The sequence below is a fragment of the Alphaproteobacteria bacterium genome, from assembly GCA_016722515.1.
Lineage (GTDB): Bacteria > Pseudomonadota > Alphaproteobacteria > Rickettsiales > JADKJE01 > JADKJE01.
This window is the reverse complement of record JADKJE010000002.1, coordinates 403,700-634,385: the sequence shown is the minus strand read 5'-3', so window position 1 is coordinate 634,385 and position 230,686 is coordinate 403,700. Positions and strand designations below refer to the sequence as shown.

The 230,686-nt window shown below is 43.0% G+C and carries 205 protein-coding genes and 2 pseudogenes (2 of these 207 cut by a window edge); 86 read left to right on the top strand and 121 right to left on the bottom strand.

The window, feature by feature from the left end:
* From IPP74_07605 to IPP74_07580, 6 genes are all read left to right on the top strand, one after another.
* Positions 1-1,144: the 3' portion of a circularly permuted type 2 ATP-grasp protein gene (locus tag IPP74_07605; GenBank protein MBL0319139.1), read on the top strand. The gene continues 308 nt to the left of window position 1, outside the view; the window shows 1,144 of its 1,452 coding nt (coding positions 309-1,452); its start codon lies off the left edge, out of view; it ends in the stop codon at positions 1,142-1,144.
* The gene (locus tag IPP74_07600; protein ID MBL0319138.1) at positions 1,137-2,117 is read left to right on the top strand and encodes an alpha-E domain-containing protein; all 981 of its coding nucleotides are present in this window, start codon (positions 1,137-1,139) and stop codon (positions 2,115-2,117) included. The genes IPP74_07605 and IPP74_07600 overlap by 8 nt, the downstream gene beginning before the upstream one ends.
* A complete protein-coding gene (locus IPP74_07595; GenBank protein MBL0319137.1) occupies positions 2,114-2,863 on the top strand; it encodes a peptidase in 750 nt (249 codons plus the stop codon). The genes IPP74_07600 and IPP74_07595 overlap by 4 nt, the downstream gene beginning before the upstream one ends.
* Entirely contained in the window at positions 2,860-3,732 is an 873-nt protein-coding gene (locus IPP74_07590) for a transglutaminase family protein (protein ID MBL0319136.1), read from the top strand. Before IPP74_07595 ends, IPP74_07590 begins: the two co-directional genes overlap by 4 nt.
* A gap of 69 nt (positions 3,733-3,801) precedes the next feature.
* Positions 3,802-4,290 carry a DNA starvation/stationary phase protection protein gene (locus IPP74_07585; GenBank protein ID MBL0319135.1) on the top strand — a complete coding sequence of 163 codons (489 nt, stop codon included), beginning with the start codon at positions 3,802-3,804 and terminating at the stop codon, positions 4,288-4,290.
* 63 nt (positions 4,291-4,353) lie between these two features.
* The gene (locus IPP74_07580) at positions 4,354-6,762 is read left to right on the top strand and encodes a xylulose 5-phosphate 3-epimerase (protein ID MBL0319134.1); all 2,409 of its coding nucleotides are present in this window, start codon (positions 4,354-4,356) and stop codon (positions 6,760-6,762) included.
* A 37-nt stretch (positions 6,763-6,799) separates the two neighbouring features.
* Here the strand turns inward: IPP74_07580 and IPP74_07575 are convergent, their stop codons facing one another.
* Both IPP74_07575 and IPP74_07570 read right to left on the bottom strand, forming a co-directional pair.
* A complete protein-coding gene (locus IPP74_07575; GenBank protein MBL0319133.1) occupies positions 6,800-7,963 on the bottom strand; it encodes an acetate/propionate family kinase in 1,164 nt (387 codons plus the stop codon).
* Positions 7,964-8,011: 48 nt separating this feature from the next.
* On the bottom strand, positions 8,012-8,275 hold the full coding sequence (locus IPP74_07570) for a hypothetical protein (GenBank protein MBL0319132.1): 264 nt from the start codon (positions 8,273-8,275) through the stop codon (positions 8,012-8,014).
* Positions 8,276-8,434: 159 nt separating this feature from the next.
* Here IPP74_07570 and IPP74_07565 point away from each other — a divergent pair, with 159 nt between their 5' ends.
* The gene (locus IPP74_07565; protein MBL0319131.1) at positions 8,435-8,902 is read left to right on the top strand and encodes a hypothetical protein; all 468 of its coding nucleotides are present in this window, start codon (positions 8,435-8,437) and stop codon (positions 8,900-8,902) included.
* An 82-nt stretch (positions 8,903-8,984) separates the two neighbouring features.
* Positions 8,985-9,338, top strand: coding sequence for a hypothetical protein (locus tag IPP74_07560; protein ID MBL0319130.1), 354 nt, complete (start codon positions 8,985-8,987; stop codon positions 9,336-9,338).
* Positions 9,339-9,381: 43 nt separating this feature from the next.
* On the opposite strand, the gene IPP74_07555 is transcribed toward IPP74_07560, so the two are convergent.
* Genes IPP74_07555 through IPP74_07540 form a run of 4 tightly spaced genes read right to left on the bottom strand, consistent with a single transcriptional unit; the run spans position 9,382 to position 12,153 of the window.
* Complete coding sequence (locus IPP74_07555) at positions 9,382-10,236, bottom strand: TIGR01459 family HAD-type hydrolase (protein MBL0319129.1); 855 nt, start codon at positions 10,234-10,236, stop codon at positions 9,382-9,384.
* On the bottom strand, positions 10,233-10,958 hold the full coding sequence (locus tag IPP74_07550; protein MBL0319128.1) for a 1-acyl-sn-glycerol-3-phosphate acyltransferase: 726 nt from the start codon (positions 10,956-10,958) through the stop codon (positions 10,233-10,235). Before IPP74_07550 ends, IPP74_07555 begins: the two co-directional genes overlap by 4 nt.
* Positions 10,958-11,554, bottom strand: a complete 597-nt coding sequence (locus tag IPP74_07545; protein ID MBL0319127.1) for a YdcF family protein — start codon at positions 11,552-11,554, stop codon at positions 10,958-10,960. The genes IPP74_07550 and IPP74_07545 overlap by 1 nt, the downstream gene beginning before the upstream one ends.
* Positions 11,554-12,153: a DUF192 domain-containing protein gene (locus IPP74_07540; protein MBL0319126.1), complete on the bottom strand. Its 600-nt coding sequence runs from the start codon at positions 12,151-12,153 to the stop codon at positions 11,554-11,556. The genes IPP74_07545 and IPP74_07540 overlap by 1 nt, the downstream gene beginning before the upstream one ends.
* A gap of 83 nt (positions 12,154-12,236) precedes the next feature.
* Between IPP74_07540 and coaBC the strand changes: the two are divergent.
* The 3 genes and pseudogenes from coaBC to IPP74_07525 all read left to right on the top strand — a co-directional run bounded on the left by coaBC (position 12,237) and on the right by IPP74_07525 (position 16,272).
* Positions 12,237-13,438 (top strand): annotated as a pseudogene (gene coaBC, locus IPP74_07535) (bifunctional phosphopantothenoylcysteine decarboxylase/phosphopantothenate--cysteine ligase CoaBC).
* 280 nt (positions 13,439-13,718) lie between these two features.
* Positions 13,719-14,618 (top strand): DUF350 domain-containing protein, encoded by a 900-nt coding sequence (locus tag IPP74_07530; protein MBL0319125.1) that lies wholly within the window; start codon positions 13,719-13,721, stop codon positions 14,616-14,618.
* A gap of 376 nt (positions 14,619-14,994) precedes the next feature.
* Positions 14,995-16,272 carry a HAMP domain-containing histidine kinase gene (locus IPP74_07525; GenBank protein ID MBL0319124.1) on the top strand — a complete coding sequence of 426 codons (1,278 nt, stop codon included), beginning with the start codon at positions 14,995-14,997 and terminating at the stop codon, positions 16,270-16,272.
* A gap of 79 nt (positions 16,273-16,351) precedes the next feature.
* Here the strand turns inward: IPP74_07525 and IPP74_07520 are convergent, their stop codons facing one another.
* The gene (locus IPP74_07520; protein MBL0319123.1) at positions 16,352-16,624 is read right to left on the bottom strand and encodes an HU family DNA-binding protein; all 273 of its coding nucleotides are present in this window, start codon (positions 16,622-16,624) and stop codon (positions 16,352-16,354) included.
* Positions 16,625-17,021: 397 nt separating this feature from the next.
* Here IPP74_07520 and IPP74_07515 point away from each other — a divergent pair, with 397 nt between their 5' ends.
* Both IPP74_07515 and IPP74_07510 read left to right on the top strand, forming a co-directional pair.
* Complete coding sequence (locus tag IPP74_07515; protein ID MBL0319122.1) at positions 17,022-18,689, top strand: hypothetical protein; 1,668 nt, start codon at positions 17,022-17,024, stop codon at positions 18,687-18,689.
* Between the two features lie 64 nt (positions 18,690-18,753).
* Complete coding sequence (locus IPP74_07510; GenBank protein MBL0319121.1) at positions 18,754-20,970, top strand: type II secretion system protein; 2,217 nt, start codon at positions 18,754-18,756, stop codon at positions 20,968-20,970.
* 9 nt (positions 20,971-20,979) lie between these two features.
* Here the strand turns inward: IPP74_07510 and IPP74_07505 are convergent, their stop codons facing one another.
* Positions 20,980-25,800, bottom strand: coding sequence for a hypothetical protein (locus IPP74_07505; GenBank protein MBL0319120.1), 4,821 nt, complete (start codon positions 25,798-25,800; stop codon positions 20,980-20,982).
* Positions 25,801-26,090: 290 nt separating this feature from the next.
* On the opposite strand from IPP74_07505, the gene IPP74_07500 reads away from it, so the two are divergent.
* Genes IPP74_07500 through IPP74_07490 form a run of 3 tightly spaced genes read left to right on the top strand, consistent with a single transcriptional unit; the run spans position 26,091 to position 27,599 of the window.
* Complete coding sequence (locus IPP74_07500) at positions 26,091-27,059, top strand: YdbH domain-containing protein (GenBank protein ID MBL0319119.1); 969 nt, start codon at positions 26,091-26,093, stop codon at positions 27,057-27,059.
* Positions 27,056-27,247, top strand: coding sequence for a YnbE family lipoprotein (locus tag IPP74_07495; GenBank protein MBL0319118.1), 192 nt, complete (start codon positions 27,056-27,058; stop codon positions 27,245-27,247). Before IPP74_07500 ends, IPP74_07495 begins: the two co-directional genes overlap by 4 nt.
* Positions 27,248-27,269: 22 nt before the next feature.
* A complete protein-coding gene (locus IPP74_07490) occupies positions 27,270-27,599 on the top strand; it encodes a YdbL family protein (protein MBL0319117.1) in 330 nt (109 codons plus the stop codon).
* Positions 27,600-27,828: 229 nt separating this feature from the next.
* On the opposite strand, the gene IPP74_07485 is transcribed toward IPP74_07490, so the two are convergent.
* The 10 genes from IPP74_07485 to IPP74_07440 all read right to left on the bottom strand — a co-directional run bounded on the left by IPP74_07485 (position 27,829) and on the right by IPP74_07440 (position 51,518).
* Complete coding sequence (locus IPP74_07485) at positions 27,829-29,964, bottom strand: HlyD family efflux transporter periplasmic adaptor subunit (protein MBL0319116.1); 2,136 nt, start codon at positions 29,962-29,964, stop codon at positions 27,829-27,831.
* Positions 29,965-29,975: 11 nt separating this feature from the next.
* On the bottom strand, positions 29,976-31,451 hold the full coding sequence (locus IPP74_07480) for an HlyD family efflux transporter periplasmic adaptor subunit (protein ID MBL0319115.1): 1,476 nt from the start codon (positions 31,449-31,451) through the stop codon (positions 29,976-29,978).
* 15 nt (positions 31,452-31,466) lie between these two features.
* A complete protein-coding gene (locus tag IPP74_07475) occupies positions 31,467-32,540 on the bottom strand; it encodes an efflux RND transporter periplasmic adaptor subunit (GenBank protein MBL0319114.1) in 1,074 nt (357 codons plus the stop codon).
* 9 nt (positions 32,541-32,549) lie between these two features.
* Entirely contained in the window at positions 32,550-34,862 is a 2,313-nt protein-coding gene (locus tag IPP74_07470) for a TolC family protein (GenBank protein MBL0319113.1), read from the bottom strand.
* 94 nt (positions 34,863-34,956) lie between these two features.
* The gene (locus IPP74_07465) at positions 34,957-39,327 is read right to left on the bottom strand and encodes a hypothetical protein (protein MBL0319112.1); all 4,371 of its coding nucleotides are present in this window, start codon (positions 39,325-39,327) and stop codon (positions 34,957-34,959) included.
* Positions 39,324-45,809, bottom strand: a complete 6,486-nt coding sequence (locus tag IPP74_07460) for a tandem-95 repeat protein (GenBank protein ID MBL0319111.1) — start codon at positions 45,807-45,809, stop codon at positions 39,324-39,326. The genes IPP74_07465 and IPP74_07460 overlap by 4 nt, the downstream gene beginning before the upstream one ends.
* A gap of 114 nt (positions 45,810-45,923) precedes the next feature.
* Positions 45,924-48,368: a DUF4347 domain-containing protein gene (locus IPP74_07455; protein ID MBL0319110.1), complete on the bottom strand. Its 2,445-nt coding sequence runs from the start codon at positions 48,366-48,368 to the stop codon at positions 45,924-45,926.
* A gap of 104 nt (positions 48,369-48,472) precedes the next feature.
* Positions 48,473-49,705: a hypothetical protein gene (locus tag IPP74_07450; protein MBL0319109.1), complete on the bottom strand. Its 1,233-nt coding sequence runs from the start codon at positions 49,703-49,705 to the stop codon at positions 48,473-48,475.
* 62 nt (positions 49,706-49,767) lie between these two features.
* Entirely contained in the window at positions 49,768-50,508 is a 741-nt protein-coding gene (locus IPP74_07445; GenBank protein MBL0319108.1) for a gamma-glutamyl-gamma-aminobutyrate hydrolase family protein, read from the bottom strand.
* 23 nt (positions 50,509-50,531) lie between these two features.
* Positions 50,532-51,518, bottom strand: a complete 987-nt coding sequence (locus IPP74_07440; GenBank protein MBL0319107.1) for a hypothetical protein — start codon at positions 51,516-51,518, stop codon at positions 50,532-50,534.
* A 128-nt stretch (positions 51,519-51,646) separates the two neighbouring features.
* Between IPP74_07440 and IPP74_07435 the strand changes: the two genes are divergently transcribed.
* Positions 51,647-52,843: a spore maturation protein gene (locus IPP74_07435; protein MBL0319106.1), complete on the top strand. Its 1,197-nt coding sequence runs from the start codon at positions 51,647-51,649 to the stop codon at positions 52,841-52,843.
* Between the two features lie 74 nt (positions 52,844-52,917).
* Here IPP74_07435 and IPP74_07430 read toward each other — a convergent pair whose 3' ends face one another.
* Positions 52,918-54,741, bottom strand: coding sequence for a hypothetical protein (locus IPP74_07430; GenBank protein MBL0319105.1), 1,824 nt, complete (start codon positions 54,739-54,741; stop codon positions 52,918-52,920).
* Between the two features lie 309 nt (positions 54,742-55,050).
* Between IPP74_07430 and IPP74_07425 the strand changes: the two genes are divergently transcribed.
* On the top strand, positions 55,051-55,191 hold the full coding sequence (locus IPP74_07425; protein MBL0319104.1) for a hypothetical protein: 141 nt from the start codon (positions 55,051-55,053) through the stop codon (positions 55,189-55,191).
* Between the two features lie 308 nt (positions 55,192-55,499).
* On the opposite strand, the gene IPP74_07420 is transcribed toward IPP74_07425, so the two are convergent.
* From IPP74_07420 to IPP74_07400, 5 genes are all read right to left on the bottom strand, one after another.
* Complete coding sequence (locus IPP74_07420; protein ID MBL0319103.1) at positions 55,500-55,997, bottom strand: glycine zipper 2TM domain-containing protein; 498 nt, start codon at positions 55,995-55,997, stop codon at positions 55,500-55,502.
* 237 nt (positions 55,998-56,234) lie between these two features.
* Complete coding sequence (locus IPP74_07415; GenBank protein MBL0319102.1) at positions 56,235-57,608, bottom strand: HAMP domain-containing histidine kinase; 1,374 nt, start codon at positions 57,606-57,608, stop codon at positions 56,235-56,237.
* Positions 57,580-58,248 carry a response regulator transcription factor gene (locus tag IPP74_07410; protein MBL0319101.1) on the bottom strand — a complete coding sequence of 223 codons (669 nt, stop codon included), beginning with the start codon at positions 58,246-58,248 and terminating at the stop codon, positions 57,580-57,582. Before IPP74_07410 ends, IPP74_07415 begins: the two co-directional genes overlap by 29 nt.
* 9 nt (positions 58,249-58,257) lie before the next feature.
* Positions 58,258-58,650 carry a hypothetical protein gene (locus IPP74_07405; GenBank protein ID MBL0319100.1) on the bottom strand — a complete coding sequence of 131 codons (393 nt, stop codon included), beginning with the start codon at positions 58,648-58,650 and terminating at the stop codon, positions 58,258-58,260.
* Positions 58,651-58,704: 54 nt separating this feature from the next.
* Positions 58,705-59,295, bottom strand: coding sequence for an NAD(P)H-dependent oxidoreductase (locus tag IPP74_07400; protein MBL0319099.1), 591 nt, complete (start codon positions 59,293-59,295; stop codon positions 58,705-58,707).
* Positions 59,296-59,334: 39 nt separating this feature from the next.
* Between IPP74_07400 and IPP74_07395 the strand changes: the two genes are divergently transcribed.
* Positions 59,335-62,964: a bifunctional proline dehydrogenase/L-glutamate gamma-semialdehyde dehydrogenase gene (locus IPP74_07395; protein ID MBL0319098.1), complete on the top strand. Its 3,630-nt coding sequence runs from the start codon at positions 59,335-59,337 to the stop codon at positions 62,962-62,964.
* Between the two features lie 312 nt (positions 62,965-63,276).
* Here IPP74_07395 and IPP74_07390 read toward each other — a convergent pair whose 3' ends face one another.
* The gene (locus IPP74_07390; protein ID MBL0319097.1) at positions 63,277-64,662 is read right to left on the bottom strand and encodes a DegQ family serine endoprotease; all 1,386 of its coding nucleotides are present in this window, start codon (positions 64,660-64,662) and stop codon (positions 63,277-63,279) included.
* Between the two features lie 123 nt (positions 64,663-64,785).
* Here IPP74_07390 and IPP74_07385 point away from each other — a divergent pair, with 123 nt between their 5' ends.
* Genes IPP74_07385 through hemH form a run of 3 tightly spaced genes read left to right on the top strand, consistent with a single transcriptional unit; the run spans position 64,786 to position 68,031 of the window.
* On the top strand, positions 64,786-65,562 hold the full coding sequence (locus tag IPP74_07385; GenBank protein ID MBL0319096.1) for a hypothetical protein: 777 nt from the start codon (positions 64,786-64,788) through the stop codon (positions 65,560-65,562).
* Positions 65,559-67,004 (top strand): deoxyribodipyrimidine photo-lyase, encoded by a 1,446-nt coding sequence (locus IPP74_07380; protein ID MBL0319095.1) that lies wholly within the window; start codon positions 65,559-65,561, stop codon positions 67,002-67,004. The genes IPP74_07385 and IPP74_07380 overlap by 4 nt, the downstream gene beginning before the upstream one ends.
* A gap of 1 nt (position 67,005) precedes the next feature.
* On the top strand, positions 67,006-68,031 hold the full coding sequence (hemH, locus tag IPP74_07375; GenBank protein ID MBL0319094.1) for a ferrochelatase: 1,026 nt from the start codon (positions 67,006-67,008) through the stop codon (positions 68,029-68,031).
* Between the two features lie 8 nt (positions 68,032-68,039).
* Here the strand turns inward: hemH and IPP74_07370 are convergent, their stop codons facing one another.
* The 22 genes from IPP74_07370 to IPP74_07265 all read right to left on the bottom strand — a co-directional run bounded on the left by IPP74_07370 (position 68,040) and on the right by IPP74_07265 (position 96,410).
* Positions 68,040-68,183, bottom strand: coding sequence for a hypothetical protein (locus IPP74_07370; protein ID MBL0319093.1), 144 nt, complete (start codon positions 68,181-68,183; stop codon positions 68,040-68,042).
* Positions 68,184-69,036: 853 nt separating this feature from the next.
* Positions 69,037-69,264 carry a hypothetical protein gene (locus tag IPP74_07365; protein MBL0319092.1) on the bottom strand — a complete coding sequence of 76 codons (228 nt, stop codon included), beginning with the start codon at positions 69,262-69,264 and terminating at the stop codon, positions 69,037-69,039.
* Complete coding sequence (locus IPP74_07360) at positions 69,239-69,775, bottom strand: hypothetical protein (GenBank protein MBL0319091.1); 537 nt, start codon at positions 69,773-69,775, stop codon at positions 69,239-69,241. The genes IPP74_07365 and IPP74_07360 overlap by 26 nt, the downstream gene beginning before the upstream one ends.
* A gap of 9 nt (positions 69,776-69,784) precedes the next feature.
* Positions 69,785-70,087, bottom strand: a complete 303-nt coding sequence (locus tag IPP74_07355) for an immunity 53 family protein (GenBank protein MBL0319090.1) — start codon at positions 70,085-70,087, stop codon at positions 69,785-69,787.
* A 90-nt stretch (positions 70,088-70,177) separates the two neighbouring features.
* A complete protein-coding gene (locus IPP74_07350; protein ID MBL0319089.1) occupies positions 70,178-70,699 on the bottom strand; it encodes a DUF4265 domain-containing protein in 522 nt (173 codons plus the stop codon).
* A complete protein-coding gene (locus IPP74_07345; protein MBL0319088.1) occupies positions 70,696-71,328 on the bottom strand; it encodes a hypothetical protein in 633 nt (210 codons plus the stop codon). The genes IPP74_07350 and IPP74_07345 overlap by 4 nt, the downstream gene beginning before the upstream one ends.
* A 9-nt stretch (positions 71,329-71,337) precedes the next feature.
* Entirely contained in the window at positions 71,338-71,883 is a 546-nt protein-coding gene (locus tag IPP74_07340) for a hypothetical protein (protein ID MBL0319087.1), read from the bottom strand.
* A 64-nt stretch (positions 71,884-71,947) separates the two neighbouring features.
* A complete protein-coding gene (locus IPP74_07335) occupies positions 71,948-72,235 on the bottom strand; it encodes a hypothetical protein (protein ID MBL0319086.1) in 288 nt (95 codons plus the stop codon).
* Positions 72,236-72,932: 697 nt separating this feature from the next.
* Complete coding sequence (locus IPP74_07330) at positions 72,933-73,280, bottom strand: hypothetical protein (GenBank protein MBL0319085.1); 348 nt, start codon at positions 73,278-73,280, stop codon at positions 72,933-72,935.
* Entirely contained in the window at positions 73,277-74,122 is an 846-nt protein-coding gene (locus tag IPP74_07325) for a hypothetical protein (GenBank protein ID MBL0319084.1), read from the bottom strand. Before IPP74_07325 ends, IPP74_07330 begins: the two co-directional genes overlap by 4 nt.
* A gap of 249 nt (positions 74,123-74,371) precedes the next feature.
* The gene (locus IPP74_07320) at positions 74,372-75,061 is read right to left on the bottom strand and encodes a hypothetical protein (protein ID MBL0319083.1); all 690 of its coding nucleotides are present in this window, start codon (positions 75,059-75,061) and stop codon (positions 74,372-74,374) included.
* An 18-nt stretch (positions 75,062-75,079) separates the two neighbouring features.
* A complete protein-coding gene (locus IPP74_07315) occupies positions 75,080-77,377 on the bottom strand; it encodes a DUF637 domain-containing protein (GenBank protein ID MBL0319082.1) in 2,298 nt (765 codons plus the stop codon).
* 160 nt (positions 77,378-77,537) lie between these two features.
* Entirely contained in the window at positions 77,538-77,798 is a 261-nt protein-coding gene (locus tag IPP74_07310; GenBank protein ID MBL0319081.1) for a transposase, read from the bottom strand.
* Positions 77,799-77,831: 33 nt separating this feature from the next.
* Positions 77,832-78,158 carry a hypothetical protein gene (locus tag IPP74_07305; protein ID MBL0319080.1) on the bottom strand — a complete coding sequence of 109 codons (327 nt, stop codon included), beginning with the start codon at positions 78,156-78,158 and terminating at the stop codon, positions 77,832-77,834.
* 8 nt (positions 78,159-78,166) lie between these two features.
* Positions 78,167-79,501, bottom strand: a complete 1,335-nt coding sequence (locus IPP74_07300; protein ID MBL0319079.1) for a DUF637 domain-containing protein — start codon at positions 79,499-79,501, stop codon at positions 78,167-78,169.
* Positions 79,502-79,820: 319 nt separating this feature from the next.
* Positions 79,821-80,177 (bottom strand): hypothetical protein, encoded by a 357-nt coding sequence (locus IPP74_07295; GenBank protein MBL0319078.1) that lies wholly within the window; start codon positions 80,175-80,177, stop codon positions 79,821-79,823.
* A 105-nt stretch (positions 80,178-80,282) separates the two neighbouring features.
* On the bottom strand, positions 80,283-80,576 hold the full coding sequence (locus IPP74_07290) for a hypothetical protein (protein ID MBL0319077.1): 294 nt from the start codon (positions 80,574-80,576) through the stop codon (positions 80,283-80,285).
* 7 nt (positions 80,577-80,583) lie between these two features.
* Positions 80,584-86,082 carry a DUF637 domain-containing protein gene (locus IPP74_07285; protein MBL0319076.1) on the bottom strand — a complete coding sequence of 1,833 codons (5,499 nt, stop codon included), beginning with the start codon at positions 86,080-86,082 and terminating at the stop codon, positions 80,584-80,586.
* 420 nt (positions 86,083-86,502) lie between these two features.
* The gene (locus tag IPP74_07280; protein ID MBL0319075.1) at positions 86,503-87,582 is read right to left on the bottom strand and encodes a hypothetical protein; all 1,080 of its coding nucleotides are present in this window, start codon (positions 87,580-87,582) and stop codon (positions 86,503-86,505) included.
* Between the two features lie 73 nt (positions 87,583-87,655).
* Entirely contained in the window at positions 87,656-89,335 is a 1,680-nt protein-coding gene (locus tag IPP74_07275; GenBank protein MBL0319074.1) for a ShlB/FhaC/HecB family hemolysin secretion/activation protein, read from the bottom strand.
* A 239-nt stretch (positions 89,336-89,574) separates the two neighbouring features.
* Positions 89,575-95,409, bottom strand: a complete 5,835-nt coding sequence (locus IPP74_07270; GenBank protein ID MBL0319073.1) for a filamentous hemagglutinin N-terminal domain-containing protein — start codon at positions 95,407-95,409, stop codon at positions 89,575-89,577.
* A gap of 320 nt (positions 95,410-95,729) precedes the next feature.
* Positions 95,730-96,410 carry a glutathione S-transferase family protein gene (locus tag IPP74_07265; GenBank protein ID MBL0319072.1) on the bottom strand — a complete coding sequence of 227 codons (681 nt, stop codon included), beginning with the start codon at positions 96,408-96,410 and terminating at the stop codon, positions 95,730-95,732.
* Positions 96,411-96,644: 234 nt separating this feature from the next.
* On the opposite strand from IPP74_07265, the gene IPP74_07260 reads away from it, so the two are divergent.
* The 6 genes from IPP74_07260 to IPP74_07235 all read left to right on the top strand — a co-directional run bounded on the left by IPP74_07260 (position 96,645) and on the right by IPP74_07235 (position 102,191).
* Positions 96,645-97,376, top strand: coding sequence for an ABC transporter ATP-binding protein (locus IPP74_07260; protein MBL0319071.1), 732 nt, complete (start codon positions 96,645-96,647; stop codon positions 97,374-97,376).
* Positions 97,373-98,104 carry an ABC transporter permease subunit gene (locus IPP74_07255; protein ID MBL0319070.1) on the top strand — a complete coding sequence of 244 codons (732 nt, stop codon included), beginning with the start codon at positions 97,373-97,375 and terminating at the stop codon, positions 98,102-98,104. Before IPP74_07260 ends, IPP74_07255 begins: the two co-directional genes overlap by 4 nt.
* Positions 98,105-100,006: a GldG family protein gene (locus IPP74_07250; GenBank protein MBL0319069.1), complete on the top strand. Its 1,902-nt coding sequence runs from the start codon at positions 98,105-98,107 to the stop codon at positions 100,004-100,006.
* Positions 100,003-100,959, top strand: coding sequence for a DUF4340 domain-containing protein (locus IPP74_07245; GenBank protein ID MBL0319068.1), 957 nt, complete (start codon positions 100,003-100,005; stop codon positions 100,957-100,959). Before IPP74_07250 ends, IPP74_07245 begins: the two co-directional genes overlap by 4 nt.
* The gene (gene hemF / locus IPP74_07240) at positions 100,956-101,795 is read left to right on the top strand and encodes an oxygen-dependent coproporphyrinogen oxidase (GenBank protein ID MBL0319067.1); all 840 of its coding nucleotides are present in this window, start codon (positions 100,956-100,958) and stop codon (positions 101,793-101,795) included. Before IPP74_07245 ends, hemF begins: the two co-directional genes overlap by 4 nt.
* Before the next feature lie 132 nt (positions 101,796-101,927).
* The gene (locus tag IPP74_07235; GenBank protein ID MBL0319066.1) at positions 101,928-102,191 is read left to right on the top strand and encodes a DUF2671 domain-containing protein; all 264 of its coding nucleotides are present in this window, start codon (positions 101,928-101,930) and stop codon (positions 102,189-102,191) included.
* 51 nt (positions 102,192-102,242) lie between these two features.
* Here IPP74_07235 and IPP74_07230 read toward each other — a convergent pair whose 3' ends face one another.
* Complete coding sequence (locus IPP74_07230) at positions 102,243-103,928, bottom strand: acyl-CoA dehydrogenase family protein (protein MBL0319065.1); 1,686 nt, start codon at positions 103,926-103,928, stop codon at positions 102,243-102,245.
* A gap of 103 nt (positions 103,929-104,031) precedes the next feature.
* Here IPP74_07230 and IPP74_07225 point away from each other — a divergent pair, with 103 nt between their 5' ends.
* Genes IPP74_07225 through IPP74_07215 form a run of 3 tightly spaced genes read left to right on the top strand, consistent with a single transcriptional unit; the run spans position 104,032 to position 104,809 of the window.
* On the top strand, positions 104,032-104,343 hold the full coding sequence (locus IPP74_07225; GenBank protein MBL0319064.1) for a nucleotidyltransferase domain-containing protein: 312 nt from the start codon (positions 104,032-104,034) through the stop codon (positions 104,341-104,343).
* Positions 104,340-104,591, top strand: coding sequence for a hypothetical protein (locus IPP74_07220; GenBank protein ID MBL0319063.1), 252 nt, complete (start codon positions 104,340-104,342; stop codon positions 104,589-104,591). Before IPP74_07225 ends, IPP74_07220 begins: the two co-directional genes overlap by 4 nt.
* Positions 104,588-104,809, top strand: a complete 222-nt coding sequence (locus tag IPP74_07215; protein MBL0319062.1) for a hypothetical protein — start codon at positions 104,588-104,590, stop codon at positions 104,807-104,809. The genes IPP74_07220 and IPP74_07215 overlap by 4 nt, the downstream gene beginning before the upstream one ends.
* A gap of 11 nt (positions 104,810-104,820) precedes the next feature.
* Here IPP74_07215 and purH read toward each other — a convergent pair whose 3' ends face one another.
* Genes purH through IPP74_07200 form a run of 3 tightly spaced genes read right to left on the bottom strand, consistent with a single transcriptional unit; the run spans position 104,821 to position 108,328 of the window.
* A complete protein-coding gene (purH, locus tag IPP74_07210; GenBank protein ID MBL0319061.1) occupies positions 104,821-106,425 on the bottom strand; it encodes a bifunctional phosphoribosylaminoimidazolecarboxamide formyltransferase/IMP cyclohydrolase in 1,605 nt (534 codons plus the stop codon).
* A gap of 39 nt (positions 106,426-106,464) precedes the next feature.
* The gene (locus tag IPP74_07205) at positions 106,465-107,796 is read right to left on the bottom strand and encodes a polysaccharide biosynthesis protein (protein ID MBL0319060.1); all 1,332 of its coding nucleotides are present in this window, start codon (positions 107,794-107,796) and stop codon (positions 106,465-106,467) included.
* Positions 107,735-108,328, bottom strand: coding sequence for a hypothetical protein (locus IPP74_07200; protein ID MBL0319059.1), 594 nt, complete (start codon positions 108,326-108,328; stop codon positions 107,735-107,737). Before IPP74_07200 ends, IPP74_07205 begins: the two co-directional genes overlap by 62 nt.
* 184 nt (positions 108,329-108,512) lie before the next feature.
* Here IPP74_07200 and IPP74_07195 point away from each other — a divergent pair, with 184 nt between their 5' ends.
* From IPP74_07195 to IPP74_07170, 6 genes are all read left to right on the top strand, one after another.
* Positions 108,513-109,301 carry a DUF1189 family protein gene (locus IPP74_07195; protein MBL0319058.1) on the top strand — a complete coding sequence of 263 codons (789 nt, stop codon included), beginning with the start codon at positions 108,513-108,515 and terminating at the stop codon, positions 109,299-109,301.
* A 229-nt stretch (positions 109,302-109,530) separates the two neighbouring features.
* Positions 109,531-111,426 (top strand): ribonucleoside-diphosphate reductase subunit alpha, encoded by a 1,896-nt coding sequence (locus IPP74_07190; GenBank protein MBL0319057.1) that lies wholly within the window; start codon positions 109,531-109,533, stop codon positions 111,424-111,426.
* 24 nt (positions 111,427-111,450) lie between these two features.
* Positions 111,451-112,446 carry a ribonucleotide-diphosphate reductase subunit beta gene (locus tag IPP74_07185; GenBank protein MBL0319056.1) on the top strand — a complete coding sequence of 332 codons (996 nt, stop codon included), beginning with the start codon at positions 111,451-111,453 and terminating at the stop codon, positions 112,444-112,446.
* A gap of 68 nt (positions 112,447-112,514) precedes the next feature.
* Positions 112,515-112,976 carry a PAS domain-containing protein gene (locus IPP74_07180; GenBank protein MBL0319055.1) on the top strand — a complete coding sequence of 154 codons (462 nt, stop codon included), beginning with the start codon at positions 112,515-112,517 and terminating at the stop codon, positions 112,974-112,976.
* A 424-nt stretch (positions 112,977-113,400) separates the two neighbouring features.
* On the top strand, positions 113,401-114,000 hold the full coding sequence (locus IPP74_07175) for a superoxide dismutase (protein MBL0319054.1): 600 nt from the start codon (positions 113,401-113,403) through the stop codon (positions 113,998-114,000).
* A gap of 76 nt (positions 114,001-114,076) precedes the next feature.
* Positions 114,077-114,892 carry a DNA alkylation repair protein gene (locus IPP74_07170; protein ID MBL0319053.1) on the top strand — a complete coding sequence of 272 codons (816 nt, stop codon included), beginning with the start codon at positions 114,077-114,079 and terminating at the stop codon, positions 114,890-114,892.
* Between the two features lie 380 nt (positions 114,893-115,272).
* On the opposite strand, the gene IPP74_07165 is transcribed toward IPP74_07170, so the two are convergent.
* Entirely contained in the window at positions 115,273-116,508 is a 1,236-nt protein-coding gene (locus IPP74_07165; GenBank protein MBL0319052.1) for a dicarboxylate/amino acid:cation symporter, read from the bottom strand.
* Positions 116,509-116,612: 104 nt separating this feature from the next.
* Positions 116,613-117,005 carry an Mth938-like domain-containing protein gene (locus tag IPP74_07160; GenBank protein ID MBL0319051.1) on the bottom strand — a complete coding sequence of 131 codons (393 nt, stop codon included), beginning with the start codon at positions 117,003-117,005 and terminating at the stop codon, positions 116,613-116,615.
* Positions 117,006-117,120: 115 nt separating this feature from the next.
* On the opposite strand from IPP74_07160, the gene gcvT reads away from it, so the two are divergent.
* From gcvT to gcvPB, 4 genes are read left to right on the top strand one after another with little or no spacing between them, the layout of a single operon-like run.
* Positions 117,121-118,215: a glycine cleavage system aminomethyltransferase GcvT gene (gene gcvT, locus IPP74_07155; protein MBL0319050.1), complete on the top strand. Its 1,095-nt coding sequence runs from the start codon at positions 117,121-117,123 to the stop codon at positions 118,213-118,215.
* A gap of 54 nt (positions 118,216-118,269) precedes the next feature.
* Positions 118,270-118,662, top strand: coding sequence for a glycine cleavage system protein GcvH (gcvH, locus tag IPP74_07150; GenBank protein ID MBL0319049.1), 393 nt, complete (start codon positions 118,270-118,272; stop codon positions 118,660-118,662).
* A 48-nt stretch (positions 118,663-118,710) separates the two neighbouring features.
* Positions 118,711-119,985 (top strand): aminomethyl-transferring glycine dehydrogenase subunit GcvPA, encoded by a 1,275-nt coding sequence (gene gcvPA, locus IPP74_07145; protein ID MBL0319048.1) that lies wholly within the window; start codon positions 118,711-118,713, stop codon positions 119,983-119,985.
* Between the two features lies 1 nt (position 119,986).
* A complete protein-coding gene (gene gcvPB / locus IPP74_07140; protein MBL0319047.1) occupies positions 119,987-121,519 on the top strand; it encodes an aminomethyl-transferring glycine dehydrogenase subunit GcvPB in 1,533 nt (510 codons plus the stop codon).
* 225 nt (positions 121,520-121,744) lie between these two features.
* Here gcvPB and IPP74_07135 read toward each other — a convergent pair whose 3' ends face one another.
* From IPP74_07135 to IPP74_07065, 15 genes are all read right to left on the bottom strand, one after another.
* The gene (locus IPP74_07135; GenBank protein MBL0319046.1) at positions 121,745-122,437 is read right to left on the bottom strand and encodes a hypothetical protein; all 693 of its coding nucleotides are present in this window, start codon (positions 122,435-122,437) and stop codon (positions 121,745-121,747) included.
* 178 nt (positions 122,438-122,615) lie between these two features.
* Entirely contained in the window at positions 122,616-122,909 is a 294-nt protein-coding gene (locus tag IPP74_07130; protein MBL0319045.1) for a hypothetical protein, read from the bottom strand.
* A 3-nt stretch (positions 122,910-122,912) separates the two neighbouring features.
* The gene (locus IPP74_07125; protein MBL0319044.1) at positions 122,913-123,218 is read right to left on the bottom strand and encodes a hypothetical protein; all 306 of its coding nucleotides are present in this window, start codon (positions 123,216-123,218) and stop codon (positions 122,913-122,915) included.
* A 181-nt stretch (positions 123,219-123,399) separates the two neighbouring features.
* Positions 123,400-124,044 carry a hypothetical protein gene (locus IPP74_07120; protein MBL0319043.1) on the bottom strand — a complete coding sequence of 215 codons (645 nt, stop codon included), beginning with the start codon at positions 124,042-124,044 and terminating at the stop codon, positions 123,400-123,402.
* A 352-nt stretch (positions 124,045-124,396) separates the two neighbouring features.
* Positions 124,397-124,861 carry an immunity 53 family protein gene (locus IPP74_07115; GenBank protein ID MBL0319042.1) on the bottom strand — a complete coding sequence of 155 codons (465 nt, stop codon included), beginning with the start codon at positions 124,859-124,861 and terminating at the stop codon, positions 124,397-124,399.
* A gap of 36 nt (positions 124,862-124,897) precedes the next feature.
* A complete protein-coding gene (locus IPP74_07110; GenBank protein MBL0319041.1) occupies positions 124,898-125,056 on the bottom strand; it encodes a hypothetical protein in 159 nt (52 codons plus the stop codon).
* Positions 125,053-125,514 carry a DUF4265 domain-containing protein gene (locus tag IPP74_07105; protein MBL0319040.1) on the bottom strand — a complete coding sequence of 154 codons (462 nt, stop codon included), beginning with the start codon at positions 125,512-125,514 and terminating at the stop codon, positions 125,053-125,055. Before IPP74_07105 ends, IPP74_07110 begins: the two co-directional genes overlap by 4 nt.
* A gap of 1 nt (position 125,515) precedes the next feature.
* The gene (locus IPP74_07100) at positions 125,516-126,232 is read right to left on the bottom strand and encodes a hypothetical protein (GenBank protein ID MBL0319039.1); all 717 of its coding nucleotides are present in this window, start codon (positions 126,230-126,232) and stop codon (positions 125,516-125,518) included.
* A complete protein-coding gene (locus IPP74_07095) occupies positions 126,207-126,533 on the bottom strand; it encodes an immunity 53 family protein (GenBank protein ID MBL0319038.1) in 327 nt (108 codons plus the stop codon). Before IPP74_07095 ends, IPP74_07100 begins: the two co-directional genes overlap by 26 nt.
* A 171-nt stretch (positions 126,534-126,704) precedes the next feature.
* On the bottom strand, positions 126,705-127,397 hold the full coding sequence (locus IPP74_07090; protein MBL0319037.1) for a hypothetical protein: 693 nt from the start codon (positions 127,395-127,397) through the stop codon (positions 126,705-126,707).
* Positions 127,398-127,413: 16 nt separating this feature from the next.
* Positions 127,414-128,274, bottom strand: a complete 861-nt coding sequence (locus tag IPP74_07085; protein MBL0319036.1) for a VENN motif pre-toxin domain-containing protein — start codon at positions 128,272-128,274, stop codon at positions 127,414-127,416.
* A gap of 173 nt (positions 128,275-128,447) precedes the next feature.
* Positions 128,448-131,396, bottom strand: a complete 2,949-nt coding sequence (locus tag IPP74_07080) for a DUF637 domain-containing protein (protein ID MBL0319035.1) — start codon at positions 131,394-131,396, stop codon at positions 128,448-128,450.
* Positions 131,397-131,488: 92 nt separating this feature from the next.
* The gene (locus IPP74_07075; protein ID MBL0319034.1) at positions 131,489-131,812 is read right to left on the bottom strand and encodes a hypothetical protein; all 324 of its coding nucleotides are present in this window, start codon (positions 131,810-131,812) and stop codon (positions 131,489-131,491) included.
* A 66-nt stretch (positions 131,813-131,878) separates the two neighbouring features.
* The gene (locus tag IPP74_07070) at positions 131,879-132,325 is read right to left on the bottom strand and encodes a hypothetical protein (protein MBL0319033.1); all 447 of its coding nucleotides are present in this window, start codon (positions 132,323-132,325) and stop codon (positions 131,879-131,881) included.
* Entirely contained in the window at positions 132,220-132,720 is a 501-nt protein-coding gene (locus tag IPP74_07065; protein MBL0319032.1) for a hypothetical protein, read from the bottom strand. Before IPP74_07065 ends, IPP74_07070 begins: the two co-directional genes overlap by 106 nt.
* 513 nt (positions 132,721-133,233) lie before the next feature.
* On the opposite strand from IPP74_07065, the gene IPP74_07060 reads away from it, so the two are divergent.
* From IPP74_07060 to IPP74_07010, 11 genes and pseudogenes are all read left to right on the top strand, one after another.
* Positions 133,234-134,340 (top strand): S-(hydroxymethyl)glutathione dehydrogenase/class III alcohol dehydrogenase, encoded by a 1,107-nt coding sequence (locus IPP74_07060; GenBank protein MBL0319031.1) that lies wholly within the window; start codon positions 133,234-133,236, stop codon positions 134,338-134,340.
* A 1-nt stretch (position 134,341) separates the two neighbouring features.
* The gene (fghA, locus tag IPP74_07055; protein MBL0319030.1) at positions 134,342-135,184 is read left to right on the top strand and encodes an S-formylglutathione hydrolase; all 843 of its coding nucleotides are present in this window, start codon (positions 134,342-134,344) and stop codon (positions 135,182-135,184) included.
* Between the two features lie 102 nt (positions 135,185-135,286).
* Positions 135,287-135,529: a helix-turn-helix transcriptional regulator gene (locus tag IPP74_07050; protein MBL0319029.1), complete on the top strand. Its 243-nt coding sequence runs from the start codon at positions 135,287-135,289 to the stop codon at positions 135,527-135,529.
* Positions 135,530-135,531: 2 nt separating this feature from the next.
* On the top strand, positions 135,532-136,818 hold the full coding sequence (locus IPP74_07045) for a type II toxin-antitoxin system HipA family toxin (GenBank protein MBL0319028.1): 1,287 nt from the start codon (positions 135,532-135,534) through the stop codon (positions 136,816-136,818).
* Between the two features lie 449 nt (positions 136,819-137,267).
* Positions 137,268-138,917, top strand: coding sequence for a von Willebrand factor type A domain-containing protein (locus IPP74_07040; GenBank protein MBL0319027.1), 1,650 nt, complete (start codon positions 137,268-137,270; stop codon positions 138,915-138,917).
* 148 nt (positions 138,918-139,065) lie between these two features.
* Positions 139,066-140,229 carry a hypothetical protein gene (locus IPP74_07035; GenBank protein ID MBL0319026.1) on the top strand — a complete coding sequence of 388 codons (1,164 nt, stop codon included), beginning with the start codon at positions 139,066-139,068 and terminating at the stop codon, positions 140,227-140,229.
* A 177-nt stretch (positions 140,230-140,406) separates the two neighbouring features.
* A pseudogene (locus IPP74_07030) lies at positions 140,407-141,488 on the top strand (saccharopine dehydrogenase NADP-binding domain-containing protein).
* Positions 141,466-143,031, top strand: a complete 1,566-nt coding sequence (locus IPP74_07025) for an aldehyde dehydrogenase family protein (GenBank protein ID MBL0319025.1) — start codon at positions 141,466-141,468, stop codon at positions 143,029-143,031. The pseudogene IPP74_07030 and the gene IPP74_07025 overlap by 23 nt, the downstream one beginning before the upstream one ends.
* On the top strand, positions 143,028-144,848 hold the full coding sequence (locus IPP74_07020; protein ID MBL0319024.1) for an ABC transporter ATP-binding protein: 1,821 nt from the start codon (positions 143,028-143,030) through the stop codon (positions 144,846-144,848). The genes IPP74_07025 and IPP74_07020 overlap by 4 nt, the downstream gene beginning before the upstream one ends.
* Before the next feature lie 205 nt (positions 144,849-145,053).
* On the top strand, positions 145,054-145,614 hold the full coding sequence (locus IPP74_07015; GenBank protein MBL0319023.1) for a cytochrome b: 561 nt from the start codon (positions 145,054-145,056) through the stop codon (positions 145,612-145,614).
* On the top strand, positions 145,590-146,270 hold the full coding sequence (locus IPP74_07010) for a YceI family protein (protein ID MBL0319022.1): 681 nt from the start codon (positions 145,590-145,592) through the stop codon (positions 146,268-146,270). The genes IPP74_07015 and IPP74_07010 overlap by 25 nt, the downstream gene beginning before the upstream one ends.
* 148 nt (positions 146,271-146,418) lie before the next feature.
* On the opposite strand, the gene lepA is transcribed toward IPP74_07010, so the two are convergent.
* The 5 genes from lepA to rpmI all read right to left on the bottom strand — a co-directional run bounded on the left by lepA (position 146,419) and on the right by rpmI (position 152,400).
* Positions 146,419-148,227, bottom strand: coding sequence for an elongation factor 4 (gene lepA, locus IPP74_07005; GenBank protein ID MBL0319021.1), 1,809 nt, complete (start codon positions 148,225-148,227; stop codon positions 146,419-146,421).
* Positions 148,228-148,237: 10 nt separating this feature from the next.
* Positions 148,238-150,622 (bottom strand): phenylalanine--tRNA ligase subunit beta, encoded by a 2,385-nt coding sequence (locus tag IPP74_07000; GenBank protein MBL0319020.1) that lies wholly within the window; start codon positions 150,620-150,622, stop codon positions 148,238-148,240.
* Positions 150,619-151,692, bottom strand: a complete 1,074-nt coding sequence (gene pheS / locus IPP74_06995) for a phenylalanine--tRNA ligase subunit alpha (GenBank protein MBL0319019.1) — start codon at positions 151,690-151,692, stop codon at positions 150,619-150,621. Before pheS ends, IPP74_07000 begins: the two co-directional genes overlap by 4 nt.
* Positions 151,693-151,820: 128 nt before the next feature.
* A complete protein-coding gene (gene rplT, locus IPP74_06990) occupies positions 151,821-152,180 on the bottom strand; it encodes a 50S ribosomal protein L20 (protein MBL0319018.1) in 360 nt (119 codons plus the stop codon).
* 19 nt (positions 152,181-152,199) lie between these two features.
* A complete protein-coding gene (rpmI, locus tag IPP74_06985) occupies positions 152,200-152,400 on the bottom strand; it encodes a 50S ribosomal protein L35 (protein ID MBL0319017.1) in 201 nt (66 codons plus the stop codon).
* 212 nt (positions 152,401-152,612) lie between these two features.
* Here rpmI and IPP74_06980 point away from each other — a divergent pair, with 212 nt between their 5' ends.
* Together IPP74_06980 and IPP74_06975 are read left to right on the top strand one after the other, a co-directional pair.
* On the top strand, positions 152,613-153,422 hold the full coding sequence (locus tag IPP74_06980; GenBank protein MBL0319016.1) for a hypothetical protein: 810 nt from the start codon (positions 152,613-152,615) through the stop codon (positions 153,420-153,422).
* A gap of 621 nt (positions 153,423-154,043) precedes the next feature.
* Complete coding sequence (locus tag IPP74_06975) at positions 154,044-154,397, top strand: TfoX/Sxy family protein (GenBank protein MBL0319015.1); 354 nt, start codon at positions 154,044-154,046, stop codon at positions 154,395-154,397.
* Between the two features lie 629 nt (positions 154,398-155,026).
* Here the strand turns inward: IPP74_06975 and IPP74_06970 are convergent.
* Both IPP74_06970 and IPP74_06965 read right to left on the bottom strand, forming a co-directional pair.
* A complete protein-coding gene (locus tag IPP74_06970; GenBank protein MBL0319014.1) occupies positions 155,027-156,163 on the bottom strand; it encodes a 3-dehydroquinate synthase in 1,137 nt (378 codons plus the stop codon).
* The gene (locus tag IPP74_06965) at positions 156,141-156,650 is read right to left on the bottom strand and encodes a shikimate kinase (protein MBL0319013.1); all 510 of its coding nucleotides are present in this window, start codon (positions 156,648-156,650) and stop codon (positions 156,141-156,143) included. The genes IPP74_06970 and IPP74_06965 overlap by 23 nt, the downstream gene beginning before the upstream one ends.
* A 322-nt stretch (positions 156,651-156,972) precedes the next feature.
* On the opposite strand from IPP74_06965, the gene IPP74_06960 reads away from it, so the two are divergent.
* Together IPP74_06960 and IPP74_06955 are read left to right on the top strand one after the other, a co-directional pair.
* Positions 156,973-158,712: a hypothetical protein gene (locus tag IPP74_06960; protein MBL0319012.1), complete on the top strand. Its 1,740-nt coding sequence runs from the start codon at positions 156,973-156,975 to the stop codon at positions 158,710-158,712.
* 10 nt (positions 158,713-158,722) lie between these two features.
* On the top strand, positions 158,723-159,667 hold the full coding sequence (locus IPP74_06955) for a tyrosine recombinase (protein ID MBL0319011.1): 945 nt from the start codon (positions 158,723-158,725) through the stop codon (positions 159,665-159,667).
* A 268-nt stretch (positions 159,668-159,935) separates the two neighbouring features.
* Here IPP74_06955 and IPP74_06950 read toward each other — a convergent pair whose 3' ends face one another.
* From IPP74_06950 to IPP74_06800, 31 genes are all read right to left on the bottom strand, one after another.
* Positions 159,936-160,160, bottom strand: a complete 225-nt coding sequence (locus IPP74_06950; GenBank protein MBL0319010.1) for a hemagglutinin repeat-containing protein — start codon at positions 160,158-160,160, stop codon at positions 159,936-159,938.
* On the bottom strand, positions 160,157-160,375 hold the full coding sequence (locus IPP74_06945; protein MBL0319009.1) for a hemagglutinin repeat-containing protein: 219 nt from the start codon (positions 160,373-160,375) through the stop codon (positions 160,157-160,159). Before IPP74_06945 ends, IPP74_06950 begins: the two co-directional genes overlap by 4 nt.
* Positions 160,362-160,703: a hypothetical protein gene (locus IPP74_06940; GenBank protein MBL0319008.1), complete on the bottom strand. Its 342-nt coding sequence runs from the start codon at positions 160,701-160,703 to the stop codon at positions 160,362-160,364. Before IPP74_06940 ends, IPP74_06945 begins: the two co-directional genes overlap by 14 nt.
* A 177-nt stretch (positions 160,704-160,880) precedes the next feature.
* Positions 160,881-161,216 (bottom strand): hypothetical protein, encoded by a 336-nt coding sequence (locus tag IPP74_06935; GenBank protein ID MBL0319007.1) that lies wholly within the window; start codon positions 161,214-161,216, stop codon positions 160,881-160,883.
* Positions 161,177-161,359, bottom strand: coding sequence for a hypothetical protein (locus IPP74_06930; GenBank protein MBL0319006.1), 183 nt, complete (start codon positions 161,357-161,359; stop codon positions 161,177-161,179). The genes IPP74_06935 and IPP74_06930 overlap by 40 nt, the downstream gene beginning before the upstream one ends.
* A gap of 265 nt (positions 161,360-161,624) precedes the next feature.
* Positions 161,625-161,993 carry a barstar family protein gene (locus IPP74_06925; GenBank protein MBL0319005.1) on the bottom strand — a complete coding sequence of 123 codons (369 nt, stop codon included), beginning with the start codon at positions 161,991-161,993 and terminating at the stop codon, positions 161,625-161,627.
* A 52-nt stretch (positions 161,994-162,045) separates the two neighbouring features.
* Positions 162,046-162,465 carry a ribonuclease gene (locus IPP74_06920; protein MBL0319004.1) on the bottom strand — a complete coding sequence of 140 codons (420 nt, stop codon included), beginning with the start codon at positions 162,463-162,465 and terminating at the stop codon, positions 162,046-162,048.
* Positions 162,466-162,639: 174 nt separating this feature from the next.
* Positions 162,640-163,119: a hypothetical protein gene (locus IPP74_06915; GenBank protein MBL0319003.1), complete on the bottom strand. Its 480-nt coding sequence runs from the start codon at positions 163,117-163,119 to the stop codon at positions 162,640-162,642.
* A gap of 212 nt (positions 163,120-163,331) precedes the next feature.
* Positions 163,332-163,583: a hypothetical protein gene (locus IPP74_06910; protein ID MBL0319002.1), complete on the bottom strand. Its 252-nt coding sequence runs from the start codon at positions 163,581-163,583 to the stop codon at positions 163,332-163,334.
* Positions 163,580-163,882, bottom strand: a complete 303-nt coding sequence (locus tag IPP74_06905; protein ID MBL0319001.1) for a hypothetical protein — start codon at positions 163,880-163,882, stop codon at positions 163,580-163,582. Before IPP74_06905 ends, IPP74_06910 begins: the two co-directional genes overlap by 4 nt.
* 398 nt (positions 163,883-164,280) lie before the next feature.
* Positions 164,281-165,219 (bottom strand): hypothetical protein, encoded by a 939-nt coding sequence (locus tag IPP74_06900; protein ID MBL0319000.1) that lies wholly within the window; start codon positions 165,217-165,219, stop codon positions 164,281-164,283.
* 6 nt (positions 165,220-165,225) lie between these two features.
* The gene (locus tag IPP74_06895; GenBank protein MBL0318999.1) at positions 165,226-168,213 is read right to left on the bottom strand and encodes a hemagglutinin repeat-containing protein; all 2,988 of its coding nucleotides are present in this window, start codon (positions 168,211-168,213) and stop codon (positions 165,226-165,228) included.
* Positions 168,214-168,240: 27 nt separating this feature from the next.
* A complete protein-coding gene (locus IPP74_06890) occupies positions 168,241-168,918 on the bottom strand; it encodes a hypothetical protein (GenBank protein ID MBL0318998.1) in 678 nt (225 codons plus the stop codon).
* Entirely contained in the window at positions 168,918-169,262 is a 345-nt protein-coding gene (locus tag IPP74_06885) for a hypothetical protein (GenBank protein ID MBL0318997.1), read from the bottom strand. Before IPP74_06885 ends, IPP74_06890 begins: the two co-directional genes overlap by 1 nt.
* Positions 169,241-169,585, bottom strand: a complete 345-nt coding sequence (locus IPP74_06880) for a hypothetical protein (protein ID MBL0318996.1) — start codon at positions 169,583-169,585, stop codon at positions 169,241-169,243. Before IPP74_06880 ends, IPP74_06885 begins: the two co-directional genes overlap by 22 nt.
* A gap of 61 nt (positions 169,586-169,646) precedes the next feature.
* Positions 169,647-170,375, bottom strand: a complete 729-nt coding sequence (locus tag IPP74_06875; GenBank protein ID MBL0318995.1) for a hypothetical protein — start codon at positions 170,373-170,375, stop codon at positions 169,647-169,649.
* Positions 170,376-170,396: 21 nt separating this feature from the next.
* Positions 170,397-170,600, bottom strand: a complete 204-nt coding sequence (locus IPP74_06870) for a hypothetical protein (protein ID MBL0318994.1) — start codon at positions 170,598-170,600, stop codon at positions 170,397-170,399.
* Between the two features lie 231 nt (positions 170,601-170,831).
* The gene (locus tag IPP74_06865; GenBank protein ID MBL0318993.1) at positions 170,832-171,098 is read right to left on the bottom strand and encodes a hypothetical protein; all 267 of its coding nucleotides are present in this window, start codon (positions 171,096-171,098) and stop codon (positions 170,832-170,834) included.
* A 61-nt stretch (positions 171,099-171,159) separates the two neighbouring features.
* Positions 171,160-171,711 carry a hypothetical protein gene (locus tag IPP74_06860; GenBank protein ID MBL0318992.1) on the bottom strand — a complete coding sequence of 184 codons (552 nt, stop codon included), beginning with the start codon at positions 171,709-171,711 and terminating at the stop codon, positions 171,160-171,162.
* Between the two features lie 19 nt (positions 171,712-171,730).
* Positions 171,731-172,165, bottom strand: coding sequence for an adhesin (locus IPP74_06855; protein MBL0318991.1), 435 nt, complete (start codon positions 172,163-172,165; stop codon positions 171,731-171,733).
* A gap of 397 nt (positions 172,166-172,562) precedes the next feature.
* Positions 172,563-172,793 (bottom strand): hypothetical protein, encoded by a 231-nt coding sequence (locus IPP74_06850; protein MBL0318990.1) that lies wholly within the window; start codon positions 172,791-172,793, stop codon positions 172,563-172,565.
* A complete protein-coding gene (locus IPP74_06845) occupies positions 172,794-178,664 on the bottom strand; it encodes a hemagglutinin repeat-containing protein (protein MBL0318989.1) in 5,871 nt (1,956 codons plus the stop codon).
* On the bottom strand, positions 178,643-179,188 hold the full coding sequence (locus IPP74_06840) for a filamentous hemagglutinin N-terminal domain-containing protein (protein ID MBL0318988.1): 546 nt from the start codon (positions 179,186-179,188) through the stop codon (positions 178,643-178,645). The genes IPP74_06845 and IPP74_06840 overlap by 22 nt, the downstream gene beginning before the upstream one ends.
* 325 nt (positions 179,189-179,513) lie before the next feature.
* Positions 179,514-179,891, bottom strand: coding sequence for a histidine triad nucleotide-binding protein (locus IPP74_06835; protein ID MBL0318987.1), 378 nt, complete (start codon positions 179,889-179,891; stop codon positions 179,514-179,516).
* 22 nt (positions 179,892-179,913) lie between these two features.
* Positions 179,914-180,225, bottom strand: a complete 312-nt coding sequence (locus tag IPP74_06830; protein MBL0318986.1) for a phosphoribosyl-ATP diphosphatase — start codon at positions 180,223-180,225, stop codon at positions 179,914-179,916.
* 7 nt (positions 180,226-180,232) lie between these two features.
* The gene (gene hisF, locus IPP74_06825; GenBank protein MBL0318985.1) at positions 180,233-180,991 is read right to left on the bottom strand and encodes an imidazole glycerol phosphate synthase subunit HisF; all 759 of its coding nucleotides are present in this window, start codon (positions 180,989-180,991) and stop codon (positions 180,233-180,235) included.
* Between the two features lie 9 nt (positions 180,992-181,000).
* Positions 181,001-181,726, bottom strand: coding sequence for a 1-(5-phosphoribosyl)-5-[(5-phosphoribosylamino)methylideneamino]imidazole-4-carboxamide isomerase (hisA, locus tag IPP74_06820; protein MBL0318984.1), 726 nt, complete (start codon positions 181,724-181,726; stop codon positions 181,001-181,003).
* A 43-nt stretch (positions 181,727-181,769) separates the two neighbouring features.
* Positions 181,770-182,402, bottom strand: coding sequence for an imidazole glycerol phosphate synthase subunit HisH (gene hisH, locus IPP74_06815; protein ID MBL0318983.1), 633 nt, complete (start codon positions 182,400-182,402; stop codon positions 181,770-181,772).
* 2 nt (positions 182,403-182,404) lie between these two features.
* Positions 182,405-182,848 (bottom strand): hypothetical protein, encoded by a 444-nt coding sequence (locus IPP74_06810; GenBank protein ID MBL0318982.1) that lies wholly within the window; start codon positions 182,846-182,848, stop codon positions 182,405-182,407.
* On the bottom strand, positions 182,845-183,459 hold the full coding sequence (gene hisB, locus IPP74_06805; protein MBL0318981.1) for an imidazoleglycerol-phosphate dehydratase HisB: 615 nt from the start codon (positions 183,457-183,459) through the stop codon (positions 182,845-182,847). Before hisB ends, IPP74_06810 begins: the two co-directional genes overlap by 4 nt.
* A gap of 61 nt (positions 183,460-183,520) precedes the next feature.
* A complete protein-coding gene (locus tag IPP74_06800) occupies positions 183,521-185,497 on the bottom strand; it encodes an FAD-binding oxidoreductase (protein MBL0318980.1) in 1,977 nt (658 codons plus the stop codon).
* Positions 185,498-185,726: 229 nt separating this feature from the next.
* On the opposite strand from IPP74_06800, the gene IPP74_06795 reads away from it, so the two are divergent.
* The 4 genes from IPP74_06795 to trpS all read left to right on the top strand — a co-directional run bounded on the left by IPP74_06795 (position 185,727) and on the right by trpS (position 190,662).
* Positions 185,727-187,568: a hypothetical protein gene (locus tag IPP74_06795; protein ID MBL0318979.1), complete on the top strand. Its 1,842-nt coding sequence runs from the start codon at positions 185,727-185,729 to the stop codon at positions 187,566-187,568.
* Positions 187,569-187,625: 57 nt separating this feature from the next.
* Positions 187,626-188,192 (top strand): ATP-dependent protease subunit HslV, encoded by a 567-nt coding sequence (hslV, locus tag IPP74_06790; GenBank protein ID MBL0318978.1) that lies wholly within the window; start codon positions 187,626-187,628, stop codon positions 188,190-188,192.
* A 75-nt stretch (positions 188,193-188,267) separates the two neighbouring features.
* Positions 188,268-189,635, top strand: coding sequence for an ATP-dependent protease ATPase subunit HslU (gene hslU, locus IPP74_06785; protein MBL0318977.1), 1,368 nt, complete (start codon positions 188,268-188,270; stop codon positions 189,633-189,635).
* Positions 189,636-189,675: 40 nt separating this feature from the next.
* Positions 189,676-190,662 (top strand): tryptophan--tRNA ligase, encoded by a 987-nt coding sequence (gene trpS / locus IPP74_06780; protein MBL0318976.1) that lies wholly within the window; start codon positions 189,676-189,678, stop codon positions 190,660-190,662.
* Positions 190,663-190,718: 56 nt separating this feature from the next.
* Here the strand turns inward: trpS and IPP74_06775 are convergent, their stop codons facing one another.
* Both IPP74_06775 and IPP74_06770 read right to left on the bottom strand, forming a co-directional pair.
* Positions 190,719-191,804, bottom strand: a complete 1,086-nt coding sequence (locus IPP74_06775; GenBank protein ID MBL0318975.1) for a histidinol-phosphate transaminase — start codon at positions 191,802-191,804, stop codon at positions 190,719-190,721.
* 16 nt (positions 191,805-191,820) lie between these two features.
* A complete protein-coding gene (locus IPP74_06770) occupies positions 191,821-192,669 on the bottom strand; it encodes a chorismate mutase (GenBank protein ID MBL0318974.1) in 849 nt (282 codons plus the stop codon).
* Positions 192,670-192,762: 93 nt separating this feature from the next.
* On the opposite strand from IPP74_06770, the gene IPP74_06765 reads away from it, so the two are divergent.
* The 4 genes from IPP74_06765 (at position 192,763) to IPP74_06750 (ending at position 197,288) form a co-directional block, all read left to right on the top strand.
* Entirely contained in the window at positions 192,763-193,914 is a 1,152-nt protein-coding gene (locus IPP74_06765; protein MBL0318973.1) for a homoserine O-acetyltransferase, read from the top strand.
* Positions 193,911-194,789: an EamA family transporter gene (locus IPP74_06760; protein ID MBL0318972.1), complete on the top strand. Its 879-nt coding sequence runs from the start codon at positions 193,911-193,913 to the stop codon at positions 194,787-194,789. Before IPP74_06765 ends, IPP74_06760 begins: the two co-directional genes overlap by 4 nt.
* 277 nt (positions 194,790-195,066) lie before the next feature.
* Complete coding sequence (locus IPP74_06755; protein MBL0318971.1) at positions 195,067-196,854, top strand: hypothetical protein; 1,788 nt, start codon at positions 195,067-195,069, stop codon at positions 196,852-196,854.
* Positions 196,855-196,913: 59 nt separating this feature from the next.
* Positions 196,914-197,288, top strand: coding sequence for a hypothetical protein (locus tag IPP74_06750; protein MBL0318970.1), 375 nt, complete (start codon positions 196,914-196,916; stop codon positions 197,286-197,288).
* A gap of 483 nt (positions 197,289-197,771) precedes the next feature.
* Here the strand turns inward: IPP74_06750 and IPP74_06745 are convergent, their stop codons facing one another.
* Positions 197,772-198,281, bottom strand: coding sequence for a TIGR00645 family protein (locus IPP74_06745; GenBank protein MBL0318969.1), 510 nt, complete (start codon positions 198,279-198,281; stop codon positions 197,772-197,774).
* A 437-nt stretch (positions 198,282-198,718) separates the two neighbouring features.
* On the opposite strand from IPP74_06745, the gene metW reads away from it, so the two are divergent.
* Positions 198,719-199,351 (top strand): methionine biosynthesis protein MetW, encoded by a 633-nt coding sequence (gene metW, locus IPP74_06740; GenBank protein MBL0318968.1) that lies wholly within the window; start codon positions 198,719-198,721, stop codon positions 199,349-199,351.
* A 60-nt stretch (positions 199,352-199,411) separates the two neighbouring features.
* Here the strand turns inward: metW and trxB are convergent, their stop codons facing one another.
* Together trxB and IPP74_06730 are read right to left on the bottom strand one after the other, a co-directional pair.
* Complete coding sequence (gene trxB, locus IPP74_06735) at positions 199,412-200,353, bottom strand: thioredoxin-disulfide reductase (protein MBL0318967.1); 942 nt, start codon at positions 200,351-200,353, stop codon at positions 199,412-199,414.
* Positions 200,354-200,437: 84 nt separating this feature from the next.
* The gene (locus tag IPP74_06730) at positions 200,438-201,040 is read right to left on the bottom strand and encodes a peroxiredoxin (protein ID MBL0318966.1); all 603 of its coding nucleotides are present in this window, start codon (positions 201,038-201,040) and stop codon (positions 200,438-200,440) included.
* Positions 201,041-201,143: 103 nt separating this feature from the next.
* On the opposite strand from IPP74_06730, the gene nth reads away from it, so the two are divergent.
* The gene (nth, locus tag IPP74_06725) at positions 201,144-201,779 is read left to right on the top strand and encodes an endonuclease III (protein ID MBL0318965.1); all 636 of its coding nucleotides are present in this window, start codon (positions 201,144-201,146) and stop codon (positions 201,777-201,779) included.
* A 137-nt stretch (positions 201,780-201,916) separates the two neighbouring features.
* Positions 201,917-203,212 carry an anthranilate synthase component I family protein gene (locus IPP74_06720; GenBank protein ID MBL0318964.1) on the top strand — a complete coding sequence of 432 codons (1,296 nt, stop codon included), beginning with the start codon at positions 201,917-201,919 and terminating at the stop codon, positions 203,210-203,212.
* A 39-nt stretch (positions 203,213-203,251) separates the two neighbouring features.
* On the opposite strand, the gene IPP74_06715 is transcribed toward IPP74_06720, so the two are convergent.
* The 3 genes from IPP74_06715 to IPP74_06705 all read right to left on the bottom strand — a co-directional run bounded on the left by IPP74_06715 (position 203,252) and on the right by IPP74_06705 (position 206,070).
* Positions 203,252-203,884 (bottom strand): ABC transporter substrate-binding protein, encoded by a 633-nt coding sequence (locus tag IPP74_06715; protein MBL0318963.1) that lies wholly within the window; start codon positions 203,882-203,884, stop codon positions 203,252-203,254.
* A gap of 25 nt (positions 203,885-203,909) precedes the next feature.
* The gene (locus tag IPP74_06710) at positions 203,910-204,725 is read right to left on the bottom strand and encodes a VacJ family lipoprotein (GenBank protein MBL0318962.1); all 816 of its coding nucleotides are present in this window, start codon (positions 204,723-204,725) and stop codon (positions 203,910-203,912) included.
* A gap of 259 nt (positions 204,726-204,984) precedes the next feature.
* Positions 204,985-206,070 carry a methyltransferase domain-containing protein gene (locus tag IPP74_06705; GenBank protein ID MBL0318961.1) on the bottom strand — a complete coding sequence of 362 codons (1,086 nt, stop codon included), beginning with the start codon at positions 206,068-206,070 and terminating at the stop codon, positions 204,985-204,987.
* A gap of 114 nt (positions 206,071-206,184) precedes the next feature.
* Between IPP74_06705 and IPP74_06700 the strand changes: the two genes are divergently transcribed.
* From IPP74_06700 to IPP74_06690, 3 genes are all read left to right on the top strand, one after another.
* Complete coding sequence (locus tag IPP74_06700; GenBank protein MBL0318960.1) at positions 206,185-207,390, top strand: pyridoxal phosphate-dependent aminotransferase; 1,206 nt, start codon at positions 206,185-206,187, stop codon at positions 207,388-207,390.
* A gap of 75 nt (positions 207,391-207,465) precedes the next feature.
* Positions 207,466-209,343 carry a DNA mismatch repair endonuclease MutL gene (mutL, locus tag IPP74_06695; GenBank protein MBL0318959.1) on the top strand — a complete coding sequence of 626 codons (1,878 nt, stop codon included), beginning with the start codon at positions 207,466-207,468 and terminating at the stop codon, positions 209,341-209,343.
* Positions 209,344-209,361: 18 nt separating this feature from the next.
* The gene (locus IPP74_06690; protein ID MBL0318958.1) at positions 209,362-210,405 is read left to right on the top strand and encodes a glycosyltransferase family 4 protein; all 1,044 of its coding nucleotides are present in this window, start codon (positions 209,362-209,364) and stop codon (positions 210,403-210,405) included.
* Between the two features lie 173 nt (positions 210,406-210,578).
* Here the strand turns inward: IPP74_06690 and grxC are convergent, their stop codons facing one another.
* Positions 210,579-210,833 carry a glutaredoxin 3 gene (gene grxC / locus IPP74_06685; protein MBL0318957.1) on the bottom strand — a complete coding sequence of 85 codons (255 nt, stop codon included), beginning with the start codon at positions 210,831-210,833 and terminating at the stop codon, positions 210,579-210,581.
* 90 nt (positions 210,834-210,923) lie between these two features.
* Between grxC and ccmE the strand changes: the two genes are divergently transcribed.
* The 10 genes from ccmE (at position 210,924) to argB (ending at position 218,453) form a co-directional block, all read left to right on the top strand.
* Positions 210,924-211,355 (top strand): cytochrome c maturation protein CcmE, encoded by a 432-nt coding sequence (gene ccmE / locus IPP74_06680; protein MBL0318956.1) that lies wholly within the window; start codon positions 210,924-210,926, stop codon positions 211,353-211,355.
* Positions 211,288-213,258 carry a heme lyase CcmF/NrfE family subunit gene (locus IPP74_06675; GenBank protein MBL0318955.1) on the top strand — a complete coding sequence of 657 codons (1,971 nt, stop codon included), beginning with the start codon at positions 211,288-211,290 and terminating at the stop codon, positions 213,256-213,258. Before ccmE ends, IPP74_06675 begins: the two co-directional genes overlap by 68 nt.
* Positions 213,245-213,454: a DNA gyrase inhibitor YacG gene (gene yacG, locus IPP74_06670; protein ID MBL0318954.1), complete on the top strand. Its 210-nt coding sequence runs from the start codon at positions 213,245-213,247 to the stop codon at positions 213,452-213,454. Before IPP74_06675 ends, yacG begins: the two co-directional genes overlap by 14 nt.
* Positions 213,441-213,989, top strand: a complete 549-nt coding sequence (locus IPP74_06665) for a DsbE family thiol:disulfide interchange protein (GenBank protein MBL0318953.1) — start codon at positions 213,441-213,443, stop codon at positions 213,987-213,989. Before yacG ends, IPP74_06665 begins: the two co-directional genes overlap by 14 nt.
* Positions 213,990-214,254: 265 nt before the next feature.
* On the top strand, positions 214,255-214,389 hold the full coding sequence (gene rpmH, locus IPP74_06660; GenBank protein ID MBL0318952.1) for a 50S ribosomal protein L34: 135 nt from the start codon (positions 214,255-214,257) through the stop codon (positions 214,387-214,389).
* On the top strand, positions 214,358-214,789 hold the full coding sequence (gene rnpA, locus IPP74_06655) for a ribonuclease P protein component (GenBank protein MBL0318951.1): 432 nt from the start codon (positions 214,358-214,360) through the stop codon (positions 214,787-214,789). Before rpmH ends, rnpA begins: the two co-directional genes overlap by 32 nt.
* Positions 214,786-215,040 carry a membrane protein insertion efficiency factor YidD gene (yidD, locus tag IPP74_06650; protein MBL0318950.1) on the top strand — a complete coding sequence of 85 codons (255 nt, stop codon included), beginning with the start codon at positions 214,786-214,788 and terminating at the stop codon, positions 215,038-215,040. Before rnpA ends, yidD begins: the two co-directional genes overlap by 4 nt.
* Entirely contained in the window at positions 215,037-216,809 is a 1,773-nt protein-coding gene (gene yidC / locus IPP74_06645; protein ID MBL0318949.1) for a membrane protein insertase YidC, read from the top strand. Before yidD ends, yidC begins: the two co-directional genes overlap by 4 nt.
* Positions 216,810-216,824: 15 nt before the next feature.
* Complete coding sequence (locus IPP74_06640; GenBank protein ID MBL0318948.1) at positions 216,825-217,499, top strand: YihA family ribosome biogenesis GTP-binding protein; 675 nt, start codon at positions 216,825-216,827, stop codon at positions 217,497-217,499.
* A 42-nt stretch (positions 217,500-217,541) separates the two neighbouring features.
* Positions 217,542-218,453 (top strand): acetylglutamate kinase, encoded by a 912-nt coding sequence (gene argB / locus IPP74_06635; protein ID MBL0318947.1) that lies wholly within the window; start codon positions 217,542-217,544, stop codon positions 218,451-218,453.
* A 34-nt stretch (positions 218,454-218,487) separates the two neighbouring features.
* Here argB and IPP74_06630 read toward each other — a convergent pair whose 3' ends face one another.
* From IPP74_06630 to IPP74_06620, 3 genes are read right to left on the bottom strand one after another with little or no spacing between them, the layout of a single operon-like run.
* Positions 218,488-220,953 carry a flagellar hook-basal body complex protein gene (locus IPP74_06630; protein MBL0318946.1) on the bottom strand — a complete coding sequence of 822 codons (2,466 nt, stop codon included), beginning with the start codon at positions 220,951-220,953 and terminating at the stop codon, positions 218,488-218,490.
* A gap of 21 nt (positions 220,954-220,974) precedes the next feature.
* A complete protein-coding gene (locus IPP74_06625) occupies positions 220,975-221,766 on the bottom strand; it encodes a hypothetical protein (protein MBL0318945.1) in 792 nt (263 codons plus the stop codon).
* Positions 221,767-221,777: 11 nt separating this feature from the next.
* Complete coding sequence (locus IPP74_06620) at positions 221,778-223,253, bottom strand: flagellar hook-length control protein FliK (GenBank protein MBL0318944.1); 1,476 nt, start codon at positions 223,251-223,253, stop codon at positions 221,778-221,780.
* 206 nt (positions 223,254-223,459) lie between these two features.
* On the opposite strand from IPP74_06620, the gene IPP74_06615 reads away from it, so the two are divergent.
* Positions 223,460-224,128: a hypothetical protein gene (locus IPP74_06615; protein ID MBL0318943.1), complete on the top strand. Its 669-nt coding sequence runs from the start codon at positions 223,460-223,462 to the stop codon at positions 224,126-224,128.
* Positions 224,129-224,140: 12 nt separating this feature from the next.
* Here the strand turns inward: IPP74_06615 and dnaQ are convergent, their stop codons facing one another.
* Together dnaQ and miaA are read right to left on the bottom strand one after the other, a co-directional pair.
* Positions 224,141-224,869 carry a DNA polymerase III subunit epsilon gene (gene dnaQ / locus IPP74_06610; GenBank protein ID MBL0318942.1) on the bottom strand — a complete coding sequence of 243 codons (729 nt, stop codon included), beginning with the start codon at positions 224,867-224,869 and terminating at the stop codon, positions 224,141-224,143.
* Positions 224,870-224,905: 36 nt separating this feature from the next.
* On the bottom strand, positions 224,906-225,850 hold the full coding sequence (gene miaA, locus IPP74_06605; protein MBL0318941.1) for a tRNA (adenosine(37)-N6)-dimethylallyltransferase MiaA: 945 nt from the start codon (positions 225,848-225,850) through the stop codon (positions 224,906-224,908).
* On the opposite strand from miaA, the gene serB reads away from it, so the two are divergent.
* The gene (gene serB, locus IPP74_06600) at positions 225,849-226,754 is read left to right on the top strand and encodes a phosphoserine phosphatase SerB (GenBank protein ID MBL0318940.1); all 906 of its coding nucleotides are present in this window, start codon (positions 225,849-225,851) and stop codon (positions 226,752-226,754) included. The genes miaA and serB overlap by 2 nt on opposite strands.
* A gap of 82 nt (positions 226,755-226,836) precedes the next feature.
* On the top strand, positions 226,837-227,430 hold the full coding sequence (locus IPP74_06595) for an outer membrane beta-barrel protein (protein MBL0318939.1): 594 nt from the start codon (positions 226,837-226,839) through the stop codon (positions 227,428-227,430).
* Between the two features lie 78 nt (positions 227,431-227,508).
* On the opposite strand, the gene ispG is transcribed toward IPP74_06595, so the two are convergent.
* Positions 227,509-228,753: a flavodoxin-dependent (E)-4-hydroxy-3-methylbut-2-enyl-diphosphate synthase gene (gene ispG / locus IPP74_06590; GenBank protein ID MBL0318938.1), complete on the bottom strand. Its 1,245-nt coding sequence runs from the start codon at positions 228,751-228,753 to the stop codon at positions 227,509-227,511.
* A gap of 138 nt (positions 228,754-228,891) precedes the next feature.
* Here ispG and hemC point away from each other — a divergent pair, with 138 nt between their 5' ends.
* The 3 genes in view from hemC to IPP74_06575 are tightly spaced (at most 11 nt apart) and all read left to right on the top strand, a layout consistent with a single transcriptional unit that may run on beyond the window.
* Complete coding sequence (gene hemC, locus IPP74_06585) at positions 228,892-229,830, top strand: hydroxymethylbilane synthase (protein MBL0318937.1); 939 nt, start codon at positions 228,892-228,894, stop codon at positions 229,828-229,830.
* Between the two features lie 11 nt (positions 229,831-229,841).
* Positions 229,842-230,597, top strand: a complete 756-nt coding sequence (locus IPP74_06580; GenBank protein ID MBL0318936.1) for a uroporphyrinogen-III synthase — start codon at positions 229,842-229,844, stop codon at positions 230,595-230,597.
* A protein-coding gene (locus IPP74_06575; GenBank protein MBL0318935.1) for a hypothetical protein crosses the window boundary here: on the top strand, positions 230,587-230,686 show its 5' portion. The gene runs 815 nt beyond the window's last position; 100 of the gene's 915 nt are visible here — the first part of the coding sequence; the start codon lies at positions 230,587-230,589; the stop codon falls past the right edge of the window. Before IPP74_06580 ends, IPP74_06575 begins: the two co-directional genes overlap by 11 nt.

Here is a 230,686-nt window from a genome sequence, read left to right as displayed (position 1 = left end):
TATCGATGATATCTACCACAACCAACATATTATTAAAGATAAGAAAATTCCTCGAGAGATCGTTGAAACCTGTCCAGGATATTATCCTCAATGTGCTAATCATCGACCGGCCAAAGGAATTTGGTCACATATATCCGGTATGGATTTAGTACGCGATAAGGACGGAACGTACTATGTATTAGAGGATAATCTGCGCTGTCCTTCAGGCGTATCTTACGTATTAGAAAACCGTCAGGTCATGAAACAAACCTTTCCCGGCGCATTTAAAGATCTAACTGTACGCCCGGTGGAAGAATATCCTCAATGGCTTTACGACATGTTAGCCTGGGTTTCTCCAGAGCAATCCCATAATCCAACCATCGTCCTCTTGACTCCTGGCATGTATAATTCCGCTTATTTTGAACATGCTTATCTGGCACAGAAAATGGGAATCCCCCTCGTTGAAGGGCGTGATCTAATGGTCACAGAAGATAAAGTGTTTATGAAAACAACATCAGGGCTTAAACGTGTAGATGTCATTTATCGTCGTGTCGATGAAAACTACCTTGATCCATTGGTTTTCAAAAAAGATTCAGTGCTTGGTATTCCTGGTATTATACGCGCTTTCCAAAAAGGCAATGTATCCCTGGTAAATGCACCAGGGACTGGTGTTGCCGATGATAAAGCCATCTATCACTTCGTAGAAACCATGATACGCTATTACCTCAATGAAGAGCCTGTATTAGCCAATGTTCCTACCTATTTATGCACCAATGAAACCGAACGTAAACACGTCATTCAAAATATCGATCAAATGGTCGTAAAACCCACCAATGAATCAGGTGGATATGGCGTGATCATCGGCCCCAGCGCCTCGCCGGAAGAAAAAGCATCGTGCATCACCGCCATCCAAAATAATCCGCGTAACTATATTGCACAACCGGTAATTAGCCTATCGCGTGTACCGGTACTTTCGGAAAAAGGATATCACGGTCGTCACGTTGATTTACGTCCTTATATTTTATATGGCGAAGATATTCGTGTGCTTCCTGGTGGATTAACGCGAGTTGCCTTAAAGGAAGGATCATTAATTGTGAATTCGTCTCAAGGCGGCGGCAGTAAAGATACATGGGTGCTTGCTGACAATGGAGGATACCATGCTTAGTCGCGTTGCTGAATCATTATTCTGGATGGCCCGTTATATAGAACGTGCTGAAAACGTATCACGTTTTATTGCTGTTAATATGCACCTAACCCTCGATTTGGCCAGTGACGCTATTCAGCAATGGGATCCTTTAATTGCCACCACCGGTGATCAGACGATCTTCTATCATAAGTATGGTAAATCGACTCAGGATAACGCCATACAATTTTTGATCTTTGATGAAGATAATGCCAATTCTATTAAATCCTGCCTTATCAAAGCACGAGAAAATGCACGCGGTGTCCGCGATGTATTAACCACTGAAATTTGGGAACAGATTAATCATCTGTATCTTTCCATTACCTCTGAAACGGCTCCACTGGAAGCAGCCCAGAATGTGTTTCAATATTGCAAAAAACTGCGTTTAGAAACTCAACTCGTTAAAGGGCTCGTTGATAACACAATTTCGCGCACCGAAGCCTGGCATTATTTATATTTAGGCAGAATGCTGGAGCGGGCTGAAAAAACTGTACGGATTTTAGATGTTAAGTATTATATCCTCTTACCCAAAGTAGAGCATGTCGGTACGCCAATTGATAATATTCAATGGGCAGCCGTGCTGATGTCGGCCAGTGCTTTAGATATGTATCACCGCCAATATCGTCGTTTCCTTCCATCCAGTGTTGCTCATTTTCTCTTATTTAACCGCGATTTTCCAAGATCTGTCCTCTATTGTTTGACCAAATCCGAATCATCGCTATGTGCTATTTCTAATACCCCCATTGGGACGTATTCTAACGAAGCGGAACGTCAACTAGGACGACTCCGCGCGCAATTAGAATATGCCGATATTAATGACATTATACAAAACGGCCTTCACGAATTTATCCGCGACCTTATTTCTAATCTCAATGAAATTGGGAATACCATCCAGGACCATTTCTTTTCCTCACAATCGCTTCCCACTTCTTCTCTCAAGGAGATTTACGCATGACTTTTTGCCTAGCCATGAAACTTAAAGATGGAATAATCGGCTTTGCCGATTCACGTATTACCACCGGCGTAGAATGTATTATCGCGCGTAAAGTAACCGTGTTTGAACACGAAAACCATTCTATGTTTATGATGACCTCGGGTCTCCGCGCTGCCAGGGATAAAGCCCTGACCTATTTCAGTGAAATCATGGAAGAAATGGATCATACGTTCGACAAACTTTATAAAGCCGTCAACGAATTTGCCCAACAAATCAGACGGGTACAGTTTGAAGATAGAAAAGGCCTTGAAGAAAGCGGTCTTCATTTTAATCTTCACTGTATCATCGGCGGTCAATTAGAACGTGATGAGACACCTAAATTATATCTCCTCTACCCACAAGGAAATTGGGTAGAAGTTTCAGAAGGCACGCCTTACTACATCATTGGCGAATCCAGCTATGGTAAACCACTCTTAGATCGTGCTCTGAATTTTGATACTGATTTAGAAACCGCTCTTAAAATTGGTTATCTTGCCTTCAATGCCACCATGACTTCAGCAACCGATGTTGGATTTCCGCTTGATATCGTCGTTTATCCCGCTAACAGCTATAAAATGATCCAGCAGCAATTTGTCAAGGAAGACTTCAAAAAAGTTGATAAATGGTGGATGGAACGAATCCGTAAATCGGTCAAAGAAGTTCCCAATGATTGGTCTTCTTCTTTGACCGATCAAATTAAATTACTTAGAGAGTCAGTATCCCCATGATGTTTGAAATAAGCCATCATCTCAACTATAAATATAGTGACCCGGTAGAGCTTAATCCATTTTCAATTAATCTCAGGCCACGTCAGGATTGGAACCAGAAGCTCCACCATTTTGAGTATTCTGTTTCACCAACACCTTATGCAACCTACCAAAATATTGATATTGAAAATAATACGTCACTTATTGCTTTTTTCAATCAACCAACGAATTATTTATCGGTTAATATCAAAAGCCGCGTTGAAACCATCTTAGAAAATTCATTTAATTACCTGTTATTACCACAAGCACTTAAGCTGCCGTTTACCTACCCTCCCGAAATGAAAGCATCCCTTCACCGTTACCTCTATAATCGTCACGATAGTCCGGCTTTGACAGAGGTGACCTTTACGTTATTGAGAGAATCCAATTATGAAACACTGCCTTTTCTATGTCTTGTAGCCGATTTTATTTATAAGAACCATCAATCCTATATCCGCGATGAAGGCGGGCCGCTTACTCCTTGCTCTATCCTTCAGACAAAATATGGTACGTGTCGTGATTTTGCACTTCTTTTCATGGAAATTGTTCGTAAAGCCGGTCTTGCCAGCCGATTTGTCAGTGGCTATTCTAAAGAAAACCCTGCACTCAAAGTAGAAAAATATGAAATGCACTCGTGGGCTGAAGTCTATCTGCCAGGAGCAGGATGGCGTGGTTTTGACCCAAGCCTTGGACTTGCCATCACCGATTGGCACATTGTTTTATGTACTGGTGCTGACCCGCATGAAGCTCCCTCTACCTCAGGATCCTATATCGGCACTCCTTCTTCATCGGAATTTAGTTATCATATCGACTTTCATGTAAAACAAGACCACATGTCTTACAGCTTATAGTATTAATAAACAATAAACCAATATTATACTATAATAGTACCTATGACTATAGGACTTTAGGGAGGATGTATGAATACTCGATTGATGATTAGAAAACTACATAATGTCATGGCTGATACCTATGCACTTTATCTCAAAACCCAAAATTATCACTGGAATGTAACCGGACCGCAGTTTGCATCACTCCATTTGTTATTTGAAAAACAATATCAAGAGTTGGCATTGGCTATTGATCTTCTTGCTGAACATCTACGCACGTTTCAAGAACGCGCTCCTGGAACATTTGAGGAATTAAATGCATTAAAATCGATTCAAGATGGTGATAAACATGCTGATGGCGATGAAATGCTGCAACACTTAGCTCACGACCAACACGTCATGCTATCTACACTTGAAAAAGCGTTTGCTGCTGCTAAAGCAGCAGATGATGAGCTGACCATGCATCTTTTGGCTGACCGTATGGCCGTGCATAAGAAGAACGCCTGGATGTTAGAAAGCATTATGGTTGTTCCCACCGTGCAACAGACCATTATACGTCACCGCAAACGCCCAGCTTAAGAAATAAGTTATCATTTAGGTGAATGATGGTTATCATATTCTTATGATAAACAGGAAGCGTTCATGACCCTCGATACTCAATTCCGCGAATTATGGAAAAATGGTTATAAAAAGATTCAACATCGTGACGAAACCGTTGCCCGGATAGATGAGTTCATAAGCTCACATTTTCCTGATCAATCAGCCTATTGTTATCGTCTATTAGCGTCTGCAGACCGTCTTGCTTCCATGGGAATGTGGCTGGTTGTGAACCAAGCTTATGCCAAAAGAGCTTATCTGGATGGTCGGGAACTTAGTCAGGATGATTTTAAACTTGCCCCTCAAGGACATGTGGGGGGATCCCTCAATATGGTGCCTGCTTACGTAGGCTATTTACTGGCTAATGCCCTCACTCAAAGAACACGTTCATGGGTCATGGGACAAGGACATGCCGTTTCGGCCATTGACAGTGTGAACCTACTGGTTGGAAATATGAATGCCGCCCATAGTGACCGCTATACCCTTACGGATGAAGGTATATCGCGCTTTACCTCTGATTTCTATTCGTATCGTCTCAATGAACAGGGAAAACAAGACTCACCTTTAGGAAGTCACGTTAACCCAAACACAGGCGGAGGAATGCTTGAAGGAGGTTATCTAGATTTTGCCTCAGTCCAGTATATGCACATGCCTTTACCTGGTGAGTCACTGGTGGCTTTTTTAAGCGATGGCGCATTTGAAGAACAACGTGGCGCTGATTGGGCAGCCAAATGGTGGAGAACCGAAGATTCCGGACTTATTTGCCCGATAATGATTCTAAATGGACGTCGCATTGATCAACGCACCCACCTGTATCAAGAAGGTGCAGATTGGTTTAAAAAGTTTTTAGAATTGAATCATTTTTCACCCCTAGAAATTGATGGCCGTGATCCTGCTGCATTTGCGTGGGCGATTTTGACCACTGAAAGAACCCTTGAGCAGCGGATCAAGCTGCACAAGCAAGGATGCCTCGACTACCCAATTTCACTTCCTTATACCATTGCCAGTGCACCTAAAGGCGCTGGTTTTGTGAATGAAGGAACCAACCATGCACATAGCCTTCCCATTCCGCAGAATTTGTGTGTAGATGACCAGGCACGGCAACGTTATAACACCCATATCAAAGCACTCCATGTTCCTTTGAATGAATTGAGGGAGGCCGTTGATTTGCTGAACAATCATCTGGCCAATAAACGTTTGCGTGAAAAGGACCATCCATTAGCCCATCGTGATGTCACACTGACCACTTCACCTAAGGTCAGTTATAAAATGGTCATCCATCAGGAAAAATACCCCGAATGGCAAAAACAATCAGCCATGGAAGCAATCGACAACCATTTTCTGGAAATCGTCCGGGCCAATCCCCATTTGCGGCCTAGAGTTGGCAACCCCGATGAAATCCGTTCCAATAAAATGGATAGCACGGTTGATCACATTGGTATGCGCAGTAACCATCCTGAAAGCGGCAATTCCGAAAAAGAACTCGGAAACGTTATCACCGCACTTAACGAAGAAGCCGTTGCCGGAGCTGCCTTAGGCAATAAAGGTGGCATTAATATCATCGTTACCTATGAACCTTTTGCACCTAAAATGCTGGGAGAAATACGTCAGGAAATTATTTTCTCAAAACACCAGCATACCTTGGGCCAACCACCTAAATGGCTTTCGATTCCACTGATTCTTACCACCATCACGTGGGAAAACAGTAAAAATGAATTGTCACATCAGGACCCTACCATGCCTGAAGCATTACTGGGTGAAACATCTGATATTTCGCGCGTTATGTTTGCTGCTGATTATAACTCAGCGGCTGCCATTATGGATAATGTCTATAAAACGCATGGGCAAATCTGGTCTGTGGTTGCACCTAAACGACCTACCCCTCATTTCTTCTCCGCATTAGAAGCACAGCAGCTGCTACTCCACGGTATGTTAAATATCACCTGGGCTGGTTATGATCAGGATCAAGCGAAACTGGCACTCATTGCGATTGGCTCCTATCAATTGGCAGAAATACTGGTTGCATCCCACCGTTTGCGTACACATCATATACCTCATCGCGTAATCTATATTCTAGAACCAGGGCGCTTACGCGCTCCGCGCAATGAAAGCGAACGCACCCATTTAACACCTTCTTCTTTAGTGGCATCGATCCTGCCACAAAGAATTAACAGCATCGTCTGCTTGACCCACACGCGGCCAGAATCCATGTTTGGCACACTCTATCCATTATTTGAACACAGAAAGGTCACCATGCACGGATTTATCAATGAAGGAGGCACGCTAGATACTGACAGCCTGCTCTATGTAAACCGCTGCAGCTATGCCCACTTACTCGAAAGCACCTCATTACTTCTGAACATTCCTTTATCTGAATTGCTCAGTGAAGAGGAAGAAAGTGCTTTAAAGGGCAAACATTCACCCGATGGCGTTATTACGATGTTAAAAAAATAACCTTGCGCTTATGAGATGGTCAGCATTATCTGTATTTCTAAAAATTACCTAGATATTCAGCAATCATCTTTTCTTCGTTAGTGGGAATCACATACAGACTGATGGAACTATCTGCCGCAGAAAAAATAGTTTGATTTTCTTGATTCGCATCGTTATTAATACGAATACCCAACCAGTGCAAATGTTCGCATACGTTGGTTCTGATAAGGGCTGCATGCTCACCTACACCCGCAGTAAAGATAACAGCATCTAATCCTCCGAGTGTCATCAAGAGTGAACTTATTTCCCTGGCTATACGGTAACAATAAAGTTGAATCGCTTGCTGTGCTTTATCATTTCCACTTTCTAATAATATTTTTACATCATGGCTGAGACCAGAAACGCCTTTCAATCCAGATTCGTAGAGCAAAAGATTTTTTACTGCCTCTACACTCATCCCCTGCTCCTCGATGAGGTAAAAAATAATGCCAGGATCGATCGTTCCCGAACGCGTTCCCATCATGAGTCCTTCCAAAGGAGTAAAGCCCATGGTAGTTGCAACGCTCTTTCCTTCCTTTACTGCACACAAACTTGCTCCATTTCCCAAATGGGCAATAATTGTTTTTTTAGGAAGCGTTTTTCCCACAATCTCCTGAAAATGTGAAACGATATAATCATAGGACAAACCGTGGAAACCATAACGGATAATCCCCTTTTTTGTCCATTTTTGTGGCAATGGATAATGTAACTCTAATGCTGGCTGGGTTCGGTGAAAGGCCGTATCAAAACAGGCTACCTGCACTAAATCTGGTTTCCATTGCCTGATATAATCAATCACCTGCAAATGAAAGGGCTGGTGCAACGGCGCAAGCGGTATTAATGTTTGCAGATAGGTATAAACCACATCATCAATGATGACCGGTTTTTCATAACGCTCTCCACCATGCACGACCCTGTGACCTATCATTATGTCTTTATCCGTATCCGTATCCTTAAGAAAAGCAAGGATTGCTTCTAATGCTCCAGTATAGGTTGGCTGACTTAGCATCGTTGAAACCAAAGGCCGTTGGCTTGAATCATGAATCATTAATTGTGGATGGTGCTGAATATCACTGACACCGCCACGATAGACTAAATCGCACGCACTCTCCTTTGCGTGATAATAAGCAAATTTAATACTGGATGAACCTGCGTTAAGGCACAATAGCGCTGATTGTTGCATGGCAAACTAACATTTAAAAAACGACCCAAAACAACCTTACCTCTTTTCTTAGTGAAGGCGAAGTTCATTCTTTACATAAATCAATTCAGAAGGTTGAATCAGTTCACCGTGCGCTATCTGCACAGAGTGCAATCTCCCATCAAGTTCCCTTTCCCAAAAATGAAGAAAATGTTTCAAATTAGGAAATTCAGGCGAAATATCATATTCCTGCCACACATACGTTTGCAGCAAACTTGGATGATCTGGTAAATGATAGAGAATTTCAGCCGTCGTTAACCTGTAATTCTCCAACATGCGAGCTAAGTCACTCATGTTAAGTCCTTAAGCAATTGAAGGTCCACCTTTTTATTATGACACAGGATGATTAAAGATAGGTGAATACAGAAGAACGCCTATAAATCAGGCTTGTATTTACATTAATATTAGAATTAGCTATGATGGAAAAAGATTGAAAATAAGTGGAGTAGGTTTATGGTGCGTGGTATAAAATATCTCATGTTAAGTGGCTTATTTGGGATTTTATCTATATCTTCAACGTATGCTGAATCGGTCCATCCTCACCTTAATTACGCGTTGCCTTTTGTTGAAAAGGAATGGACTAAATCCATAAAGGCCGATGGTTCCTGTGTTCTATCTACCGGGCATAACGGTTTTGATGTTGTTATTCGCAATGGCCATACCGGCATCTACAGCACACGTGATATTTCACCAGGTGTTTTCTGGCAGATCAGGACTGAACAAAATGTCTACAGAACCTCTGCAGAGAATTTTCCTGATGATATGGTTGCTGGTATATTAAGCAACCTTAAAACAACCCATAAAGCCTATGTGGAATGGTCCGAACCTAATCATAAATTTAGAAGTCATTTGAGAATCAGCACGATTGTAACCATGGACGGATTTAGTGAACTCTTAAATCAATGCACACATTCACGGTAATCCTATACCTGCCTAACAACGATGTTTTATCATTTCTTCACGATTCATCTTTATACTCCTGGAAAAATTCACAGGAGTGTTTATGGATCTGCAGCAACTAACTACCCGCGTTGACAAACTCGAAGAACGCGTTGCTAAAACACCTACCTATGGAATATTGGCAGGCCTTCTATTTTTTATTGTTGTTATCATCTTATTGATCGTACGGATCATGATTCCTGTGCATCGTGAGCATAGCCAATGGTCAAACCACTTAGAGCTTTTTCCTAATGGCAACAGCAACAGTGATGCACACCCAGAAGGATTCTCATACGATACGGAGGATGAACCCGATCGCAATTTTATCCTTAACCGCGTCTTCCACTTAATGGAGCGAGCTTTAGAGATTGAAGAGAATAAACATCATGATGGAAGCACCGATTCTGAAGGGAAGTGAGAACTGCGTTTGCTACTATCCTCTTCTCCAAGGAGAGTTGATTTTAGAATCGTTCCAAAACCCCGGTAGGATATCCGTGATGACTCTTGCACACATGTTCAAAAAGCATCTTGTCTACTGGCCTTCCATGGGTAAAACCCAATTCGTTGCCATGGATGCCCTGCAATACCAAGTAACTGTCAACCCCCACATTATTAGCGCCTCGTATATCATGGGACAGACTATCACCTATCGCTGCGATCTTTTGCGGCGATACATTAAGTATATCAAAACAGCGCTGATAGACCTGTTTAAAAGGTTTACCAAAATACTCAACCTGGCCACCCATGCTTTCATAACTTTGTGCAATGACTCCTGCACATAATGCCTGCTTACCTGAATGTCTGACAATCACCAGATCAGGATTGGCGCATAATAATGGTAACCCATGTTTAAGTGCAGCTTTAAGTTGCGGATTTTTTTCATCCGCTAAAGAATCATCATGGTCGTACCCGGTTACCAACATAAAAGAAGCTTCTGCTGGATCATGCGTTTCGCTGCTTGCAAGATCGTCAAACATACCTCTGTCTCGATCAGGCCCAATATAATAATGTGGCGACTGGCTGAAAACAGGATGATGCTGCACATAATGATGTGCAACCTCCCCAGACGTCACGATATGTTTATAGAGTTCAACAGGGACACCTAACGTATCAAGCAATTCTTTGGCACGGTGGGCACGTCTGGGAGCATTTGATAAAAACAATGCCTGTTTCCCAGACACCTGCAGCTGTCTAAGTGTATCAAGAACACCAGGATATAATGCTTGTCCATCATGGATCACTCCCCATAAATCAATAATAAAAGCATCATACTGGTCAATAATTGCGTCTAAAGTTTGGATAGGTACATGGGTCATTGCTTATTACTCCGCACTTCATCAACAAGTTGAGCCGTTTTGGTTTCAATCGCATTCTTCATTTCGTCCATAAATTGACGACGCGTAAGATCTGGCGCTAATGCAGGAAGAAATTCAAGCGTAATACACCCAGGATTTTTCCACCCTTTTTTAGGCCAGAACAATCCCGAGTTTAATGCAACGGGAATCACAGGCACATGGCATTCATGATACAAGGCCGATATCCCAGCTTGATAAGGGAGTGCTTCACCCACAGGGGTGCGCGTTCCTTCAGGAAATATAACGACGGTAAACCCTTTATCCAATTGATGCTTGACTCTTCTGATCATATCCCGAAGCGCCGACATTTTGCCATCGCGGTCAACGGGTATCATTCCCATACGAGGCAAATACTGCCCATAAACAGGAATAGAACCCAGTTCCTTTTTATAGATGTAAGACATTTGCGGCAAATACGCCAGGAGGATAACCGTATCCCAGGCTGATTGATGTTTGGAAGTGATAATACAGGGTGTCGTAGGAAGATTTTCTTTACCCTTGATCACATAGGTAATCCCGCATAAATATCGCAGCGCCACCAATACTCCCCGCGCCCAGATTCTTCCAACCCACTGCGTAATATGCTGAGGGAAAAGCATGAGCACCGCCCCAACTGTGCCAATAAACAGAGTCCAAACAGGAAGGAATAGGGTAAATAGGATCGATCCCACCATACGAAGCATTACGATAACCTGAGAGCAAGATATTTCATATATTCACTGATCAATAGTTTAGCCGTACCAGGGTATTTCCACCATTCACTTAACTTAACCTGTTCGGGCAAGATAGGTTGGGGAATAATTTCAACATCGGGCATTTCACGACTAAAAACTTCCATGCTGCGTAAGATATGGTAATTAGCCGTAACCAGACGCAAACTTGTGTATTGATGGAGCTGCATCCACCGCGCCGTCTCCTCGGCATTGCCGTATGTATTATCGGCCTGATAACCAATATCCACGCGTGATAAAAGCTTTTGTACATCAGCCGGGGGCATTTTAAGCTGCTTGACCAGATCGGTTTTGGTCACCCCATGCCCGGCGCCTGAGATAAATAATCGTTCTGCATAATTGTCCGAAAGCAGCTGAAAACCTGTATCAAGGCGGTTAGTACCACCTGTTAATACAACAATCGCATCGGTAGGTTGATTATCAATTTGTTCCGGTTGAGCAATATGGACAATCTGCAGGACATACGCCACAAAACCCACTGTCCACGCGAGTGAAATGAAAAACGTAACCAGCAGGATAGACCGAAAAATAACAGCAAATATTTTCATTAGTTACGAATCTCCTTTGGTAGTGATTGGAGGTTAAAGTCTTTTGGGGGCTCTGATTTGGGCAAATCTCTCAAGGCTCCCGCGAAAGGTGCTAAATCGACGCTATCACCCTCAGTCATTCCCATTTTTGAAAAAGCACCTGCGTTCATTTCAATAGCAGCAACAACAGGCACCTGAGAACCATACGTTTTTTCGCTATCAGCGGGGATATTTTCATAGGCGCGCACAATGCGTCCTTTTTCATCAACAAAAATAATATCCAGTGGAATATCCATATTCAACATCCACATTTCCACCACCCGCGGGGAACCAAATAAAAACAACATACCAGCATTTTCTGGCAGGGAACTTCGATACATCAATCCATACTGGCGTTGGCTGGGTGTGCCAGCAATTTCAACGGAGAGAACATGATTGCCATTATGTCCACGCAATGTAAGGTTACCGCGCACAAAGCCAACATTTTGGGGTTGGGCAGAGTTATTTTGATGGTATCGATGCCACAACTGGTCAATCAACGCAGGGTTTAATGCAAACATAATCCCAGCGATAAAAAGCACCATCAGCGCCAAGAGTATTCCTGGTAAAAGACGTGACATAGCAACCCTTTGATAAAACGTAGTGGCGAAAAAACAGTTAAAGTATTATACTCGCACCCTAGAGTATATTCAATGGTTGAAAAATGACGGGAAAAGAACGCCATATTTTGCTTATTATTACTGCCAGCGTCGCCGCTTATAAAGCCTTGGACCTTATAAGATTATTAAAAGAACGCGCTATTTCCTGCGTGTGCGTTTTAACCCCCGGCGCTAAACAATTTGTAACCCCAATGTCTCTTGGGGCGTTAAGCGGTCAACCTGTTTATGACGAACTTTTTTCCCTGAAAGACGAAACTCAGATTGGCCATATTCGCCTGGCCAGGGAAACGGATATGATCCTCATCGCTCCGGCTACTGCAGATATTATTGGTAAGATGGCGAGTGGTTTGGCAGATGATCTGGCCTCTACCATCCTCCTTGCAACGGATAAGCCTGTCTGGATAGCCCCGGCCATGAACCCAGTCATGTGGAATAATCCAGCTGTGCAGCGCAATGTTGCACAATTAAAACAGGATGGCGTCACGTTTATAGGTCCAGGTTCTGGCAAAATGGCCTGTGGTGAAGAAGGGTTTGGACGCCTGCTTGATCCCGTTAATATTGCTGAAGAGATAAAACAATTTTTATGTTAACAGGTTTAAAAGCGTTGGTTACCAGCGGCCCTACATATGAACCTCTTGATCCCGTGCGTTTCATTGGCAATTATTCTTCAGGCAAACAAGGTCATGCTATTGCTCAGGCCCTAGCCGATGCAGGGGTTGAGGTCTGGCTCATTCATGGCCCCGTTTCATTGCCTACTCCCGATAATGTCCATGCCATTGCCGTACATACCGCTTCAGAAATGCTGGATGCCTGCCTGTTGCATCTTCCGGTAGACATAGCCATCTGCGCAGCTGCCGTTGCCGATTTCAGGCCAAAAGAACAATCCAGGCACAAAATTAAAAAACAACCTAACCAACCTATTCAAACAATGACACTGGAATTAATTCGCAACCCCGATATTTTAGCAACGCTTGGACATCACCCAACGTTGCGTCCTAAAGTGGTGGTTGGATTTGCAGCAGAGACACAAGACGTTCTCAACCACGCCCGTGCCAAATGCAAAAGCAAAGGCTGTGATTTTATCATCGCTAATGAAATTAATCAGCAGCATCAACCATTTGGAAATCAAAAAAATCAAGTGACCTATGTATCCACAAATGATGATGAGCAATGGCCATTGATGAATAAAGAAGATGTTGCATTCCGTATCATTCAAAAAATTAACGAGACACTTGATCAGCGATGAAAAGCATTTTTCTAACGTTTCTAAAATATGTTTGAAACGATACCCCCCTCGCACTTCAACAGTTGGGATTATAGGCAAGATATTGAGTCAGTTAGAAGAATAAGAAAGCGTAGGAATAGCCATGCTTATTTCACGTTTTCTCATTTTTTAGCTAGCCAAAAGCAAACGCGCAAAATCTCAACTCTTGAAGCGCGAAGGATATCATATTAAAGCAATAATTGACAAGCACCTGTTCTGCGGATTAAATAGAGGAATTGTCATCATTAACGTTGAGGTCCATATGGATTTTCGTGAATTATTTTACTGGGATCACCATTATAATTTTGTTCTGCTTTTTAACCTGTTCATAACCATAGGGTTATTTACATCAATCCGTTTATTCTCCGGAACGATCTCCCATATTAATGCAACCGATGAACTTCTGCGAAAGGACAATCCAGCTTTTGGTATTTCCATGGCCGGCGTTATTTTTGCCGTGACACTGGTGCTTTCCAGCGTCATTAATGGCGAACCTTTGGATTCTATCGGTGGATCGATTATCGCTGTGGGCGTCTATGGTATCCTAGGTATTGTGTTAATGTCATTGACTCGCTTTATTTTTGACCGGTTTCTCTTACCTAAAGTATCTATTCGCAATCATATTATCGCCGGTAATATTGCCGCAGGCATTACCGATGCAGGCAATGTGATTGCAACAGCCATTATCGTTCGTGCTGTAATTAAATGGGTTAATATCGAAGATTTCACCGCGATTCAAGCCGTGTTGCTTGCTTATGTTGTATCTCAGCTTCTCTTAAGCCTGACCACAACCACACGCCTAAAATTATTCTCGCTTAAAAATCCAGAATCCAGTTTAACAAAAGCTATCGAAAGCAATAATGTTGCCGTTGCTGTGCGTTTTGCAGGGCACCGTATTGGTACTGCCTTTGCTATTGCCGCTGCTTCCAATATCATGGTCTATGAAATTAACAATATCTATTACCTGATTGCAGGTTGGGCCGCGCTTTCGCTTATTTTGATGGGAATTCTAGAAATTATCGCTTTCATTTCACACCGCATCATATTGCTGCGAGTCGACGTCTATTCAGAAGTCGTCAACCAAAGGAATGTTGCCCTTGGTACGATTCAAGGCGTCATCTATATTTCATTGGGATTGCTCCTATACCAATTAATGGCATAAGCTGAATTCCCCGCTTTCTAGCACTGGCCTGGGGCACATCCTGTTTTAAAAAGACAGAAATGACGATATTTTTTGTAACTTTTTAACTTATGGTTACCCCTGGACTCCCTCATGCGCCGTTTTTTTCCACGTATGAGCCCCATACTAATCAATTGAGCATCATATTCCTTATCAAAAACTCAGGTTAACTTAAGACCGTGCACGTAAAGCCCCTCCCTTCCCATCTAAACTTCTTTTCATTCCCCATAACTTAAGATTGAATAACCACGGCAGATAATGAATTTGAATAATTTATTAAAAGTAACTATTTACAATTTTATTAAACTGCAATATAATCGTCATTATTCTCCTTTATTCAGCATATTAGGGTGGTTATATGGCAACAAGAACTTTTGAAGCATCATTTCTTACTAAAAAATTGCGTGAATTACCGGGATTCTTACTTACAACAAAAGACCACGCTCTATTTGTAACAATTATTAGCTTATTAATCTTAGGGCATTCCATGATTCATGCTTTGCTTGCCCTACCATTTCCTCGTCACGTTTCGTTATCATGGGTATGCTCAAGCTTCTTATATGAATGTTCCCTAGAATTCATCCGTCTACTTCCAATTAGTATCCTCTTCCTGATTGCTTTCATTTGGTACCGCCTACGCATTTTTAGTTCCATTAAAATTATCACCCAGGAAATCCACAAATTGGGTAATGAAGATATTGAGTTAAAGCTCCCACGCACAGCACCCAATCCAGAAGTCTTTGGACTGATTAAAAGTGTTCTACGCGCCCAAAAAGCGCAGGAGCGTATTATTCAAACGCTGCTTAATCTTTCTTCGGTCAAAGAATTGCAAGACGAAACCATTCGCATCGGCGAACGTTCTGATCTCATGAAGTTAGAAATCCTGCGCGAGATCAGGCATAAAACCTGTAATTTTTTAAACGCCATCTCCATGACAACACAAATGTTGCTCTGCCACTTAAGGAGAGAAAGCAATATTGTTATGTCCCCCCGTCATCAGGAAGAAGCCTTGGTACGTATTGATACACTGGTGAGGCATATTGAAGCCTTCACAACGGATTCACTCGAACGTGAACATTTTAATCCTTGTGATATTATGCAAGAATGTATTGATATACAAAAGAAAGCCCTTATACGCGGAGGGATTAATTTAGAATACGCACCGCGGCAAGATCTCCCTCCCATTTTTGCTGATAAAATTCGCTTCATCCAGGCCATCAACGGCTTAATTCGCCGCGCCTCAGACTTCTTAGTCAGCGGTGAAACCATTCGTATTTCTTTAAAACTAGCCCCTATTGATTATATTGACCATCTTATCATTACCATCGAAGATAATGGTTACGGCATTCCCGAAAAGAAAAGACAGGAGCTTTTTGAAATGCACGATGGTCGCGGAATTGAACGTGATATTGATGGAATTGAACTTTCCATTGCCTCAGTGCGCAAACTGTTAATTCTGCACGGAGGCGATTTAGAATTAACCGATGAATGGGGTAAAGGCTCTATTATCACGATTCATCTCCCTTACCAAACAACAGATGAATCGCCCCGACTCAAAACAACCATTGAAGGAAATAGCCAGCTACCCTCCAATGTTACCCCTTTGTTTAAAGTTAAAAACAGGGCTGATGTGTAAGTCTGGCTCAACGCACTATCCATAAAAAAGCCCGCCATATGGCGGGCTTTTTGAATTTTCTTTAAAAGAAAGAGTAAATCTAGTTTACAGCTTCTTTAAGCTCTTTACCTGGTCTGAAACGTGGATTGTTACGAGCAGGAATTTTTAATGGAGCACCTGTTTTAGGATTGCGGCCATTGCGAGCTTTAGTTTTGGTAACTTCAAAAGAACCCCAACCAATAATAGCAACTTTGCCACCAGTTTTGAGGGTTGAGGTAACACCGGTAAGGAAAGCTTCAACTGCCGACGATGCAGAAGCGTTTGTCAAACCAGCTTTTTTTGCTACGAAAGCAATTAATTCAGTCTTATTCATAAATACTCCACTCTTATTGAACTTGGCACGACATCAAGGAGCTTAAAGCTCCAACAGCGCACCTGGAACCAGGAACAACCTAGCGATGTCGTGGCCTCACTATAAGTGGCTTTATCTGAATTGTCGAGTGGTGTTTTTCCGTAAATATTCATTTTATAAGCCAAGGGTGACATATTAATCACACTTTGACCTTGTATTTTAATCCTTGGTTATAAGACTACTAAGCTAATTCATCCTTTAATTGTCAACTTCATACCCTTTTTTATGAACAAATCGTTAACCTTTAGCATGGTATAATAGATCTGTTAGGTGTTGATCCAACGATTGAAGATATTGAAGATATGGTAGCCTAAAAACGGATAAATCCTAGGCAGGCCAAGGTGGGGAGGATAACGTTATGAATTCGAGCAAACTGTTAAAAAGGCTTTTTTTAGTTAGTTCCATGCTGGCACCATTAGGTTTGACTTATTCAGGTGCTTTCTCTGCTTCTGAAGATGATCCCACCTGCATAGAAGATATGCAAAACACACAAGATAGCAATAGACCTGTGAAAGATTGCTATTGCGCCAATCCAGGCGGCCGTAAATTAAATATAGCACCAGGAAGCCTGACCTTTAAATTCGCTGACTGCCCACCACCACCAGCAGGGCCTGGAGCATCTTCACCACCACCACCACCAAGCGGTTTATCTGGGGGGATATGTTATACAACAACAGGCCTACCCACTACGGTATCCATCAATTCAACATCCACGACCTGGACAACGCCTGCTACAACCATTAATGTTGGGGCCTACAGCAAAATACACGTTGACTATTCTTCAGGCAGCTGGTCAAGCCCGGAAGTTGGATCAACAGGTCCTGAAGGGGCTTCATGGGCAACAGGATCCGTTAATTACGCTATGCCTGGTGGCCCACCTATGGCTTTAATTGCCCGCGCCGGTGGTAATTTTTCCGGTTATAAGTACGTTGTCGGTAATTCCACTATAATTGACGGTCAAAAAGCGGCCGGTCTTTTAGATTTTATCGCCAATGATGATTTGGTTGGTTCTCCTGGATTTTCAGATAATAGCGGCTCCATAACTGTGTCCGTTTATGATGACCCAGCTTGTGTAGCACCACCCGCTCCACCTCCAACGTCGCCAACCACACCTCCTCCAACAAATTCAGGGCAACCTTGTCAAAATACCAGTCCTGGAGGACCTTTAACCGTTTCTAGTACGTCATTACCATGGACGACCTCAGGAGTTATATTGTCACGATACAGTAAGGTTGTTGCAACTATATCCGGTTCTTCATGGTGGATAACTCCAATCTGTGGACCTTGTAATCCTTTAACTGGATCTGGAATTGCATCGTCAGGCTATGTAGCTCCCGGTCTCGGTGAAGGTATTTTGCTGGCCAAAATAGGATCTGTTGTTATTCCTGTTGATCACACCCCTTTTACATTCGATGGAAGTTTGTATCAAGGCGAGATCATGTTTACAACAAATGATGACACGTATCGCGCCTATGGAAATGGAAATAATGATAATAGCGGGTCAGTCACGATTTCGTTTGCAGATGATGCCTCATGCAGCACGACAACACCCCCCCCAACCCCGGTAGTCGTTCCAGCGACTTATCCATGCAAGAACACCACAACACCATTGCCAACAAACTGTATTGTTGATAGCCGTGATTCTGCCTGGAAAGACTGCGGTGTGCATTTGAATAGCAATAATATGGTAACCGCATATGTGGAAACACCATCCAGCACATGGTGGGTTACCCCTAACTGTAGTCCTTGCACAGCAAATGGCGCCGGATCGAGTGCCCAACCTCAATATACCTTTACAGGCGCGGGTGAAGGAGCACTGCTTGCAAAAGTAGGTGCAATCGGCCCTGTCAAAGCAGGTACAAGGCATACCTTTATCGGCAGTGACACCTATAAAGGCGAGATTTACTTTGTTGTCAATGATGACTTTCCTCAAGCTTACGGAAATGGACTCACCGACAATAGTGGTACGATGACCATCAAGTTTGAAAATGGCGATTCCGCCAATGGCATTACCTGTGAACCATGAAACCAAAGGCCGTGAGAATGATGCGATGTTATTGTTTGGTTTAAAATAAGCTCAGGGGATTTCTATGGAATACGATGGAATAAGATTCTTCAAATCGCGGTTCATACGCGGTTATTCATTGATGGAACTCTCCATTGTGATGTCGATTCTCGCCATCGTCGCCTCAAGCGGCCTTGCGGTAGTGGGTAGCAGGGATGAAGCCAACCGAATGCGGATTACGCAAGAAAGGATGGCTGTTATTGAATCAACCATCCAAGGGTTCGTTTCGAATAGCACGTATGGTTACCTTCCCTGCCCGGCCGATGATACGTTGGCTGAAACAAGTAATAACTTTGGCAAACCCTCCGCCTACGACAGTTCAACCGGTAAATGTGCCATATCAGAAGGCATGTTGCCTGTACGTAATAACGGCACCACCCCTGCTTTTAATTTAAGTGATGAATATTTATACGATGGTTGGAACAGGCGTTTTCGTTATAAAATTGCCACCTATATGGGCAATGAAGAAGATTTTGATAATGACGAAACACGCGGTGATATTTCTGTTCAAGACCTCAAAGGTCATGAAAAAACCAATCTCACCCTTAAAGAACCCCTCAATTTTGGTGCCGCTTATGTGTTAATAAGTTTTGGACCTAATGGATATGGTGGTTATACACGGCAAACTAACACTATCATCCCATTCCCATCTTCTTCATATAACAAAGAAGTAGAAAATTCCAACGGTGATAATATTTTCGTGCAAAACGATAAAACCAGTAAATTTGATGATGTTCTACTTTTTAAACGCAAAATCGATTTAAAACCGCCTAAACTCCAATATGCCAAACTCGTAACACCAGACACTGAATGTCATCATGCGGGCACAATAGCTAAATATGGTAAACCTGGCTCTGGAAGTTTTCTCGATAGTTTATATGCAACCGATCCAACCTTAGCCAATCAGCTCTATAAAAGTTCGGTTGCCCTCAAGAAAGTATGCGATAATCCACCGATTACATCGTTTAGCACAACCATTACCTGCTTGCCTTCAACCTTTGGTACCTCAGAAACCGTAAACGGCATAACCACGAACTTTACCGAAACCAGAGCCAATAACCGCACGGCAAAATCGCAGGACAACCCATCCATTGCAGCCTTGCATGATGGCAAGTACGTGGTGGTCTGGCAAAGCCTCGATCAAGACAGTGATGAATACGGAATTTACGGTAAAATATTCAAAAAAACCGGAGCCGGCTTCAGTGCTTCCTACAGCAATGTTGCCAGCGATCCTAATAGAGGTGAATTCCTTATCAATACCAACACGCAGGGCGGTCAGGTCCAACCCTATGTGGTAGCGACTGATTATGGTTTTATTGTCGCCTGGTCCACCAATTTTAATGGAGATAAATCTTATATCGCCATGCAGCGTTATTTCAAAAATGGTAAAGCCTATGGCGGTGAATATCGTTTAGATCCAAGCGCAAGCCAACTAAGTGCAGAACCTTACATCGTTCCATTCAGTGATGATTCCTATATTCTACTCTTCCAAGGAATTTCGGTGGCAGATGGAAATGCCGATATTTACCAGCAAAGCTATGGACGCGTAGGAATTGCCATCGGCGGATATTCGAAGGTCAATAACAACACCACCTTTATGTCGAGTTCGCAAACCAGACCGGTGGGAGCCGCTTTTGAAAATGATGCTGGCTATGTAGTACTCTGGGAGAATTATGATACCAGCGTTACTCCACACAACTATGATATTATGGCTCGCCGTTATACATTAGTTGGTGATAGCTACACGCCGCAAGACACGCCTGAATTTCAGGTAAATGCAACCTCAACCAACGATCAACGCAATCCTGATATAGCACGCTTAAGTGACAATCGCTTCGTTGTGGTGTGGCAAAGCAATAATGAAATCATGGCTAAGCTCTATGATACAGGGTTTGTTGCGGTTGGCGGTGAGTTCCAGGTTAATACCACCACGTCAGGCATCCAATCATTCCCATCGGTCACAGGGATGAATGATGGGGGCTTTATCGTTGCCTGGTCGAGTGAAAACCAAGACGGCAATAATTATGGTATCTATCATCGCCGTTTCAAAAGCGATGGTACTGCCGAAGCTGGTGAAACGCTCACTAATACCACCACCTCCAATTCGCAATACATCCCTAAAATTGCGAGCTATATGCGCAATACAACCAAATACATGATCGCTTGGCAAAGCTATCTGCAGGATGCAGATAGCTGGGGAATTTATGAGCAGATCTTTATGGATGGGGATTCATGTCCTTAATCAAAAAGATTAACGAGAGGCTGACTTTACTCCCTTATCAGATGTGATTCTATTTGAAAAATGCGGATCTTGGCTACTGAAGCTGATATAACGTTCATCACGACGATTTAGCTTATCGGGCCCTCTCTGAGGGAGTAGGTCTCTCTCCTTCTTTGATCGTTGATAGGCGCCCCTGTTTTGTACAAAACGTTTTGCTAACCAATCCATCCAATCTTTTAAAAAATCCAATTTTATACCGCCATTTTTATGACACTGTTGTTTGGCACCCCCAACAATAATTTTCAATAATTTTTCTTCTATACGTTTATATTTCCGTATATCCATGTAAGCAAATCTACCCTTATTATATTCATAATTCTTCAGTTCTTTACTATAATTCCTGACATGCTCCACTGTTTCGCATTTAACAGAGCTACAAAGCGCATTCAAAAAATAGTTGGATCTTTCCTTAAAGTATTCAGTATTATGCTTCTTATGATCCCTATAATAATAGCACAGGATTGAAGTCATTACTTTATTTTTGATATAAAGCTGCGTATTCATTAAATCAAAATCCTGCACTGACAAGCATCCTTGAGGTACCGGATGTAAACCACCTATTTCCAGCGAATCTATCGCTGAAGATTGATTTAAAAACCGAGTAAATAAAGTTAAAGATAAAGAATCATTGATGCTATCTACGATAGTTGAATCTAGGGGGGGTTGGACTAATGACCTCTCTTCAGATTCCTTTTTTGAACTACGATGTTCATGCTGTTTTTCTAACCGTTTCTTATGTCCATTTTGGCTTCCTTGTTGATCAGCTTTTTTACCTCGACTTGACGCTTCAATAGAAGAATAATTTAACGATGAAGAGCTGGACACTTCACTAATGTCATATACAATTTCTTCTTTCTTGCTACTCGCAGTGGATGATGGAAAATGATTTACTTCGTTTCGCCCCCCCATCTCAACACTCGATTGCACTGGCGTCGAAGACGCGGTTTCCTGAGGCTTTTCATCCACAGGGTTATGATCCACGTAAGGAGGATTACCTCCGAGGCCATCAAGAGCTGGAAGATCTGCACGCTTTTGATTCCCAACCGTATCACCCTGAATACTCGCATTGTTTTTTGAAGAATGGCGTGCTGTTCTTGTCCGTTCATCTTGTTTCTTTGCTGGACTTTCTGACACAAGCTTTCTCGATGCAAGAACGTTAGCATTATATGTCAAAGGAAATTCAATTGCATGTGGTGTCACGCTCTGTCCTTCAATAATAGTATTCCTTCTTTGTGTAACCGTATTACGACTCACAAAAAAGAGTGGCTCTACATCGGTGAGTCCCATTTCATTTACTTCTTCACGTATGAGTTTTCCTCGGGCATTTTTTGCCTCATATGAAAAAATGCCACCCGATAGCCCTTTTCTAAGGACATCTATTAAATCACGTTTCACATCTTGTATATTTGCTTTTTTAGTATGATATAGATGAATACAGTTGACTAAAAAGGCAACGCGCGCATCAGTATTCCCGTTCCCTAATGAAGCTGTTTTTCGATATTCATTCCGCGAGGCAAAGTCACCCGAGAGAATGGCATCGACAAGTAGGTCTAAATTTTCCACATTACTTGTTGTTGTGTATGATGTTCTAACTTCTTGTAAAGTTGCATTTTTCTTCCTTTCGATATCATCCAATACGTTTACTAACCGTGTTTCTTCCTTTTCTTGAGCAAATTGCTTGACGTTTTTCAGTTTCTTATCTTGGATTGTTACATCGATAATTCCTTCGTCAAGCCCTAAACGAAACAGATTGAGCACAGCTTCCTTCTCATCTTCACTTTCGCTAACAATAAAGCATTGTACCAATAAATGTCCTCGTCTGACTCTGTTTGTTACCGCAACAGAATCCTGATATATTCCGATAGCAGTATTATTTTTCAATTCGCTGTGCACCAGCTTATCAAATGTTTCGAATGAATAACCTCGCTCCCAGGCACATTTAATTGACAATCGCTTAAGCTGCCGTTCCGAGTTTTCTTTAAAATTCGCCTCTACCTGTTTAATGGTTGCTTTTAGTTGAGGGAAGTTTCCGTGCAGATCGTCCTTAGTCTTTGAACAAACAAAATAGTGGCTGACTGCATGATAAAGAACACGTACTTGCTCTGCCGCTATAGTGCGAGCCGGTTCACGCACATAAGTGTTTAAATAATCATCCATGGACATTTTAATGACTTTATAAATTTCCTTAAATTCCTGTGTAGAATAGTCTAATTCAGGATTAAGGCAGTCAACATAACGCCCCCATAATAAGCCAAGAGTGCATCCGCATACACCTAGTTCAAGATAGTTATCCTTCTTATCATAATGATTTGCCAACAATCCACGCGCCTCAGTAAGGGCTTGTTCTTTATATAAATTTCGTACCGAAAGTATGGTTCTAATCAGAAGGTAATCTGAAAAATAAGGAATATCTTTTATGTTCGCATAGAACGCATCCCCTAATTGCCGCGCCTGCTCATTATTGCAAGCCACGGCCGAAGTATCAATGGCATCAGATATTTTAAAAGCGTTAAATGATAAACCTATGTCATCTGTATCCAGCGTACCTTCCGTATTATTAACACAATAATGATTGTCTTTTAAGAATCCTCCAATATTTCCCTTATAAAGGTCAAATAAGTAATTCTTTGCCTCAAAATAGATTGTTTCCATTTTTGATCGGACTTGGTTTTCTATTGAAACCTCATCTAATTCGTCTTCTTTTGCAGCCGCAGATTTACTGCTCTTTTTTTCTTCACCATTTTTTTGTTTTCTGATTTTCGCTCGAACATCTCCAGCTATTTGGTTTTGAACCTCTTGAACCTCAAGAGATCCAAGAATTTTATCACCTTCTAACAGACTTTCAATAAGAGCCTCTGTCGTTTTATTATCATGTTTATTTCTTAACCCTTCTCCTGCTATATCTTTTTTGATATTACTTCTCAGTGTTAGAAATTTATTTTCAAATTGTAACGCACTTGATAACCAGGCATAAGGTTTGCCTGTGTTGATTAAATGCGCCACTTGCTGGCAAAATTGATTTAGTGTATGTTTTACATCTTGTTTCTTTATTCTGAAATCCAACTCAAAAGGTTTTCCATCCTGAATAGCTCTATCAAGCGCGTCTAACATTTTAGATGCCGCACGAGGTCTTGTTGACAGTATTTTTTTTACTTTCACTAATAATTCAATTTCAAATGTTTTCGAAGCTATTGCCTGTTCTAATGGCAATCTTAGCGACGAAGGAATACGTTCTGCGGCCGACGTATATGGTGTTAATGCAATTTGAATGGAGGATGGTTTTGTTATACCTAAACGATTAGGTGAGTCACCCAAAGGGCTAATACTAACACTTAAGTTTGACTCATTTGAACCGCTTACTTTTACATTTTTCATTGCGGTTCTTTTTAACGATGCCCGGTTGCGTCCTTTTGATTGCGTTTTATTCGCAGACTCCATCCTTACATCATGGTTATTTGCATCTGCATCAATAGCCACACTATCATTGGATTCTGAGACAATTCTAGGTGAAAAACTACTTTGTTCTTGCATTCTTGGCTGATGTTTTTCATATTTACGATATTCTCTGACCAGCCTATATATCGTATGATATGGTTCTTCTTTATAATCACGCCTGCTTTTTGCCTCTACCATAGAATAAATACGGTCAGCATACGCTATGGCCTCCATTGCCGTGTTCAAGTGTATGTCCTTTGTAACGTTTTCAAGGCACATCTTAAGAAACAACGGAATATATAAATGATTATCATTTTTCCATCGAGATAATGCTTGTGGATTAGAAAAATCTAACATTCTAAAAATACTATTTAGCTTATTTACAACCAAGGGTAGATCGGCATCTTTCAGATTCCGAACCCACAACTTTAGGTAAAGACCAAATGTTTTACTATACTGATCCCCTATTTCATTAAGTTTTGAACGCATCATATGAGGATTAGCAAGATGCTTCTCTTTTAGGGTAAATACACCCTTTGCGATATCATCCCATCTCACTTGCTTTACATTGAATGACAATGCCATAAAACCATAAACAGCATTGTTAATTGATGCATCTGGTGCATGCAACAACATAACTTGGTCATGCCCTTTTAACATTGATGTAAAAAATGGCCGAACATCCTTATTTTCCTGCACTTGTCTGAATATATCAACCACCAACGGCATATAATCTTCAGAAAAAAGCGGTAATCCCTCACCGTCACTTAATAAAGATCTAATATTGTTTTCAGCTTCAGGATTATTATCTAAACTATATTTTTGATCTGATGCAAAAACAAGCGCTTTCGAGATTTTTGAAATTATGTCGACTTGATATTGTGGGCTGCTTACTGCCTTTTTGAATGCTGCTATTTTATCCCCGTATTCTCTTTCAATACACAACTTATAAACCATTTTACATAATTGTTTCTGGAAATCTTTCTGCTCATAATCCCCTCGGTTCATACCATCATTGTAGAGGAGAACTGAGGTAAAAAAAGAGGTCAGCGGATCGCGATCATTACTGCATAACATCATGTCTCCGCTATCACACATCGTGCTTATAACGTCTTTACTCATCTGTTTTATTGTTTTAGAAAAATCCTTGGGCTGAAGACTCAATCCTGCTATTTTACTTTGTATTTTACCTAAAATTATGCGAATAATTGCATATCTTTTATCACCCAAATTGCCTGGGAGTTTTTCAATCTGCTCATTTAATTTCTGGCATAATACAGATTCAATTGCTTGATGATTAAATCCAACTGCTAATATAGCTGATGATTCTTCTTGCCGATTTTTAACTTTAAACATTCCACCATCTCCGTAATACTAATCTTTAGAATCAGTCATATTATTGTCATAAAATCAGTTGTCAATCTAATTAAAGATCAAAATTATATAACTACTACTTTCAACAAATTATTATGTTATATATTAAGCTACACAGCAAATCTCATAGCTTTGTTAAATCTTCCCCTGATCACTTGCGTCCCAAGGATTTTTCGTTACACTAGCTAAGTATGACTAATATAACGGCCAACCTCATAAAACTTCTTCGTTTACTATTCGTGTTTGCAGGCAATTGCTTGCTCATGATCTGCATGGCCATGTCTTCCGTGGCAGTCATCATTGCCATCCATAACAGTCCCGTGTCTGTAGCCCAATATTACCTGGAACATTTTTTCAGCGACCGTCATATCAAAGGCATCTCCAGTACGATTACCGAATTCAGCTATACCCATGCGAGCATCAAGGCGATCCGTTTTAATACGACACAACCGAGTTCCATTGACCGCATTGACCTAAACTACCGTATTTTGGAAACAAACCCTTTTAATGTGGATATCGACACCCTCACCATCCATAAAGCCATTATCCATGCCACTGTAAATGACGGTAAATTTGAATTTGGCAGTATCGTTGACCAATTACGCACCCTCTCAGCCAACACCGCTCCTCAACCATCTACGCCTCCTGCCAAGTGGAATATTCACCACATTGAGGTGAATGACAGCGTTCTTTATGTACATTATCCCAACCAAACAACCGTGCTTCCCTTCACATTAACCATCGAACCTTTAAAAGAAGGCTTTAAAGGACATTTGAACATTCCTATGGCCAAATTAGTCTTGCTAGATTATCCACTTGGTGAAATTGGCAAATTAACCGTAGAAGGACAGGTAAAAGGGGATGTTGATTTTAAATCCACGCCTGAGGCAACCCAAATTTTAAGCTCTAAATTCTCCTCACTGGTACCCGGAACCATCAAGTTTGTTGCCTCAGACAGTATCATGCAAAAATATGCCGAACAACCACAAATGCAACTCTTGCTGCAGGCCCTTTCTAATTACCATTTCCAAGTCGCTGATATTGTTTTAGCGTCTGATAAAAACCATCGCGTCAAATCATCCCTTACCTTAAAGGGAACCAACCCCGAATTAGCAAATGGACGCAATGTGAATATCAATATAAACCTTAACGGAAATCTGTTTGACCTTCTTTCACAAAACCCCTACGATGTACCACCAGCTGTGAAGTCGTTTATTCAATCTATAGGAGAACAGCGATGACCAAACGTTTTTTGCTTCTAGCCATTCCAGTACTTGCCCTTGTGTGCGCCTGCCAGCCAACGGTTAAACTCGAAGCACCCGATAAACCAATTGAAATCAATCTTAATGTCAATATCGAACAGCATGTTAAAGTTCAAATTGACCGTGACCTGGAAAAATCCATGTCTAAAAATAAAGCCATTTTCTAAGTTTTTGATAGGGAGATTCACTATGCTTAAAATATCAGCTATTATCAGCACATTCCTCGTGGCATCTACCATAGCGGTAAGTGCATTTGCTGTGGATTTTCAACAAGCACGCAGCCAGGGATTGGTTGGTGAAAAACCAGATGGTTACGTTGCTGTTGTTTCTGGTGGCGGTGACGTTCAAAGTATCGTTAATGATGTAAACCAAAAACGTAAAGCTGCATACCAGGATATTTCTCAAAAGAACCATCAACCGCTTGATGTCGTTGGCAAACTTGCCGCCGAGAAAATCATCACCAACCTCGCACCAGGTGAGTATTATCAAAATGGCAGTGGTAAATGGGTGAAGAAGTAACGCACCGCGCATCTTCTTTTTGCTAAGATAGCCCGCTTTTGCGGATGGCATTGTTTGTGACTTTTTAGCCGGTTTTGGTGGTGCTATTTTGCGTATCATTTTATGCGGTTGGACTGCACCCATAATTCCATTGATCATGTCGAATAGATAATTGCTTAAATATTTTTATATAAGCCTTCTATTCCTCGTTCTAAAGGAAAAAAGACGAAGCAAAACTCCGTTTCACCGCCTAAAATCCAACTTCCTTAATCAACGTTGTGATCATCTTGCTGATGGCCCCGCCTAAGATACTATGATGCTGACCTTCCAGTACCAATAATCCGCGGTAAACATGTGACGTTGCAAAATTCGCAGCAGTCGGTTTTAGGATCACACGATAAATGGTATCGTGTGGCTGGAATTGTCCTTTTTGGTTGGATACTGCAGCGATCTTACCGCCGAAATCCGACACCAGATAGCGCGAATCCAACAATTGGGTGCTGGAGATATCCACCCGCTTCAAAACTAAGTCCACGCCACTTGGCCCATGCAGGCTACGAAATATTCCTTCGGCACCTGATTTCATTTTTTCCATATCATGTTCGTTGATATAGGCTTCCACAATGGGGTGGGATGGATCAATCACCATGGCGAGTTTATCATCAATGCCTATCCATTCGCCTTCTTTCAAGGCAGATTTAACATCCGTAATCACACCAGCAAAGGGCGCCCTGACAATCAGGCGCAGTTTTTCCTGTTTTAAACCCGTTAGTTTGGCTTGCTTTGCTTTGACATCTTCTTCAAGCACCCGATGCTTCATCTGCCATTCTTCTTCTGACCCTGCTCCGCGTATCTGATAGACTAAACGTGCCACCTCGACTTCGGTCGTGGCGATGTCTTTATCTAACGAAGGATCAGCAAGGATCAATAAGATATCATCCTTTTTAACCTGCTGGCCATTTTTGATTAATAACCGTTGTACCTGGGCAGGGCGTGGAGAATAAGCACTAAATTCCTGTTCCGACCTTAAGACGGCGGGCGCCTGGATCGATGCTTTCCATGGAATGAGAAAAAATGCAAATATGATCGTTGCCACCAACACACTGACTTTTGAATTTAAATTCCAGTGAATCCTTTCACGCTGTAACCAGTACCATTGAAACTCTTTGACAACGGGAGTGATAAAAAAGTAATAAATGCCCCCCAGCAAAAACGCAATGCCAAGCAATTTAAAGACCAGATGGTAAAGTGTATAAACCATACCTCCGTAAAGGCCAATACGGTAAATAAGCAAGCTATAGCCATAGATGATCAGGATAAGGTCATATTTCCGTCCCAACGTTTCGGGTGCAGGATATTTCAATCCAACCAGCCGTTCCCGCGTAAACCACTTCATCATGGCAAAGGCACGGTCCTGGAGATTTTCGATATTGATGATATCAGAAAAAACATAATACCCGTCAAACCGCATCAATGGATTCATATTCACTAACAGCGTGGTCAAAAAATTGACAGAAACAATCATAAAGGCTGCCGTCCGCAATGGACCGTCATCTAAGAAGACCCAAAAATAAGCCGCAATAATCGCAATGCCCATTTCCACGGCAACTCCGGAAATACCGACCATAATCCGCTGCCATCGGGAAGGCAGCTTCCACACCTCATTGGTATCGGTATAAAGAACCGGGCAAAACATAAAAAACGACAGTCCGATCGAAGGGACTCTCAACCCCAAACGTTTGGCCGTAAAGGCATGGCCCAGTTCATGCAGCGCTTGGCAACATATGACCGTTGCCGACATAATCAATAAACCCTGCACATTGAAAAAATAACTGAATGTATGGGTAAATTCACCCCAGTGACGCAATAATAATATGATAGCCCCAGCAGCTGCAATCAAAAATGCATACAGCACTTTCATCGAATAAAGACGATTGACGTAAGGCAGGCATTTAGTGAGCGTGGCATCACACCGAAACAAAGGTATGCGGATAGACATCATCATCTGCGCAAGTTTTTTCCAGTTTTTCTGGTTCCCCAGTTTGGTCACGGCCATCATTTTTGCTTTCTTGTCCGCGGCAACAGCATGGACAAGATGATGATTTTCAAGGAAATCCAGAACCTGTTTAATATGCTCTTCATCTATTTCATAAGGAAGTTGAGCATTGACTTTACTCATCATTTTGCGTGGCGTGCCTTCTTTCCAGCACGCAATGATGGCATATTCAATCATCCCAATACGGTAAAAACGATTCGCCGGTGCATCATGCAATGTCCAGGTAGAACTACCATCTGGGGCAGCAGGACCAGGTAACAAGGTAATGTCACCCCGCAACGGTGGCAATGTCGTATCGGCAAACACTATTTGTTGGGGATTCCATGTCATGCCAATGGTTCCTACAGTACCAATAATTTTTTCAAATAACTCAACGGCCGCCTTAACCAATAATACCCAATGGGCACATAATCCCCATAAATTTTGGCTGACCCTTTGAGACCAATACGTGATTCATCTGATACCTCATCAAGGGTGATCTTCGCACGGTATGCTAACTGTCCTTGCCCAACATCTTCTGCTTCGTAACTGACATATTTTACCGTGCCCTTAAGCGTACTTAACGGACTGGCATTGAGGTAAATTTTAACGGGGGCCTTGTCAGGTAAATGAATTGCGTCATCAATTGCTAAATCGGCTTTGACTTCTAATTGCTTGGGATCCGACACCTTCATCACCTGTTCGCCTGTCTTAACAGGCTTACCTATCCAGTCGGTTTTATCAGCATAAATCACCACACCATCACGCATGGCTTTGACATCAATCTTATCCAGCATTTCCCTGGCATAATCCATCTGATGCTGCTTTTGTTTGACTTCTAGTTGCAGCAATGCCAAATCGGCCGCACTGGTATCATCGGTGGATGATGAAATACTTTTCTGTCCGGCTTGGCGCAATTCGGCTATTGAACTATCGAGTTCCTTTTTAGCATAATAATAATCATTGCGAAGTGTGGTATCATCGAGCGTAAAAAGAATTGTGCCCTTTTTAACAAATTGATTGGGCGCAACCAGGATATCTTTGACAACGCCATCCGTAGGAGCTGTGGCTATCCATGGTTCCTGTGGCACCAATTCCATCGGTGCCAATACCGATTGGCGCACGGGAAAACAGATTAATAACAGGGCTCCCAGAATATATTGCTTTTTCTTCTTATTCAATGTGAAGGAAATATTACTCCAGGGTTTCTTATTCTGGCCTTCCAGGGCCCAAACAGCATGCGCATAGGTTTCCACAATACGCTGCACAATTTTGATATCACCTTCTTTGAGTGACTGGTCACAGGCAATCCACAATCCGCCTTTCAACTGTTTGCTCGGAGAAATGATTGGAAACCAAACACCCGATGGACTCCCAAGTTCTAACCATTCTTTGGTGATTTCTTCAGGAAAATCCGCCACGCTTAACACCACCCCCTGTGGATCTTTGCAATGATTGGCAAAACAATATTTAGCGATTTTCTTGATCCATAATGCAAAGGGAGAATTTTTATCTACTTTGGATAAACCCGATATGGCTTCGATAGCCACCATATTACCAACCTGTTGGCTAAATGCCACAGCCGTACGGTAGGGTATCATGCGCAATAATTCATTGACCAATAAAAAATGCTGTTCATGAGGTGTCATTGCTCGGCGTATAGCTACTTCTATATCCATCATCAGGCTTATGCCCCTGAGCTGGTTTTGAAAATTTAATTCCTTTTCCTTGTTACTGCCACTAGCCGATATGGCAGGTTCAGTTTTTACCACTGGCCCCACCTGCACTGTAGCATTCTTATTCTTCGTTGTATCGGGAGTAATGGTCATTGACTCCATAGATTTCAGCCCTCTTTATTTTACCAAGGTAGCTGTTCCAGTCATTCCTGGAACAATACCTTCGTTATAATTCCCTTCCTTCAATACCCCAGTTACCTTAAACATTTGGCTTACCGGATCAATTCTTGGCACCACATTGGTAATAGATCCGGGATATTTTCTACCCGTTTCCTCAACATTAAGGCTGAATACTCCACCTTTTTGAATGTTGATAAGTTTATCCGAAGGGACCAGCAATTCGACTTCCGGGGCACCAAAAGCAATCAATTTCATGATAGCCTGCCCCTCTTTAACGGTATCATATGGATGAACCGAAATATCAACCACAGCACCATCATAGGGAGCCACGATCTTGCAATGGTCAACCACTGCCGATGCCTTCATAACATCCGCTTTTGCACGGTCAAAATCAGCATCCGCCAATGTCACTTCCAAATCACTGGCAGAACCCAGTTCTTTTAATTTTGTTTTAGCGTTAAATGAGGCTTCACCCGCTTTTAAATCGGCTTTTGCCCGTGCCAATACTGCTTCATTCATTGCGCAATCGAATGAAAGCAAAATATCCCCCTGCTTGAAGCCTTGCCCTTCTTTCACGGCAATATTATTGACTCGCCCTGAAATTTCGCTGGCAACGCTGGATTCGATGCTCGGCACAATAACCGCAGTCAACGGTTCTTCTACAGGAATCAACGCTGGTGCAGAGGGCGCAGAAGCCTTAGCTGACGTTGGTGATATTGTCTCAGATGCTGATTGCGGCTGGGCAATCTTTGCTTGGGTATCAGAAACAGCAAAGGTGGTTTTTTCTTCCACCGCAGTTAAGACTTGCTTTTCACGATTGGCATCGGCCATTTCGATTTTCTTATGACGGCTGTACGAATCTACTGTTCCCAAAATAGCCATAATGATAATGACACCCGAACAAATACCAGCGGCCATCATTTTTTGTTTATCATGGCATAATGCCATGATTTTAATCCGTACCAGCCTTGCCCATTTATGACGTGATAGTCCCTTCAATTGTTCCCACTTTTCACGCTTCAACTGATTCCATTGTATCTGCTTCAACTGATTCCATTTTTTCTGCCACATATTCCCCCCCTATTTCCTCGCTTCGCTGATGCTGGATTTTATCTTTTTACGATTTAACAGAGCAACTATTTTTTGAGCGGTAGACTCATCACTTACCTCTATGTAAGGACGATACGTCGATTTCTTGAATAACTTCTTATCTTCATACACGCCAACATGGGTTTTGCTTCCATAACGACTAACTGCATCTTGAATTTCATATAATCTGAAATCCGCCTCAGAAGCTTCCATAAATTCTCCTGCCGTTACAGCCCATGTATGCGCCTTGGGATTTTCAACCGGCTTTTCATTATTGCTGGGAACATCGCGGCTTGAAATAATATCATTTTGAGCTACGACATTCGTTTTTTCTAAAATTGCAGGCACTTCATGTTGCGTGTGGAATTGAGGTTTAGGCTGAGGCTCAGGTATTTTTTCGCTTTTTTGAGCTTTAGCTACGAATAGCTCCTGACGATGTCCTGGTTTTAAGACAGGTATTAGACCAGCCAACCGATTCTGTACTGGTTTTTTATCCAAAGCAGGCTGTTCTTTTGGTTTTTTATGAGTTTCGTCAGAATGAATAATGCCGCTATCTTGCCTCTGATAATGCGCGTTATCTCGCATCGATCGACTAGGTGCAGCACCCGAATAATGGTTCATAATAAATTCATTTGATGCCTTTTCTATCGTAAATGGCTCTGGTTTTTGGGTGTCTTCTTTGCTGCTGGCTAGTTGAATTTCGTCTTGTTTTCCTTTCACACCATGGGTATCAGACGTAGGATTAACATAGGCAAATTCCGGCAATTCTTTCGTACGCAAGGCTGTGGAAATCTTCGTATTGACCGAAACCGTATTCATTTGAGTTTGAATAGCACTGGCAAGGGTTGACACACTCTCATCTTTGATTTCATCAGGTATCATATCCATACCAACAGAACTCAGTAATTGACCAAAACTATGATGCAATTCGGCATAGGCATAATCACGTTGCAAGTTTGCAAACACGGCATTCGCACCATCATCAATCACTTTTTGATCCGCCGCGGTTCCTGCTTGTTTTTGTTTTAAGGTGTTTTGATAGATTTGATCATTCACGCGGGCAATTTTCTCAGCAAGCGAAATTCTGTCCAAAGCAATCTTCTGTTGTGCATAGGCAATATTAACCTGGGCCAGCACCGCTACGGTTAAAGCATCGCGTTTGGCTTCCACCAGCTGCATCTGCATTTTGCCATTGGCGGCCTCTTGCATCCGAGTAATAGGCGCCAATACATCAAACACCACTTTAAAGCCAACATCGATCCAATTATGGTTGAAAAGAAATTGATTACTGTCGTAATTATAATTCACATTCATGGAAACGCCTGGAATCATTTTCAACCAGGCTTGCTGCACTTGACGTTTGCGGATACGTTGCTCATAATCCTGTTCACGAATTTCTGGACGATTTAATACGGCATACGTTTCAAGCTGCTTAACGTTAAAGCGTGAATCCGGCCGCATATAGAGCTGTTTATTATCGGTCACAATTTTAAAATCTTCACCTGGACGAATATTGATCAACGAGGCCAATTCTATTTTGGCGGTTGCCAGTGACGACAGAAGTTTGCGTAATTCACTAATATTAGACAACAGGTTCTTTTGATAATTCAAACTCTCAATCGGTGTAAGTACTCCCGCTTTCTGCCCTGCCGCAGTGTTATTAAGCGCACCTTCGGCATCCTTCAATAATCGCTCCACTCGAGGTAATATACGCTCGGCAATGGCAGCCTTCCAGTAAGCAATCCGCACATCACGCAAAATTCCTTGAATGATGGCACGGCGGCGCTCACCACTAATCAGGACTTGATCTGCCTTTTCCTTAGCCCGCAAATAACCAATACCGAAATCCAACAAATCCCAACTCATAGCCAGGCTATTATTATAACTGTAGCGTTCTGAAGATTTTGAATAATCCAGGGATGTTGTACCGGTAATCAGCGATTGACTTTTTGATCCGGGCTCGTTACTCCGCTCACTGTAACCAGCATTCGCCAGTACCTTTGGCAACATGCTTAAATTTGCCGTTGTTAGGTCACTGCTGGCAACAGCCGTATCAAACATTCTCACACGGGCATCCAGATTATATTTAAGCGCACGTGCCTGTGCTTCATAAATAGTAATAGGCCCAGATAATGGCTCCTGATTGGAGAAAACACGCGCCAACGTTTCATCCGCCCGCCTTTGAAAATCTTGATCTGTAAGAGGTTGCGGCTTCACAAGACAACCGGTCAACAACGCTATTGAAACGCTGCTTGCAACCATGTTATATAACAGTCTGTGCCTTAATAATGTTGCCATAGCCATAATAATTCTATTTTTATCCTCTGATCTTAGAAGCCGCTTATTGATAAATGATTAACAAGACCTCCTATTTCAGCCAACTAATTAAAATATTCAATTAATCTTTATTAATGTTTTCATGTGTGGTCTGACCTCCATCATCATTCAAGGTTTGCGGATGACTATCATCAACAACCTGCTTGAAAATATAACGCAGCTGCTCAACGATTGATTGCTGTTTTGCCCCGACAATCGGAGATTCGCCACCTTGATTAGAATTTGTCCCTTGAATAAAATTCTGCTGCACGGTTTCATCTGAATGCTGCTGAAGTTCCTTCATTTTGTTTTCTTTTTGATTGGCTAATAGTCGCTGAACCCAAGCTGACATTCTTTCTCTTACCGTCAGCGGCTGATCGTTGCCCATATCAATAATATCCGAAATACTTTGATCTTTGTTAGCCACAGCCTCTTCCCGGTTCTCTTTTAGCTGAGCAAACGGTTCATAATGAGATTCTGGGGTCTCTAATTGCCTTTCTTCAGGGGTATGCCTATTAAAGAAATCATTATGGTAATCCTGATATTGTCCCAATACGAGCTGCGGCTGATAAATCTCATTGTTGCTAGCCGTTGTCTGGTATTCTTGCAATGAATGTTCCGACAAGGTTATTTTTCTATCAGCTTCGGTATGTGCGCCACTAAATACCCCTAACCCTTCACCATAATTCATATAAGCTCCTCTAAAATTTACATTATAAACATCAATTTGCCTTTGTGTACCTCCTGAGGGATCCGATGATAATGAAGAATCGTTATCTGAATCTGGTATAGGTACATTTTGTGGATTGGTATTCTTTTCCATATTAACAAGTGGAGCAGGAGAAGCCACGTGGACAGAAACGGTTGAAATATTGCTGGCAACTCCTTGAGGATTTTCAAGGACGATGCTTGCCGTTCTAACAGTTGAAGTATTGGCAAATAGACTATTTGCAAAACCCACATGGCGGATAACCGTTTCAACATCAGATTGACTGGCATTACCATTGAATGTCACTGCCATTGTTTGATGGTTACCGTTAAAGCTTAAAACACCGATATCCACTCCATTGACAATCACATGATTTGCATTGGTAACACTGATAACTCCAGACTCGGCAATCACTCCCAAGACATCTGATATTTGTCCAGTTGCACCCAATCCCACCCGGAGAACATGGTTTGTAAAGACAGTGGTATCTATATCACTTATCACAGCATCACCCAGTTTATCTAACGCAACAGGCGCGTTTCCTGCTTCATAATTAAGGCTATCATCATTCACATTCGCAATGACGCTCGCATCATCCACTGCGCCGACATGGACCGTGAAACTTTTAAAAGTCGTATTGGTACCATCAAATACCGCTACAGTAATCGTGGCCGTACCATGTTGATTGGCTGCTGGATTAATATCGAGCGTCCAATTAGTGCCACTCCCATTCAGGCCTATATTGCCATCTGGAATTACCGTTTGATTTGATGATGTTACCGTAATGACTAAGTTATTCGCATTCGTGTCAATATCCGCTATACTGAATGCAATACCTGTAATCGGCGTATCCTCGTTTGTCGACTGATTAGGTATGGACGTTATCGTAGAAGCATCATCCACAGCACCCACCGTTACTTCAAAGGTTTGATAGGTCGTGTTCGTGCCGTCAAACACCGCGACTGTAATCGTTGCCACTCCGTTCTGATCGGCTTCAGGGCTGATATCGAGTGTCCAATCCGCACCACTGCCATTCAACGTAATATTACCATCCGGTATTAATGTTTGATCGGAAGAGGTTACGGTAATCACTACATCATTCACATCCGTATCGATATCATCAATGCTGAACGGAATCCCTAGAATCGGCGTATCTTCATCCGTGATTTGATCCGGAATTGTGCTAATGGTCGATGCATCATCCACGGCTCCCACAGTTACCTCAAACGTTTGATAGGTCGTGTTCGTGCCATCAAACACCGCTACCGTAATCGTTGCCACACCACTCTGATTAGCTTCAGGGCTGATATCCAATGTCCAGTCCGCACCACTACCGCTAAGAGTAATATTACCGTCAGCAATCACATGTTGATCTGAGGAGGTTACCGTGATCACCACATCATTCACGTCCGTATCGATATCATCAATGCTGAATGGAATCCCTAGAATCGGCGTATCCTCATCCGTAGATTGGTCGGGTATCGACGTGATCGTTGACGCATCATCCACCGCACCCACGGTCACCTCAAAGGTTTGATAGGTCGTGTTCGTGCCATCAAACACCGCGACCGTAATCGTTGCCACTCCGTTCTGATCGGCTTCAGGGCTGATATCGAGTGTCCAATCCGCACCACTGCCATTCAACGTAATATTACCATCCGGTATTAATGTTTGATCGGAAGAGGTTACGGTAATCACTACATCATTCACATCCGTATCGATATCATCAATGCTGAACGGAATCCCTAGAATCGGCGTATCTTCATCCGTGCTTTGATCCGGAATTGTGCTAATGGTCGATGCATCATCCACGGCTCCCACGGTTACCTCAAACGTTTGATAGGTCGTGTTCGTGCCATCAAACACCGCTACCGTAATCGTTGCCACACCACTCTGATTAGCTTCAGGGCTGATATCGAGTGCCCAATCCGCACCACTGCCATTCAACGTAATATTACCATCCGGTATTAATGTTTGATCGGAAGAAGTTACGGTAATCACCACATCATTCACATCCGTATCAATATCATCAATGCTGAAAGGAATCCCTAGAATCGGCGTATCTTCATCCGTGCTTTGATCGGGAATCGTCGTGATAGTTGACGCATCATCCACGGCACCCACGGTCACCTCAAAGGTTTGATAGGTCGTGTTCGTGCCATCAAACACCGCGACCGTAATCGTCGCTACGCCATTTTGATCAGCTTCTGGACTGATATCCAACGTCCATTCAGCACCACTGCCATTCAAGGTAATATTGCCATCAGGTATTAATGTTTGATCGGAAGAGGTTACGGTAATCACTACATCATTCACATCCGTATCGATATCATCAATGCTGAACGGAATCCCTAGAATCGGCGTATCTTCATCCGTGCTTTGATCCGGAATTGTGCTAATGGTCGATGCATCATCCACGGCTCCCACGGTTACCTCAAACGTTTGATAGGTCGTGTTCGTGCCATCAAACACCGCTACCGTAATCGTTGCCACACCACTCTGATTAGCTTCAGGGCTGATATCGAGTGCCCAATCCGCACCACTGCCATTCAACGTAATATTACCATCCGGTATTAATGTTTGATCGGAAGAAGTTACGGTAATCACCACATCATTCACATCCGTATCAATATCATCAATGCTGAAAGGAATCCCTAGAATCGGGGTATCCTCATCCGTAGATTGGTCGGGTATCGACGTGATCGTTGACGCATCATCCACGGCACCCACGGTCACCTCAAAGGTTTGATAGGTCGTGTTCGTGCCATCAAACACCGCGACCGTAATCGTCGCTACGCCATTTTGATCAGCTTCTGGACTGATATCCAACGTCCATTCAGCACCACTGCCATTCAAGGTAATATTGCCATCAGGTATTAAATTTTGATCCGACGACGTTACCGTGATCACCACATCATTCACATCCGTATCGATATCATCGACACTGAAAGGAATCCCTAGAATTGGCGTATCTTCATCAGTAGATTGATCTGGGATATCAGTAATGGTGGCCGCATCATCGACTGCACCTACCGTCACCTCAAACGTTTGATAAGTGGTGTTCGTGCCATCAAACACGGCTACCGTAATCGTCGCTACGCCATTTTGATCAGCTTCTGGGCTGATATCCAGCGTCCAATCGGCACCACTGCCATTCAAGGTAATATTGCCATCAGGTATTAAATTTTGATCCGATGACGTTACCGTTATCACCAGATTATTAATATCAGTGTCGATATCAGCAACACTGAAAGCGATGCCGGTGATAGACGTATCTTCATCCGTTACTTGATCTGGGATATCAGTAATGGTGGCCGCATCATCCACTGCACCTACCGTGACATCAAATGTTTTATAGGTAGTGGTGGTGCCATCAAATACCGAAACGGTAATGGTAGCTGTGCCGTGCTCATTGGCAGAAGGATCGATATCCAACGTCCAATCCGTGCCACTTCCATTAAGGGTAATGTTGTCGTCAGGGATTAATGTTTGATCCGATGACGTTACCGTTATCACCAGATTATTGATATCAGTGTCGATATCAGCAACGCTAAAGGCGATGCCGGTGATAGACGTATCTTCATCCGTTACTTGATCTGGGATATCAGTAATGGTGGCCGCATCATCTATCGCACCTACCGTCACCTCAAACGTTTGATAAGTGGTGTTCGTGCCATCAAACACGGCTACCGTAATCGTCGCTACGCCATTTTGATCAGCTTCTGGGCTGATATCCAGCGTCAATCGGCACCACTGCCATTCAAGGTAATATTGCCATCAGGTATTAAATTTTGATCCGACGACGTTACCGTAATCACCAGATTATTAATATCAGTATCGATATCTGCCACACTAAAGGCGATGCCGGTGATAGACGTATCTTCATCCGTTACTTGATCTGGGATATCAGTAATGGTGGCCGCATCATCGACCGCACCTACCGTTACATCAAATGTTTTATAGGTAGTGGTGGTGCCATCAAACACCGAAACAGTAATGGTAGCTGTGCCGTGCTCATTAGCAGAAGGATCAATATCCAATGTCCAATCCGCACCCGAACCGTTTAAGGTAATGTTGTCGTCAGGGATTAATGTTTGATCCGATGACGTTACCGTAATCACCAGATTATTGATATCGGTATCGATATCAGCAACGCTAAAGGCGATGCCGGTGATAGACGTATCTTCATCCGTTACTTGATCTGGGATATCAGTAATGGTGGCCGCATCATCTATCGCACCTACCGTTACATCAAACGTTTTATAGGTGGTGGTGGTGCCATCAAACACCGAAACGGTGATGGTAGCTGTGCCGTGCTCATTAGCAGAAGGATCGATATCCAACGTCCAATCCGTGCCACTTCCATTAAGGGTAATGTTGTCGTCAGGGATTAATGTTTGATCCGATGACGTTACCGTAATCACCAGATTATTGATATCGGTATCGATATCAGCAACGCTAAAGGCGATGCCGGTGATAGACGTATCTTCATCCGTTACTTGATCTGGGATATCAGTAATGGTGGCCGCATCATCTATCGCACCTACCGTCACCTCAAACGTTTGATAAGTGGTGTTCGTGCCATCAAACACGGCTACCGTAATCGTCGCTACGCCATTTTGATCAGCTTCTGGGCTGATATCCAGCGTCCAATCGGCACCACTGCCATTCAAGGTAATATTGCCATCAGGTATTAAATTTTGATCCGACGACGTTACCGTAATCACCAGATTATTAATATCAGTGTCGATATCTGCCACACTAAAGGCGATGCCGGTGATAGACGTATCTTCATCCGTTACTTGATCTGGGATGTCAGTAATGGCTGCCGCATCATCGACCGCACCTACCGTTACATCAAAGGTTTTATAGGTGGTGGTAGTGCCATCAAATACCGAAACAGTAATGGTAGCTGTGCCATGCTCATTAGCAGAAGGATCAATATCCAACGTCCAATCCGCACCCGAACCGTTTAAGGTAATGTTGTCGTCAGGGATTAATGTTTGATCCGATGACGTTACCGTAATCACCAGATTATTAATATCAGTGTCGATATCAGCAACACTGAAAGCGATGCCGGTAATAGCGGTATCCTCCGCTGTTGTTTGATCTGGGATATCAGTAATGGTGGCCGTATCATCGACCGCACCTACCGTTACATCAAAGGTTTTATAGGTGGTGGTAGTGCCATCAAATACCGAAACAGTAATGGTAGCTGTGCCGTGCTCATTGGCAGATGGATCAATATCCAACGTCCAATCCGCACCACTGCCATTCAAGGTAATATTGCCATCGGGGATTAATGTTTGATCCGATGACGTTACCGTTATCACCAGATTATTTATATCGGTATCAATGTCAGCAACGCTAAAGGCGATGCCGGTGATAGAAGTATCTTCATCCGTTACTTGATCCGGGATGTCGGTAATGGTGGCCGTATCATCGACCGCACCTACCGTTACATCAAAGGTTTTATAGGTAGTGGTGGTACCATCAAACACTGCAACGGTAATGGTGGCTGCGCCGTGCTCATTAGCAGAAGGATCGATATCCAACGTCCAATCCGTGCCACTTCCATTGAGGGTAATGTTGCCATCGGGGATTAATGTTTGATCCGATGACGTTACCGTAATCACCAGATTATTGATATCAGTGTCGATATCAGCAACACTGAAAGCGATGCCGGTGATGGAAGTATCTTCATCCGTTACTTGATCTGGGATGTCAGTAATGGTTGCCGCATCATCTATCGCACCTACCGTTACATCAAACGTTTTATAGGTGGTGGTAGTACCATCAAACACCGAAACGGTGATGGTAGCTGTGCCATGCTCATTAGCAGAAGGATCAATATCCAACGTCCAATCCGCACCCGAACCGTTTAAGGTAATGTTGTCGTCAGGGATTAATGTTTGATCCGATGACGTTACCGTAATCACCAGATTATTTATATCAGTGTCGATATCAGCAACACTAAAGGCGATGCCGGTGATAGACGTATCCTCATCCGTTACTTGATCTGGGATGTCAGTAATGGTGGCCGCATCATCAACCGCACCTACCGTTACATCAAAGGTCTTATAGGTGGTAGTGGTACCATCAAACACCGAAACAGTGATCGTGGCTATGCCATTTTGTGCCGCAGCTGGATCGATATCCAGCGTCCAATCCGTGCCACTTCCGTTGAGGGTAATGTTACCATCTGGGATCAACGTTTGATCCGATGACGTTACCGTAATCACCAGATTATTGATATCGGTATCAATGTCAGCAACGCTAAAGGCGATGCCGGTGATAGACGTATCTTCATCCGTTACTTGATCTGGGATGTCAGTAATGGTGGCCGTATCATCGACCGCACCTACCGTTACATCAAAGGTTTTATAGGTGGTGGTAGTGCCATCAAACACCGAAACGGTGATGGTAGCTGTGCCGTGCTCATTAGCAGAAGGATCAATATCCAACGTCCAATCCGTACCCGAACCGTTTAAGGTAATGTTGTCGTCAGGGATTAATGTTTGATCCGATGACGTTACCGTAATCACCAGATTATTTATATCAGTGTCGATATCAGCAACGCTAAAGGCGATGCCGATAATAGCGGTATCCTCCGCTGTTGTTTGATCTGGGATGTCAGTAATGGTGGCCGCATCATCAACCGCACCTACCGTTACATCAAAGGTCTTATAGGTAGTGGTGGTACCATCAAACACTGCAACGGTAATGGTGGCTGCGCCGTGCTCATTAGCAGAAGGATCGATATCCAACGTCCAATCCGTGCCACCGCCATTGAGGGTAATGTTGCCATCAGGGATTAATGTTTGATCCGATGACGTTACCGTTATCACCAGATTATTTATATCAGTGTCGATATCAGCAACACTAAAGGCGATGCCGGTGATAGAAGTATCCTCATCCGTTACTTGATCTGGGATGTCAGTAATGGTGGCCGCATCATCAACCGCACCTACCGTTACATCAAAGGTCTTATAGGTGGTAGTGGTACCATCAAACACCGAAACAGTGATCGTGGCTGTGCCATTTTGTGCCGCAGCTGGATCGATATCCAATGTCCAATCCGTGCCACTTCCATTAAGGGTGATGTTACCATCTGGGATCAACGTTTGATCCGATGACGTTAGCGTAATCACCAGATTATTTATATCAGTGTCGATATCAGCAACGCTAAAGGCGATGCCGGTAATAGCGGTATCCTCCGCTGTTGTTTGATCTGGGATATCAGTAATGGTGGCCGCATCATCGACTGCACCTACCGTTACATCAAAGGTTTTATAGGTGGTGGTAGTGCCATCAAATACCGAAACGGTGATAGTAGCTGTGCCGTGCTCATTGGCAGAAGGATCAATATCCAACGTCCAATCCGTGCCACTGCCATTGAGGGTAATGTTACCATCTGGAATTAAAGTTTGATCCGATGACGTTACCGTAATCACCAGATTTTTGAGATTGGTGTCGATATCAGCAACGCTAAAGGCGATGCCGGTAATAGCGGTATCCTCCGCTGTTGTTTGATCTGGGATATCAGTAATGGTGGCCGCATCATCGACTGCACCTACCGTTATATCAAAAGTTTTATAGGTGGTGGTGGTGCCATCAAACACTGCAACTGTAATGGTGGCTGTGCCGTGCTCATTAGCAGACGGATCAATATCGAGTGTCCAATCCGTTCCACTGCCATTGAGGGTGATGTTGCCATCGGGGATCAAGGTTTGATCCGATGAGGTTACCGTAATCATCAGATTTTTGAGATTGGTGTCGATATCGTCCACACTAAACGCTATACCAGTAATGGCGGTGTCCTCAGCTGTTTTTTGATCTGGGATGTCGGTAATCGTTGCCGCATCATCCACTGCATTAACAGTCACTTCAAATGTTTCATAGACGGTTGAGTTCCCGTCAGACACCGCTACTGTAATAACTGCTGTTCCATGCTGGTTTGTCTCTGGAATAATATCCATACTCCAATCCGTGCCACTTCCATTGAGGATAATGTTACCATCAGGAATTAAGCTTTGGTCTGATGAAGTAATCTTTATAACTAGGTCGTTTATATTTGTATCAACATCCGAGATAGTGAAACCAATCCCCTTTATAGGATTATCCTCATCCGTTACTTGATTATCTATATGCGACCTAATAGGTGGATCATTAACTACACCTACTGAAACAGTAAAGGTTTCGAAGGATGTCGTTACACCATCTGAAACAGCTATCGTAATTTCCGCTGTGCCATTCATATTCTCAGCCGGAGTTACACTAATAGTACGATCTGTGCCACTTCCTCCAATTCTTATATTTCCATTCGGAATTAGCTTAGGATCCGAAGATGTCACCGTTACTTTTAATGAATCGATTTCTGTTTCAACATCTGATATCGTGAAAGGAATATCTTTGATGGAAACTCCTTCCTCTGTTGTCTGACCCATGATATGCGATATTACCGGCACATCATTGACCGACACCACCGTTACATCAAAGGTCTGATAAGTAGTTGTTGTTCCATCACTGACAGACAATGTAATAGTTGCCACCCCACTAGCATTAGCCGACGGACTTATACTAATCGTATGATTGGGACCAGTACCATTTATAGTAATATTGTCATTAGGAATCAAACTTTGGTCTGAGCTCGTTGCTGTTATCACCAGGCTGGTTGAAGCAGTCTCAACGTCGGAGATCGTAAACGCCACGTTTTCCAGTAGGGTGTCTTCGTTCGTCGTTTGATTGGCGATGGTGCTTAAGGTTGGAGCATCATTGACTGCATTGACGGTCACTGTGAATGTTTGGGTGGTGGTGGTCGTACCATCACTAACATTGAGGGTAATCGTGGCTACGCCACTTGCATTCGCTGCTGGTACAAAATTGATGGTGCGGTTAGCGCCACTGCCGCCAAACGTTATATTTCCGTTGGGAATTAACGCCGTGTTAGAACTGGTGGCTGTCAGCACCAAACTTGTGGATGCGGTTTCAACATCCGATATCGTAAATGCCACGTTGTTCAACGCAGTGTCTTCGTTCGTCGTTTGGTTGGCGATGGTGCTTAAGGTTGGAGCATCATTGACTGCATTGACGGTCACTGTGAATGTTTGGGTGGTGGTGGTCGTACCATCACTAACATTGAGGGTAATCGTGGCTACGCCACTTGCATTCGCTGCTGGTACAAAATTGATGGTGCGGTTTGCGCCACTGCCGCCGAAGGTAATGTTGCCATTGGGGATTAAGGTTTGATCCGAACTGGTGGCTGTTAACACCAAGCTGGTTGAGGCAGTCTCAACATCGGAAATGGTGAAAGCAACGTTGTTCAATGCAGTGTCTTCATTGGTAGTTTGGTTGGCAATGGTACTTAGCGTGGGAGCATCATTGACTGCATTGACGGTCACTGTGAATGTCTGGGTGGTGGTCGTCGTACCATCACTAACATTGAGGGTAATCGTGGCTACGCCACTTGCATTCGCTGCTGGCACAAAATTGATGGTGCGGTTAGCGCCACTGCCGCCAAACGTTATATTACCATTGGGAATTAACGCCGTGTTAGAACTGGTGGCTGTCAGCACCAAACTTGTGGATGCGGTTTCAACATCCGATATCGTAAATGCCACGTTGTTCAATGCGGTGTCTTCATTGGTGGTTTGGTTGGCAATGGTACTTAGCGTGGGAGCATCATTGACTGCATTGACGGTCACTGTGAATGTTTGGGTGGTCGTCGTCGTGCCATCACTGACATTGAGGGTAATCGTGGCTACGCCACTTGCATTCGCTGCTGGTACAAAATTGATGGTGCGGTTAGCGCCACTGCCGCCAAACGTTATATTTCCGTTGGGAATTAACGCCGTGTTAGAACTGGTGGCTGTCAGCACCAAACTTGTGGATGCGGTTTCAACATCCGATATCGTAAATGCCACATTGTTCAATGCAGTGTCTTCATTGGTAGTTTGGTTGGCAATGGTACTCAACGTGGGAGCATCATTGACTGCATTGACGGTCACTGTGAATGTCTGGGTGGTCGTCGTCGCACCATCACTGACATTGAGGGTAATCGTGGCTACGCCACTTGCATTCGCTGCTGGTACAAAATTGATGGTGCGGTTAGCGCCACTGCCGCCAAACGTTATATTACCATTGGGAATTAAGGCCGTGTTAGAACTGGTGGCTGTCAGCACCAAACTTGTGGATGCGGTTTCAACATCCGATATCGTAAATGCCACGTTGTTCAATGCGGTGTCTTCATTGGTGGTTTGGTTGGCAATGGTACTTAGCGTGGAGCATCATTGACTGCATTGACGGTCACTGTGAATGTTTGGGTGGTCGTCGTCGTGCCATCACTGACATTGAGGGTAATCGTATACGCCACTTGCATTCGCTGCTGGTACAAAATTGATGGTGCGGTTAGCGCCACTGCCGCCAAACGTTATATTTCCGTTGGGAATTAACGCCGTGTTAGAACTGGTGGCTGTCAGCACCAAACTTGTGGATGCGGTTTCAACATCCGATATCGTAAATGCCACATTGTTCAATGCAGTGTCTTCATTGGTGGTTTGATTGGCAATGGTACTCAACGTGGGAGCATCATTGACTGCATTGACGGTCACTGTGAATGTTTGGGTGGTGGTCGTCGTGCCATCACTGACATTGAGGGTAATCGTGGCTACGCCACTTGCATTCGCTGCTGGTACAAAATTGATGGTGCGGTTAGCGCCACTGCCGCCAAACGTTATATTTCCGTTGGGGATTAAGGTTTGATCCGAACTGGTGGCTGTTAATACCAAGCTGGTTGAGGCAGTCTCAACATCGGAAATGGTGAAGGCAACGTTGTTCAATGCAGTGTCTTCATTGGTAGTTTGATTCGCGATCGTACTCAACGTCGGCGCATCATTCACTGCATTGACCGTAACGACGAATGTATCAGAACGTGTATTAACACCATCACTAACAGTAACGGTGATCGTTGAGGTTCCATTAGCATTAGCGGCGGGAGTAAGGCTTAATGTCCTATTAATACCACTACCTCCAACAGTAATATTCCCATTAGGTATTAAGGATGTATTGGACGAAGAAGTCGTAATCGTTAATGTTGACTCATTTCCATCAAAATCTCTTAGCGTAAATGGGACATTCGATAATGAGTTATCCTCATTTATAGTCTGATTAGGTATGTCTGAGATCAATGCTGCTGTTGACGCCCCCCATTTATCAACGAGATAATCATGAAATGTGTCTAGCTGAGCAGTATTGAATGCCATTCCATTTGTTATGAATACTTCGCCTATTTTTCCCGTAAAGTAATTTATTCCTGTATTTCCTGTAGTTGCACCTCCAGTAAAGGTCGCAAAAGTGATCGGATCTCTGCCTGTTCCTTGCATAGCACCTAAATCAGCGGAATCAGCTCCTGATAAATCAGGCATTGTTGTAATACCTGATATGCTACCTTTCAACTCTCCATTTAGGTATGCTGACCACGTTCCTGCTGTGCTATCTTGTACAGCTGTCAATGCATATGTTGTACCTGTACTAATTGCACCTAAATCTATGGAATAATTATTAGTATTTGATTCATATGCATATGCATATAAATGTCCATTTTGAATACAGAACACATACCCATCCGAAGAGGATGAGCTTTGGTAGATAACCTGGAGCCCAGCAACGGTATTTCCTGTTTGTATAACAAACGCAAACGTTCTATCTGCACTAGCCGCACTTAAACTAAAAGAAGCCGTATCCATGTGATCACTGCCACTAAAGTTAACTCCTCCTATTCCTCCAAAAGCAGTTGTACTATAAGTCGGTTTTTGGGAAGAAGTCGTTTGCGTAAAATGATTTGCCATTGAGCTTCTATCAACCCAATTTGATACATTGCTTCCATTCGTAGGATTATTTGTATAATTCCCATCTGCATTAAGATCGGTAGCATCTAAATGCAGGGCTGAATTTGCCCCTGCAACGGTAACTGGATCATAGACAAGTGTCGTGTCAAATGCTTCCAGAACGGAATAATCATAAGCTAGATGAGCTTCAATTGTACCCGTATGCTGCTCCAGAACCCAGTCTCCTCCCAATCGATGGGCACCAGTAATATTTTCTGAGGCGGCAATGTCTGCACCGGTTAAATCGGCCAGCTTATCAACCAATTGATGCCCTGTTTCACCTTGCGCAACATCGCAACCATAGATTAAAATATCTGCATCTTCTGTTAATGCCCCACTCCAACTACTGATCATTTGTTGGAATTCAGCCAAATTTTCATTGGATAAAACCGTACTACCCAATACCAATTCTCCAGCATTACCGTGCGAAATAATATGCACTGAATCAACATCATGCAACGAATTGAGAATAGAGGTGATTTGGCTTACACCATCACTATGACTATCTAGAATAAAAACTTCCTGGTCGGGCCTGGCATTTTGTACCAGTTGTTCATATCCCTCCACCCCCGAATCGATAATGATAATCTCATGGTGCTGATCAAGTCCACTTCCTGTAACGGGTGGAATAAAATCTTTAAATAAATGAACCGTCTCCGATGAACTTTGTTCCATCGAATTATGCGATGTTTCTACATAGTGATGCGCTAATATATCGTGGTTAGCATCTTCGTTTCCTGAAGGGTGCTGACTATCTGTTGCTTGATCATGTGCAGCGGTTGGTTGAACCACGGTTTCCACCATTGTTTCTGCAACTACCGCTACACCAGCAGCGTCCATCATGAATCGTTGCTCAAGCGCACGCATAATCAATTTTGGAGCTTTTGGTTTTGATGGCATGGGATTTCCTTTTCGCAATAAAAATATCACTGTCCATCATTGGTAACGAAAGGAGTTTAAAAAACACTTAACTGGAAATTTTTCGCAAACATCATGAGCGACGATTAAACGGTCTCACACAAGGACAATACATCAACGACATTACCCTTCTTCATATTTTTACCTTCTTTATCGATCGCTATAAGTCCATTGCTTCTGGTAAGTGCGGATATTAAAGGCATCGTGCTGAAATTTTGCGGAGTCACTGACCACGATTGATCTCCTTCTTTGCTAAAATGCGCATGGATAAATTCTTTGTGCCAATCATGTTCATTGATATCATCTGTCAGTGTTGCTTTCACCGTTGCGAATATTTGATCAATACCCATCATCATCGAAATCGCCGGCTTTAAAATTAAAAACATTTTTATTACTGCAAACGATAATGTTGCAGGCAATGCCAGCACTGAAACCTGATTATAGGTGCCGGCAATGACCGACTCCTGTTCCCCAAGCCGAATAAAGTATGCCTCAAGATCAGCTCCTTGCTGTATGAGAATATCCCAAAAAGGATTAGCCTGGGACATATCATATTTTAAAGAAAAAAGACTTCCTGCCATCACCACACAATCCACCTGATTAACCAAATGATTGAGATCTGCTACCACTTCCGTTAACGCTTGTTTTGAATGGATAATATGGGTGATATCACCTAACATGACTGGTATACCGCCACATTCTTGAATAAAGGAAAACAATGTTATGGCCAAGGATGTCGACAGTTTAAATGGGCTATGTAATTCACCCAAAATCTTTGCATCACCAACCATTATGCCAATGCGTGGCTTCTTATATACCGGAATCCATGGCAACTGTAATAAGGAAAGCAACGAGATATGCTGTGGCTTGATAATGGTCCCACGTTTAAGAGCGCAATAACCTTCATACATATCGCTTCCTGCAAACGTAATATTAAGATTATCAATAATCGTATCAAACAGATGAATATAACCGTGGTCTTCAAATACATTGTTTATATGAAGCACTACGTCGGCATCCTGTGGCAAAGGAGAGCCCGTATAAACCCTAACCGCATAACCTGGTTTAACTTTGCATTTTTCTTCATCATGCTTCGTTGGTTCATGGATTTTAAGAGAAACTGGAAATTTGAGAATATCCTCAGCCCTTACTGCATATCCATCCACCGCCGAAAGATGCACAGGAGGCAAGATATGAGGCGAGAAGACATCTTCTGCCAATACCCGCCCAGAGGCATTCAACACCGTAATATATTCAACTGGCTGTTGTTTGATAAACAACCTCAGTCTTTCATGAATTTCGTGTATGCTGAAAAACATGGCCTTCCATTATGATTTATCTTTTCTAAAACTGAAGATGTCAGATAAACCATAAAAAAGGGTTAACGTACCTTAACCTCCTTGGCTGCCTCTACCAGACGTTGAAACAATTTAAAATGCGGATTATTGTCATTTCCAAAAAATTCTGGATGCCATTGGACACCGATGGCAAATTGCTTATCTTTCATTTCAATAGCTTCAATAACACCATCGGTTGCCGTTGCGCTAATAACAACTTCAGCAGGAACGGTAACAACGCCTTCCCGATGCGATGTGTTCACCCCAAATTCTAAAGATTCAACGATATTGGCCAACAACGTCCCAGTAACGATCTTCACGTTATGTCCTACTTCGTGACGGGGTTTTGCATCACGATGATCAATGTGTGTCCCAGTAAAACGCATGACGTCTGATGTTAATTTACAGCCAAGCAAGCCGGCCATAATTTGCATACCGGCACAAATGCCTAAGAAAGGCTTATCGTTTTGCATCGCTTTGCTGATAATGGCTTTTTCAAATTCCAGCCTTGGTGACGATAAATAAGGTGATTTTTCCTGAATGCTTACATACCAGGTTGGATCCAACGCAAAATCGCCCCCAGGAAAAATAAAGCCATCCATATAATCGATATACTGATTGATAACATCAGGCTCAAAAGGGATGGCGACAGGAACCCCACCGGCTTTGACGACCATTTGAAAATAATGCTCACGCATCACAAAATAAGGATAAGGAGAGTAATCTCCGTTCTCCTGCCAGTTAAGGGTAACACCGATCAATGGTTTAGTCTTGGTCTTATGCATAAAAGAACGTCAATAAATTAAACTTAATCTACTGATTCTAACTCTTTTGTTGGTTTGGCAAAAGTCTTTTTCACGGAAGGAGAGTGAGGGACGTCTAAGGCAACCGGCTCCACCGAGATAACTGGCTGATTGACCCTGAGCAATTCACGTTCTACAGCTTGTTCCTTCCGTTTTTTTTGCATAAAGAGCCAGGCGCATAATGCCACATAATAACCCGCAATCGACATTGTGTAATAACCAAAGGCAATCGCGTGATTGGTTGATCCAATTAACAGGATAAAAGGGTAACGCTCCATTTTCGCATACCATTTAAATAATGTGCCCCCAAATTGAAGTGGGTGACGAACTTTTCCCTGCATCTGATCAAATTGAAAGAGTTCCAGGCTAGTCTCTAAAAATCCATCCTGTTTTATCGTATCATACCATTGTGACGATAACAGCAGTCGTCGCTTATAATCCACTAACATCACTTCAGACGCAGTTTCTGTCAGTAAAGGCCTCATAGCACTCAATAAAGAATCAACCGGGATAAATGATACCACAATACCAGTCTGCTGATGATATCGCTTATCATGGACAGCAATAGCCAGCGGAACCATGAGCTCACCCTCATGGTTAGGCCTCATCAATTTCCCAATGGTCAAGGTATAAGGATATTGTGCGGCAGCTTGAATGATCGTAAATAAATCGACCATATCAAAATTATTCCTCCCCTTTAAGCGTGTGATGGTATCGCCCTGAATCCAGAATTGATCAGCGCCGGTCAAATCAATCGGACTCAAGGAACCTTCAAGACGGCCATTAGCAAACCGTAATAATTGATACTCATTTTTTTCTATCAATGCCCCAAATGCGGTAACGATGGCCTGGGAAGAGTACTGCTGCGCCTTCTCGTATTTTTGGTGCTGCCAATGAAAATGCGCATAAGCACCAATAAGCGGCAACACAATAAAAAGTGCAAGAATAGCGGCCTTAACGATCAACCCTCTATTATTATCATATTGATTCATAATGATTTCCTTTGAAATAGTCTTATAACACAGATTCCTGTAATTGCCAACTCTATTAGGTATGTCTATACTGACACCATACAGATGGAGGGAACGTGATTAATGGTATTTGGTTGAGTATTTTTTTGATGGGAATCCTTACGGGCTCCTACCAATTTATTTTTATGGGACATGACGCTATTTTAAGCCAGTTGGTCAATGCCCTGTTTGATGCTGCCAAATCTGGGGTTGAGATTACCATCGGCCTGCTTGGCATTTTATGCCTATGGCTTGGGTTATTAAATATTGCCAAAGAAGCCGGTATGGTTGATTGGCTTGCCAGGCGCTTGACTCCTCTTTTTCGTACACTTATGCCAGAAATTCCTGAAGGTCACCCCGCCATCGGTGCCATGGCCCTTAATTTTGCCGCCAATATCTTAGGCCTTGATAATGCTGCCACGCCTATGGGACTTAAAGCCATGAAAGAACTGCAAACATTAAACCCCAACAAAGAGCGCGCAACCAACGCCCAAATTATGTTTCTGGTGATTAATGCTTCCTCTATTACCTTGTTGCCAGTCTCCATTTTTATGTTTCGCGCCCAGCAAGGCGCTTCGGATCCCACCAGCGTTTTCATACCTATATTGTTGGCCACAACAGCTTCCACCTTAACAGGCATTCTCTCCACTGCACTCATGCAACGTATTTCGCTATTTAACAAATCCTTTCTGCTGTTCGTGGGCACTCTTGTGGGTATCATCGGTGGTTTGATTGTTTATCTGCATCACCTGCCATCTGCCGAAATGGTGCAGCAATCCAGTGTTATTGGTCATCTGATTTTGGTCGTGGTAATTACCACATTCCTGGTTACAGGATGGGCCAAAAAGGTTCCTGTCTACGAAACCTTTGTGGAGGGAGCCAAAGAAGGATTTCAGATTGCCATCACCATCCTCCCCTTCCTTATCGCTATGCTGGCTGCTATTGCGGTTTTCAGAGCTAGCGGAGCCCTGGATTTCCTACTGGATGGCATACGTTATCTCGTTGAGTTGGCCGGACTGGATAGTGATTTTATCCCCGCCTTGCCTACCGCCCTTATCAAACCTTTTAGCGGCAGTGGTGCGCGCGCCATGATGATAGAAACCATGCAGCATTATGGAGCCAATTCGTTCCCTGCTTTCGTCTCTTCGGTCATTCAGGGAAGCACCGAAACAACCCTCTACGTAGTGGCCCTCTATTATGGCTCAGTTGGCATTAAACAAGTCAGGCATACTATTGGCTGTGGCTTATTGGCCGATTTAGCAGGAGTTTTAGCCGGTATTTGGGTCAGTTATTGGTTTTTTGCTTAGAGATGTCTTTCTTAGAAACCAACCCCAGATAGCAATTCCTGTTTTTCGTTATAATAAAGCGGATGACCACCTGCTCACGGACGACTAATCTGGGGTGAATGGTTTACCATTAAACCAGTTTTACGCATAAAAGCATCTCGGCTTATTTCCCTAATTTCAGTTATTACTTTGCCTTCGGGGGTGATATAGGAAAATGGTTTTATCAGGCCGGAAAAGTTTTGCGCAGCTAGTTTAGAGAGGGCGTCAGGATCTCCAGAAATAAGTTTTTTATCCTTAGTGATCTGCAAATCCGCCAGCTGGGTGCGCCCAACGATTGCCTCCTTTATGTGAAGTTGATCACTGTCGGAAAGCAATGAAAATAGGATAAAAGGAGGGTTATAAATTCTATATTTCCATGGAGTATATTTCCATGGAGTAATAGTAGGTAACTCTGATCGGACAGGTTGAACACCCGGCTGGTGATGGCCAAAATCTTGGCGGGGCTCATTAATTGTCGGCTTTTTATTGCCAAAAACTACAGATTTTGCTGGCTCCTGACTGAACCCAAGGCCTGTAGGCGCAGGCGGAATGGCACGAGTAGGATTGCTCGCGCTCATTGTGTAAGAAGGCATTTTATCCCATTTTTTATGCCAGAGCAGGAGGGTTAAAATGAGAGCTAACTTGGTTCTTACAATTTCATTGAATGTTTTTAGATAATTTAGTTCATCCATAAAAAGCTGATAACATTGTGGCAATATTTGCTTTGTATATGTAAGGGCTTGCTGTTCTGTTATGCCATTGGGGAAGTTGGGTAAAGAGGGCCTGGATGTCTGGGCTAGATACTGGGGAATGCGTACTGGTAACTCAAAATATTTTTTTGCCTTATCTTCATACGTGCTTAAATTAAAACTATCTAAATGTTGTTTAAAAGGATAAAGCAAAGCGTTACTTTCATTGTCTAATTCAACTATTACATTAGATAAAAACGGAAACGGAACACGCATTGAAGGCATTGATCCTAGATTTGATTTGACCATATTGGCGTGAGGTGTCACGGCTTCCATTTCCTTAAGAATTGATTTATATGCCTCTTGTGAGCTTAAAATGGGTAATGGATGGCGGTTATCATTCTTTTGCCATTCAAAATAATGCCATAATTCGTGGATTAATGTACCTTTGATCTTTTCCGGTTCAGATATAAAGGAATGTTCGCTAGCAAAGACTGATATTGTGTTTTCAGGTCTATTGTAAATTCCCAATATATTACGTTTTTTAATGTCTCTTTCCGAATGAAATACAATATTTAGAGCATTTTTTTTGCTAATTGCTGTGTAAGCAGCAAATTCAAGCAAGTGGCATAACAGAGGATTTTGGTCAAGGACCGCCTGATAAATTGTCGGTATTTTTTGTCGGTAAGCTGGATTGATGGAGTAAGCATAGGTTCTGGGGAGCAACATATTGAGGACAAAATGTTTGCCGGTATCCGCTGGCTCCAGGGGCTTTTGCATGGCATCATTAATTTGTTTTTTATAATCCACCAGTTCTGAGGGAGGTGATTGCATTTCTTTCAGAAAACCCGTGACCTTGGATTCAGAACATCTCACTAATGGCACGTTGTTTTTTCTTAAGTACCATTCCATCTCCATTAAATGGAAAAGGGTAGAAATATATATTGTGGAAAGGAGTGACGTTTCATCAAGTGAGGAATCTAACGAACCTTCTTTAATTAGTACCCGAAGGGGGTCGTCGAATCTTATATGAGAAGAGTTGAATTCACTGTAATGCATTAACTGCTTTACTTCTATAGCTGATTCCAAAGGGAGGCTAAATCGTTCAGTAATGCGAAGTACTGCTTCCGGTTTTGGCGTAAGGGAATCAGACGTTAAAATAATATCCAGAGGGCTTTGATGGTCTTTCATAATGCGTGTTTTATAATATTTTTCTCTTAAAAATAACAATAATTGACAATTATTGCATTGCCGCTTATTAGAACAACACAAAAAAAATTACAGAATATTAAAATACCAAATAATTTTTATCATGCCAGTCATCATTGATATTTATCTATTATTTGTAGGTTATTTCATTAAAAATCTACATGACAATAAATCAAATGTCAATTATGTTCGCTTTTATGGGCATTTTCAACATTCTAAAAACTATGATTGGATGTTTTATAATACGTTGCCGCACTTCACATTTAAATGTGGCCTGTTGAAGAAAAAGTTTTGGCATTACAGGAACGAAAGCGTCAATTAGCTAATTCAATTTCTGATCCTGAAGCCGCACACGCATCCCGATTTACTGTAGATGACCTGCAGCCACTTTTTGCTCCCATTACAGCTGCTGCTAAGAAAATAGCGGCTTAAAGCGTCTGGCAATGCTGCTTCTTGAAGGTACCATTCCATTTTAGTCTACATTTCATTAGACTCATTTTCTCTCAGAGGTTTAACCCCCAAAAGAGCAGTTAAAGCATAGTGAGAGAGTCAGAAGTGATGAATATACGCTATGTTTAAGATAATGGACTCATATGCCACAAACGCCATCACCCCCAGACCAAGTGGGCTGAGGGTGATGGCATGTTGCAGTAGCGCAGAATAATCTTTATAAATCAATATATCGCTTATTCGACACGCGTACGTGTTTAGGGGAGTGGAGCATTAAGGTAATATTGACATTAGGATTGAACTTCCCAGGATCCATCAGGCATCCTGCAAGCCGTTCCATAACCAGATTGGACTTTACCACCAATTTGGATTTTTTGATTGAACTCACGGCAATATCTGCCCCCTTGTTCATAGGTTCGAACGGGAGTAATGGTTCCACTATGTCCAGAGTCGGGATTAGACCATGTAGAAGAAACACCAGTAGGGTTACTCTCAAAGGTTCTGGCAGATGTTTGTTGCAAATAAAGCTGGTCTGCACGGTCAAGTGATGCACCAACCTCATGTCCAACCACAGCACCCAGTAACGTACCTACCGCAATATTGGCAATACGCCCCTTGCCTTTACCGATGTTAGACCCAACAATAGCGCCTGTAGCCGCTCCTGCCAAACCACCGATAGTGGATTTAGTGCCTGCTGCCTGATAACCTCCGCCATAACCATTACCATTATAACCATAATTGGCTGTTGGAGCACACGCCGTAATGCCAAAGAGCACGATCACACTCATCAAAAACCAAATGCGTAAGGAGCAATTGATGATAAAAGTTTTGGACATAATTTCCTCATTTGTTAGGTTGTCATATATATATGCTATAAGCAGCATATAAACTTAATGTAACCTATAGGCCATGAAGGAGTCTTGAAGACAAAATTCATCGTTTATTCATATCAAGAAAAGACTGATAAAAACTTCGAAATAGGGATTTGATCCTGTCCAACAGTGTCCAAATTTCCATCCATTCGACTATTTTGCCTTTGGTAAGCTCACGACCACCTTCAATCCCCCTAGGCTAGAAGGCTCCAGGGTCATGGTCCCGTTATAAAGGGCTACTAAATCACGTGCAATCGGAAGTCCTATGCCATGGCCTGGTTTGCTTTCATCCAAACGTGTTCCTCTTTTGACAACTGTTTCATATTCTTCCTGTGGAATGCCGGGACCATCATCTTCACAACTAAAACAAATCATATCCTCCTGCGAAAATAAACGCACTTGCACCGATTGTTTGGCATATTTACAAGCATTTTCGATAATATTGCCTAGGAATTCATAGGCGTCTCCTTCATCACCGCGAAAGAAGCCTCGATCGTCAATAACCAGCTCTGCCTTTTTATCATAAATTTTTGCAAACCCCTGGGTTATCCTTTCAACAATACTAGCAATATCGGTTCGTGCGGTTAGGATATTGGCCGTACCTGCACTCTTGACCCGCGCCAGATTTCGGTCAATCAAAGCCAACATAATCTGGGCCTGCTCTTTGATGGTAAGTGCCAACTTCCCGTGACTCACTGCAGCTTCGGAGGAAATAACGGTTAGCGGTGTTTTCAGCGCATGCGACATGTTACTAGCAAAGGTACGATAGCGTTCAACCACCTCTTCACTGTAATCAAGCAACGTATTGACATGCTCAGCCAAAGGCTGAATCTCCGAAGGAAAAACATCAGGAAGCCTTGATAATTTTCCTGATTCAATATCTTCTAAACATTCTTGAATTTCCTGTAATGGCCTGCTTTGCAGACGAATTTGGATAAACGCCAGGATTAATAACAACACCGCAACTGGCACTAAAATAAAAACCAGGGCTTTATTGAAAATAGCCTTATCTTCATCCATAAATGCCTGGGCAATAGCCGATTGCATTCCAAATAAATACACCACTTCCTGCCGTCCTGGAAACATAATCGTCTTTTCAACAGCAGTGATCGATGTACCATATTTATCAATCACATTCACCCGTGTAATCTCACTTCCTGCACCCGACTTAACCTTAATCCAGTTTTTAAGATGAGACGATTTAATCAACGGCTTGCCATTAACCGTCACCTGCCAATAGCGCGGAATTGCACCAAAAAAGGCATCTCCTTTGTGAATATAAACCTTGCCATTGGCATCCAACATGGTTGAAGAAATTAATATATCGACATAGGCAAGCAACTGGTTATCAAGGCTTCTTTCTGCCGAACGATTAAACGCCCAGGTGATGGCAACGCCTCCAATACTCATCAACAATGTAATCCACAAAAAAGACAACAGCGACATGCGTGCCGCAAGGGATTTGCTTACATGCCCTACCTTAGGGGAAGGATCCGACTTATTCACCGCCTGGTTCTTTTGGAACATAATAACCCCGGTTCGTTTCAGTCATAATGATTTCATGGCCAATTTTCTTGCGGATATTGGCCACATGCCTGGCAATGATGCTCGAATCATTATCAAAATCTTCATAGGTATGATCAATCAATTCATTCAACGGCACTAATTTACCCTGGTTGATAAATAAATATTGGACAATCAAAAATTCGGTACGGGTCAATTTGGCTGGTACGCCATTGACGAATACCCTACCACTACGCATATCATAAGTAACATTTTTATAAACGGCCTGCGTTGCCCCCTGCCCCCTTGCTCTGCGAATGGTAGAACGGATTCTGGCCGCAACCTCCTCCATATCAAATGGTTTGGTGATATAATCATCGGCGCCCTGTTCTAAACCGCGAATCACTTCCATTTTACTGGTTCTTGCCGTAATGATTAAAACAGGGGTGGTGATTTTGGCTTTACGCCATTTTTCTAATATCGATACACCATCCATCGTAGGCAAACCAAGGTCTAATAAAATAGCATCATATTGTCCGGCCTCCCCTTCATAATGCCCTACTTCACCATCATTTTCGACATGCACGACAAAACCAGCTTCTCTCAGATAATCGCAAAGCTGTTCAGCGATGGTTTTATCATCCTCAACGATTAGTATCTTCATGCTCCCATCCTATTCTGTAACTGACATAACGCGACCCGAGAGGCCATCCACCACGACCAGGATCACTTTTCCCTGGCGTGTTAACACCTGTACCTGATAAAGGTTAACGTTATTCCACGTTCCATCGGTACCTTTACAAACCGTACCTAAAGCCTTTTTAGCCACCCCAGCGATCTTGATTGTCGTGGTATATTCTCGACAATTAGCTTCTGTTGCACTTGATTGAGGCACAACTCCCACCACCCTACCTTTAAATTGCTGCTGAATGGTTTCAATCACGCGTGGAGGTAAATTACTATTCGTATTTTCCTGAGCACTAACACTATCAATACCCAACATGGCCACCACCACCAAGGCAGTGAGCAAGCAAATACTTGAAAGATAATAAAGATAGGTTTTCATCTCTACACGATAGCACAGGAATCCTGAAGGACGAATGAATTTTGCCAATAGCCTCTAGTCAACCCATTTTTGGGTCCGTTCTGCCAATTGCTCCCCTAATGCCTCAACTGCCTGCTGAGCGTTGGCATCTTTCAATGTTCCGTCATCAGCAAAAGCCTCTGTGCATTTGCCGATAGCCCTTTGCTGGGGCAATACGGTTACGCCAAGATTACCTAATATCGATCGCACATGCACCAATCCACGTAACCCGCCTAGTGCACCAGGAGAGGCACTTATCAGCAATGCCAGTTTATTTTTAAACGCAGCTAAATCCTCTTCTCCCTTAACTGGACGGGAAACCCAGTCAATGGTATTCTTAAGAACACCAGTGATTGAGCTGTTATATTCCGGACATGCCAGCAACAATGCGTCATGTTGTTTAAACAGTGTTTTGAGTTCCATGGCCTTTGCCGGAATTCCGCTAGCATCTTCGATCTCTTGGTCGTAGAGTGGAAGAGGATAATCTTTTAAATCAATAACCGTGATTTCGGCTCCCGATTTTCTCACTCCACCCACGGCAATATTCAATAGTTTCTTATTCCACGAATCTTTACGCAGGCTTCCTGCAAATGCCAAAATCTTCACCATAAAAACACCCTCACTCATTCATTTATCGTTAACCATTCCCTTTCATACTATCAGCCTATGTCCGATAACACAAACGCCTTACCACACCTTCTTCAACATGCCCTTATCCAGGCTGAAACCTGGCAGAAAGCGGCTATGGAACAAGTCACAACCCACGAAAAAGAATCCCATCGAAGGATGGCGTATTTGGTTAAAAACAAATCCGACAAACAACAATTGATTCGTATCCTTGATCAAGCCTTCCGCTCTGAGGATCCCCTTCGCACCACCGACCAAATAGCCTTTCTACTGGGTAAATATGGAGTTCCCTCATTTTTAACATCATTTGAAAAATGTTTATGCCGCTTGTTTCAAGTCACGGGCAAATATGGAGCCAATTACAGCATTCCGTTAATGCGCTCTTATATATTAAAACTTGTTCAAGAATGGATTATCATCGACAAAGATGACAGGCTCATTGAAACATTAAAAGAATATCGAAAAGAACACATTACGACTAATATTAACCGTATTGGCGAAGCGCTCTTAGGAGAAAGAGAAGCCGCCTGCCGTTTTGAGAATTATATTGAAGACCTTAGAAATCCTTATATACCCTATATCTCAGTTAAAATTTCTACCCTGTTTTCACAGATAGACCCGCTTGCTTCAAGACATACATTAGCCATTCTTGATCAGCGTTTATGCCAGCTATATCGCGAAGCCATTACCAACACCTATACGTTTGCCAATGGCCAAACATCCCATAAATTTATCAACCTGGATATGGAAGAGTATCGTGATGCGCTACTAACAACCCAGCTGATGATGAAATCCCTTAAAAAATCTGAATTCCTAAACCTTAAAGCAGGCATTACTCTGCAAGCCTATTTACCCGACTTTAGTGCCCTTCAAGACGAGCTTCTCTCCTTTGCCTCCGCGCGGCGTGAACGTGGTGGGGTCCCACTTAAAATCCGTCTGGTAAAAGGGGCTAATTTAGAAATGGAACGCACCGAAAGCTCCATCCGCGAATGGGAACTAGCCCCCTTTGCAAGTAAGCGTGAAACAGATGCTCACTATAAACTCATGCTTCACAAAGCCCTGGATCCGGTAAATGCAAAGGCCGTCCACGTAGGGGTTGCCTCTCATAATATTTTTGACCTAGCCTATGCTTTTTGTCTAGCAAAAGAAAATAAGACCCTGGATTCCCTTTCATTTGAAATGCTCAGCGGCATGGCTCCACATGTGGGACGTGTTTTACAAAAAGAGGGACTGCCTCTCATTCTTTATTGCCCACTGGTTTATGAAAAAGATATCACTTCGGCGATTGCCTATCTGGTTCGCCGACTTGATGAAAACACATCACAAGGACATTTTCTGCGCGACTCTTTTATGCTTAAAGTTGGCTCCGATGCCTGGAATCAACAAAAAGAAGCCTTTATCGAGTCTCATACATTAGCCGCAGAATTGAACCCTCAACGCCACCGCCAGCAAAATCGTCAAAAAGAAGATGCATCCAATTACAAAGGCACTCTCGATATTTTTGTGAATGAAGCCGATACGGATTTTTCGTTACCATCCAACCAGGAATGGGCAAAACTCATTAAAGAAAAATGGTATAAACAAGATAGTAGCGATGTCATCAAAATACCCGTGGTGATAGCCGGCAAAGATATTTGGAATGAGCGTTACATTCATGATTGTTACGATATAAGTCAACCTTCTAGCACCATTATTATTGCTCAATATGCCCAGGCTATCAAAAATGATATTTATGAAGCCGTGATTGCAGCAAAACTAGATCTTGACGGCTGGCGATCACTTACTTCGGAAAATAGAAAAATTATCCTCGAACATGCTGCCAGGGAAATCAAACGTAAACGCGGTGATTTTATTGGAATTGCCGCCGCCTCAACGGGTAAAATGTTCAGGGAAATGGATATAGAAATTTCTGAAGCTATCGATTTTGCCATCTATTATCCCCGCACCGTCAGCGATATCGAAAAATTAGATAGTCTCCGTGTCAAAGGAAAAGGGGTCACCGTCGTTATTGCACCTTGGAATTTTCCACTTTCCATTCCAGCCGGCGGTGTTTTTGCAGCGCTTGCTGCCGGTAATACCGTCATTCTAAAACCCTCTTCCTATTCTGTTCCAGTCGCATGGATGTTCTGCCAATGTTTATGGCAAGCCGGAATTTCAAAAAATGTCCTGCAATTTGTGCCTTGCCGCGATAGCCGCCTGGCGACAGCCCTTGCAACCCACCCAGATGTTAGCAATGTTATTTTTACAGGCAGCACCCAAACAGCACGCCATATGTTACAGCAACATCATGATATAAGGTTAATAGCTGAAACGGGTGGAAAAAACAGTACCATCGTTACCGCCATGGCTGATGTAGATCAAGCCATAAAAAATGTTGTCCATTCCGCATTCAGTAACAGCGGGCAAAAATGTTCCGCCACATCATTATTAATTGTTGAACAATCTCTCTTCGATAATGAACATTTCGCCCGCCAATTATCTGATGCAGTGAGCAGTTTATCGGTTGGTTATCCTTGGGATTTTCAACATTTTATGGGCTCCTTGATCCGTCCTCCCGAAGAAAATTTACAGCGAGGCTTAAAACTAGATAACAAAGAATCATGGTTAGTCGAGCCAAAACAAATAGGGAGCGATCATCGCCTCTGGTCTCCAGGGATTAAATGGAATGTTGAACCTGGCAGTTTCACCCACATGAGCGAACTTTTTGGCCCGATTCTCAGCGTCATGCGTGCAACCAATTTGAAAGAAGCGATTGAATTCAGCAATAGTACTGGATACGGGCTCACTGCAGGCCTGGAAAGCCTTGACTCCCGTGAGCAGACGTATTGGCTAGACCATATTCAAGCCGGTAACCTGTACATCAATCGCTCCACCACGGGCGCTATTGTTCACCGCCAGCCTTTTGGCGGTACCAAGATGTCTAATTATGGCCCAGGATTCAAAACTGGTGGTCCGCATTATGTTATACCACTCATGGAATTAGAACAAAAATTAATAACCATTCAAAAACCCCTCATCATCCCTGCAAAACTTGTATCGATTATTAAAATGCTTGAAGAACAATGTGAGCATGCGTCGATTCTGCCTGAGGATGATCGAACCAAAAGTAACAAAGGCCATCTCCAACTGACACTCCAGGCAGCCTACAGTTATTGCTCAGCATACGATACACAGTTTGCCCGTCCTATGACGCTTGCTTCGTTAAGAGGCCAAGATAATGTCCTTAAATACCGACCTCTTGGACATATCATGGTACGCTTACATCGAGACGATAATGTATTTGAAACTATCGCTCGTCTTCTTGCTGCATTGGTAACTCACAATCAGGTAAGCATAAGCGCCCCTCCATTGATGGAAACGGTTCTCAATAATTGGTTTACACCACGTATTTGGAATCTTATCACCGGTGGTAAGGGTGTTATATATCAAACCGATGAGGACATCCAAATACAAATAAATACGATAAGCCGCATCCGTTATGCCCATCCTTCTCGTGTCCCCACTACCATGCGTGAAATAGCCGCCCGCCAGGGCATCTATATTGCCGATACACCACCGCTTGCCGAAGGCCGAGTAGAATTGCTTTATTATCTCCAGGAACAAGCCATTTCTATCAATTACCACCGCTATGGAAACATTGGATTGAGAGACGATTTGGTGGTCGAATAAACTACACGCATTTGAATATTTTCATTGCTGGTATATGGCAAGGATAGACCATTGCGGTGTCATACTGCTTATAAAAGGTGTTGTTCATCTAAATGGTAGATCGCGATCACAAAACCTATCGCACCAACAGCACCATTCTAGCTCACTGATTGCACACTCTAGTTTTCAGACAACAGTCACTCAATCAATGCGTCTGCTGTTGCTTCTGCGGAGTAAAAAAGATTTCCTGACTGGAAGGATCACAACTCGCTAACAGTAATAACAATCCAAGACACAGGATTATTTTCTTTGAAACCATACATCACCTCAAGACTATTTAACTACAATATACAGTGCGGCATCGCCTCTGCGCAAGTGCATTAATATACCATTTTTAGAACCTTTAACAATTTTGATTAAATCGTCAACGGTAGAAATAGGCTGTTTATTAACAGCAAGAATAACATCGTCTTCACGAATGCCTGCATTCCAGGCAGAACTTTCCTTTTTCACCTCAACCACCACAACTCCTTTTTTCAATTCGCTGTAAAGAGGATGGATTGAAGAAAGCGGCGAAAATTTAGCGCCATCTAACGCAGGAATTGATTTAGCAACTTCCACTTCTTTCTTGGCAACCGGACGTTTTTCGATTTTGATTTTAAACGCTTTTGGTTGACCATCACGCAATACTTCAATTTCAGCAACAGATCCAATCGGCGTAAATCCAACCATATTTTTTAATTCAGATGACCCGTTGACTGCTTTGCCATTGAATTTAGTGACGACATCGCCTGCTTTAATACCAGCCTTTCCTGCAGGGCTTCCTTCTACCACTTTGGCAACAAGCGCACCTTCATTTGCCTTGATATTTAACGCATCCGCTAAATCGGACGTCACATCCTGGATATGGATACCCAGCTGGCCTCTTTGAATTGATCCCTTATCAAGCAATTGCTGCATCACCTGTTTAACCATATTGATCGGAATAGAAAATCCGATACCAATATTCCCGCCATTTGGCGCAAGAATAGCGGTATTAATACCCACCAATTCACCCTTAAGGTTAATCAGTGCACCACCCGAATTACCCGGATTAATGGAAGCATCGGTTTGAATAAAATCTTCGTAACCTTCAATGCCAAGCCCTGTGCGTCCCAATGCGCTGACAATACCTGACGTTACGGTATGACCCAATCCAAACGGATTGCCAATAGCCAAAGCAAAGTCGCCTACAGATAGAGCATCCGAATTACCGATTTTGATTTCCGTTAGATCGCTTGCCGTTATTTGCAACATAGCAATATCGGTTTCTTCATCGGAGCCAATTAATTTAGCTTTTATTTTGCGTTTATCTTTCAGCACGACAAAAATCTGGTCTGCATCTTTGATCACGTGATGATTGGTAATCACATATCCCTTTGCAGCATTAATGATGACTCCAGAACCAATACTTTGTGTGCGGCGCTCTTTAGGAAGAGTATCCAAATCATAATCTTTGAGGAAATAACGAAAAAGCGGATCATCCAGTAATGGATTATCTTTTTGAACAACCATGCCGGACGTCGAAATATTCACAATCGCAGGCAATACTGTTTTTAACATGGGTGCCAGTGATGGTGTTTCTTTATCAATGACAGCCACTGGGATCGCGGCTTGAGCCACTGAGGCAAACATAACCAGTATACTCAAAGAGATACTTGCAGCTAACGTACGAAACATGATACTAACTCCTGACTGAAACACCTGGTGAATTATATGCCTATCCCGTGATCTATGCAAGTAGCCTTGCAAAAGGGACACATCGCTCTATAATGCACATTGAATTATTCACGAACCGTTAAAATGTCGCCATTATCCACACCGCCGTTAAAAATAATTGGCCATCGAGGAAACAAAAACCTGGAAAACGCGCTGCCGAGCTTTGAAGAAGCATTGCAACATGGCGCCAAAGGAATTGAATTTGATATCCAACTCAGTTCTGATCTAGTGCCTGTAGTGATTCACGATGAAACGCTCGATAGAACCACCACAGGGTTTGGAACTGTTTCCCATTATCCTTATTCTCAACTCCAAGACCTGAGGTTAAAAGACATCCATCAGCAGAAGACAACGCACGCCATTCCTACATTAAAGCAGGTGTTAGAATTGTGTGCCCGCTGGACTACATGGATCCCTGACCTATGGATAAATGTCGAAATTAAAGATCCCAGAGCAACCATCCCCGTCCTCTCATTAATAGATTGTTTTATCCATAGCGGTTCGTTAAAGGAACATCATGTTGTTCTTTCTTCATTTGATCATCACGTGCTCTATCGCGTTCGCAAGGAAAATCCATCGTTGCCACTAGGAATTCTGTTTGAAGATGAACAGCTCCATGCCATTGCAGCACTTGTGAAGGATTTGAAACCTGTGTCTCTGCATTTCAATCAGTATCAAATGAAAACCCCTCACGCCCAATCGCTACGGGGGAAGATTCCTTTTGTTGCATGGTTTGCAAAAGAGCCTCTTTTTCCCGAGAATCTGACGATGCTTGAAGATAGTGTCCATTACGGAGCCCTTACCCTTATTACCAATCACCCAGCCGAAGTCGTCAATCATCGTGTAAAGGTCAAACCATGACTAAACAGCCTATTCATATTGCATGGTTCCGCCGCGATTTGCGCATCAGTGACAATGCTGCATTGACGCATGCCCTTAATCAAAAAATTCCAGTAGTTGCCCTTTATATCTTCGACGAAGCCGCGCCTATACGTCCCTTAGGAGGTGCGAGTAAATGGTGGCTACATCATAGCCTTTTATCTTTGGAATCGTCTCTGAAAACATTGGGTATTCCACTTTTGCTAAAAAATGGACGTGCCGATCATATTTTTAAGGAACTCATCGATGATTATGCGGTTACGAGCGTCACGTGGCAATTTCATCATGATCCAGGGATGCGTCTCAGAGATAAACAGGTAGCCGACTACTTACAGCAGCAAGGAATTCAAGCACAGATATTTCCTGGAAATACCTTATGGGATCCGGCTACCATTCTAACCAAACAAAAACACCCTTATGCCGTATTTACCCCTTTCTGGCATACATGCACGGCACAAGACCAGCCTCAATTTCCCCTCTCTGTTCCCGAAGCCCAAACACATACTATTGTCTTATCACATAGTGATCGGTTAGACGATTGGGCACTGGTTCCTTCCTCTCCTGATTGGGCTTGTGGGATAAAGACAATGTGGAATGTCGGCGAATCTGCTGCTCTTGCGCATGTGAAACACTTTATCTCTACAGCATTAAGCCATTATCATACGAATCGTGACATTCCTGGGATACAGGGCACCTCCCTCCTTTCACCGCACCTGCATTTTGGAGAAATAAGCGTTAATCAGGCCTGGCATGCCGTGCAGACAAACAGCATCTTACATCCTGACAATAAGCTTGGGGCAGATTGCTTTCTCAGAGAATTAGGCTGGCGTGAGTTTTGCGCTTATCTTTTATATCATCACCCACACCTTCTTGAGCAACCCTTCCAGAGAGGCTTTCAAACATTTCCCTGGAAAGACGACCCAGTAGCGTTTCGCGCTTGGAGCAGAGGGCTAACGGGTTATCCGATTGTCGACGCGGGGATGCGTCAATTATGGCAAACCGGCTGGATGCACAACCGCGTCAGAATGATCGTTGGTTCTTTTTTAACCAAGCATTTATTATTGCCCTGGCAACAAGGTGAAGCGTGGTTTTTTGATACGCTAGTAGATGCCGATCTTGCCAGTAATATCGGCGGGTGGCAATGGATTGCCGGTTGTGGCGCAGATGCGGCCCCCTATTTTCGTATTTTTAATCCGCAGTTACAAAGTGAACGATTTGATCCTCAGGGAACCTATATTAAAGCCTATCTCCCAGAACTTGCCAATCTCCCCGCCCCGTGGATTCATAAACCATGGGAAACTCCAGAATCGATTCTTAGACAAGCCGGAATAGAACTTGGAAAAACCTATCCACCACCTATAATAGAGCACTCCAAAGCACGGGATCGAGCAATGGCAGCCTATCAACAAATGAAACGGAGTTAACATGCACAATCAAAAACACGGTGTTTTGCTTATTAATCTTGGCTCTCCTGCTAATCCATCTCCGCAGGCCGTCAAGGCATACCTGGATCAGTTTTTGATGGATCCGTACGTTATCACTCTTCCTTACTTACTGCGCTGCTTGCTGGTAAAAGGCATCATCCTCAACACAAGACCTAAAAAATCGGCTGCCAACTATCAAAAGATATGGACTGACCAGGGTTCTCCACTTGTGGCAATCACCCAAACATTGACGAATGCCGTACAACACCAAGTTAATGTTCCTGTTTATATGGCCATGAGATATGGCGAACCCTCTATCCAGCAGTCGCTTACGCGCTTGATCGAAGAGGATCAATGCAGCCATATCCATGCTATTGCTCTTTATCCGCAATATGCCGAATCGACAACCTTAACCGCAAAGACAGAAGTGGAAAGGATCATCCATACATTTTATCCCACGGTCCATATTTCTTTCAAAGCTCCCTTTTACAATGACCCCCATTATCTGGAAGCCATGACAGAATCATCAAAACACTATTTCGATGAGCCTTATGACCATGTACTGTTTAGTTTCCACGGCTTGCCGGTTCAGCATCTCGTAAAAGCTGACCCATCCCACGCACATTGCCTGAAACAAGCCAATTGTTGTGATATGCCCAACATCGCCCATGAAACCTGCTACCGCCACCAATCACTGGCAACCGTAAAATCACTTGTAGCCAACCTTGGTATTCCGCCTCATAAATACAGCACCGCCTTTCAGTCACGGCTGGGAAAAGCAAAATGGCTTGAACCATACACATCAGAAACAATCAAACAATTAGCCAATAACGGGATTAAACGTTTACTGGTCATGTGTCCGGCCTTTGTTGCCGATTGTCTGGAAACAATCGAAGAAATGGGAATGCAGAATCGTGATATTTTTATCGAGCATGGAGGCAAAGAACTTGTGTTGATCCCATGCCTGAATGATCACCCCTCCTGGGTTAAGACGATTACGGGCTGGATTCAACACATTGAAAAATAGAATGATACCTATCTCTGCTGATCTACTATTCCTCTAAAACTTTCTATCAAAATCTCTAATTTAGTTGGATCACCGGTAGCATCAAATACTTGATCTTTAATGATAAATGTGTACCAGTCTGTTTCAGAGGGTTCAAAAGTTTTGCGGTCAATACTTAGATTTTCTAAGTTCGTATTGAGGTGCTCCCAATTGTTGTACCAGTTAGAAGTAGAGTCTTGAGTTCTTTATAACTGTTTTTTTCTTTGAAACAATCGACACCGCATTGGGAATGGCAGAATTGTGGTGTTTGTATCGAGCATGGATGGCCCCTCCTTTTAAAATTCCCGTCCCCCCGCAAACTGGGGAACCAATGTTCATTTAAACATTCATCTCTGATCCTCCCATTTAAACTTTCTGTAAAACCAATTCTCTGAAGGCTTTCCAGGACGGATATAGTGCCATTTGATCCCATGACTCTGCACATTAACACCCCTTTCCTGTATGTTGTCCCATTATCACTGATGATTGCCCGGGCTTCCCCCCTTTTTCCCACCGCCCCGTTTTCCCCCCCCCCCCGGGGGCCCCCCATCGCCCCGATTGCAACAAGGTTAAGGCATTGGCGGCTATAGTGATCCATAATCCCAGGATCGGAATCTTCTGCCATCTGCTAAAAGCACCACAAAAAAACCACGGCCCCACCCTCCGCCATCGGCGAGAGCATGGCAGGGAACGCGGCTCCCCAATGCGGTTTCCCCCCCTGGACGTTTAACAGATAAATTTTCCTCTCGGTATAATCGGTAAACTTTCTATCAAATAACCAACCTTCTCCAATAAAATAGCCAAACCGACGGGAACCCCAAAACCGCCACCGCCCCCCCGCAAATTTCTTCGGCGCCCCCCCCCCCCCCCCCCCCCTCCTTTTCCCGCGGGGGGGGGGGGGGGGGCAAACCCCAAAGCCCCCCCACGCGCCGCTCTGTAAAACCCTTTCGTTTGGCAGATATCTTCTCCCAACCAACGCCAGGGGCGTTACCCCTTTTTGACAGGGCTTCCTTCAATATCGCTTTGTCTTAATTCAGCCTCGCTAAAAGTCAACCAGACGGTTCTCTTCATCAACGCCTTCTCAGCGGGTTCGTTCCAAAGTTTTGCGGCATAAATCTCCTGGGGGTTTTTTCCCCCTTTTTTTCCCGTTTTTTCTTTGGGGGCCCCCCCTTTTTTTGGCTCAATTTTCTTAAGTTGTCGTATCAACAAGATCAATTTGAAGTCTCCAGCCTGGGTTATCTAGCGTGCTAATTTTAATCTGATTTTCATGTTCCCAATCTCCATTGCAGTGAGAAGCATACCAAGACATTAACCAATTGAGAGATTGACTAGGTTCTATATGTTCACTTTCCTTTTTATTCTTTCTATCGAATAACTCACAAAATCTTAATAAGAGAAATTCTAATTTCAAGGAATCTCCAGATGCTCTATAAAGATTATTTTTTATTTCATAAAAGAACCAATCTTGTTTGGTTTCAATTAGGCTAGGGACAGGAGTTAACTTCCCATCATTATAATAGTAGAGAACATCCTCCTCTATAGAATTATCTTGTTGCTCTCCTTCGTCGGTTACCCCTTCCAATGCGGTGCCTAATAAATTTATTGTAATGAACCAGCCGGGATTATCTACCGTATCTATAAATATTCTAATGGTTTCTTCGCTTTTAGAAAAACAATTGAATTGATACCATTCTATAAGCCATGTCAAAATATTATGTGCTTTCATTTTTTTGTCCTAAGTATACTTTTCTACTAATTCCTTAAACATATTCAATAGAAAAGATAATTTGGAGGGATCTGCTCTACCTTTGAATAAATTATTTTCTATTTTTATATAAAACCAATCAGTTTCCGACGTACTAAGCTCAGATAACTCATAAATTACTCCATCTAAACATGTCTTCTCCAAATCAATATCAACTCTCCAGCCTGGATTACTTAATGTTCCGATACTAATGCTGTGTTCATGTTCCCAATCTCCGTTACAGTGTGATTGATACCATTTCATGAGCCATTCTAGTGCACTATCAGTTTTCATTAAATTTCCCATCATTTAAAGCGATTATTATTAATTATTTCGCAAGCATCCGCTAAAGCCAGCCTGTTCTACCTATGTATTTTACTTGGATTAATTCACAATTTCCTTATTATGGTGCTCTGAGATTAGTGATTCTTGAAAATCGATTAGACCATTATTTTCTAATTCAGCAAGGTAAGTCCTTACCGCAAGAAATGATACATCGATAGGAATATCAACCGTTGTCAAATGTTTATACATTTCTGCCATTTCCAGTTCACATCCTAAAGCCCTTAATTTAGATAAAACATCTTCAATAATGGTTGTTTCAAGAAAAATAATTCTAACCGTACTATGTTGTGATCGCTTAACGAGTTTTACAAAAAAAAGGGAGCCTTCTTTTTCTTCAGCTTCAATAAGATCTTTATATGCCAGTAAAGGAATGAAGAAAGGAATATTATCAACCCGATAGATAGCCTTTTTCGTCATTGCGTTAGTATTATATTTATCATCTGCAGTTACTTCGTCAACAAGAGTTGCCCAAATTCTTTCTGTCCCAACGGGTGGCCATCCATCTTCATCGATTTCTAACTCAAATATTATTCTAAAAGAACCATCACTTCCTGGGATCATAAATTAATTAGCTCCTTTTTTACGATTACTCTAAAACTTTCTATCAGAATCTCTAACTTACTTGGATCTCCAGCTGCATCGAATTTTTTATCTTTAATAATAAAGGTATACCAGTCTGTTTCCGAGGTTTCATAAGTCTGGCGATCAATGCTTAGATTTTCTAGCTTTGTTTCTGCAAGATCAATCCTAACTCTCCAGCCTGGATTATCTATGGTATTTATTGTGACCCCATACATATGTTCCCAATTTCCATTACAGTGAGAAGCATACCAAGACATTAACCAATTGATATTTTTATCAGGAGATGTGCCTTCCTCTTTTAGGTTACTATTATATTTTTGAAATATTTCCATAAATCTTAATAAAAGAAATTCTAATTTCAAGGGATCTCCAACTGCGTCATAAATACTGTTTCTAATTTTATAAACATACCAATTATCATCGGAATTATTAATATCTGATTCTTTAAGAATGACGGCTTCCAAGCATGTACCTTTGACATCGATATTTATCCCCCACCCTGGATTATCTAGGGTATCTATGGAAATAAGATTTTGAGAAGATATTTCGATGTCTTTATGAATTTTATAAAAATTAATAAGCCATTTAAGTATACTCACTGTTATCATTGAATTTACCTATGGTTTGAAACGAGAATTATTTGGTAATTCATTCGCATTTGGTGAACGCACACCTCCAGGTATAGTTTTGCCCTGCATATGTGGAGTTGGTACACGCACTTCGGTAACTTTGTTATAATGACTTTTTCCTGCCGTCCCATCAGGCTGCCCCCCATCAAATTTAATGATTGGATTAGAATGTCCGGTCTTCGTTTTTTCATAGGTTGTATATTGATACACGTTTTTATCCTTATCATATGAAAATGAAGAATAAGGCCCTTCTGGTTTAGATTCCTGATTATTAATATCCGGTTTAACATCTTTTACAGAATTGCCGACTGATTCATTTACCTTCTTAGCTCCATTTACACTCGCTAAGACCTTATTACCGACACGAACAAGCCTAGTAGAGCCGGCTGGCAAAAACGGTACCGCCAGCGCAACCGAATCAGATGCTAAATCAAAATACCCCTCTTTAACAAGTCCATCATCATCAACAAAATACCCATACCCAATCTTAACACCATCCGCTGCTACGAACAAGCTATCCCAAATGGCATCCAAGGCATTATTTTCGGCAGCGTTACTGGCGATGCTGGGGCCGGAATTAATATTATCTGCATTTTAATTATGATCTAGATTTCGTAATATCTTCTATTAGGGCCTGCAATTTTTCAATTTCATCTAATAAAAAAGGTATATCCTGTCTAGCATGAGCCATAAAATCTTGGTCTGCAGCTGTAGCACCTATTATTTCTATATCATCCCCACGATTCTTTCCTGCTCCAATCATAATGAAATTAGAACCACTTTCATGATCCCTATCTTCAATATAAGATTTCCAAGGTCCTTGTGAAGCTGCGTTACATCTTTTTCGGATTTCAGATAATTCTTTTTCTAAAATGTGATTAACCATAATTTATCTAACATTGGGGTTGCGTACAGTAGGCGTCATTAGCTCTGAAGCTTTTTCTGGGATTATACCTGAAAGAGTAGCATGATTAGGATTTTTAGGTGTGGGTGACGATATAACATTTCCTCCAGCATCACGAATAGTTGGTTATAGCCCCCTCCAATACCCCATTGGTTCTAAACTTTCTAATATACATGCACCTAGACTTAGGTAGGGTTTATCAACTTTAATTATCGCAATCGGTTTAAGATTTAGGATAGCTGATTCTGGGATTCAGCATGAGGAGAGGAGTATTGTCATTATTAATAAGACAATTTTTAATAGTATTCTAGGCATTGAACTATTCATATATTTCATCAAATTCTACGACTACTGAAGATTCATCATCCAAAATCTGCTTAGGCTTTTTATATTGAAAGATATGGCCATTTTTAAAATAATATTCTGGATAAGGGGCAATGCTCTCACCTAAATTAGCTTTACAGATTTCACATTCTATTTTTTAGTTTTTCTTGTAGGGCTGGCCCCCGATAAACTCTTCTTGATTCAGAAACCGCATATATATGACCACATTTTAAACATGAAATAAGACTATGACCTCTATTATCTTCTGGATAGCTTAGAAATAACTCATTAGGGTTATTTCTCTGCCAATTAATAATTTTCCAACATCTTACGAGTGACTTTTGCATAGGAGATCCTAATGACTATTTTCATAGGAATTTTCAGTAGATTGAATCAATACAAATTCAAACATTAAATTCTTACTAACATCAGGAAGGTCAAAGAATTTATTTGATGCATCTATTGAATATTTAATAAAATCACTAAATGCATTATTTTTATAAATTGAAGAAAAATCTGCAATAAAATTCATATCAGGAATTCGGAAACTATTATAGATCTTAAATCCCTCTATTCCTAATATTCCAATTTCATGAACTTGACAAAAATTCAATAGTTTTAAACTGTCATCTATGTCAAAAAATGGAATTTCCTTCCACCAAATGGTGGGTAATTTATATTCATGTAAAATATTCTTAATCATTTGTTCCAAGGCGCTTTCCAGTCTGGTTTGTTTCTATCGGATATTTGAACGATCTGTCCCGTAACATTATTTTTTACAACATATGATCCATCTTTTCCGATATATCCTGTAGCAGGATCATTTAAACGCTTACCGATTGTTGGGTCAAATCTAGTATCCATCGCTTCAACAGTGTTTAGTGGATTTAAAATCGTATCATCTATAAGTTTCTCGTTCCATCCTCTTTCAATCATTTGATCTAATATTTTGGGTTCTATTACGGTTTTTACTCCCAATATTTCTTCCGCTGCCTTAGATGCGGTACCTGCTACAACATTCTCAGGAGCAAATACTGGACCAAGATAAACTGCTCCAAAACCAATAATAGCACGCAATTGATCTGGCGTAAATTGATCATAAAGCCAGTTACCCGCTGCGTCTCTTTTAGCTCCCACATACGTATACAACGTATCAATCTGCTCATCACCCAAAGCATTTCTTAATCCAGCATCCATTTTCTCAACGGTGAAGTTTGCTCCTTTCTTTGCAACACCTCCGAGAGAAACTAAGGCATCTTTCATCCATTTCGGAGTAATCTCAACGAGATACCCATTCACCAATTCATTGCCTTCATTCATCCCTTTGCCAACACTATCAAGGAACTCACCTGCAAAGGTGCTTTTCGACAACAGCAAGTTGAAATTAATTGCCTGTAGTGCTGTTGCATTAGATATCTGTATTGAACTTGCATCCCCACCACTTAAGAAAGCGACACCTAAAGCACTAAACTGGCCGATGGTTGCGCTTTGATCTAAGGTGAAACCAGCTTGATGAGCCGCGTCGCCTACACCTTCTCCAATCACAGCACCTAGTGCACCTGCGCCACACTTGCCACCAAGACCCAAACCTGTGGCGCAGCCAATAGCGCCGTGTAATACCAAATGCGATACAGGATCTACGTAACCGAGTTCCCATAGGGCGCCAACATACTGAGTAGCTTGTTCACCTAAGGAAGTGCTTACGCTGCCTAGTAATACTGGTTTGAAACGAGAATTATTTGGTAATTCAAATGCTCAGCTCCAGCGGTACCATCAGGTTTTCCTCCATCAAATTTAATTCTGCTGATCTACTATTACTCTAAAACTTTCTATCAAAATCTCTAATTTAGTTGGATCACCGGTAGCATCAAATACTTGATCTTTAATGATAAATGTGTACCAGTCTGTTTCTGAGGTTTCATAGGTCTGGCGGTTAATGCTCAAATCTTCTAAATTCGTGCCAACAAGATCAATTTGGACTCTCCAACCTGGGTTATCTAAGGTACTTATTTTGACACCATACATATGCTCCCAATCTCCATTGCAGTGAGAAGCGTACCACGACATTAACCAATTGAGGGATTGACTAGGTTCCATATGTTCAATTTTCCTATTATTCTTTCTATCGAATAACTCACAAAAGCTTAACAAGAGAAATTCTAACTTCAAAGAATCGCCAGATGCTCTATAAAGATCATTCTTTATTTCATAAAACAACCAATCTTGTTTGGTTTCAATTAGGCTAGGGACAGGAGTTAACTTCCCATCATTATAATAGTAGAGAACATCCTCCTCTATAGAATTATCTTGTTGTTCTCCTTCGTCGCTTACCCCTTCCAATGCAGTGCCTAATAAATTTATCGTAATGAACCAGCCAGGATTATCAACGGTATAAATATCTATAATATTTTTATGTTTGTAATCTCCATTATAATGAGAATCATACCAACACATTAACCATTTCAGAATATTATCTACTTTCATTATATTGCCTTTTATCATTTATTTAAAACGGGAATTATTTGGTAGTTCATTAGCATTAGGATGCCTGACTCCGCCAGGTATGGTTTTTCCTTGCATATGTGGGGTAGGTATAGGTTGTTTTGTTATTTTATTAATATGCGGCATTCCCTGACTTCCATTAGGTTTTCCTCCATCAAATTTAATGATTGGATTAGAATGTCCCGTTTTCGTTTTTTCATAGGTTGTATATTGATACACGTTTTTATCCTTATCATATTTAAATGAAGAATAAGGCCCTTCTGGTTTAGATTCCTGATTATTAATATCCGGTTTAACATCTTTTATAGAATTGCCGACTGATTCATTTACTTTCTTAGCTCCATTTACACTCGCTAAGACCTTATCACCGACACGAACAAGCCTAGTAGAGCCAGCTGGCAAAAACGGCACCGCCAGTGCAAGCGAATCAGATGCTAAATCAAAATACCCCTCTTTAACAAGTCCATCATCATCAACAAAATACCCATACCCAATCTTAACACCATCCGCTGCTACGAACAAGCTATCCCAAATGGCATCCAAGGCATTATTTTCGGCAGCGTTACTGGCGATGCTGGAGCCGGAATTAATATTATCCGCATTGCCTCCCGCTACGAAAGCGGCGATGGCTCCGGCTACGGAAGCCAGTTGGGTGCCATTATTTTGGATAATATCCGTTTCTTCTTTGCTGATTCCGCTTTGCAATTCATAGCCTAAGTAGGCTTCAGCTATTAATTCGCCTGTGACCCCACTTAATGCGCCGATACCACAATTACTTCCAAGAGCCGTAGCATAACCACAGCCAAGTGCAGCATGGGCTAATAATTGGGTGGCTTTTGATATATCACCCGCCTTATAAGCATCACCAATTTCATTGGCAGCGACAGCACCGATAGACATAACTATCGCACCAATAGCAGCTTTATCATAACCAGCAAATAAACTATCGCCATTAATGGTATTTGTAACGGTCTGTTTGACTGCAGAGTCCACTAAGTTATAGCTAAGCTTCTGGGTAAACGTTGTGCCTGGAACATTACTCAGGTCAAAATGGTTGCTGATACCCCCGGTGATGCCTGCGCTTACCACACTGATCGCTAATTGTTTTAAATTAGCCGACGATCCCATATCTTCAAGCGCACCAAGAATGTTGCCCTTATTATTGATCAATGCAATGCTGGCTTGCGTTACTAGAGTGCTGAAGGCGGCATTTGCCATAAGCCCTGATACGGAACTTCCTGCAGCACCAATCAAGGTAGCGCCCGTTCCACCCGTTGCCGCAGCGACCGCAATGGCAATCACCGCAGCGGCAGGTGCCGAAAGTCCGGTGGTTTTGTGGTACCATTCCTGATAAACGGGATCGACCTTTTCCCAGGCTACGTTATTTTGTTGCTGGAGTTGGCCGAGCCATTCAAGGCCGGGTTCTTGTTTGAGGCGGTCGACTGATTCGGTTAAGGTCTCACCGCTTTGACCTTCATACTGCACGGCGAATGAATTCGCACTAAGGTTTACAGTACCGGCCTGAAGCTTGGTTTGCTTCACCGTTTCAATATGATGGCCTTGGTCAATCATGGTGGTCATGATGCCGTTATCTTTGGATGATTGGATGCTGAGATAATCGACATCCTTTTCTGCGCCAAATAAAAGTGTGTTGGCGCTGAGGTTGATCTCATCATTGGCTGTTAGATTGCTGCTTGCGATATAGATGGTATCGGCTGCACTAGCGTTGATGGTGTGACCGGCTGTGAGGATGGAAGGCTTGTTGGTAAGCAGTTCCTTTTCTGCATGGATAAACGATCCACCCATGAAACCACCACCACCACTTTTTCCATCATAGACACTGTGATAATAATCGGCTGCGGAGGTGATGTTTAGGTTATTGGCATCCAGGTTCATATCATGACCCGCATCCAGCACACTGCCGCTGATGGTGATATTGCCACCACCATCTATGCTAGCGTTTGGAGACAACGCACTCAGGATCAGATCATTGCCGGTCGTGAGCTCTGAGCCAATGCGCTGGATCGAATCACTGGTGGAGGTGCTTTTATGGTATTTGCCTTCGGTGTGGCGGATTAAATCGGTGGTGCCGATGATGATGTCGCCTCCTGTTGAGGTTAAGGTGGCGTTATGACCTGCGTTTAATATACCGCCTTGGAAAACGATGTCTTTGTTTGCTGTCAGGGTAACATCATTGCCGGCGGTAATAGTGCCTTGATGTTGCAGGGTTTGGAAAGTGCTCTTGCCATATTGGCTGTCGGTAATAGAGGCGCTGTTGATGATGGTTTCTGCTGTCATCGATAGGTTATTGCCAGCTCCTAACGTTCCGCCTTCATTGACAACAGCTTATGACGGTGGGTGCTGCGAGCAAATCCTAATAGCCTGCAAACGCGACGCTCTGATAAACCTTTCGTTTGGCAGATATCTTCTACCAACAAACGCCGAAATGCAGGCTTTATCACTTTTTTGACAGGGCTTCCTTCAATATCGCTTTGTCTAATTCAGCCTCAGCTAAAAGCTTCTTCAAACGACGGTTCTCTTCATCAAGCGCCTTCAATCTGCTTGCTTCCGATACACCAAGCCCACCGTACTTCGATTTCCATTTATAAAATGTTGCTGAACTTATCCCATATTTCCGGCATAAATCTCCTGTTCCAGTACCGCTTTCATGCTCGTGAAGTATGCGAATGATTTGATCTTCCGTGTAACGCTTTTTCATAGTCTGCTCCTTTTAGGTTAAAGTTAACAGACTCTACTTTTTTTGTGGACGAATTTGGGGAGAGCACGTCAGTTCCCAAATATCAATTGTTCTCCATGGACCATTTTCCCATTCCTTATTTTCCATTGGAAGACAAGCGTTTACTCTACATGGTAACACAGGTGGTCCAGGTACGAGAATCTGATCAACATATCTTGGTGATAAAAGGACAAATTCAATATCTTTATCGGTGCTATAAACAAAACTAGGTATAGGATTCTCTAATCGTATAAGCAATTTATTTTCAATTTGAGATATAACTACACATCTATGTTCATGTTTATATGAACGATGCTCCGTAGATTTAATAGAAAATTGCATAATCTCAATTAAAATTTAGGGTTAACTCCAAAAACACCATCTATTTTAATCTGTGTTTCTGCATTAGGTATTAGTAATTCACTCAGACCTCCAACGTTTCCATCAAGAGGAAGGGCTTGCCTTATTGTTATCCCTGTTGAATCCGTAATGGTTCCTTCCAAAACAAATCGCCCGGTGTTAAGATCCGGTAATCCAGCTAAGTTCCTGTAATCAATTATACCGGCTGGGTCGACAGTTGTCCAGGATTGCCCTAAAGGAATATTATTTTCACCATATACTCGGTATATCTTTGTACCAGCAGAAATACTTTCTGAGCCTAATTCTAGGCTACTTTCTGCATTAACAAGTGTACCAATAATTCCTTTTGCACCCTTCGTTCCATCCAAGATGAATCTAGGCCCATAAGTAGAAGCAAACATACGGACTGCTTCTAATTGGTTCGGTGTAAATTGATCGTAGAGCCAGTTACCTGCTGCGTCTTTTTTAGCTCCCACGTAGGTATACAGCGCATCTATCTGTTCATCACCAAACATGAGACGTAAGCCTAAATCACCGCTACCTATGGTATATTCAGCACCATCAGCAAACATTCCATAAGCTTCTTTGATTGATTTCGGCGTATTCTTAGCAATAAGATTGCCCGTCAATTCTTTCCCTTCTGAAAAATTCTTACCTACTTCGTCAAGGAACTCACCGGCAAATGTGCTTTTCGACAGCAGCAAGTTGAAATTAATTGCCTGTAGTGCTGTTGCATTAGATATCTGTATTGAACTTGCATCCCCACCACTTAAGAAAGCGACACCTAAAGCACTAAACTGGCCGATGGTTGCGCTTTGATCTAAGGTGAAACCAGCTTGATGAGCCGCGTCGCCTACACCTTCTCCAATCACAGCACCTAGTGCACCTGCGCCACACTTGCCACCAAGACCCACACCTGTGGCGCAGCCAATAGCGCCGTGTAATACCAAATGCGATACAGGATCTACGTAGCCGAGTTCCCATAGGGCGCCAACATACTGAGTAGCTTGTTCACCTAAGGAAGTGCTTACGCTTCCTAGTAATACATTACCCAGACCGTGTGTTAATCCATTGCCATTGACAACGTTGCTGACGGTATTATTGATGGCGGATGTGGTGATGTTATAGTTTAGTTTATCAACAAGCGAGGTACCTGCTGCTTGCGTTAAACCAAATTGGTTAACAGCAGCCTGGCTAATTTCTGCACTCACCACACTGATCGCTAATTGTTTTAAATTAGCCGACGATCCCATATCTTCAAGCGCACCAAGAATATTGCCCTTATTATTGATCAATAACATTTGAGGTCTGAATAGTTTTAGCATCCATGCCCAAACCAAAAACAACCGCTAGTGAAGTATATTGTCCAAAGTCCGAGCTGGTTGATTGACTCAACCCTGCATTAAAAGCTAACTACGCGGATGTTTCGCTCACAACTGCTCCTAATGCACCTGCCCCGCAATCTTTGGATAAAACGTATCCGGTTCGACATCCAATAATCCCATGCGCTCCTATATGTGTCAATGGGTCAATCATATCATTGTGATAATGTCCTCCAATATATTCCGTTGATTCTTGGCCTACTGAGTTTGCCAAACCAATTAATAATGAATGGTCCATCCCTAATAAGATACCATTAATAATCTAATACTCATATATTTGATCCAATTCTAATAATATAGAAGATTCATTCTCCGGTATTCTTATCAATTTTATATATTTAAAAACTTGACCATTTTTAAAATAAAATTCTGGATAAGGCGCTGTGCTTTCTCCTAATTTAGCTTTACATGTTATGCATTCGATTTCTTTTAGTTTTTCTTCAAGGGAAGGCCCTCTATAAACCATGTGTGCAACAGAAACAGCATAAACATGCCCACATTGCAAACAAGAAATAAGATCATGACCGTAATTGTCTTCTGGGTAGGTTATTAATAATTCATGAGGGCTATTATTCTGCCAATCAATTATTTTCCAACATCTTACACGTGATTTCTTCATGGTCTTTTTACAATAAATTTTGTCGGATTAAATATCATTTCAGTAAAACCATTTTCATTCGCGCATGATAGGTTAAAGGCGTTCGAAATCGCCACGCCTTTGACATTAACAAAGATCAATAGCTTTCCAAATTCCGCCAGTTCCATGATACATTTCAACTGAGAGCATGTAGTGCCTGTCTTCTGATAAATCAGTAAAATACCACTCTATGTAATCGGGCCAAGGGCCCTCATTCGAAATATCTAATATTTTAGTGTTTGTAGCAAATTCGGCTTCTTTAGGGCAGTAATGGGATAATTCACCAGAAATTACAGCTTCTTTTAATCTTAAGAAAAAGGTCTTGAATTCTGCGAGACTTTTTATATCCGTGTCAGCCCATGTTGTATTCGGATTTCTCATATATATCTCAGTTCTTTATTATCCAAGAAGGATCAACATTCTTTATAAACACTTGACTCCCTCCCCCAATTTGTGCACCTCCCTGAGATGCAACAGTCCCTTTATAAATTACCTGTCCTGATGGAATTTTAACAGTTGTTACTTGAGTAGCAGTATTTCCCCATTCTGGTTTTAGAGCAAGATCAATTTGTGACTGTAAAGGGCCTGCAGGAGGAATGTCTGTCCAAAATTGTCCTATCTCACCGACACTCCCCCCAGAAACTCTATATAGTAACACGGGTTCTTCTAAAAGAATCTTAGAATAAGTACCACCTGAAAATGTGTCAGCAATCGCATTAGGAAGGGGGCCAGGATTGATTGGGCTATACTTTACCGCAGTCTCTGTAGCACCCACTACAGCCTTTTCCGGTGCAAATACTGGACCAAGATAAACTGCTCCAAAACCAATAATAGCACGCAATTGATCTGGCGTAAATTGATCATAAAGCCAGTTACCCGCTGCGTCTCTTTTAGCTCCCACATACGTATACAACGTATCAATCTGCTCATCACCCAAAGCATTTCTTAATCCAGCATCCATTTTCTCAACCGTGAAGTTTGCTCCTTTCTTTGCAACACCTCCGAGAGAAACTAAGGCATCTTTCATCCATTTCGGAGTAATCTCAACGAGATACCCATTCACCAATTCATTGCCTTCATTCATCCCTTTGCCAACACTATCAACGAACTCACCTGCAAAGGTGCTTTTCGATAACAGCAAGTTGAAATTAATTGCCTGTAGTGCTGTTGCATTAGATATCTGTATTGAACTTGCATCCCCACCACTTAAGAAAGCGACACCTAAAGCACTAAACTGGCCGATGGTTGCGCTTTGATCTAAGGTGAAACCAGCTTGATGAGCCGCGTCGCCTACACCCTCTCCAATCACAGCACCTAGTGCACCTGCGCCACACTTGCCACCAAGACCCAAACCTGTGGCGCAGCCAATAGCGCCGTGTAATACCAAATGCGATACAGGATCTACGTAACCGAGTTCCCATAGGGCGCCAACATACTGAGTAGCTTGTTCACCTAAGGAAGTGCTTACGCTGCCTAGTAATACATTACCCAGACCGTGTATTAATCCATTGCCATTGACAACGTTGCTGACGGTATTATTGATGGCGGATGTGGTGATGTTATAGTTTAGTTTATCAACAAGCGAGGTACCTGCTGCTTGCGTTAAACCAAATTGGTTAACAGCAGCTTGGCTAATTCCTGCACTCACCACACTGATCGCTAATTGTTTTAAATTAGCCGACGATCCCATATCCTCAAGCGCACCGAGTATGTTGCCATGATTGTTAATTAAGGCAATGCTTGCTTGCGTGACTAATGTACTAAAGGCCGCATCCGCTATACCTGCGCTAATCGTTCCAGGTACGGCTCCGATTAAGCCTGCCCCTGTACCACCCGTTGCCGCAGCTACCGCAATGGCAATCACCGCAGCGGCAGGTGCCGAAAGTCCGGTGGTTTTGTGGTACCATTCCTGATAAACGGGATCGACCTTTTCCCAGGCGACGTTATTTTGTTGCTGGAGTTGACCGAGCCATTCAAGACCTGGTTCTTGTTTGAGGCGGTCGACTGATTCGGTTAAGGTCTCACCGCTTTGGCCTTCATACTGCACGGCGAATGAATTAGCGTTGAGGTTTACGGTCCCTGCTTGCAGTTTGGTTTGCTTCACCGTTTCAATATGATGGCCTTGGTCAATCATGGTGGTCATGATGCCGTTGTCTTTTGATGACTGGATGCTGAGATAATCGACATCCTTTTCTGCACCAAATAAAAGTGTGTTGGCGTTGAGGTTGATCTCATCATTGGCTGTTAGATTACTGCTTGCGATATACATGGTATCGGCAGCATGGGCGTTGATGGTGTGACCGGCTGTGAGGATGGAAGGCTTGTTGGTAAGCAGTTCCTTTTCAGCATGGATAAATGAACCACCCATGAAACCGCCACCGCCGCTTTTGCCATCATACACGCTGTGATAATAATCGGCTGCGGAGGTGATGTTTAGGTTATTGGCATCGAGGCTAATATCATGACCAGCATCCAGCACACTGCCGCTGATGGTGATATTGCCACCACCATCTATGCTAGCGTTTGGAGACAACGCACTCAGGATAAGATCATTACCGGTAGAAAGCTGTGAGCCAATGCGCTGGATCGAATCACTGGTGGAAGTACTTTTATGGTATTTGCCTTCGGTGTGGCGGATCAAATCGACGGTGCCGATGATGATGTCGCCTCCTGTTGAGGTTAAGGTGGCGTTGTGGCCAGCGTTTAATATACCGCCTTGGAAAACGATATCCTTGTTTGCTTTTAGGCTTACATCATTGCCGGCGGTGATGGTGCCTTGATGTTGCAGGGTTTGGAAGGTGCTCTTGCCGTATTGGCTGTCGGTGATGAACGCGCTGTTGATGATCGATTCTGCTGTCATCGATAGGTTATTGCCAGCTCCTAACGTTCCGCCTTCATTGACAACAGCACCACTGGCGGTGATCACCATATTTTGTTTAGCACGGATGCTGCCTTGATTGATAATACTGGTGCCGTTGAAATTGACGTTATTGCCGGCAATTATCGAACCATTGTTGGTGTTGGTGTTAGTGAACGTTTGTACGGTGCTTTGGGCTAGATATAGATGTGGCACTAGAACTTGTTTTCCGTTTACGGTTTCTTGCACTAACCAAATGATATCTTTGTTTAGCAGCGATAATTGTGAATCCGTGGGCGCAAGTCCTACGCTTAGATTTAAATCATCTTTGACCGACAGGGCGTTGTCGTACAGGTGCTTCATCTGCGCAGTTTCATCGGTGAGGCCTGGGATGAGGAAACGGGTTCCTAAAGCTTTCAACATCTCTTCGCGGATCAGATGCGTTTCAAAAAACGCATCGCCTAGTATTAAGAGGTGTTGTTCTAACTGATAACCAAGCTGGGTGAGTAAATAATTGGAGCCTACATAGTTATCGTTATTCACGAATGGAATGTTGGTTTGGATAAGGTAGGGAGAATTGGGATTGCTGGATGGGCCAAATAGACCACTGGCGCTGATGCCGGTGATGGGCAGGACGCTTGAGATTTGATCGATCTCAGGATTAATCACGACTGCGCTTGTGGGCAGAGACGTGAGGTTATTGATGAGCGTGCCACCCGCAGTAAGATTACCTCCCGCTTCAATGGTGCTTGCGATATGGCCGGATTGAAAAGCGAGGTCGAATGTATCCATCGGTGCAACCACACCGCCTATATAATCATAATCGCCCGTCAGGGGATTATAGAGATGGGGTAAGCAGCCTGAGGTGGTGCAGGTGTAGCGGATGATGCTGTTTAAGCTCATGCCGGTATTGATGATATTCGTATCACCTAAATCTACATTGCCGCTGGCGCTGATGGCGCTGGTGCTTTGTTCAAGCGTATCGCTATCGATGGTCAGGTTTTGGCCTGATATTATCTCTCCGGCTTTTTGGGTGAAGTTTTCAGATTCGGTAATGATTTGCCGTGCAACGCCTGGAGGAAGATTGGGATCGGCTTGCCAGCTGCTGTTATTATCCACCATGAATTTAATGCCGTCTTCATAGGGTGCGGCGTTGAATATCAGCCATTGATTGTCGCTGCCGGTATGCGCCAGCATATCATCATTGCCGTGGCCGTAGCGTATGTCGAAATAATCAGTATCGGCTGCGGTTTGGGTTATATTGGTTCCGCCTGCGCGTTCGTTGATGATGGTATCTGCTTTGAGTACCATGGAACCAGCAGATTCTATCAGGCCGCTTTGGTTATTAAGCAACACCATGCGACCGCCAGCAATCCCATCCAGTACTACGTTCCCTATGGTTGTGAGAATATAGGCTTGGTTATTGAGGAGCGTATTGCCGACATGGAGGGCTAGATTGTTAGTGGCATAGACTACGCCTTGGTTTGTGAGGTTGTTGGTCGCCTGAATATCCGCATCTTCATCGGAAGCGATCATGCCGGTAGTTTGATTGAGGATGTTATAGGCGCTGATGGAAAGGGTGGAAAGCGTTGAGAGTTCACCGCTATTGGTAAATAAGCCACCCACACTTAAATCCATATTACCGATAGAAGAAATAGTGGAGTTGTTATTGGTCCAATCGCCCAAAGCAGTTTGGTTCATTATTTCGGCAAGGATGGTGCTGGTATTGATGAGTGTGTCCGTTCCTGATTCCCAATCGATGGATTGTGCGCGCAGATCGCTGTTAGTAACGGTTAGCTTTTCTCCGGCGAGCATATTTAACTCTGCTTCCAGACCGGTGGTGGATACATCATGAACGATAATATCTTTGCTGGCATTGATGGTGATGATGTTAGCGGTGGTATAAGCAAAACCAGTTTGTGCACCAGAGCCATCCACAGTAATGGAATCATCCGACTGCGCATTTACATTATCCTCAGCATAGAGATAGGTACCGCCTACATTCATCGCTCCATGTGCATGCAGATTTACCGATTGGCCTGCTATTTTACCGGTATGGGTGATAGAGCCGTTATTGCTGGTGATGTTCACATTGCCGGTTGCGTGGGCAGTACCGGCATGCATAATCGCACCATCAGCGGTGATTTCTAAATCGCCATTATTGGCTTCCATGATGCCGCTTGTATTCACCCCCACCCCAGCTTCGGTGCTGATGAGGTGGATTTTTCCGGCATACATGCCACCCAGTTCGGAAGAATCAACGGCTACCGTTGGCTTATCGGCAGATGAGCCTGGCAATAAGGTAATCCCCCGTGTGTTATAATCCACCTGGTTGCGACCGGCAATTACATGGATGCTGTCGCCACCATAAATGGCTGCGCGGATATCAGCAGCGCGCGATAGGATATCAAGGGCGCTGGTTTGGCTGGCATTTAAACCAGCACCTTCCACCGTCACGGTTCCTTTTTCAACGTTGATGTGGTCTAAGCCACCTCCAGCATTAAGTGATGGCGTACCGGTTGTTAGCGTCACTCGTGGTGTATGGATGAATCCACACCCGTTACAGCTAATCCCATTAGGATTAGCGACAACATACTCCGCTTGCGCACCCAATATCTCTGTCGGTCCTTGCAACGAGGAGGCATTGGTTCCCGTTACTTCGTTGATGATCATGCGTGCTTCATTGCCAGTCGATAGGTGACCATTACCCACAACAATGCTACCAATCGTTGAAACTCCAGAGCTCGCAGAGTTATTAACAATCAACCCCTCACTGCCTACTTGTAATTCTCCAAGCTTGTTGTGGGAAACTCCCCCCGCATTGGGTGTAACAATATTTTCTACTGGTGTATGATTGAGCGATTCAGATACGGTAGGCTGGTTAGCAATCGGCGCTGTTATATCGGGTGTAATAATAGTTTGTGCATAGGCAAGAGAGCCAATCACAGGCTGAATTACCAGGATTACCGACAGCGTCATGACAAGAACATGATGCAGTTTCCTTAGCACATTTTCCCTCATAATTCCCATAGATATACCTGCAAAAATTGATCGCCGTTACGATAATGAAGGCGCTTGTATATCCTGCATTAAACTATAAAACAAGCAGTAATTTCAATTTATGGTTGTGAACTTGTGATACTTGCTTTGGTGTAGCTATTGGGCAACACATGTAAAATTTCTTTTTAGGAATGTCTCTGCAATGGTAAGCGTCCGCTAAAGCCGGATCATCGGAATAATTTGGCTAGTCTATTCTTGGTATTAAACGAACAGGTGGCCCTAATATCTGGTTTAAACGAATCAAGGATTGATGATAAAATCCGAGAAAAAACCGGAAGAACACGTGGAAAAGCAGCAAGAATCTTCGAAGGAAATCTACGCTAATTGAGGATAATTAGTCTTTCAAGCGGACTCCACCAGGCGCTTACGCAGCGAACCTGTTGTTTTGTGCTATAGCACCAATTCTTCCGCCGGAAATGTCAAACCAAGACTATCCCAAAAATGAGTCACATCATTAACAACACGTTCGGCCTTAGCTTTAATTGCGTTGTCAAACGAATGTATTTCACCCACCTTGAAAGGCTCTGGCTCTAAATCGAGATTGAAATTTTGGAATAACGTCTTAACAGCATGTTCCATAGGCTCTTTGCCAAATGGCACCAGCATTACACCTGCATGACGTGGAATACCTTCCAGTGCCATCTTGAAATGGAACCTTTTCCAATAACCTAGAAGCACATCGATATATTCCATATCTTGCACGACTTTCTCATCTTCTCCCCAATGGATCCAGTCATCATATGCCCAGCGTTCAATAGCGCTGCGAATAATAAACTTTTTATTTTCAGGCATACCACCACTTTTTTCTAAAACGGAGCCTATCATGCCTAAAGGATGGCGCAGGGTAATAATATACTCAGAATTTGCTTCGCATAATTCTTGAATCAATGGATAATTATACACGACCTTGGTAAACTTCTTTGGCACCACAATGCCGCCTTTATAAGCAAGCTTTCCGTATTTTGTGTAATACATTTCGACCATCGTCAAATATTCGGCAAGCTGCAGCAACCCATGAGTATGGACGTTGGCTTTATTTTTAAATTCAAGTGTCGCCAAATGCGGAAACCCATCATGCGCCAACGCATTCTGAACTTTCTTATAATCAATTTGCGCAGCACGAAAAAGCTGTTTGGTCAAATATGTTCCACCTGTTCGTGGAATACCGACAATAAAAATAAAACGGAAGCGGCTAATGCTTTTTATGGTTTCCGGACGCCCTGTTAACATTTCTTTAAAAAACCGGTAGGAACGAACCACGAGTTTTTTGCCGACTTCATTGGAAAGCACAAATTTTGCTTTTTCCTGAATATCACCAAATCTTCCATCGTTGGTTGCCAGGCCTTCTTCTTCCTGAGCATACCACTCACCAGCATGGTAGTCCGTACCTGTCAATGTGGCATGCAGAAATTCAATAAATGCCGGTGATGCAGGTATTTCATGATCGGTGAGTGTTAACGTTAATCCCATACCAATTCCTTAAAGGATTTATACAAAAAAGGAGTGGCTAACCACTCCTTTTTCAAACATATTTAAATCAAGGTTAGAATGTCTGACCAAGCTGAAAGTAGAAGCTATCGTCATCCACTTCATTTGAATGATAGCCACCAAGCGGGTGGGCCCAATCAACACGAGCAAAAGTCTCACCAAATCTAAACAGTGATGCTCTGGCTTCAGCACCCAAACCAGCGCTGTAAAGATGATCATCAAGCGCCGAACCTTGAACACGGTTCAAGACACCAGCCATATCAAAGAATGGACCTGCACGAAGTAATAATTTTGGATGAACGCGGAAATCATGATCATATTCAAATGTCACTTGGTAACCATTTTCACCTGATTCCTGAGCTGGCTCAAAACCTCTCACATTACCATAACCACCAATCACAAACATATCAGAGGAAAGCAATGTATTCGTAGAAAGCTGACCCGTTCCCACAAATTTGAAGGTACCGTTATCCCATGGACGATAATTGACCAATAATAATGGTTCAAAACGCAACGCTTCAGGCTCACCAAGCGCACGGCTATTCAGCGGATCTCCTTTGGAACTTGCACCAAATGCATCAAGACCTTTAGACAAGGTTGCCGAAGCATACCATACCGTTTTCTCAAGACGAGCCAAATAGGTTGTATTTAAATAGACTCTATCAATGTTATCATCGGTATCAAGTATACCTGCTAAATATGATTTATGCTCGCGCGACTCTAATCCAACGCGTCCCACAATTTTTTGAGGGATCGTATCAACAAAGGCACTGGAGAGCGCTACGTTAAAGGCATGTGTTTTACCTGATGCGTCAAGAGCCGCAAGCCTGTCACCAATATCATTCGTGCTGGCAAGGTAAGATGTTTCAAGTATCACATTTCGAATTCCAATAGGAGTCTCAAGGCCTATTTTACCACTCGTAAGCTGTTCGTTTGATTGACGAATATCAGCAGTGAATCTTTCTCCCAGCTTCAGCAAATTGCTTTTTTCTAGATGCAATGTACCCACGATATCGCCGGTTAACTCAGAGCCATAATTATCAATGGTTACGCGCTGCACATCTTCTTTTTCACGACGCAATGCAACATGCAGATCTGTTGTTTTGAATTCACTTCCCGGCTGCAGATTAAGTGTCGCACCAACGTTATTGAGGCTATTGATATCACTGATCATCGATTCCAGTGTTTTTTCTTTGACAATCTCACCAGGAGAAACACGTTTAGCCATTTGCTCAGGGATACGATGCCTTACAACATTGTCGGGATCATCAATAATCACATTACCAACCTCAGCTTCATACACATTGACTTTAAGGGTACCATTCTGAACTTTTTGAGGAGGGGTCGTTACTTTAACGAGGATATAACCTTTGTCATAATAGACTTTGGTCAATTTATATTTTAATTCTGCCAGTTCACCTTTAGTGATCACACGATGAAGATAGGGCTCAGCTATTTCTTGGAGCACGTGGTCAGAAATCTTGGTGTTACCTTCAAAGCTAACCGCGTCAAACTTTGCCAGTTTTGCATTAGGATCCTGAACAGATTTAGGAGTAATCTCTTTGTTGACTGGTGACTGTTGTGCATCATCTAACGAGGATCCTCTAGGAACCCCAACATCCGGCACTTGACGATCAATAACACCAGCAGAATAATTTGCCGCGAATGCGCCAAATGGCATCGCAGCAGTAACCATAAGTGGAAGAAGAAAACGGTAATTTTTATTTATGTTCATAATGGGCACCCCTTGTATATAAAATAGCTTTTAAAAAACCCCATACTCAATCGTGCTTTCCTTTATATCGCTAAGCAAGCGGAAATCTTTTCCCCTTCCAAGATTTGTTGTTTTATCTCTAAAAACTGTTGTATTTGTACCACAGTTTCTTAATAAGTTATTAATAAAAACGGGGTGTCGCACTAACACCCCGTTTTTTCTTAACCTTTTGATAACAATTCTATTTAAGTTTCATACCATTATTTTGCCTCGCAATTGACATCTTCACAGAAATCCTCTGGTGTAATGCCCAGAACGACAGCATCGGTTACGTCTAATTCCTTCGCGTTGTTATCCCCTTCTTGTAGCAGATTGCGGACACTATCACTATCCATCACAACCAATTCATTTCCTGGCTGTATTATCAAGATCGACTCTCCAGAATAACCACTGTCAAAACCGGTAACGGTTTGTTTTACAAGCGAATCATTGGCTTGAGCTTCGGGGTCTTGATCAACAACGAATAAGTAGATATCATTTTCGGCAAAGACTCCTGTTAAATCAAAGGATTCTCCATAATTTCCATGGGTATTGGCTCTGCTGATAATATCTCCGGCAATGACGGCATTTTCACCTTCATTTTCTTCGTCAAAATTTCCAGCAGCAAGCACGAGAGCCGCCGCAGCAAAGGAACTCGAGCCACATCCACCTTCACAGGCGAACTCGCCAGCCGATCCGATCGACGTTGCATCCGCTGTAACAATGGCGTTGCCATTCAGAAGAACAACATCATCCGTTGCATAGAGTATGCCCCCAGCCACTGCAATGGCATCACCTGATCCGTGGTGTTCTACACCCGATTCAGTGAAAGTATCATATCCCATTTTGATTGAATTCGATTTGACTTCTAAATTGCCGTTCAACATCAATTCTGCAGCATCGGATAAGTAACCTAATCCACTCAGGGCGCTTAAATCAACATCAACATCAAAGTAGTCGGCATTCACATTCTCAGCATCATTATTCACAACATCTGCAATGAAGAAGGGTATTTTAGAATTCAATACAATGCCTGCACCACCACCGAATAAGGCTACGGCTAGACTCTCTCCATAAGCATCATTGGATGTAGTGGTTGTAGCACTGACATTGAAATCATTGGCAAGATAGGTGTTGCCTCCTGCGGCCATGAGTGCTACAGCTACGGCTAATTGATCGCCTGGAACGCCGTCAACATTCACATTTGCATCAACATTGACAGATCCAGAAGCATTGAGCTCTCCTGCACCATCGTTACCACCTTGAACAAACAATTGAGATAAGGCGCTTACATCTGTAGATCCCGAAACAATCAGGTTTTTCTCATTACCCAATTTTTCTTCTTCGTTTGAATCATTCAGAGTCACATCACTATTAATATTACTATTTCCATCAAGTGAGACGGTACCTGTGGCAGCAACATAACCCAAACTTGATGCTTGGAGTTCACCGGCCATATAGCCAGATGATACGGTTGCATCTATTTCTGAATGAATATTTAAGTCTCGGTTAATAATTGTTTGAGCATCCGCATTGCCTTCATTTCCAGCTACTGCATAGAATTGAGCGTTAGCTGAGGCAAAATCAAGCTGATTCACATCGATATTGGCATATGCAGAGAGATTTGTTTCGCCATTGATTGCAACCGTACCTCCTCCATTATAATCCACCGATGCAGAGGCTTCTACGTCACTGATACTGTACCCATTTGTACCGTAAGCTGAGGCGTAAGCATCAACGTTACCATTGACTTCGATATCATCATAGGTTTCAATACCAAAGGCAGCCGTAGCTTCAGCGGTACCTGCATAATAACCATCATTTTCGGCAGAGGCTTCCACATTAACAGCGCCGTCAACCGTAACTTTACCATACGCATCAATCTGAATTTCAGCATCGGCATCAGCATCACCAACTTCATAACCATCTAAATATGCATAGGCGCTGGCAGACATATCTTCACTGACAACAACGTCGCCATTTGCATCTAAATTAATCTTAGCATTGGCATACGTGTTAATATCAGAATTACTTATCAAATAACTATTAACCTGCGTTAAACCATTATTTGCATAATTGCTAGCGGTTGCTGTTGCACTTAATTTTCCATTGATAGTCAAATCGCCAGCAGCATCAAAATTAATTGAAGCGGAAGCGCTTGCATCCGAATTGCCACTGGTAATATACGTGGTGGCGAGTGCAGTGATATCCCCATTTAGGTTGATATCGTGGCCAAATTTACCTGTAGTTTCAGCATTAAACGTAGCTTTGGCAACGCCATCTGAAGCTCCATAGGATTCATTATCAGAGCCTGGCATATATTCATTAGCCGTGATCGTTGTAGAGCCATCAATGGTAATTGAGCCATCGTTAGCAACATAATCGACCTCAGCAGTAGCCATACCTTCTGCTTCATCTAATCCATAAGCATCAAGCCGTTGATCAGCATTCACATCCACATTACCCATGACATGGATTGATCCAGAATGATAACCTGACTCAAATTCATAGCCACTACGTAATTTCAGAGCGGCATACGCCTTGCCTGAATCGGCATCATATGAAGCATAAACATCTGACACGGCATGAATCGTAGCGTCACCATCTAATAAAATAGTATTGGTTGCTCTTAAATCAGCGGATGCAGAAGCATCGTTATAATCCGCAGCGGTGTAATTTGAAGCATATGTTTCTGCATGTAGGTTAATATTACCGTGCATTTCTATGGACCCATTTTGGGAACTGCTTCCATCAACATAACCTGCTGTTACATTCAAGTAAGCATCGGCCTCCACATCGCCTCCATTTGCATCCCAAGCGACATTGCTTCCATAAGCATTTGCGGTGACATCACCATTAATGGTTACATCATTGATCGCATGCACATCGACAGAGGCTGTGGCATCAACTCCACCGGCATAATCGCCTTCCCCTTTGGCATTGGCTGTGGCAATGGTTTCACCGTTGATTAACACAGAACCGAATTCACCACCAAATCGACCAGCTTCTATATCGATACTAGATTCTGCTTTAGTATCTCCGGCAGATCCGTATACTCCTTCGGAGCCAACATTCTCAGCCGATGCAATGGCCGTTAAGTCACCATTAATGGTTACATCATTAGTAGCGTCTGCATCAATATAAGCAGAGGCTTCAGCATCTGAAACGGCTCCATCAATGACGATGTTTGCAGATACATCGGTATCACCTGTAATAAAGATTGATCCACCGGCATCACCATTATTTGCATATAAATCAAAACCTGCATCTGCGGTGCCATCCGACGCATAAGAGTTAAAATCCATAGTAACATCAGCGCTAATCGATGTATTGCCTTCTACGTTGATGTCTCCATCGTAGCTATCATAGCTAACATACGCATTGGCATATGCTTGTGCATCATCGCCAGAGTCTGCACCCATATCCACGTTGGCTTCAACGTCAACATCACCATTAATAGAGATTGCTCCTGGGATATTGCCATACTCGCTTGAATAACCTGCTTCAACTGAAAACTGGGCATCGGCATGGCCATTATAGGCCGTTGATTGTGCATACATCAGTGCGTTAGCGTCGATAGTCACATTACCGGTTACATTGACATCTTGGGTTGCATCGAAATCAATATTGGCTTCAGCATATCCATACCATGTTTGATTCACAGAAGTTTCAGAGCTTGAACCACTGAGTGCATGGGCCGAAACATCAATATTACCCGTTACATCGATTGAACCAGGTATCTCACTTTCTTCTACTCCTGCATTGCCTGCATTAATATTGAAAAAGGCGGTAGCATTTTCTTTATAAGCTGAATCACTGGCATCATTACTGGCGGTAGCCTTAACGGTTGTGTTGCCATCTACGGTTACATCTTTGGTTGCATCAAGGTTAATGGCGGCATTTGCAGAGGCATATTGGGCATCATAGCCATCCATATACGCACTGGCTTCCACATCCATATAGCCCGAAATATCAATAGAATGTGAACCGCTGACACTTTCAGTGTTAGTATCCATGGTCAGTAACGCATCAACATCCAGCTTATAAGGATTTGTTCCTCCAACATCACCACTTGCATGAACAGTGGTATTACCTTCAACTGAGATATTTCCTGCAGACATAATATCTGCGGATGCTAATACCGTATTGACTGGGTAAACGACACCTTCTACGGTTTCATAGGAAGCAGCACCTGAAGCCAATGTTAAATCGGAAGTAACCACAACATTACCAGTAATGTCTACAGAACCTAAACCACCGTTAGCTCCTGAATCAATCAACACGATACTTTTGGCGCTGGCTTGCTGTCCTTCGCCGTTACCCTCGCCATATGCTGTAATCGTTGTATAACCATTGATGGTGACGCCGTTATGAGCTTCAATATCGGCTTTGCTCAGTACATCAAAATTTCCAGCTTCACTGTTTAAATCGAGATTGATGTTAATATTGCCATTGACTGTAGCTGCACCACTTGATCGAATAGTCAATATACCGTCAGCAAGCGCTCCGTAAGCGGTTGAGTTATTATCAATCGTTACGTTTTTAATCGATATATTACCGCCACCTGTGGTGGTAATAGTGATATCGCCTGGATTGATAACAGGAGTGCCACCTGTTTGCAAACTACCGATACCCACGCCGCCACTACCCGCATAAATATTAATATTACCGGTTGAGGTTTGAATTTTATCATTTACGTCCTGGAATTCAACACGTCCGCTCGCGCCTGTAGCTTCCAAGGTGATATTGCCACTACCCCCATGGAGGACGTTATCCGCTAAATTTTGCATGGTTACAAGATTCGTAGCCTGAATATCTACTGCAGTACCTGCTTGAGATAATGTTTCAATGGTATTTTCATAGATATCATTGGTTCCTGCTATACCACTACCGTTTTTAATTGTCATGGTTGTTGGGTCAAGGATAATCTTACCGCCTACTCCATGCGGAGCTTCTGCATGGAATGTACCATTCAATTTGACATTGTTGCCGCTTACTTCAATGGTGCCACCATTGCCCGCCGTACTGCCGCCTTTAGCTGATAAAACAGCGTTTTGGCTGAAATGATTCATATGGTTGGCAATTGTCGTGATTTGACCACCATTACCACTTACGCCGCCATCTGCATGAACATTCACTTGGTTCAAATTGATATCACCTACAGATGCAACCACAACCGTACCGCCGTTATGGTCCGCATCCAAGGCATCAGCATCAACCACGCCACTGAGATTAACCACAGCATTAGCTATATCTGAAGCTAGTTTTGTAGTCATCATCACTTGGCCTGATTGGGCTTGAAGGGTTCCGGTGTTCACAACACCGATTTTCTGTAAATTTTCATTTGATACGCCATAGGTGATCAAATTGTCCCCTCTTAAATCCACGGTCACATTATTCGTTGAAGCTAATTGAACTTGACCAAGATCCGCTTTGATATACCCACTATTTTCAACAGAAGGAGAGGCCAGAACAGCAAATCCACCGTTAGAGACGTTGATATTACCTTGGTTAACAACTTGGCCTTCACCTTTTCCTTGTATCGAATACACATCACCATCGGCTTTTACATCCATCGCTGTCGTTGCTAGTAATGAGCCTACGTTTACTTGTGACGTTCCATAAAAAGTGATACCTGCATTATTTAAAATGAACACACGGCCGTTTGCATTGAGTGCGCCTCTTAATTCACTCGGAACACCACCAATAACGCGGTTAATAGCGACTGCATCAGCATTAGGTTGAGAGAAATTGACCGACTCGTTTGTACCTGTGGAAAAGGTTTGCCAGTTTATATCAAGTCGCTGAGTATCTTGTGTGATATGAGTGTTATTGTCCTGAGTGGCGATCGTGCCTGACCCGTTGGTAATCGTGCCTCCTGTTGGAGCTGCCATACTTTTGGCTGTCATGAACACAGCCATACCAAACACCAACAAACTGCTACATAAGTTTACCACTGATTTGTTTCTTTTGGCGATTGACCACCGGTATTCTTTATTCGAATTATCACAAATAAACTCACGTGAACCGTGATTTAAACTTTTATCGGTACGCATTTCCCTTCTCCCGTATTTCCATTTTCTCATAAAACCTGGCAATTCATTATATATTTCTTCACTATATAACCGATCACCTTCACAACCCTCAATAATACTCATTATTTATTTAGCTATTATTAACTACGCATGAAAATATTATAATTCTATTGCGTTTTATTTGTCTTTTTTGGAATAACTCTTATAGATCTGATGGTTAGATCGCAAAGAAATACGCACTATCTCAGCGTCTTGGGAACATTTTGAAAAGGTTCAAATGTACAAAACCCGGGCTACACAAGAGGTTCCCTGGGGATATACATTACATAGAAATCAACTCATTAGAAATCAAGCAAAACATAATGAGCAGGAGGTACAAAGCCCGGAATACGGTCATGAAGCACAGGCCTCATGCTAGGGCGCGATTTGATGATAGCATACCAATCCTTGGCCACAGGATGGTCATCCCACTGGATATCTCCCAGATAATCAAGGACTGAAAGATGGCTCACGGCCGCAATATCAGCAAGGGAAAAATTTTCCCCGGCCAGACAGCGTCTTTCACGTATTAGATGGGTAATATAGTCTAAATGGGCCAACAAATTTGTTTTAGCCGCACGTATTGCCTGAGAATTGGGCTCCGCACTCGATGTATAAAAATATTTAAAATATTTCTCATGCAAGAGAGGGCCTGAAACTTCGTGGTAAAATTTCCGGTCAAACCAGCCCATAACCCTGCGAACCTCGGCACGTTGGGCTATGGATTTTCCAAGCAAATTTAAATCCTGGTAATATTCATGCAGATATTCGCAAATCGCATTATGGTCTTTTATCAAGACCCCTTCTTGTTCCAGCAATACCGGCAAATCACCTGCAGGGTTCATCCGCATAAATTCCGGCCGTCTTTCCCACACATTTTCTGTAACCAATTCAAACGACAATTGCTTTTCTCGCAGCAGGATACGCACCTTCCTCGAAAATGGGCAAAGCGGAAAATGATAAAGATGGCGTGGCACCGACATTGAAGGACCTTTGGGATAAACGAAGACAGGACTGTTGATGACAGAATAGCAAGTTTCTAGGCGCTTGAAAAGGAGCTTGAAAAACAAACCGCATAAAAACGACGATAACAATCTAAGTCATAGATAAAATAGCTTAGTTAGAGTCAGGATCCGACCACCAACGGGGTCACTCTCTTACTTTCTCGTAGACAAGCTTCCTTACCTCCATTACCATCGGTATATTAGAGGATTCCCATGCAGCCACTACTGACTGTCACCCAGCTTTCAAAACATTTTGGCTCATTGACTGCCGTCAATCGGGTAAGCTTTCATGTTGAGCGCGGACAGATTCTAGCCTTCATCGGTCCAAACGGGGCAGGTAAAACAACCACTATTCGTATGATTGCAGGCTATTTATTACCGTCTGAGGGGGATTTTTTCTACAATGGAGTTTCGTTTTCTGATGATCCTTTTTTGTTAAGGTCCCATTTAGGCTACCTGGCAGAAGGTTGTCCTCTTTATCACGACATGAACGTTCTTGATTTCTTAAAATACAGTGCCCGGATTCATCACATGACACGCACAAAGGAAAAAGAACGTCTTGCATTTGTGCTGGAAACCCTGCAACTGTGTTCCGTTCGCCACGTCACCATCAGAACATTGTCCAAAGGGTATAAGCGGCGAGTGGGGTTAGCCCAAGCCATTCTGCATGACCCCGACTTATTAATCCTCGACGAACCAACCGATGGGCTGGATCCTTTGCAGAAAGATGAAGTCTATAAATTGCTGCAAGAGCTTGGCAAAGAAAAAGCCATTATCTTTTCTACCCACAATCTTGAAGAGGCCTATTTTTTGGCAGGCCGAGCGGTTATCATTCATCGAGGCGAAATAGCGGCCTATGATTCACCCGCTGCCATTATCAGCGCAACAGGCGCTGCCAATTTTGACGAAGCCTTTAAGATGATTATCAAAAAGGATTCCCGATGAATATCATCTACACCATCGCTAAGCGCGAATTTTTCGGTTATTTTGAAACACCACTTGCTTTTGTGTTTCTCATGATTTTTTTGCTTTTCCAAGGTATCTTTACGTTTTATCTTGGACAATTCCTAGAACGAGAGCAAGCATCCCTGGAATCGTTTTTTATTTGGCTTCCCTGGTTGCTAATGTTTTTTGTGCCAGCCATTGGTATGCGCTTATGGCCGGAAGAAAGGAAAGAAGGAACGCTTGAAATGCTATGGGCTCTTCCGGTTCCTATGTATCGCATAGTGATTGCAAAATATGTTGCTGCACTGAGCTTTTTATGGTTGGCGATTGCTCTAACCTTTCCTTTCTGGTTGATTGTTCAGTATTTGGGGAATCCTGATAATAGCATTATCATAACCGGTTATATTGGTTCATTTATGATTGCAGGCGGTTATTTAGCTATCGCCATGGCGGTTTCCTCACTTACGCGGAATCAGGTCATTGCCTTTATTTTGGCACTGGCTGCTTGTTTTTTCTTTACAGTAACAAGCTTCCCACTGGTGTTGGATTTTTTCAGCAAATGGCTTTCACAGGACCTCCTTGATGTTGTTGCCTATTTTAGTTTTATCACCCACATGGATGAAATGGCGCGCGGTTTAATTAGCTTCCAACAGCTCGTTTTTTTTGCATCTCTCATTCTGCTATGCCTTTATCTAAATACACTTATGCTTCATTCGAGGAGACAATAGATGAAATCATTGATGCTCTTCTTAAAACAGCACAGCATCTGGTTTGTAACGATCCTTGTTTTCATTTCGTGGTCTGCTGTTAATATTATCAGTTATTATGGGATTACGAATGCCAAGATCGACTTAAGTAATGGTCAGATTTTTACGCTCTCAAAGCATTCTCAATCACTCCTTAAAGAAATGAAATCACCGTTGACGATCCGCTTTTTTTACTCGCGTGAGGCGGGCGAACATAATCCTGTTATTCAACGTTATGCCAAACGCATCCGGTCGTTGCTTCTGGATTATAAATCACATTCTCACGGTCAAATAAAACTTGAATTTATTGATCCAAAGCCCTATTCCTCCGAAGAAGATTTGGCTCTTTCACATGGTATTCAAGGCGTACCGTTGGATAATTTTGGCACTAAACTTTATTTGGGCTTATCTGTTGCCAGCCAAACAGATGATATTGTTGCCATCCCCTATCTGGATGTCGAAAAAGAACAATTCCTGGAATATGATATTAGTCGTACCTTGTATGATTTTATCCATCCAGAAAAGAAAAACATTGGTATTATTACCAGCATTCCATTAGGTAATTTTGTTCCAGAGGGAAAAACCATGCGTTTCCAACCATGGGCACTATTTCAACAAATTCAGGATCTCTATCATCTCACCTTCATTGATCCTGCAACTATGCAGCATTTGCCAACCGACATGGATATCCTGTTGATGGTCCAGCCAAGTCAATTACCAGATCCATTGCTTTATGACATCGACCAATATATCCTTAAGGGGGGAAAAACTATTATTTTTGATGATCCGCTGATTGAATCCGCTAATCCAAAAGCAGTACCTCATTCCACCCATGGCATCGATTTTCTCTTTAACGCCTGGGGAATTGCTATTGACCCTTCGATGGTCGTAGGCGATTTTTCAAATGCCACCGCGGTTGCACAAGATAACTCAGCCCAACAAGTAACGTCCTACCTCCCCTGGCCTACGCTGACCAAAAACAATTTTTCGCGCGACGATGTTACCATTTCTAATTTAAATCGCATTCAATTAGCAAGTGCTGGCTTTATCCAAAAAATGGCCAACCATTCGACCATCATTGCGCCCTTGTTATTTAGCACCAAACAAAGCATGCCACTGAATGTCGATATTGTTAGACGCGCTTCACCTAAAGAATTATTATCGCATTTTAAACCTTCAGGCATCAGCTATACTTATGGGGCGCGCATCTTGGGTTCCTTATCTACCGCTTTTCCCAATGGAATTTCTAACCATCCTCCCAAGAACGAACATGGAATGAGTAATACTGTGGATGAATCTGCCAGCTCACCCCATGTGCTTCATTCTGTTAAAGATACTCATGTAGTGGTGATTGCCGATATCGATTTGCTTCATGACCGTTTCTGGGCACAAATACAGGATATGTATGGCCAGCGTGTTGTAATTCCGTTCTCTGATAATGCCTTCTTTATCTTAAACATGATAGATCAGTTTGGTGGGAGTGATTCACTCATCCATTTGCGTTCAAAAGGAAATCAAACCCGACCTTTTACGACCATTGACGTCATCAAGAAAAAATCTGAACAGCTTTACCTTGCAAAAGAAAAATCACTCCAGCAAAGCTTAATCATCCTTGAAAAGCAGCTTACGGATGCCGCAACGAAAAATAACAATGCCTCTTCTATTATTACCCCATCGCAAGGTCAAACCATTGAAGCTATCCGTTTTAAATTATTGGAAACCCGCAAAGAACTCCGAAATGTTAATCATGCCTTGCGCGAGGAAATTGAATCCTATTATTTTATTATCAAATGGATTGGAATCGGAATGATCCCCTCTGCCTTGTGCATCATTTATTTCATCATAGGCATTAGGAAGACTGTGATTAGAAGGAGAATTCATTGAAACGATTTCTCGCTATTATAGCCGTTATTATTATTGTCAGCCTTTCATTCTTTACCAAAAACTATTACGAAAGCCTGATTCAATCCAAGCCTACACAGGCACTGTTTTTGCCCCATCTGAAACAAGAATTGGCAAGCATTGATAGTATCTCCATTCAAACAGCCAAGGGTAACTGTACGGTTGTTAAACAGGATGGTTGGGTAGATGAGTCATCGCATTATCCTATTACGCTTGAGTCTCGGCGTAAATTGCTCCTTGATTTATCGACCTTAACGATCGTCGATAAAAAAACATCCTCTGCGGGTGACCACGAAAAATTAGGGCTTCTTACCAATAACACTCCACCAAATAATCAAGCAAGTAACGCGTATGGTGATCAGATTATCCTGTATTCGCACGGCAAGCCACTTTACCATTTAGTGATTGGTTATGCCCAGCGCAACATTAAGCATGTTTCTGGTCTCAATTATTTTTATATTCGCCATCATGACCGTCAGGATGCCTTTCTTGTCAAAGGCGAAATCAATATCCCCAGCTGTAAAGATGATTATTTTGAACCCATTAATCTTAATGTTACGTTAGACGATATTAAAACCATTGATGTAAAGTCAAATCTTGTGAAAATTGGTCATATTGATTTAACTAACAAACTCACTTCCAATTCCGATAAAACAGCATTTGCTTCATACGAACAGACTCTTTCATCCATTCCAGTCATTGCTGTTTGGGATTCTAAACCAGTTATTAAAACGAAAACGACAGCTGAATACGTTTCCTACACCACCACCAAACAGCAGATCGTGGCTCTAGCTCTAACGGATGATGGTACTCATTATTGGCTCACTATTGACGATGCACGGAACCCCAAGCTGCATCAATGGTTTTTTGAAATATCACCGCCGACCAGAAGACAATTAGTAGACTCTCTTTATCAATTAAAAACGCCGCTATGAATCTAGATCAACAAAAACAACACGCACAGCAATGGTTCGAATCATTGCGAAATGATATTTGTTCCGAATTTGAACGTATCGAAGATGAACTCACGGGATCTTCACAACCTTCAGGTCGCTTTACCCGCACCAACTGGGAGCGTGAAGGCGGTGGTGGTGGAACCATGGCGGTTATGAAAGGGCGGGTATTTGAAAAAGTAGGCGTAAATGTTTCTGCTGTGCATGGTGAATTCACAGACAATTTCCGTAAGGAAGTTCCTGGAGCTCTGGAGGACCCACGTTTTTTTGCCACCGGTGTTTCCCTAGTTGCCCATATGTGCTCCCCCCATGTTCCAGCCGTTCATATGAACACACGTTTTATCTGCACGAGCAAAAGCTGGTTCGGCGGTGGAACCGATTTAACACCGATATTTCCCAATACCCAAGATACCGATGATTTTCATCATGCCCTGAAGCAGGCCTGCGATGCATACTCTCCTGAGTATTACCCCCAATTTAAAAAAGAGTGCGATGAGTATTTTTTTCTCAAACATCGCAATGAACCACGTGGCATCGGTGGCATTTTCTTTGATTACTTAAATACCGATAACTGGGATGTTGATTTCTCATTTGTTCAAAAAGTAGGCATGACCTTTTTGCACATTTATCCACAACTTGTACGCAGGCATATGTTTAGCCCATGGAGTAACAGCGAGCGCGAAGCACAATTAATCAAACGCGGTCGCTATGTTGAATTTAATCTTCTCTATGATCGCGGCACCCGTTTTGGTCTGATGACAGGCGGCAACGTAGAGGCCATTTTAATGTCGCTCCCCCCTGAAGTACGCTGGCCTTAATTGCCAAATATTAATATTTGTTAACTATTTTGCATCCAAAGAATTTATTTTAATTCTTGTGATATTTATTATATGAGCTATCATGATATGCGGTAATCTATAAACATACTGTCTATCAATTGAGGAGCCCCCATGACTGTTTCTGCGGAAACCAAAGAGCGCACAGCCAAAGAAATTCCAACTGAGTTGGCGTCTTTTCAAGCTGATTATGCTCATGCGAGTTCTGCCGTCATAATGGACGCCCTGAGAAAAGGCTACGATATTCTTCAAATGCCCGAAGGTGATATTTTTGCAACAGGAAGTGAAACCGTTGTTTATCATTATCAATGGAATGGCAAAGAGAAAAAGCTGGTTCGTAAAAAATTCCACCATTCCATCCCAGAGCCCATTGAATAATAAAACAAACCCCAAATTGATTATATCATTTATTTAACTATTACTTGATTATCATTTCAAAAAGATATTTTGCTTCCGGCAGAAGCCATCGATCAAAAAATCTGCCTGCTGACGGATCATGTCCCGTGTTGTTACTGGAACCCCTGCTAATTCAGGCTGTGTCACGCCACTGGCAAGCAACGCATGAACCACTCCTAAGCATACCCAGCCACTTGCCTTAAGAAAATAACCTGAGTGAAAGAGCGCCAGCTCAATTCCTTCCTGGGATGCGCTTAAGCGCCTCACCTGCTGCTGGGTTGACTTCCGCCATAGATCAAATAACAAAACCATCTCTTTATTAGAGAAAAGCCCTCTTTCCTCTAAAAGGATTTGTAAATATTTCTGTAAAGAATCCAGGGTTCTTGCTTGATCCTTTCCCAATTTCCTCAAGACAAAATCACGAGCTTGAATACCATTGGTTCCCTCATAAATCATGGCAATCCTGACATCGCGCATATATTGCGGCATACCGGACTCCTCAATGTATCCCATTCCTCCAAATATCTGCATGGCATCTGAGCAGGCTTGCAATCCAATATCACTACCCATAGCTTTAATGATCGGTGTAAGCACCTCAACAAATCCCTGAAAGGTGTTGCGCATGCCTTCATCAGGATGATGCCTGTTGTGATCGATAAAACTCGCGGTCAACAAGCTCAACGCGCGCATACCACCCAGCAATGATTGATTCTTCATAATTAACCGTCGTACATCCGGATGAGCTTGAATTGGTTTACAGTCTCCTTGAATACGTTCACTGGCATAACGTACCGCTTTCTGAGTCGCGGCCTCTGCTACAGCATACCCTTCTATTCCTACCGCCAGTCGCGCATGATTCATCATCGTAAACATATATTTAAGCCCTTGGTGTGGTTGACCAACCACATAACCAATCGCTCCTTTTTCTTTTCCAAATTGCATCACGCAGGTGGGCGTGGCGTGAATACCCATTTTTGTTTCTATCGACACGCAAAACACTTCATTGCGCGTTCCATCTTCTAAAAACTTAGGCACTAAAAATAATGAAATACCTTTGGTACCAGCTGGTGCATCAGGTAATCGTGCCAGGACCAAATGGATAATATTATCCGTCATGTCATGTTCACCGTAGGTAATAAATATTTTTCCACCCGTGATACGAAAATAATTATTTTCGGGGATTGCCTGGGTACGAATGAGTCCTAAATCCGAACCTGCCTGTGGTTCAGTTAAACACATAGTTGCAGGCCACTCGCCACTGACCATTTTAGAAAGATACAGAGCTTTAATTGCATCACTGGCATGATGGTGGATTAATTCCACCGCACTTTGATTAAGCAATGGACACAACGCAAAGGCCATATTGGCCCCGCTCCAGCATTCTGCAACCGCAGCATCAAGTACTGCTGGTGCACCCTGTCCACCAATTTCGACAGCGAATGGAAGACTGTTCCAGCCATTTTGCACGAATTGTTGATATGCCACTTTAAAACCTGCCGGCATCGTCACGACTTCATCACCATATTGAGCGCCTTCACGATCGCCTGCTGCATTCAATGGCAACAATGTTTCCATCGCAAAACGCGCCGCTTCGTTTAAAATAGCTTCACAGGTTTCATGCGAGAAGTCCGCATAGGCGGGATAATCAAACACACCCCTCACTCCCGGAAGATGTGTTAATAAAAATCCCAAATGATCCATAGGAGGTTGGTATGACATGGCAGCTATCCTCGTTTCTATTGATACTAGCAACGCAAGGATTAAGCGTGGGTTAATATAGCAATCTATGGCAGAATTTTTTGTGTCATGATCTAATGAAAAAATGCGCCTCAGTTTAAGCGAAATCGAAGTTATAACCACCGTTTTTAAAAAGCATTTTTGGGTTAATGATCATCTATGGATTTTTGGTTCACGTGTCGATAACAGCAAACGTGGGGTCGCCATTGATCTCTATATTGAAACCGCTTATAATCCAGAACAAGCCGCAGGCAGCAATATTTTATTTATTTCTGATTTATGGATTGCCCTTGGTGAACAACACATTGATATTGTCTTAAAATTAATCCATTCAGATTTTGATTTACCTATCTATCATGTCGCCAAAAAAGAAGGAATTCAGTTGGCATTGGCATGAGAAAAGAAGTTTTAGATTCATTACTCGAAATAGCTGATATTCATACTGATCGATTAATTCACGCACTCAACGAGCTCACACCATTAATGCCAGCTTCGGATCATATCATCAGCACACTATCTTATGAGTCCTCTAAACCATTCGAAATGTTTACCAGCCGGCTTGCTAAGCTGCAAGATATTCTAGGAGCAAAAATTTTTCCAGCTCTCTTGAATTCAGCGGCGAAAATATCGCTGGTAACTCTATGATTGATATCTTAAATCAACTGGAAAAATTAAATGTAGTAGACCGCGCAAAATGGTTAGAATTACTCAGCACGCGCAATCATCTATCGCATGAATATCCCGACAACCCAGATACGATGGCTCATTTTTTTAATGAGGCCTTTCGACTATCTACAGATCTCTTGAATTACCATACCCAAGCGAAAAAATTCACCCAGGATATCCATAACAAATGCACTTAGAATTATTTATTCTAATGCCTGAAATGCCGGCGTCCCGTTAGTATCATCGCTACATCATGATCATTCGCTGCAGCAATCACGTCCGGATCTTTCACTGACCCACCTGGTTGTATCACTGCTTTTACTCCGCCTTTAATTGCTTTTAACAATCCATCCGGAAATGGAAAAAATGCATCGGAAGCAAGGGCTGCACCTTGGGCACGCTGTTGATTGCCGTCTCCTTGGGCGGCTTTCATCAATGCAACATCAACACTATCAACGCGGCTCATCTGGCCAGCACCTATACCAATCGTGGCACCCTCTTTAGCAAGCAGGATCGCATTTGATTTGACAAATTTACACGCTTTAAACGCAAACTTTAAATCAATCATTTCCTGCGCAGTTGGTTGACGATGGGTGACAATTTTAAATTCAGATTCTTGCGCAAAACCTTCATCATAATCCTGCACCAATAAGCCACCCGAGACCGTTTTATAAATTAAATTGTGTGGATAAGAAAAAGGATCAATCGTTAAAATACGTAGATTCTTTTTCGTTTCTAAAATGGTTTTAGCTTCACTCGTAATAGATGGGGCAATCACTACTTCGACAAAAAAGGTGGCAATGGCTTCTGCCGTTTTAAGATCAATCGGTTTATTGCAGGCAATAATACCACCAAACGCACTAACTGGGTCACACGCCAATGCTTTTGCAAAGGCTTCAGGCAGATGCGCACCAATGGCTAAACCACAAGGGTTTGCGTGTTTGACAATTGCCACAGCTGATTCTTGAAATGCACAAACCATTTCTAAAGCTGCATCAGCATCTTGAATATTATTATAACTCAATTCCTTGCCTTGGAGTTGCTTGGCCGAAGCAATCCCCCCACCTTGACCTACACGATAAAAAGCAGCACCTTGAATAGGGTTCTCACCATAACGTAAATGCTGAAGACGTGTGCCACTGATCACATGTTTATCTGGGAAAACGTCTCCTAATTCTTTAGCAAACCACTGGCTGATAGCCGCATCATAACTAGCTGTCGCAGCAAAGGCTTTGGCTGCTTTTTTTTGCCTAAATGCAAAATGGGTCGATCCATGGTGTTGTTCCATTTCTGCGATCACTTCCGTATAATCGGCAGGATCAACAATAATCGATACATAACGATGATTCTTAGCGGCAGAACGCACCATCGAAGGGCCACCTATATCAATCTGCTCAATGCAATCATCCTGTTTGGCACCCGAAGTAACGGTGGCTTCAAATGGATAAAGATTAATCACCACCAAGTCTATCGGTTCAATCTGATGCTCACGCATAGCGCTCACATGGCTGGGATTATCACGAACGCCTAACAATCCTCCATGCACTTTCGGGTGCAACGTTTTAACACGGCCATCCAGCATTTCAGGAAAACCAGTATGCGCCGAAATATCCTTAACCGTAAATCCTTTTTCCTGTAATAATTTAGAGGTTCCTCCTGTTGAAATAATTTCAACACCGTGAGCAATGAGTTTTTCGACAAACTCCACCAGGCCGGTTTTATCCGATACCGAAATCAGGGCACGTTTTATTTTAACCAGGTCAACATTGGCAATTGCTTCGGCAACTGCGTTACTGGGCTGTGAATGAGCCATATCAATCCTCATAATTTGCGTTGATGTGCGGGTTGTGTGTTAATCACCGGAGGGAAGGACCATGAAGCTTGTAAGGATTTCAACAACCCTACTTTGCTGATTCAACTGGACGGCTTCTTTTAGTTCAGAAACACACTGATTGACTTCGTTATAAGACAATTTGCGGGATGCAGCAAGCAAAACCCCTGATTTTTCAGTTGAAATCGGTGCTTCAGGCAATGCAAACAACTCCTCGTTTAACTTCTCACCCGGGCGCAAACCTATATATTCTATTTTGATGTCCCTACCCGGCTCATATCCGGCCAAGCGGATAGCCTGGCGTGCTAAATCATCGATATTGATGGGTTCACCCATATCCAATACATAAATGGCTGAATGGGTTTCCCGTTCCACCTGAATGGACGCCGCCTGCAAAATCAGGCCTACAGCTTCCTGGACCGTCATAAAATAACGCTCTACTGCAGGATCGGTAACCGTAACTGGACCGCCTCTGGCAATCTGTTTTTGAAAAAGCGGAATCACTGATCCTGAAGAGCCCAACACATTTCCAAAGCGAACGGTTGAATAAATCGTTACACCATCATCCTTTTGTCCCATCGCCTGGCAATAATTTTCTGCCAGCCGCTTGGTAACCCCCATAACGCTGATAGGCTTAACAGCTTTGTCAGTGGAGATGAGCACCATTTCCTTCACACCATAACGATTGCAAATATCAGCCACATGTTTAGTACCCAAGACATTGGTGAGAACGGCTTGATAGATATTATCTTCTAAGATCGGCACATGCTTAAGGGCTGCTGCGTGGAAAACAAGATCAAATTTATATTCACTAAACAAAAATTCAAACGATTCGGGCAACCTGACATCAGCTAGTATGGAACGGATCTGCTGCATGGGATAAAGGGTTTTTATTTCTTGGTCAATGATATAGAGATTATATTCGCTATTATCGAGCATCACGAGCATAGTAGGTTTGTATCGGGCAACCTGCATACATAATTCACTACCGATAGTGCCTCCGGCTCCTGTAACCAATATATATTTTCCACGGATTAATTCGGCAATTGCGGAATCATCCAGCACCACTTGTGGCCTTCCCAAAAGATCTTCCAGCGCAATCGGTTTTACGACCGAAGATTCATGCTGGAAATTTTCCAACTCATTTAATTTAGGCAATTTGGCAAACGACAAACCATGTTTAGCTGCAATCTTCCATAATTGCTTTACATTTTTCCCACTCAAATGCGGATCAGTCACTATCAATTTTTGTGGACGCATTCCTTTTTTCCCAATCTGATCGATCACTTCTTCAATAGCTTCTATTCCACCAATAATAGGCCGAATGGATAGTACTTCCCTTATGCTGAGCATTAAGATCGACCACACCAACCACATGGTAACACCATAAGTTACGGCGTGAAATTTCGCGGATAAATAATTCTGAATTATCGTTAAGTCCAATCAAGATAACGGGAATTCTGCGCTCGGCATCCATCCATAATGGATAGAGTACTTTATCTTTAAATATCCGATAGAAAAATCGCGGACCGCCAAGAAAGACAATCAATAATAACCAGTTGATAACAATCCCCCTCATCCCCATCATAACATGCGGGGATGTTAAAACCATATAGGGAAAAAAGAGCAGGCTGCTCAACGTAGCTCCCATAATAATAGCCACTAAATCCTGCAGCGACGCATAACGCCACAGTCCATTATAAAGCCTCATTGCCACAAACACACCGGTACAGATAGCAACAAATAATACCATGCCAAAACCAAGATAGGCCACCAATGGTAGTTTTAAGCCCCATAAAACAACACGTGCTAAACCATAGCTAAGCGCTGCCATCATGATATCATGGGTCATTACGACTAATCTGGGCTCTATACGTTTGGTCATGGGTAAAGCATCTAAATAAAATAAGGGTATATTATAACCCATCCGCTTAAAAAAGTCTTATGCAAAACCACAATTCACAAAATCGCATAGCTCACCCCAGCACTTTCACTTAAGAATTTTTCATATACGATCCCGTCTTTCTCTGTTATGCTCCCACACCATAACAAGCAATCATGATCATCGTATGAACCGTTTAAATGAATGGCTTTATCCTTTTGTTGGCGCCTTTTTTGACAAACATCTTTATCAAGAAGCTGTCCATGTTTGGAGAGCCGTACCTTTCCCCATTATTATTATTGCGGTCATTATCGGAAATTTACCAGGAATGCTGGTGACACAAAATCTTATTCAAGCATTGCGCGATGAAGCCTATTTAATTATTGACCAACTTCCACCACTTAAACTAGCAAATGGCGAATTAAGCACAACGATAACGCAACCCAAGCCACTCTATAATTCAAGCCATAAACAAATAGGCGTTTTTAATCCCAAACCGACCAATCCATCGTTGGATGAACATCTCTTATTTGCAATTAATCCCAAAGAACTTGTTTTTGCCACTCCGCAACTCCTCAATCCGCAGATTCATGAAATAAGCCATACCTCCTATCCCAGCCACTATAATGGCGATGTCACAGCCTCCATCTTGAAACATCAAGTTGATTTAGGTTATGTTCTTACTAAGTTAATCCTGCCACTTTTTGTGCTATGTTTGATGTTTTTTGTTTTCATTTTAGAAGGAGTTCTGGTGGCCATCATCGGGCTGGGTCTATCCCACTTTCAGAATAAGGATTTAAGTATCAAACCACTCTTTAGAATTGCCATTATTGCCTTGCTACCAACACAGGTCATCAGTTGCGTCTTTGCCTTTGCCGGGATAGAATTTAATTATCAACCCTATGTATTATTTATCTCGTCATTGTTCTTTTTATATTTTGGAATCCATGCCAGTCAGTCTGACAAAAAAAATTGACCACAAGATCTATGATGTGAAAGTTTTTATATCTTCAATAAAAGCATTATGAATCTGTAGGATGCATATTTTTTGCGCCATTTTTCAATTATGACACACACAATATATAGTGGGAGATTAACCCTCCATTAACTAGATATGGATATTTTTAGCTTGAATGACCCATTGGTTCTGTTATTCTGGTAGATGGAACAAATGAAAAGAAGCACACAAGGTATAAAGAGGTTTTATGGCGATACAACAAGATCAATCTCGTAACGATTTGCTGAGTTATTTCGGTAAGGAAACCTTGACCGATCGCTACTTATTACCAGGAGAAGATTATCAAGATTTGTTCGTCCGTGTTTCCTCTTATTATGCCGATGATGAGGCTCATGCCCAGCGCCTGTACGAATACATGTCCAAACACTGGTTTATGCCAGCCACACCTATTTTAAGCAATGGAGGCACTAAGCGCGGGCTGCCTATTTCTTGTTTCTTAAATGAAGCAACCGACAGCCTCGAAGGAATCGTTGATTTATGGAATGAAAATGTATGGCTTGCTGCACGTGGTGGTGGCATCGGCAGTTATTGGGGTAATTTGCGTCCAATCGGCCAGAAGGTTCGTGGCAACGGCAAAACCTCAGGTGTTATTCCTTTCATGCGCGTTCAAGATGCTCTGACGCTTGCTATTTCACAGGGGTCTTTGCGTCGTGGCAGTTCGGCTTTATATTTGCCTGTATGGCATCCCGAAATTGTTGAATTCATTGAAATTCGTCGCCCAACGGGTGGTGATCCAAATCGTAAAGCTCCAAACGTCCATCACGGCGTCGTGATTCCCGATGCTTTTATGGAAGCCGTACGTGATGACAAAATGTGGGATCTCGTTAATCCTAAAAACAATGAAATGGTTTCGCAAATCCGTGCACGCGATTTGTGGATCCGCTTGTTAACGGCACGCGTTGAAACCGGTGAGCCTTATATGCTCTTTATTGATACGGTACAAAATCAACGCCCCGAATCATATAAGCGATTAGGCTTGGATGTTAAAACATCGAATCTATGCAGCGAAATTGTGCTTGCCACCGGAACCGATCACCGCAAAGAAGAACGCACTGCCGTCTGCTGCCTATCATCTGTTAATCTTGAATATTATCATGAATGGGAAAACATCGTTGATGATCCAGAAACTGGTGAAGGTGGTTTTATCTCCGATATCATGCGCTTCCTGGATAATGTGCTGGATGATTTTATCAAAACTGCACCACCATCCATGGCTCGTGCGGCCTATTCTGCCGGACGTGAACGCAGTATTGGTTTGGGTGTTATGGGCTTCCATACATTCTTGCAATCCAAAATGATTCCATGGGAATCAGTTATGGCCAAAGTATGGAACAACAAAATCTTTAAGCATATTCGTGAAGATGCCGATAAAGCCTCTCACAATATTGCCCTTAAAAAAGGCCCATGCCCGGATGCTGAAGAAGCGGGATTGATGGAACGTTTTACCCATAAATTAGCGATTGCCCCAACCGCTTCCATTTCGATCATTGCCGGCAATACCTCACCTGGTATTGAACCCTATGCAGCGAATAGCTTTACCCAAAAAACGCTGACAGGCTCGTTTAATGTTCGCAATAAAATGTTACTGCGTTTGCTTGAAAGTAAGGGACAAAACAGCGATGCAATCTGGTCCTCCATTGCTACGCATGAAGGCTCAGTTCAGCATCTGGAGTTCTTAACACAGGAAGAAAAAGATGTGTTTAAAACCGCATCCGAAATTGACCAACGATGGATCATTGAACTTGCTGCAGATCGTACTCCTCATATTTGTCAGGCAACTTCGGTGAATTTATTCCTGCCTGGAGATGTGCATAAACGCGATCTTCACCATATTCACTTTTCTGCTTGGGAAAAAGGCGTCAAAAGCCTTTATTATTGCCGCTCAACGTCTATTCAACGTGCGGAAAAAGTTTCTCACAAAGTCAAGTCACTGCAAATGGCTGATTCCATTGCCATGGATGCGGCGTCTCGCATGCCAACAGAGCAACCGTCGCTCTTTGAATCGACACAACCGTTCAAAGACATGGTTGAAGAACGTGCTGATACACGTCCTATTTATGATGAGTGCCTTGCTTGCCAATAAGAATTAAATTGTTCGGAGAATAATATGTCGTTACTTGATGCTAAACCTATTTATAAACCCTTTTCTTATCCATGGGCTTATGAAGCATGGGAAACCCAACAAAAAATTCATTGGCTTCCCGAAGAAGTGGCCCTTGCTGATGACGTAAAAGATTGGAATCATAAATTGACTCCTGGTGAACAAAATTTGCTAAGCCAGATTTTTCGTTTCTTTACCCAATCGGATATTGAAGTCAATAATTGCTACATGAAGCATTATTCGCGTATTTTTAAGCCAACTGAAATACAGATGATGTTGGCTGCTTTTTCAAATATGGAAACCATCCATATTGCCGCTTATTCATATCTATTAGATACCATAGGTATGCCTGAAGCCGAGTACCAGGCTTTCCTGCGCTATAAGGAAATGAAAGATAAATACGATTACATGCAGAGTTTCAATATGAACTCTAAACGCGACATTGCTATTACGTTGGCCGTGTTTGGTGGATTCACTGAAGGTTTGCAATTATTTGCCTCTTTTGCGATTCTGCTTAATTTCCCGCGTTTCAATAAAATGAAAGGAATGGGTCAGATTGTGACGTGGTCTGTGCGTGATGAAAGCCTGCACACCAACTCTATTATCCGCCTCTTTAAAACCTTTGTCCTTGAAAACCCTGAAATCTGGGATGATGCGTTGCGTCAGGATCTTTATAATGCTTGTGAAACCATCGTCCACCACGAAGATTCTTTCATCGACCTTGCCTTTGAAATGGGCGATGTCCATGGCTTAAGCGCCGATGAAGTAAAGCAATATATTCGTTATATCGGCGACCGTCGTTTGCTTCAATTGGGGCTGAACCCTCTGTTTGGCGTTAAAGAAAATCCCCTGCCATGGCTGGATGAAATCCTTAATGGTGTGGAGCATACCAATTTCTTTGAAAATCGCGTTACCGAATATTCTAAAGCAGCGACCAGAGGTTCTTGGGACGAGGTCTTTACTGCCATTGATGCTCCGGAACTGAAATTGGAAGTTGCCTAACACCCCATTTATGTTTTTTTAACCAATCCTACGTACGATCCATCTTGTTCCACAGCAATGTGGGGTAAGTGACGTTTTTATTTCTTCGTGGTGGGGTTGCTATGTTCGACGATAAAACTATTATCGAAACGGTTATGAAATATTGGGATGAATTACGTGAAGGCAAAAAATTTCCACCGGAAGAGGATCTTGATCCAGACATGCTGCAGGAAGCGTGGGATCATTGCTTCCTGATTTATCCACGTCATGAACAATTTTGCTTCACTCACCTAGGTTCCGTGGTGAAAGGTGCCTATGGCAGCGACCGTACTATTGAATGCCGTCTCTTTATCGAATCCCCCGCTGCGGACGGCCTTACCTATAAATATAAAGAAGTTCTCGAATCACGCGAACCGATTATCGAAAATGCCGAGTTCATTAATTTACAAGATGATCTCGTCAGGTTTAAACAATGCCTGCTGCCACTGGGACCTGACGAAAATGGCGAAGTCACTTCGATACTAGGATGTTTGCATTTTCATACCAGGTAATGCACTTTATTCATTTTAAACAAACTATAGTAGAATGAGTTACTAGAGCATTCTCATTTGAATTGTGCGTAGGAAAACACTGCTTAAAAAAAGTGAGAATGACGGATTTTATAAGCGTCATCCTCCCTTTTTAGATGAGTGGGGAACCAGCATAACTCTATGTTACGACCAGTTAAAACGACAGACAACTACCCAAAATAAAAGCTGTAAAGACAAAAGTTTTTCAACTTGTTTTTGCCCTTGATCTTCTTTTGAGTTAAGCGTACAACTAAACCATCAATCGGTTTTGAGGCGTTATGTTTACAGGAAACGCTTGCTTAGTTGTCGGGGCTTGGTGCATCAACTTTAGTTGTGATCAATATGGCCTTCGCTAGGAATGTTTCAAAACCTTTTTCCCTGTTAACATCCATGTGGAGTATAACCTATGGCTTTTACCCTTCCTACCCTTCCTTATGAACCTAATGCGTTAGAGCCGCATATCAGTGCTCATACATTTAGCTTTCATTACAGCAAGCATCATCAAGCTTACGTAACCAATCTCAATAAACTGGTTGATGGAACAGACCTTGCGACTAAATCCTTGGAAGAAGTGATTCACATCAGCGCCAAAGATACCACTAAACAAGGTATTTTCAATAATGCGGCTCAAGTATGGAACCACACATTTTACTGGCATTCGATGAAACCAAATGGCGGCGGCAAACCAAGTGGTGACCTGGCTAAACGCATCGACAGTGATTTAGGCGGATTTGATACATTTGCTGAAGATTTTAAAAATGCAGCAACCACCCAATTCGGCAGCGGCTGGGCATGGCTGGTGGTTGAAAACGGCAAACTTAAAGTAACCAAAACCGGTAACGCAGATACACCGCTTGTTCATAATCAAATACCACTTCTGACCATTGATGTGTGGGAACATGCGTATTATCTAGACTTCCAAAATCGTCGTCCTGATTATATCAGCACCTTCTTAAATCATTTAGCTAATTGGGATTTTGCAGCAGAACAGCTGCAAAAAGCCTAAGCTTAACATTCTGTCTTCCCCTCCTCTTTAGACTCTGTATATAGTCTGAGGAGGGGAACAACGCTCTCTATGAATCTTGGACGCCCTCCGCCAACGCAAAGGCGCCTCTAAAATTGCTGATATTCCTCCCGTGGTACTGGAAGCCCTTAATTGTGGCCTTATTGAAACCAAAACATTGGTCGAATGGTTAGCCATTCATACCGAAATACTCGCTACGCATGTAGCACAACAACTACGTATGAATACCGATGAATGTACCTTGTTCATCCAGACGGCCAGACAGGTTCTGGATAAAGGTGTCACGCAGCGGCAAAAGCAAATGGGGCAAGCATTAGCGGTAATTCTTCAGAAAAATCCTGCCCTTTCTATTCCACTCAAACAACACCCCTCCGACATGGTCCGCAGCTGGCATGCCTATGCAGTGGCACATCTACACGGTCACAATTTAGACGTACTCCTAGATGAATTGCAACACTTTGCTGCCGACCCATCCATGTCTACCCGTGAATGCACCTGGGATGCGTGGCGGCCTTATCTAGCCAGAAATATAGATAAAGGGATAGATTTATTAATGCCATGGGTTGTGCACGAACATGACGCTATCCGCCGCTGTGCCATTGAAGGAACACGCCCACGGGGGGTATGGACATGCCACCTCCCTGAGCTAAAACTCGCCCCTGAAAAAGCATTGCCCTTATTAGAAAAAGTAAAAACAGATCCAAGCCGTTACGTACAAAATGCTGTCGCCAACTGGCTTAATGATGCGTCTAAAGATCATCCTGTCTGGGTGATGGAAGTCACCAGCCGTTGGCAGCAAGAAAATGACTGCACTGCCAGTCGCTACATTATAAAACGCTCTCGCCGCACAATTCAAAAGAATTCTCAACAATAGCAACACGGTATCCCTGTCTCCCCTCGGAGGATAGCTATCTACAGATCACATGAACACATTGAATCATGACGCTGACGCTACAGAGGCCAGAGATGACAGAATGTGTGATGAACGATATAAACCATAACAAACTCCGTCATCCTTGATTTTTTTGGCATGAAGAGCCATAGGCTAGCTTGTCAAAAAAATTCGGGGAACCCGCATAATACTTATTGTTCGGCCAGTACACTTCATTATTCATCTAACCGCAACGTCGGTTTATTGAAGGGAAAGCCCAAAACCAGATAGTGCAAAGATATAAAAGGTTTTGTAAAAAAAAACCGCATCCCCAGCCCAAAAGGCTTGAGGATGCGGAACTTTATAAAGGAAGCCTAGATATCTTAGATATCCGCGTAATATTTTTTCTCATCTAGCAATTTCTCAGAACGATCGACCAATAAGGTTACCGTTGAGTCGCCAGTGATGTTGATGGTGGTACGCACCATGTCTAAAACACGGTCAACACCCAGGATGATACCAATACCTTCGATAGGAATACCAACCGATGACAACACCATACCCATAAAGATAATCGAACCGCTAGGGATACCGGCAGCGCCGATTGATCCAAGCGTACAGGTGATAATCAACAACAGATATTGATGAAGCTGCAGGTCAATACCCATCATTTGCGAAAAGAACACAGCACAAATACCTAAGTAAATAGCCGTTCCATCCATATTGATGCACGCACCCAAAGGCATGACAAAGTTGGTGCTTCTTTCAGACACACCCAAACGCTCCTGCAATTCACGCATTGCGGTGGTTAAGGTTGCTTTACTGCTGCTGGTTGCAAACGCCATTGATTGGGTAGGCAGCATTTTTCTGTAGAAGACAGAAGGAGACAATCTGCCAAATACCATGATTAACACGCCAAACAATATATATTGAATTGAGCAGGCAATCAACACGGCAGCCACTAACAATACCAGCGATTTAATTGCATCAACACCAAGTGTTCCAATCATCCACGCCATAAAGCAAAACACAGCGATCGGTGCAAGTTTCACGATATATTCAATCATTTTAAACATGATCTGGGCAGTTTCTTGAATGAGCGCACGAACTTTTGCCACTTTCTCACCAAGGATATTCATCACAATACCCATAAACACCGTAAAGAAGATCACGTGTATTGCATTACTTTCGGTCATTGAACCAAAAATATTGTGCGGTACCAAACCCAAGAAAAATTCTTTGATGGATGGAGGAGCTGCCGCCACCACCGGCTTAGCCGATGAAAGTGATGTCAGCATATCACTTGGCAAACCAACGCCAGGTCTAACAATCAAGGCAACAACGATGCCAATCACTACAGCAAACATTGCGGTTGCCAGATAGATACTGATCGCTTTAATACCCACGCGGCTGGCGCTTTGAGGATCATCCATGCTGGTAATACCAGAAAGAAGCGCAAAGAAAATAAGCGGGATTAGAATCATTTTGATCAGATCGATGAAAATCGTACCTACGGTTTTTAAATCTTCAGCGATCTCTTTTTGATCTGTTTGTTTTAAAATAATCCCAACGATAATACCAAGTATCATACCTATCAGAACTTTTTGCCACATCTTCATAGGTCCACCATTTAATAAACATTAAACAACCAAGGGGCGATACCAATCGTCCCTTAATACCCGTCCTTAATACACAAGAAACCATGGCTTTGGCAACTTAATTTTTATACAGGCGCTTTATCAACCAGCAGAATAGCCACCACCAGCCTGCCCTCGGACATAAGGATATTATAGGTTCGGCAGGCCGAACCAGTCGTCATGACCTCCAACTGACAATTGAATTTTCTGGCTATTAATTCAACCATTCCCTTTGAAATGGATGCCTGTTTAGTGCCGGTTCCTATCAACAGTATTTCAAGATGGCCTTGATACGATTGAAGCAGATTTTCGATATCTTCCGATGTTAATGCACTTGCTTCATGAAACGATATGGCTCTGCACTCACCCTCGGCAATTAAAATGGAACCTTCGTTTAATGTTCCATTAATCATAAAGCCAGTCGTTGAATAACCATTAATCACATGGGCATGTTGTGGTACGTAAGGGGTGATATCCATAAGAATCCTATTTTTGCCATCGTACCAGCCATCTGTTTTTTGTAAAGCCCTTGACGCACATCATCCATGCGGTTAAGTTCGATTGCATCTAACACAGACCTTAAAAGGGGAAAACATGGAACGCACCGCTTTATTTGAAGCCCACCAGCAAGCACACGCCAAACTCGTTGAATTCGCAGGCTATGAAATGCCCATTCACTATCCCGATGGTATTTTAAAAGAACATCAATGGGTGCGCAGCCATGTCGGGCTATTTGATGTGTCACACATGGGCCAAGCGTGGCTTTCTGGCAAAACAAGCACCGAATTCCTTGAAAAAATAACGCCTTCTAATTTTCAGAAACTCCCTGCACTCAAAGCAAAATACACCGTCCTCACCAACGACCAAGGCGGTATCATCGACGACCTCATCATCACCCGTGTTGATACTGAGAATTTTTATATTGTCATTAATGCAGGCTGCAAACACAAAGACCTGGCCTGGCTGCAACAGAACCTGCCGGCTGATTGCACCCTTAAACCGCTAAATGACCGCTCACTTATTGCTATACAGGGACCACAGGCAGAAGATTTGCTGGCTACATTCTTCGATAATCCGGACCTTCGTCAACAAACCTACATGACTTTTAATCAGCTTACCTGGCAACAGCAAACCTTGTTTATCACCCGTACTGGTTATACCGGCGAAGATGGTTTTGAAATCAGCGTACCCAACACGATCGCCTCTTCACTCTGGACACAATTACTCAAAGACGAACGCGCAAAACCCATCGGTCTTGGTGCACGCGACAGTTTGCGTCTGGAGATGGGCTATCCTTTGTATGGGCATGATATCGACGATACCACCAGCCCTATCGAAGCAGGATTATCCTGGATTGTCTCAAAACAGGCATTGCATTGTTTTGGATCCAGCACCATCGCCGGCCAGCAAACTCAAGGAACCAAACGACTGCGCGTGGCGATTATCCTGAAAGATAAAGGCATCGCCCGTGAGGGATCCCCGATCCTGAGTAGCGAGCAAAAACCCATAGGGCTATTGACAAGCGGGGGCTTCTCTCCTACCCTGCAGGCCGGTATTGGCCAAGGCTATGTAGAGTCTTCTTTTAGCAATCCAGGAACACCTGTGTTTGTTGAAGTAAGAGGTCGTGCAATCCCCGCGGAAATTACCCAGTTCCCGTTTGTTGCTGCCAAAACCAAAAAAGCCGCTTAGCCCACCTGAATAACACACCATCATTAATGATCATAAGAGAATGAAGAGGAATCTATGTCTGAATCACACGTAAAACCAGGCCTTATCTATACCAAAGAACATGAATGGCTTGTGGTCGACGGCAATGTGGCCGTTGTGGGCATTACCGATTATGCGCAAGCCGCGCTTGGCGATTTGGTTTATGTTGATTTACCGGCTATTGGCAAACTCGCCGAAACCGGCAAAGATATCGCCGTGGTCGAATCATGCAAAGCAGCTAGTGATGTCTATTCACCCGTTGCCGGTAAAATTGTTGCTGTGAATGACGAGCTGAAAAACGCTCCTGAATTGATCAACCAGTCACCTTATGATCAAGGCTGGATTTTTAAAATTGAATTGAGCAATCCCGATGAAATTAAATCATTGCTCAGTGAACAACAATACCGCGACTTATTGGCAGCCGCCTAAGTAGCAGACATAACACCTTAGACCAACCCCAAAGAAGATGGGAATATTATGCGCTTTTTACCCTTAACCCCGGATGACCGCCAGGAGATGCTTTCAGCCATCGGTGTCAGTTCTGTTAACGAACTTTACCAGCATGTGCCATCCCACTGTTTACCAGAAGGTTTGTTTGATATTCCTCTGCATCAAGGCGAAATGGACATTGAACAGCAATTTCGCACCCTTGCCGCCAGTAACCGCACGGCACAGGATGGTCCATTTTTTTTGGGAGCTGGCTGCTATTATCACCATATCCCTGCTGCCGTTGACCACTTAATTCAACGCTCAGAATTTCTAACCTCTTACACTCCCTATCAGCCTGAAATATCGCAAGGCACGTTAGCGGTGGTGTTTCAGTTTCAAAGTATGATTGCCAATCTCACCGGCATGGAAGTAGCCAATGCCTCCATGTATGATGGCGCTACTTCTACCGCCGAAGCAGCCATGATGGCACGCCGCGTAACCGGCCGTTCGGGTATTTTGATCGGCAACAACCTGCATCCTCATTACGAAGAAACACTTGATACATATATTATGCACAGTGGCGGTGAACTCCATGCCAAAGAAGCAACCGATCAAACCGCATGTGTGATCATTCAATATCCGTCCTTCCACGGCACCATCGAAGACCTCAATTACTGGCGTAAAGTGTGTGACGAAACTGGCGCATTACTGGTCGTTGCCGTTACCGAAATTGTAGCTCTTGGATTATTACCCGCGCCTACGCAAGCCGATATCGTAGTCGGTGAAGCGCAAAGCATTGGTGTTGGCATGAATTTCGGTGGCCCGCATCTTGGCTTTTTTGCCTGCAATAAAAAACATATCCGCCAAATGCCTGGACGTTTATGCGGTGCAACCACCGATGCCGATGGAAAACGCTCGTTTGTTCTGACCTTAAGCGTACGCGAACAACATATTCGCCGTGAAAAAGCGACTTCCAATATCTGCACCAACCAGGGATTATGCGCTACAGCTTTCACCATCCATCTTTCACTCTTGGGTGAAAAAGGATTCAAGCATCTGGCTCGACTTAATCACGAACGCGCCTGCCAGTTGGCAGATCTATTGGCACAGGTTCCTGGTGTTACTGTACTAAACGATACGTTCTTTAATGAGTTCGTTATCAGCCTTCCTGGTGATTCTGCCATCATCTCACAACAATTGTTAGAGATGGGCGTGATCGCCGGTTATCCGCTTCCTGATAATCAGTTGCTGGTTGCGGCCACCGAAATGACATCCACACACGATATGGCTACCTTTGTCGCCGCTTTAAAGGAGGTGCTGTAATATGAACCCCACGTTAGAAAACACATTAGACACAAACATAACCGCCCATACTCAGGCTTCATCCACCTTTGTACCCACTGCCTGCGGCTTGCTACCAGAAGAGCCCCTCTTGATCGAGCAAAGCAAAGAGGGCCGTTGTGGAGTTGATTTGCCTGCCCTTAAAGGTACAGCTTCACGCACTGGCGTTGCCCAGCGTGAAACCATCGGCTTACCACAAGTAAGTGAGCAACAGGCCATTCGCCATTTCGTACGCTTGTCGCAACGTAATTATTCTATTGATGCCGGATTCTACCCGCTAGGTTCGTGCACCATGAAACACAATCCACGTCAGAATGAAAAATTTGCGCGTTTTCCAGGTTTTGCCTTAGCGCACCCACTGCAACCTGAAAGCACGATTCAAGGCGCCTTAGCCTTGATGTATGAATTGCAGCAATGCCTAGCCACCATCACCGGACTACCAGGGGTATCGCTAGCTCCAGCAGCTGGCGCTCATGGAGAAATGGCCGGTATCATGGTCATCCGCTCTGCTCACGTTGCCAAGGGCCGTGCCCGTAAAACCGTATTAATCCCAGACAGTGCCCACGGCACCAACCCGGCAACCGCCGCATTATGTGGATACGAAATCAAAACCATCGCCAGCACCAAACAAGGGTTTGTGGATGTCGAAGCTTTCAAAGCCCTGCTCAATGATGATGTGGCCGCGATGATGCTGACCAACCCAAGCACCGTTGGTTTATTCGATCCCAACATCTTGGAAATTTCGTCCCTGCTCCACCAAGCTGGTGCTTATTTTTACTGTGACGGCGCTAACTTCAACGCCATCGTTGGTAAAGTTCGCCCTGCCGATTTTGGTGTGGATGTGATGCACATCAACCTCCACAAAACCTTTTCCACCCCTCATGGCGGTGGCGGCCCAGGCAGTGGCCCGATTGTGGTCACCGAAGAACTTGCTCCTTATCTTCCCATTCCGCAAGTGATCAAAAAAAATGACCGCTATCATCTGATTACCGAATCCAAAACCAGCATGGGCCGCGTAAAAGGCTTTAATGGCCAGTTTGGCATGTTTGTCCGTGCGTTGTCCTATGCACTGGCTCACGGGTCTGATGGCTTACGGCAGGCTGCGGAAGATGCAGTACTCAATGCCAATTATATTTTTGCAAGACTCAAAGACCTTTACCACGCGCCATTCGAAGGACCGTGTATGCACGAATGCCTGCTGACGGATAAAAACCAGAAAGCCCACGGCATCAGCACCATGGAAATCGCCAAAACGTTAATTGAGTTCGGCTACCACCCCATGACCGTCTTCTTCCCGTTAGTGGTTCAAGGCGCTATGCTGATTGAACCGACCGAAAGTGAAACCAAGGAAACGCTAGACCAATTCATCGACACCATGCGATGGATTGCGACCGAAATCAGCCAGGGACGCGGTGATGTTTTCAAAGAAAATCCACGCTCGACCCCACGCAGAAAACTGGATGAGGTTTCTGCAGCGAAATATCCGAAATTGACGTGGATGGATTTGGTTGGTTGACATAATACACACCGCACCAATAGCAGCTTTATCATAACCAGCAAACAGACTATCGCTTTGAATCATTGCCAATAGGATCTATCCTTGTATTCGTACCGCGGGGAGCAAGTCAGGAATATTATTCTTCCAATCGATCATTTTCGAACATCTTGCCCCTGATTTTTGCCTATTACCTTGTTATAATGCTCAGCTCCAGCGGTTCCATCAGGTTTTCCTCCATCAAATTTAATCCTGCTGATCTACTATCCCTCTAAAACTTTCTATCAGAATTTCTAATTTAGTTGGATCACCGGTAGCATCAAATACTTGATCTTTAATGATAAATGTGTACCAGTCTGTTTCAGAGGTTTCATAGGTCTGGCGGTTAATGCTCAAATTTTCAAGCTTTGTGTCTGTCAGTTCAATCTTAACTCTCCAACCTGGGTTATCTAAGGTACTTATTGTTACACCATACATATGCTCCCAATCTCCATTGCAGTGAGAAGCGTACCACGACATTAACCAATTCAGAGTCTTATTAGATTCCATATGTTCAATTTTCTTATCGCTATTATTTCCATCGAATAACTCCTTAAACTTTAATAAAAGCAATTCTAACTTTAGAGAATCTCCTGACGCTTTATAAAGATTATCGTTTATTTTATAACCATACCAATCTTGCTTGGTTTCAATTAAGCTAGGTACAGGTGTTAACTTTCCGTCTTTAAAATAGTATAGAACATCCTCCTCTATCGAGTTATCATGTAGTTCTGTATCGATAGTTACCCCTTCTAATGTGGTGCCTAATAAATTTATCGTAATGTACCAACCAGGATTATCAACCGTATAAATATCTATAATATTTCCATATCTGTAATCTCTATTACAATGAGACTCATACCAGTACATTAACCATTTCAGAATATTATCTACTTTCATTATATTGCCTTTTATCATTTATTTAAAACGAGTATTATTTGGCCGTTCGTTCGCATTAGGCTTCCTGACTCCACCAGGTATTGTTTTTCCTTGCATATGTGGAGTTGGTATAGGTTTCTCTGTTATTTTATTAGTATGCGGCGCTCCCATGCTGCCATCAGGCTTTCCCCCATCAAATTTAATCCTGCTGATCTACTATTCTTTTAAAATTTTCTATCAGAATCTCTAACTTACTTGGATCTCCAGCTGCATCGAATTTTTTATCTTTAATAATAAAGGTATACCAGTCTGTTTCGGAGATTTCATAAGATTCGCGTTCAATATTTAGATTTTCTAGCTTTGTTCCCACTAATTCCACTTGAAGCCTCCAGCCAGGATTATCAACTGTGTATAACTTTTGTCGGAGGAATTTGAGTCCCACCTGGAAAATTTGGCTTGCGGAGACCAGCAAAAATTCTTCTATATTTTTCATACTTCATTTCCAATCAAATGTGAATTTCCATTCGATTGCCTGCAGTGCTTCCTCAGATAAATCTGGGTGGATTTCCTGCACATGTGCACGTGCAATTTTTCCAGCGGATTCTAATGTGTTCTTCGACCAATCAACATTGATTCTTCCGACTTCTTCAAATACTATTTTGATTGAATATAAGAGTCTTTCTCCTTCGGCAGGACCAAATTCTTCAATAATTTTTATGCTATTTCTAGTGGGTGAGGATGATATTCCATAGCCAATAAATATTATTAATGCTCTACTAAGATCATTGAGGTGGTCGTGCATATTAATTCTTACCTTCTAAAAATTACCGATTCTAAACCTGTTGAAGGATCAACCTTAATAATATCAGTCACTTTTGGATTCACTTGTAATGCTGGAAATTCGACCGTCTCCCAAATATTTCCCGGTCTTAACGTATCACCAATTACAGCTCTAACGGTTCCACTCGCACCTTGTGCATAGGCTAAAGAAGCATTTTCCCAGGCTTGTACTGATAAAGGGTTGCTTGCATTCCAAGGTGGGATTCGATTCCATTTACTGATATAAATTGTTCTAAAGTAGTTCCTCCATTAGCCAAAGCAAAATCTCCCGCTAGCTCCACGCCTCCAATTCCATTTGTTTTTCCTGACCAAAATAAAGCTCCATCTATTTCTGTTGTATATGATAACCCATCAAAAGCTGGATCAAGGAGTGTTCCAGCCAAAGGTGATCCAGATATTTCAGCACCTAACCCTATATCAACACCAGCACCAGTACCCGACTTCAAGACTAAACTATCCGTCGCTGTCGCTGCACTTGCTACAGCCTTTTCCGGTGCAAATACTGGACCAAGATAAACTGCTCCAAAACCAATAATAGCACGCAATTGATCTGGCGTAAATTGATCATAAAGCCAGTTACCCGCTGCGTCTCTTTTAGCTCCCACATACGTATACAACGTATCAATCTGCTCATCACCCAAAGCATTTCTTAATCCAGCATCCATTTTCTCAACGGTGAAGTTTGCTCCTTTCTTTGCAACACCTCCGAGAGAAACTAAGGCATCTTTCATCCATTTCGGAGTAATCTCAACGAGATACCCATTCACCAATTCATTGCCTTCATTCATCCCTTTGCCAACACTATCAAGGAACTCACCTGCAAAGGTGCTTTTCGACAACAGCAAGTTGAAATTAATTGCCTGAATCTGGATACTAAGGCTACCGCTCTTGTTCTTCTAGGATCGCATGTACATCAAAGGTACATACCAAATCTCCACGGGACACCCAAATCGAATTTTCTCAATCAATAACATATTGATTTATAATGATCTAAAATTTCAAATCTCAGTAGCCGACGAAAACAAGAGGAATATTATTCTTCCAATCGATCATTTTCGAACATCTTGCCCCTGATTTTTGCCTATTACTTTGTTATAATGCTCAGCTCCAGCGGTTCCATCAGGTTTTCCTCCATCAAATTTAATCTTGCTGATCTACTATCCCTCTAAAACTTTCTATCAGAATTTCTAATTTAGTTGGATCACCAGTAGCATCAACTACTTGATCTTTAATGATAAATGTGTACCAGTCTGTTTCTGAGGTTTCATAGGTCTGGCGGTCAAGAGTTAAATTTTCTAAATTCGTGCCAACAAGATCAATTTTGACTCTCCAACCTGGGTTATCTATAGTACTAATTTTAATCTGATTTTCATGCTCCCAATCTCCATTGCAGTGAGAAGCATACCAAGACATTAACCAATTCAGAGTCTTATTAGATTCCATATGTTCAATTTTCTTATCGCTATTATTTCCATCGAATAACTCCTTAAACTTTAATAAAAGCAATTCTAACTTCAAATAATCGCCAGATGCGTTATAAAAATTATTTTTTACACCACAAAAGAACCAATCTTGTTTGGTTTCAACTAGGCTAGGTGTTGGCATTATCTTTTTTTATCATTTTATTTCTCTCGTTATTATTTAACGATTAAAACGATTATTATTAGGAAGTTCATTTTTATAAGGAGAACGGACACCGCCTGTGACCCCACTTAATGCGCCGATACCATAATTACTTCTAAGAGCAGTAGCATAACCACACCCGAGCGCAGCATGGGCTAATAATTGGGAAAACGTCAAATTTCATTATTATGATGCTCTGAGATGCAAGGTTCTTCATAAATAATGACTCCACGCTGCTCAAGCTCTTCTAAATAAGTCTTTACTGAAATAAATGAAGTATTGGGCGGAACATCAACCACAGTTATATGCTTATATTTATTTCCAGATTCCGTTTTACATCCTAGCCGAACTAATGACTCACATATTTCTGCGAAAGATTCCTCCTTCTCAAAATAAATTCGAAAAGTGCTATGATTCTCAGTGTCAATAATTTTTTGTGCAACTAATTCTTCGTTAATTACTTCAACCTTAACGGTGTCATTATATGCAAGAAATGGCACAAAAAACGGTATATTATCTATTTTGTATAATTCTGGTGCCACTTCATATGCCCATAAAGTTTCAACTGATGTCGGTGGCCACCCACCTTCATCAACCTCTAGATTAAACAATACCTTAACCAATTTTTTATCCATATTATTTCTGTTGCTTTACTAGCCCTTTAAAACTTTCGATCATAATTTCTAATTTAGTCGGATCTCCAGCGGCATCGAATTTTTTGTCTTTAATAATATAGGTGTACCAGTCTGTTTCAGAGGGTTCAAAAGTTTTGCGGTCAATACTTAGATTTTCTAAGTTCGTATCAACAAGATCAATTTGAAGTCTCCAGCCTGGATTATCTAACGTACTAATTTTAATCTGATTTTCATGTTCCCAATCTCCATTGCAGTGAGAAGCATACCACGACATTAACCAATTGAGAGATTGACTAGGTTCTATATGTTCACTTTCCTTTTTATTCTTTCTATCGAATAACTCACAAAATCTTAATAAGAGAAATTCTAATTTCAAGGAATCTCCAGATGCTCTATAAACATTATTTTTTATACCATAAAAGAACCAATCTTGTTTGGTTTCAATTAGACTAGGGACAGGAGTTAGCTGCCCATCTTTAAAATAGTAGAGAACATCCTCTTCTATAGAATTATCTTGTTTTTCCCCATCGACATTTATCCCTTCCAATGAGGTGCCTAATAAATTTATCGTAATGAACCAGCCAGGATTATCTACCGTATCTATATATATTCTAATGGTTTCTTCGCTTTTAGAAAAACAATTGAATTGATACCATTCTATAAGCCATGTCAAAATATTAGGTGCTTCATTTTCAATTATCAGTGGTTTTTTTATCATCCGCATGCTCTTCTACTAATTTCCTAAACATATTCACTAGAAAAAGCAATCTGGAAGGATCTGCTCTACCTTTAAATAAATTGTTTTCTATTTTTATATAAAACCAATCCGTTTCCGACGTATTAAGATCAGACAACTCATAAGTTACTCCATCTAAACAAGTTTGCCTTAAATCAATATCAACTCTCCATCCTGGATTACTTAATGTTCCAATACTAATACTGTGTTCATGTTCCCAATCTCCATTAAAGTGGGATTGATACCATTTCATGAGCCATTCTAATCCACTATCCGTTTTCATTAAATCCCCTATCATTTAAAGCGAGTATTATTAGGTATTTCATTTTGATTAGGAGGTCTTACTCCACCAGTGATGGTTTTTCCTTGTACGTGTGGGGTAGGCATAGGTTTCGCTGTTATTTTATTAGTATGCGGCGCTCCCATGCTTCCATCAGGTTCTCCACCATCAAATTTAATTCTGCTGATCTACTATCCCTCTAAAACTTTCTATCAGAATCTCTAATTTAGTTGGATCACCGGTAGCATCAAATACTTGATCTTTAATGATAAATGTGTACCAGTCTGTTTCTGAGGTTTCATAGGTCTGGCGGTTAATGCTCAAATTTTCAAGCTTTGTGTCTGTCAGTTCAATCTTAACTCTCCAACCTGGGTTATCTAAGGTACTTATTATGACACCATACATATGCTCCCAATCTCCATTGCAGTGAGAAGCATACCACGACATTAACCAATTGAGGGATTGACTAGGTTCCATATGTTCAATTTTCTCATTGCTATTCTTTCTATCGAATAACTCACAAAAGCTTAATAAGAGAAATTCTAACTTCAAAGAATCTCCAGATGCATTATAAAAATTATTTTTTATACCATAAAAGAACCAATCTTGTTTGGTTTCAATTAGGCTAGGTACAGGAGTTAACTGCCCATCTTTAAAATAGTATAGAACATCCTCCTCTATCGAGTTATCTTGTCGTTCTGTGTCAATATTTACCCCTTCTAATGTGGTGCCTAATAAATTTATCGTAATGAACCACCCAGGATTATCTACCGTATCTATAAATATTCTAGTGGTTTCTTCGCTTTTAGAAAAACAATTGAATTGATACCATTCTATAAGCCATGTCAAAATATTATTTGTTCTCATTGCAGCGCCTTATAATTTAATTAAAACGGGAATTATTTGGTAGTTCATTAGCATTAGGCTTCCTGACTCCACCAGGTATTGTTTTTCCTTGCATATGTGGGGTAGGTATGCGTTCCTCTGTTATTTTATTAGTATGCGGCTTTCCCTGACTTCCATCAGGTTTTCCACCATCAAATTTAATGATTGGATTAGAATGTCCCGTTTTCGTTTTTTCATAGGTTGTATATTGATACACGTTTTTATCCTTATCATATTTAAATGAAGAATAAGGCCCTTCTGGTTTAGATTCCTGATTATTAATGTCCGGTTTAACATCTTTTACAGAATTGCCGACTGATTCATTTACTTTCTTAGCTCCATTTACACTCGCTAAGACCTTATCACCGACACGAACAAGCCTAGTAGAGCCAGCTGGCAAAAACGGCACCGCCAGTGCAAGCGAATCAGACGCTAAATCATAATACCCCTCTTTAACAAGTCCATCATCATCAACAAAATACCCATACCCAATCTTAACACCATCCGCTGCTACGAACAAGCTATCCCAAATGGCATCCAAGGCATTATTTTCGGCAGCGTTACTGGCGATGCTTGAGCCAGAATTAATATTATCCGCATTGCCTCCCGCTACGAAAGCGGCGATGGCTCCGGCTACGGAAGCCAGTTGGGTGCCATTATTTTGGATAATATCCGTTTCTTCTTTGCTGATTCCGCTTTGCAATTCATAGCCTAAGTAGGCTTCGGCTATTAATTCGCCTGTAACCCCACTTAATGCGCCGATACCACAATTACTTCCAAGAGCCGTAGCATAACCACAGCCAAGTGCAGCATGGGCTAATGTGGGTGGCTTTTGATATATCACCCGCCTTATAAGCATCACCAATTTCATTGGCAGCGACAGCACCGATAGACATAACTATCGCACCAATAGCAGCTTATCATAACCAGCAAATAAACTATCGCCATTAATGGTATTTGTGACGGTCTGTTTGACTGCAGAGTCCACTAAGTTATAGCTAACTTCTGGTAACGTTTTGCCTGGAACATTACTCAGGTCAAAATGGTTGCTGATACCCCGGTGATGCCTGCGCTTACCACACTGATCGCTAATTGTTTTAAATTAGCCGACGATCCCATATCTTCAAGCGCACCAAGAATGTTGCCCTTATTATTGATCAATGCAATGCTGGCTTGCGTTACTAGAGTGCTGAAGGCGGCATTTGCCATAAGCCCTGATACGGAACTTCCTGCAGCACCAATCAAGGTAGCGCCCGTTCCACCCGTTGCCGCAGCGACCGCAATGGCAATCACCGCAGCGGCAGGTGCCGAAAGTCCGGTGGTTTTGTGGTACCATTCCTGATAAACGGGATCGACCTTTTCCCAGGCGACGTTATTTTGTTGCTGGAGTTGACCGAGCCATTCAAGACCGGGTTCTTGTTTGAGGCGGTCGACTGATTCGGTTAAGGTCTCACCGCTTTGGCCTTCATACTGCACGGCGAATGAATTCGCACTAAGGTTTACAGTACCGGCCTGAAGCTTGGTTTGCTTCACCGTTTCAATATGATGGCCTTGGTCAATCATGGTGGTCATGATGCCGTTATCTTTGGATGATTGGATGCTGAGATAATCGACATCCTTTTCTGCGCCAAATAAAAGTGTGTTGGCGCTGAGGTTGATCTCATCATTGGCTGTTAGATTGCTGCTTGCGATATACATGGTATCGGCAGCACTAGCGTTGATGGTGTGACCGGCTGTGAGGATGGAAGGCTTGTTGGTAAGCAGTTCCTTTTCTGCATGGATAAACGATCCACCCATGAAACCACCACCACCACTTTTTCCATCATAGACACTGTGATAATAATCGGCTGCGGAGGTGATGTTTAGGTTATTGGCATCCAGGTTCATATCATGACCAGCATCCAGCACACTGCCGCTGATGGTGATATTGCCACCACCATCTATGCTAGCGTTTGGAGACAACGCACTCAGGATAAGATCATTACCGGTAGAAAGCTGTGAGCCAATGCGCTGGATCGAATCACTGGTGGAAGTACTTTTATGGTATTTGCCTTCGGTGTGGCGGATCAAATCGACGGTGCCGATGATGATGTCGCCTCCTGTTGAGGTTAAGGTGGCGTTATGACCTGCGTTTAATATACCGCCTTGGAAAACGATATCCTTGTTTGCAGTTAGGGTGACATCATTCCCGGCGGTAATAGTGCCTTGATGTTGCAGGGTTTGGAAAGTGCTCTTGCCGTATTGGCTGTCGGTGATGAACGCGCTGTTGATGATGGTTTCTGCTGTCATCGATAGGTTATTGCCAGCTCCTAACGTTCCGCCTTCATTGACAACAGCACCGCTGGCGGTGATGACCATATTTTGTTTAGCACGGATGCTGCCTTGGTTGATGATGCTGGTGCCGTTGAAATTCACGTTATTGCCGGCAATCATCGAGCCATTGTTTGTGTTGGTGAAGGTTTGTACGGTGCTTTGGGCTAGATACAGATGTGGCACGAGAACTTGTTTACCGTTTACGGTTTCTTGCACTAACCAAATGATATCCTTGTTGAGCAGCGATAATTGTGAATCCGTGGGCGCAAGTCCTACGCTTAGATTTAAATCATCTTTGACCGACAGGGCATTGTCGTACAGGTGCTTCATCTGCGCGGTTTCATCGGTGAGGCCTGGAATGAGGAAACGGGTTCCTAAGGCCTTCAACATCTGATCGCGGATCAGATGTGTTTCAAAAAAGGCATCGCCCAGGATTAAGAGGTTTTGTTCTAACTGGTAGCCAAGCTGGGTGAGTAAATAATTGGATCCTACATAGTTATCGTTATTCACGAACGGAATGTTGGTTTGGATGAGGTAGGGAGAATTGGGATTGCTTGATGGACCAAATAATCCGCTCGCACTAATACCGGTGTTGGGCAGGACGCTTGAGATTTGATCGATCTCAGGATTAATCACGACTGCGCTTGTGGGCAGAGACGTGAGGTTATTGATGAGCGTGCCACCCGCAGTAAGATTACCTCCCGCTTCAATGGTGCTTGCGATATGGCCGGATTGAAAAGCGAGGTCAAATGTACCCATGGGTAGTACCACGCCACCAATATAATCATAATCACCGGTTAATGGATTATACAAATGCGGCAAACAGCCTGATGTGGTACAGGTGTAGCGGATGATGCTGTTGAGGCTCATGCCGGTATTGATGATATTCGTATCACCTAAATCTACATTGCCGCTGGCGCTGATGGCGCTGGTGCTTTGCTGTAATGTATCGCTATCGATGGTCAGGTTTTGGCCTGATATTATCTCTCCGGCTTTTTGGGTGAAGTTTTCAGATTCGGTAATGATTTGCCGTGCAACGCCTGGAGGAAGATTGGGATCGGCTTGCCAGCTGCTGTTATTATCCACCATGAATTTAATGCCGTCTTCATAGGGTGCGGCGTTGAATATCAGCCATTGATTGTCGCTGCCGGTATGCGCCAGCATATCATCATTGCCGTGGCCGTAGCGTATGTCGAAATAATCAGTATCGGCTGCGGTTTGGGTTATATTGGTTCCGCCTGCGCGTTCGTTGATGATGGTATCTGCTTTGAGTACCATGGAACCAGCAGATTCTATCAGGCCGCTTTGGTTATTAAGCAACACCATGCGACCGCCAGCAATCCCATCCAGTACTACGTTCCCTATGGTTGTGAGAATATAGGCTTGGTTATTGAGGAGCGTATTGCCGACATGGAGGGCTAGATTGTTAGTGGCATAGACTACGCCTTGGTTTGTGAGGTTGTTGGTCGCCTGAATATCCGCATCTTCATCGGAAGCGATCATGCCGGTAGTTTGATTGAGGATGTTATAGGCGCTGATGGAAAGGGTGGAAAGCGTTGAGAGTTCACCGCTATTGGTAAATAAGCCACCCACACTTAAATCCATATTACCGATAGAAGAAATAGTGGAGTTGTTATTGGTCCAATCGCCCAAAGCAGTTTGGTTCATTATTTCGGCAAGGATGGTGCTGGTATTGATGAGTGTGTCCGTTCCTGATTCCCAATCGATGGATTGTGCGCGCAGATCGCTGTTAGTAACGGTTAGCTTTTCTCGGCGAGCATATTTAACTCTGCTTCCAGACCGGTGGTGGATACATCATGAACGATAATATCTTTGCTGGCATTGATGGTGATGATGTTAGCGGTGGTATAAGCAAAACCAGTTTGTGCACCAGAGCCATCCACAGTAATGGAATCATCCGACTGCGCATTTACATTATCCTCAGCATAGAGATAGGTACCGCCTACATTCATCGCTCCATGTGCATGCAGATTTACCGATTGGCCTGCTATTTTACCGGTATGGGTGATAGAGCCGTTATTGCTGGTGATGTTCATTGCCGGTTGCGTGGGCAGTACCGGCATGCATAATCGCACCATCAGCGGTGATTTCTAAATCGCCATTATTGGCTTCCATGATGCCGCTTGTATTCACCCCCACCCCAGCTTCGGTGCTGATGAGGTGGATTTTCCGGCATACATGCCACCCAGTTCGGAAGAATCAACGGCTACCGTTGGCTTATCGGCAGATGAGCCTGGCAATAAGGTAATCCCCCGTGTGTTATAATCCACCTGGTTGCGACCGGCAATTACATGGATGCTGTCGCCACCATAAATGGCTGCGCGGATATCAGCAGCGCGCGATAGGATATCAAGGGCGCTGGTTTGGCTGGCATTTAAACCAGCACCTTCCACCGTCACGGTTCCTTTTTCAACGTTGATGTGGTCTAAGCCACCTCCAGCATTAAGTGATGGCGTACCGGTTGTTAGCGTCACTCGTGGTGTATGGATGAATCCACACCCGTTACAGCTAATCCCATTAGGATTAGCGACAACATACTCCGCTTGCGCACCCAATATCTCTGTCGGTCCTTGCAACGAGGAGCATTGGTTCCCGTTACTTCGTTGATGATCATGCGTGCTTCATTGCCAGTCGATAGGTGACCATTACCCACAACAATGCTACCAATCGTTGAAACTCCAGAGCTCGCAGAGTTATTAACAATCAACCCCTCACTGCCTACTTGTAATTCTCCAAGCTTGTTGTGGGAAACTCCCCCCGCATTGGGTGTAACAATATTTTCTACTGGTGTATGATTGAGCGATTCAGATACGGTAGGCTGGTTAGCAATCGGCGCTGTTATATCGGGTGTAATAATAGTTTGTGCATAGGCAAGAGAGCCAATCACAGGCTGAATTACCAGGATTACCGACAGCGTCATGACAAGAACATGATGCAGTTTCCTTAGCACATTTTCCCTCATAATTCCCATAGATATACCTGCAAAAATTGATCGCCGTTACGATAATGAAGGCGCTTGTATATACTGCATTAAACTATAAAACAAGCAGTAATTTCAATTTATGGTTGTGAACTTGTGATACTTGCTTTGGTGTAGCTATTGGGCAACACATGTAAAATTTCTTTTTAGGAATGTCTCTGCAATGGTAAGCGTCCGCTAAAGCCGGATCATCGGAATAATTTGGCTAGTCTATTCTTGGTATTAAACGAACAGGAGGCCCTAATATCTGGTTCAAACGAATCAAGGATTGATGATAAAATCCGAGAAAAAACCGGAAGAACACGTGGAAAAGCAGCAAGAATCTTCGAAGGAAATCAAAGTATTTAGCCATCCTATAAACCTCTACAAATATGCGCCCCCCCATTGAAACGTTGTCTAAAATATTCACCGCCATCAAAAGCTGCGAACAAAGACTTGCCGTCCACGCGTTAAACGTTTATTTTCACCCACTATTTATAAAACTATCATGGGGTTGATAAAACGATGAAAACAAGAGCTGCGATTGCGGTACAAGCAGGAAAACCATTGGAAATTGAACTGCTGGATCTCCAGGGACCCCAAGCTGGGGAAGTGTTAATTGAAATCATGGCCACCGGCGTGTGCCACACGGATGCTTTCACACTTTCAGGCGATGATCCTGAAGGGGCTTTCCCAGCCGTTCTAGGGCATGAAGGTGCTGGCATTGTGCGTGAGATTGGCGCAGGTGTCACTTCGGTTAAAGTAGGAGATCACGTCATTGCGCTCTACACACCTGAATGTCGTGAATGCGACTATTGCCTGCATCCCAAAACTAATTTATGCCAAAAAATTCGCAGCACTCAGGGCAAAGGGCTAATGCCAGATGGTACATCGCGTTTTTCACTCAGAGGCAAACCTGTCCTGCACTACATGGGCTGCTCAACATTTTCCAACTTCACTGTTTTGCCAGAAATTGCCGTTGCCAAGGTCCGCAGTGACGCACCCTTTGACAAAATTTGTTATATTGGATGCGGTGTAACAACCGGCATTGGTGCCGTTGTTTTTGATGCCAAAGTAGAGCCAGGATCAACCGTTGCTGTATTTGGCTTAGGTGGCATTGGGCTTAATGTGGTTCAAGGTGCACGAATGGTTGGGGCTACCCGCATTATCGGCATCGACATTAACGAAAACAGAAAAGAGCTGGCCACTCAGTTAGGCATGACCGATTTTATCAACCCCACCAAAGTTAACAACATCGTTGAAGCTATTATTGACCTGACCAACGGTGGCGTGGACTACTCCTTTGAATGTATTGGCAACGTGGATGTCATGCGACAGGCTCTGGAATGCTGTCATAAAGGCTGGGGCGAGAGCGTGATTATCGGCGTTGCAGGTGCAGGCAAAGAAATTTCTACCCGTCCATTTCAATTAGTCACAGGGCGTGTCTGGCGTGGCTCTGCATTTGGTGGCGCACGCGGTCGAACCGATGTGCCCAAAATTGTTGATTGGTACATGCAGGGCCGCATTGATATTGACAGCCTCATTACACATAAAATGCCGCTCGAAGAAATCAACACAGCATTTGACCTTATGCATAAAGGCATCTCCATCCGGAGTGTCGTGGAGTATTAAAATGCCCTGTGAAAAATCATTTACATGCCATGGTGGCACCGTTGGCTATTATACACACCAGAGCCAACAAACACGCACGGTAATGCGCTTTTCATTGTTCCTTCCCCCACAGGCTAAAGCACACTCTGTCCCCTATCTGCTATTTCTCTCTGGCCTGACATGCACAGAAGAAAATTTTACGACCAAAGCCTGTGCCTATCGTAAAGCCAGCGAGTTAGGCATGGCCATTCTAGTGCCTGATACCTCGCCACGCGGTGAAGATGTTGCAGACGATTCCGCCTATGATTTAGGCCAAGGTGCAGGCTTTTATATGGATGCAACACAAGCCCCATGGGCAACCCATTTTCGTATGGAAAGTTATCTGATCCATGAATTATTACCCCTGGTAGAAAACGAATTTCCATTGGATGCCAGACGAAAATATATATCAGGCCACTCTATGGGGGGCCATGGAGCGTTAACGCTCCATTTCAAATATCCCGATTTATTTACCTCATGCTCTGCATTCTCACCCATCGTTGCCCCCTCCCAAGTGCCGTGGGGCCAAAAAGCATTCAGCGCCTATCTGGGTGAAAAACAAAAGAGTGAGTGGAACAACCATGATGCCTGCGCACTTGCAAGGCAAGCAACGAACGCCCCACAAAAACCTCCGATCCTAATTGATCAAGGACTGAGCGACCCCTACTTAGAGAGCCAGCTCAAACCACATCTTTTTGAGGCTGCGTGCGCACAATCAGGACAACGACTGTCGCTGCGCCAACATGAAGGCTATGATCATAGTTATTTCTTTATTCAGAGCTTTATAGAGGATCATTTGGAGTGGCATCGGAAAGAAATATACTGATTTATTAAATACACCCCTTAATATTCCCGCTCAGTAACTTATTCTTGTTTTCTTAACCAAATCCCGATAACATTACCGTACGGGAACATCATCGCAGCCTTTATGAAACAAACACCAGAAACCATCGGCAGCATTATTAAAAAAGTCCGCAAAGCAACCGGCATTACCCAAAAGGATCTTGCCCTGACTTCCGGTACGGGCTTGCGCTTTATCATCGAGCTAGAGAAAGGAAAACCAACCTGTCAGCTCGGTAAAGCCCTTACCGTCATGCAAACCCTCGGGATCAAACTCGCTCTCTCCTCACCCATGCTCAATGAGAGCCAAAAGGACACTAAACAAGGATAACTATGGCCCGCACACTGGATGTTTATTTGAATCAAAATCTTGCCGGCTATCTTGTTCAAGACGATGAAGGACGATTGGTTTTTACCTATGCAACCCCCTATCTTGAAAGAGGTCTGTCTTTACCCCTTTCATATTCGTTGCCACTGCGAAAGGAGCCTTTCTCAAGTAAAGAATGCAGAGGATTTTTTTCCGGCATTTTACCAGAGGGCGATAAAAGGGAAATGGTCGCGCGCAATCTTGGCATTACAGCACGCAATGACTTTTCTATGTTAGATAAAATTGGCGGAGAATGTGCAGGAGCCATTTCATTCATGCGCTCTGGAGAACCGTTACCTGAGCATGATTATAAATACCGAACACTTTCTGATATTGAACTCGAAACCATCTTAAACGATTTACCCAGCCATCCGCTCATGGCAGGAGAAGATGGAATAAGGCTTTCTCTTGCAGGTGCACAAGATAAACTTCCCGTACATGTGGCAGGCAATCATGTCTCATTACCGCTTGGCAACGCTCAAAGCACTCATATTTTAAAACCTCAAAATACTCATTTTAAAGATCTTGTTTTCAATGAATTTGTGTGTATGCAACTTGCTGAAAGCATAGGGTTACCTACGGCAAAAACACAAACACGTCGCGTGGGAGACATTGATTATTTATTAGTTGAACGTTATGACCGCGAAGAAGCGCTTCTCCTTCCTCGTTTTCGCAAAAATTTGTTTATGATTAAATCGCGGAGCAACCGCCTTCATCAGGAAGATTTCTGTCAAGCGATGGGAATTGTTTCGGAAAATAAATATCAATGCGATGGTGGGCCATCATTGAAACAATGTTTTTCTCTATTGCGCAATGTGTCAACTTCTCCAGCGGTTGATCTTATAAAATTGTTAGATACGGTTATCTTCAATTATATTGTGGGTAACAATGATGCACATGGAAAAAATTTCTCCATCATCTATAATGAAGGTAGCCTTCTAACAGGAACCGAAGCACGGCTTGCCCCCTTATATGACATTCTATGTACAACTTATTACCCCCAACTCAGCAAGAAAATGGCGATGAAAATTGGTGGCGAATCTGTCGCAGAAAAAATATTTCCTCTGCATTTTGAAAAACTTGCAGAAGAGGTAGGCCTTGCTAAGCCATTAGTCAAAAAACGTGTCTATGAATTAGCCGGAATTGTTAGCGAAGGGCTTCAGAAAATAACCATCAATCATCCAACTGCCGAAGCAGTGATTCATATCATCCAAGAGCATACCAATCTCGTTATTAGTCGGTTCAAGGCGTAATTCTTTTAATCAACTGGGTGATTTCGCCACAACCCTTCATGTTACCGATCGGGATCAAATTCTCCATATTTCGTTAAAAACCGCAAAAAATTACCGTACGGGAATTTTTATCGTAATAAATTACGAACAAACCGCTCTTAATAAGATAGACATATCAGCTACTTATGCTAGGGTAGATGATGCATTTGGATAGGAATAGCCCCCAGGCCCTGTTAGTTTAATAACAAGAATATAACAGCCAAATTATTCCGATAAACCGGCTTTAGCAGACACTTACTATTTATCCTCTTCAAATAGGCATCAATCGGATAATTAAATATTTTAAAATGCGATAATATCTACCATCATCATGCCAATTAATACAATTTTAATCTTGAACCATCATTAAAATTCATCTAATATCTAAACTCGGTTATCCCATCCCTACCTTTTGAAAAAAGAAACACTTCATGCGCACCATGCATCGATTAGTTATCTATTTTTGCGTCACACTTACCGGATGCTATTCAAATAAAAACACCACTCCTCACAGTGAACCCAATTCCATCATCCCCCAAAATACTGCCTATTTAGGAACGGTCGGAACAACCGCCTATACTAACGACGGAATATGCCATGAATACCATTATTTCCTGCATAGAAAAATACTGACCTCTGATAACCCACCTAAACAAACCGAACCGAACTCATTTAAACATGTTGCACAAAAACCCACGTCTTCCTTCCCAATAGATGTGGATACATTATCCTACCCTTTCATCCAATGGGCGTTTGACCAAGGAAAAACACCAGAACCCGACTCAATCCGCCCGGAAGAAATAATCAATTATTTTGACTATAACTATCCGTTACCGCAGAGCGCTACGCAACCCTTTAAGCCCACCATAGCCATCTTCCCGACTCCGTGGAGTCCTCACACTCAATTACTCCATATTGGCATTCAAGGATATAACGGATCCAAACAGACCAAACCGCAAACCAATCTTATATTTCTAATTGATGTCTCCCGCCCTGGGCAAACGCCGGACACATTGCCATTATTTCTAAACGCGCTCAAAATACAGACCAATGCATTAGCACCAACAGACACTATCGGAATTATTGCCAATGATGGCACTAACAAAATCGTCTTGGAACCAACAGAAATGATGCAAAAGAATAAAATTCTGGAAGCATTGGATAAGCTTCATTCAGTCAATCTCACTTCTGGCGAAGACGAAATTAAAAATGCCTATAAATTTGCGCAGGAACATTTTGTTCAAGAAGGTATTAACCGTGTGATTTTGGTTACAAATAGAGCCAACTACATAAGCCCTTCAGATTTCGAGAAACTTAAGGAGTACATTAAAACAAAAGAACATTCAGATATTTCGTTTTCAATTCTCCGATTTGGAGTGGGCGATTATAACGATTATCTCATGCAACAGCTTACCCAGATTGGCCACGGTCGCACAATTTATATTAATAATACACAGGAAGCACAAAAAGCATTAGAAGAAGAAGCGCATCTGCGTTTATTTCCTATCGCACATGATGTTAATATCGAAATAGAATTCAACCCAAAACTCATCTCCCATTATCGACTTATTGGTTATGAAACATCGATACCATCATCTGAAATCCCATCGATCGAAAAAATAGAAAACAAAACGATCCACTCAGGACATCGCACGACAGCAATCTATGAAATTGTTCCAACAGGCATCAAAGAAAAACGTATCAATAGCTTACGGTCCACGGATACATATTCCGCTCAATCATCAATAAAACACGATGATGAATATGCTCGCCTTCATATGCGCTATAAACTCCCCAACCAAGAATACGATCAGTTACTCACATTTCCTATTACATTAATCCAATCATATAAACAACTTAAACAAGTACCCGCCAATATAAGATTTGCCGCATCTGTCGCTGCGTTTGCTCAGATGTTAAAAGGTGATAAACAGCTGAAGAATTATAATTTTAATAAGTTAGAAGCGTTAGCTAACCAAAGTGATGATCCAATTGGATACAAGCAAGAATTTCTGAATCTAGTTCGATTGGTAAAACTTAAATTTATTCCTAAACAAAGCGTGGAAAGAGAATTCCATTAAAATACACCTCTTCTCTGCATTATTTTTTCGAATAACAAATTAGCTCGATCAATCCCTACCTCCAACTTTAAGATTGCCCCCAACCCCACATTCTTATACATAAGATACAGCCCGCACCTCATCCGCTTCATCTCTTAGGAAAACCATCATGCGCATTTCCTTCCTCACTTCTGTTCTTACCACGCTCATCCTTTGCTTGCTGCTAGCCCAACCCAGCCAAGCAACCGTCCATAACCAACAACCCGCATCATACGATTTCCAGTTTAATCAGTGGATGAAATATTATTACGTCACTAACGATCCGTCCAAAATGGATGACTATTTACAGTGGCTGCAACAGACACAAATTCTGGAGAAAAATGCCGCCGCGCAAGCGCCCACCGCAGCATTTTTGTCGGTCATCTTTTCGCATAATGCCGACCAGGTAAAAACATGGGCACAGCGTGCTCAATCCTCAGGATTATCCGGTAAAACAAAGGAAACGTTGGAAAAGGCCTTATGGTTGTCGCATAACGAAAAAATCATTTCAGATGTCTTTAAAGATGCTCCTGAGTATTTAAATTCACCCCCCATTGACATGGAAAATCTAACGATCGTCCATGCCGAAGATCTGGATAAAACATGGAGTGCCTTTTTTGCCTCCGGCGATACGCACTACGTAAAGAAGATTATTTCGGTGCTTGCTGGTAACGCCCTTACTGGCAATAACACCATTGATGCCGCTATTCGCATAGCAGCAGAGCGTTCGTTGGAAAATAATATGTGGCAGCATGAAGTCGTGCGGCATTTTGTGTTTCAGGAAACCGCCGCTCGTTCTGGATTAGTTGAAGAACGATTAAAAAACCTGACTGAGCGTTTCAAAAAAAACATGACTTCTTTTCCTAATAAAGATTGGGACTTTTCGGCCATGCTGGTGGTTACCGATGAAAAATCCCTGAAAGAATTTTCAAAGCCAGCCAATCAAGGATTAACGTTTAAAGAATTATCCACGTTAAAGATCGGCGATAATATTGTAATCAACTTTGTTTTTATGGGAATGGAACTCACCAATGATCTCATGGCCGATGTAACCTTTGATTTGAAAATCATCGCTCCTGATGGAAATGTGCTCAATAATACCGACATGAAAGACCTGGTTGCATTCAAGCAAAAAACACCAGTGCGCTTTAAAGTGTTCGACAATAAGAACTTCATCAAAATGCAGTTTGGCCCCGATAGCCAACCAGGTAAATACCGCATCATGGTCACAGCTAAAGACAATGTGGGTAAACGGCAAATACCACTGACGAAGGATATGGAGCTGGTTAAATAGAATAAATAAACAATTCCGCCAAGACTTGCTTTTGTCATTTTCAATATGATATTAATCTCCTTAGACTGGGAAAATAGTAACCCATCCTTATTCAACGCGTTTTCATTTACCCAAAATTAGCGATTTTCAGCCACACTACGCTATGGCACTGCCATCAAGGTGCTGCGGAGTATTGCTATGGCTGGATCTTTATTTAAACATGTTACTGTTATAGGCCTCGGAAAAGTAGGCTCCTTGGTTGCCACCTTGCTGCAACGCAGTGGGTTTGAAGTGGTTACGTTTGATCAGTCACCTTCGGCTATTGCCGGCATTACCCATCATCGAGGCTTTGTCAGCGATCACAAGAAAATGCACCAACTTTTATCACAAACCCAGGCGGTTGTGTCCTGCCTGCCTTATCACCTCAATCTTGAAATTGCCAAAAATGCGTATGAACTCGGCATTCATTATTTTGATTTAACCGAAGATGTCGAAACCACCCGCCAAATTCGTACCATGGCCAGAGACAGCAAAGGCGTCATGGCCCCTCAATGCGGGTTAGCCCCCGGATTCATCGCCATTGTCGGCGCCCATTTAACGCATGGGTTTGAATCCATCCGCTCGATTGAATTGCGCGTAGGCGCCCTGCCGCAAAACCCTAAAGGGATGATAGGCTATGCGTTCAACTGGTCGCCCGAAGGGGTGGTTAATGAGTATCTCAATGATTGCGAAGTCATCCGTGAAGGCAAAAACACCTTTATCCCAGCCATGCAGGATGTTGAAAACATCGTCATTCAGGGTGTTCAGCTGGAAGCATTTTCGACTTCTGGCGGATTAGGCACGATGTGCGAAACCTATCTGAACCAGGTTTCAGAGCTGAATTATAAAACTCTACGTTATCCTGGGCATTTCAAAACCATGGTCTGCTTCTTCCATGAATTGCGTTTAAAGAAAACCGCCGGCTAGCTGGAGAAATTTTAGTCAATGCTAAACCACCCGTGAATGACGATGTCGTTTATGTTCATGCCGCCACAGAAGGCTACCGCGATAAACAATTATTCCGCGAAGAATTTGTGCGCCGTTATTATCCGATTACCCTGGATGACAAAAGCTGGCGAGCCATTTCCTGGACAACTGCAGCATCGGTTGTAGCCGTCGTGGAACTCGTCAATCACGGATCGCTGCCCAGTAAAGGATTTATCAAGCAGGAAACCATCCCCTTTGATGCGTTCCTTAAAACCAAAGCCGGAGAACTTTATGCCACAGCACCGCTTGCATGATCTGTTGCAGCAGGCACTGAAGCAACTGAACCTCGATATCAGCACCTTCCATGGTTCACAAATCACCGTCGTATCACCGATTGATGGAGGCATTCTTGCGCGATTACGTGGTGACAATGCCAAATCGATAGAAGCCAACATTCAACAGGCCAAAAAAACGTTTGTTTCGTGGCGGCTAGTGCCGGCACCGCTGCGGGGCGAAGTCGTGCGTCACTATGGTAATATGTTACGCCAACACAAAGAAGCGCTGGCTACATTGGTTACATTAGAATCTGGAAAAATCAGGGAAGAAGCACGTGGCGAAGTGCAGGAAATGATTGATATCTGCGATTACGCGGCAGGCCTATCTCGTTCACTGCATGGGCTGACCCTACCTTCTGAACGCCAGCAGCACACACTACAGGAAAACTGGCATCCACTTGGTGTGGTTGGCATTATTTCAGCCTTTAATTTTCCTACAGCTGTTTGGGCGTGGAATGCAGCTCTTGCACTTGTTTGCGGCAATACAGTCGTGTGGAAACCTTCGCTTAAAACACCTTTGTCGGCACTAGCCTCCCAAGCCTTGTTGCAGCGCGCATATGAAGCTCTTAATAATCCAAACCTTCCTCCTTTCGTGGGTATTTCCGATGTCATTCTGGGCGATGTCGATGCAGCCAACCACCTTGCCAAAAGCCATGATATCGCCTTAGTTAGCGCCACAGGAAGTTGCAAAATGGGTTATTCGATCGGACAGATGGTTGCCGCCAGGCTAGGGCGATCACTGCTTGAACTAGGCGGTAATAATGGGGTGGTCATCACGCCCTCGGCCAATCTTGACATTGCCATGCCGTCACTTTTATTTGGCGCAGTCGGTACCGCCGGCCAACGCTGCACCACCATCCGTCGCGCCATCGTTCACCACTCAATTATCAACGACGTCACCGAGCAACTAAAACAATCTTATCAATCGATGATTACCCGTCATCTGGGCAATCCGCTGGATAATCATATCTTAATCGGCCCACTGATTGGCGAACACAGTTTTCTGCAGATGCAGCAAGCCCTTGCTGATGCGTCGACTCAGGGTGGAAAAATCTCGTTTGGGAAACGCCGACATGATTCAGATTTTGCCGGCGGTTATTATGTGGAGCCTGCTTTAGTGAATATGCCGAAGCAAACCGCTATCGTCACTCAAGAAACATTTGCACCGATACTCTACATCATGCCTTATCACGATTTAGAAGAAGCAGTCGCCATCCATAATGCCGTTCCACAAGGATTATCTTCTGCCATTTTCAGCCAGGATATCCATGAAATAGAATATTTCAAACATCACAGCGATTGCGGCATCGTTAATGTTAATATCGGCACCAGCGGTGCTGAGATAGGCGGAGCCTTCGGCGGCGAAAAAGAAACAGGCGGCGGACGCGAATCAGGATCTGATTCGTGGAAAGCCTATATGCGCAGGCAAACCTCAACAACATATTGGGGCGAAACAAAACCAGCCCTGGCACAAGGCATCCATTTTGATCCTTCATCTCCATCACAAGGAAGGAACCCATGACGGTCACAGCGTCTTCACCCACCTTTCCTGTTGCGCCGCCGACCGACCTTGGTCAATTTTTGTGGCATTTTATTCTTCGTCAAAAAACTGCTTTTTTCCTGCTGATGTTTTTTCATTGTGCCTGGGCTGTTGATCAAACGATTTTACCATTTGCTTTTAAAATGCTTACGGAACGGATGATTGCCTATAAGGGCGATTTTTCCGATGTGCTTTCTTATATCGGCTTCCCTTTATTTTTGGGGGCGAGCATCTGGCTTTATTCCGAATGCTGCTATCGCTGCTTTGATTATTTGCAGGCCATTACCTTTCCTAAATTCCAGGCACATATGCGCCTGGTGATGGTACAGTATGTACAGGGCCATTCATATTCGTATTTTGCCGACCATTTTGCCGGTAGTCTCGCTAATAAAATTAATGATCTGCCGCAAAGCGCGACCCGTATTTTGCAAACGATGTTAATCATTTTTATTCCGGCATCGCTTGCCTTGATGATCGCGCTTATCATTTTCTGCCTGCTCCATCCGCTGTTTGCTGCTATTTTATTTGTATGGGTCAGCCTTCATATTGGTATTGCCATACTCAATGCCCGCAAAGCTAACCATTTATCACGCATCCATTCTGAAAGCCGCAGCGTGTTAATCGGCAAGATTGTCGATAGCTTGGTGAATCATATCAATGTGCGCATTTTTGCCAGGCAAAAGCACGAACTCGACATTATCGACCAATACCAAACCGATGAACAGCATAAATATAAAGCAGCGATGATGGTCCTCTTTAAAATCCGCTTGTTGCAGGGCGTCACCTGTTTCGTGATGATTGGCGTGGGATTGATGTCGGTACTTATTTATTGCTGGAGCCATCAGATTATCTCCGTTAGCGATGTCGTCTATATTTTTTATACATCCTGGGGAATCACCGTTATGGCCTGGTATGCCGGCTCTGAACTTCCTTCTTTTTATAATGATTTAGGCACGTGCAAACAGGCGCTTTCGATTATGAAAGCCCAGCATAGCGTCATTGATCTAGCCGATGCCCAACCTTTGGTGGTTACCAAAGGAAAAATTGTGTTTGATAATGTCACCTTCCACTACCGCCGTAACAATAATTTATTCAATAATAAAACGGTAACACTCGAAGCCGGGCAGAAAGTTGGATTAGTTGGTTTTTCAGGCAGCGGCAAAACAACCTTCGTCAATTTGATCATGCGTTTCTTTGATATAGATGGTGGCCGGATTCTCATCGATGACCAGGATATTAAGCATATGACACTGGAATCGATTCGTCAGAATATTGCGCTTATTCCACAAAGCCCAAGCCTCTTCCATCGTTCTATTATGGATAATATCCGTTATGGCAAACTTGATGCTTCCGACCAAGACGTCATAGACGCCGCAAAACGTGCCCATTGCCATGAATTTGTCTCAGATATGGAAGATGGTTATGACACATTGGTAGGCGAGCGTGGCATGAAATGTTCTGAAGGGCAACGTCAGCGTATCGCCATTGCTAGAGCTTTCTTAAAAAATGCACCCATTCTTATTTTAGATGAGGCCACCAGCGCACTTGATTCAATGACTGAACATTATATTCAAGACAGTTTAAAAGAATTGATGGATAAACGCACAACATTAGTGATCGCACACCGATTATCAACGCTTGCTGATATGGATCGTATCCTTGTCTTCAAAGAAGGACAAATTATTGAAGATGGCAGCCATATGCAACTCATCTCCCAGCACGGGCATTATGCACTCATGTGGCATATGCAAGCCGGTGGGTTCCTTCCCGATGATCACTTGCTTAAACAAGCTGGTTGAGCCATAATGGTATGGTGGATGATCAGGGGAAATATTATGTTTAAACGATATGTATTACTATGCGTAAACATTATACTTTCCTCAGCAAACGCTTATGCCCAAAGCAAAATCTATACCCATCGCCCCTACCCATACCCATATTGTATGGATGATTGAAGCAGAAGCGCAGGCCAAATAACAAACAGAGAATGAGACAGAGCATTTTATGAGCATTTATAATACAACAAATCAATACGGCATTATTGCCAAGACATTTCACTGGGGAATGGCCCTACTGATTTTTGGCATGATAGGCATTGGCTTATGGATGGCCGATCTGCCCGATTCTCTTTTTAAATTACAGATTTATTTTTGGCATATATCCTTTGGTGTTCTAGTATTATTCCTTGTCTGTGCCAGACTCTTATGGAGATGGACCAACCCACGCCCCTTGCTGCCCACCACGTTAAAACAATGGCAGATTGATGCCGTGCATGTAGGACATACGCTCCTGTATTTCATGATGTTTTTAATGCCTCTCAGTGGCTGGTTGATGACATCAAGCGCCGGATTTGACGTTTCTTTTTTCAAATTATTTAATCTGCCTACCATATTAAAACCGCAAAAAGCCTTGTTTGAAATTTTTAGCACAATCCATGAAATAGGAGCCTTCGCATTAATCGGCCTCATTGCAGGCCATATTGGCGCAGCATTGCTTCATCATTTTTATTTCAAAGATACTATTTTAAGACGGATGCTCCCATGGCCAGACAAAAAACAATCCTAGCCCTCTTTTGCCTTTCGTGTATCATCGGCTTTTCACCATTTTGTTATGCCGCACGTCCTGCAGACAATGATGCCACCGTGTCTAAAGAGCCGCTGCCATCACCGGTCCATTTTGTGATCGAAAAAAAATCAAGTACGGTTGAGTTTGAAGCAAAGCAGCAGGATGTTCCCACGCGCGGCGTCTTCCCAGTAGAAGGAACCATTGATTTTGATCCCAATCAACCGGAAAAAAGTTCCATTCATGTTACGGTTCCCATCGCCGCTCTCAAGATCTCATTAAAAGACGCCAGAGATCTATTATTCAGCCCAGATTGGCTTGATCCAGAACGCTATCCGGTTGCCACGTTCCAGTCACAAACGATTGAGAAATTGAACGATACACATTTTATTGTGAATGGCCATTTAACGATCCGCAATAACGCCCTTCCAGTGAGATTTCAATTTACCCTGGATACCTTTAATCGTAACGTCGCTGATGCCCACACGCTTCTGAATATTAGCCGTTTGGAATATAATGTCGGCAAAGGTCAATGGCGCGACACGAAATCGATTGCCGAAAAAGTCCAACTCACCATCGTCATCCATGCCATAGGGCCAGGCGAACCCAGGCGTTTAAAAAATTGGTTTGGGTTAAAGAAACCCACGACTCACAAATAAAATAGTGACGTGGCCGATACCGTAGTTCTTAATAAAACACATAAGCAGGCTAACCATCATTAATTGGGCATCCCTAGATCACGGGCCAATTAACTGATCCATCCATTTTTGGAGAGTTACTTGATTCATTCACTAGAAAAATTATGAACTAATCCCCATCTCCAACTTTCAACGCAGCAATAAACGCACTCTGTGGAATTTCAACGTTACCCACATTACGCATCCGCTTTTTACCTTTTTTCTGTTTATCTAATAATTTACGTTTACGGCTAACGTCACCACCATAACATTTAGCAGTTACATCTTTACGCATGGCGCTGATGGTTTCGCGGGCGATCACCTTGCCGCCAATGGCCGCCTGCACGGCAATTTTAAACATCTGCCTTGGAATCAGGTCTTTTAAACGGTTGCATAATTCGCGGCCTCGGCCTTCGGCACGGCTGCGGTGAACAATGATCGACAACGCATCAACCGGTTCGGCATTCACTAAAATGGTGAGCTTAACCAAAGGACCTTCTTCGTAACCATCTAATTCCCAATCAAAACTAGCGTAACCACGTGAGCAGGATTTTAACCGGTCATGAAAATCATAGACCACTTCATTGAGAGGCATCCGGTAAATCAACATCGCCCGAACCCCCACATAGGTGAGTTCTTTTTGCACACCACGCTTGTCATTGCACAGTGATAATACAGCCCCCAGATAATCATCTGGTACGAAAATCGTTGCCAGGATCCACGGCTCCTCAATCATTTGAATTTGGATAGGATCTGGCATATCCGCAGGATTATGGATGCTCACCATCGTGCCATCGATCAAATGGACATTATACGCCACACTAGGGGCCGTGGTAATAAGATCAAGATCAAATTCTCTCTCTAACCTCTCTTGCACAATTTCTAAATGCAGCAATCCCAAAAAGCCACAACGGAAACCAAAGCCCAGCGCACCAGACGTTTCCTGCTCATACGAAAAACTAGCATCATTGAGATGGAGTTTGGCGAGGCTTTCTTTGAGTTTATCAAAATCGGAGGCATCTGCTGGATACAAGCTACAGAAAACCACAGGTTGACTCGCTTTAAATCCAGGAAGTGCTTGCGCACATTGGCGTTTTTCTTCGGTGATCGTATCACCCACATTACAGTCAGCCACTTGTTTGATCGAAGCGGTAAAAAATCCGACTTCACCCGGACGCAATTCACCAGTCATCACTTTTTTAGGAGTAAATACACCCACGCTGTCGATGGTGTGGATAGCGCCATTGGACATCATCACCACTTTCATCCCTTTGCGAAGCACACCGTCAATCACACGCACCAGAATAATGACACCCAGATACACATCATACCAGCTATCCACCAGCAATGCTTGCAGTGGCGCTTCTGCATCACCTTTGCGCGGCGCAGGTAAGCGGGTAATGATTGCCTCTAACACATCTTTAATACCAAGGCCAGTTTTGGCTGATATCAACACGGCATCCTGAGCAGGCAAACCAATCACATCTTCAATCTGCTGGATGACGCGGTCGCAATCAGCCGCAGGCAAATCAATTTTATTCAGTACAGGAACAATTTCATGATCATTTTCAATCGCAGAATACACATTCGCCAATGTTTGCGCTTCCACACCCTGGGTAGAATCAACCACCAGCAATGACCCTTCACACGCAGCCAGGCAACGGCTTACTTCATAAGCAAAGTCTACGTGGCCAGGCGTATCCATGAGGTTAAGGATATAGGTGTTGCCATCATCAGCCTGGTAGGTAAGACGAACGGTTTGCGCTTTAATGGTGATGCCACGCTCCTGCTCGATATCCATACTATCCAATACCTGCTGCGACATCTCACGTTTCTCAAGTCCGCCGCATTTTTCAATGATACGATCGGCCAGGGTCGATTTACCATGGTCAATATGGGCAATGATAGAGAAGTTCCGAATCTTACTAATATCGGTCATAGATTTCCTTTTATCCGCGTAATACGCCTTGGCACTGCTTGCTGACATTATCGATAATGAGCTGCGATACCTGGTTAATTTCTTGATCGGTTAATGTTTTATCTTTAGGAGTCAATGTAACCGAAAACGCCACTGACTTTTTGCCGGGTTCAATGCCTTTACCTTTGTACACATCAAAAATGGTTACCTGGGTAATTAATTGTTTTTCTGCACTGCGAACACTACGCAATAATTGTTCTGCCGAAATAGCGTCATCCAACATAAAGGCAAAATCGCGATCCACTTTTTGGAATTCCGACAACACCAGACGAGGTTTGGTTCTAGTTGCCTTTACTTTGGCTGCAGGAATATGATCGAGGATACATTCAAATGCCACCACTGCCATTGGTAAATCAAACGCATCACGGATGGCCGGATGAATTTCTCCAAAATAACCTAAAACTGCTTTACCCAGTTTAATGCAGCCGCTACGTCCAGGATGATACCAGCTTGGCGTGTCGGTCGTCACGGACAGATTTTCTGTAGGAATACCCGAAGCTTCAATCAATGCAAAAATATCGGCCTTGGCATCAAATACATCAACTATACGCGCACCTTGATGAGGCTGCTGCCGATCATGCTGGCCAGAACGTAAACCGGCCATCACGGATTGCTGTTTGGTTGCTTCAGCTAAAAACACCGGGCCACTTTCAAAAAGGGCAAGATCACTAAAGCCCCGATTATGGTTACGCTTCATCACATCGAGCATGTGCGGAATAATCGTTTGGCGCATCACATCTAAATCGGCGCTGATGGGATTACGTAAGGTTAATGCAGGTACAACAGGATGAAATTTCTGTGCTGTCTGTGACGACATGAACGACCAGCTTACCATTTCCATCATGCCCCGTGCCGCCAGTAAATGCCTTAACATCCAGTGACGATTTTGCTGTGGAGTAGCAACCGGTTGTGTCCGCTCGGCAATGCCTGGCAATAATGTTTCTTCGATATGATGATAGCCATAAATACGGCTCACTTCTTCAACGATGTCAGCCTCGCCGTCAATATCGGGACGCCAGGTAGGAACCTTCAGGCTCAGCGTGCCATTACCTTTATCGGTTACGACAAAACCCAACGCGTTGATAATACGCGCAATAACTTCAACCGATGCCCTTACTCCTCCTAAGGAGTAAACACGCTCCATGTTAAATTCAATTATTTTATCCCGTGACGGTGCTGTTCCTGCAATAACCAACTCACTGGCTTCACCACCGCAGAGCTCTAAAATCAATTGCGATGTTAAAGCAGCGGCATCCATCATAAAGACGGGATCAACATTGCGCTCGAAACGATAGCGCGAATCTGTATGAATTCCTAATTTACGGCCGCTGGTTGCCACATGCGCAGGATCAAAATAGGCAATCTCCAAAAAAGCCTCTGTGGTGTTTTCATCGCAACCACTGGCTTCACTGCCGATCACACCGCCAACAGCTTGAACATTGGCTTGGTCAGCAATGACCGTTAAACCGCCGGGAAGAATCGCTTCTTTATGCTGAAGGGTCGTTAGTTTTTCGCCTTCATTGGATAAACGCACATCGAGCTGCCCCTGTAATTTTTTAACATCATACACATGCAACGGACGATTATAGGTATAGGCGATATAATTGGTGATATCAACCAATGCCGATAATGGCTTAAGGCCAATGGCCTGCAACCGTTGTTGCATCCATAAAGGGCTTTGTTTGTTTGTTAGATGTCTAAAATACCGCCCGATAAAATAGGGGCAATGCGGATTATTCAAGGTCACGTTAACAGGTGAACTACCTTTGCCTGAAATCTCAGGAATACTCAATGTCTTAAGTGTCCCTAACCCTGCCGCAGCAAGATCACGTGCTATCCCATACACCCCCAGGCAATCGCCGCGATTGGGAGTAATGGCAACTTCAATGACCGGATCATTCAAACCGGCAAACGCAGCATAGGGCTGACCTACCTGTGCATGGGCAGGCAATTCCATGATCCCATCGCCGTCTTCGCCTAAACTCAATTCTGCAGCAGAACACAGCATACCATTGCTGTTAACCCCACGGATAGAAGAGGCTTTAATTTCTAATTTATTGGAGGGAATAATCGCACCAATAGGTGCCATCACCACTTTAATGCCAGCACGAGCATTGGGTGCCCCGCAGACAATCTGTAACGTTTCGTGCCCGTTAAACACGTTGCAGACGCGCAAACGTTCTGCCTGCGGATGTGGCTCGGCCTCTTTAATTTCAGCAATCATAAAGGGTGCCAACTGCGCACGGTCATCCAGTGACTCAACTTCTAAACCAACACGAGTCAGCATATCAGCTATGTCAGCCAGGGACGCATCCGTTTCTAAATAATCTTTTAACCACGATAAGGTGAATTTCATACGGTTAACCCCCTGATCATATCGGGAATAGAAAAACTCTCAAATCCATAATGCTGCAACCAGCGCACATCACCATCATAAAACGTGCGTAAGTCTGGAATGCCATATTTTAACATAGCCAACCGTTCAACACCCATACCTAAAGCAAATCCCTGATACTCATTCGGATCAAGTCCAACATTACGAAGCACATTGGAATGAACCATACCGCATCCCAGAATTTCCATAAAACGGTTACCCTGGCCAATCACAATCTGGCCATTATCGATTTTATAACCAATATCCACCTCAGCCGAAGGCTCGGTAAAAGGAAAGAAATTAGCGCGAAAGCGGGTTTCAATCTGATCAGTTTCAAAAAATTGTTTGAGAAACCGCACAATCGTGCCTTTTAAATGGCCCATATGGATATTGGGCTCAATTACCAGCGCTTCGATTTGATGGAACATCGGCGTGTGGGTTGCATCATAATCACTGCGATACGTACGTCCGGGAGCAATAAATCGAAAGGGCGGCTTACCCGCTTCCATGGTACGTATCTGCACCGATGACGTGTGAGTTCGAAGCACCAAGGGCGCGCCCTGCTCATCGCACCCATTGAGGTAAAACGTGTCTTGCATTTCACGTGCCGGATGGTTCGGAGGAATATTTAAAGCAGTAAAATTATGGAAGTCATCTTCGATGCTCGGGCCTTCAGCGACGGTAAAACCCATTTGTCCAAAAATAGCAGTAACTTCTTCGATCACCTGGGAGATGGGATGGATTTTGCCTCGGGTTTCAATCCGCGGCTGCAACGTTACATCTTCCCTTTCGCCAGCTAATTTGGCATTCAGGGCTTCCTGCTGCAGCATTAATTTTTTAGCATCCAATGCTTTGGTTGCTTCATCCTTCATGACATTGATTTTAGCACCGAACGCTTTGCGTTCTTCCGCAGGCAGCGAACCCACTTGCTTCATGAGGTCGGTAATTTTCCCATTTTTACCCAGATATTCTACCCTTACTTTTTCAAGGGCATCTAAGGTTGCAGCGCTGGCTGTGGCTGCTAAGGCTTCCTGAAGATGATTATCACTCATTGGCATCCCTATCGTTATGATCCTCAACACTATAATCGCACTAACGCTTTAGTGCTATCGAAATTATCACATGTTGCATACACAAAAGGCGCCCTAGGGCGCCTTTTGATTATTCTTTATTTCGAGGCTTACGCAGCGCGGGCAGACTTTGCTTGCTCAACGATCGCCTTGAAAGCTTCCGGCTGGGCAATAGCCATGTTAGACAACACTTTACGGTCTAACTGGATTCCTGCTTTATTCAAGCCATCAATGAACTGTGAGTAGGTAATTCCACACTCACGTACCGCTGCATTGATGCGAACAATCCACAAGCCACGGAAATCTGATTTTTTAGCCTTACGGTCGCGATATGCGTAACGTAATGCTTTTTCAACTTTATCCTGAGCTATTTTATAGCAATTCTTAGCACGGCCACGATAGCCTTTAGCCATTTTCAGAATTTTTTTGTGACGTACTTTTTTGGTGACACCGCGTTTAACACGAGACATAACATACTACCTTTTTAAATTAACCACCGTAAGGGAGGTATTGTTTGATTCTAGCTGCATCTGCATCAGCAACCAAAACAGTACCGCGAGCATTACGGATTACTTTCTGAGAACGCTTACGCATATTGTGGCGCTTATTCGCCTGGTTACGTTTTGCCTTACCAGAGCCAGTGAAGCTAAAACGCTTTTTAGCGCTGCTTTTTGATTTCATTTTGGCCATGACTTATCCTTTTCAAAATTCAAGACAGAAGGAACGTTTTACTACGAAGTGAACCCAATTGCAAGAGGGAAATCGCGAAATACTCCACTTTAGTATCAGAGGTTTAAACTATAGGCTCGTTTTAAACGCTAATCAACCCCATAAAATAAATTGAAAATAAATTGAAAATAAAGTAAGATTAGTTGATCTACATTGAGACTTATTATACTTTTATGACAATTTTAAAGTCACTCTTCAAGCCACATGACGACCATGAAAAAATTATGGAGCGGCTTGCCGAGTTCGAACACACCCTGACTCACCTTCGCCTTAAACTCCTTGGCTATCTGGAACATCAGCAGCGGCATACCGCCTTAGACAAAGAGGCACACGAAGAAGAACAAATTGCCCGCATTGTATACGAAGAATTCATCCATCGCCTCAAAGACGCTCAAGAACACATTGAATCCCTTACCAAAGAAATAGAGCAACAAGCCGAACATTTAGCCTTGGCGGCGGAGTCTATGTCTTATCTTACACCCCAGAACGAACTTCCATCTGCCTCCCATAGCCATGAGCAACCTCATTTTGTTGAACAACTCATCGCCAGCGGCTATCTCTCTCATCATCTTCTTCACCCTACACACGCAGCCACAGAACAAACCTTAGCAGGCTCCCACGAATCCCATAGCGCCCAATCACATTCTCCCGAGCTACACAAGCCAGAATCACACACATTCGAAGCAAACTCAACAGAGCACACCGCAAAAATGCCTGAACACCACCATGAGCATCAACACGAGACAACCCATCATCATGACCATCATGCTGTGGAACATTTACTCCATTCTCACGAAAACCAAAATGGTATTGCAGCCCATCACGAACACCATAAAGCCCATCATTTTGTTGATGACCTTTTAGCACATGGATACCAGCATCATGAGCACGGGGAACACGAGCATGTAAATCCCCTCATTAATTCGCCCGCTAAAGCCGCCAGAGAAAGCGCTTTCAGTAAAACCAACATGGTGACACATTAATCCTGTGCATAATTTCATATAACGGATGGATAGAGATGGATAAAGGCGGATTTATCGTTGTGCATCTACATAAAATTGAGGCGAATCATTGTTCGACTGCATGGAATGCAAGCAGTCAGGGGGTCGATTCCGCTTTGGCACCACCAAATTTCTGTTCAACTGTTTTTTTATTCGGCTACAGTAGGTTAAATGTTCACCTGCGTGAGCTTTCATTTATATGATATAGAACAGAGGATCTATCATGGATAGAGAAACCCAAGTCTAAGCCAATGTCAAAACCAACATTGCGTGCAAGAGCCAATAAAGTTAAGGACTTTAGGTGCAAAAACTTGATCGCAGTCATTGAGAATCCCGAGGATATCTGCAATATTGGGATTATCGAAAGCCTCAATTTAGGGACATCTTCTGGCATCGTATTGTATGAGATCACAAAGCAGCGGCGCATATTTCAGACCAATCTGAAAAAGAAGATTATGGCTAAAAAACTAAATGCACAGTGAAGCATTATTTTTCAAACATCCATACGATGCTTTTGCCTAGCTCGTTAGGATCAATCTCAACCAAGTCGTCTTGCGATGTTAGCAATTTTATTTTCCCATTTTACAGCTTATAATACCTAGCATGAGTAGAGAATTTTGCGAATACCTCATTGACCAGCTGTCTTCGTGGGCAAATGTTACTGTCCGATCGATGTTTGGCGGCTTTGGAGTTTATCGGTCTGGGCAGATATTTGGGATTGTTATTGACGATACGCTGTATTTAAAGACGGACGATACGAATCGCCCTGATTATGAAGCCGCCAGTTCTGAACCCTTTACCTATGAAGCAAAGGGAAAAAGACATAGCCTTTCCTACTGGATTGTACCTTCTGATGTTATGGATGACCAAGAGGCATTAGCCGATTGGGCAGAAAAGGCATACCAAGCTGGGTTACGGGCTCCCAAAAGTAAGCCTAAGAAGAAACCTAGGCGGTGATAGATTTATATCACCATTGTGGGTTAGCGACTGAAAATGAAAAAACACATTTGACTAACATGAAAATGCGCTGGTCATTTGATAGATGCGCTTCGCATCTATCTGGAAGCCTTTAAAAGTATGGGATATTTCCACTCTCAATGAGGTTTCAAGGAAATACAATAATTGAGGCTTCAAGGAAATACAATAATTTTTTATTGATTCTTAAGATAGCAAATATATAATATATCTATAGGTGGGGACGCCGTGAATGGCATCCCCTAGCAGCTTAAAGGGTCCTTAAAATTTTTACGATTTCAAGAATGACCGTCAAGACCGGCAAGGTTGCTTGTAACAACCTTGCCACTTTCTTGAGTATCGATTCTAACTTCATCAGATTTCTCCTTATAAGTGTTAAACCAATCCTGCAAGCAGGCAAGGTGTAAGGCAAGAACCTTATACCTATAGTCGTATCCTGCAATGCAGAATGACCAAGGGGCTTCCTTGGTTGGCGCAACGATATAATTGTAATTTATGAAAGTCAACTTAGCTTTGTAGTTGAAAATAAAAATAGTCTATGTCGCGCTCCCCGAAATCTGGACCACGGATTGTCAAAAAAACTCACATTAAAAAAACGCTGTGAATATCTTTTAACATGATAAAAGATCAGAACATATTACATCCCTGGCAGCTTCCATCGCCACATCTTTAGCGATAAACCCTTCGCCAATTTTTTTAACTAAAATAAACACCAATTTGCCCTGATCTACTTTTTTATCCTGCGCCATTGAGGTCATGATAGCATCCACATCCCATTCCCATTGAATATCTTTAAGGGATGTTGGCAAACCGATATCCTGCATGTGACGAATAAACCGTGTGGCCAGCGCTTCTTCGCAATAGCCTAAGCGTACTGACAGGGTAAACGCATGGGCCATCCCGATTGAAACCCCCTCACCATGCAGTAACACATTAGAATAACCCGAAACGGCTTCATAGGCATGGCCAAATGTGTGCCCCAGATTAAGCAATGCTCGAACATTACTTTCGCGCTCGTCTTTTGCTACGATCTCGGCCTTACATACACAGCTGTGTTTAATGGCATAACGCAACGCTTCGGGCTGACGATCGCGCAGCGCCTGTTTATGTTCATCCAGCCAATCAAAAAATTCGCCTTTGGCAATGGCCCCGTATTTAACCACTTCCGCATAGCCAGCCAGAAATTCACGCTGAGGTAACGTATTGAGCACATCGGTGTCAATCACGACCAGTTCCGGTTGATAGAACGTTCCCACCAGATTTTTGCCATGCCCGGTATTGATCCCGGTTTTTCCACCAACTGAGCTATCTACCTGCGATAACAAGGTGGTTGGAATCTGAATAAAAGGAACGCCACGCAATAAAATAGATGCCACAAAACCGGTTAAATCACCGACCACCCCACCGCCCAGTGCAATGATAGCCACCTTACGTTCGGGGCGTTGGTCCAATATCTCATTTAAAAGTGTTTCAACGGTGGAAAAACGTTTACTTTGTTCACCCGCTTCCACCACACAGGTATAAAAGGGTAATGACGCTTTTTTAAGTGACGCTTCCAATGTTGGCAAATGCAACGAGGCAACATTGGAATCGGTTATGATAAAGAAGGCCTGGAAGGCAACTTTGTCCTTCAGTATCGTTCCCATTTCCGGCAATAAACCATCACCAATCAATATGTCGTAACTTCTATCGTTTAAATCGACAGTAACGGTGTCTTTAACCAGGTTATTCTGCATGCTCACTTCCATTCATTTTAAAATAATCATCAAGTGCATCAAGGATACGTTTGACTACCGGCTCTGGGGTATCATCGTTACTTAACACGGTGATATCTGCCTCAGCATAGACAGGATAACGCTTTTCCATCAATGCAACCAATGTTTTTCGCTTATCTTCTACCTCCAGCAGCGGACGGTTATTTTTACGGGTTATGCGGTCGTAGATAATATCTAAATCTGCTTTCAACCATACCGAGATAGCCTTTTTCTTAATGATACCACGCAATTCGGGCTGGATAAATGCCCCTCCACCTGAGGCCAGCACATGGGGATCGGTCTCCAGCACGCTGTTAATCACCCGCTGCTCTATGGTACGAAAATAAGGCTCGCCTTTTTCAGCAAAAATTTCAGAAATGCTCATGCCTTCTTGTTCTTCAATCTCACTATCGGCATCGACAAACGACATCCGTAATTTGCGGGCAAGCGGCCGACCCACTACCGTTTTTCCAGCACCCATCAGCCCTACAAGCACGATTGGTTTTCTGATGTTCCTTAGCTGGTATAAACTCACATTATCTCCTGGTGGGTGGGCATCTGGTCAAAATCTGGATAAGGATTCTTACCAAATGCCGCTAGGCTTGTCATGCGTTATATGATAAAGTATTTGGAGAAATTAGTGAATCATTAAAGAAGGTAAGATTATGATATGGAAAATTGGATTGGTTGCTGTGTTGATCGGAATAGGCGCTTTGGCTTTTGTGCTCTCAAAAGAGGTTCCTGCCCCAACACAAGACATCGCCAAAACTCTGGATAGCAAAACCCTGATGAAGAATTAACGGATGCGGCATTGGTTCCTGGTATTAAGTCTTATGTTGGTAACGACTGCCTCGGCCTTTGCTGGACCCTCAGCCGGAGAGGAAAAAACGACGACCACCTCCCCCAGCCGCTTTGATGTTTTATTTGAAGGGCTGAAACGCGATGCACCCGTCGTGAATACAGGGTTGTCGGATATCCCACTTGATAATATCGGGCTCTATAAAAATGGACCTCAGCTTGACCATCTGTGGGCGGGGATGGATGAAGGCGATATCCAGGACGCATTGTCTCAACTTAAACCGCTTTCTGCTACCCCGCTTGTGCATAATCTCAAGGTTATGCTCCTGGTGAACAATATTGATTTGCCTGCCACCAACCGCACCGATCACGCTTTATTCATCTTGCGTATCCAACAGCTGATGCTGATGGGCGAGTTTGAGGATGCCCAGCAATTGCTTAAGCGCATTCCGAACTATCAAAACAATGTGATGCTGTCACAATTGCAAACGGAAATTTTGTTGCTGCAAACGCGCTACCGTGAAGCTTGTGAAATCATCGCCCAGCAATTTGAACATACACCGACACTCCCTTTCTGGCGTTTTGCCTCGCTGGCTTGCACGCTCAATAATAAAGACATGGATAAAGCACAGTTGGGTTATGGCCTTCTGGAAGAAGATCACTTATTGCCAGGCGGTGCCCTGGGTAACGTGCTGGAACAAGCTGTTTTTAACAAGAAAAAAGGCATCGTCCTGGATGCTGATTCCAGCAGAAGCCCTTTAGTACTGGCGTTTATTGGCCTTGGTAATATTCCGGTTAACGTCAGCCATCCCGAAACGTTTCCTCCAGCTGCCTTAATGTTGATTACGTCCACATTCACCGCAGATCCAAAAACAAAAATTACCGCCGGAGAATTATTATTAGGAACAGGCCATTACCCACCATCGTCCTTGTTGGCTCTTTATCAAGCACTCCCGAATCCAGCCCCAGCCAAAAAAGCAAAAAAACAACCAACGCTTGATGCCCTTAGCTTACGCAGCCAATATGCCAAACGTCTTGCAGAATCATTGCCACCGGTTGAGAGCTTACGTTATATTGGCAAAATATATCATGATTACAGGCAGGCCGGTTTGTTATGGCAGGGCCTTACCTATATTGCCGATCGTGCCAATGATTTTCAAATTGATCCCCCGCTCCCAGCTGACGTATTGCCAGCAACGGCCGCAATTTTTAGAACCCTTATGCTTGCGCAAAAGGATTTACAAGTCAGCCATTGGCTTGACCTGGTTGCCACCCAGCCACTAACGGGCGCTATCAGCAGTGACATGGCCAAACTTCGCATTGGTGCACAAGCCATACAAAAACCCGAAGGGGCATCGGTGAGCACCATCGACATTACCACCTGGGAACAATGGTCACATAGCTTACCTACCGACCAGCAGCAGCCCTATATGCGGTTTATCTACCAATTGTTGAAGGCACTAAAAACCCAGATTCCTGGCGAGGCGCAGAACCAAACACAAACACTCGATATTGCATCCGATACGCTCATCACCCATGACCTTGATGCGTCATTCCCGCTAAATTTTCCCGCTAAAACCATCTTGCTGGCGATCAATGTTATGGAACAAAAGCCAACACCGCACCATTATCCGTTGGCACTCGCCGATATCGTTAAAGCATTTTACGCGATGGGATTAAAACAAGAAGCTTCGGAACTGGCCCGCATCGCGATCATTTACACGTCTCAAACAACCATTGATTAATAGGTTGGTCATGAACGCCGACATTTATTTAGTTGAATCCTTTTTAGATATGATGGTTGCCGAAAGGGCCGCTACGCCCAATACCATCGATTCGTACCGCCGTGATCTTCTGGCCTTCCTGCAATTTTGCCATAAAGAACAGACATCAATCATCGCCATCGAAGCAGATAAACTGCGGCGTTATTTTACGAAACAAAGTAAACAAAAAATGGCTTCGTCTACCTCAAGCCGACATTTATCTGCTCTTCGCCAATTTTATCACTTCTTGCTGTCTGAAAATCACATCCAGGTCGATCCGACCATTGCCGTTGAGCATCAACGCAAACAACGCCCCTTACCACACGCCCTGAGCGAAGACGATATCAACCTACTGCTTAGCACCGCCCATAGCGATGAATCCATTGCTGGACTCCGCTTTTCAACCCTGCTTGAAATTCTTTATGCCACCGGTTTACGTGTGACTGAATTACTCAGCCTCACCCACTCCATGATTCGTATTGGCGCCGATGGTCAGATAGTTCCTTTTTTAGTGGTAGAAGGAAAAGGACGTAAAGAACGGCTTGTTCCGCTTCATGATAAAGCTATCGTGATGCTAAAAAAGTACCTATCCCTGCGCGATGCAACCCCCACCAATCCCTATTTATTCCCCATCGACCCCAATCGAGGAGCTAAACCCACCAAACAAAAAAAGCAAAGCAAAGGTCATATGACACGCCAACGTTTTGGACAATTGCTGAAAGACCTTGCACTTCGTGCCAATGTCGACCCTGACCGCGTCTCACCGCACGTCATTCGCCACAGTTTTGCCAGCCATTTGTTACATCACGGCGCCGATTTACGCACGATCCAAACATTACTGGGGCATTCAAGCATTACCACTACACAAATTTATACGCATATTGTGGATCAACAATTACGGGATTATGTATTGTCATGCCATCCGCTTGCCAATTAAGCTTGATAATCGTCCTTGTATTGTTAGAACTGTAAGACGCTCTAACATAGGCTAAGATGACTTAGCGCGTCGATTATCATTACCCAGAAACATAAAAAGCCATGTCCATTCTTAAGTCCATCCTCCTGTCTTCGTCAATGGGACACCCGAAACGAGCTTTTAGAGATTGATCAACTTTTTTTGATCTGCAGATAAGTGGTTAAATATGGTTATATCTTTCACTGATGCTGGTAGCTTGAACGAGGCATAAAAGATGGTTTTTGAGAGCTTACCCAATGCGGTGTTGATCGCGAAACCAAAAGCAGTTATAAAAAGAACTCAAGACTCTACTTCTAACTGGTACATCAATTGGGAGCACGTCACCCGCTTCGATATAAGAGCCTTTCACGCCGATATCATCTGCCGCATTCATGGTAACGTTTCCACCTGCCACCAAGGTTGAACCGCGGTTGGTCACCTGGTCTGTGCGGTGAATTTGCGTGCTGCTGCTCATGAAGCCGCTTTATGGCTAACCGTCTCCATGTAATAATACTCATCTACCGAGCTGATATTAATATCTTGGGCATTCAGGTTGATATTTTGTGCCGCCTGCACATCACTGCCCAAAATATCCAACTGGTCATGGGCATTGAGCGTCATCGAGCCTTTACTGGAAAGGGTCGCCGCATTCTGCACCGTCAACTCACGGTGGGATTTAATCGGCCCCAAAATCTTTATCAGAGAGAATAAACTCGCGTGATTGCTTCTTATTGTCAAAATCTTTCCACCTGACAATTAATTTTCCACGGGCATTAGATGCCACGACGTAGCCTACTTCTCGTGTGCCGCCGAAATACATCTCACCAAGACGGGAGAGCTTGCTACCTTCCAGAGTGCATTCAATGTCGTTATACATTCGCAAAGTTCGAAGCTCTGTGGATTGGTTAGCTTGAGTATTTTTCATAGAATCCAAGCTTCCCACAGAATTTTGAGATTGACAGGCACACATGAATCCCGCCAGAAGAACGATTCCTAATTCTTTATAATAGTGCTTCATATTGATTCCTTATTTAGATAATTATTTACGAATTATCAGTGCTGTTTATCAGCATATTTCACACTGTCCGCCAAATATTGTTTTTCATATTCTGCACGCAAGTTTGCTAGTTTTTCGTTGTTTGCTTTTTCTCGCTGCTTGTGTGCTTCAGTCAATGTTCCATCTTCCCTCATTTTCTTATATATCCGTCTGAAGCCCAAAAGCATCTTGAATCTTCTGAATCATACGCCACCGCTCTTGTGCATGAGGGTATTGGTATGTAATACACATACCATCTTGTCTAAATTCGAATTTAATATCTTCACTTGCTCCCTTTTTTTCCAATATTGGGAAATTCTCTTTGGTAATTTCAATTTCCGCCCGAAATTTTTCATGTTTGGCATTTTCCCAGGTTAAAACAGCCGTACCATAAGCCTCTCTCGTATGCTGAATCCATTGGCTTTGTGATGTATAGCTTCCAGAACCGAAACTACCTATTTGGCCCCCAATGGGTAAGAATTTACTCCGCCCCACTCTAGTTCAATATTAAAAATTCTGTCATCGCTCATATTTAAATAACCAACCGAAGGTAAATATGTTCCCTTCATAAACGCGCAGGCTGCACATAACCAAAAGATTAAAACCAATGCAAAAATATATTGGGTTGTTTTATTCATCTAATTTCCTCTGTTATAGTTCATTTCTTTATTGTCCGTTTGGATAATACGTATCTCGTCCGTCATTTGAGCCTATAGGCAATGTTTCAACCTGGATATAGGTATTATATACTTTTTTATGGGCCAATTTTTAGGGAGCACCTCACTTCAATCAACGAATTAAACATTATTTCTTCTCCATTGACCGTCCACCTGTTATCTGCAGCAAACTCTATTTTATTAAAATTAGATATAAATGAGTTGACGCCCCGGCTTTAGCGGACGTTTACATATCAAATAGAATATTACTTTTAAAAAAAATTTCAAAAATATGAATATCACTCTCGTGCCAACTCCTCACGGAATCCTGCAATATTTTTAAATATATCTTCAAATTATCAGAAGATATATCAGGCAGATTTTCATGTATTAAAATAATTTTATACGAGCTAATCCAGTGAAAGTCACACAAACAATCATATAGAGCATTCCAATTAAATCCAAAATAACCCGGAAACTTAAAAGATTCGCTTAGATAGTTTAACAGCTGAGACTCACTAGTAATTTCCTTTCCAATTCTTACGACAAATGCATCATGTGTATCGATGGCTGACAAGTCATCAATAAAATTAAAAGCGAAATCACCAACAGTCATCCCATCCTCACTCTAACGTCTTCCAACTCTAACACATCCCATACTACGCATGTCATTTACTTTTTATTGGTATAAAAGAATGATAATGGTCGGGAGTGTAATACGCTTCTCCCTCTTTTCGAACAACAATCCTTTGGGGCCCAGGTCCATTGATTCCTGGAGTGGGGACAACGCACTCAGTATAATAGCCTGAAGGCTCTGAAGGAAGCAATTCTATTCCGTCAACAGGATAATTATTAAAAGTAGTGCCATCATTCTTGTATGGATATTTCTGACCCGCCGCAATCCTGTCAAGCGTTGGATTAAGATCCACGATACCCTGGTAAGTTTGTCCTGTTTTTTGATCTGTAATATTAACACCGCTTACATAGCCTGTATCAATATTATAAAGAATTGAAGAATCATATCCATCCGGTATCTCAAACCCCGGCAGTGTATTATCATAGTCACTGTCGGCAGGATAAATTTCCACAGATGATCCCGATGTTGGAATCTCAAATCCAGGTAATGTATTATCATACCCAGGGAAACTTAATCCAGGATCTTTCGGAAGGGTGCTGCCGTCATGAGAGCTGTAACACTCTAAATCGATATAGTGTTCGCGTCGATTCTTAAATTCATGGATTATCCTGAGCAGTTTTATCCTTCACAATTTCTCTAATATCTCACCGCATTTCCCCGTGACATACGCTTCAATGTGTTTCGCTAAATTGGGAATATCTGTATTTGCTAATTTTCCCCATTCTGGTTCATACTTCGCGATGTAGTATTCTGAACTAGCAAGACGTTCATTCAAGCCTTCAGGGGCATATTTTTTACCCTCACGCGCGTATTCATCCACTCTTTTAGGCAAAATGCACCAATTAATCCCTCCCAAAGCTTTAACTCTATATTTGATATGCCATTCAACACTGCCCTTATAAGATTCAACTGCTTCAACAATCGCTTGATCAATCATTTGATTTGGTTTTTTAAATCTCCAAGAAAAATGACGAGGATATGAATCATAATTTCTTTCAGGATGCCTTTCTTTTTCCTCAGTTACAAATCCTCCCCCATGTGACCAGGATAATTGTCCAAATCGTGATATAATTTTTATCAATGGTGATTCTTCAATATGAAACATGGTAACCTATTTAAAACTTTTTAATATTAACCCCGCCAGGATTTAGTCCATTGATATGTTTTATCCAATCTCCATAAGGTACCGGCTGAGATGATAATCTTGGATCGTAAACATATTGACCATCTGTGTAAACTTCATGATAGACAAATGGTTCAAGTGCTCCATTTTCATAACCAATAAGTTCTTTTGAATTTGATGATGTAACTTCGATATTAATTCAAGACAAATTTTCTCCAAGGATGTTCTAATAAATCTCTCTTCACAGCGTATCTTAAGAATTGATGCTGATTCCGTGTTGCCAAATCTAAATCAGAGATGTCTTCTGGGCTTTCCCACTCTGATTCACAATCTTCACATAAAACAAAAAAATGAACCGGAGATGTATTCTCAATAGCAATTAATAGGCGTCCTTGTCTACAAACAGGACGGACTTCTCTAATTTTTGCACAGTCATTATTCATCATGATTTGGGACCTTTAGGGGTTGGCAATCCGTTTCCTGGGTATGCAGCAATAACCTGATTCGTTCCATGGACAGTAATTATAGTAACCGTATCTAAGTTTTGTCCTTGTCCAGAATATCCTCCAGCATAGCCTGAATTTTGTCTTGGTACCACATAGATATCTGCACCATTGACTGTGACTGGCTTTATACCCTCTGTTTGCGCAATACTCCAAGCATCATTAGCTATACTTACAGGATCACCATAAAAAACTCCCTGAATTTCTTTTTGAAAATTGGGATATCCATGCTGTTCTATCACATGGTTTACTCGATCTTCCCCGGACTTACTCGTTAACGACCAATCTAACGGATCTTGATTGGTTAAGATGCTTATTCCTGTACCTTTCGGCGTCGATCATTGGTATTTCTATAATTGATAATTAGATTATTTTCTCATCAAGTTTTTTTGAATATATTCTGCTATTCCTATTGATTATTCTTATGAGTTCATCTTTATCAGATCCTGAAAGGTGATTAATAAATGCCAGGAGCAATAAAACGTGTTCCTAGTTTTTTAAGCAAAGCATCTTCAATTAATTGCGTTTAGTAAAAAGGATCGCCTAAAAATAAGATGGTATGGTCAAGCTGATAGCCGAGTTGATCCAATAAGTAACTGGAACTAAATTTATAATATATTTCGGAGCTTATCTGAAAAAATTATATAAAATTCATGTTATTTAGCTTTTGTTTATTAATTTTATTTATATTTTCAATGAAAACCATCAATTGAGCAAGCCAATCTTTAATGTCAATATTTATATATGCGCGATTAGCTAAATATTCAATTAATTCTCGTGGAAATGACCTATTATTGAGTAAATAATGAGCATCTTTAATCACCTTCTCTATTGTTTGTGGAGCAACAGTCTCAAAAAAAATCCCGACAGAATATCCTTCTGCTAAACAGCCATATACAGTATCAGCTCCTATGTACCCATACAGTAACAAACAAAGTTCCGGAAAACAGGTATTAAATTCACTAAACTCATCTATTAGATTGTCCATAAATGGATGAGAAGTTCTAACATTTACTTTCATTTCTGCTGATCGACAAAGTAATGTGAGTGCGCAATGACTATCATAAAACTGCCGATTGCTTCCAACAATACGACCTGTTTTTTTGTTATGCCGATAGCATAAGATTAAGCGAGGAGCTAATGAAGAATTAGCTAACCATTTTTCTATAGATTCTTCGTGTTGTTTGATAGTTGAGTTAACAACCTCATTTGCCACCTCGATATCTGGGTAAGTTGAGGTAAACTTAAGCTGCGAAGGGTGATATGCTGAGAAAATACCAGAGACAATTAACCCCATTATATAATATACCGATAAAAGCCATTCTTTCCTAGTAAATCGATTATTTTCCAATTGAGTCATATCTAAAATAATTTCTTCTGGGAAAGGTTTAATCAGCAGGAAGTGTTCTATCTCGTCTAAAATTCGAGGTAGCCAAATTTTATTTCCCTCTTCATTATCTTTAGTCAGGTCAATTAAAATATTGACGATATCTGTATTGCCTTCTTGAGCATATCCCCCAACCACTCCCAAAAAATTGAATAACTCAGGATATAGTTTCTGTATAGCGTTCTGACTCATTTTTCCTCACTTTATCGGATACGCGGTTTTGACTCCAAATCCACCAGTACCATTCTTTACCAGTACTATTCTAGCATTTGTTAAATCCATAACACTTGTATCACCCTTATATATTCCCTTTCCAATGACATCGGTTCCAGTATAGGAAATACTCAACTGTTTTGAGCCCGGTGTATTAAGCCATTCTTGAATTTGTGAATTATTCTGAGCAAAACTGTCATTCACAACTGTATTTGCCGTTTCAATATCTGGAAATGTTGAAGCTCCCGTAATTGAGTCTTGGTTTGTGTTATATTTAAATGGATTACTCAAACGGTCAATTAGAAAATCATCTGATTTTCCAACATGCATTTCTATGGTGTGCCCTCCATTTGCTCCTTCTTCTTGCGTCAAGTCTATTGGAGCAGTATTTGTGAATATGTCAATCCCATTCGTATATGGTATCTCAAACCCCGGCAGCGAATTATCATAGTCACTCTCCCCCGGATATATTTCCACAGATGATCCCGATGTTGGAATCTCAAACCCAGGTAATGTATTATCATACCCAGGGAAACTTAACCCAGAGTCTTTCGGAAGGGTGCTGCCGTCATGAGAGCTGTAACCCTCTAAATCGATACCGTTATTGCCGCTTGTTCCCATCATTGGATTGTTGGGATCGAGGCCACTCAGGGTATTTGTTATATACGCATTCGTTAAAAATTGAGCTAAACTGGCAGCGCTTGTTTGAATCTTTAATTCCAGCTGTTGTGCGCTTAAGAAAAGTCCATCACCTTCACCCAGTAAAAAACCATCGGTACCGGCAGCTCCGCCTCCTGCTAATCCCGCTACCCCAAAAACTGACACGGTTATTCCTGCTAATGCCAGTGCTTTGAAGCTTGCATCCTGATTGGCCACACGACAGGTAGGGTCGGCATTGCATACATTGTCGAATGCGATCAATCCCTCATCTGCATAAAGTGATCCGATACTCGGTGTTTTAAGTGTTTCCTGATAAAGTTTATTCGCAAAGTCTTGATCACTTTTACTGATAACAATCGTGCCGCTCTTCAACTCAATATGGCACATACTGGCGGCATATGCGTCTGCCACAAAGAGGCTTCTGATATTAAAACTAACCTCGTCACATCCAGTAAGCTGTTCAGGTGTGATTTCACCATCTTTTAAAGCTTCCATCACGGCTTTAACATTGTCTTTGCTGTTTGCATTTAACATGTTTTGATCCACAGCCTGATCAATCGCTTGGTCAAACACAGCAGATAGTTTGTCACTTAGTGATGCCGCAGCATCACCTATAAACGTGACGGCTATGGTTAATGTTTTTCCATCAATCGGTATCTCAATATCGAGGGAATTATGTTCATCTTTTATAATTTCCTGAACGTTATTTACATCACGATTTAAATCGTTAAGTTCATCAGTGGTTGCTGGTTCGCCATTAATCGTAATGGTTCCTTCACCAACCGTGGCATGGGTTATACCAATTGTCTTATCATCATCAATACGTACAGAAGGGGTTAATGACGAAGGTAGAGACGTGTTGGTGCCCGCTACTGGTTTTGCCGGTGTGCCAGTACCACCATTATTGCCGCCAAAGCTCCAACCTGCAGCAAGGCCAGCACCACTATAATGCCATACATCCTCATCAACCAAGTTGGCTACTTCAAGTGAGCCGGTGTATAAGGTTAGGTTGCTGCCATCCTTATAACTCCCATCTTCCTGGGGCGTTGCCTGGGCTATCATGGCGCCATTGATCGTGGTTTTGCCTCCTACATCAATCGCAACGGAGTTGGTTCCCATGATGGATGTGACATCATCCGTCCAGTTCCGATGGCCTTTGCCACTGCCACTATAGACGTTAGCGCCAAATGTCGGGGTGACATTTCCCATAATATCAATGCTGACACCAACACTCATGCCACCGCTTTTTTCACTTTTAGATGTTTCTGACGTGTTCTGCACAGACGAAACAAGTAAATCACCACCAACATCCATATTCACATTCTGTGCCAAAATAGTAGCACCCTTAATAGTGGTATCATTACCACTGCTGCTGATAAAATCATGCCCAGCCTGAATGGTTGACGGCATATGATTGGTGCCAGTCTGATCATATTTGGAAGAACTGCTTGATATTCCAAGGCTGATGGACAAGCTTGGCAATAAGCTGGAAGGATTATTGACAACGTTGCTTACGCCTCCCAAATTATTATAGGCATACCATCCTTTATAAGCGTTCGCTGCCAGGTTAACTGCGCCATAATCACCTGAAGTATTCGTATTGGAAAGATCATGAATGGAATCTATCGCACCGGTTAAACTTTCCTGGATAGCAACAGAAACACCAATACTCGACATTGTATGGGATTCATGATGTTCATCATCAAAGCCATCACTGACAATATTAATGTCATTTCCAGCCGTTAACTTAACATCATTTCCAGCCTGGAGGTGGCTTGCTTTAATCGTGATATCATCTGCCGCATCCATTGCAATATCATGGCCTGCAAGCATCATTGAGGGCAGTAAGGTTTCCCGGTAGGTTGAAACCTTGTCTTTGGTTTGTTGGTAACTCACCCCAAAACTCATGCCAGAAAGTCCGCCGGTGAAACCGCTGTCCTTTTTATACACGTAGCTGGATTCATAACCCTTACCAGCTTCTACGGTAATGCCGCCTGTGTTGTTGTGGTCGGCATCAGCTAGTAAATGGATGTCGTTACCTGCTTCTGCGTAAGAGGCGGTAACGTTGATATCATCATTGGCGTTGATGTTAATGTTATTTCCTGCCGTTAAAGTAGAACCTCGCAAGCTTTCTTTGTCTTGTTTGACCTCCTTCTTGCTAGAGCTCATAAAGCCATGGCTGCTGCTGGTTTCATGGTAATGATAGCTTTCGGTTTCGGCACCAATGGTGACATTCTGTGCGGTTAAATTAATATCACCCGCGCTTTGCGCATCGCTGCCTTTGATGGTGATGTCGTTGGCGGCATTTAACACCAGCTGCTGACCGCTTAATAACGAGCCTCATTCGGCTTTATAATCAATTGAATCCAATTTTACACCTTCTTCAATTGCTTTGATTCTAAAGCCCTCTTGTTCTAAGTAGCGTATTAACCCTTGAGCATAATAAGGATCATTTCTTTCAAAAAATTCGATGCGAACGCCTCGACGGCTACCTTTTACTTCAGGTATTGGCCTTACACCACTCCATAAGTATAATTCAAGTGCGTTATTTTCATTAGTCAGATTAGAAAAAGAGTAGAGAAGCCATTTACAGGCATTATCCAGAGGGAATGCATCTATGTAATTATTCTTATCTAAAATAATATAACCACAATCAATGGGAATTTTTATGTTATTGGATTCAAAATTTTCTATTCCTGCGCTACCGCTTCTCAAATAGGATAAATACCCATTGGAATAGATTTTTCCTATTTTTGAGTTTTTTCTCATATTTACAACATCTTCTAAGATTTCTTCTTTAATAATGCTTAATAATTTATTGGTATATTCTTCTCTGCCTCCTGGTGATCTGCCTGGAATAGGATATCCTAAATAAATAACTGATATCTTTAGTGGGGGTGTCAGTGCTTCCTTCTCATTCTTCCACCATTTATCTTCCTTAATTTCAGAAGCATAAGAAAATGGAACAAATTTATATATTAGAATTGTGCAAAATATAATTTTAATAATTATTTTCATTAGTAACCCCTTTTATTAAAAATACCCCTTAGGTCTGTCTGTAAAGAATAGGCTTGAATTTCCACAGGTTGACTAAAATAGAGACTATCTGCTTTGCTGTAATTAGATGCATTAATAGCAAAAATCATAGCATCTAACGTTTGAGGATTATTTAAATCGGAATTATCGATGTTAATGGGAATAGTTTGCGGATAGCCGCCCAATACTGCATTGACTTGATTTTCCTGATATGCGTGAGTCATTTCATGGCTGATTAAAGACACCACAGTGGCAAAGGTTGAATTTTTTGTCCCTTTGCTTATAAAAATGGGATCAATAAATATCACCCCATCCTTATATGCCATTTGCGATTCACCATTTTTTTTGTAGAAGAAATATTGACCGTTGGAACAGAACTTAAACCTAATACCGAGGCTACGGTCGTTGCTACCATTGTTGTTAAATCCGTCATATAAGCTGGATCACTCTTTTTGGCAGCAAACTGATCATAAAAATCCTTAAATCCAGGATCGTGTGCCAATTCATCATATAATGTATCGGGAAGATTTTGAATGATTTTTCCATCATTTCCATAGAAATTATATTTGTCTGGCAGTGAACTCACAACGGCTAATTTTAATTCATCTACTCTAGAGTTTTTTGAACTATCGCAATAAGCTAAAGCCAAGTATAAAGATAATTTTGATCTTGAAGGCTGCCTATGTTAGAAGTGGTTGCCAATTTTTGTCCTAAGGAGCATCCGCTGGTTCAGCAAAATTGAGGTCAATATTTTCTTCAACATTTTCAATTCTAAAACCCTCCCATTCAAGTTTACTAATGAGGGCTTGGCTGAAATAGGGGTCTTGAATCTGAAAAGTTTCAGGCCCATAATGCCAAGAGTTGTGGCCTTGATTAATCTTATCTTGTTGCTTATCTTTTTTGTTATCGTATCTATGTTTCCTCAAACCACTTGGTATTAATAGAGTAACAAATTTTCTTGTATTAATAGTCGATGTTAACTCATAAACTAACCATTCGCAGACTCCCTTTTTTGGAAAAGGCAAAATAAATCTGCTTTTGTCGATGATGACATATCCACACGAAATTGGAATCTCAGGAGGATTTTTAGCGTAACTTTCTTTCCCTGTTGAAGGTTCCATTAGGTAGTTGAGAAATGTTTTAGTTAAGTTGGGTTCATTTTTTAAAATATCTTCTCTAGAAGAATTATTATAATATTTTTCTATATAATCCTTTTCATTGTTAATAAAAGATTCAATCTCTTGATAGCGTTTCAATGTTTGAGGATTATCTTTATATTCTGTACCCATATACCCCCAGTAACTTATCTTTATCTTTAAAGGATATATATATTCTTTTTTCTCCAATTTTAGGATCGGAGGTTTCTCAAGTCCAAATGAATTTATTGGAAACAATAAATAAGTTAATAATATTACTGTGTAAAAGTGGTTGTTTTTCATTTTCTACCTTCGGCAAAATTATTATGGATATTTTTTAGGGGATGGCTTAGGGAAAATCCAGTTATATATATCTGCTCCAATTTGATTTTGGATTGTATAAGCCGCAGCTTCATATGGCTGACTATTGTTTAATGCAGCGCTTTTTTCATAATCAGAATTACTTTTTGGCAATAAAGGGATATAATTGTTTCCCTGATTAAGTCCAAAAATTATCGCCTGTAACATAGCTGGTGAATTTAAAGCAGATTCATCAACATTAAACTTCGCAGATAGTGGTGATCCACCTAATAATGTGTTTATCTGATAACTCTCGTAAGAATGGGCTACTTCCTCGAGGGACTCAATTCAATTATTCAAGCAGCAAAACGAAAGGCCAGAGGGTATAAGTTTGAGCACTTCAAGACTATGGCATTTTTACTTACTGGCAAACTAGACCTTAAGGCCATTAATCCTATGTTATCCACTCGTTTTGCATAAGAGCCTTTTCTTTCCTTGAGCATCATAAAACCCACTGATCTGATTATCCGAAAATGTACTGGTTACAGCTAGCCGTAAAGCTATGGCTTTAGGATCATTAGGAGCATAATCTTTCAACGCAAGGTAAAGTGCTAAACGGTCGGTAAGACCCATAGCGCTGATTTGATCCCTTACTTCGTTACTTACACCATCTTTGCTTACGCCATTTTGCATCAAATCGTTAGTAAGTGCTCTGGCTTCCTTCAAATCTTTCTCACTGATTGCTGCCCCTGCTTTGCCAGAATCTTTGCAAATCTCTTAGATCAATCTATTCGTTGTCTTTTCTTAATATGGTTGGTTTCTTAATACCATAAGAATTTTCTTTGGTTGCCCACCAAAAGGGGATTCCGTCGTGTTCATCATATTCAGATAGAGTTCTGAGATTTTCATACGTGAACCAAACTGGATCTGTAAAGATTGTTTTAACTACATTATTATCTTTATATTTGTCATAACAATGTCTATAGGAATTCACGCATTCTCTAAAGGAATTAAAATATTTTCTAAATACTAAGTGTAAATAATATTCAGAAATATCCAAATATGTTTCTTCTATATTTAAACCCAAGCCTACCCAATCCACACTCTGACTAGTTATTGTTTTAAAAATATTCTCAATATTATCCATCATTCTTAATGCGTCATCTAGTTCTTCGCGTTTAAGATAACGACGATATAATTTATCCACTATTAGTGAATAATTTGTTTCTATATCTTTACTCGTGACATATCTATGGATACAGCTATAAAAAATTTCCATATCACCAGAGTATCCCAATTCACGTATAAGATCACCCCCACAAAAACCCACCATTCTCATAAAAACCTTCTTCAATATGTTATCTAAATCTAATATTATTTGATTTTATAATTCCTCCAGATTTGGCAATAATTACTTCTTTTATAATATCTCTTTGTACTTGAGTAACACTCTGCCCTCGTGTATCAATCACTATATCTTGTACCATACCATCAGGCAAATTTTCAGCCCTTTGTATAGCTTGCTTTGAGACATTATCAATAAGCCCTGAGGAATTTGTTTCGATATTATAGTTCTTTACTTCAATTGAACAGATATTGCCAACACAATAATCAGGGCGAACGCTTCCAGGAGTTCCATAAGGGACTGATTCTCCATCTTTAAAACTAGGTTGAGGTATAGCACCCTCTGGTAAATCATTTCCCACATCAATCTCAGATTGTTTAGGTGTTGGACGACCTCCAGTCACAGATCCAGCCTCGCCAGTTGTCCCTTTTTCTACATCTCCCGCCACCCGTGGTTCCGATCCGCTTCTCCGCAATAACTCCCATAACAGTTTTAATCGATATAGCACATGCATAAGCACCAGCAATGACCGTAATGGTAGCTAATGAATATGCGCCTTCGCTAGTCAGCCCATAGGATTCGTATTTATTTGCCGCTGCATCAATTGCCTTTTCGGCCGCATAGGCGAGTCCATCTCCTATAGGACTGGCATTGATTAATTGCTCAGAGGCCCACCCGACCGTACCAACTTCAAATCCAGCTGCTGCCCACTCAGCGGGATTTCTATATCTAGATGATCATGGTCATCCACCAGGATTTCCTGAACCTTGTTCACATCGCGGTTAACGCCATTCAGTTGGTCATCGGTTGCCGCCTGGCCTGCTATGGCGATGGTTTCTGCACCGTTATTCTTTTAAATAAATTTCTGGTGGATTTTCTAATCCGTTCCAAAATATAATCAGACGGGAACATATAGGACATTTAAAAACGACTTTCATTTCAAGATAAAGTTTCTCAGCATCTATATTACCTTGAAATTGATCGTAAGTTTTATCGGAAATTAAAAGCCATTGATCATTGCAGGGAATCTGACTGTGATCTATAATAAATCCGCAAGAACAAGCTATTTTTGGCATTTATTTACCTATAATTTTTATATCTATTATGTTTTTCGCACCTGCACCCTGAACTCTCTGTAAGACATTTCCTAATTGTTCTTGTGTTACAGACGTATTTCTCAAGTCTAAAACAATACCTTGAGCTTGGCTATTCTTACTTGCAATAGCTGAAATAATTCTATTAGGGTTGTTTGTGATTGGCGTATAGACATCATATGGAGTTCCATTAATTAATAAGTCAGAAGTATTGCCTCCAGCTCTTGTTCCAGTGGGTGATCGTAAGATTACATCATTCCCTAAATCAGCCATAAACTTAGCAGCATCTTTTTCACTTTCGGAAAATATTCCTTCTTCAATTGTTAAATTACCTGATTTAATTGGAGGTGATGAAATTTTTATATCTTCAGCTGTTGTGGTGGCAATTCCCTTTGATTTAATAACTCCCATAACAGTTTTAATCGATATAGCACTTGCATAAGCACCGGCGATTACTGTCACTGCAGCGAGTGCATAAGCATCTTCTGATGTTAATCCCTGTGTTTGATATTGGCCTGCTGCTGCTTCAATGGCTTTATCCGCTGCATAGGCAAGACCATCACCTATAGAGCTGGCGTTTATTAATTGCTCGGTCGCCCATGCAACCGTTCCTACCTGTAGGCCTGCAAAAGCACCTTCAGCCGCACCAATAACTCCTCCAGCTGCTGCCCCACCAGCGGCGCCTGCAAGAGCACCTGGGCCTGTAGCAGAAGTGGCCACACCGCCAATAACAGCACCGGTTGCAGCCCCAGAAAGCGCTCCTCCAACGGCTCCTGCAATGGTTGGCATTCCAATTTCAATCGCGGCTTCTATTGCACTTAAGCAACCGCACGATGTTTCAATTGATTTTAAGGAGCCCAGTAAACTACCCGCCAAGCTGCCTGCCAATTGCAGAGGTGTCTTGCCTTCACCCAATGTTATGCCAGTAGCCTCATATTTAGCTACCATCTCTGATGTTGAAAGAGGTGTTATTCCTCCCATAACACGAATAACAAGTGCGCCATTTGCACCATATTCCGCTTTCAGACCAATTTCAGCTGAAGATACCCAGCCATATCCATCGCTTGTCTTAACTGGTATATATCCATCTAATAACAACGCCATATCCTGAGATGATAATTCGCCATTCACCGATTGAATCAAGTCTGTACCATAGATATAACCTGCGGCTTTCATGCCTCCTTGTGAATTAACCAGTTTTTCTTGGTCTGTTTCAGAGACACCCAATCGTTCTAATTTTTCTTTCAATGAATCAGTTACTTTGACAGCGGCAGAAAGGGCAGAGTCAGGATGATTAAGCTTGGAAACAATATCACTCACCATATCCGTAATGTTTTTAATTCCATCCAACGGTATCTCAATATCCAGATGATCATGCTCATCGACCAGGATTTCCTGAACCTTGTTCACATCGCGGTTAACGCCATTCAGTTGGTCATCGGTTGCCGCCTGGCCTGCTATGGTGATGGTTCCTGCACCGATGGTGGCGTGGGTGACGCCGATTTTGGTGTCATCTTCGATCTTTAAGGACGGGGTATAGGATGAGGATAAGTTAGAACCTGATCCAAAGACCGGTTGTCCTGGAGGGCCTCCAAAGCCAACAGCTATTCCAGCGCCGTTATAATGCCAGATATCCTCATCGGTTAAATCGCTCACTTCCAGTGAGCCGGTGTTTAAGGTGAGGTTACCGCCGTCTATGTAGGTGCCGTCTTCTTGTGGGGTTGCTTGCGCGATGATGGCACCTGTTAGGGTTGTTTTGCCTGTTACATCAATATCAACTGAGTTAGTGCCAATAATCGATGTGACATTATCCGTCCACTTCCTGTGCCCATCACCACTGCCGCTATAGGCATTTGCGCCAAATGTTGGTGATAAGCCATTAACACCATAACTAATACCCACACTCATGCCACCGCTATGTTCGCTTTTGCTGGTTTCCTGGGTGTTTTGTACTGATTCTACGGTGAGGTCGCCGCCTACATCTATATTCACATTCTGTGCCAGAATATTCGCTCCCTTTACAGTCGTGTCCTTACCGCTATGGCTAATAAAATCATGTCCGGCGGTAATTTGCGTCTGCGTAAAATTGCTGCCGCTGGTTTCATATTTAGAGGAGCTGCTGGAGATGCCGAGGCTGACAGAAATGCTAGGCAGTAATTGTGATGGGTCAGTAAAGCCTTTGCTGGCTTTATACATCGATGCAAATTGCGAAGCTCCCTTATAGGCATCCGCCGCCGTTTGAATTCCTGCATAGCTGCCAGAACCTTTATCGCCTAATCCTTTTACAGAATCAATCAAGCCGGTAAATCCTTCCTGAATGGCAACGGTTACGCCAATGCTGGTCATCTTATGCGATTCGGCGTAACTGTTATCAGCATCCAGTGCCAATAGGTTAATGTTATTATCGCTGTTGAGGATAACATCATGGCCAGCATTCACGATGCTGGAGAGAATGTTGATATCATCATGGGCATCCATGGTGATGTCATGCCAGGCTACCATCATTGAAGGTAATAAGGTTTCCTGGTAGCTGCTGATCTTGTCCTTGGTCTGCTGGTAGCTCACGCCAAAACTCATGCCAGAAAGTCCGCCGGTGAAACCGCTGTCCTTTTTATACACGTAGCTGGATTCATAACCTTTGCCAGCTTCTACCGTAATGCCGCCTGTGTTGTTGTGGTCGGCATCGGCGAGTAAATGGATGTCGTTACCTGCTTCTGCGTAAGAGGCGGTAACGTTGATATTATCATTGGCATTGATGTTAATGTTATTTCCTGCCGTTAAAGTAGAACCTCGCAAGCTTTCTTTATCTTGTTTGACCTCCTTCTTGCTAGAACTCATAAAGCCGTGGCTGCTGCTGGTTTCGTGGTAATGGTAGCTTTCGGTTTCGGCACCAATGGTGACATTCTGTGCGGTTAAATTAATATCACCAGCACTTTGCGCATCGCTGCCTTTGATGGTGATGTCGTTGGCGGCATTTAACACCAGCTGCTGACCGCTTAATAACGAGCCAATTTGCAAGGTGCTGTCGCTGGTGTAATGGCTGTGGCGATAGGACGCATCGGTGTGGTTGTTTAAGGCCTGGCTGTCGATGATGATATTGCCGTTGGTCGACGTTAAGCTGCCCGTCCCACCGGCATCCAGCACACCGCCGTTAAAATTGATATCGCCGCTGGTGGTGAGGTTTACGTTGTTTCCTGCGGCAAGGGTTCCTTGATGTTGCAGTGTTTCAAAAGTGCTTTTACCATAACTGCTGGATCCTACGGATGCGCTGTTGCTGATTGTGTCTGCGGTGATATCCAGATTATTACCCGCTTTGATTAATCCACCTTGGTTTGAAACGGTGCTTGAGTTGATGGTTAGATTATGCTGAGCTTGTATCCCACCTTGGTTGGTGATGCTGTTGCCTGTTAAGGCAATATCATGGCCGTTAAGAGTAGCGCCGGTATTAAGGGCGATGTCCTGTAATTGTGCCTGGTTACTAGCTAGATATACAGTAGGCACTAACACTTGTTTCCCGTTAATGGTTTGCTGCACCAGCCACACAATATCTTTGGTTAAAAGCGATTGCTGTGCATCGGTTAAGGCAATACCAACCGATAAATTTAAACTACCCATTTGCTCTTTGGCATTATCATAAAGCTGGGTGATTTGTGCGTTAGCATCGGTAATACCAGGGGTAATAAAACGTGTGCCTAGTTTTTTAAGCAAGGCATCTTCAATTAATTGCGTTTCGTAAAAAGGATCGCCTAATAATAAGATGGTATGGTCAAGCTGATAACCAAGCTGATCTAATAAGTAACTGGAACCTACATAGCTATTTTGATTAATGTTCGGTATCTGAGTGGTGATGAGGTAAGGTGAGTTAGGGTCAGATGCTACTCCAAATAAACCACCTACGCTAACATTCACTCCAGGGGAGACTACCGATGATTGATCAATACGTGGGGTAATTAATACGCCGTTTATTGGAAGCGATGTCTGGTTATTCACCAAATTACCACCCAACGTTAATGTGCCACCGGCTTCAATGGTGCTGGCGACATGGCCGGATTGATAAACGAGGTCAAACGTTTCAAGTGGAGCGATAGAGCCAACCAGGTCATATTCATTGATGACGGGATTATAGATATGCGGTAAACAGCCGGAAGTCATGCAGGTATAGCGTAGGATACTGTTAATATCCATCCCGGTATTAGTAACATTAGCGGTACCTAAATCAACATTGCCGCTGGCGCTGATGTAACTGACTTGCTGGTTAAGGGTGGCGGCGTCTACTACCAGGTTGCCCTGAGAAATAATTTGGCCGGCCCGCTCGGTAAAATCTTCTGTTTCTGTAATGACCTGACGTGCTACACCTGGAGGAAGGTTGGGATCAGCCTGCCAGGTAGAGTTATTATCGACCATGAATTTAATGCCGTCTAAATACGGATCAGCATTAAAAATCAGCCATTGATTATCACTGCCGGTATGTGCCAGCATATCGTCATTGCCATGACCTAAGCGGATATCAAAATACTCGATATCGCCTGCATCCTCAATAAAGGAAGGATTCCCGACGCGGTGGTTGCTGAGAGTGTCTGCGACTAATGTCATTAAACCACCGGACTGGATTAAGCCGCTTTGGTTTTCTAATAAAACCATGCGGGTGTTGTTTAAGCCACCCATCCATAAACTGCCAGTTTCTGCCAGGATGTAACCCTGGTCATTGAGGAGATGGTTGCCAACTTCTATGTTCATATTGCCGTGCGTATAGAGTACGCCTTGGTTCGTTAGGTCATGTGTAGCTCCGAGTAACGCGTCATTATTGGACGCGATGACACCGGTTGCGGTGTTGTTTAAATCGTGTGCGCTTATATCGATATGCGTTGCTGAAGAGAGTTCTCCTTGATTGGTTAAGGTTCCACCGACTGTTAAAGACAAATCACCTAGCATCGATATAATCGAGGTATCATTTAGCCAATTGCCGCTTACGTTTTGCAAGAGGGTGTTGGCTAGTAAGGTGCTGTTCGTTGCGCTGAAACTGCCATTAGTTAGAGACAATCCGTCATTAGCCACAATCTGACTGGTCGTGATAGTGGTTGCTCCAGTGGAAATAAACACCACCGAGTTTGCGAGTATCTCGCTATCGCTTATATCAAGGCTGGCGGATGTCATGGATATCACATCTTCTGTACCGCTGGTGAGTACATGTGTTAAACGAATAGAGTCTGCATTGCCTGTTATGCTGGTAGCTTTGAGAAACGCAAAGCCTGAATCAGCGCCTGAGCCATCTAAGGTGAGTTGATCTCCGGCAGTGAGATTAATCTGATTACCTGCATAGATATATTGACCACCTAATGTTGCATCACTATGTGCATTTACGGTTACAGAACCACCAGCAGAGGTTCTGCCGGTATGGGTCACTTTGCTGGCTGTTGAGGTAAGCTTCACATCTGCAGTAGCAGAAGCAGTGCCCGCCTGAACAAGCTCACCATCAGCGGTGATTTCTAAATCACCGTTACTGGCTTGCAAGATGCCGCCATTATTAACACCAACGCCTGCTTCGGTGCTTTTAAGATAAATCTTTCCCGCATACATACCACCCAAAGCAGATGCATCAATCGCAATGGTGGGCTTGCTAACCACTGATTCCGGTGTAGCAGCAAGTGGAGTGGCCACACCCGTTTGATAATTGACTTGGTTGCGGCCTGTCGTGACGCGCACTGTATTGCCACCATAAATGGCTGCGTGGATTTGTGCCGCACGGGCGATGATATCAAAGGAATCGGTCTGGCTGGCATCAACGCCGTTGCCTTCAATCAGGATGTTGCCTTTATCAACGGTGATATGGTCTATATTGCCCGCACCATCCATATGGGGCACTCGGTCGTTAACGTGACTTTAGGCGTGTTGATGAATCCGCAGCCATTGCAGCTGATGCCGTTGGGGTTAGCGACAATATACTCCGCCTTTTTGCCGAAAATTTCCGTAGGGCCGTTTAAACTGGTGGTATTGGTGCCGGTGACTTCGTTGAGGATAATATTCGCTTCATGGCCTGTGCTAAGATTAGAATTGCCAATAACAACACTACCAAGGGTTGAAACTCCCGTTGACGCAGAGTTATTCACAATCAAACCTTCATTGCCAACTTGTAGATCGGTTAGTTGGTTATGGGAAACACCAGCAGCAGATGGTGTAGCAATATTTTCTACCGGTGTATGATTAAGAGATTCAGCAACGGTAGGCTGATTGGCTAAAGGAGCAGCTGTGTCCGGTGTAATCACAGTCTGTGCGTAGACGATGGACGCTAACATAGGTTGTAGTGCCAGTATTACAGACACCATTAACACAAGGCAGTGATGTAACTTTATGGACAATTCCTGACCCAATTTTTTCATAAATACCGAATGCAAGGGAATGGCTATTTCCCACAGAAGGAAAATTGTATACTATGGTATAAAGTTGAAAACAAGGAATTATTTTCAATTGGAAGTTAAATGGAGGATTGGCTCATTTTTGTATGTAAGTTAGCAAATACCTGTTTTTCTTTTCATGAAAGGCTACCGCTCTTGTTCTTCTTGGATCGTATGCACATCAGAGGAACATACCCAATCTCAGCGGGACACCCAAATCAACATTTCTTAATCAAGAACATATTGATTTATAATGATCTGTAATTTTAAATCTCAGCAGCCGATGAAAACAAGAAACGAGTTTAACTTCTTACCGACTCTCCCCATCCCCAGGCACCAACCCACCAAGTGACCGCCCCCCAATCAAATGCACATGAAAATGCGGAACTGATTGAGACGCATGTTTACCGTGGTTTGCTATTAATCGATACCCACTTTCACGCACTCCCAGTTGCTCCGCAATACGCTGAACCGTTTTAAAAAAACGTGCGATCAGCCCTTCAGGGGCTTTGGTGACAAAGTCATCAAAAGAGGTATATTCACCGCGCGGCATAACCAATACATGCACCGGACCAGCGGGATTGATATCTTCGATGGCAACCACAAACTCATCCTGATACACCATCTTACTTGGAATTTCGCCGCGAATAATACGTGAAAAAATATTACATTGATCATATTTCGTCATCTGAATTTCCCTTGACTGGTTTTTACTTCCTCGATTGTTTTTCAGCAATCCCCGATACCCCTTCGCGGCGTGATAATTCTGCCATCACCTCATCTGGATGGATATTCAGTTCTGCCCATAACACTAACAGGTGATACAATAAATCCGCGCTTTCGGCAACCACCGCTTGGCTATTTTTATGCAGCGCAGCAATCACGGTTTCAAAGGCTTCTTCGCCGCATTTTTGCGTAATGCGATCCATGCCTTTGGCAAATAAACTCGCGGTATAAGACGACGAAGCATCGCCGCCTTTGCGGCTGGCAATAACCTCGTAGAGTGATGTTAATTGATCCATTGTTCCCTCACAACCTGACTGGAATTCCATGCTCGTGCATGTAGTGTTTCACTTCGCTGATTTTATACGTGCCAAAGTGAAAAATAGACGCCGCCAATAACGCAGAAGCATGCCCCTGCTCTACACCATCAACAAAATCATGCAGCTTGCCTACACCACCCGAAGCAATTACCGGAATGGTTACGGCATCGGCAATGGCACGGGTGAGCACGTTGTCAAATCCTTGTTTGGTGCCGTCACGATCCATCGATGTTAGGAGAATTTCACCCGCGCCCTGTTTTTGCATAAAACGCGCCCATTCAATGGCATCAATACCGGTAGGATTACGGCCGCCATGCGTAAAAATCTCAAATTTACCAGGAGCTACCTGGCGCGCATCCAGAGCCACCACAATACATTGCGCACCAAATTTATGTGAGGCCTCGCCTACAAATTCGGGATTCTTCACCGCAGCAGTGTTGATGGAGACTTTATCAGCTCCCGCTAATAACAACGTACGGATATCATCCAGCGCCCTTACACCTCCGCCCACCGTCAATGGCATAAAACATTGTTCGGCTACGGCCGCTACCGTATCATAAAGCGTTTCACGATTATCACTGGAAGCGGTGATATCTAAAAAACATAATTCATCGGCCCCCTGGGCATCGTAGAGTTTAGCTTGTTCAACCGGATCACCTGCATCGATTAAATCAACAAACTGCACCCCCTTGACCACACGTCCATCTTTTACATCAAGACAGGGAATAATACGGGTTTTCAACATGGGATTTCCTTATCCGTTGGCTATTTGCAGTGCACGCGGCACATCGATTTTTTTATCATAAAGGGCGCGGCCAATAATCACCCCCTCAATCCCCACATGCTCCATTGCTTTGACTGCACTGATATCGTCTGTTTTAGACATACCACCGGAAACAATCACAGGAATAGATATGGATTTTGCCAAGGTTTTAGTCCCTTCCAAATCAGGTCCGGTTAGGGTGCCGTCGCGGCTGATATCGGTATAAACAATGGCCGACACACCTGCATCTTCAAATTTTTGAGCCAGTTCAATCACGGTCACTTCCGATGTTTCTGCCCAGCCTTGGATGGCCACTTTGCCACCCCGCCCATCAATACCCACCACAATTTGTCCAGGAAAAAGGCGACAAGCCTCTTTAACGAGGTCTGGATTATGCAAGGCAATCGTTCCTAAAATCACACGTGTGATTCCCATCGTCAGCCATCGCTCAATCGTGGCAATGGTACGGATACCTCCGCCGAGCTGAATCGGCAACGATATGCGCTTGATAATCGATTCAACCGCGCTTTCATTAACCGGCTTGCCTTCTAACGCGCCGTTGAGATCAACCAGGTGAAGATAGGAAAATCCCATATCCTCAAATGATTTTGCCTGAGCAGCAGGATCGTGGTTAAACACCGTTACTTTATCAAACTCGCCTTGAAACAGGCGAACACATTGGCCGTCTTTTAAATCAATCGCTGGAAAAATAATCATGAAGCTTTTCCTTTATCCTTCATCACAGGTAGCACGATTTATGCTACATATTCAAAAAATTAGCAATAATAACCTGTCCCGTTTCCTGGCTTTTCTCCGGGTGGAACTGAGTCGCGACAATATTATCTTTAGCAACAATAGCCGTTAGTTCGCGACCATGGGTAGTGGTTGCTACGACCACACCGGACTCATGTACATCCATATAATAACTATGGACAAAATAAGCGTGGTCACCTGAGCTAATCCCATTCACAATAGGATGCGGGGGGAGGTTAAGCGATAATTCATTCCATCCCATGTGAGGCACTTTGATATGCTGTTGTGCAACGGGAATGGAAATCACAGAACCTTTAATCCACCCTAAACCTTGATGAATTCCGTGCTCTTTTCCTTCTTGCGCCAATAACTGCATACCCACGCAAATGCCCATAAAAGGTTTTTGCTGGATAAACACTTGATCCTGCATCGTGTCAATCATGCCCGGAATCGCTTTAAGCCCGGCCATGCAATCCCCAAATGCCCCAACGCCAGGAAGCACGATATGCGAAGCCAGGATAAGATCATTAATATTTGACGTTACCTTAACTTCGTGTTTTGCACCCGCCACTTTTTCAAACGCTTTTGCTGCGGAACGCAGATTGCCTGATCCATAATCAATAATAGCGATGGTCGACATAGCTAAACCCATCCTTCTGACCAATGCTTAGGCATCGTCGGCGCCGCAGGTCCCTGTGTTGTTTTTATCTGATTGAGTATGCCCACATAATCATTGAAGAAACGCAGATATGCTTCGGTCTTATTACTACACACTAACGTATGCACCATAACATAGCCTTTTTTGAGCTTAGAACGAATCACCCAATCCATACCACTAAAACCAATCCACACACTCAGCGCCAGATTAATAACCATACCTTCGTAATGACCATGCTCAATCAAAGTGCCCGTACCAAAGATCATAATCAACGAGACCACAAGACCTTGCCACCATAATTGTTTATAAAACAGCCACAGGAAGGTTAAACCGAAGGCAAAAATATTAAATTTTTCAGCTATAAAGAGGGTGGTATCAAAATGGTTAGGGCTATTGGGCTTAGCTAGAACAACGTAGGTTTTGCTCATAATTTGCCTTTCGTAGAAGGAATTTCATTAGCTTTACGCGGATCAATATCCACCGCAACACGCAACGCCCTAGCCAATGCCTTAAAGCATGATTCCACGATATGATGATTATTGGTGCCATAGAGATTTTCAATATGCAAGGTTGCTCCAGCCGCCTGGGCAAACGCCTGAAACCATTCTTTAAAAAGTTCGGTGTCCATATCGCCTAATTTATCACGGGTAAAGTCCACCTTCCAAATCAGGTATGGACGATTGGAAAGATCAATCGCTGCACGGGTAAGTGTCTCATCCATCGGGATGTAACTATGCCCGTAACGGACGATACCTTTGCGTTCTCCCAATGCTTTAGCCACAGCTTCACCGATAGCAATGCCGGTATCCTCTGTTGTATGATGATAATCAATGTGCAAATCGCCTTTCGCTTCCACTGTTATATCAATCAGACTATGGCGGGATAACTGCTCTAACATATGATCCAAGAAGCCAATACCCGTACTGACATGATAAACACCCGTACCATCCAGATTGACCTCAACATGGATAGAGGTCTCTTTGGTTGTACGGCTGATCTGTGCGATACGCGCTTGGGTAGCAGGCAGTGTGGCTGTCATAATCGACTCTTTTTTTAATTACCGTGGCCCATTATACAATAGATAGTTAAAGATTCCTAGCCTACTTTATCAACAGAAAAACCATGCAAAAAGCCCGATGGCTTACTCCATAAAACCCCTTGATTGGCACAAACAACTCTCTACCTGCCTCTTTCCCACTACCCATTGAAAAGCCCGTTTTTGGATTAATTCCGAAATTTCTTTCAAACTCTCTTACTACATGAGGATTTTCAACGGCACGACGGATATATTCGGAAGCAAAATAGGCCGAATCAGTAATCCCTTTGCCTCCAAAACCAGTTCCTATAAATAACCCATTGGCAATTTCTGTTATAACACCCGAATTAAGAGCATTAATGGGACGCCAACATGATTTAACTGAAAAAATTTCAACTCGTTTTTGAGGAAAAATGACCTTGGCTGCATACCAAAGATTATTAATAGCCGCACCGACTGGCAATCGCTTGGTACCAATGGCACCACCACACGTTGTTTTTACTAATGTCCAGGTTTCCCTAGTCTGCTCATCCGTTATAGTCTTTATCGGTGTAAAATGGCTATTATTTGAATCTATAGGGCATTTTATGTCACCCTCTACTAACAAATAGGCCGAATATCCACTTGCAGGCGTAATTTTCTCAATAGGATTCAGAAGTTTGACAGCCTTCTCAACGTTGTATTCGGCATTAGCTCCAAAGGACGTATAAACCTTGCTCGTACGAATAATGGTTTCTTTTGGGATATCATGTTGATCGAAACCTTCATCAATACCAACGCCGGAAACCTCATTCGATTTGGAATTGATAAGAATGCTGTTTACCTGCCCTCGAATAACAATCCCTCCTTTTTTTCTAATTGCCTGAGTTAAAATTTCAAATGTATTGGGATTTATATTGCCATCCCCTTCCACTTCCCATGCAGACCCTCCGTCACCAAACGTTGGTAATGTTCCAACTTTTTTATGCACTTCATCCAGCGAAATTTTCTTACATTCAATACCATAACGCTTTAGCATTACGGCCATCTCTTCCATTTCTTTTGTTTCTGCTTCGTTATAGGCAATACGAATCGTATTTTTACGATGCAACAACGGCTGCCCAAGATCCACCGAAACCTGATCCATTATTTTTCCACTGGAAATAGCCATAGGAATGGTCTTATCCAGAATCGTATCGTGCCCACGTATCTTTTGGTATTTATATTTCAAGCCATTCCATAAATATCCGGCACCCACGTGCCATACATTTCGACCAAAAAATGGATTAAACAAGGCTGGCGGAAAGATTTGTCCAACAGTATAATTATCACGCTCAAAATTCTCACTTGCGACCGTTCGATACAAACTCAAACCCAGAATACTAAGCGCGCTGAAAGCCGGATCGGTATACATTGGCGTTGCATGGCTAACGTGAAACTGACCAGAGCTTCCACTTTTTGATGGCGAACGTTTTATATCAATAGGCTCCACATAAATGGGGGGGCTCTGCCAATCAGGCAGACGTTTCTTGCTCCACAAATCGGTCATCAGATAGGCGGCCCATAGAGCCGAAATGCCTCCCGAAAGAACGGCAACAGCTGGACGGTCCTCTGCAAATTTATAATTTTTCCTCTTAAGATCGGAATCATGGGCAATAAAGGTCTTTAAAGGCTGATCCACACATAAATTACTCGGCGCAGCTAGCGCATGGCCATTCACTTCATCAGCAAAATTTTTTGAGACAAAATCCACAAGTCTTTTGTCTGTGCTAACCCATATATTCCAGCCATGGTTACTGCGCAGGAAGCCACTCTCAAACCAATTACTTTCAATAGCCTGCTGTTTAGCATAATTGATAAATTCATCTACTGATTCTGAATATTTTGCTTTATTAGCCTGCGATCCAGAAGCAGTGCAATAATACCTAACAAGGACATCAGGCTTAATTACATCGCCACAGACAACATTATGCCTAATATAACCCTGAGACTTACAACCGCCTCCCCCAATGCCAACAAGTGGAATTCCATTTTTTTGAAGATTCGCTGCGCTCTTTTTCATTCTACACTTACAAATTACATATGATGTCTATTCTTTATACTCCACCCCACCTTGTCATTCATTACCTTTATGGAAAAGTGAACGTCAAAAAACTTTGACGTAACACAAAAGACCGTGTATTACATCAAACATCTGAAAGTGAAAACGTCGTAAAGATTGGCACTTATGGTAACCGATAATTTGCTGGGAATCAACAAGTTGTCTAAACAAATTATTAAATTATAAAATAATGAAAAATAATCATAAGAAAGGCTCACTCTCCCTTAATTATTTTCTTATCTTTAGCTGCATGTTCTGTGTGGTCTTTGTTTTATCTACCATATACGTGTTATCCCTCTACCAATCACGAAAAACACTTAAGGATCATGCACTCTTTCGATCAGCCCACCAAATAGGCCAAGAACTCCAACTTTCATTTGATTATGTTAATAATCTGCTTGTTTTTCTTGGTGAAAAAATCCTCGAAAACGATCCACATAATCTTCCTCAAATTACAGAGCTCCTTCAAGGCAGGCTTGTCAATAACGACAGCATCCGCGACCAATTTTCATGGGCCATGTTTGATTGGTCTACGCCAGATAAGCAAATGAGGGCTAGCACCCCCTGGGGAATCATGAAAAAGCCCAAAGATATTTCACATCGGTATTATGCACACATGGCGTTTAAAGAACCCTGGAAAATGCATTTTGATAAACGCGACATTGGCATATCAAGCGGGCAACTTATTATTCCGGCCGGTATGGGCATCACCCATGCAGATGGAACCCCCGCAGGAATTCTTTCGCTTGGTTTCCAAATCTCGCGTATCTCTCAGCGATTTGAACAAATTCTTGGCACGTCCAATATCAGCTTTATTATCATTGATGGCCACCATGCGCCCGCCATTCAGTCTGCTGATATTGAAAATAATGCCATCCATGATCACGACATTCAACTTGCTTTACATAAGATACCACAGATTAAGGGCTATCACCCCCTGTCTACTCCACTTATTCTGGGAGACACCGTCTTCTTAAGTTATTACGCTATGGAGCATTATCCATTTATTATTTTAGTTGGCTATAACCGTACAATTTTTTATCAAGAGCTACGCGAAGTTCTGCTTCCTGGAATAATAGGATTCGCGACGATCGGCGGCGTTTCGCTGCTGTTATTGTGGTTGCTTCGATATCAAATTATTGCACCGACTCTAGAGCTGTCCAAAGCAGCTGAGCTACTTTCACGCAATGTGGAGACAGTCATCATCCCCAAACCTAGAGCTCGAGAATTAAGGGTGCTGGCAAGGCAGCTTGTGAATGTAAAACGTCATATCAAGAAAATCCACCGCGTCGAAAAGCAATTGATCCATGCCAAAATTGAAGCCGAAAAAGCAAATTATGCCAAATCCAAATTCCTGGCTAATATGAGCCATGAACTTCGAACGCCACTGGTAACCATTAACGGCTATTCCGAATTTTTGACCCATAAAATGTATGGCTCGCTTGACCCGCGCTATGTTGAGGCCGGCGGTTATATCAACACCGCAGGAAATCATCTGCTACACTTAATTAATGAAATCCTCGATCTATCCAAGATCGAAGCTGGAAAGATGGAAATGGATGAACAGCCCTTTGATTTTAATCGTTTGTTAAAAACATGCTGCTCCTATATCAAAGAAACCGCACGAAAAAAACAAATTGAGATTTCAACCGAGACTCCCGATAATCCGCCAGCTCTTTATGCTGATCAGCTGCGCATAAAACAAATACTGCTTAATCTTTTATCCAATGCGGTTAAGTTTACCCCGGAAAAAGGACATATTTTCCTCAAATTTTATGTGCGCGATGGTGCACTATTTTTTGAAATCACGGATACTGGCATTGGTATTGCCGAAGAAAACATTCCATTAATCTTGTCCGAATTTGGGCAAATCTATCAAGAGGGCTATGAAAAGGCAACGGAAGGAACCGGACTTGGCCTGCCTATTTCCAAACGACTGGTTGAACTTCATCAAGGTACGTTTACCCTCACCAGCACCCTTAATGTGGGAACCACTATTATTATTCGATTCCCTCCAGAAAGATTACGTTAGCCCTTGTATTTTTAATTTTGGTACCCAATTATAGAGATATAAACCAAAGGAGTGTTTATGCTAGAACACCATGATCCTCGGACTATATACGGCACAACGATTCTTTCAGTACGCCATAACGGCAAAGTGGTGATTGCGGGAGATGGACAAGTTTCACTTGGCAGCACAGTGATTAAGTCAACGGCAAAGAAAATTCGAAAACTAGGGGATGGCTCAATTATTGCAGGGTTTGCTGGATCAACCGCAGACGCGTTTACATTATTCGAACGCCTCGAAGCAAAGTTAAGTGAACATCGTGGTCAATTAACCAGGGCATGTGTTGAGCTCGCAAAAGACTGGCGCATGGACAAATACTTAAGACGTCTTGAGGCCATGCTTATTGTGATTGATAGCAAAACAACCTTAGTCCTTACCGGCACAGGCGATGTCCTGGATCCCGAAGACGGGATCGTTGGCATTGGCTCTGGTGGCATGTTTGCCTTGTCTGCTGCTAGAGCACTCGTTTCTGTTGATCATCTGGATGCTGAAGAAATCGTCAGACGTTCGATGAAAGTAGCCGCCGATATTTGTGTTTATACCAACAATAATATCATAGTTGAAACCTTGATTGCCGAAACCCCTTAATATTAAGTAGATAGCCCTATGTTCCGCAGAAAAAATGACTCAGGAAACTCCCTTCTTTCGTCGATCAGCAAAGGAATGGATGAACAGCAACGCCCAGAAAAAACCGTTGAAGAATTATCGGTACTGGAGCTTGAAACATTAACTCCACTTGAAATCGTCCGCGAACTTGATAAATACGTCATTGGTCAAGGTGATGCTAAACGAGCTGTCGCGATTGCCCTTAGGAACCGTTGGCGTCGTCGCAAGGTCTTGCCGCCACTTCAAGATGAGATCATGCCAAAAAATATTTTAATGATTGGACCCACCGGCGTTGGTAAAACAGAAATCGCTAGGCGTTTAGCCAAACTTGCCAAAGCACCTTTTATCAAAGTGGAAGCCACGAAATTTACTGAGATTGGCTATGTTGGACGCGACGTCGACTCCATTATCCGCGATTTACTCGATATGGCGATTATCCAGGTACGCGAAGAGATGCGCAAACTGGTTGAAGCCAAAGCCGTTATTAAAGCAGAAGAGCGCGTTTTAGATGCCTTGGTTGGTGCAGGTGCAAGCCCAGATACGCGTGAAAAATTCCGCAAAATGTTGCATGACGGAGTCCTTGATGACCGAGAAATTGAAATTCAGATTATGGACAACAGCAACAATATGATGTCGACCTTTGATATTCCAGGCGCACCTGGAAGCCAGATGGGCGTCTTTAATTTAGGCGACGTACTCGGTAAAGCCATGGGTAACGAACGCACAAAAACTCGCCGCGTCACCGTTGAGGAATCGTTTGAAATCCTGATGGCCGAAGAAAGTGATAAATTAATTGACGAAGAACAAATCATTAAAATTGCCATTAACCGCACTGAAAATGACGGGATCGTCTTTCTTGACGAGATTGATAAAATCACCGGACGTGAAGACCGCAAAGCAAGCGAGGTCAACCGTGAGGGGGTCCAACGTGACTTGCTGCCCTTGGTTGAAGGCACTACCGTTACCACTAAATATGGCCCGGTTAAAAGCGATCATATTCTCTTCATTGCATCGGGCGCTTTCCATATGGCGAAGCCTTCCGATTTATTACCGGAATTACAAGGACGCTTTCCCATTCGTGTAGAGCTTAAAGCCCTTACCGAAGAAGATCTTGTCCGCATTCTGGAGGAACCCGAAGCAAGCCTGATTAAACAATATGAGGCCCTGCTGTTAACCGAAGGTGTACGACTTGAGTACCGAAAAGAAGCCCTCCTTGAAATTGCCAAACTGGCAACAGACGTTAATCGTGCCGTTGAAAATATTGGTGCACGCCGCTTACACACCATTATGGAAAAATTATTAGAAGATTTGAGCTTCGGTGCCGACCAACGACATGGAGAACATGTCATTATCGATCAGCCTTATGTACAAGAAAAGCTCAAGGGACTTGCGCAAAATATGGACTTATCGAAATTTATCCTCTAAAAAATGAATATTGTTTTTTGATATCGTGTGAGCTTACGTCATGTCGCGTCTTTTTTCGGGTATTCAGCCTACGGGCAATCTTCATCTAGGTAACTACCTTGGCGCCATCCGCCATTGGATCACGCTGCAATCCCAGTATGAATCACTTTTTTGCATCGTGGATCTTCACGCCATTACCGTACCGCAAGAGCCTGAAGAACTAAGAAAACACATCCGGGAAACCGCCGCAACCTATATTGCCTGCGGTATTGACCCCCATAAAACCACGATCTTCCAGCAATCGCAAGTGGCCGAACATTCTGAACTGGCGTGGATATTACAGTGTATGACCCCGATGGGCTGGCTTAACCGCATGACTCAATTTAAGGAAAAAGCTGGCAAGGATCGCGAACGCGCGTTTAGTGCCCTTTTTACCTATCCGGTTCTAATGGCCGCCGATATTTTGCTCTATAAGACACAGATTGTTCCCGTAGGCGACGATCAAAAACAACATCTAGAACTAGCTCGGGATATTGCTGGTAGCTTTAATCAACGTTTCGGTGTTGATTTTTTCCCGCTCCCAGAACCTTATATTCAAGGCGAAACCACCCGCGTCATGAGCCTGCGGGATGGCTCCAAAAAAATGAGCAAATCCGATCCTTCTGATTATTCACGTATTCATCTTACTGATGATGCGGACACGATTTTGCAAAAAATTAAGAAAGCAAAATCCGATGCCGTACAAGGGTTATCCTATGACCAGGACGCACGGCCAGAAGCCAGCAATCTTATTAATCTCTATGCGGCTTTTTCTGGACTTAGCCGTGATGGCGTAGTTGAAAAATATGCTTCTTCGGGATTTTCCGTTTTTAAATCAGATTTAGCCGAACTGGTTTCCGAATACGTGGCACCCATAGGCGTTGAAATCAACAAGCTCTTACAAGATCCACCCTATCTCGATCAACTCCTCAAAAAGGGAGCCGACACCGCCAGTGCGATTGCTCAAAAACATTTAAGCGAGATTAAACAGATTGTTGGCCTCACATAAGCAACCACGTTCTGCATTGCAGCAATGTTTTATCCCCAACAGAGGGGATAATACAACTAACCAATAAATTCTTTAAGCGATTTAACAAACGCCATGTTCTCATCTTCTTTACCGATGGTAATACGCAGGCAAGCTGGCAATCCGTAATTAGCAACCATTCTTGGTATGATGCCGCGCTCCATTAACCAGTCGTTGGCCGCGATTGCTTGTTGTGCGCCACCTGGAAATGAAATCAGAATAAAATTAGCCACACTGGGATACACATGAAGGCCCATATCACGGCACTGCTGAGATACCCATGGCAGCCACTCATCATTAAATGCTTTTGCTTTGGCCGTATGTTCGGCATCCAAAACAGCCGCAACGGCGGCCACTTGAGCACATGCTGCTGTATTAAACGGACCACGGACACGGTTTAGGACATCCGCAACATCTGCCGGACAATACCCCCAACCGATACGCAAACTGGCCAAACCATAAATTTTAGAGAATGTACGGGTTACCACGGTATTATCCGTTTTTTCAACCAATTCAATGCCGTCAGAATAATCTTTTTCAGATACATATTCAGCATAGGCACCATCAATAACCAGCAGAATATCGTCACGCAGACCCTTCCGCAAACGCCATAATTCATCACGCGTAACGTAGCTGCCTGTAGGATTATTCGGATTTGCCAAGAACACAATTCGTGTTTTAGGCGTAACCGCAGCTAAAATGGCATCAATGTCGGCACGAAGATCCGCCTCTTTTACAGCGACCGGTGTTGCACCCGCGATCATCGCATAAATCGGATACATTAAAAATCCATGTTCGGTGTAAATAACGTCTGACCCAGCTTCCGCATAGGCTTTACACAACATCCCAATCACTTCATCGGAACCAGCCCCGCAAACAATGCGGTCAGCATCAAGTTCATAGACTTGTGCAATGGCTTGACGCAGCTGTGTTGAGCCCCCATCAGGGTAACGATGCAATGTTTTGACCGCAGCATTATAAGCCTCTATTGCCTTAGGGCTTGGCCCAATCGGCGTTTCATTCGAGGATAGTTTGATAATCTTACTGACTCCCGCAGCCGCCTTCGATTTACCAGGCGTATAAGGAGTAATGCCATAAATAGACGAGAGCGGTTTTAGCGGCATGATTTTTTTTCCTGCATTAAATCGTAACAATAGGGTTAGCGTAAGCACCAATCCGTTTAATGTAGTTCATGTGATTATCAAGTTCTTTTGAAATCACGGTTAAAAGCGGATCATACTGTTGGATAAATCCCGACACTTTAATCAAGTGGTCGACAGCCTTTTCATCACCAGGAGTAGGGGACTGGGCAATCCATTCCGCCGAAATTTTAATACTTTGAAGCGCTTTACTGATCGTATTTTTACTGACCGTAAGCGGCGTATTTAAAACCAGCAACGTTGAATCATCTCCTGTAGGCTCAGGCTTAACCTTACCAAGCGCCAATACTGATTTTTGCTCATTTGCCGTATCACAGACAACCGGCAAAACAGCGAATACAGACACATTATCTTTGAGATTTTGCCACCAATAATGGTTCGGCACTTCTTGCCAATGCAACGGCACCACACCAATAACAGAGTCATTTTTTTCAACATCGCTCAAAACAGAACCAATGCTTACATGTTTATTAATAGGAACAAACGAACCAAAATATTCCCTGGCCAGCCAGTAACCTTTGCTTTCATCTCCTCCAAAAACCGACACTTTCAATTTTTGTTCATGAAACAGTGATGCAGAGATAATCATCCGCCACATCGAAGCAATCGCCGCATCTGGAAAATGAGGACGAAGCTCCATTACTACCCGTTTCAGAATAGCAGCCTCACGGCCTGGTTTTAAGAAACAACCATTGATTCCCATTTCTTTTTTATGGCGACCAACCTGGTCAACAATCGCCAAACGATCCTTTAAAAGTGATATAATCTGGTCGTCAATTGCATCTATTTGGGTTCGTAATTCTAAAAGCACATTATCGTGTGTTAACATATCAATCCTAGCTGACTCTAAAAGCCTCTTGTTTTATTGCTCATTATCACTACAATAAAAACAGCTAAATGTATAGGATTTTTGGCTTTCAACGTGGCTGATTTAACACTCCCTCACCCTCTTGCTACCGACGGCGGTATAGTGCGCCTTGCTTCAAGCGAGCCGTTTACCCTGCGCTGCGGGGTGCAATTACGCGATTTTCCACTGGCTTATCAGACCTTTGGAACCCTCAATAGCGACAAATCAAATGCCATCTTGGTGTGCCACGCCCTAACTGGGGACCAGTATTTATGTGGCGAACATCCCGTCACCGGCAAGCCCGGATGGTGGGATGGCTTTGTTGGGCCCGGAAAAGTGCTTGATACTGATCGTTATTACGTGATTGGCTCCAATATCTTGGGTGGGTGCATGGGCACAGTTGGGCCGAAGGAAATAAATCCCGATACCGGCACAACCTATAATCTGGATTTTCCGGTTATCACCATTGCCGATATCGTCAATGCCCAAAAACTTCTGCTCGACTATTTAGGCATTGATAACCTATTTTGCGTTATTGGTGGCTCAATGGGCGGAATGCAGGTGTTAGAATGGACCGCCAAATACCCAGACATGGTCTTTTCGGCCATCCCTATTGCAGCCGCGGCTCGCCATTCTGCACAAAATATCGCCTTCCATGAGATTGCCCGTCAAGCCATTAAAGCCGATCCAGACTGGTGCCAGGGCAATTATCTTAACGAAGGGAAAACCCCCACCAAAGGATTAGCCGTTGCCCGCATGTCTTCCCATATTACCTACCTGTCAGAAACATTGCTGCAAAAGAAATTTGGCCGTTTATTGCAAGACCGCGAGCATGTGACGTATGGTTTTGAAGCTGATTTTCAAATCGAGAGTTATCTGCGCCATCAAGGCATGACGTTCGTGGAACGCTTTGATGCCAATTCGTTCCTGTATATTACCCGCGCTTCCAACTACTTTGATCTGGCTCATGATTATGGCGGCAATCTGCCTAAAGCGTTTGCACGTACTGCCGCCCATTTTTGTGTCATTTCCTTTTCAAGCGACTGGCTGTTTCCCACCATCAACAGCAAAGAAATCGTACGGGCATTGAGTGCGGCGGCGGCTAATGTTGCCTTCGTTGAAGTGGCGACCGACCGCGGCCATGACGCGTTCTTAATTAATGACCCCGATTACGAAGCCACCCTAACTGGCTTTTTGGATAACATGGCCAAACGCCGCGGCCTATGAAACTCCCCCATGTCCTGCTAGGCATTGTTATTGCGTTCCTGTTCGCCAGCGAATGGGTGACAGCGAAGGCAATGATGGACCATGTGCCGGCTTTCTTTTTAAATTGCCTTCGTTTTGCGATTCTATCCACCCTTCTATCTCCCTGGTTATGCAAACCAATTCCCTGCTCCACATGGATGCTTGGGACGATTGCGATCTGTTACATGGTTATCCATTTTGGGTTGGTATTCTTAGGAATGCAGCTTGGCCTGGATGCCTCAAGCACTATTGTGGTTGGGCAAGCCGGCGTTCCCTTTTCTGCATTGCTTGGTTTTGTGGTCTTCAGACACAAACCCCATTATGCCACCATTGCAGGAATCATACTGGCCATCATTGGATTATGTGTTGTTTTTGGCAGCCCAGATATCCGCCATTCTCCTTTAGGATTTGTCTGCGTGGTCACCGGTGTTTTTTCATGGGCTGTTGGCAATATCCTTATTTCAAGGTTACCCCATATTCCTACAGCACAACTCCTGGCGTGGTTTTCACTGTTCAGCGTGCTGCCCCTTGCTGCGATTTCATGGCTTGTTGATCCTGCATGGTCACAACTCATATCGGGCATGACACATTATCACTGGCTTGGAATTATCTACATCACCTGTATTACCACCTTGCTGGGAGATGGCGGCTGGTACTGGCTATTGCAGCGGCACCCCACTCACCATATCGCCCCTTTTATGCTGCTGGCTCCCTTGTTTGGCGCCCTGCTTTCGATTCTCTTCCTGGACGAACAAATAACCGTACCCATGCTAGTTGGCGGTGGCATGATCCTCAGCGGGGTAGCGTTTACGTTTTTGTCGCATCGAACCCAAACATCATCCTTGGCGGAAGGCTAAATAGCTGAAGAATCTCTAAAAGACCGCCTGAGCTTTGTGTATACAACCTCTTGCTCCAACGTCCGCACGTCTGAACAGGCAGGCCCATCACAACGTGGAACTAAGCATCTCTAGAGGTAACAGCAGCTCACTCCAATGCTGGACTGGATAGGGCAGAAGCATAAGACAAACAATATTCACAATATATTCATCAAATATTAACGAACAACAAATATAATACAAATATATTAATTGATATAAACAAAACAACAAAAACAGATTAAAATATGAACTTACTATGACAAAAGATCACAGAGAAAAAAATCAAGTTAGTAGCACCTCAACCATTACATATGATAGAGAAGAGGAAAAGTTTTATGTTGTGACAGAAGGGGGGGGTAAAAAACCTCACAAAGTCGAAGCCACTTTTGCTATGAAAGATAATGTATTCCTGAAGATTAGCGGAGGTATGCCAAATATAACATTTAAGGATAATGATAAACCTTTTTCATTAGGTTTTTATTTGGAAAACAATTTTGAGAAAATTGCAAAAAAAGATCTACCTATCAAAGATTTTAACAAGTCGATTAAAGATCTGACTAATTCCCTATCTTTGATGGTTACTTCGGAGAATAAATTTTTACTTACTACTGGCACTGATAAGCTTTATCTTGCTCTGATGAAAAATTTCATTGAAAAAAACCTTAATAAAGAAAGAAAAGCTATCTTTTATGAAAAATTAGGTGAAGAGGTTAAGCTATCATTAAAAGTTTATAGTGACGAAGTTCCTAAATTTGGAAATACCGCTGATGCAGCCGTGAAGGGGCGTAATAATGTAGATGGCATAGAAAATCGTTTTGATAAAATAACTGCGCTGCTTCAGTGCTTACCCCAGGACATTAGTTCAAAGATAATCAATGAGAGCGTTCCCCTTTTATCAGGAAAGATTCAAAATATCAATTTTACTGAAGGGGACGCAAAGGCCATTGAAAAATACAACAATTGCGTAAATTCCAACAACACGATTACCACAAACAACAACAAAATAGCGAATAATCCCAACCACAAAGATGACACATTACGCGAAAAATCTCGATTAGAAGAAATATTGGAAAAAGAAAATAGCAAGGATAAGAATAAACAAGACGCCGATGTAATAAATTCATGTACGGCCGGAATAGAACGTATGAATCGAACTTTGTCTAATATAAACACGTATAATGAAAACAATAAATACATTAACGAGGTTAACAAAGGGGACTTAATAAAACGATCTCAAGATAACGCTTGGAACAAGGTTGTAGAAAAACGTGTCGTCGATTCAACGCAACAATTGAGACGTATTCAAGGGCATGGCCGACTGATTGAAAGTGTAGCTTTAGCTGCCTTAAAGACGAATGGGATAGAAACCCCCACGACAGCAGATTTTGAAAAAGCACGACAAAAACTAGATAATAAGTTTAGCCTTTGTAATGCATTAGCGCGAGAAGAGAATAGTGAAGAAGTTTATGCAATCGACTTTCATGCGGTAGGACGTAAGGCATTAGCAAACTATTTTGCAAAGAACATGAAAGCACCGGTTTCCATAGAAAGCGCTTTGCGTATCCCCGAAATTCTTTTCGAAGAGCAAGAAAGAGAAGCTCAAAGAAATCTTGAAAACGCGAAAAATGCACAAAAAGAATCTGATAAAAATGAAAAAGCTTCGCCAGAAAAAAGCTCTAAAAATGGGGCAGATCGGGAAGCCCTGCTGCAATCAGAAAACGCAAAATGGGAAAAGTCTGCTCCGGCCGCAGCCAAACGTACGGGTGTAAATATGGGAAGTAGAATTCCCGAAGCTGCTGAAAAAGATGCCGAGCATAAATCAGAAACGATGCGGAAAGACGATAAGGCATCAAACCCATGGCAAAAGACCATTCCTACAGAGTTAAAACGCGATGTGACGCAAACATTAAAAAAGGCTGATCTTGCCGCAATAGAGAAACTCAAAGTTGACGGTCCGAATAAAGATACGATGTCAGGCAAGCAAGCCTCTTGGGTGAATAAAATTACCAATTCTAGAAATAATAATCCTTCTAAAACCCCCTAGTTCTTGCTACTATATAAAAGGATCAAGAATTATTCTAACCGATATTGGTTTATAAAACTATGGCGCGTCAAAAAACAGGAACTGCCGTTGAGTTAACGGAACCCGTTAATGCATTCGATTTAGACATAAACCATGCTCAACTGCAGTATATTGATATCCTTACGAAGCAAGTTGACCTTTCATGGCGGCAAATTAAACAATATGATCCCTCGTACACCCAGGCCACGATTTATACAGAGCCCCCTGTTACGCCTGTGACTCATGATGCACAGATTGAACAATTAACGGCAAAGCGTGATGCCTATAAAACCAGGTTAGAGGCACTTAGAGCCCAGGAGGAAGCCCAGGAGGAAGCACATGAGCGCCATGGTGGTTTTACCACCAGGATCCTCGATAGTCTTTCCAGGCGTGCGGATAGATGCGGTATTCAGTAATTCATTCTTCCGCCGCAAGAGCACTCATCACTCTTCCTGTCTTCGTCAATGGGACACCTGAAACGAGGTTTTAGAGATCGATCAACTTTTTTCCTGACTTCTGCCAAATGTGAGGCTGTTTGGTTTCGTTTTTAATAGAATCATTGAATGACAGCATGTTGCCTTCCCACCTCCCCAACACCCCTCCTCACCGGTCTATACACCAGAGGAGGGGAGACAGGGAGTACTGCGCAACCTACTGTTTCGAAAACCTTATAGGTCTCTCGGAACTTTTCTATAATCGGGATACTAAGGCTACCGCTCTTGTTCTTCTAGGATCGCATGTACATCAAAGAAACATACCAAATCTCCGCAAGACACCCAAATCGAATTTTCTCATTCAATAACATATTGATTTATAATGATCTGAAATTTGAAATCTCAGTAGCCGACGAAAACAAGATATTATTATAATTAGAGACATTAGGGGCTGTCGTGGAGTAATTATTTATTCTTCATCACTTTGGTACTCGCTGCAATGCGATCCATCAGTGCCAGCATCACTCCAGATAACACAAACACAAAATGGATTATCACCATCCACATGATTTCATGTTCCGTAACGGAATTCACTTCCATAAAGACTTTTAAAAGATGGATTCCCGAAATTGCCACAATCGACGCAATCAGTTTTAGCTTTAAATTTGAGAAATCCACTGAACCATGCCACGCTGGCTGATCTTTGTGATTGTCAAAATCCATTTTCGACACAAAATTTTCATAGCCCGAAAAAATAACAATCAGCAACAGATTGCCTGCCAAAGAAAGGTCAATCAACGAAAGGACACCCAACACCGCATTGTTTTGCGTTAACGTGCCAACACTCGTAACCAAGTGATATAATTCCTGCATGAAACTGTAAAATAAAATGACAAGCGCCCCAACCAACCCAATGTAAAATGGAGCCATAATCCAGCGACTTGCAAATAACCCACGCTCAATTATTTTTTCAATAGGTCCTGACATGTTTTTATTCTCCTGAGAACAAAGGAAATAACGTGAATATTTATAACAAAAAAATGCGTACGTGTACACCCTTCAAGCAGACGATAATAGCCCAATTAGCGACCGGCATGGCACACTTTAGCAAAATCTTCTGATAGGCACAATAGACCAGTTTGCGCAATGCGTTTTCAGACGAAAAAGCAGCCTTAGTTTTGCTCTATTTGCGTATCATCCGATGTAATCCCTCTACAGCATGTGTGGTGTAGATGATTTTCGGATACCGACTGATCGGAGACTGAAAATACCTGGATAATGACGCTCAACAGTCTAGTTTTCTATCCTCGGGCAACGAACCTTATTCAACAATCACCGCCCTGTGGTTTGCTCCCTTTACTTTTCAGGACTTTATCGTACACTAGCCAGTATCATGAAATAACGAACAAGATATGCTCTTCACCATTGACCCTTATTTAAACCGCAGTGATTTACAGCTCATCGCAAACCTGGTTCCCCAAGGAGCTCGGGTATTGGATGTTGGCTGCGCCGACGGGTTATTGCTTTCATTTTTGCAAGACACTAAAAATGTCGATGCCAGAGGCATTGAAATTGCCCAGGATAATGTTAGCACCTGCGTTAAAAAAGGCCTTTCTGTTATTCAAGGCGATGCCGATGCTGACCTTCGGTATTTTGGTAATCAGATCTTTGACTATGCCATCGTCTCCAATTCCCTGCAGGCGACTCATCGGCCTAAAGATGTCCTGATAGAACTGCTGCGCATATCGCAGTATGTGATTGTGTCCGTCCCTAATTTTGCCCATTGGTATAATCGCTTTTATCTGTCGATAAAAGGACGGATGCCTGTAAGCAAGTTCCTCAGTTATGAGTGGTATAATACACCCAACATCCACTTTTGTACGATTAAGGACTTGGTGGTTCTATGTAAGGAAGTTGGAGCCACGATTGAAAAACGTTATTATATCGTCGATGATGGCCCGATCCCCTTTGGCACCTGCCCTATGATTGCCAATTTAGTTGGCAAACAAGGGGTGTTTGTTATTACTAAGCCCCAACAATTCTAAAGATTTTTATCTCAACAATGTCACAGATGCGATTTATAGCAGGCATTTTAAACCCGCTTATTACTCGCGCTCAGCCAAATAACGCTCCGCTTCCAAAGCTGCCATACAACCAGTACCAGCAGCAGTGACTGCCTGGCGATAAATCTTATCCTGCACATCCCCAGCAGCGTAAACACCGGCAATCTGTGTTTTGGTACTGTTTGGAGAGGTAATCAGATAACCTTCATGATCCATTTCTAACTGGCCTTTAAACAGGGCCGTATTAGGCACATGTCCAATGGCAATAAAAATTCCATCGACTTTAATTTCCTGGGTAGCGCCTGTTTTCGTGTTTTTTAATATTGCACCCGTTACCCCTAATGGCTCTTCTGTTCCCAAGACTTCGTCTAATTCATGATCCCAAATTACTTGAATTTTAGGATTCTTAAACAGACGATCCTGGAGAATTTTTTCCGAACGCAGTTTATCACGGCGATGCACCAACGTCACCTTACTTGCATGATTGGTTAAATAAAGCGCTTCTTCAACCGCGGTATTGCCGCCACCAATTACCATCACTTCTTTACCACGATAAAAGAAACCATCACAGGTTGCACATCCCGATACGCCAAACCCTTGAAATTTCTGCTCCGTATCCAGCCCCAGCCAGCGTGCCTGAGCACCCGTACAAATAATCACTGTTTCTGCACTATACGTATCGCCTGATTCGCCTTCGCAAACAAACGGACGTTTTGAAAAATCAACCGTTTTAATGTGATCGGTAATTAATGTTGCTCCTACATGGGCGGCCTGTTTCTCCATCTGTTCCATCATCCACGGACCTTGGACGACTTCAGCATAGCCGGGATAATTCTCAACATCAGTGGTAATCATCAACTGACCACCCGGTTGCATGCCCTGCACCAAGATTGGCTTTAAGTTTGCCCGCGCCGCGTAAATAGCTGCCGTGTATCCAGCAGGCCCCGATCCGATAATCAAAACGTTAGTTTGATGATTTGCCATGGTCATTACATCCTTTGAAGGTGAAGCTAAAAACAGACGAAAACAGGGCCGCTAGCGACCCTGTTTTATAAAACTTGTGGCCAATTAAAGATTGCCAGCATTTTGAGTAAGGTAATCAGCCACGCCCTCAGCCGTAGGTTTCATACCCGATTTACCCTTTTCCCAGCCAGCTGGACAGACTTCGCCGTGTTCTGTATGAAATTGCAGCGCATCAACCATACGAATGGCCTCATCCACATTACGTCCAAGTGGCAAATCATTGACGATCTGATGACGCACAACGCCTTTTTCATCAATCAGGAATGTGCCGCGTAATGCGAGAGAATCACGCACCAATACATCGTAGGCACGCGCAATATTTTTGCTGAGATCCGCAACAATCGGGAAACGAACATCACCAATACCACCTTTTTCAACCGGTGTTTTTTTCCAGGCTAAATGGGTAAAATGCGAATCAACCGAAATAGCAATCACTTTGGTATCAAGCTTTTCGAATTCTTCAATACGATTATCAAACGCAATAATTTCAGACGGGCACACAAACGTAAAATCAAGTGGATAGAAAAATAATATCCCTTTCTTTCCGCTGAGATAACGCAGCAAGTTAAAATTTTCATCAAACGTGTTATCCTGCATTACCGCAGTTGCGGTAAAATCTGGGGCGGGTTTTCCAACGAGAACAGCCATGGTTATCTCCTTTATTCTTAATTTGAAATAATCTCTACCGCATGTAAGATAGGGGCAAATCGTTGTGACTTCAAGGCTTATCAATATAATTTTAGTGAGAATTATGACCCCCAAAGCAATCAATACCATTTTCCGGCGTTTTTCAGATCTAAACCCAGAGCCTAAAACAGAATTGGTCTATACTAACACATATACCTTATTGGTTGCGGTTGTCCTTTCTGCCCAGGCAACCGACGTTGGGGTCAACAAAGCCACAGCCGCCCTTTTTTCGAAAGTCAGCACCCCCGAAGAAATGCTTGAACTCGGCGAAGAAACGCTTAAATCCTATATTAAAACCATTGGCCTGTATCAATCCAAGGCAACCTACATCATCGCCCTTAGCAAACGACTGGTTGATGCTTTTGGAAGCAACGTCCCGACGGCTCTTGAAGATCTTCAATCACTTCCTGGTGTTGGGCGCAAAACTGCCAATGTTGTGCTTAATTGTGCATTTGGGATGCCAACCATGGCTGTGGATACACATGTCTTTCGTGTCAGCAATCGTTTAGGACTGGTTCATGAAAAAACACCTGAAGCCACAGAAAAAGCCTTGCTTAACGCAATTCCTAAAACCTGGATGATACATGCCCATCACTGGCTTATTCTTCATGGGCGTTATATTTGCAAAGCTCGCAAGCCCGAATGTTATCGCTGCCCCGTGTCTGATCTATGTGAGTTTACTGCAAAAACCACGTCATAAACGGTAATGCTTGGCCCGTATAGACTTGGCATCCAGCCAGTGTACCTATCACAAGGAATGATAAAAACAGTGAAAAAATAATGCGCATCGGTTAGTCTCCTCAAATCTTACTTATGTCATCCTACACGGTCCCCACGATGAGAACAACGGTTTTAGAACAATGGATAGATCCTCTAGCTTGCGCACACAAGCTTAACCAGACGACCGCTGCAATGGTATTTCTTCATTCGTCACGTGCATATGATTATAGCGGCCGCTATTCCTATTTGGCCTGGGATCCAGCACACACCATCCAAGGCAGCGATCTTGGCCCTCTTCATGCAGCGCTTGATCAACCACATCACCCCACATCCAAACACTGGTTTGGCTATCTGGGTTATGGGATTAAAAACCAACTTGAGCATCTTCCTCACGATACAGCTTCGTTTGTGAACTTACCGGATTACTGGTTTAGCCAGTTTCATTCTACGCTCCTCTTTGATCATGAAAAACAAGTGGTTACCCTGGTTGGCGATAAAGACGCCTCCCATGATCTTTTTGATATGACCTCACCTACGCTTACCTCGCTTCCAAGCGTTGTCGCCCTTCATAGCAACATGACTAAATCAGACTACCTTAACCATGTTGAAACCTTGCAAAAAGCCATTGAAGCAGGTGATCTATATGAAGCAAATCTTACCCGTAAATTTGGGGGCCATTTTGTTTCCACACCTGATTCATTTGATTGCTTTTTGCATTTAACCAAAGCAAGCCCGTCTCCCTATAGTGCGTTTATCCGCTTTGACGATAAGACAGTCATCTCATCATCTCCTGAGCGATTTTTAAGCATTGATGATAACGGTCTGGTGAATGCACGTCCCATTAAAGGCTCCTTCCCCCGTCACGCTAATCCAGCAGAAGATAACCGTCTCAAACAAGCGCTCTTTCTAAGCGACAAAGATCGCTGTGAGAATCTTATGATCGTTGATTTGATGCGCAATGATTTATCAAAATCATGCGTTTCCGGAAGTGTTCAAGTGCCGGCTCTATTTGAAGTAAGCAGCTTTCCGCACATTCATCATATGTCCTCCACCATCACAGGTCAGAAACGTGAAGACATAACCTCACTCTCCTTGGTACTTGGATGCTTCCCTCCTGGCTCGATGACTGGAGCGCCTAAAATTAAAGCCATGGAATGGTGCAGCAACCTGGAAAAAATGTCCCGTGGAATTTATTCAGGGTGTTTAGGATGGTTTTCAAATCAGGATGATTCATGCGATTTATCGGTGGTCATTCGCACGATTGTGATGCAGGGCAATCGATTTGAGTTCCAGGTTGGCGGCGCTATAATTTATGATTCTGTTCCCGAATCAGAATGGCAAGAAACCCTCATCAAAGCAAAAGGCATTTGTAATGCCCTTGGAATTACCTCTGTTGAGATAGCCAAGCTATGAGCGATACGTAAGTATCGCTCACAAGCTTTTTGTCATTCTTTATTTCTTTGCTTGATTTGATAGGTTTTGAGCCCTTAATTCCAAGGTCCGTTTTTCCAAACGGGACATGAATGTCTCCAATCCATCGGTCTGAATTGCGGCTGTAAAATCGGAACGCTGAGTCGACAACAAGCTTACGCCTTCAGCAACAATATCAAACACTTTAAACTGGCTACCCGTTTTACGAACACGGTAATCAACCAACATCGGCTGCTGTCCTGCACGTTTAATCTCTGTTTGAACATAATATTCGTCTTCTCGATCTTTATGAACCCGCTTTACTTCGAAGGTCTCATTCGTGTATTCACGGAATTTAGGCACATAACTGCTAATAATAAATTCTTTATAATCAGTCTGATAATGTTTCTTTTGCTCTTCCGAAGCCGTACGCCAGCTTTTGCCGATCACAAAACGACCAATCCAGTTGACATCCACGGTTTGCAGGAAGATATCTGTCAATTTTGCTTCTTTTGCATTATCCGATATAGATTGATCTTTTAAGAGATTAACCGTCTTGTTACCCGCATCGATGATAAACTGCTTTACCTGCTCTTCATTGGCATGAGCCTGAGGCGAAACAAACAATAATACGGCCAAAACCGCGTTTAAGAAAAACAATCCTTTTTTTGACATAGTCCACCTATTTTATTCAAAACGATTAAGGAGCTTCAATTAATTTGCCATTACGAATAGCGCTGTCACGGCTTTGAAGATATAAACTGCGAACCGTAGCATAGCGATCAAACGATACTTTTTCAATTTGATCGGTTAAATCAAGCAGATGTTCACGCTCATCAATAACAGATACGGCCTTGTAGCTAATATACACGGTATCATCGTTAATATAGGTCATTGGGTCAACAAAAAAATCAACCACCATCCCTACCGCATCACGGACACTGCTTGGGCCAAGCACCGGTATAACTAGGTACGGCCCCGAAGACACCCCATAAACGCCTAACGTCTGGCCAAAATCTTCCTGACGGTAATTGAGCCCGACCTGCTCAGCAAAGTCAAACATACCGCCCAAGCCAAAGGTAGTATTAAAAAACATACGCCAGAAGGTCGTAAATGAATGTTTTACATCACCTTGAGCCACGGCGTTTACAAACACCACAGGCTCACCCAGGTTACGCAGCACACCATGGATACGATCGCGGCCCCAGGTTGGAACAACAGCGCGATAAGCCCTAGCTAACGGCTTAAACAGCACATTATCAATACCTTCATTGACCTTATACACCGCACGATTAAACGGCTCAATGGGATCAAACTGCTTTGGATTTGAGTAAACATCGATGTAATTATCATCCGCATATTCATGCGACGCAGGAACCTGCTTATCCAGGACTTCCGCGTGGGCTTCAGCAACTGAAAATGCGCCGATTCCTATGATAACAGCCGAAAAAATAACATTTTTAAAATATGACATAAAAACCGTTGATGATAATGAATCACTAGTCATGCTAAGCATATTGTCCTTATAATTGGTTAATATGCCCTCATTAGAATAGTACACGTCCGAGCTGACATCTTTTCTGGCCTCTATTTGCCATACCAAAAAACGCCTGACCGTGAACGACACGCACCATTCAGCTCCAACATAGTCTAATTTTAATTAAAAAGAAACATCATCCCGCCTGCCATAAAACATTTTTTTAAAACCGTGGTAGATTAGTCACACTCTCCCATCCATCCCCCTGTGAAAACGCACCCATAAATAGAAAAATCCATTAGGATACGGTTGAAATTCCTATTTGTGCATCATCTGCAATCGCAGGCACCGCACTAATCGCCTTCTTTTGGAAAACATATGCAACACCCGGCTTATCTTTATAAAGTTTAAATTCTTCTTTAGTCACCATTTCTAACCCGACATCGACACCTAGCGTCTCTACATAAGAAGGTGAATGGACAAACGATTCGAGGGTTGGAACCATATGAAATCCGGGCTCATCGTCTTTTTGAATGGTAAAGATATAAAGGCCTCTTGGGGCCAACTTAGCTGCAACCCCCGTAAACACAACGGAAAGATCGCCAATAAATTCAAATAACCCAGCAGCCACAATCACATCAAAGGTTTCATCCGCCTCTGAAGCGTAAGTCTGAACATCTATTTCCTTCACAAAGTTATAGGTCGCCCGCTCATGGACCAACCGTTGACGGGCGCGATCCAGCATCTGCACTGAGATATCGATCCCCTTTATTTTAAAGGCCATGTCATTTTCTCTAAACAGCGCAGCACACAAACCAGTGCCACATCCTAAATCCAGGATACTCCATTTATCGTTTTGCGTTTTATCAAAATGGGTTCTGGCAATTTCAAAACATTTTTCGTGCCCACGATATTCTTGGGTCTGCACATATTCATTATCATAGTCAGCCGCAATATGGTTAAAATAATCCTTTACAACCCCCAAAGGAAGGTCGTTCACATCTGAGCGCCCCTGGAGCAATGCCAACATATAATGGGCCTCTTGATGGTTGGGATCAAGGGCCAATACTCTTTGAAAATTGCCCAGTGCTTTATCATTTTTTGCCTGCAAATAATGACATCTGCCCAATTGATAGATGGCAGGCACATACTCAGGATAGAACCGTAACAACATGTTAAACCGGAAAACAGCATCCTTTAAATGCCCCTTTTCCAAATGGCTCATGCCAAGGTTATAGTTGGTTGAAACAAGATCTTTCATCTTTTCGCGCGCGCCCATTAATTCATCATAGGCAACCTTAAAACGAGTTTGTACAAATTGGTTTACTTGTACGGCCCCCTGCTGAAAACTATCCAAAGCCTTAATACGAAACTGTTTGAGCATATACATTAATTTCTTGTCTAGATGTGCGTTTCACTGTATACCTCTTGGTGCTATTTGACAAGCCACCGCCTCATTTTGCAATGAAACTTCAGATAATCCCAAAAGGTCGTCCTTATGTCATCATTTATCGCAGATCGTTTAAATTCCATTAAACCCTCCCCAACAATTGCCGTTACCATGAAGGCCCAGGAGCTAAAAGCAGCGGGCAAAGATGTGATTGGCCTTGGCGCTGGTGAGCCCGATTTTGACACTCCTGACTCCATCAAGAAGGCCGCAACGGAGGCCATGAACAAGGGTGATACCAAATATACTGCCGTTGATGGAACCGCCGCATTAAAGAAAGCTATCTGCGCAAAATTCAAGCGTGAAAATAATCTTGATTATGATCCTTCCCAAATTACCGTTGGCTGCGGAGGGAAGCAAGTTATCTATAACGCCATGTTTGCCACCCTTAATCCTGGGGATGAAGTGATTATCCCGGCTCCTTACTGGGTTTCATACCCCGATATCGTGGCGCTTGCCCAAGGCACGCCGGTTATCGTTCAAACCAAATCCATAGATAATTTTAAAGTTTCTCCTGCTGATCTTGAAAAAGCCATCACCCCTAAAACCAAGTGGCTGATCCTCAATTCGCCAAGCAATCCAACCGGAGCCGCCTATACTAAACCAGAACTAAAAGCCCTGGCCGATGTCCTTGAAAAACACCCGCACGTCTATGTCATGACCGATGATATTTATGAGCATATCATCTATGATGGCTTTGCATTCCACACATTCGCTGAAGTAGCTCCGAATCTGTATGACCGCATCTTGACGGTGAACGGCGTTTCAAAAGCCTATTCCATGACAGGATGGCGTATTGGCTATGCTGGTGGCCCTAAAAACCTGATCAAAGCCATTGCCATACTCCAATCGCAAAGCACGTCTAATCCATGCTCTATCAGCCAGGCAGCCGCTGTAGAAGCACTGAATGGCGATCAATCCTTCTTGAAAACATGGCGCGACGCTTTTCAAAGCCGCCGCGACTTGGTCGTGAAGAAATTGAATCAGATTCCTGGTTTGGATTGCAACAATCCCGAGGGCGCGTTCTACGTTTTTCCGTCTTGTGAAGGATTATTTGGCAAAAAAACACCCCAGGGTGCGATATTGCAAAATAGCAATGATGTCGGAGCTTATTTACTTGAACAGGCTCTCACTGCCGTAGTGCCAGGTATTGCTTTTGGTGCGGAAGGTTTCTTTAGAATTTCATACGCAACCTCCGAAGCTTTACTGACAGAGGCCTGCGATAGGATTGCTAAAGCTATTGGTGAATTAAAGTAATTTTTCACTTATACGTTTTATCCGCCCTGTACGTTATGTGTACGGCATATCGAATTTAAACCTGTGGAGACGCCCATGTCCATTAGGATACTTCCGCCATTGGTTGTTAACCGCATAGCTGCTGGCGAAGTGGTTGAGCGCCCTGCCTCAGTGGTCAAGGAATTGACTGAAAATGCGATGGATGCCGGGGCCAAAACGCTTGATATTACCATCCATCAAGGTGGACGAAATTTAATCCGTATCCACGATAACGGCCACGGCATGTCTCCTGATGAATTGCCGTTAGCCCTTGAACGCTACGCCACCTCAAAACTGGAAGATGACACACTGCTAACCATAAACCACTTTGGGTTTCGTGGCGAAGCCTTGCCAACCATAGCCAGTGTTTCGCGTTTAAGCATTTCTTCTCACAAAAAAGGCACACATGAAGCCTGGAAAATCATGGTTGAAGGAGGCCTCAAACATGATGTTGTTCCAATATCACTGCCAGAAGGAACGGTGGTTGAAGTACGCGATTTGTTTTATGCAACCCCGGCACGGCTTAAATTCTTAAAGTCCGAACGAACAGAACTTCAGCAGATCCAGGAACTCATCAAGAAATTTGCCCTGGTCCATCCCTCTATTTCTTTCACCTTAAACACCGAACAAGGCGTTAATCTGCACTATCCAGCCACCACCACCGATCTGGACGGCTTCAAGCAACGCATTACTCAGGTTCTTGGAAAAGAATTTAAGGACAATCTTCTTCCTATACAAGGCACTCATCAAGGCCTGGAACTGAAGGGGTTTATAGGACTCCCTACGTTTAATCGTAAAACTTCTGCCTATCAATTTTTCTATGTCAATCAGCGCCCTATTCAGAGTCGTTTACTTCAAGGTACCCTGCGCGCCGCCTATCAGGATGTCCTGGGCCACGATAGCTATCCTATTGCCATCCTCTTTTTAACGCTGCCTACCGATGAAGTCGATGTCAATGTCCACCCGGCCAAAACCGAAGTACGCTTTCGCGATGACTCTCTCATACGTCACTTGGTTTATAGCTGCGCCAAGGATGCAATACGTCAACATGGGCATCACACATCAACCACCGTTTCCGACCAGGCCCTTCAATTGTTGGAAACGCGCTATACCAAGCAAGGAGCTTCCGAGCAGACAGCGCCTACTTACCCCTCCTCGTCGTCGCCTTATGTCCCCAGCAAACATTCGCACCCCCTGCATTCCCTCTATCAACCACTGTCTCCATCGGGTATTTCCGCCCATGAGCAATCCTCAAAACCTACTTTATTTGAACCGATCCCGCCTTCTTTAAAAACAGAACAATCGGAATCTGAACCCAATTTTTCTTCGGATATCCAAGCACTCGCAGAATCTCATCCGTTAGGAGCTGCCAAATGTCAGCTCCATAAAACCTATATTGTCGCCCAAACACACGACAGCATTATTATCGTTGATCAGCATGCCGCACATGAACGCATTACCCTGGAAAAACTAAAAACAGCTTCTCACGATAAAACACCGCACTCCCAACGGTTGCTGATCCCTGAAGTAATAGAAGCGCATGAGGCGGCTATTGAAAAGCTTATGGACCTTCAATCCTTTTTTCAAAAACTAGGATTATTCTACGAACGCTTTGGCGATGCAGCCATCATTGTCAAATCATTGCCCTCCCTGTTTAAAGATGTCAACCCCAAGGAATTAATGCGTGATGTCCTGGATGAACTCCACGAACATGGCGTTGCAGGAAATGTGGAAGAACGCATCAATCATCGCCTTGCCACCTATGCCTGCCACCACAGCATCCGTGCTGGCCGTTTTTTATCTATTGCCGAAATGAATCAATTATTGCGCGATATGGAGTCCACGCCTCTTACCGGCCAATGTAATCATGGACGACCAACCTATGTTAAGCTAAGCTTAAATGACATCGAACGATTATTTGGACGAAAAGAATAAAAAATAAGGAATAAATCTATGTCATTTACCCTTAATGAATCGTGGGTCATCCTGGCCATCCTCCTTACCCTCATCAGCGTAGGTGGAACAAAATTCCTCATCAAGTATTTAGTAACGCTGGATTTTTTTGATGTTCCCGTATCACGCAGCAATCATACAAACCCGGTAGTAAAGGGTGGAGGAATCATTATTTTTGCCTGTCTAGCTGTTGGATGGTTATTAGCGCCGGTTTTAACATTAGATATGGCAGGCCCTACCAATCTTCCCCTGCCTTTATTTATAGGTGCCGCTGTGTTGTTTGCCATCTCTTTACTGGATGATATTCGCCACATACCATTTATCTTACGACTAACCTTTCATGGAGGCGCCGTTGCTTTTGTCATGTGGCAAATGCCTTTTTCGGGACACTTCTTTTCAACATCGCTTCCTCTCTGGGTTGATCAGGCGTTGACCTGGGCATTATGGGTGTGGTTTATCAATGCGTTTAATTTTATGGATGGGATTGATGGTATCAGCAGCATAGAATCCATCGCTATCTGCCTGGGTGTTGCCCTTTTTTGCTTGTTATTCCATCTTCCTATTTCATTACTGGTTATATGCGTCATTATTGCGTTGGCGTGCGGTGGCTTTTTGATCTGGAACTGGCATCCGGCTAACATTTTCTTAGGCGACAGTGGCAGTATTGTTTTAGGATTTATCCTAGGTTACCTCTTGTTATCGCTTGCCAACCACGGCTATAGTATTGCAGCCTTCATTATCCCGCTTTATTATCTAATGGATACCGGGATTACGATTTTAAAACGCCTGCTTGATAAACAAAAAATATGGGAAGCCCACAGCAACCATTTTTACCAACAAGCTGTACGCTCTGGAAAATCGCATGCGTTTGTGGTTAAGCTAGTGACTCTGGTTAATCTATGGCTGATCGCTTTTGCCTGGTTAAGCCTTACTTATCCTCGCCTATCGCTTGCATTTTCGGTGTGGATTATCATTGGCTTGCTGGCATCACTCACTAATAAAATTCCGAGTCAACTAAAGAACTTAATGAAAGATCGACCCTAAAAGACTTATTTTACATGCTCTCACGCTCTTGGCGCAACGTGACCGCGCTTCAAAGCGGTGCAGGAATGATGCTCGATATTGAAGCGTGTCGTCTGTCGCTGATAGGATAACCTATTTATTTCCTTTACTGCAACTCAGGCAATAGAGGATTTATGTCCATTGACGACACCACACTATGATAACAAAGGATCTAAGCCACCCTTGCTATCAAGGGCATACAGGTCATCACAGCCCCCCATATGTTTACCATCGATAAAAATCTGTGGGACAGTGCGTTTACCACCAGCGCGGCTCATCATTTTCTCACGAAGATCGGCATCATACGACACATCAATTTCGCTATAGTGAACACCTTTTTTTTGAAAAAGCTGTTTTGCCCTTACACAATAAGGACAGCTCTGCGTGGTATAAATTTCAATATTGGCCATAGGAACATCCCTTTTATTTGACAGCATTAAACCACAAACTATCTGACAAGACTAGTTTTTTTCCATAGATTGATTATAATCCCAACCTGCATGAAACCGAAACACCGCCGCCTCATCTGGATTGTTAGTGGACTTATCTGCCTCGTGACCGCCGTTTTTTTAATGATGGTCGGGCTGCGGGATAGTCTTGTGTTTTTCTTCAGCCCAACGGAGCTTGCCCATAAAAATCTTTCTTCCTCTGAAGTTATTCGCCTGGGTGGCCTGGTAAAACCAGGGAGCCTGACCCGCACGTCACCTACCTCCGTACGCTTTACGGTCACTGATTTTCAAACAGAACTGGACGTCAATTACACCGGGCAATTGCCCGATTTATTTCGTGAGGGCCAAGGGGTAGTCGCCACAGGGAAGCTTACAGATAAGGCACATTTCGTAGCCTCACAGCTTCTGGCGAAGCATGACGAAAAATACGTTCCCAAAGAAGTTACCAGAGCCCTTAAACAACCACGAGGACCTCAACCATGAACCTTCCATTATTGGCATCCTGATTATGCTTTCAATCCTTGGCCATCTCAGTTTAATCTTTTTATTTGGACTCTCAGTCACGCTTGGCGTACTAACCCAAGCCAAGCATTTTAAGGCTGCCCGAATGACGGCTTTCGTTATTCTTGGATTGGGCTTCCTGCCACTTTTCATACTATTGATCGGCCACATAACTTCAGATTTCTCACTGCTGAATGTCGCTGAAAATTCCCATACCCTCAAACCCATGATTTATAAAATATCTGGCACGTGGGGTAATCATGAAGGATCCATGCTCTTGTTCTTAGGGATACTTGCCTTTTATACCGGCTTAATCCCCATCGTGATCCCTGCCACTTACATTAAGGCGCTTATTCCACAATCTCTGTTATTGGCAGGCATCGTCCTTTTTATCTTTTTTACCTCTGATCCCTTTATCTTATTGCATCCAGTTCCCCATGAAGGGTTAGGACTAAATCCGCTTTTGCAAGATATCGGCCTGACATTCCATCCTCCTATTTTATATGCAGGCTATATGGGGCTTTCCGTCCCCTTTTCTTTGGCTATTGCCGTGTTACTTCAAAAATCACCCAGTCGCCAATGGAGCGAAATCATGCTCACCATGGTTCTAATTCCCTGGGGTCTTCTCACAGCAGGCATCGCCATGGGAAGTTGGTGGGCTTACCGTGAGCTGGGCTGGGGCGGCTATTGGTTTTGGGATCCTGTAGAAAATGCGTCGCTCATGCCGTGGTTACTGGCAACGGCCCATATCCATACGCTGATCCTTGCAAAAAAACGCCAATCCATGACTAAGCTTAGTTTATTACTGCCCATACTCGCCTTTGCCATGTGCCTTTTGGGAACATTCCTTGTGCGATCTGGGCTATTAACATCGGTTCATTCGTTTGCATCATCTCCGGAACGTGGTCTATTTATTTTAGGTTTTATTACCCTTATTTTGGCAGGAGCATTATTCATTTATGTGCGTAATATCCCATTTATTCCAGAGCAATTTGAAGCGCGTTTTTTCTCTCGGGATGTTAGCCTTATCGTCCAAGCCTCGTTATTAATATGCGCTTGTTTTACCATTATTTTAGCCACTTTCTATCCTCTTATTTATGAAGGATTGACCGGCAATATCGTTGCTATTGGTGCTCCTTATTTTTCTATTACCTTTGTTCCTATTGCCGCGTTTACTGTTTTTCTGGCAGGCGTTGGCCCGATGATCGCATGGCAACAACAAGCCGCCTTAACTTGGCTTAAAAAATCTTCGCTCTGTTTTATAGCAAGCGTCATTCTTACTATGACCATCCCTTTTATCATGGGATCCTCTCCGCAATGGACTACCTCTATTTTTATGGGTTGTGGGTGGTGGCTTATTTGCGCCTCACTCCAGCTTTTTATCCTTAAAAAAGGAAAAGGATCGGGTCATTTTTATGGAATGGTTCTTGGTCACACTGGCATTGGTATTCTGTTGCTGGCTGCAACCATTAATGTTGCATGGAAAAGTGAGTATTTTGGATATATAAGCCCAGGAGGCACTATTCAGCTTGCCCAATTCAAAGTTACTCTTAAAGATGTCCGCTACGTTCCCGGCCCTAATTATATTAGCGAAACAGCCTCACTTGATGTTTTCCAAGACAGTCAGCCCATTACCCGTATGTCTGCGGAACGACGTTATTATCCGGTGGAAAACACCTCAACAAGCGAGGCCGCCATTTATTCTACACTCTTCTATGATCTCTATTTATCCTTGGGTGACAATCCCGAACCCAACATTCATCAACTACATATTTATTACAAGCCAGCCATGAACTTACTGTGGTTTGGCGCCTTTATAATTGCACTTGCCGCCCTATTTTCCCTTGCTCATTCTCAAATAAGATACAAAAATGACTCGAAGTAAAAATCGGATTTGTCCGTATTGCCATAAAAAAATCCAAGAAAACACTCTATTTTTTTTGCCTTTTTGCTCTGAAAGATGTAAAAATGTTGATCTTAACCGCTGGCTAAGTGATTATTATCACGTTCCAGGCTCTATGACCGATAACGATGAAGAAGCGGGATCACTCCCCTTAGGCACTGAAGATGATGAAACGTAAAACCAAGATATTATTGAGCCTCGTACCCTTTGTCCTGCTTGCAGCCATTTCTGCAGTTTTAGCATGGTCTTTAGTTGGAAACGATCAAACAGCTCCCGTTGAACCGCCTATGATTGGCAAAAAACTACCCCATTTTACCTTAACAACGCTTGATTCTGCCCATCCGACATTTAGCTCCCATGACATCAAGGAACCATTTGCACTTGTCAATATTTTTGCTACATGGTGTACGCCTTGTAGGGCAGAACACGGCCTATTAGTACAGTTATCCAAACTTAATGGGATACCTATTTATGGCATTGCCTACAAGGATAAGGCAAACGACATTAAAGCATTCCTCAGCGAGGCTGGCAATCCTTATAAACAAGTAGGTTTGGATCTGGATGGCCGTACAGGAATTGATCTTGCCATTACCGGCGCCCCCGAAACACTCCTGGTCGATAAAGAAGGCATCATACGCGCCCGCATCGTTGGCCCCTTGACGCCAACCTCCTATCACGATCAAGTGATGAGCATTATCAAGAAAAGCCATTAAGCTTCCCTACCAAAACCAAACTCCGTTTAAGCCTCAATGAAAAACGGGCCATACAATCATAAATTTTAATAGGTTGCCTCTTTCATTATCCATAGTTGAGGTTACCGAGTACTTCGTTTTTTAATTCCAGGAAGAAATCACCCACTCCTTTTTCTATTAGCCCCTCTTTCATTTATAGAAATTGTTGGATTTGGGTTGACATCCTCTTCTATATTGGCTATAAAATTGACCTCTTATTGAAAAATAGCTAAAAAAGGTATTCATTGTGAAACGTACATTTCAGCCAAGCACATTAGTTCGCAAACGCCGTCACGGTTTCAGAAATCGCATGAGCAGTACCGGTGGTCGTCGAGTATTAAGCAGCCGTCGTGCCAAAGGTCGTAAGCGTCTTGCCGCATAGCGCATCAACGAAACGGAATAGTACTCCAGTTCGTTCGCGTAATTGTTTTCAACACATTAAAGAACGGGGCACAAAGGTCGTGGCCAAAGGTTTTACTTTACAGGCATGCCCCACCCCAGATCGTTTCTTAAACGACAATCAGATACGCATAGGATACATCGTCACTAAGCGTCAGGGTAACGCGGTCATTCGCAACCGCATTAAACGGCGTCTACGTGCTTTATGCCGCCTTATTCTTGCCGTTTGTGCTAAGCCTGGTTACGATTATGTATTTATCGCTAAGCATGATGCGCTAGACCGCGAATTTATAAGCCTTAAGAAAGATTTAGTTTACTGCTTACATCAGCTTTCATTATATTACGCTTCTAAGCCTGATACGTTAAAGGAGAAGCAAGTATGATGTCTCATTTATTGCGGTTATTGATACGCTCTTACCAAATTTTCGTTTCTCCCTTCTTTGGCCCATCTTGCCGATTCCAACCGACCTGTTCACGCTACGCCATAGAAGCGATTACCTCTCATGGTGCATGGAGAGGTTTTTTTCTCACATTAAAACGACTTTCACATTGCCATCCTTTTAGTAAAAAATGTGGCTATGATCCGGTTCCTGTTGTTCAACAGAACCCATCTTTATCTAAGGATTATTTATGAGTCATGCGTCTACATCCGATATCCGCAATTTAGTTCTAACCGTTGTTATCTCCATGCTTTTTCTGTTTGCATGGCATCATTTTGTTGATGCTCCACGCATACAAAAAACCCAAGAAGCAGCCGCAACGTATAGCCATACGGTATCATCATCAGAAACCGAAACTCCCAATCCCAATGCAAAACCAGAGATCATCGATCGTGACCGTGCCTTGCTAAGCCAGCCACAACGCGTCAAAATTAATACTCAGCAACTGCATGGGTCTATCAGCTTGAAGGGATTACGCATTGATGACCTCACCCTGGCTACCTATAAACAAACTCTTGAGCATGACGCTAAAGAAGTTGAACTTTTATCCCCATCCCCAACGTCGCGTTCTTATTTCATTGATTTAGGATGGGTTAGCACAACACCCGGCATTCAACTTCCTGGCAAAGATACCGTGTGGCAAAGCAACAGCAATGAATTGACCGCTACTAATCCGGTAAAATTAACCTGGGCTAATCCACAAGGAGTTGCGTTTGAAGTAACCATCTCTATTGATGACCATTATTTATTTTCGATCGAACGCAAAGTCATCAACCATAGTCAAACGTCTCTTTCCATCCAGTCTTTTTCCGCTATTAATCGAACCCACGATTCTTATAATCCCGCATTGGCTCCACATACGCGCGATACCTCCAGCATTATGTATGAAGGTCCATTGGGTGTACTTAGCAACAAATTGGAAGAATTCCCTTATGAAGACATCATGGAGAAAAAATCTATCCAATATTTAAATGCTAAAGGCTGGGTTGGATTTGATGACAAATACTGGTTAACGGCTCTTATTCCTTCACAGCAAGATACCGTTAATGCCCGTTTTAATTATGCCCATCGCAATGGCCGCGAACGTTATCAGGCCGATTTGACCTGGCCGGAACATACAATAGCCCCGAATCAGCAATATCAAGATTCCAGCCATATTTTTACCGGTGCTAAAAAAGTTAAATTGCTCGATCAATATGGGCTGCAATATAATATCCCTCTGTTTGATCGTGCGGTTGATTTTGGCCGTCTGTATTTTCTAACCAAACCGATCTTCTTGCTACTTCAGTATTTTTATTCTGAAATTAATAATTTTGGGCTCTGCATCCTGCTGCTGACGGTTGTGGTTAAATTGGTATTGTTCCCTATTGCCAATAAATCATATGAAACCATGTCACACATGAAACAGGTTCAGCCCAAATTAGCCGCACTGAAAGAAAAGCATAAAACCGATAAAATGGCTCTGAATAAAGCAGTTGCCGAGTTATATAAAAAGGAAAAGCTCAATCCTGCTTTTGGCTGCTTAGGTATGCTTATCCAATTGCCGATCGCTTTTGCCCTTTATAAAGTGCTCTATGTTGCTATCGAAATGCGTCACGCTCCTTTTTATGGATGGATCACCGACCTTTCAGCTCCGGACCCGACTTCGATCTTCAATCTTTTTGGCCTTATTCCCTGGACACCTCCGCTTTTCATGCAGATCGGGGCATGGCCACTTATCTTCTCATTGACCATGTATGTGCAGCAGTTGTTGCAGCCGACTCCTAGTGATCCTATCCAAGCGAATATGATGAAAATATTGCCTTTATTCCTTTTATTTGTTTTCGCTACACTACCTTCGGGTTTGGTGATTTATTTTGTATGGAGCAATCTATTATCGATCATTCAGCAAAAATATATCAGTCATCGCGTTGAGAAAAAAGTTAACAAAATCCACGCAACCCATAGCAAGAAACACGCGTAACGAATGGTCATGATGATGGAACCCCTCTCTTCTGTACCCTCTGATGATTTTGATGATAACCATCCTGAATGGGCAGAGAAAGCGCGTGTACTCTTTGCACAGGAATGCACGTTCTTAAGAGGGGTGGTTGACGAGTCTGGTTTAGTTTCATTTGGTTTACCCGAAATTGCCTTTGCCGGCAGATCTAATGTTGGTAAATCAAGTTTTATCAATGCCTTGACCAATCGCAAATCCCTAGCACGCACCTCCAATACACCAGGACGTACGAAAGAAATTAATTTTTTCAGCCTCGCTGAAAAAATCGTCCTTGTTGACCTTCCTGGTTACGGTTATGCAAAAGCCTCACATAAGGCCGTAGACAGTTGGAACCGCTTGATATTCGACTATTTAAAAGGAAGACCTTCCCTGCGAAGGGTGTTCTTGCTCATTGATAGCCGTCATGGGGTAAAACCCAATGATGAAGAAGTGATGACCCTACTTGATAAGAGTGCGGTTAATTATCAGATTATTTTAACAAAGATTGATAAAATCAAAACGCATGAACTTGAGCAGACTATTGCATCAATTCAAAAAATAGCGCATAAACATCCAGCATGCCATCCACAGGTGATCGCTACCAGCAGTAGAGACAGCCATGGATTAGAGAATGCTCGATTGGAAGTGTTTAAAATTGCACTAAAGGCATCGTAAGCTTTATGTGCATGTGGTTCTAACTCATCCTAGGAGGATACTATGACTACACGTTTGTATTCAGAAGAACAAAAAGAATGGCTCAGTAAAGCCACTATTTTGGCGGAAGCGCTCCCCTATATGCGTCAGTTCGCTGGCGAAACCTTTGTGATTAAATATGGCGGCAGCGCCATGGGTGACACAGAGCTTGCCAAAACATTTGCCCGCAATGTGGTATTGCTCAAACAAGTCGGAATTAATCCGGTTGTCGTTCATGGTGGCGGACCACAAATTGGTGCGATGTTGGAACGTCTCAAAATTCGCAGCGAATTTATTGATGGATTACGCGTCACCGATTCTGCCACAATGGAAGTAGTGGAAATGGTTTTAGCAGGTTCTATCAACAAAGAAATCGTGACCAACATTAACCAAGCTGGCGGTATGGCCATTGGTTTATCTGGAAAAGATGCCAATCTTATCGAAGCACGCAAACTCCGCCGCACCCAAAAAGATCCCGATTCTAACATTGAAAAAATATTAGATTTAGGATTTGTCGGTGAACCAACCTTCATCAACCCCGACATACTTGTTACCTTCGATGATTCAGATATGATTCCTGTGATTGCCCCGATAGGTGTTGGCGAAAATGGTGAAACATTTAATATCAACGCCGATAGTGCGGCAGGCGCTATTGCTTCGGCATTATCCGCCAGTAAATTGATCATGTTGACCGATGTTCCAGGTGTGCTGGATAAAGAAGGCGAATTAATCAGCCAACTGACCGTCGCTCAAACCCGTAAATTATTGCGCAATGGCACCGTTAAAGGTGGCATGATCCCGAAACTGGAAACCTGTATTTCTGCACTTGAATCCCATACCGAAGCCGCCCATATCCTGGATGGCCGCGTGCCTCATGTGTTGCTGTTAGAAATTTTTACAGAGCATGGAATCGGCACGAAAATTCTACCTGTATAAGTTGATTTCCCCTCCTAAATGGAGGGGAAAAAACCTAAAATATCTTATTCAGCTGATCCAAGAGATCGTTAACCGTACTGATTATTTTTGAGCTGGCCTGATAACCACGCTGAGCAACAATCATTTTGGTTAATTCATCGGCAATCTCAACGTTAGACGCTTCTAACGAAGCACCATTAATCACCCCCATACCGCCTTTTCCAGCCTCACGAAGGTTGAAGTTCCCCGAGAATTGTGATTCTGCGTATACGTTACCCGTACGTGTTTCTAAGCCATTTGGATTCGCAAAATCGGCGATTGGCAATTTAAATATTCTTCGTGCCTCTCCATTGCTGAAATTAGCAATGACATATCCATCTTTATCAATATTCACAGCACTCAGCAAACCAGCAGCAACCCCATTTTGATCAACGAATTCGACATTATAATCGGAATCAAACTGTTTAAGTCCATCGGTTAAACCGATTTGCGTTGCACCTGGAGTTCCTTTAATCTGCCCTGCAGTACCATAATCAAAGGTAACCGAATTGGGAGCGGCGCCATTAGACCAAACAATATCGATCGGTTGCGTTAACGTAGAGCTGATAGAACGTAAACTTCCATCGCCATTGAACACGGCAACGCCCGATGCAATCTGCCCATCCGTTCTGGTACTAACAATATCATTTTTATCAAGTGCATACGATTCAACCGCCCAAGTATTTTGGCCTATTTTCAAAAAATTGACCTGGAAATCATGCCCCGTACCCAAGGAGTCAAACATACGCACGTTACGGCTGTAATGTTCCTGTACAGCACCCGATGACATGTTCCCTGCCGAAGATCCTGTTGGGTCATAAGCAGGGCCCAATGGCCCCACCGTTGAAACTCCGGTAACATAGACGGACGGATTACTCACCATGCCAAATTCGGTTAATAATGAACCGGAATTAGAACCATTTTCGATGAAATCAATCGTACCAAGTGGGTCTTTGGTGTAAAGATGCAGTGTTGAACTATCGAGCGGATTCAAAATATTCGCGGCAATCCCATCATTTAAATTAACAAGATCAGCTAATCCCTGTAACGTAGAAAAACGATTATTTTGTGCCGGAGTATCCGCCACCTGCAACGCTTTGCTCCAGGAAGTCCCTAAAATTCCAAGTGCAGAAGCAAAATTTGACGTTCCACCACCTGCATTGTTATCCCGCACCGATATAATTGATTTACCTGCTGCTGGCGTAAGCACGATACCTGAGCTGCTAAGGGTACCTGGGTTAAAATCAGATGATAATGCATCAATAGCCGCTGCCAATGTGGTCATATCGGTAAAATCTGTACCATAGAATAAATTATGTGTGGTTGTGGTACCTGTTGTATCATCCATCACTTCAATTGAGAGCCCATCTCCAGCAAGCGCATTTGAGAAGGCTGTTGTAGCCGATGTAGCACCAAGAATCGGACTAAGTGTAGAAGCCTGAAGACTGGTTGTGATATTACCTATATCGGTAAACGTCATCGCCTCCGTTGCATTCTCTGGTGAAAGATAGAGCTGATTATTCACCACTCTTGCTGATAATCCATTCACCTGATCAATCGCCGAAGCAAGGGTATAAAGATTATTAAACTGACCCAATTGCACGTTAGGAGAAGTCGGCGTGTACGTGAATGTAACAGGCGCCATGCTTGTCGTACCAATACTAAATGATGTTCCGGTATTGCCATTTGAAAAAATTTGCGAAGCCGTCGAAGCTCCTAAAATACCACCGGTCACGGCCTTGCTTATATCAAAGCCGCCATAGGTAAACGAAAAGGCGGCACCCGCAGCCCTTACCGTAAACTGATCTCCAGCCGCAATTCCAGTCCCTGAGGTTGGAGAAGGAATAATAATATCATCAGCACCATTGTTTTTATTTTCAAGAGACGTTGTTAAAAACTTAATATCGTCACCAGATCCTTGCAAAATAGGTTGTGCCGCATTCAAATTAATGCCAAGCGACACGGTTGTTGTTTGCGAGGCTACACCACTGATGGATTTGATATTAACGGGCTTCAAACTTTCAAGGAGGGCACTCGAAGTCGTGTTGAGATTGCCTGCTTCACCTGGTAATCGTGAATCACCATCTAGCGGCCAACCCATCAATGTATAACCGGAACCATTAACAAAATTTCCTCGATCATCTTTTCTAAATGAGCCAGCACGTGTATATAAAAAATCTCCGTTTGCATCTGAACTTTCATTCACCACAAAAAATCCACCACCTGAAATAGCCAAATCGGTTGAGATACCCGTGGACTGAATCAATCCCTGCTGGTCAAATAATTTTTTAGCAGAGGCAAGCACTCCACCAGGTGAGTAGCCCGAGGATGAATTGGCCGTCACTAAGGTTGAAAAATTAGCATCTGCTGATTTATAACCCGTGGTATTTATATTGGCGATATTATCCGAAATAATAGAGATCGCCGTACCCTGCGCTTTCATTCCTGATACGCCTGTTGATAATGCTCCAAATAAACTCATGATCGTTCTCCCTAAATTATCTTAATTTGAATGTGTTGTTGATTCGGTATCTGCGCCCGTATCCGAACCCGCAGATGTTTGTCCGCCCAAATAAGCATAGGACGGGGCTTTTACGCTTAACACTTTGTCTGTTGAAAAATTCAGATCACCAATGGACAAAACGGCTCCATCATTTTGAATGGCAACGGAATCTACCTGACCGGTAATGGTCGTTTTGGGCACAATCGGCTGCCCTTTATCATCTAATGCACTAACTGTAATATCATACGAACCATCAGGTAATCGTTGCTGGCTTTGATTAACACCCGTCCAGACAAATTGATGTTTTCCTGCTGTTGTTTCACCATTGCTCGTATAAACAACTTTGCCATTTTGGTCACTGATAGAAACAAAAACGTTTTTGGCACTTGATGGTAAATCATAACTAAAGAGTGCCTGCCCGTTCTTAAGTTCAGCTTTACTGCCCTCAACTTCAACCACATTTCCAAGATATGAAACGGCATTATTAATTTGGCTCTCTTGTGACATTTGAATAATGCTTTCAAGATTCTTATTGGTTTTTACCGCTTGCTCCACACCGGAAAAGCTGACCAACTGGTTGGTAAATGCATTGGCATCCAATGGCTGTGTAGGATCCTGATTTTGCAGCTGGACAGTCAATAGCTTTAAAAAATTACTAAAATCACCGGCTAACGTTTGAGCAGCCTTACTACTATCGGATGAAGTCGAACTTGAGGCGGTATTTGCCGCACTGCTGGAATTGGTAGTTCTGGTGGGTAAAATAGTGGTTTGAGTAACGCTGTTAATTGACATGTTTGTTTCCTCTAAACTGAAATATCAACACCATGGCGCATGTTGAGATAATGATACTGAATGGGTTGTATATTGGCATCTTCATAGGATGAATCATCTTTTAACGCACTAAGATATTCATTTCTGGAGAACCCCTGATGATTGGATTGTGAATCCGATTGCTGTTGGGCAAAATCCATCATCCGCTGCGAATGCTGTTGCTTAAAATCAAAACTTAAATTGCCACTATCGGTTTTCACCCCCGCACCGACCAATGCTGTTTCAAGATTCTTTACATCCTTTTGCAACAAATCGAGCGTATCCTTTTTATCAGCCACAATGGTGACATGGCTAAGGCCATCCTTAGTAAAATTCAATTGTATATCAACCCTGCCAAGATCTGCAGGATGAAGCTGTATTTTAATATGTTGCGTACCATCTTTTGCTTTTGAAGCAACGGTTAAGCCAATCTGTTCAACCATTTGATCCTGAGATGTTGGCAATTGGATGAGGTTGGATTTTTCTGCATTATCCGATAACGCATTGGGTTGAATGTGATGAATCATGTTAAAGGTTGATTGGCTCGATATGTCAGACGGATTTTGAAATTTGCTTTCTTTTTTGCCCCCTTCATGATTCGCCAGATTCATTCGATTAAAAATAGATTCAACATTATTGGCTGACTTCGTTGCCAACGCTTCGGTTGACGAGTCTGTATTGGCATTTAATGTATTGGATTTAAGATTGGTTTGCGCGGCATTCAAACGCGCCAGTAGATTTTGCTTTTCATTCACTTGCGTTTTTGCAGCACCATTATCATGCAGCAGTGGCAAAACACCGCCTGACGCCTGCAGTATCGTTCCCGCTGTACTATTTTGACTCGTTTGTTGATTAACGATGGGATTTGCCAAAGGGAAGGATTGTGCATTATTTTGCTCCAAGAGCGCATTCTGGTTTTGATCGTGTGAGAGACTATTATTCAAGAGATCCGTTGCGCCGCCATCAAGACTGATTGGATTTATGTCTAAAGAGGATGCTGTTGCAACGGCTTGATTTAACTTATCAGACACATTAGCAGACTGTGAAGGTAATGCCTGGTTCAATAAACCACGACCCTGTTTATGAGCCAGCAATTCCCACATACCATTTTCAAATGATGGCCTATTTTGCGGCGAGCTTAATAAATTCGAGTGGACAGATGTTCCTTGTTGCAACATCTCAGATAATGTTTGAACATCACCTCCCGTAGAAACTAATAGTCCGTTCGGATCACCAACCTGACTAACCGTTGGAATAGCTGCGCTTGTTAATACTGGTGGATTTTTATTCTCAGGCTGCATTTGAAAAGGAGTGATACCACCATGAGCAAGAACACCAGCCAACGGGTTTGTTGTTTGTGAGAGCCGATCTTCAAAAGATGCCAGCCCTTTCCCCGTTGCACCCCGTGCAGCCGTTGATTGAGGCACCCCTCCAATAGAAGCTACGATACCTTGTAGCACATCACTCATAATGCATACCTTGCATAATTATTCTTTTCTCATACAAGCAAAAGCTGTGCCACATTTTATAACGCACACAAACAATTGATTTATAATAACTTTTAACTTTAGACCTTCATCTGTATGACATAAATGAACCCTAGCTGATGAGGAAAAAATTGCCTTTTGGGCTATTTAGCGTTATTCAAGAGGTAGGAATTTGAGGATGAATGACTATGCCTGAAGGTAAACGTGAACTTTCTGAATTAATGATAGCCAAACTAATCCATGATATATCTGGACCAGTGGGTGCTGTCAGCAACGGACTTGAGTATTTAACCGGAGAAGAAGGTCCCATTAAAGAACAGGCTTTTGCCTTGGTAAAAGAAAGCTCTGAGCAGCTAATGGCACGCGTTCAGTTTTACCGTATCGCTTACGGTTTTATTTATCAAACAACCGAAATCAGTATTTCTCAACTCAGACAGCTTTCTGAACATATGTATGAAAGCAGTAAGGTTAAACTTGTTTGGGATAATTTTGCTACGGAAGCCTCAGGCATTCCGTTGAGCAATCGCCTGGGCAAATTACTTTTAAATATGTTGCTCATTTCGGCAACATGTCTGCTGGAAGGCGGCACATTGAAAGTAGCGCTGAAACGTATTGACCAGGGAAAACAACTTTGCATTGGGGCAGAAGGTCCTAATGTTTTAGTTAAACCAGAATGGCTGGAGATACTTTTAAATACATCCAGCACAGCTGCGATTGATACGAAAAATGTTCAACTCCATTATACCAAGCTCCTTGCCTCAGACTGCGAGGTAACGCTTGAGATTGATCATACTAAAACGAGCATGATGTTTATGGCCAGTTACACACAGGCCAATATGCCAACTGCCAGTGCTTAATGAGATGCGGCCCTAGGAACTTTCTTCTACGGCAGTCCATAAAGGGTATTTTAGCTTTTTCAAGAACTCGCGGTGCCGGTTAATTTCGTCTTGATTAATCGGAAAATGACGGCTGGTACGCGGCGTCTTGGTGGATATCTGATTGTCAAGGCGTGATGGATTTTTGCGTTGAGGCTTGAAGGTGCTGGTTTGAATGGTTGCCAACATGTCGCGTTGGGCACCGCCGGTCATTTCAATGTAAACCCGTGCGAGCAATTCTGCATCCAACAATGCCCCGTGCTTCTCACGGTGATCAATATTAATACCGTAACGCGAACAAAGCGCATCCAAATTAGCCTTAGCGCCAGGATATTTCTTACGGGCAATAAGAAGCGTATCAATCACTTCCCGTTCCTCTTGAAAGAACACCCTTCCTAAGCGTTTCGATTCAGCTTTGAGGAATTTAATGTCAAAGGCCGCATTATGGATGACCAATTGAGCATCCCCCAAAAATTCCATGAATTCTTCATAGATATCAGCAAATGTCTGCTTATCACTTAAAAACTCACTTGAGATACCATGGATCCGAAAAGCTTCGTCTGGCATATCACGCTCAGGATTAATGTATCTATGGTAGAAATTTTGGGTACGCACACCGTCAATGAGTTCCACACAGCCGATTTCTACTATTCTATGCCCTTGCTCGGGATCTAAACCTGTGGTTTCTGTATCAAGTACTACTTGTCTCTTTGCTTCTTTCATGCCTTACCTCTTGGCTACTGTACTCGATTGGACCGCCTACAGCAAGCAAAGTTTACGGATTTCTTGGACAGCTTTGTGAGGATCTTCGGCATTAATACGGGTGGCTTGGGGTAATTGATGTTTAAACCAGGTAAATTGTCTTTTGACATAATGGCGGGTATTTTTCTGAGCGGTTTCAATTGCCTTATCCAGAGGTATTGTCTCATGGATATAGTGAAGCAGCTCAGGAACTCCATGCGCTCTCATCGCCGGCAAATTAGGATCAAGCCCTAATCCATCTAGGTTTTTTACTTCTGCAATGGCTCCAGCTTCGACCATAGCCACGAACCGTTTATTGCAACGGTCATACAGTTTCTCCCTCGGTAATTCGAGGAAAAAGAGCTTAAATTGATCGTCTGAGTAAAATAAACTAGCCGGCATTTTTTGAAAGAGGTAGAGCGATTCACCCGTTTCTTCAAGCACTTCCATAGCCCTCACCATGCGCTGAGAATCTCCTACATGCAGATGCTCTTTAATCTGTGGATCTTTTATCAGGAGCAATTCATAAAAACGCTCATTTCCCAATAATTCAAAATCGCTGCGCACCCGCTTCTTTACCTCAAGGCTCACTGCCGGCACCGGAGAAATACCCTTATAAAGGGAGGCGATATACATCCCCGTACCACCAATGAGAATGGGTGTTTTACCGGCTTTTCTTACTGCATCAATCTGTTTGCAAACCATTTCCAGCCATATAAAGACCGAACCATGAGTTGCTACAGGGAGAACCCCATAGAGCTCGTGGGGGATATTCCGTTTTTCTTCGCGGGTAGGCTGTCCACTGATAATCGGTATTTCGTGATACATTTGCATGGCATCGGCATTAATGATGACAGCGGGCATTTCCTCGGCTAAAATGACTCCGATATTGGTCTTTCCACTTGTTGTTGGGCCACCAATAACGATAATATCCGGTTGTTCTTTGTTTAAAGGTTTAATCATGTTTGTTGTAACACTTATTTCGCCATCTTCTGAATACACACTTGATGAAGTGTCTATCAATAGAGTCTTTAAAACAATAGAAAAATCAAAAGGTGGCGTTGAAAACATAAGCTGGCTTTGCAAAGATGAGGCGTGCGATATTTTCTTTAATACACCTGCAGATATTGCCGAACTAGGTTCCAAAATCCGCCAAACCCTTCATCCACATCCCATTGATGCCATTGTGCAACCGGTGGCAAAACGCAGAAAGAAGATGTTAATTGCGGATATGGATTCGACGATGATCAAGCAAGAATGCATTGATGAAATAGCTGATTTCGTCGGAGCAAAAGAAAGGGTCGCGGCGATCACAGAACGCGCAATGAATGGTGAGCTCGACTTTAAAGAGGCACTGCAAGAACGGGTAGCCTTGTTAAAAGGCCTTCCTGCCGAGACACTCCAACGCGTCTATTCTGAGCGCATTATCTTTATGGATGGGGCAAAAACGTTAATCAGCACCATGAGGAAGCACGGCAGCTTCTGTGTTCTTGTTTCTGGAGGGTTTACCTTCTTTACTTCACGTGTCAGCGAATCTCTTGGATTCCATACCAATGAAGCCAATATTCTTGAAATCGAGCATGATGCACTTACTGGAACCGTCAAAGAACCCATCCTTGATAAAACCTCCAAGGTCCATTTTCTAGAACATTATGCCAAAAACCAACAACTTGGCTTGGATGAAATCGTGGCTATTGGCGATGGAGCCAACGATATCCCCATGCTCCTCAAAGCCGGTCTGGGTATTGCATATCACGCCAAACCTATTGTCCAGGAACAAGCCAGAGCATGTATTAACCATAATGACCTTACCGCTTTGCTCTATATCCAAGGCTACAAAAAAGGTGAATTCATAACCAATGAATGATTTTAGCAACAAGCTGTTGAAAATTATACCAAATAGCTCTATAATTGACCCATAATGTCAATCTGTTCATAAGGACAATCCCATGAAAATCTTTTCAACTGCCCTACTGTCTCTTTGTACCTTTGCGGCTTCATTTTCCGCTTTTGCTGCGCAAGAATCGCATCGCGCTTATTATATTGGTGGCGATTATGAATACACCACCCTTGATTACGGCAATAACAGCGGTGGCGTCAATAATAATGATTTCTTTGCCACACGTTTTAACGGCGGCAATATCCATCTGGGTGCTCGTTTTGGCGAATATTTGGGTACAGAACTGGGTTACTATCTTACTGAAAGAAGAGAAAAAAATGGAGTCTCTGGTGTTACTCCCGTTAATACCAATACCAAATTACAGGGTATGTATTTTGACGTATTAGGATTTTATCCTATCACTTCAGATAAAAAGCTTGAAGCTCTTGGATCCGTTGGTTTGGGCTATAACCGTATTGATTCTGAAATCACTACCAGCGGCTTTCCTGGAAGAAGCGCTTCAGATGACCAGATTTCTGGCCGTTTAGGTGCAGGACTTCAATATAATCTGACCGATAACGTTTCAACACGTACACGCATCAACTACACAGCACTTGATGATAGCTACTGGACGTTCGGTGCCGGTGTTAACTTCGGTTTCTAGTTTAACTATTTTTGTGTTAAAAAAGCCTGGTTGTTAACAACCAGGCTTTTTTTGTTGCATAAGGGCTTAGGAAAAAGCCTAAGCGTCGTTCTTTATTTTGTGCGTATAAGTCCTTTCGACATAGGTTTCTACTATTGCCTGAAATTCCTCAGCTATCCCCGCTCCACGGAGGGTATGGGCTTTTTGACCGTCTATAAAGACCGGAGCCGTAGGCGATTCGCCAGTGCCTGGTAAGCTGATGCCAATATTAGCATGTTTGCTTTCCCCAGGACCATTCACGATACATCCCATAACCGCTACGTTCATGGTTTCTACCCCTGCGTATTTTTCTTTCCATATCGGCATTTGCTGCCTTAAATAGGTCTGGATTTTATCGGCTAATTCCTGGAAGAAAGTACTCGTGGTTCTGCCACATCCTGGACATGCCGTTACCATCGGGGTAAACGATCGAAGCCCCATGGTTTGCAATAACTCCTGGCAAACAATCACCTCTTTATCGCGGGATTCACCGGGTTGCGGAGTAAGCGATGCCCGAATGGTATCGCCAATACCGTCTTGCAGAAGAATGGCCAATGCCGCCGATGTTGCCACAATTCCTTTCGATCCCATACCGGCTTCTGTTAATCCCACATGCAGCGCATAATCGCTGCGTTTGGACAATTCGCGATAGACAGACACCAAATCCTGTATCCGGCTTACCTTACAAGAAATAATAATTTTATTGGCTTCCATCCCAATGGCTTCGGCTTTCTTCGCACTAGTTAAAGCCGAGACAACCAATGCTTCTCTTAAAATATCATCGGCAGGACGGGGATTAGCTAATTTAGCATTTTCATCCATCAGCGATGTTGCCATCTCCTGATCGAGGCTACCCCAGTTAACTCCAATACGCACAGCCTTATCACGACGCAATGCCTCTTCAATCATCATCTCAAACTGCTTATCTCGTTTTTCTCCAAACCCTACATTACCAGGATTGATACGATATTTATCAAGGGCTTCCGCCATATCGGGATAGTCTTGCAATAAGCGGTGGCCGTTATAATGGAAACATCCAACGAGCGGAACATGAAGGCCATCCTTAAGCAATTTTTCTTTGATGTAAGGTAACGCCTTAGCCGCGTCTTCATTATTAACCGTTAACCGCACAATTTCTGAACCGGCCTGGAATAATTGCTTTACCTGGATATAAGAAGACTCAATATCGGCCGTATCGGTATTGGTCATCGATTGCACGACTACCGGAGCACCACCCCCCACCACGACATTGCCCACTTTAACTGCATGAGTTTGTTTGCGAATAATACTTGGCGCTGCAACCATAAACAATCCTTCTCTATAAACAGGCCGCCATTCTATCACAAGCTAACCATTTGTTCTATGGTGATTTCTATTTACCAATCCAACAAAATAGACTACCTATATACGGGCAATCCATTCTTAAAAAGCAACTTCAAAACCATGACCTTACTCCGTCCCCTTCGCATCGGTACCCGCCAAAGTCCATTGGCGCTTGCCCAGACGCAGATCATCAAGCAATTGCTGGAAAATGCCTTTCCAGACATTGACAAAGAATTCGCCATTGAAATTGTTTCCATGAAAACAACGGGAGACCATATACTCGACCGCAATCTCTCTGATATAGGTGGCAAGGGTTTGTTCACCAAAGAATTAGAGGAAGCCCTTCTTACCCAGCAAATCGATATGGCCGTCCACTCCATGAAGGACATGCCGGCTGTTTATCCGTCTGGCCTTATTGTTCCCTGCGTTATTCAACGCGAAGATCCTCGCGATGGCCTGATTGGCCCATATAACACCCTTGATCATATTCCGCACATGGCCATTATTGGCACCTCCTCAACCCGCAGGGCCGCCCAAATAAAATATCTGCGCCCCGACCTCCAAATCATTCCTTTTAGAGGAAATGTCGCCACCCGAATTGAAAAATTATCACAGGGCAAAGCGGATGCCACATTGCTTGCGGTTGCCGGACTTAAGCGGCTTCAGTTGCAACAACATATAGCCGCCATCTTCGATCCGCAATTGATGTTACCCGCTGTTGCACAGGGAGCCATAGGCATTCAATGTCGCGAAGATGATCTTGTCATTAAACACCTCTTGAATGCCATTAATCATCTGGAAACCTTTGACTGCATAACCGCCGAGCGCGCACTTCTTGCTGCGCTTGATGGATCATGCAAAACACCGCTGGCTGGATTGGCCACGCTTAAAAATACGACCATCTCTATGGATGGCTTGATTGCTGCCCCTGATGGCTCACGAGTGATACGCTCACAAATCAGCGGTCCACGTACGGAAGCCATATCCCTTGGAAAACGACTTGCCGAGCAATTGCTGAATCAGGGTGGTGGCGATATCTTAAACATCGTTTCCAATTAATCAGTACCCGTATGGACATTATCATCACCCGCTCTGTTGCCGATGCCCAGGAAACCAAAACCAGTTTTTCTATACCTGGATTATCCCCCAGAATCATTCCTTTTATTGAACTAACCTCCCTTACCGATGGCATTAAAAGGGCCCAGGAATTAATCCAACACTCTTCCTATAGCCTTTTATTCACCAGCACTCACGCCGCACGATTATGCCATTCCCTGCTAAGTCCTGGCTTAACTACCCCTTGTTATTGTTCTGGTGATAAGGCGGCCCTCTTCTTAACAGGCCTGGGATATTCTGATGTTCATTCTGCCCACAAAGACAGCCTTGCCCTGGTGGAATACATGATAAAGCATGCGATAACTTATGCAGGCACGGAAAAATTGCTTTATTTATGCGCCAGGGACGTTTCCCATGATATTGTTTCCCTGCTTGGCGACCAAGGTTTTAACGTATCATCCGTTGCCCTTTATGAAACGACACACAAAAACTATTTATCGCCACAAGAATTAGCATACCTCACATCGCCATGTTCAAAAATAATTCTTTTCTATTCTGCCTCTGCTGCTACGGCTTTTGTCGAAATAGTGAATCATTATCACTTAAAAACAGCTTTACACACCCTAACAGCAGTAACGATAAGTGATATTGTCGGCAATATCTTGAAATCAATTCCCTTTAGCGATATCCTCATCGCAGATTTACCCAATGAGGAATCCTTATTGCGGACAGTAACCTTATTTTTAAACAAGAACCAGCGTGACACATAACGACACACAGACACCTGCCCCATCATTGAATACATTCACGCGCAAACTTGGATGGACGTGGATTGTGCTGCTGTTATTGCTGGGTGGGA

Excerpts from the sequence above, each read along its gene's own strand:
- IPP74_07525 (MBL0319124.1), top strand. The coding sequence starts at position 14,995 with ATGGCAACAAGAACTTTTGAAGCATCATTTCTTACTAAAAAATTGCGT.
- IPP74_07250 (MBL0319069.1), top strand. The coding sequence starts at position 98,105 with ATGAAATCATTGATGCTCTTCTTAAAACAGCACAGCATCTGGTTTGTA.
- IPP74_07050 (MBL0319029.1), top strand. The coding sequence starts at position 135,287 with ATGAAACAAACACCAGAAACCATCGGCAGCATTATTAAAAAAGTCCGC.
- IPP74_06965 (MBL0319013.1), bottom strand. The coding sequence starts at position 156,650 with ATGGGTGCTGGAAAAACGGTAGTGGGTCGGCCGCTTGCCCGCAAATTA.
- IPP74_07015 (MBL0319023.1), top strand. The coding sequence starts at position 145,054 with ATGAGCATTTATAATACAACAAATCAATACGGCATTATTGCCAAGACA.
- IPP74_07120 (MBL0319043.1), bottom strand. The coding sequence starts at position 124,044 with ATGAATGAAGGCAATGAATTGGTGAATGGGTATCTCGTTGAGATTACT.
- IPP74_07475 (MBL0319114.1), bottom strand. The coding sequence starts at position 32,540 with ATGTGGCAGAAAAAATGGAATCAGTTGAAGCAGATACAATGGAATCAG.
- IPP74_06770 (MBL0318974.1), bottom strand. The coding sequence starts at position 192,669 with ATGTTAACACACGATAATGTGCTTTTAGAATTACGAACCCAAATAGAT.
- IPP74_07235 (MBL0319066.1), top strand. The coding sequence starts at position 101,928 with ATGACTGTTTCTGCGGAAACCAAAGAGCGCACAGCCAAAGAAATTCCA.
- IPP74_06615 (MBL0318943.1), top strand. The coding sequence starts at position 223,460 with ATGCCTGAAGGTAAACGTGAACTTTCTGAATTAATGATAGCCAAACTA.
- IPP74_06775 (MBL0318975.1), bottom strand. The coding sequence starts at position 191,804 with ATGCCGCTAAAACCGCTCTCGTCTATTTATGGCATTACTCCTTATACG.
- IPP74_06980 (MBL0319016.1), top strand. The coding sequence starts at position 152,613 with ATGACAATTTTAAAGTCACTCTTCAAGCCACATGACGACCATGAAAAA.
- IPP74_07440 (MBL0319107.1), bottom strand. The coding sequence starts at position 51,518 with ATGAATCAATATGATAATAATAGAGGGTTGATCGTTAAGGCCGCTATT.
- dnaQ (MBL0318942.1), bottom strand. The coding sequence starts at position 224,869 with ATGAAAGAAGCAAAGAGACAAGTAGTACTTGATACAGAAACCACAGGT.
- IPP74_07290 (MBL0319077.1), bottom strand. The coding sequence starts at position 80,576 with ATGAGAAATCCGAATACAACATGGGCTGACACGGATATAAAAAGTCTC.
- IPP74_06715 (MBL0318963.1), bottom strand. The coding sequence starts at position 203,884 with ATGTCAAAAAAAGGATTGTTTTTCTTAAACGCGGTTTTGGCCGTATTA.
- yacG (MBL0318954.1), top strand. The coding sequence starts at position 213,245 with ATGACTCGAAGTAAAAATCGGATTTGTCCGTATTGCCATAAAAAAATC.
- IPP74_07520 (MBL0319123.1), bottom strand. The coding sequence starts at position 16,624 with ATGAATAAGACTGAATTAATTGCTTTCGTAGCAAAAAAAGCTGGTTTG.
- IPP74_07310 (MBL0319081.1), bottom strand. The coding sequence starts at position 77,798 with ATGAAAAAGCGTTACACGGAAGATCAAATCATTCGCATACTTCACGAG.
- trxB (MBL0318967.1), bottom strand. The coding sequence starts at position 200,353 with ATGGCAAATCATCAAACTAACGTTTTGATTATCGGATCGGGGCCTGCT.
- IPP74_07445 (MBL0319108.1), bottom strand. The coding sequence starts at position 50,508 with ATGCATAAGACCAAGACTAAACCATTGATCGGTGTTACCCTTAACTGG.
- IPP74_07580 (MBL0319134.1), top strand. The coding sequence starts at position 4,354 with ATGACCCTCGATACTCAATTCCGCGAATTATGGAAAAATGGTTATAAA.
- IPP74_06710 (MBL0318962.1), bottom strand. The coding sequence starts at position 204,725 with ATGCTTAGCATGACTAGTGATTCATTATCATCAACGGTTTTTATGTCA.
- IPP74_06700 (MBL0318960.1), top strand. The coding sequence starts at position 206,185 with ATGTCATCATTTATCGCAGATCGTTTAAATTCCATTAAACCCTCCCCA.
- IPP74_07205 (MBL0319060.1), bottom strand. The coding sequence starts at position 107,796 with ATGCTCAGCATAAGGGAAGTACTATCCATTCGGCCTATTATTGGTGGA.
- IPP74_06925 (MBL0319005.1), bottom strand. The coding sequence starts at position 161,993 with ATGACTGTTGGTGATTTCGCTTTTAATTTTATTGATGACTTGTCAGCC.
- IPP74_06890 (MBL0318998.1), bottom strand. The coding sequence starts at position 168,918 with ATGAAAATAATTATTAAAATTATATTTTGCACAATTCTAATATATAAA.
- gcvPA (MBL0319048.1), top strand. The coding sequence starts at position 118,711 with ATGCGCTTTTTACCCTTAACCCCGGATGACCGCCAGGAGATGCTTTCA.
- IPP74_07095 (MBL0319038.1), bottom strand. The coding sequence starts at position 126,533 with ATGAAAACGGATAGTGGATTAGAATGGCTCATGAAATGGTATCAATCC.
- IPP74_06750 (MBL0318970.1), top strand. The coding sequence starts at position 196,914 with ATGGCGCGTCAAAAAACAGGAACTGCCGTTGAGTTAACGGAACCCGTT.
- IPP74_06940 (MBL0319008.1), bottom strand. The coding sequence starts at position 160,703 with ATGAAGCACTATTATAAAGAATTAGGAATCGTTCTTCTGGCGGGATTC.
- IPP74_07530 (MBL0319125.1), top strand. The coding sequence starts at position 13,719 with ATGGATTTTCGTGAATTATTTTACTGGGATCACCATTATAATTTTGTT.
- IPP74_07385 (MBL0319096.1), top strand. The coding sequence starts at position 64,786 with ATGTCGCCATTATCCACACCGCCGTTAAAAATAATTGGCCATCGAGGA.
- IPP74_07480 (MBL0319115.1), bottom strand. The coding sequence starts at position 31,451 with ATGGAGTCAATGACCATTACTCCCGATACAACGAAGAATAAGAATGCT.
- mutL (MBL0318959.1), top strand. The coding sequence starts at position 207,466 with ATGTCCATTAGGATACTTCCGCCATTGGTTGTTAACCGCATAGCTGCT.
- IPP74_07515 (MBL0319122.1), top strand. The coding sequence starts at position 17,022 with ATGAATTCGAGCAAACTGTTAAAAAGGCTTTTTTTAGTTAGTTCCATG.
- IPP74_06665 (MBL0318953.1), top strand. The coding sequence starts at position 213,441 with ATGATGAAACGTAAAACCAAGATATTATTGAGCCTCGTACCCTTTGTC.
- IPP74_07570 (MBL0319132.1), bottom strand. The coding sequence starts at position 8,275 with ATGAGTGACTTAGCTCGCATGTTGGAGAATTACAGGTTAACGACGGCT.
- IPP74_07075 (MBL0319034.1), bottom strand. The coding sequence starts at position 131,812 with ATGCCGGTACTGCCCACGCAACCGGCAATGAACATCACCAGCAATAAC.
- IPP74_07115 (MBL0319042.1), bottom strand. The coding sequence starts at position 124,861 with ATGCCAACACCTAGCCTAGTTGAAACCAAACAAGATTGGTTCTTTTGT.
- IPP74_07435 (MBL0319106.1), top strand. The coding sequence starts at position 51,647 with ATGGGAATCCTTACGGGCTCCTACCAATTTATTTTTATGGGACATGAC.
- IPP74_06755 (MBL0318971.1), top strand. The coding sequence starts at position 195,067 with ATGACAAAAGATCACAGAGAAAAAAATCAAGTTAGTAGCACCTCAACC.
- IPP74_06970 (MBL0319014.1), bottom strand. The coding sequence starts at position 156,163 with ATGGAAGTGAGCATGCAGAATAACCTGGTTAAAGACACCGTTACTGTC.
- IPP74_07590 (MBL0319136.1), top strand. The coding sequence starts at position 2,860 with ATGATGTTTGAAATAAGCCATCATCTCAACTATAAATATAGTGACCCG.
- IPP74_06915 (MBL0319003.1), bottom strand. The coding sequence starts at position 163,119 with ATGTTTCATATTGAAGAATCACCATTGATAAAAATTATATCACGATTT.
- IPP74_06595 (MBL0318939.1), top strand. The coding sequence starts at position 226,837 with ATGAAAATCTTTTCAACTGCCCTACTGTCTCTTTGTACCTTTGCGGCT.
- IPP74_06730 (MBL0318966.1), bottom strand. The coding sequence starts at position 201,040 with ATGGCTGTTCTCGTTGGAAAACCCGCCCCAGATTTTACCGCAACTGCG.
- IPP74_07280 (MBL0319075.1), bottom strand. The coding sequence starts at position 87,582 with ATGGGATTAACGTTAACACTCACCGATCATGAAATACCTGCATCACCG.
- IPP74_07220 (MBL0319063.1), top strand. The coding sequence starts at position 104,340 with ATGAGAAAAGAAGTTTTAGATTCATTACTCGAAATAGCTGATATTCAT.
- purH (MBL0319061.1), bottom strand. The coding sequence starts at position 106,425 with ATGGCTCATTCACAGCCCAGTAACGCAGTTGCCGAAGCAATTGCCAAT.
- IPP74_07270 (MBL0319073.1), bottom strand. The coding sequence starts at position 95,409 with ATGCGTACCGATAAAAGTTTAAATCACGGTTCACGTGAGTTTATTTGT.
- ccmE (MBL0318956.1), top strand. The coding sequence starts at position 210,924 with ATGAAACCGAAACACCGCCGCCTCATCTGGATTGTTAGTGGACTTATC.
- IPP74_07125 (MBL0319044.1), bottom strand. The coding sequence starts at position 123,218 with ATGCACGACCACCTCAATGATCTTAGTAGAGCATTAATAATATTTATT.
- IPP74_07135 (MBL0319046.1), bottom strand. The coding sequence starts at position 122,437 with ATGAAAGTAGATAATATTCTGAAATGGTTAATGTACTGGTATGAGTCT.
- IPP74_07090 (MBL0319037.1), bottom strand. The coding sequence starts at position 127,397 with ATGAGAACAAATAATATTTTGACATGGCTTATAGAATGGTATCAATTC.
- IPP74_07060 (MBL0319031.1), top strand. The coding sequence starts at position 133,234 with ATGAAAACAAGAGCTGCGATTGCGGTACAAGCAGGAAAACCATTGGAA.
- IPP74_06860 (MBL0318992.1), bottom strand. The coding sequence starts at position 171,711 with ATGAGAATGGTGGGTTTTTGTGGGGGTGATCTTATACGTGAATTGGGA.
- IPP74_06830 (MBL0318986.1), bottom strand. The coding sequence starts at position 180,225 with ATGGATCAATTAACATCACTCTACGAGGTTATTGCCAGCCGCAAAGGC.
- IPP74_07260 (MBL0319071.1), top strand. The coding sequence starts at position 96,645 with ATGCAGCCACTACTGACTGTCACCCAGCTTTCAAAACATTTTGGCTCA.
- hisB (MBL0318981.1), bottom strand. The coding sequence starts at position 183,459 with ATGACAGCCACACTGCCTGCTACCCAAGCGCGTATCGCACAGATCAGC.
- IPP74_07355 (MBL0319090.1), bottom strand. The coding sequence starts at position 70,087 with ATGAAAACTGATAGTGCACTAGAATGGCTCATGAAATGGTATCAATCA.
- IPP74_07595 (MBL0319137.1), top strand. The coding sequence starts at position 2,114 with ATGACTTTTTGCCTAGCCATGAAACTTAAAGATGGAATAATCGGCTTT.
- IPP74_07300 (MBL0319079.1), bottom strand. The coding sequence starts at position 79,501 with ATGCTAAAACTATTCAGACCTCAAATGTTATTGATCAATAATAAGGGC.
- fghA (MBL0319030.1), top strand. The coding sequence starts at position 134,342 with ATGCCCTGTGAAAAATCATTTACATGCCATGGTGGCACCGTTGGCTAT.
- IPP74_07585 (MBL0319135.1), top strand. The coding sequence starts at position 3,802 with ATGAATACTCGATTGATGATTAGAAAACTACATAATGTCATGGCTGAT.
- IPP74_07275 (MBL0319074.1), bottom strand. The coding sequence starts at position 89,335 with ATGAACATAAATAAAAATTACCGTTTTCTTCTTCCACTTATGGTTACT.
- rplT (MBL0319018.1), bottom strand. The coding sequence starts at position 152,180 with ATGTCTCGTGTTAAACGCGGTGTCACCAAAAAAGTACGTCACAAAAAA.
- IPP74_07035 (MBL0319026.1), top strand. The coding sequence starts at position 139,066 with ATGCGCATTTCCTTCCTCACTTCTGTTCTTACCACGCTCATCCTTTGC.
- IPP74_07420 (MBL0319103.1), bottom strand. The coding sequence starts at position 55,997 with ATGAGTGTGATCGTGCTCTTTGGCATTACGGCGTGTGCTCCAACAGCC.
- IPP74_07100 (MBL0319039.1), bottom strand. The coding sequence starts at position 126,232 with ATGATAAAAAAACCACTGATAATTGAAAATGAAGCACCTAATATTTTG.
- IPP74_06900 (MBL0319000.1), bottom strand. The coding sequence starts at position 165,219 with ATGAGTCAGAACGCTATACAGAAACTATATCCTGAGTTATTCAATTTT.
- IPP74_07285 (MBL0319076.1), bottom strand. The coding sequence starts at position 86,082 with ATGGGAATTATGAGGGAAAATGTGCTAAGGAAACTGCATCATGTTCTT.
- IPP74_07185 (MBL0319056.1), top strand. The coding sequence starts at position 111,451 with ATGTCGTTACTTGATGCTAAACCTATTTATAAACCCTTTTCTTATCCA.
- IPP74_06835 (MBL0318987.1), bottom strand. The coding sequence starts at position 179,891 with ATGACGAAATATGATCAATGTAATATTTTTTCACGTATTATTCGCGGC.
- IPP74_06930 (MBL0319006.1), bottom strand. The coding sequence starts at position 161,359 with ATGAATAAAACAACCCAATATATTTTTGCATTGGTTTTAATCTTTTGG.
- IPP74_07495 (MBL0319118.1), top strand. The coding sequence starts at position 27,056 with ATGACCAAACGTTTTTTGCTTCTAGCCATTCCAGTACTTGCCCTTGTG.
- IPP74_07320 (MBL0319083.1), bottom strand. The coding sequence starts at position 75,061 with ATGAAAGTAGATAATATTCTGAAATGGTTAATGTGTTGGTATGATTCT.
- IPP74_07305 (MBL0319080.1), bottom strand. The coding sequence starts at position 78,158 with ATGCAATTTTCTATTAAATCTACGGAGCATCGTTCATATAAACATGAA.
- IPP74_07190 (MBL0319057.1), top strand. The coding sequence starts at position 109,531 with ATGGCGATACAACAAGATCAATCTCGTAACGATTTGCTGAGTTATTTC.
- yidD (MBL0318950.1), top strand. The coding sequence starts at position 214,786 with ATGATGTCTCATTTATTGCGGTTATTGATACGCTCTTACCAAATTTTC.
- IPP74_07265 (MBL0319072.1), bottom strand. The coding sequence starts at position 96,410 with ATGTCGGTGCCACGCCATCTTTATCATTTTCCGCTTTGCCCATTTTCG.
- IPP74_07295 (MBL0319078.1), bottom strand. The coding sequence starts at position 80,177 with ATGAAGAAATCACGTGTAAGATGTTGGAAAATAATTGATTGGCAGAAT.
- IPP74_07010 (MBL0319022.1), top strand. The coding sequence starts at position 145,590 with ATGGCCAGACAAAAAACAATCCTAGCCCTCTTTTGCCTTTCGTGTATC.
- gcvT (MBL0319050.1), top strand. The coding sequence starts at position 117,121 with ATGGAACGCACCGCTTTATTTGAAGCCCACCAGCAAGCACACGCCAAA.
- IPP74_07350 (MBL0319089.1), bottom strand. The coding sequence starts at position 70,699 with ATGATCCCAGGAAGTGATGGTTCTTTTAGAATAATATTTGAGTTAGAA.
- IPP74_06975 (MBL0319015.1), top strand. The coding sequence starts at position 154,044 with ATGAGTAGAGAATTTTGCGAATACCTCATTGACCAGCTGTCTTCGTGG.
- hisF (MBL0318985.1), bottom strand. The coding sequence starts at position 180,991 with ATGTTGAAAACCCGTATTATTCCCTGTCTTGATGTAAAAGATGGACGT.
- metW (MBL0318968.1), top strand. The coding sequence starts at position 198,719 with ATGCTCTTCACCATTGACCCTTATTTAAACCGCAGTGATTTACAGCTC.
- IPP74_07335 (MBL0319086.1), bottom strand. The coding sequence starts at position 72,235 with ATGGTTAATCACATTTTAGAAAAAGAATTATCTGAAATCCGAAAAAGA.
- IPP74_06580 (MBL0318936.1), top strand. The coding sequence starts at position 229,842 with ATGGACATTATCATCACCCGCTCTGTTGCCGATGCCCAGGAAACCAAA.
- IPP74_07040 (MBL0319027.1), top strand. The coding sequence starts at position 137,268 with ATGCGCACCATGCATCGATTAGTTATCTATTTTTGCGTCACACTTACC.
- IPP74_06705 (MBL0318961.1), bottom strand. The coding sequence starts at position 206,070 with ATGCTCAAACAGTTTCGTATTAAGGCTTTGGATAGTTTTCAGCAGGGG.
- hslU (MBL0318977.1), top strand. The coding sequence starts at position 188,268 with ATGGATGAACAGCAACGCCCAGAAAAAACCGTTGAAGAATTATCGGTA.
- IPP74_06840 (MBL0318988.1), bottom strand. The coding sequence starts at position 179,188 with ATGAAAAAATTGGGTCAGGAATTGTCCATAAAGTTACATCACTGCCTT.
- rpmI (MBL0319017.1), bottom strand. The coding sequence starts at position 152,400 with ATGGCCAAAATGAAATCAAAAAGCAGCGCTAAAAAGCGTTTTAGCTTC.
- trpS (MBL0318976.1), top strand. The coding sequence starts at position 189,676 with ATGTCGCGTCTTTTTTCGGGTATTCAGCCTACGGGCAATCTTCATCTA.
- IPP74_06875 (MBL0318995.1), bottom strand. The coding sequence starts at position 170,375 with ATGAAAAACAACCACTTTTACACAGTAATATTATTAACTTATTTATTG.
- nth (MBL0318965.1), top strand. The coding sequence starts at position 201,144 with ATGACCCCCAAAGCAATCAATACCATTTTCCGGCGTTTTTCAGATCTA.
- IPP74_07410 (MBL0319101.1), bottom strand. The coding sequence starts at position 58,248 with ATGAAGATACTAATCGTTGAGGATGATAAAACCATCGCTGAACAGCTT.
- IPP74_07485 (MBL0319116.1), bottom strand. The coding sequence starts at position 29,964 with ATGACATGGAATCCCCAACAAATAGTGTTTGCCGATACGACATTGCCA.
- ispG (MBL0318938.1), bottom strand. The coding sequence starts at position 228,753 with ATGGTTGCAGCGCCAAGTATTATTCGCAAACAAACTCATGCAGTTAAA.
- IPP74_07165 (MBL0319052.1), bottom strand. The coding sequence starts at position 116,508 with ATGAAGATGTGGCAAAAAGTTCTGATAGGTATGATACTTGGTATTATC.
- IPP74_07080 (MBL0319035.1), bottom strand. The coding sequence starts at position 131,396 with ATGAACCAAACTGCTTTGGGCGATTGGACCAATAACAACTCCACTATT.
- IPP74_06810 (MBL0318982.1), bottom strand. The coding sequence starts at position 182,848 with ATGAGCAAAACCTACGTTGTTCTAGCTAAGCCCAATAGCCCTAACCAT.
- IPP74_07215 (MBL0319062.1), top strand. The coding sequence starts at position 104,588 with ATGATTGATATCTTAAATCAACTGGAAAAATTAAATGTAGTAGACCGC.
- IPP74_07085 (MBL0319036.1), bottom strand. The coding sequence starts at position 128,274 with ATGCTTATAAGGCGGGTGATATATCAAAAGCCACCCACATTAGCCCAT.
- miaA (MBL0318941.1), bottom strand. The coding sequence starts at position 225,850 with ATGATTAAACCTTTAAACAAAGAACAACCGGATATTATCGTTATTGGT.
- IPP74_07415 (MBL0319102.1), bottom strand. The coding sequence starts at position 57,608 with ATGTTCCAAAAGAACCAGGCGGTGAATAAGTCGGATCCTTCCCCTAAG.
- IPP74_07600 (MBL0319138.1), top strand. The coding sequence starts at position 1,137 with ATGCTTAGTCGCGTTGCTGAATCATTATTCTGGATGGCCCGTTATATA.
- pheS (MBL0319019.1), bottom strand. The coding sequence starts at position 151,692 with ATGAGTGATAATCATCTTCAGGAAGCCTTAGCAGCCACAGCCAGCGCT.
- IPP74_06870 (MBL0318994.1), bottom strand. The coding sequence starts at position 170,600 with ATGTTACAGGCGATAATTTTTGGACTTAATCAGGGAAACAATTATATC.
- IPP74_07225 (MBL0319064.1), top strand. The coding sequence starts at position 104,032 with ATGCGCCTCAGTTTAAGCGAAATCGAAGTTATAACCACCGTTTTTAAA.
- IPP74_06630 (MBL0318946.1), bottom strand. The coding sequence starts at position 220,953 with ATGAGTTTATTTGGAGCATTATCAACAGGCGTATCAGGAATGAAAGCG.
- IPP74_07380 (MBL0319095.1), top strand. The coding sequence starts at position 65,559 with ATGACTAAACAGCCTATTCATATTGCATGGTTCCGCCGCGATTTGCGC.
- hisH (MBL0318983.1), bottom strand. The coding sequence starts at position 182,402 with ATGTCGACCATCGCTATTATTGATTATGGATCAGGCAATCTGCGTTCC.
- IPP74_07315 (MBL0319082.1), bottom strand. The coding sequence starts at position 77,377 with ATGACAGCAGAAACCATCATCAACAGCGCCTCTATTACCGACAGCCAA.
- IPP74_07455 (MBL0319110.1), bottom strand. The coding sequence starts at position 48,368 with ATGCCATCAAAACCAAAAGCTCCAAAATTGATTATGCGTGCGCTTGAG.
- IPP74_07545 (MBL0319127.1), bottom strand. The coding sequence starts at position 11,554 with ATGAAAATATTTGCTGTTATTTTTCGGTCTATCCTGCTGGTTACGTTT.
- serB (MBL0318940.1), top strand. The coding sequence starts at position 225,849 with ATGTTTGTTGTAACACTTATTTCGCCATCTTCTGAATACACACTTGAT.
- IPP74_07430 (MBL0319105.1), bottom strand. The coding sequence starts at position 54,741 with ATGAAAGACCATCAAAGCCCTCTGGATATTATTTTAACGTCTGATTCC.
- IPP74_07565 (MBL0319131.1), top strand. The coding sequence starts at position 8,435 with ATGGTGCGTGGTATAAAATATCTCATGTTAAGTGGCTTATTTGGGATT.
- IPP74_07345 (MBL0319088.1), bottom strand. The coding sequence starts at position 71,328 with ATGATAACAGTGAGTATACTTAAATGGCTTATTAATTTTTATAAAATT.
- hslV (MBL0318978.1), top strand. The coding sequence starts at position 187,626 with ATGCTAGAACACCATGATCCTCGGACTATATACGGCACAACGATTCTT.
- IPP74_06845 (MBL0318989.1), bottom strand. The coding sequence starts at position 178,664 with ATGGATGGTGCGGGCAATATAGACCATATCACCGTTGATAAAGGCAAC.
- hemC (MBL0318937.1), top strand. The coding sequence starts at position 228,892 with ATGACCTTACTCCGTCCCCTTCGCATCGGTACCCGCCAAAGTCCATTG.
- IPP74_06795 (MBL0318979.1), top strand. The coding sequence starts at position 185,727 with ATGAAAAATAATCATAAGAAAGGCTCACTCTCCCTTAATTATTTTCTT.
- IPP74_07500 (MBL0319119.1), top strand. The coding sequence starts at position 26,091 with ATGGCCATGTCTTCCGTGGCAGTCATCATTGCCATCCATAACAGTCCC.
- IPP74_07575 (MBL0319133.1), bottom strand. The coding sequence starts at position 7,963 with ATGCAACAATCAGCGCTATTGTGCCTTAACGCAGGTTCATCCAGTATT.
- IPP74_07105 (MBL0319040.1), bottom strand. The coding sequence starts at position 125,514 with ATGGATAAAAAATTGGTTAAGGTATTGTTTAATCTAGAGGTTGATGAA.
- IPP74_07360 (MBL0319091.1), bottom strand. The coding sequence starts at position 69,775 with ATGAAAGCACATAATATTTTGACATGGCTTATAGAATGGTATCAATTC.
- IPP74_07045 (MBL0319028.1), top strand. The coding sequence starts at position 135,532 with ATGGCCCGCACACTGGATGTTTATTTGAATCAAAATCTTGCCGGCTAT.
- IPP74_07390 (MBL0319097.1), bottom strand. The coding sequence starts at position 64,662 with ATGTTTCGTACGTTAGCTGCAAGTATCTCTTTGAGTATACTGGTTATG.
- IPP74_07555 (MBL0319129.1), bottom strand. The coding sequence starts at position 10,236 with ATGACCCATGTACCTATCCAAACTTTAGACGCAATTATTGACCAGTAT.
- IPP74_06910 (MBL0319002.1), bottom strand. The coding sequence starts at position 163,583 with ATGATGAATAATGACTGTGCAAAAATTAGAGAAGTCCGTCCTGTTTGT.
- IPP74_07020 (MBL0319024.1), top strand. The coding sequence starts at position 143,028 with ATGACGGTCACAGCGTCTTCACCCACCTTTCCTGTTGCGCCGCCGACC.
- IPP74_07490 (MBL0319117.1), top strand. The coding sequence starts at position 27,270 with ATGCTTAAAATATCAGCTATTATCAGCACATTCCTCGTGGCATCTACC.
- IPP74_06720 (MBL0318964.1), top strand. The coding sequence starts at position 201,917 with ATGAGAACAACGGTTTTAGAACAATGGATAGATCCTCTAGCTTGCGCA.
- IPP74_07505 (MBL0319120.1), bottom strand. The coding sequence starts at position 25,800 with ATGTTTAAAGTTAAAAATCGGCAAGAAGAATCATCAGCTATATTAGCA.
- IPP74_06885 (MBL0318997.1), bottom strand. The coding sequence starts at position 169,262 with ATGGCATATAAGGATGGGGTGATATTTATTGATCCCATTTTTATAAGC.
- IPP74_06955 (MBL0319011.1), top strand. The coding sequence starts at position 158,723 with ATGAACGCCGACATTTATTTAGTTGAATCCTTTTTAGATATGATGGTT.
- hemH (MBL0319094.1), top strand. The coding sequence starts at position 67,006 with ATGCACAATCAAAAACACGGTGTTTTGCTTATTAATCTTGGCTCTCCT.
- IPP74_06950 (MBL0319010.1), bottom strand. The coding sequence starts at position 160,160 with ATGAGCAGCAGCACGCAAATTCACCGCACAGACCAGGTGACCAACCGC.
- lepA (MBL0319021.1), bottom strand. The coding sequence starts at position 148,227 with ATGACCGATATTAGTAAGATTCGGAACTTCTCTATCATTGCCCATATT.
- IPP74_07025 (MBL0319025.1), top strand. The coding sequence starts at position 141,466 with ATGCCACAGCACCGCTTGCATGATCTGTTGCAGCAGGCACTGAAGCAA.
- IPP74_06620 (MBL0318944.1), bottom strand. The coding sequence starts at position 223,253 with ATGAGTGATGTGCTACAAGGTATCGTAGCTTCTATTGGAGGGGTGCCT.
- IPP74_07160 (MBL0319051.1), bottom strand. The coding sequence starts at position 117,005 with ATGGATATCACCCCTTACGTACCACAACATGCCCATGTGATTAATGGT.
- yidC (MBL0318949.1), top strand. The coding sequence starts at position 215,037 with ATGAGTCATGCGTCTACATCCGATATCCGCAATTTAGTTCTAACCGTT.
- IPP74_07405 (MBL0319100.1), bottom strand. The coding sequence starts at position 58,650 with ATGAAAACCTATCTTTATTATCTTTCAAGTATTTGCTTGCTCACTGCC.
- IPP74_07130 (MBL0319045.1), bottom strand. The coding sequence starts at position 122,909 with ATGAAAAATATAGAAGAATTTTTGCTGGTCTCCGCAAGCCAAATTTTC.
- IPP74_06800 (MBL0318980.1), bottom strand. The coding sequence starts at position 185,497 with ATGAAAAAGAGCGCAGCGAATCTTCAAAAAAATGGAATTCCACTTGTT.
- IPP74_07510 (MBL0319121.1), top strand. The coding sequence starts at position 18,754 with ATGGAATACGATGGAATAAGATTCTTCAAATCGCGGTTCATACGCGGT.
- hisA (MBL0318984.1), bottom strand. The coding sequence starts at position 181,726 with ATGATTATTTTTCCAGCGATTGATTTAAAAGACGGCCAATGTGTTCGC.
- IPP74_07255 (MBL0319070.1), top strand. The coding sequence starts at position 97,373 with ATGAATATCATCTACACCATCGCTAAGCGCGAATTTTTCGGTTATTTT.
- argB (MBL0318947.1), top strand. The coding sequence starts at position 217,542 with ATGACTACACGTTTGTATTCAGAAGAACAAAAAGAATGGCTCAGTAAA.
- gcvH (MBL0319049.1), top strand. The coding sequence starts at position 118,270 with ATGTCTGAATCACACGTAAAACCAGGCCTTATCTATACCAAAGAACAT.
- IPP74_06850 (MBL0318990.1), bottom strand. The coding sequence starts at position 172,793 with ATGCCAAAAATAGCTTGTTCTTGCGGATTTATTATAGATCACAGTCAG.
- IPP74_07175 (MBL0319054.1), top strand. The coding sequence starts at position 113,401 with ATGGCTTTTACCCTTCCTACCCTTCCTTATGAACCTAATGCGTTAGAG.
- IPP74_07540 (MBL0319126.1), bottom strand. The coding sequence starts at position 12,153 with ATGTCACGTCTTTTACCAGGAATACTCTTGGCGCTGATGGTGCTTTTT.
- IPP74_07065 (MBL0319032.1), bottom strand. The coding sequence starts at position 132,720 with ATGGGAATTATGAGGGAAAATGTGCTAAGGAAACTGCATCATGTTCTT.
- IPP74_07560 (MBL0319130.1), top strand. The coding sequence starts at position 8,985 with ATGGATCTGCAGCAACTAACTACCCGCGTTGACAAACTCGAAGAACGC.
- IPP74_07395 (MBL0319098.1), top strand. The coding sequence starts at position 59,335 with ATGTCCGATAACACAAACGCCTTACCACACCTTCTTCAACATGCCCTT.
- IPP74_07400 (MBL0319099.1), bottom strand. The coding sequence starts at position 59,295 with ATGAGTGAGGGTGTTTTTATGGTGAAGATTTTGGCATTTGCAGGAAGC.
- IPP74_06960 (MBL0319012.1), top strand. The coding sequence starts at position 156,973 with ATGCGGCATTGGTTCCTGGTATTAAGTCTTATGTTGGTAACGACTGCC.
- grxC (MBL0318957.1), bottom strand. The coding sequence starts at position 210,833 with ATGGCCAATATTGAAATTTATACCACGCAGAGCTGTCCTTATTGTGTA.
- IPP74_06675 (MBL0318955.1), top strand. The coding sequence starts at position 211,288 with ATGACGAAAAATACGTTCCCAAAGAAGTTACCAGAGCCCTTAAACAAC.
- IPP74_07470 (MBL0319113.1), bottom strand. The coding sequence starts at position 34,862 with ATGGCTATGGCAACATTATTAAGGCACAGACTGTTATATAACATGGTT.
- IPP74_07200 (MBL0319059.1), bottom strand. The coding sequence starts at position 108,328 with ATGACCAAACGTATAGAGCCCAGATTAGTCGTAATGACCCATGATATC.
- IPP74_06690 (MBL0318958.1), top strand. The coding sequence starts at position 209,362 with ATGTCATTTACCCTTAATGAATCGTGGGTCATCCTGGCCATCCTCCTT.
- hemF (MBL0319067.1), top strand. The coding sequence starts at position 100,956 with ATGAATCTAGATCAACAAAAACAACACGCACAGCAATGGTTCGAATCA.
- IPP74_07330 (MBL0319085.1), bottom strand. The coding sequence starts at position 73,280 with ATGATTAAGAATATTTTACATGAATATAAATTACCCACCATTTGGTGG.
- IPP74_06640 (MBL0318948.1), top strand. The coding sequence starts at position 216,825 with ATGGAACCCCTCTCTTCTGTACCCTCTGATGATTTTGATGATAACCAT.
- IPP74_07230 (MBL0319065.1), bottom strand. The coding sequence starts at position 103,928 with ATGTCATACCAACCTCCTATGGATCATTTGGGATTTTTATTAACACAT.
- IPP74_06625 (MBL0318945.1), bottom strand. The coding sequence starts at position 221,766 with ATGTCAATTAACAGCGTTACTCAAACCACTATTTTACCCACCAGAACT.
- gcvPB (MBL0319047.1), top strand. The coding sequence starts at position 119,987 with ATGAACCCCACGTTAGAAAACACATTAGACACAAACATAACCGCCCAT.
- IPP74_07550 (MBL0319128.1), bottom strand. The coding sequence starts at position 10,958 with ATGCTTCGTATGGTGGGATCGATCCTATTTACCCTATTCCTTCCTGTT.
- IPP74_06760 (MBL0318972.1), top strand. The coding sequence starts at position 193,911 with ATGAAACTCCCCCATGTCCTGCTAGGCATTGTTATTGCGTTCCTGTTC.
- IPP74_07450 (MBL0319109.1), bottom strand. The coding sequence starts at position 49,705 with ATGTTTTTCAGCATACACGAAATTCATGAAAGACTGAGGTTGTTTATC.
- IPP74_07000 (MBL0319020.1), bottom strand. The coding sequence starts at position 150,622 with ATGAAATTCACCTTATCGTGGTTAAAAGATTATTTAGAAACGGATGCG.
- IPP74_07195 (MBL0319058.1), top strand. The coding sequence starts at position 108,513 with ATGAACCGTTTAAATGAATGGCTTTATCCTTTTGTTGGCGCCTTTTTT.